Origin of the sequence: Streptomyces sp. NPDC052114, from assembly GCF_040680155.1 — a bacterium.
In the GTDB taxonomy this organism is placed as follows: Bacteria; Actinomycetota; Actinomycetes; order Streptomycetales; family Streptomycetaceae; genus Streptomyces.
In genome coordinates this window covers 110,581-333,869 of sequence record NZ_JBFAWC010000009.1, presented here as the reverse complement: position 1 = coordinate 333,869, position 223,289 = coordinate 110,581, and the positions used below count along the sequence as shown (strand labels likewise).

217 protein-coding genes and 6 pseudogenes (2 of these 223 only partly in view) are annotated in these 223,289 nt (G+C 70.9%); 89 read left to right on the top strand and 134 right to left on the bottom strand.

Annotation, left to right across the window (positions count from 1 at the left end; translation table 11 throughout):
- The 47 genes from AB0L89_RS22070 to AB0L89_RS21840 form a co-directional block, all read right to left on the bottom strand.
- On the bottom strand, positions 1-185 hold the start of the coding sequence (locus AB0L89_RS22070) for a hypothetical protein (RefSeq protein ID WP_365143294.1). The gene continues 631 nt to the left of window position 1, outside the view; the window shows 185 of its 816 coding nt (coding positions 1-185); the start codon lies at positions 183-185; the stop codon falls past the left edge of the window.
- A 143-nt stretch (positions 186-328) separates the two neighbouring features.
- Positions 329-463, bottom strand: coding sequence for a hypothetical protein (locus AB0L89_RS22065; protein ID WP_365143292.1), 135 nt, complete (start codon positions 461-463; stop codon positions 329-331).
- 45 nt (positions 464-508) lie between these two features.
- On the bottom strand, positions 509-1,183 hold the full coding sequence (locus AB0L89_RS22060; RefSeq protein ID WP_365143290.1) for a hypothetical protein: 675 nt from the start codon (positions 1,181-1,183) through the stop codon (positions 509-511).
- Between the two features lie 17 nt (positions 1,184-1,200).
- Complete coding sequence (locus AB0L89_RS22055; RefSeq protein WP_365143288.1) at positions 1,201-1,953, bottom strand: hypothetical protein; 753 nt, start codon at positions 1,951-1,953, stop codon at positions 1,201-1,203.
- On the bottom strand, positions 1,950-2,222 hold the full coding sequence (locus AB0L89_RS22050) for a hypothetical protein (RefSeq protein WP_365143286.1): 273 nt from the start codon (positions 2,220-2,222) through the stop codon (positions 1,950-1,952). The genes AB0L89_RS22055 and AB0L89_RS22050 overlap by 4 nt, the downstream gene beginning before the upstream one ends.
- 87 nt (positions 2,223-2,309) lie before the next feature.
- Positions 2,310-4,106: a TraM recognition domain-containing protein gene (locus AB0L89_RS22045; protein WP_365143284.1), complete on the bottom strand. Its 1,797-nt coding sequence runs from the start codon at positions 4,104-4,106 to the stop codon at positions 2,310-2,312.
- Positions 4,107-4,141: 35 nt separating this feature from the next.
- A complete protein-coding gene (locus tag AB0L89_RS22040; RefSeq protein WP_365143282.1) occupies positions 4,142-4,933 on the bottom strand; it encodes a DUF317 domain-containing protein in 792 nt (263 codons plus the stop codon).
- Positions 4,934-4,938: 5 nt separating this feature from the next.
- Positions 4,939-5,544 carry a hypothetical protein gene (locus AB0L89_RS22035; RefSeq protein WP_365143280.1) on the bottom strand — a complete coding sequence of 202 codons (606 nt, stop codon included), beginning with the start codon at positions 5,542-5,544 and terminating at the stop codon, positions 4,939-4,941.
- Between the two features lie 67 nt (positions 5,545-5,611).
- Positions 5,612-6,445 (bottom strand): DUF317 domain-containing protein, encoded by an 834-nt coding sequence (locus AB0L89_RS22030; protein WP_365143278.1) that lies wholly within the window; start codon positions 6,443-6,445, stop codon positions 5,612-5,614.
- Positions 6,442-6,801 carry a hypothetical protein gene (locus AB0L89_RS22025; protein WP_365143276.1) on the bottom strand — a complete coding sequence of 120 codons (360 nt, stop codon included), beginning with the start codon at positions 6,799-6,801 and terminating at the stop codon, positions 6,442-6,444. Before AB0L89_RS22025 ends, AB0L89_RS22030 begins: the two co-directional genes overlap by 4 nt.
- The gene (locus AB0L89_RS22020; RefSeq protein WP_365143274.1) at positions 6,798-7,157 is read right to left on the bottom strand and encodes a hypothetical protein; all 360 of its coding nucleotides are present in this window, start codon (positions 7,155-7,157) and stop codon (positions 6,798-6,800) included. Before AB0L89_RS22020 ends, AB0L89_RS22025 begins: the two co-directional genes overlap by 4 nt.
- Before the next feature lie 40 nt (positions 7,158-7,197).
- Complete coding sequence (locus AB0L89_RS22015) at positions 7,198-8,007, bottom strand: DUF317 domain-containing protein (protein WP_365143272.1); 810 nt, start codon at positions 8,005-8,007, stop codon at positions 7,198-7,200.
- Positions 8,004-8,393: a hypothetical protein gene (locus tag AB0L89_RS22010; RefSeq protein ID WP_365143270.1), complete on the bottom strand. Its 390-nt coding sequence runs from the start codon at positions 8,391-8,393 to the stop codon at positions 8,004-8,006. The genes AB0L89_RS22015 and AB0L89_RS22010 overlap by 4 nt, the downstream gene beginning before the upstream one ends.
- A gap of 445 nt (positions 8,394-8,838) precedes the next feature.
- Entirely contained in the window at positions 8,839-9,039 is a 201-nt protein-coding gene (locus AB0L89_RS22005; protein ID WP_365143268.1) for a hypothetical protein, read from the bottom strand.
- Between the two features lie 26 nt (positions 9,040-9,065).
- Complete coding sequence (locus AB0L89_RS22000) at positions 9,066-9,476, bottom strand: hypothetical protein (protein WP_365143266.1); 411 nt, start codon at positions 9,474-9,476, stop codon at positions 9,066-9,068.
- A gap of 27 nt (positions 9,477-9,503) precedes the next feature.
- Complete coding sequence (locus AB0L89_RS21995) at positions 9,504-10,145, bottom strand: hypothetical protein (RefSeq protein WP_365143264.1); 642 nt, start codon at positions 10,143-10,145, stop codon at positions 9,504-9,506.
- Positions 10,142-10,885, bottom strand: a complete 744-nt coding sequence (locus tag AB0L89_RS21990) for a hypothetical protein (RefSeq protein ID WP_365143262.1) — start codon at positions 10,883-10,885, stop codon at positions 10,142-10,144. The genes AB0L89_RS21995 and AB0L89_RS21990 overlap by 4 nt, the downstream gene beginning before the upstream one ends.
- Before the next feature lie 21 nt (positions 10,886-10,906).
- Positions 10,907-11,614: a hypothetical protein gene (locus AB0L89_RS21985; protein ID WP_365143260.1), complete on the bottom strand. Its 708-nt coding sequence runs from the start codon at positions 11,612-11,614 to the stop codon at positions 10,907-10,909.
- Positions 11,615-11,636: 22 nt separating this feature from the next.
- Positions 11,637-12,539 (bottom strand): hypothetical protein, encoded by a 903-nt coding sequence (locus AB0L89_RS21980; RefSeq protein ID WP_365143258.1) that lies wholly within the window; start codon positions 12,537-12,539, stop codon positions 11,637-11,639.
- Positions 12,536-12,895 (bottom strand): hypothetical protein, encoded by a 360-nt coding sequence (locus AB0L89_RS21975; RefSeq protein ID WP_365143406.1) that lies wholly within the window; start codon positions 12,893-12,895, stop codon positions 12,536-12,538. Before AB0L89_RS21975 ends, AB0L89_RS21980 begins: the two co-directional genes overlap by 4 nt.
- A gap of 178 nt (positions 12,896-13,073) precedes the next feature.
- Positions 13,074-13,571 (bottom strand): hypothetical protein, encoded by a 498-nt coding sequence (locus AB0L89_RS21970; protein ID WP_365143256.1) that lies wholly within the window; start codon positions 13,569-13,571, stop codon positions 13,074-13,076.
- Positions 13,572-13,795: 224 nt separating this feature from the next.
- The gene (locus tag AB0L89_RS21965; RefSeq protein WP_365143254.1) at positions 13,796-15,595 is read right to left on the bottom strand and encodes a hypothetical protein; all 1,800 of its coding nucleotides are present in this window, start codon (positions 15,593-15,595) and stop codon (positions 13,796-13,798) included.
- Positions 15,592-16,734 (bottom strand): AAA family ATPase, encoded by a 1,143-nt coding sequence (locus tag AB0L89_RS21960; protein ID WP_365143404.1) that lies wholly within the window; start codon positions 16,732-16,734, stop codon positions 15,592-15,594. Before AB0L89_RS21960 ends, AB0L89_RS21965 begins: the two co-directional genes overlap by 4 nt.
- A 195-nt stretch (positions 16,735-16,929) precedes the next feature.
- Positions 16,930-17,151, bottom strand: coding sequence for a hypothetical protein (locus AB0L89_RS21955; RefSeq protein WP_365143402.1), 222 nt, complete (start codon positions 17,149-17,151; stop codon positions 16,930-16,932).
- Between the two features lie 106 nt (positions 17,152-17,257).
- A complete protein-coding gene (locus AB0L89_RS21950) occupies positions 17,258-18,499 on the bottom strand; it encodes an MFS transporter (RefSeq protein ID WP_365143252.1) in 1,242 nt (413 codons plus the stop codon).
- A gap of 39 nt (positions 18,500-18,538) precedes the next feature.
- Positions 18,539-20,752 carry a hypothetical protein gene (locus AB0L89_RS21945; protein ID WP_365143250.1) on the bottom strand — a complete coding sequence of 738 codons (2,214 nt, stop codon included), beginning with the start codon at positions 20,750-20,752 and terminating at the stop codon, positions 18,539-18,541.
- Positions 20,753-20,773: 21 nt separating this feature from the next.
- Positions 20,774-21,124 (bottom strand): hypothetical protein, encoded by a 351-nt coding sequence (locus AB0L89_RS21940; RefSeq protein ID WP_365143248.1) that lies wholly within the window; start codon positions 21,122-21,124, stop codon positions 20,774-20,776.
- 472 nt (positions 21,125-21,596) lie between these two features.
- Positions 21,597-22,766 carry a hypothetical protein gene (locus AB0L89_RS21935; protein ID WP_365143246.1) on the bottom strand — a complete coding sequence of 390 codons (1,170 nt, stop codon included), beginning with the start codon at positions 22,764-22,766 and terminating at the stop codon, positions 21,597-21,599.
- Between the two features lie 13 nt (positions 22,767-22,779).
- A complete protein-coding gene (locus AB0L89_RS21930; protein WP_365143244.1) occupies positions 22,780-23,319 on the bottom strand; it encodes a hypothetical protein in 540 nt (179 codons plus the stop codon).
- Entirely contained in the window at positions 23,319-24,065 is a 747-nt protein-coding gene (locus AB0L89_RS21925; protein WP_365143400.1) for a glycosyltransferase, read from the bottom strand. Before AB0L89_RS21925 ends, AB0L89_RS21930 begins: the two co-directional genes overlap by 1 nt.
- A gap of 67 nt (positions 24,066-24,132) precedes the next feature.
- Positions 24,133-24,705 carry a hypothetical protein gene (locus AB0L89_RS21920; RefSeq protein ID WP_365143242.1) on the bottom strand — a complete coding sequence of 191 codons (573 nt, stop codon included), beginning with the start codon at positions 24,703-24,705 and terminating at the stop codon, positions 24,133-24,135.
- Between the two features lie 34 nt (positions 24,706-24,739).
- Positions 24,740-25,759: a hypothetical protein gene (locus tag AB0L89_RS21915; RefSeq protein ID WP_365143240.1), complete on the bottom strand. Its 1,020-nt coding sequence runs from the start codon at positions 25,757-25,759 to the stop codon at positions 24,740-24,742.
- Positions 25,760-25,962: 203 nt separating this feature from the next.
- Positions 25,963-26,568 carry a hypothetical protein gene (locus tag AB0L89_RS21910; protein WP_365143238.1) on the bottom strand — a complete coding sequence of 202 codons (606 nt, stop codon included), beginning with the start codon at positions 26,566-26,568 and terminating at the stop codon, positions 25,963-25,965.
- Positions 26,565-27,008, bottom strand: a complete 444-nt coding sequence (locus AB0L89_RS21905) for a hypothetical protein (RefSeq protein WP_365143236.1) — start codon at positions 27,006-27,008, stop codon at positions 26,565-26,567. The genes AB0L89_RS21910 and AB0L89_RS21905 overlap by 4 nt, the downstream gene beginning before the upstream one ends.
- Before the next feature lie 49 nt (positions 27,009-27,057).
- On the bottom strand, positions 27,058-27,837 hold the full coding sequence (locus AB0L89_RS21900) for a hypothetical protein (protein WP_365143234.1): 780 nt from the start codon (positions 27,835-27,837) through the stop codon (positions 27,058-27,060).
- Between the two features lie 25 nt (positions 27,838-27,862).
- Positions 27,863-28,324 carry a hypothetical protein gene (locus AB0L89_RS21895; RefSeq protein WP_365143232.1) on the bottom strand — a complete coding sequence of 154 codons (462 nt, stop codon included), beginning with the start codon at positions 28,322-28,324 and terminating at the stop codon, positions 27,863-27,865.
- A gap of 49 nt (positions 28,325-28,373) precedes the next feature.
- Positions 28,374-28,943 carry a hypothetical protein gene (locus AB0L89_RS21890; protein WP_365143230.1) on the bottom strand — a complete coding sequence of 190 codons (570 nt, stop codon included), beginning with the start codon at positions 28,941-28,943 and terminating at the stop codon, positions 28,374-28,376.
- Positions 28,944-28,971: 28 nt separating this feature from the next.
- Positions 28,972-29,478 carry a hypothetical protein gene (locus tag AB0L89_RS21885; protein ID WP_365143228.1) on the bottom strand — a complete coding sequence of 169 codons (507 nt, stop codon included), beginning with the start codon at positions 29,476-29,478 and terminating at the stop codon, positions 28,972-28,974.
- Positions 29,479-29,540: 62 nt separating this feature from the next.
- The gene (locus tag AB0L89_RS21880) at positions 29,541-31,055 is read right to left on the bottom strand and encodes an ATP-binding protein (protein ID WP_365143226.1); all 1,515 of its coding nucleotides are present in this window, start codon (positions 31,053-31,055) and stop codon (positions 29,541-29,543) included.
- Between the two features lie 43 nt (positions 31,056-31,098).
- Positions 31,099-31,635: a hypothetical protein gene (locus AB0L89_RS21875; RefSeq protein ID WP_365143224.1), complete on the bottom strand. Its 537-nt coding sequence runs from the start codon at positions 31,633-31,635 to the stop codon at positions 31,099-31,101.
- Positions 31,636-31,667: 32 nt separating this feature from the next.
- Complete coding sequence (locus AB0L89_RS21870) at positions 31,668-32,141, bottom strand: DUF6238 family protein (RefSeq protein ID WP_365143222.1); 474 nt, start codon at positions 32,139-32,141, stop codon at positions 31,668-31,670.
- 41 nt (positions 32,142-32,182) lie between these two features.
- Positions 32,183-32,761 (bottom strand): hypothetical protein, encoded by a 579-nt coding sequence (locus AB0L89_RS21865; protein ID WP_365143220.1) that lies wholly within the window; start codon positions 32,759-32,761, stop codon positions 32,183-32,185.
- Complete coding sequence (locus AB0L89_RS21860) at positions 32,758-34,230, bottom strand: SCO6880 family protein (protein WP_365143218.1); 1,473 nt, start codon at positions 34,228-34,230, stop codon at positions 32,758-32,760. Before AB0L89_RS21860 ends, AB0L89_RS21865 begins: the two co-directional genes overlap by 4 nt.
- An 82-nt stretch (positions 34,231-34,312) precedes the next feature.
- Positions 34,313-35,701, bottom strand: a complete 1,389-nt coding sequence (locus AB0L89_RS21855; RefSeq protein WP_365143216.1) for an ATP-binding protein — start codon at positions 35,699-35,701, stop codon at positions 34,313-34,315.
- A 35-nt stretch (positions 35,702-35,736) separates the two neighbouring features.
- On the bottom strand, positions 35,737-36,423 hold the full coding sequence (locus AB0L89_RS21850; protein WP_365143214.1) for a hypothetical protein: 687 nt from the start codon (positions 36,421-36,423) through the stop codon (positions 35,737-35,739).
- Positions 36,423-36,737, bottom strand: coding sequence for a DUF6112 family protein (locus tag AB0L89_RS21845; protein WP_030359178.1), 315 nt, complete (start codon positions 36,735-36,737; stop codon positions 36,423-36,425). Before AB0L89_RS21845 ends, AB0L89_RS21850 begins: the two co-directional genes overlap by 1 nt.
- 139 nt (positions 36,738-36,876) lie before the next feature.
- Positions 36,877-37,995, bottom strand: a complete 1,119-nt coding sequence (locus AB0L89_RS21840) for a C40 family peptidase (protein ID WP_365143211.1) — start codon at positions 37,993-37,995, stop codon at positions 36,877-36,879.
- 510 nt (positions 37,996-38,505) lie between these two features.
- On the opposite strand from AB0L89_RS21840, the gene AB0L89_RS21835 reads away from it, so the two are divergent.
- From AB0L89_RS21835 to AB0L89_RS21730, 22 genes and pseudogenes are all read left to right on the top strand, one after another.
- Positions 38,506-39,261 (top strand): site-specific DNA-methyltransferase, encoded by a 756-nt coding sequence (locus AB0L89_RS21835; protein ID WP_365143209.1) that lies wholly within the window; start codon positions 38,506-38,508, stop codon positions 39,259-39,261.
- 204 nt (positions 39,262-39,465) lie between these two features.
- Positions 39,466-40,080 (top strand): DUF4913 domain-containing protein, encoded by a 615-nt coding sequence (locus AB0L89_RS21830; RefSeq protein ID WP_365143398.1) that lies wholly within the window; start codon positions 39,466-39,468, stop codon positions 40,078-40,080.
- Complete coding sequence (locus AB0L89_RS21825) at positions 40,077-40,565, top strand: hypothetical protein (protein ID WP_365143207.1); 489 nt, start codon at positions 40,077-40,079, stop codon at positions 40,563-40,565. Before AB0L89_RS21830 ends, AB0L89_RS21825 begins: the two co-directional genes overlap by 4 nt.
- Positions 40,562-41,188, top strand: coding sequence for a DUF3631 domain-containing protein (locus AB0L89_RS21820; RefSeq protein ID WP_365143206.1), 627 nt, complete (start codon positions 40,562-40,564; stop codon positions 41,186-41,188). The genes AB0L89_RS21825 and AB0L89_RS21820 overlap by 4 nt, the downstream gene beginning before the upstream one ends.
- Positions 41,185-41,673, top strand: a complete 489-nt coding sequence (locus AB0L89_RS21815; RefSeq protein WP_365143204.1) for a GNAT family N-acetyltransferase — start codon at positions 41,185-41,187, stop codon at positions 41,671-41,673. The genes AB0L89_RS21820 and AB0L89_RS21815 overlap by 4 nt, the downstream gene beginning before the upstream one ends.
- Before the next feature lie 19 nt (positions 41,674-41,692).
- Positions 41,693-42,382 carry a hypothetical protein gene (locus tag AB0L89_RS21810; RefSeq protein WP_365143202.1) on the top strand — a complete coding sequence of 230 codons (690 nt, stop codon included), beginning with the start codon at positions 41,693-41,695 and terminating at the stop codon, positions 42,380-42,382.
- Positions 42,383-42,418: 36 nt separating this feature from the next.
- Positions 42,419-42,637, top strand: a complete 219-nt coding sequence (locus AB0L89_RS21805; protein ID WP_365143200.1) for a hypothetical protein — start codon at positions 42,419-42,421, stop codon at positions 42,635-42,637.
- 57 nt (positions 42,638-42,694) lie between these two features.
- Complete coding sequence (locus tag AB0L89_RS21800; protein ID WP_365143198.1) at positions 42,695-43,132, top strand: hypothetical protein; 438 nt, start codon at positions 42,695-42,697, stop codon at positions 43,130-43,132.
- 353 nt (positions 43,133-43,485) lie between these two features.
- Positions 43,486-43,683, top strand: coding sequence for an SH3 domain-containing protein (locus AB0L89_RS21795; protein ID WP_365143196.1), 198 nt, complete (start codon positions 43,486-43,488; stop codon positions 43,681-43,683).
- 103 nt (positions 43,684-43,786) lie between these two features.
- Positions 43,787-44,248, top strand: coding sequence for a hypothetical protein (locus AB0L89_RS21790; RefSeq protein ID WP_365143194.1), 462 nt, complete (start codon positions 43,787-43,789; stop codon positions 44,246-44,248).
- Positions 44,245-44,688, top strand: a complete 444-nt coding sequence (locus AB0L89_RS21785) for a hypothetical protein (RefSeq protein ID WP_365143193.1) — start codon at positions 44,245-44,247, stop codon at positions 44,686-44,688. Before AB0L89_RS21790 ends, AB0L89_RS21785 begins: the two co-directional genes overlap by 4 nt.
- Before the next feature lie 10 nt (positions 44,689-44,698).
- Positions 44,699-45,118, top strand: a complete 420-nt coding sequence (locus AB0L89_RS21780; protein ID WP_365143191.1) for a hypothetical protein — start codon at positions 44,699-44,701, stop codon at positions 45,116-45,118.
- 30 nt (positions 45,119-45,148) lie between these two features.
- Entirely contained in the window at positions 45,149-46,066 is a 918-nt protein-coding gene (locus AB0L89_RS21775) for a winged helix-turn-helix transcriptional regulator (protein WP_365143189.1), read from the top strand.
- Complete coding sequence (locus AB0L89_RS21770; protein WP_365143187.1) at positions 46,063-46,641, top strand: hypothetical protein; 579 nt, start codon at positions 46,063-46,065, stop codon at positions 46,639-46,641. Before AB0L89_RS21775 ends, AB0L89_RS21770 begins: the two co-directional genes overlap by 4 nt.
- Positions 46,638-47,879: an MFS transporter gene (locus AB0L89_RS21765; RefSeq protein WP_365143185.1), complete on the top strand. Its 1,242-nt coding sequence runs from the start codon at positions 46,638-46,640 to the stop codon at positions 47,877-47,879. The genes AB0L89_RS21770 and AB0L89_RS21765 overlap by 4 nt, the downstream gene beginning before the upstream one ends.
- 42 nt (positions 47,880-47,921) lie before the next feature.
- Positions 47,922-48,258: pseudogene (locus tag AB0L89_RS21760) on the top strand (hypothetical protein).
- Between the two features lie 62 nt (positions 48,259-48,320).
- Positions 48,321-49,556, top strand: a complete 1,236-nt coding sequence (locus tag AB0L89_RS21755) for an ATP-grasp domain-containing protein (RefSeq protein WP_365143396.1) — start codon at positions 48,321-48,323, stop codon at positions 49,554-49,556.
- Positions 49,557-49,603: 47 nt separating this feature from the next.
- Positions 49,604-50,167: a hypothetical protein gene (locus AB0L89_RS21750; RefSeq protein WP_365143183.1), complete on the top strand. Its 564-nt coding sequence runs from the start codon at positions 49,604-49,606 to the stop codon at positions 50,165-50,167.
- A gap of 12 nt (positions 50,168-50,179) precedes the next feature.
- Positions 50,180-50,824 carry a hypothetical protein gene (locus AB0L89_RS21745; RefSeq protein WP_365143181.1) on the top strand — a complete coding sequence of 215 codons (645 nt, stop codon included), beginning with the start codon at positions 50,180-50,182 and terminating at the stop codon, positions 50,822-50,824.
- A 29-nt stretch (positions 50,825-50,853) separates the two neighbouring features.
- Positions 50,854-51,696, top strand: a complete 843-nt coding sequence (locus AB0L89_RS21740; RefSeq protein WP_365143179.1) for a DUF317 domain-containing protein — start codon at positions 50,854-50,856, stop codon at positions 51,694-51,696.
- A 10-nt stretch (positions 51,697-51,706) separates the two neighbouring features.
- Positions 51,707-52,495 (top strand): DUF317 domain-containing protein, encoded by a 789-nt coding sequence (locus AB0L89_RS21735; RefSeq protein ID WP_365143177.1) that lies wholly within the window; start codon positions 51,707-51,709, stop codon positions 52,493-52,495.
- A gap of 49 nt (positions 52,496-52,544) precedes the next feature.
- Positions 52,545-53,585, top strand: a complete 1,041-nt coding sequence (locus AB0L89_RS21730) for a SpaA isopeptide-forming pilin-related protein (protein WP_365143175.1) — start codon at positions 52,545-52,547, stop codon at positions 53,583-53,585.
- 124 nt (positions 53,586-53,709) lie between these two features.
- On the opposite strand, the gene AB0L89_RS21725 is transcribed toward AB0L89_RS21730, so the two are convergent.
- Positions 53,710-54,198 (bottom strand): DUF6233 domain-containing protein, encoded by a 489-nt coding sequence (locus tag AB0L89_RS21725; RefSeq protein ID WP_365143173.1) that lies wholly within the window; start codon positions 54,196-54,198, stop codon positions 53,710-53,712.
- 327 nt (positions 54,199-54,525) lie between these two features.
- Here AB0L89_RS21725 and AB0L89_RS21720 point away from each other — a divergent pair, with 327 nt between their 5' ends.
- The 6 genes from AB0L89_RS21720 (at position 54,526) to AB0L89_RS21695 (ending at position 60,123) form a co-directional block, all read left to right on the top strand.
- Complete coding sequence (locus AB0L89_RS21720) at positions 54,526-55,257, top strand: hypothetical protein (protein ID WP_365143171.1); 732 nt, start codon at positions 54,526-54,528, stop codon at positions 55,255-55,257.
- 154 nt (positions 55,258-55,411) lie between these two features.
- Entirely contained in the window at positions 55,412-55,765 is a 354-nt protein-coding gene (locus AB0L89_RS21715; protein WP_365143169.1) for a DUF317 domain-containing protein, read from the top strand.
- 98 nt (positions 55,766-55,863) lie between these two features.
- Entirely contained in the window at positions 55,864-56,346 is a 483-nt protein-coding gene (locus AB0L89_RS21710) for a hypothetical protein (RefSeq protein WP_365143167.1), read from the top strand.
- Between the two features lie 78 nt (positions 56,347-56,424).
- Positions 56,425-57,111 (top strand): DUF317 domain-containing protein, encoded by a 687-nt coding sequence (locus AB0L89_RS21705; protein ID WP_365143165.1) that lies wholly within the window; start codon positions 56,425-56,427, stop codon positions 57,109-57,111.
- A 321-nt stretch (positions 57,112-57,432) separates the two neighbouring features.
- Positions 57,433-58,350 carry a hypothetical protein gene (locus AB0L89_RS21700; protein ID WP_365143163.1) on the top strand — a complete coding sequence of 306 codons (918 nt, stop codon included), beginning with the start codon at positions 57,433-57,435 and terminating at the stop codon, positions 58,348-58,350.
- Positions 58,351-58,533: 183 nt separating this feature from the next.
- A complete protein-coding gene (locus tag AB0L89_RS21695) occupies positions 58,534-60,123 on the top strand; it encodes a hypothetical protein (RefSeq protein ID WP_365143161.1) in 1,590 nt (529 codons plus the stop codon).
- Here the strand turns inward: AB0L89_RS21695 and AB0L89_RS21690 are convergent.
- The 11 genes and pseudogenes from AB0L89_RS21690 to fabG all read right to left on the bottom strand — a co-directional run bounded on the left by AB0L89_RS21690 (position 60,017) and on the right by fabG (position 69,364).
- Complete coding sequence (locus tag AB0L89_RS21690; protein ID WP_365143159.1) at positions 60,017-60,706, bottom strand: hypothetical protein; 690 nt, start codon at positions 60,704-60,706, stop codon at positions 60,017-60,019. The two genes, AB0L89_RS21695 and AB0L89_RS21690, sit on opposite strands and share 107 nt — an antisense overlap.
- Positions 60,707-60,789: 83 nt before the next feature.
- Positions 60,790-61,239, bottom strand: a complete 450-nt coding sequence (locus tag AB0L89_RS21685) for a hypothetical protein (protein ID WP_365143157.1) — start codon at positions 61,237-61,239, stop codon at positions 60,790-60,792.
- A gap of 80 nt (positions 61,240-61,319) precedes the next feature.
- Positions 61,320-63,032, bottom strand: coding sequence for a relaxase/mobilization nuclease domain-containing protein (locus tag AB0L89_RS21680; RefSeq protein ID WP_365143155.1), 1,713 nt, complete (start codon positions 63,030-63,032; stop codon positions 61,320-61,322).
- The gene (gene mobC / locus AB0L89_RS21675) at positions 63,029-63,316 is read right to left on the bottom strand and encodes a plasmid mobilization relaxosome protein MobC (protein WP_365143153.1); all 288 of its coding nucleotides are present in this window, start codon (positions 63,314-63,316) and stop codon (positions 63,029-63,031) included. Before mobC ends, AB0L89_RS21680 begins: the two co-directional genes overlap by 4 nt.
- 326 nt (positions 63,317-63,642) lie before the next feature.
- Complete coding sequence (locus tag AB0L89_RS21670) at positions 63,643-63,915, bottom strand: hypothetical protein (RefSeq protein WP_365143151.1); 273 nt, start codon at positions 63,913-63,915, stop codon at positions 63,643-63,645.
- 58 nt (positions 63,916-63,973) lie between these two features.
- Positions 63,974-64,165, bottom strand: coding sequence for a hypothetical protein (locus AB0L89_RS21665; protein ID WP_365143149.1), 192 nt, complete (start codon positions 64,163-64,165; stop codon positions 63,974-63,976).
- Between the two features lie 989 nt (positions 64,166-65,154).
- Positions 65,155-65,586 (bottom strand): annotated as a pseudogene (locus AB0L89_RS21660) (DUF2637 domain-containing protein); the annotation flags it as partial.
- Positions 65,583-66,203, bottom strand: a complete 621-nt coding sequence (locus tag AB0L89_RS21655; protein WP_365143147.1) for a WhiB family transcriptional regulator — start codon at positions 66,201-66,203, stop codon at positions 65,583-65,585. The gene AB0L89_RS21655 and the pseudogene AB0L89_RS21660, both read right to left, overlap by 4 nt.
- Before the next feature lie 126 nt (positions 66,204-66,329).
- Positions 66,330-67,085 carry an ATP-binding protein gene (locus AB0L89_RS21650; protein WP_365143145.1) on the bottom strand — a complete coding sequence of 252 codons (756 nt, stop codon included), beginning with the start codon at positions 67,083-67,085 and terminating at the stop codon, positions 66,330-66,332.
- On the bottom strand, positions 67,082-68,143 hold the full coding sequence (locus tag AB0L89_RS21645) for a hypothetical protein (protein ID WP_365143143.1): 1,062 nt from the start codon (positions 68,141-68,143) through the stop codon (positions 67,082-67,084). The genes AB0L89_RS21650 and AB0L89_RS21645 overlap by 4 nt, the downstream gene beginning before the upstream one ends.
- A gap of 516 nt (positions 68,144-68,659) precedes the next feature.
- Positions 68,660-69,364, bottom strand: a complete 705-nt coding sequence (gene fabG / locus AB0L89_RS21640) for a 3-oxoacyl-ACP reductase FabG (protein WP_365143141.1) — start codon at positions 69,362-69,364, stop codon at positions 68,660-68,662.
- A gap of 266 nt (positions 69,365-69,630) precedes the next feature.
- On the opposite strand from fabG, the gene AB0L89_RS21635 reads away from it, so the two are divergent.
- Complete coding sequence (locus AB0L89_RS21635; RefSeq protein WP_365143139.1) at positions 69,631-70,440, top strand: helix-turn-helix transcriptional regulator; 810 nt, start codon at positions 69,631-69,633, stop codon at positions 70,438-70,440.
- A gap of 390 nt (positions 70,441-70,830) precedes the next feature.
- Positions 70,831-71,718, top strand: coding sequence for an MBL fold metallo-hydrolase (locus AB0L89_RS21630; RefSeq protein WP_365143137.1), 888 nt, complete (start codon positions 70,831-70,833; stop codon positions 71,716-71,718).
- 1 nt (position 71,719) lies between these two features.
- Here the strand turns inward: AB0L89_RS21630 and AB0L89_RS21625 are convergent, their stop codons facing one another.
- The 11 genes from AB0L89_RS21625 to AB0L89_RS21575 form a co-directional block, all read right to left on the bottom strand.
- Positions 71,720-72,175 carry a hypothetical protein gene (locus tag AB0L89_RS21625; RefSeq protein ID WP_365143135.1) on the bottom strand — a complete coding sequence of 152 codons (456 nt, stop codon included), beginning with the start codon at positions 72,173-72,175 and terminating at the stop codon, positions 71,720-71,722.
- Between the two features lie 86 nt (positions 72,176-72,261).
- Positions 72,262-73,047, bottom strand: coding sequence for an aldo/keto reductase (locus tag AB0L89_RS21620; protein ID WP_365143133.1), 786 nt, complete (start codon positions 73,045-73,047; stop codon positions 72,262-72,264).
- On the bottom strand, positions 73,044-73,652 hold the full coding sequence (locus tag AB0L89_RS21615; RefSeq protein WP_365143131.1) for a hypothetical protein: 609 nt from the start codon (positions 73,650-73,652) through the stop codon (positions 73,044-73,046). Before AB0L89_RS21615 ends, AB0L89_RS21620 begins: the two co-directional genes overlap by 4 nt.
- Positions 73,649-74,251 (bottom strand): 3'-5' exonuclease, encoded by a 603-nt coding sequence (locus AB0L89_RS21610; RefSeq protein ID WP_365143129.1) that lies wholly within the window; start codon positions 74,249-74,251, stop codon positions 73,649-73,651. Before AB0L89_RS21610 ends, AB0L89_RS21615 begins: the two co-directional genes overlap by 4 nt.
- Positions 74,248-75,426, bottom strand: a complete 1,179-nt coding sequence (locus AB0L89_RS21605; RefSeq protein WP_365143127.1) for a radical SAM protein — start codon at positions 75,424-75,426, stop codon at positions 74,248-74,250. The genes AB0L89_RS21610 and AB0L89_RS21605 overlap by 4 nt, the downstream gene beginning before the upstream one ends.
- Positions 75,427-75,451: 25 nt before the next feature.
- Positions 75,452-76,486, bottom strand: coding sequence for a nucleoside-diphosphate kinase (locus tag AB0L89_RS21600; protein ID WP_365143125.1), 1,035 nt, complete (start codon positions 76,484-76,486; stop codon positions 75,452-75,454).
- Complete coding sequence (locus tag AB0L89_RS21595) at positions 76,483-77,547, bottom strand: thymidylate synthase (RefSeq protein ID WP_365143123.1); 1,065 nt, start codon at positions 77,545-77,547, stop codon at positions 76,483-76,485. Before AB0L89_RS21595 ends, AB0L89_RS21600 begins: the two co-directional genes overlap by 4 nt.
- 217 nt (positions 77,548-77,764) lie before the next feature.
- Positions 77,765-78,637 carry a zinc-dependent metalloprotease gene (locus AB0L89_RS21590; protein ID WP_365143121.1) on the bottom strand — a complete coding sequence of 291 codons (873 nt, stop codon included), beginning with the start codon at positions 78,635-78,637 and terminating at the stop codon, positions 77,765-77,767.
- A gap of 247 nt (positions 78,638-78,884) precedes the next feature.
- Positions 78,885-79,619: a DUF6415 family natural product biosynthesis protein gene (locus AB0L89_RS21585; protein ID WP_365143119.1), complete on the bottom strand. Its 735-nt coding sequence runs from the start codon at positions 79,617-79,619 to the stop codon at positions 78,885-78,887.
- 12 nt (positions 79,620-79,631) lie between these two features.
- Positions 79,632-80,198, bottom strand: coding sequence for a hypothetical protein (locus tag AB0L89_RS21580; RefSeq protein WP_365143117.1), 567 nt, complete (start codon positions 80,196-80,198; stop codon positions 79,632-79,634).
- A complete protein-coding gene (locus AB0L89_RS21575; RefSeq protein ID WP_365143115.1) occupies positions 80,195-80,764 on the bottom strand; it encodes a hypothetical protein in 570 nt (189 codons plus the stop codon). The genes AB0L89_RS21580 and AB0L89_RS21575 overlap by 4 nt, the downstream gene beginning before the upstream one ends.
- Before the next feature lie 295 nt (positions 80,765-81,059).
- On the opposite strand from AB0L89_RS21575, the gene AB0L89_RS21570 reads away from it, so the two are divergent.
- On the top strand, positions 81,060-82,382 hold the full coding sequence (locus AB0L89_RS21570; RefSeq protein WP_365143113.1) for a DNA-binding protein: 1,323 nt from the start codon (positions 81,060-81,062) through the stop codon (positions 82,380-82,382).
- Between the two features lies 1 nt (position 82,383).
- Here the strand turns inward: AB0L89_RS21570 and AB0L89_RS21565 are convergent, their stop codons facing one another.
- Together AB0L89_RS21565 and AB0L89_RS21560 are read right to left on the bottom strand one after the other, a co-directional pair.
- Positions 82,384-83,400 (bottom strand): NAD-dependent epimerase/dehydratase family protein, encoded by a 1,017-nt coding sequence (locus AB0L89_RS21565; protein WP_365143111.1) that lies wholly within the window; start codon positions 83,398-83,400, stop codon positions 82,384-82,386.
- A 48-nt stretch (positions 83,401-83,448) separates the two neighbouring features.
- On the bottom strand, positions 83,449-84,300 hold the full coding sequence (locus AB0L89_RS21560; RefSeq protein WP_365143409.1) for a hypothetical protein: 852 nt from the start codon (positions 84,298-84,300) through the stop codon (positions 83,449-83,451).
- Between AB0L89_RS21560 and AB0L89_RS21555 the strand changes: the two are divergent.
- Positions 84,230-85,213 (top strand): annotated as a pseudogene (locus AB0L89_RS21555) (hypothetical protein); the annotation flags it as partial. The gene AB0L89_RS21560 and the pseudogene AB0L89_RS21555 sit on opposite strands and share 71 nt — an antisense overlap.
- Here the strand turns inward: AB0L89_RS21555 and AB0L89_RS21550 are convergent.
- A complete protein-coding gene (locus AB0L89_RS21550; RefSeq protein WP_365143109.1) occupies positions 85,191-85,724 on the bottom strand; it encodes an NUDIX hydrolase in 534 nt (177 codons plus the stop codon). The pseudogene AB0L89_RS21555 and the gene AB0L89_RS21550 sit on opposite strands and share 23 nt — an antisense overlap.
- An 856-nt stretch (positions 85,725-86,580) precedes the next feature.
- Between AB0L89_RS21550 and AB0L89_RS21545 the strand changes: the two genes are divergently transcribed.
- Together AB0L89_RS21545 and AB0L89_RS21540 are read left to right on the top strand one after the other, a co-directional pair.
- Complete coding sequence (locus AB0L89_RS21545) at positions 86,581-87,105, top strand: hypothetical protein (RefSeq protein WP_365143107.1); 525 nt, start codon at positions 86,581-86,583, stop codon at positions 87,103-87,105.
- A gap of 81 nt (positions 87,106-87,186) precedes the next feature.
- Positions 87,187-87,681 (top strand): hypothetical protein, encoded by a 495-nt coding sequence (locus tag AB0L89_RS21540; protein ID WP_365143105.1) that lies wholly within the window; start codon positions 87,187-87,189, stop codon positions 87,679-87,681.
- Between the two features lie 29 nt (positions 87,682-87,710).
- Here AB0L89_RS21540 and AB0L89_RS21535 read toward each other — a convergent pair whose 3' ends face one another.
- The 4 genes from AB0L89_RS21535 to AB0L89_RS21520 all read right to left on the bottom strand — a co-directional run bounded on the left by AB0L89_RS21535 (position 87,711) and on the right by AB0L89_RS21520 (position 92,840).
- Positions 87,711-88,670, bottom strand: coding sequence for a LysR family transcriptional regulator (locus AB0L89_RS21535; protein WP_365143394.1), 960 nt, complete (start codon positions 88,668-88,670; stop codon positions 87,711-87,713).
- 1,227 nt (positions 88,671-89,897) lie between these two features.
- On the bottom strand, positions 89,898-90,866 hold the full coding sequence (locus AB0L89_RS21530; RefSeq protein WP_365143103.1) for a hypothetical protein: 969 nt from the start codon (positions 90,864-90,866) through the stop codon (positions 89,898-89,900).
- A 262-nt stretch (positions 90,867-91,128) separates the two neighbouring features.
- Positions 91,129-91,569, bottom strand: coding sequence for a hypothetical protein (locus AB0L89_RS21525; RefSeq protein ID WP_365143101.1), 441 nt, complete (start codon positions 91,567-91,569; stop codon positions 91,129-91,131).
- 872 nt (positions 91,570-92,441) lie between these two features.
- Positions 92,442-92,840, bottom strand: a complete 399-nt coding sequence (locus tag AB0L89_RS21520) for a DUF2087 domain-containing protein (protein WP_365143099.1) — start codon at positions 92,838-92,840, stop codon at positions 92,442-92,444.
- Positions 92,841-93,246: 406 nt separating this feature from the next.
- On the opposite strand from AB0L89_RS21520, the gene AB0L89_RS21515 reads away from it, so the two are divergent.
- The 6 genes and pseudogenes from AB0L89_RS21515 to AB0L89_RS21490 all read left to right on the top strand — a co-directional run.
- Entirely contained in the window at positions 93,247-94,248 is a 1,002-nt protein-coding gene (locus tag AB0L89_RS21515) for an iron-containing redox enzyme family protein (RefSeq protein WP_365143097.1), read from the top strand.
- Positions 94,229-95,575, top strand: a complete 1,347-nt coding sequence (locus tag AB0L89_RS21510) for an MFS transporter (protein WP_365143095.1) — start codon at positions 94,229-94,231, stop codon at positions 95,573-95,575. Before AB0L89_RS21515 ends, AB0L89_RS21510 begins: the two co-directional genes overlap by 20 nt.
- 234 nt (positions 95,576-95,809) lie before the next feature.
- On the top strand, positions 95,810-95,938 hold the full coding sequence (locus AB0L89_RS21505; protein WP_365143093.1) for a hypothetical protein: 129 nt from the start codon (positions 95,810-95,812) through the stop codon (positions 95,936-95,938).
- A 620-nt stretch (positions 95,939-96,558) separates the two neighbouring features.
- The gene (locus tag AB0L89_RS21500; RefSeq protein WP_365143091.1) at positions 96,559-97,941 is read left to right on the top strand and encodes a YcaO-like family protein; all 1,383 of its coding nucleotides are present in this window, start codon (positions 96,559-96,561) and stop codon (positions 97,939-97,941) included.
- Positions 97,942-98,578: 637 nt separating this feature from the next.
- Positions 98,579-99,526, top strand: coding sequence for a LysR family transcriptional regulator (locus tag AB0L89_RS21495; protein ID WP_365143089.1), 948 nt, complete (start codon positions 98,579-98,581; stop codon positions 99,524-99,526).
- 329 nt (positions 99,527-99,855) lie between these two features.
- Positions 99,856-100,020: pseudogene (locus AB0L89_RS21490) on the top strand (IS110 family transposase); the annotation flags it as partial.
- 377 nt (positions 100,021-100,397) lie between these two features.
- Here AB0L89_RS21490 and AB0L89_RS21485 read toward each other — a convergent pair.
- The 7 genes and pseudogenes from AB0L89_RS21485 to AB0L89_RS21455 form a co-directional block, all read right to left on the bottom strand.
- Positions 100,398-101,144 carry a hypothetical protein gene (locus AB0L89_RS21485; protein ID WP_365143087.1) on the bottom strand — a complete coding sequence of 249 codons (747 nt, stop codon included), beginning with the start codon at positions 101,142-101,144 and terminating at the stop codon, positions 100,398-100,400.
- Positions 101,145-101,359: 215 nt separating this feature from the next.
- Positions 101,360-101,890, bottom strand: a complete 531-nt coding sequence (locus tag AB0L89_RS21480) for a transposase (RefSeq protein WP_365143392.1) — start codon at positions 101,888-101,890, stop codon at positions 101,360-101,362.
- A complete protein-coding gene (locus tag AB0L89_RS21475) occupies positions 101,887-102,405 on the bottom strand; it encodes a winged helix-turn-helix domain-containing protein (protein ID WP_365143085.1) in 519 nt (172 codons plus the stop codon). Before AB0L89_RS21475 ends, AB0L89_RS21480 begins: the two co-directional genes overlap by 4 nt.
- A gap of 432 nt (positions 102,406-102,837) precedes the next feature.
- A pseudogene (locus AB0L89_RS21470) lies at positions 102,838-103,161 on the bottom strand (transposase); the annotation flags it as partial.
- 1,438 nt (positions 103,162-104,599) lie between these two features.
- On the bottom strand, positions 104,600-105,013 hold the full coding sequence (locus AB0L89_RS21465; RefSeq protein ID WP_365143083.1) for an SsgA family sporulation/cell division regulator: 414 nt from the start codon (positions 105,011-105,013) through the stop codon (positions 104,600-104,602).
- A gap of 256 nt (positions 105,014-105,269) precedes the next feature.
- Positions 105,270-105,413: a PLD nuclease N-terminal domain-containing protein gene (locus tag AB0L89_RS21460; protein WP_365143390.1), complete on the bottom strand. Its 144-nt coding sequence runs from the start codon at positions 105,411-105,413 to the stop codon at positions 105,270-105,272.
- Positions 105,414-105,719: 306 nt separating this feature from the next.
- Positions 105,720-106,489 (bottom strand): annotated as a pseudogene (locus AB0L89_RS21455) (transposase family protein).
- A 1,223-nt stretch (positions 106,490-107,712) separates the two neighbouring features.
- Between AB0L89_RS21455 and AB0L89_RS21450 the strand changes: the two are divergent.
- Positions 107,713-107,910 carry a DNA-binding protein gene (locus AB0L89_RS21450; RefSeq protein ID WP_365143081.1) on the top strand — a complete coding sequence of 66 codons (198 nt, stop codon included), beginning with the start codon at positions 107,713-107,715 and terminating at the stop codon, positions 107,908-107,910.
- Complete coding sequence (locus AB0L89_RS21445; protein WP_365143079.1) at positions 107,907-109,277, top strand: integrase; 1,371 nt, start codon at positions 107,907-107,909, stop codon at positions 109,275-109,277. The genes AB0L89_RS21450 and AB0L89_RS21445 overlap by 4 nt, the downstream gene beginning before the upstream one ends.
- 180 nt (positions 109,278-109,457) lie before the next feature.
- Here AB0L89_RS21445 and AB0L89_RS21440 read toward each other — a convergent pair whose 3' ends face one another.
- The 6 genes from AB0L89_RS21440 to xylB form a co-directional block, all read right to left on the bottom strand.
- Entirely contained in the window at positions 109,458-110,981 is a 1,524-nt protein-coding gene (locus AB0L89_RS21440) for an aldehyde dehydrogenase family protein (RefSeq protein ID WP_365143077.1), read from the bottom strand.
- Positions 110,982-111,093: 112 nt separating this feature from the next.
- A complete protein-coding gene (locus AB0L89_RS21435; RefSeq protein WP_365143075.1) occupies positions 111,094-112,362 on the bottom strand; it encodes a GAF domain-containing protein in 1,269 nt (422 codons plus the stop codon).
- Positions 112,363-112,577: 215 nt separating this feature from the next.
- Positions 112,578-113,177, bottom strand: a complete 600-nt coding sequence (locus AB0L89_RS21430; protein ID WP_365143073.1) for a peptidoglycan recognition family protein — start codon at positions 113,175-113,177, stop codon at positions 112,578-112,580.
- Positions 113,178-113,269: 92 nt separating this feature from the next.
- A complete protein-coding gene (locus AB0L89_RS21425) occupies positions 113,270-114,304 on the bottom strand; it encodes an acetamidase/formamidase family protein (protein WP_365143071.1) in 1,035 nt (344 codons plus the stop codon).
- 468 nt (positions 114,305-114,772) lie between these two features.
- Positions 114,773-115,981: an ROK family transcriptional regulator gene (locus tag AB0L89_RS21420; RefSeq protein WP_365143069.1), complete on the bottom strand. Its 1,209-nt coding sequence runs from the start codon at positions 115,979-115,981 to the stop codon at positions 114,773-114,775.
- A 14-nt stretch (positions 115,982-115,995) separates the two neighbouring features.
- Positions 115,996-117,450 (bottom strand): xylulokinase, encoded by a 1,455-nt coding sequence (gene xylB, locus AB0L89_RS21415; protein ID WP_365143067.1) that lies wholly within the window; start codon positions 117,448-117,450, stop codon positions 115,996-115,998.
- A gap of 123 nt (positions 117,451-117,573) precedes the next feature.
- Between xylB and xylA the strand changes: the two genes are divergently transcribed.
- Both xylA and AB0L89_RS21405 read left to right on the top strand, forming a co-directional pair.
- Complete coding sequence (gene xylA / locus AB0L89_RS21410) at positions 117,574-118,740, top strand: xylose isomerase (RefSeq protein ID WP_365143065.1); 1,167 nt, start codon at positions 117,574-117,576, stop codon at positions 118,738-118,740.
- A 552-nt stretch (positions 118,741-119,292) separates the two neighbouring features.
- Complete coding sequence (locus AB0L89_RS21405) at positions 119,293-119,652, top strand: hypothetical protein (protein ID WP_365143063.1); 360 nt, start codon at positions 119,293-119,295, stop codon at positions 119,650-119,652.
- A gap of 73 nt (positions 119,653-119,725) precedes the next feature.
- On the opposite strand, the gene AB0L89_RS21400 is transcribed toward AB0L89_RS21405, so the two are convergent.
- The 3 genes from AB0L89_RS21400 to AB0L89_RS21390 all read right to left on the bottom strand — a co-directional run bounded on the left by AB0L89_RS21400 (position 119,726) and on the right by AB0L89_RS21390 (position 125,730).
- On the bottom strand, positions 119,726-121,078 hold the full coding sequence (locus AB0L89_RS21400) for an esterase-like activity of phytase family protein (protein WP_365143061.1): 1,353 nt from the start codon (positions 121,076-121,078) through the stop codon (positions 119,726-119,728).
- A 453-nt stretch (positions 121,079-121,531) separates the two neighbouring features.
- The gene (locus AB0L89_RS21395; protein WP_365143388.1) at positions 121,532-122,767 is read right to left on the bottom strand and encodes an SWF or SNF family helicase; all 1,236 of its coding nucleotides are present in this window, start codon (positions 122,765-122,767) and stop codon (positions 121,532-121,534) included.
- Positions 122,768-122,850: 83 nt separating this feature from the next.
- Positions 122,851-125,730 carry a DEAD/DEAH box helicase gene (locus tag AB0L89_RS21390; RefSeq protein WP_365143386.1) on the bottom strand — a complete coding sequence of 960 codons (2,880 nt, stop codon included), beginning with the start codon at positions 125,728-125,730 and terminating at the stop codon, positions 122,851-122,853.
- Positions 125,731-125,978: 248 nt separating this feature from the next.
- Here AB0L89_RS21390 and AB0L89_RS21385 point away from each other — a divergent pair, with 248 nt between their 5' ends.
- Positions 125,979-127,034 (top strand): acyl-CoA desaturase, encoded by a 1,056-nt coding sequence (locus AB0L89_RS21385; RefSeq protein ID WP_365143059.1) that lies wholly within the window; start codon positions 125,979-125,981, stop codon positions 127,032-127,034.
- Positions 127,035-127,200: 166 nt separating this feature from the next.
- On the top strand, positions 127,201-127,383 hold the full coding sequence (locus tag AB0L89_RS21380) for a hypothetical protein (protein ID WP_363276950.1): 183 nt from the start codon (positions 127,201-127,203) through the stop codon (positions 127,381-127,383).
- Positions 127,384-127,497: 114 nt separating this feature from the next.
- On the opposite strand, the gene AB0L89_RS21375 is transcribed toward AB0L89_RS21380, so the two are convergent.
- Both AB0L89_RS21375 and AB0L89_RS21370 read right to left on the bottom strand, forming a co-directional pair.
- A complete protein-coding gene (locus AB0L89_RS21375) occupies positions 127,498-128,322 on the bottom strand; it encodes a hypothetical protein (protein WP_365143057.1) in 825 nt (274 codons plus the stop codon).
- Between the two features lie 126 nt (positions 128,323-128,448).
- A complete protein-coding gene (locus AB0L89_RS21370; RefSeq protein WP_365143055.1) occupies positions 128,449-128,754 on the bottom strand; it encodes a hypothetical protein in 306 nt (101 codons plus the stop codon).
- Between the two features lie 100 nt (positions 128,755-128,854).
- Between AB0L89_RS21370 and AB0L89_RS21365 the strand changes: the two genes are divergently transcribed.
- Positions 128,855-129,757: an oxygenase MpaB family protein gene (locus AB0L89_RS21365; protein WP_365143053.1), complete on the top strand. Its 903-nt coding sequence runs from the start codon at positions 128,855-128,857 to the stop codon at positions 129,755-129,757.
- Here AB0L89_RS21365 and AB0L89_RS21360 read toward each other — a convergent pair.
- Positions 129,737-130,267, bottom strand: a complete 531-nt coding sequence (locus AB0L89_RS21360) for a PadR family transcriptional regulator (RefSeq protein ID WP_365143051.1) — start codon at positions 130,265-130,267, stop codon at positions 129,737-129,739. The two genes, AB0L89_RS21365 and AB0L89_RS21360, sit on opposite strands and share 21 nt — an antisense overlap.
- Before the next feature lie 127 nt (positions 130,268-130,394).
- Here AB0L89_RS21360 and AB0L89_RS21355 point away from each other — a divergent pair, with 127 nt between their 5' ends.
- Entirely contained in the window at positions 130,395-131,153 is a 759-nt protein-coding gene (locus tag AB0L89_RS21355; protein ID WP_365143049.1) for an alpha/beta hydrolase, read from the top strand.
- 26 nt (positions 131,154-131,179) lie between these two features.
- On the opposite strand, the gene AB0L89_RS21350 is transcribed toward AB0L89_RS21355, so the two are convergent.
- Entirely contained in the window at positions 131,180-131,779 is a 600-nt protein-coding gene (locus AB0L89_RS21350; RefSeq protein ID WP_365143047.1) for a class I SAM-dependent methyltransferase, read from the bottom strand.
- A gap of 152 nt (positions 131,780-131,931) precedes the next feature.
- Between AB0L89_RS21350 and AB0L89_RS21345 the strand changes: the two genes are divergently transcribed.
- The 5 genes from AB0L89_RS21345 (at position 131,932) to AB0L89_RS21325 (ending at position 136,859) form a co-directional block, all read left to right on the top strand.
- On the top strand, positions 131,932-132,705 hold the full coding sequence (locus AB0L89_RS21345) for an MHYT domain-containing protein (RefSeq protein WP_365143045.1): 774 nt from the start codon (positions 131,932-131,934) through the stop codon (positions 132,703-132,705).
- Positions 132,706-132,769: 64 nt separating this feature from the next.
- Positions 132,770-135,409, top strand: coding sequence for a nitrate- and nitrite sensing domain-containing protein (locus AB0L89_RS21340; protein WP_365143043.1), 2,640 nt, complete (start codon positions 132,770-132,772; stop codon positions 135,407-135,409).
- The gene (locus AB0L89_RS21335) at positions 135,406-135,840 is read left to right on the top strand and encodes a roadblock/LC7 domain-containing protein (protein ID WP_365143041.1); all 435 of its coding nucleotides are present in this window, start codon (positions 135,406-135,408) and stop codon (positions 135,838-135,840) included. The genes AB0L89_RS21340 and AB0L89_RS21335 overlap by 4 nt, the downstream gene beginning before the upstream one ends.
- Positions 135,841-135,859: 19 nt before the next feature.
- Positions 135,860-136,273, top strand: coding sequence for a DUF742 domain-containing protein (locus AB0L89_RS21330; RefSeq protein WP_365143039.1), 414 nt, complete (start codon positions 135,860-135,862; stop codon positions 136,271-136,273).
- Entirely contained in the window at positions 136,254-136,859 is a 606-nt protein-coding gene (locus AB0L89_RS21325) for an ATP/GTP-binding protein (RefSeq protein WP_365143037.1), read from the top strand. Before AB0L89_RS21330 ends, AB0L89_RS21325 begins: the two co-directional genes overlap by 20 nt.
- A 4-nt stretch (positions 136,860-136,863) precedes the next feature.
- Here the strand turns inward: AB0L89_RS21325 and AB0L89_RS21320 are convergent, their stop codons facing one another.
- Positions 136,864-137,292 (bottom strand): PPOX class F420-dependent oxidoreductase, encoded by a 429-nt coding sequence (locus tag AB0L89_RS21320; protein WP_365143035.1) that lies wholly within the window; start codon positions 137,290-137,292, stop codon positions 136,864-136,866.
- 92 nt (positions 137,293-137,384) lie between these two features.
- Between AB0L89_RS21320 and AB0L89_RS21315 the strand changes: the two genes are divergently transcribed.
- Together AB0L89_RS21315 and AB0L89_RS21310 are read left to right on the top strand one after the other, a co-directional pair.
- Positions 137,385-137,798, top strand: coding sequence for a roadblock/LC7 domain-containing protein (locus AB0L89_RS21315; RefSeq protein WP_365143033.1), 414 nt, complete (start codon positions 137,385-137,387; stop codon positions 137,796-137,798).
- A 122-nt stretch (positions 137,799-137,920) separates the two neighbouring features.
- Positions 137,921-138,856, top strand: coding sequence for a DUF6397 family protein (locus AB0L89_RS21310; protein WP_365143031.1), 936 nt, complete (start codon positions 137,921-137,923; stop codon positions 138,854-138,856).
- A gap of 28 nt (positions 138,857-138,884) precedes the next feature.
- Here the strand turns inward: AB0L89_RS21310 and AB0L89_RS21305 are convergent, their stop codons facing one another.
- From AB0L89_RS21305 to AB0L89_RS21290, 4 genes are all read right to left on the bottom strand, one after another.
- On the bottom strand, positions 138,885-139,391 hold the full coding sequence (locus AB0L89_RS21305; RefSeq protein WP_365143029.1) for a tetratricopeptide repeat protein: 507 nt from the start codon (positions 139,389-139,391) through the stop codon (positions 138,885-138,887).
- A 138-nt stretch (positions 139,392-139,529) separates the two neighbouring features.
- Positions 139,530-140,711, bottom strand: a complete 1,182-nt coding sequence (locus AB0L89_RS21300) for a winged helix DNA-binding domain-containing protein (RefSeq protein ID WP_365143384.1) — start codon at positions 140,709-140,711, stop codon at positions 139,530-139,532.
- Between the two features lie 37 nt (positions 140,712-140,748).
- Positions 140,749-141,651, bottom strand: coding sequence for an acyl-CoA thioesterase II (locus tag AB0L89_RS21295; RefSeq protein ID WP_365143027.1), 903 nt, complete (start codon positions 141,649-141,651; stop codon positions 140,749-140,751).
- A 46-nt stretch (positions 141,652-141,697) separates the two neighbouring features.
- Positions 141,698-144,211: a DUF3516 domain-containing protein gene (locus AB0L89_RS21290; RefSeq protein ID WP_365143025.1), complete on the bottom strand. Its 2,514-nt coding sequence runs from the start codon at positions 144,209-144,211 to the stop codon at positions 141,698-141,700.
- Between the two features lie 121 nt (positions 144,212-144,332).
- On the opposite strand from AB0L89_RS21290, the gene AB0L89_RS21285 reads away from it, so the two are divergent.
- Complete coding sequence (locus tag AB0L89_RS21285; RefSeq protein ID WP_365143023.1) at positions 144,333-145,127, top strand: metal-dependent hydrolase; 795 nt, start codon at positions 144,333-144,335, stop codon at positions 145,125-145,127.
- A gap of 71 nt (positions 145,128-145,198) precedes the next feature.
- Here the strand turns inward: AB0L89_RS21285 and AB0L89_RS21280 are convergent, their stop codons facing one another.
- The 4 genes from AB0L89_RS21280 to AB0L89_RS21265 all read right to left on the bottom strand — a co-directional run bounded on the left by AB0L89_RS21280 (position 145,199) and on the right by AB0L89_RS21265 (position 152,723).
- Positions 145,199-147,031, bottom strand: coding sequence for an ABC transporter ATP-binding protein (locus AB0L89_RS21280; protein ID WP_365143021.1), 1,833 nt, complete (start codon positions 147,029-147,031; stop codon positions 145,199-145,201).
- Positions 147,028-149,046, bottom strand: coding sequence for an ABC transporter ATP-binding protein (locus tag AB0L89_RS21275; protein ID WP_365143019.1), 2,019 nt, complete (start codon positions 149,044-149,046; stop codon positions 147,028-147,030). The genes AB0L89_RS21280 and AB0L89_RS21275 overlap by 4 nt, the downstream gene beginning before the upstream one ends.
- Before the next feature lie 63 nt (positions 149,047-149,109).
- On the bottom strand, positions 149,110-150,891 hold the full coding sequence (locus AB0L89_RS21270) for an ABC transporter ATP-binding protein (protein ID WP_365143017.1): 1,782 nt from the start codon (positions 150,889-150,891) through the stop codon (positions 149,110-149,112).
- On the bottom strand, positions 150,888-152,723 hold the full coding sequence (locus AB0L89_RS21265; RefSeq protein WP_365143015.1) for an ABC transporter ATP-binding protein: 1,836 nt from the start codon (positions 152,721-152,723) through the stop codon (positions 150,888-150,890). The genes AB0L89_RS21270 and AB0L89_RS21265 overlap by 4 nt, the downstream gene beginning before the upstream one ends.
- Positions 152,724-152,926: 203 nt before the next feature.
- On the opposite strand from AB0L89_RS21265, the gene AB0L89_RS21260 reads away from it, so the two are divergent.
- The 3 genes from AB0L89_RS21260 to AB0L89_RS21250 all read left to right on the top strand — a co-directional run bounded on the left by AB0L89_RS21260 (position 152,927) and on the right by AB0L89_RS21250 (position 157,049).
- A complete protein-coding gene (locus AB0L89_RS21260; protein WP_365143013.1) occupies positions 152,927-153,679 on the top strand; it encodes a L,D-transpeptidase family protein in 753 nt (250 codons plus the stop codon).
- 112 nt (positions 153,680-153,791) lie between these two features.
- A complete protein-coding gene (locus AB0L89_RS21255) occupies positions 153,792-155,396 on the top strand; it encodes a peptide-N4-asparagine amidase (protein WP_365143011.1) in 1,605 nt (534 codons plus the stop codon).
- A 216-nt stretch (positions 155,397-155,612) separates the two neighbouring features.
- Positions 155,613-157,049, top strand: coding sequence for a cation:dicarboxylase symporter family transporter (locus AB0L89_RS21250; protein ID WP_365143009.1), 1,437 nt, complete (start codon positions 155,613-155,615; stop codon positions 157,047-157,049).
- Here the strand turns inward: AB0L89_RS21250 and AB0L89_RS21245 are convergent.
- The 3 genes from AB0L89_RS21245 to AB0L89_RS21235 form a co-directional block, all read right to left on the bottom strand.
- A complete protein-coding gene (locus AB0L89_RS21245; protein ID WP_365143007.1) occupies positions 156,988-158,469 on the bottom strand; it encodes a Gfo/Idh/MocA family oxidoreductase in 1,482 nt (493 codons plus the stop codon). The two genes, AB0L89_RS21250 and AB0L89_RS21245, sit on opposite strands and share 62 nt — an antisense overlap.
- A 216-nt stretch (positions 158,470-158,685) precedes the next feature.
- Positions 158,686-161,604, bottom strand: a complete 2,919-nt coding sequence (locus AB0L89_RS21240) for an FAD-binding and (Fe-S)-binding domain-containing protein (RefSeq protein ID WP_365143005.1) — start codon at positions 161,602-161,604, stop codon at positions 158,686-158,688.
- A gap of 78 nt (positions 161,605-161,682) precedes the next feature.
- Positions 161,683-162,123: a MarR family transcriptional regulator gene (locus tag AB0L89_RS21235; RefSeq protein WP_365143003.1), complete on the bottom strand. Its 441-nt coding sequence runs from the start codon at positions 162,121-162,123 to the stop codon at positions 161,683-161,685.
- Positions 162,124-162,310: 187 nt separating this feature from the next.
- Here AB0L89_RS21235 and AB0L89_RS21230 point away from each other — a divergent pair, with 187 nt between their 5' ends.
- The 4 genes from AB0L89_RS21230 to AB0L89_RS21215 all read left to right on the top strand — a co-directional run bounded on the left by AB0L89_RS21230 (position 162,311) and on the right by AB0L89_RS21215 (position 167,232).
- A complete protein-coding gene (locus tag AB0L89_RS21230) occupies positions 162,311-164,116 on the top strand; it encodes an ABC transporter ATP-binding protein (protein WP_365143001.1) in 1,806 nt (601 codons plus the stop codon).
- A 63-nt stretch (positions 164,117-164,179) separates the two neighbouring features.
- A complete protein-coding gene (mltG, locus tag AB0L89_RS21225; RefSeq protein WP_365143000.1) occupies positions 164,180-164,998 on the top strand; it encodes an endolytic transglycosylase MltG in 819 nt (272 codons plus the stop codon).
- A gap of 115 nt (positions 164,999-165,113) precedes the next feature.
- The gene (locus AB0L89_RS21220) at positions 165,114-165,812 is read left to right on the top strand and encodes an antibiotic biosynthesis monooxygenase (protein ID WP_365142998.1); all 699 of its coding nucleotides are present in this window, start codon (positions 165,114-165,116) and stop codon (positions 165,810-165,812) included.
- Between the two features lie 151 nt (positions 165,813-165,963).
- Positions 165,964-167,232 (top strand): S8 family peptidase, encoded by a 1,269-nt coding sequence (locus AB0L89_RS21215; protein ID WP_365142997.1) that lies wholly within the window; start codon positions 165,964-165,966, stop codon positions 167,230-167,232.
- A gap of 21 nt (positions 167,233-167,253) precedes the next feature.
- On the opposite strand, the gene AB0L89_RS21210 is transcribed toward AB0L89_RS21215, so the two are convergent.
- From AB0L89_RS21210 to AB0L89_RS21185, 6 genes are all read right to left on the bottom strand, one after another.
- Entirely contained in the window at positions 167,254-168,363 is a 1,110-nt protein-coding gene (locus tag AB0L89_RS21210; protein ID WP_365142996.1) for an NAD(P)-binding domain-containing protein, read from the bottom strand.
- Positions 168,364-168,416: 53 nt separating this feature from the next.
- Positions 168,417-169,625, bottom strand: coding sequence for an LLM class flavin-dependent oxidoreductase (locus AB0L89_RS21205; RefSeq protein WP_365142994.1), 1,209 nt, complete (start codon positions 169,623-169,625; stop codon positions 168,417-168,419).
- 3 nt (positions 169,626-169,628) lie between these two features.
- Positions 169,629-170,675, bottom strand: a complete 1,047-nt coding sequence (locus AB0L89_RS21200) for an ABC transporter substrate-binding protein (RefSeq protein ID WP_365142992.1) — start codon at positions 170,673-170,675, stop codon at positions 169,629-169,631.
- 60 nt (positions 170,676-170,735) lie between these two features.
- Positions 170,736-171,611 (bottom strand): ABC transporter ATP-binding protein, encoded by an 876-nt coding sequence (locus AB0L89_RS21195; RefSeq protein ID WP_365142990.1) that lies wholly within the window; start codon positions 171,609-171,611, stop codon positions 170,736-170,738.
- Positions 171,584-172,516 (bottom strand): ABC transporter permease, encoded by a 933-nt coding sequence (locus AB0L89_RS21190; RefSeq protein WP_365142988.1) that lies wholly within the window; start codon positions 172,514-172,516, stop codon positions 171,584-171,586. Before AB0L89_RS21190 ends, AB0L89_RS21195 begins: the two co-directional genes overlap by 28 nt.
- A 191-nt stretch (positions 172,517-172,707) precedes the next feature.
- Positions 172,708-172,791, bottom strand: a complete 84-nt coding sequence (locus tag AB0L89_RS21185) for a putative leader peptide (RefSeq protein WP_355809829.1) — start codon at positions 172,789-172,791, stop codon at positions 172,708-172,710.
- Positions 172,792-172,893: 102 nt separating this feature from the next.
- On the opposite strand from AB0L89_RS21185, the gene AB0L89_RS21180 reads away from it, so the two are divergent.
- A complete protein-coding gene (locus AB0L89_RS21180; protein ID WP_365142986.1) occupies positions 172,894-173,316 on the top strand; it encodes a secondary thiamine-phosphate synthase enzyme YjbQ in 423 nt (140 codons plus the stop codon).
- 86 nt (positions 173,317-173,402) lie between these two features.
- On the opposite strand, the gene AB0L89_RS21175 is transcribed toward AB0L89_RS21180, so the two are convergent.
- Entirely contained in the window at positions 173,403-173,822 is a 420-nt protein-coding gene (locus AB0L89_RS21175; protein ID WP_365142984.1) for a Fur family transcriptional regulator, read from the bottom strand.
- A 359-nt stretch (positions 173,823-174,181) separates the two neighbouring features.
- On the opposite strand from AB0L89_RS21175, the gene katG reads away from it, so the two are divergent.
- Positions 174,182-176,398 (top strand): catalase/peroxidase HPI, encoded by a 2,217-nt coding sequence (gene katG, locus AB0L89_RS21170; RefSeq protein WP_365142983.1) that lies wholly within the window; start codon positions 174,182-174,184, stop codon positions 176,396-176,398.
- A gap of 73 nt (positions 176,399-176,471) precedes the next feature.
- On the opposite strand, the gene AB0L89_RS21165 is transcribed toward katG, so the two are convergent.
- The 3 genes from AB0L89_RS21165 to AB0L89_RS21155 form a co-directional block, all read right to left on the bottom strand.
- The gene (locus AB0L89_RS21165; RefSeq protein ID WP_365142981.1) at positions 176,472-177,713 is read right to left on the bottom strand and encodes a VWA-like domain-containing protein; all 1,242 of its coding nucleotides are present in this window, start codon (positions 177,711-177,713) and stop codon (positions 176,472-176,474) included.
- Entirely contained in the window at positions 177,710-179,005 is a 1,296-nt protein-coding gene (locus AB0L89_RS21160; RefSeq protein WP_365142979.1) for a MoxR family ATPase, read from the bottom strand. Before AB0L89_RS21160 ends, AB0L89_RS21165 begins: the two co-directional genes overlap by 4 nt.
- Positions 179,006-179,173: 168 nt before the next feature.
- Positions 179,174-180,562 carry a hypothetical protein gene (locus tag AB0L89_RS21155; RefSeq protein WP_365142977.1) on the bottom strand — a complete coding sequence of 463 codons (1,389 nt, stop codon included), beginning with the start codon at positions 180,560-180,562 and terminating at the stop codon, positions 179,174-179,176.
- 236 nt (positions 180,563-180,798) lie between these two features.
- Between AB0L89_RS21155 and AB0L89_RS21150 the strand changes: the two genes are divergently transcribed.
- On the top strand, positions 180,799-182,163 hold the full coding sequence (locus tag AB0L89_RS21150) for an FAD-dependent oxidoreductase (RefSeq protein ID WP_365142975.1): 1,365 nt from the start codon (positions 180,799-180,801) through the stop codon (positions 182,161-182,163).
- 84 nt (positions 182,164-182,247) lie between these two features.
- Here the strand turns inward: AB0L89_RS21150 and AB0L89_RS21145 are convergent, their stop codons facing one another.
- Positions 182,248-183,381, bottom strand: a complete 1,134-nt coding sequence (locus AB0L89_RS21145; RefSeq protein ID WP_365142973.1) for a hypothetical protein — start codon at positions 183,379-183,381, stop codon at positions 182,248-182,250.
- Positions 183,382-183,456: 75 nt separating this feature from the next.
- On the bottom strand, positions 183,457-184,086 hold the full coding sequence (locus AB0L89_RS21140; RefSeq protein WP_365142971.1) for a histidine phosphatase family protein: 630 nt from the start codon (positions 184,084-184,086) through the stop codon (positions 183,457-183,459).
- Positions 184,087-184,531: 445 nt separating this feature from the next.
- Here AB0L89_RS21140 and AB0L89_RS21135 point away from each other — a divergent pair, with 445 nt between their 5' ends.
- From AB0L89_RS21135 to AB0L89_RS21125, 3 genes are all read left to right on the top strand, one after another.
- Positions 184,532-187,693: a BTAD domain-containing putative transcriptional regulator gene (locus AB0L89_RS21135; RefSeq protein ID WP_365142969.1), complete on the top strand. Its 3,162-nt coding sequence runs from the start codon at positions 184,532-184,534 to the stop codon at positions 187,691-187,693.
- A 411-nt stretch (positions 187,694-188,104) separates the two neighbouring features.
- Entirely contained in the window at positions 188,105-188,761 is a 657-nt protein-coding gene (locus AB0L89_RS21130) for a M15 family metallopeptidase (RefSeq protein WP_365142967.1), read from the top strand.
- A gap of 160 nt (positions 188,762-188,921) precedes the next feature.
- Positions 188,922-189,878, top strand: a complete 957-nt coding sequence (locus tag AB0L89_RS21125) for a DNA-binding protein (protein WP_365142965.1) — start codon at positions 188,922-188,924, stop codon at positions 189,876-189,878.
- Here AB0L89_RS21125 and AB0L89_RS21120 read toward each other — a convergent pair.
- A complete protein-coding gene (locus AB0L89_RS21120) occupies positions 189,841-190,419 on the bottom strand; it encodes a TetR/AcrR family transcriptional regulator (protein WP_365142963.1) in 579 nt (192 codons plus the stop codon). The two genes, AB0L89_RS21125 and AB0L89_RS21120, sit on opposite strands and share 38 nt — an antisense overlap.
- A gap of 249 nt (positions 190,420-190,668) precedes the next feature.
- Between AB0L89_RS21120 and AB0L89_RS21115 the strand changes: the two genes are divergently transcribed.
- The 4 genes from AB0L89_RS21115 to AB0L89_RS21100 are packed head-to-tail and all read left to right on the top strand — an operon-like array spanning position 190,669 to position 195,500.
- Complete coding sequence (locus tag AB0L89_RS21115) at positions 190,669-191,211, top strand: 2Fe-2S iron-sulfur cluster-binding protein (RefSeq protein WP_365142961.1); 543 nt, start codon at positions 190,669-190,671, stop codon at positions 191,209-191,211.
- On the top strand, positions 191,208-192,200 hold the full coding sequence (locus AB0L89_RS21110; RefSeq protein WP_365142959.1) for a xanthine dehydrogenase family protein subunit M: 993 nt from the start codon (positions 191,208-191,210) through the stop codon (positions 192,198-192,200). Before AB0L89_RS21115 ends, AB0L89_RS21110 begins: the two co-directional genes overlap by 4 nt.
- The gene (locus AB0L89_RS21105; protein WP_365142957.1) at positions 192,197-194,356 is read left to right on the top strand and encodes a xanthine dehydrogenase family protein molybdopterin-binding subunit; all 2,160 of its coding nucleotides are present in this window, start codon (positions 192,197-192,199) and stop codon (positions 194,354-194,356) included. Before AB0L89_RS21110 ends, AB0L89_RS21105 begins: the two co-directional genes overlap by 4 nt.
- On the top strand, positions 194,349-195,500 hold the full coding sequence (locus AB0L89_RS21100) for an XdhC/CoxI family protein (protein WP_365142955.1): 1,152 nt from the start codon (positions 194,349-194,351) through the stop codon (positions 195,498-195,500). The genes AB0L89_RS21105 and AB0L89_RS21100 overlap by 8 nt, the downstream gene beginning before the upstream one ends.
- A gap of 6 nt (positions 195,501-195,506) precedes the next feature.
- Here the strand turns inward: AB0L89_RS21100 and AB0L89_RS21095 are convergent, their stop codons facing one another.
- A complete protein-coding gene (locus AB0L89_RS21095; protein WP_365142953.1) occupies positions 195,507-197,606 on the bottom strand; it encodes a hypothetical protein in 2,100 nt (699 codons plus the stop codon).
- A gap of 168 nt (positions 197,607-197,774) precedes the next feature.
- Here AB0L89_RS21095 and AB0L89_RS21090 point away from each other — a divergent pair, with 168 nt between their 5' ends.
- Both AB0L89_RS21090 and AB0L89_RS21085 read left to right on the top strand, forming a co-directional pair.
- Positions 197,775-198,632: an MEDS domain-containing protein gene (locus tag AB0L89_RS21090; RefSeq protein WP_365142951.1), complete on the top strand. Its 858-nt coding sequence runs from the start codon at positions 197,775-197,777 to the stop codon at positions 198,630-198,632.
- Positions 198,629-199,594, top strand: a complete 966-nt coding sequence (locus tag AB0L89_RS21085) for a sensor histidine kinase (RefSeq protein ID WP_365142949.1) — start codon at positions 198,629-198,631, stop codon at positions 199,592-199,594. Before AB0L89_RS21090 ends, AB0L89_RS21085 begins: the two co-directional genes overlap by 4 nt.
- A gap of 95 nt (positions 199,595-199,689) precedes the next feature.
- Here the strand turns inward: AB0L89_RS21085 and AB0L89_RS21080 are convergent, their stop codons facing one another.
- The gene (locus AB0L89_RS21080; protein WP_365142947.1) at positions 199,690-200,955 is read right to left on the bottom strand and encodes a helix-turn-helix domain-containing protein; all 1,266 of its coding nucleotides are present in this window, start codon (positions 200,953-200,955) and stop codon (positions 199,690-199,692) included.
- 106 nt (positions 200,956-201,061) lie between these two features.
- On the opposite strand from AB0L89_RS21080, the gene AB0L89_RS21075 reads away from it, so the two are divergent.
- Positions 201,062-201,970: an SGNH/GDSL hydrolase family protein gene (locus tag AB0L89_RS21075; RefSeq protein ID WP_365142945.1), complete on the top strand. Its 909-nt coding sequence runs from the start codon at positions 201,062-201,064 to the stop codon at positions 201,968-201,970.
- A 16-nt stretch (positions 201,971-201,986) separates the two neighbouring features.
- Here AB0L89_RS21075 and AB0L89_RS21070 read toward each other — a convergent pair whose 3' ends face one another.
- From AB0L89_RS21070 to AB0L89_RS21060, 3 genes are all read right to left on the bottom strand, one after another.
- Positions 201,987-202,907: a glycoside hydrolase family 16 protein gene (locus AB0L89_RS21070; protein WP_365142944.1), complete on the bottom strand. Its 921-nt coding sequence runs from the start codon at positions 202,905-202,907 to the stop codon at positions 201,987-201,989.
- Between the two features lie 148 nt (positions 202,908-203,055).
- Complete coding sequence (locus AB0L89_RS21065; protein WP_365143382.1) at positions 203,056-204,486, bottom strand: VWA domain-containing protein; 1,431 nt, start codon at positions 204,484-204,486, stop codon at positions 203,056-203,058.
- 17 nt (positions 204,487-204,503) lie between these two features.
- Positions 204,504-205,373: a MoxR family ATPase gene (locus tag AB0L89_RS21060; RefSeq protein ID WP_365142942.1), complete on the bottom strand. Its 870-nt coding sequence runs from the start codon at positions 205,371-205,373 to the stop codon at positions 204,504-204,506.
- A gap of 243 nt (positions 205,374-205,616) precedes the next feature.
- On the opposite strand from AB0L89_RS21060, the gene AB0L89_RS21055 reads away from it, so the two are divergent.
- From AB0L89_RS21055 to AB0L89_RS21045, 3 genes are all read left to right on the top strand, one after another.
- Positions 205,617-206,114: a helix-turn-helix domain-containing protein gene (locus tag AB0L89_RS21055; protein WP_365142940.1), complete on the top strand. Its 498-nt coding sequence runs from the start codon at positions 205,617-205,619 to the stop codon at positions 206,112-206,114.
- Positions 206,115-206,237: 123 nt separating this feature from the next.
- Positions 206,238-206,774, top strand: coding sequence for an SRPBCC family protein (locus AB0L89_RS21050; RefSeq protein WP_365142939.1), 537 nt, complete (start codon positions 206,238-206,240; stop codon positions 206,772-206,774).
- Positions 206,774-207,823, top strand: coding sequence for an LLM class flavin-dependent oxidoreductase (locus AB0L89_RS21045; protein WP_365142938.1), 1,050 nt, complete (start codon positions 206,774-206,776; stop codon positions 207,821-207,823). The genes AB0L89_RS21050 and AB0L89_RS21045 overlap by 1 nt, the downstream gene beginning before the upstream one ends.
- Before the next feature lie 132 nt (positions 207,824-207,955).
- Here the strand turns inward: AB0L89_RS21045 and AB0L89_RS21040 are convergent, their stop codons facing one another.
- Positions 207,956-208,396: a nitroreductase family deazaflavin-dependent oxidoreductase gene (locus tag AB0L89_RS21040; RefSeq protein WP_365142937.1), complete on the bottom strand. Its 441-nt coding sequence runs from the start codon at positions 208,394-208,396 to the stop codon at positions 207,956-207,958.
- Positions 208,397-208,642: 246 nt separating this feature from the next.
- Here AB0L89_RS21040 and AB0L89_RS21035 point away from each other — a divergent pair, with 246 nt between their 5' ends.
- Positions 208,643-209,701: a helix-turn-helix domain-containing protein gene (locus AB0L89_RS21035; RefSeq protein ID WP_365142936.1), complete on the top strand. Its 1,059-nt coding sequence runs from the start codon at positions 208,643-208,645 to the stop codon at positions 209,699-209,701.
- 14 nt (positions 209,702-209,715) lie between these two features.
- Here the strand turns inward: AB0L89_RS21035 and AB0L89_RS21030 are convergent, their stop codons facing one another.
- Positions 209,716-210,603 carry a LysR family transcriptional regulator gene (locus AB0L89_RS21030; protein ID WP_365142935.1) on the bottom strand — a complete coding sequence of 296 codons (888 nt, stop codon included), beginning with the start codon at positions 210,601-210,603 and terminating at the stop codon, positions 209,716-209,718.
- A 186-nt stretch (positions 210,604-210,789) separates the two neighbouring features.
- On the opposite strand from AB0L89_RS21030, the gene AB0L89_RS21025 reads away from it, so the two are divergent.
- Positions 210,790-211,179 (top strand): VOC family protein, encoded by a 390-nt coding sequence (locus AB0L89_RS21025; protein ID WP_365142934.1) that lies wholly within the window; start codon positions 210,790-210,792, stop codon positions 211,177-211,179.
- Here AB0L89_RS21025 and AB0L89_RS21020 read toward each other — a convergent pair whose 3' ends face one another.
- Both AB0L89_RS21020 and AB0L89_RS21015 read right to left on the bottom strand, forming a co-directional pair.
- Positions 211,180-211,587 (bottom strand): CoA-binding protein, encoded by a 408-nt coding sequence (locus tag AB0L89_RS21020; RefSeq protein WP_365142933.1) that lies wholly within the window; start codon positions 211,585-211,587, stop codon positions 211,180-211,182.
- Positions 211,588-211,662: 75 nt separating this feature from the next.
- Complete coding sequence (locus AB0L89_RS21015; protein ID WP_055696986.1) at positions 211,663-212,238, bottom strand: TerD family protein; 576 nt, start codon at positions 212,236-212,238, stop codon at positions 211,663-211,665.
- Positions 212,239-212,384: 146 nt separating this feature from the next.
- Between AB0L89_RS21015 and AB0L89_RS21010 the strand changes: the two genes are divergently transcribed.
- Both AB0L89_RS21010 and AB0L89_RS21005 read left to right on the top strand, forming a co-directional pair.
- Positions 212,385-212,792 carry a BlaI/MecI/CopY family transcriptional regulator gene (locus AB0L89_RS21010; protein WP_365142932.1) on the top strand — a complete coding sequence of 136 codons (408 nt, stop codon included), beginning with the start codon at positions 212,385-212,387 and terminating at the stop codon, positions 212,790-212,792.
- A gap of 22 nt (positions 212,793-212,814) precedes the next feature.
- Entirely contained in the window at positions 212,815-213,747 is a 933-nt protein-coding gene (locus tag AB0L89_RS21005; RefSeq protein ID WP_365142931.1) for a M56 family metallopeptidase, read from the top strand.
- Positions 213,748-213,804: 57 nt separating this feature from the next.
- Here the strand turns inward: AB0L89_RS21005 and AB0L89_RS21000 are convergent, their stop codons facing one another.
- Complete coding sequence (locus AB0L89_RS21000) at positions 213,805-214,260, bottom strand: TerB family tellurite resistance protein (RefSeq protein WP_365142930.1); 456 nt, start codon at positions 214,258-214,260, stop codon at positions 213,805-213,807.
- Between the two features lie 150 nt (positions 214,261-214,410).
- Between AB0L89_RS21000 and AB0L89_RS20995 the strand changes: the two genes are divergently transcribed.
- The gene (locus AB0L89_RS20995) at positions 214,411-215,094 is read left to right on the top strand and encodes a transcriptional regulator (RefSeq protein ID WP_365142929.1); all 684 of its coding nucleotides are present in this window, start codon (positions 214,411-214,413) and stop codon (positions 215,092-215,094) included.
- 1 nt (position 215,095) lies between these two features.
- Here AB0L89_RS20995 and AB0L89_RS20990 read toward each other — a convergent pair whose 3' ends face one another.
- The gene (locus AB0L89_RS20990) at positions 215,096-215,752 is read right to left on the bottom strand and encodes a TetR/AcrR family transcriptional regulator C-terminal domain-containing protein (RefSeq protein ID WP_365142927.1); all 657 of its coding nucleotides are present in this window, start codon (positions 215,750-215,752) and stop codon (positions 215,096-215,098) included.
- A gap of 174 nt (positions 215,753-215,926) precedes the next feature.
- Here AB0L89_RS20990 and AB0L89_RS20985 point away from each other — a divergent pair, with 174 nt between their 5' ends.
- A complete protein-coding gene (locus AB0L89_RS20985) occupies positions 215,927-217,396 on the top strand; it encodes an APC family permease (RefSeq protein WP_365142925.1) in 1,470 nt (489 codons plus the stop codon).
- Positions 217,397-217,493: 97 nt separating this feature from the next.
- Positions 217,494-219,134, top strand: a complete 1,641-nt coding sequence (locus tag AB0L89_RS20980; RefSeq protein WP_365142923.1) for an amidohydrolase — start codon at positions 217,494-217,496, stop codon at positions 219,132-219,134.
- A gap of 81 nt (positions 219,135-219,215) precedes the next feature.
- On the opposite strand, the gene AB0L89_RS20975 is transcribed toward AB0L89_RS20980, so the two are convergent.
- A complete protein-coding gene (locus AB0L89_RS20975; RefSeq protein WP_365143380.1) occupies positions 219,216-219,893 on the bottom strand; it encodes a 4'-phosphopantetheinyl transferase superfamily protein in 678 nt (225 codons plus the stop codon).
- 204 nt (positions 219,894-220,097) lie between these two features.
- Between AB0L89_RS20975 and AB0L89_RS20970 the strand changes: the two genes are divergently transcribed.
- The 3 genes from AB0L89_RS20970 to AB0L89_RS20960 form a co-directional block, all read left to right on the top strand.
- Positions 220,098-220,724, top strand: coding sequence for a YigZ family protein (locus AB0L89_RS20970; RefSeq protein ID WP_365142922.1), 627 nt, complete (start codon positions 220,098-220,100; stop codon positions 220,722-220,724).
- 96 nt (positions 220,725-220,820) lie between these two features.
- On the top strand, positions 220,821-221,984 hold the full coding sequence (locus tag AB0L89_RS20965; RefSeq protein WP_365142920.1) for an exonuclease SbcCD subunit D: 1,164 nt from the start codon (positions 220,821-220,823) through the stop codon (positions 221,982-221,984).
- On the top strand, positions 221,981-223,289 hold the beginning of the coding sequence (locus tag AB0L89_RS20960) for an SMC family ATPase (RefSeq protein ID WP_365142918.1). 1,796 nt of this gene lie beyond the right edge of the window; the window shows 1,309 of its 3,105 coding nt (coding positions 1-1,309); it begins with the start codon at positions 221,981-221,983; its stop codon lies off the right edge, out of view. Before AB0L89_RS20965 ends, AB0L89_RS20960 begins: the two co-directional genes overlap by 4 nt.

Here is a 223,289-nt window from a genome sequence, read left to right as displayed (position 1 = left end):
GCGTCGACGATGTGGAGTGCCGACGTGGCCAGGTGCTGGGTTCGGGGGATCTGCCTGCCGACCGCGGTCGCGGGTCTGGCGCTGTTGATCTCCATGATGGACAGCGAGTTGAGCGCGTCGTTGTGCCGGTTGTAGTCGGCGCCGAGCGCCAGCAGGGCCTCGGGCGGGGGGAGTTGGACGGTCATCAGGGAGGTTCAGGGCTCCATTCGGTGCGAGGGGTGTTCGGTGGCGGTGCTGGACGCAGGTGGGGCGACCGGGCGAGACGCTCCTCACCGGCCTCGGGGCACGGGCGCATGGAGCGGATCCAGGTCCGCTGGAGCGGCGTTCGTCATCGGCGTGGTCCCTGTGCCGCAGGAGTCTTGGGGACCGGCACCGCCGTCGTGGTGGACAGGGCGGCCGGGCGGTGCTGGGCCAGGGAGCGCTGCCCCTGCTCGGTGACCGTGATCTCCTGGCCGACGAGCAAGGGCTTGCTCGTATCGGTGGTGACGAGGCCGCGCTTGGCGAGGGCTCAGAAGGTGGCGATGGTGATGCGGGTGCCGTCCTTGGCCGCGACCCGGGTCACGCTTCGTCCCCGCTGCTGCACCCTCTCGTAGAGCCGCCCCTCCCCCTGGGCCAGTGACTTCAGTGCCTTGTACTGGGTGTCGTTCAGCTGGGGTGTGGCCTGGTGCTGGGAGGCGCGCGGTGGGCGGGGCGCGGCGGCCGGGAGGCTGCGGCTGATGCTGGTGGCGAGGTAGTGACAGGCGCTCGCCCCCACGTCGAGCTGCAGGGCGGCGTCCTTGAGATGGGCGTTTATGCGGGGGATGGCCTCGGCGTGGCGCGCCGCGCGGACCTGGGCGTCGTCGGCCGGATACCCGTCGAAGGGCGCTCCCTCGTACGGGTTGGCGGAGATGGCCTCGGCGAGGTCGGTGCAGGCCAGGGAAGCGCCGGCGACGGTGGCGGACAGGGCCTCCAGTCCGGGGCGGCTGCCCGTGACGCTCGTGTACGTGCTGTTGTCCAGCGCCGTCAGGTGCCCGAGCGCGGTCGCGGTCAGCTCCTGGGCCTTGAGCAGGAGCGGGGTGATCTGGTGCAGTGCGTCCGTACCGGGGGCATAGGAGAGGTCGCGTACGCGCTCGTGCAGCTCCTCGAATTCCTTGGCGAGGGAGCGGAGTTGGTGTGGTTGTGCCGCGAGGTCGAGTGGGGGCATGAGGCTCCGGGAGGGGATCAGCGGCTGCGGGTGGCCGTCTGGGTGCTGGTCGCGGGGCGGGGTGAGGGGCCTGTTGTGGTGGCTGGGGGGAGGGAGAGGATGGTGGCGAGGGCCGTGGCGCCGGTGGCGGTGAGGTGGATACGGTCCTGCGGCGGGCCGTCGATATATGCGGGGGCTGAGGACTTGGGCTTGCGGGCGATGAGGGCCATGGATTCCAGGGACCGCAGTGTGCTGATCAGCACGCGTACCGTGCGGTGGTGGACGTAGCGCCGCTCGGTGGAGCCGGTGACCACGACGTGGCCACGGGCGATCTCGTGCAGGGCCGCGCGCTGTGCGGCGGAGAACGAGTTCTCGGGCGGTGGGGCGTTGCTCCAGCGCCTTCGCCGTGTCTCCCCGGCCACGCGTGTCGCGCTGTCCAGGACGGCTTCGGGAGCCAGCGCGGTCAGCTCGCGCGCCAGCTGCGGGCCGTGGCCCGCGGAGGCGGTGCTCAGGTAGGCGAGCTGTTTGAGCCGGACGAGGGCGTCGGACAACTCGGCGCTCTCATAGAGCCGTTCATCATGAATGGCCTTGATGGTGGCGAGGGTTTCGCTGGCCAGGTCCTGCGCGGCGGCGACGTGTGTATCCGGATTGGGCTCGTCGCGGTCGGCGAGCAGCAGGTCGAGCGTGTCGTTGTGCTGGGTGTAGCGGTCGGCGAGGGCGAGCAGACGCTCGACGGGCGTCGGCGGTGGAGGTACCTCGAACAGCAGGTCGTCGGCGGATGGTTCGGTCATGACCGGGAGCGCTGTCGAGAGGCGGGCGCGGAGGAGGGCGTTGGCGCGGTGGCGAGCATCGGCTGCTCCGCCGGCGTTCGCGGCGCGGCTGCAAAGGAGTCGAGGACGGCGGTCACCTCCGCGATGTGCCTGGTGCAGGCGAGTGCCTGCTGGTTCGTCGCGGTGTGGGTGAGGGCTCGCAGCGTGACCTCGGGGTCGCTGTTGCCGCATTCCAAGCAGCAGCGGTGATCGGGGTTCCAGTCGTCGGGGACGTCGTGGATCTGTGGCATAGGCGGTTCCAGGGGTGCTGACGGTCGGCGCGCGGAGGAGGATGGGCGCCGCGTGAAGCCATGGGGACGGGGGGGGAAGGGCGTGTTCTACGCGGCGGTGTCGAAGTCGGACTGCTTGGGTGCGGCCTTGGCGACGGCTCGCTCGGTGATGCCCTTCGAGGCGCGGGCGGAGGCGGCGGACAGTTCGTCGGCGCCGGGCTCGAGATACCAGGGGCGCAGGTCGAGCATGGCGGCGCGCATGCCGGTGGCGAAGCAGAGCGCGGTGCCCTTGGGCAGGGCGCGGATGGCGTCGGCGGCCAGGATCCGCTCCTGCCGCATCGACACCGAGGTGCTCTTGCCCGACTCCGAGTGCGAGGTGGAGGTGGTCTCGACGTCGTGGTCGCCGATCAGCCGGGAGAGCTTGTCGGCGAAGTCGGGGTCGTCGATACCGCTGCCGATCACCTTGATCGTGGAGGCGGACCACATGGCGTCCATGCCCGCGTCCCCCCAGACCTTCTGGCCCTGGCGGTAACTCTGCAGGATCGTGATGGGGATGATGCCGCGGCTGCCGAGGTGGGAGTAAAGGTCCGGCAGGTCACTGATCTTGCATACGTTGGCGGCCTCATCCAGGATCGCGAGCATCGGCGGGTCCAGGCGTCCGCCGGTGCGCTCGGCCTGGGCGGTCGCGGCCCGCATCACGGAGTCCGCACATGCGGCGATTAGGGCGCTGGCTCCGCCGCCGCCGTCCTTGGAGAGCAGGTACAGGGTGTCGGTCGAGGTGACGAACGCCTCCGGCCGGAACTCCTCGACGTCCTTCTGCGGCGTGACCCACGCGGCGATCTCCGAGTTCAGCAGCGCGGCGGCGTACTGACGGGCGGTCTCGTAGATGCCGTCGCGGGTTTCCGGCGGCCCTTCGACGGTGCCCTTGAGCTGGGAGGCGACCGCGGTGAACTGGTGGTCGCGCAGGATGTCCAGCGGCGTGCGGTCGGCGGGGAAGGCCAGCCACTGCATGACGTCGGTGATGGGGCGCTCGTCGAGGGCGGCGGCGAGGAACAGCTGGGAGAGGATGTTGGATCCGGCCTTGGACCAGAAGTCGCCCTGCTGGGAGGCGTCCACGCTCGCGGCGAGGAAGTGGCCGGCGAGCCTGCCTGCCCCGTCGAGGCTCTTGGCGGTGGCCAGGGGGTTCCACCACATATCGCGCTTCGCGTGGGCGATCTGCTGCGGGTCCATCGACCAGGTCCTGCCGACGGCCGCCCGCGCGTCGAGCGTGGCGGTAAAGGCGTCGCCCGCCGCCTTGTTGGAGGTCAGCAGGACCGGGCCAGGTGCGTTGAGGATGGAGGGGATCGCCAGCGAGGTGGTCTTGCCGGAGCGGGGCGCCATGATCGCGACGGCGACGTCCTCGTACCCCATGCGCACCTCGTGCTTCGTGCCCTGGAGATTGCCGAGGAGGATGCCGGTGTCACGCGCGTCGATGTGCTTGGCGTCCTTCAGGCTCGGGCGCAGCGAGCGGGCCTTGGAGGTGATGGCCTTGGACATCAGCGGTTCGATGTCCGTGTGTTTGGCCATGCCGTCGATGCGCTTCTTGCGCCCGCCGCTGGTGCCCTTGTGCCGTTTGTAGAGCATGGCGGCGGTGATGCCGAGGGCGAGCAGCATGGCGCCGGGCAGGATGCGCGTGCCGATCAGGAGGGACGTTTCTCCGAGGTCCGGCCAGAGCTGGTCGGGGTGCAGGAGGGCTTGAACGGGCTGGTAGGTGGCGCCGGCCCCGGAGTCGGTGGCCCAGGCGGTGATCTGCCCGCCGAGCCAGGCGAGATTGGACAGGGGGACCGCGACGGCGATGGCCCCAAGAAGGATCTTGAAGGCGATGTCGGTGGCGTCGGTGGACTGGTGGGAGGAGGGCTGGGGCAAGAGGGCAGTTCCAGAGGGGAGTGGGAGGCGACCGGTCAGCGGGCCCGGCGCTGCTGGGGCACGTGCGGTCCGGAGGGTTGCGTGGCAGGCGGGGTCGGGACGTTGCGCTGGGCGAGGGCGGTGGTGCGGTGCTCCAGGGCGAAGGCGACGGTCTCGGCGCTCACCCGGCCGGTGGTGGTGCGGCCGTGGGTGGCTGCCAGGTGCGGGACGCGGTGCGGTTCGCGGACCAGGGGCGTCTCGTCGGCCAGTGCCCCGAAGAGTGCGGCGACCAGGTGGGGCGGGGTGTCGCCGTCCAGGTAGGCGCGCCAGAGCGTGGGGAGGTGAGAGACGGATGCCTCGACGACCCAGCTGGCAGTACGACCGCCCTCGTGGACGAGACGGTCGACGCGGGCCAGGCCGTCGGGTGAGGTCATGCCCTCGGGCGAGGTACGACCGTCGTGGTGGCGGGGAGCGTGCCAGCCTGCCGCGCGCAGCGTCTCGTAGGGATCGCCGGGCGCGGGCGGCGGTGCGGCGGGGTCGGTGAGGGCGTCGGTGACCGCGGCGATGATCTCGACCGGAGTGTGGGCGTCGAAGGTGACCGACCAGGCCCGCTGGTCGCCGCGGTGCGCGTGACGCAGGGTCCACCACGGTTCGGCCGGGTCCGGGTCGGGAGCGATGCGCAGTTGGGCGAGCTGGTCCGGGCTGGTCAGGATGACCCGGGGCACGAGCGGGTCCTCGGCGGTGCTCCAACGGCAGGCGCGGTGGAGCGGGACGGTGACCCAGGCCGGGTCGCCGGGGCCGGCGAGGTAGCGGGGTGCGACCAGCACGATGTCGATGTCGTGCGGCACGCCGGTCACCTCCGGACCGCGGAGGCCGGTGTCGCGGCGGGCGCCGCCGGGAGGGTGTGTGTCGTGGCGGAGGTCAGGGCCGGTGAGCGTGGCGGGAGGTCCTGGGCGGCGGCATGGATTTCGAGGAGGGCCTTGCCGTGGCTGTTCCAGTCGTCGAGGTAGGACCAGGCTTCCTCGTTGCGTTCGGCGAGCGCGTCGTCGTACGCGAAACTGCCCGGTCCCTCGAACGGAGGCAGTGCGTCACGGGCGTCGAGCCATTCCTGCTGCAGCGCGCCGAGCTGCTTGAGGGCATTGTCGAGGACGCCGAGCTGCCAGGGCCAGCGGGACTGGATGTGTGCGGGGTTGAGGTGCTGCACCTGTACCTCGGCGGTGGCCAGCAACTCCTTGGCGAAGGAGCGGACGCGGTTGAAGGACCGCCAGGTGTCCGCGTCGCGCTTGACGGCATGACGGCTGTGCTCGACGTCGTCGAGGGGCCAGCCATCGAGGTCGCTGTGCTCCTCGCGCCAGGCGTCGAAGTCGGCGCGGATCTGCTCGCTCTCGCTCAGGAAGACGCCGAGCTGGTGCAGGCGCAGGCTGTGGATCTCATCGGGGGCAGGGGCAGTTGGGGACAAGAGGGCTCTCAGACGGAAGGCGGAACAGGGGGCGCGGTGAGCCGGGCGGGAGCGCCGCCCGGCTCGTTCAGCGAGCCCGGCCGGGTGCGGGAGCGGCCGGCGCGGCGAGGGATGCCGATGGGCTGGTGGTGAGGGCGGCCGTGCGGCGCGCCTTGCGCGCAGCGGCACGGACGGCCTTGAGGCGCACCTCGTGCGCGGCGGCGAGCTGCTCGCCCTGCGGGCCGCGCTCCTCCTGGGTGACCAGATGGGAGTGCGGCACGTCGTACATGCCGCGCTGGACGGGCGCGTCGTGGGCCAGGGCAGCGGTGAAGGCGGCGATCAGGTGGGGCGGCGTGCGCTCGTCGAGGTAGGCGTGCCAGATGGTCTGAAAGCCTCCGCCGCCGTTGGGCAGAGCGGCCTGGGCCCGCCAGTGGACGGTCTCACCCGGCTCGACGGCCCACCGCTCCAGGCTGAGGATGCCGTCGGGGTGACGGGCGATCTCGTTGCCGCGTTCGTCGCGCTCGTGGGACCAGCCCGCCTCGGTGAGGGGCGACCAGATCTGCGGCGTCTGCTCGGGCGCGGGCTTGAGCAGCGCGTCGGTGAGGTGGGCGAGGATCTCCACGGGGGTGTGCGCGCCGAACTCGGTGTACCAGTGCCGACCGTCTGCTTCCTGGCCGCGGATGCGCCACCATGCCCCGTAGGGCTCGGGAGCGGGTTCGAGCACCACGGTGTGCCGGTACTCGGGGCTAACCAGCAGGACGTGCGGGAAGGCCGGGTCGGACTGGTTCGCCCAGCCCGCAGCCCGCAGCGCCTCGGTGATGTGCCGGGGATCGCCGCGTCCGGCGAGGTGACGGGGCTGGGTCTCGAACCAGATAGTGCCGTGGGGGGAGTTGGCGCGGGTGGCGATGTAGGGGTGGGTCACTGGGCGGCTGGCGGCTCTGCGATGAGGTCGAATTCATGGCTGCCCAGGCGGCGGATGTCCTGGTGCAGGTCATGGCAGTCGGTTACTTCGGGGGCGGCGGCTCGCATCCGGGCGATGGTGTGGCGGAGCTCTGCGGGCCACGGTGGGAGTGCGTGTCCTTCGATGAGGCTGGCGGTGGAGCGCAGGATGTTGCCCAGGGCCATGGGTACCCCGGACTCCTCGTCGAGGACTTGAGCCAGTACCGTCCGGGCTTCGCAGACCGACGATGGCCGACGGAGATATTCGTCGACCTCGTCCAGGACCTGGAGCGCCTCGGAGATCTCTTCGGCGCTTGGCGCACGCCGGGCGGGGCTCATCGGCCGCCCGCTGGAGCGGTGTGGGCGGTGTGCTGGGCGTTCAGGCGCTCTACGTCCCAGTGCAGAACGTGCCAGTCCGTCACTTCTTGGGCGGCTTCGCGGAAGGCTTCCATGGTCAGGCGGGTCTCGTCGGGCACGGGGAACTCGGACTGCTGGCCGATGAGGTGCTCGGTGCAGCGCAGGGCGTTGCCGAGCAGGATCGGGACGCCGTCGTCCTCGTCGAGCAGCGGCACGAGCAGCGGCAGCGCGTCGTCGAGCGGGGGATGCGTACGCAGGTAGGCCGCGAGGCCGGCGAGGGTGTGGGTGGCCTGGCGGACCTGGTCGGGGGTGGGGGCATCGGGTGCGTGGTGGGGCAAGGCGTGGGCTTTCGGTACGAGGAGGAGGGTGGTCGGCCGGTCAGCGGCGGGCTCGGGGGCCTGCCTGGGCGTACGGGCCGGCGGTGGGGGTCTGGCTGCGGGGCCGGGTGGTGGCCCAGGAGTTGCGGGCCCAGGTGGCGGCGCGGGCGGCGCGGACGCGGGCCTGCTGCCAGGCGGACAACTGGTCGGGCCGCACTGACACCGAGGTGGTGCGGATGCGGGTGGAGGGCGGCACGTGCCCGCGCGGGCGCATGACCTGCTGCGGGTCGGCCAGCGCGGTGCTGAATGCCTGGACGAGGTGCATCGGGGTGGAGGCGGTGAAGCTCGCGTCCCAGATCCGGCCGTGCTCGTTGCGGGCGCCGGCCCACCAGAGCGCCTCGCCGGGTTTGGACTGGTGGAACTGCATCCAGGCGTTGCGGTCGGGGCTGATGGCGGTGAAGTGCTGGCCCTGTTCGGTCTTCCATTGCTGTTCCTGCAGGGGTGCCCACACGTTGGGCGCGTGTGCGGAGCGGGGGCGGGTGAGTGCGTCGGTGAACCCGGCGACGATCTCGACGGGCACCTGGCGGGTGAAGGTCGCGTGCCACGCTTCCTGGCCGGGGGCTGCCCTCCCGGAGATCGTCCACCCGCCGGGCTGGGTGAAGGGGTCGTATCCGATGCGGACGGACTTGTCCGGGCTGTCGAAGACCAGCGGCCCGCCGGTCTTGGACTTGTCACTCCAGCCGGAGGCGCGCAGGAACTCGCTGACGTAGCGGATGTCGCCGCCGCCGGCGAGGTAGCGGGGCTCCACCAGATAGTGCTGCTCGGCCTGTTGGGCGTTCGGGCCCCAGCCGGTCCACTTCTGCTGCTTCACCGGCTCCTCCTGACGACCATGGCGGAGGCGACGGGCTTGGGCGGAGTGGTGCTTGCTGCGGCGGGCGGGGTCCCGAGCTGCTTGAAGGTGGCGGCGTGCTCGTCAAGGTCCGTGCCGACGCTATGCAGCTCGTTGGCGGCGCGGCCCATGGCGAGCCACACCTCGGGTGGGAGCATGCCGCGGTGCGCCTGGTTCTGGGCGATGCGGGATCCGGTGCTCATCAGGTCGGTGACCCGGGTCAGGACGCCGTGTTCGGGATCGAGGACCTTGCCGAGAATCTCGCCGGCCTGGCTCGGGGGTGCCTGGTAGAGGTAGTCGTCCAGGGTCTTGATCAGGTTGGTGATGTCCTCGGCGAGGCGTACGGGGTAGGTCGACAGGTCGGTCATGGGCCTCCGGGGGTGTGGGCGGGCGTGGTCAGCTGCGTCGGCCGAGGCGGCGGGCCTCGCTGAGGACGGCTTCGGGCCGGGCGCCGGCCAGTGGGATGGGGCGCTCCGCGCTGCCGACGGTGGCGGCGCGCAGGTAGCGGCGGAACAGGGCTGCGGCCAGGCGCGGGTTTCTGCTGGCGGTGATGGGCGGGGGCGTGCGGTCGGGTGCGGGGATGTGCGGTCTCTCTCGGGTGGCGGGGCCGGCCCCTGCGCAGGGGCCGGCCGCAGAGGATGGTCAGGGGGATCGGCGGGAGCGGTGGCTTCCCGCAGTGGGGGGTGGGGCTGGGGCCGGTGGCGACGGCCTGGCTGCGGCGCGGGAGGCTTGGTCGGCAGTGCCGCCGAAGACGGTGTCGATGGCGATGTGGTATCCGGCGCCGGTCAGCAGGGGGACGGCGCGGTCCGCCATCTACTTCATGGCGATCTCGCCCCAGTGCTCGGGGACTTGATGCCACTCGTCGTCCTCTTCGGGTGCGCAGTGTCGGTCGAGACCGAGGCCATCGAGCAGTTCCAGGAGGTGTTCGGGGGCGCCGGTGCGGCTGTCGGCGTAGACAGTGCCGTCGCGGTGGTAGATCAGTACGTAGACGTCGTGCTCGTCGGCGAGCGTCATGGGCGGAGGCTCCGGGGCGTCGTGGTTCACCGCCGGGCGGGGTTGGCGCGGCTGGGGGCCCTGGGTGCGGGCTGGGCGCTGGCCGGAGGTGAGGCAGTGGGGTGGCGGTGATTGCGGATGTCCGCGACGGCTTCCTGGTAGGCGGTGGGGTCGAAGAGGTCGTCGGGGATGTTGACGACGTATCCGGCCAGGAGCAGGGACGGGAGGGCCCGGGTGGCGGCCTTCTTCTGCTCGTCCTCGCTGAGGTGGCCGGGAACTTCGTGCCAGACATAGACGGGGCCGGCCGTCACCGTGCTCTTGCGCTCCAGACCGAGGGCGTCCAGCAGGGCCAGGAGCTGCTCGGGCGCGCCGGTGGGAGTCTCGGCATAGATCGTGTCGGACAGGGGCTTGCGGTAGATCTCGACGTCGCTGCCGTAGTCGTCGGCTCGGTTGCCCACGGGCGGCGTGTCTCCCTTCTTCTGGGGCTATCGCCGCCGGGCAGGCGACGTGGACGGGGTGGTGGTCAGCGCGGGTGTGCTGGTGCGCGCGGTCTGGTTGCGGATCAGTTCGATCTGCCGGGCGTGCTCGGACAAGCGGCTTGTGGCCGTCATCAGCCGTTCCGCCGACGCCGGTTCGTGCCCGGTGCTCTCCAGGCGTTGGATCCAGGGCGCCCAGGTGGAGATCAGGGTCTGTACCAGGCGCGGCAGGAGCCCGTCGTGAGGCGCGGCGATTTCGGTGAGGACCTTGGCGACCTCCTGGTCGTCGGCGGCATGGTGGGCCCGCTCGGCGAGCTGCTGGAGGTAGCGGTGGGCGGCCTGCCGGTCACCGTCGGCGGTGGCCAGGACGTTGAGCGTGGGGTCCAGGTGGACGCCGAATCCGGCCAGCAGCAGTGCGTGGGCGGCGGCGGTGGCGCCCTGGCGCTGCTGTTCGACGGGCATGGTGTGCGGCTGGCGCTGGTAGGGGCCGCGAGGGCCGGCGGCGGAGATGAAGCCGCCGGCGGTCTGCAGGATCCCCTCGGCGCGTTGGTCGCCACCGATCGCGACGACCAGCTGCGTCTTCGGGTCCCGCGTGATGGTCACGTAGTCGAGGACGAAGAACGTCGGCTCGTCGTCCGCCGACCTGGTCATCGAGTCCGCGCCGTGGAGGCTGCGGCCGGGGCCGGAGCTGCGACCGGAGCGGTGTCCAGGGCGGGCTTGGCCTGCGGGAGCCGCACACTGAGACCGATACCGAGCCGGTCCAGCTGCGCTGCTGCCCGCTGGATGGACTCGGCCTGCGCGGCGGTGTCATCGCCGGGCAGCACGAAGACGTCCTGGTCCGTGTCGTAGACGCAGCCGTTGTCGGTGAGGATCTGCGCGGCGTCGGCCCGCTTGGGCTTGGTGACGTGGAAGTCCCGGCCGCTCAGGGTGATCACCACGAGTTCCGGGGGCGGCGCCGGGGTCAGGCGGGCAGCCTGTTCGTGAACCTGGGCGAGGGCTTTGTCGTAGCGGGGCAGCAGGTCGCTGGTGATGTCCGCGGCGGCTTGGACCGGGTCGTCGGGGACGGCGATGCCGTCGGGCTCGCGTACGGCGCGGAAGGCTTCCGCAGGGATGCCGCCCGGGGCGATGGCGCCGACGAGGAACTCCTCGCCGCTGCGCGGGCGCGCGATGACGTACAGGCGGGCGCCGTCGTCGCGGGTGAGGACCGCGTCCTGGTCCAGGACGTGCTCGGCGATGGCGTGGGCGAGAAGGTTCATGTCCCAGACGTGTTCGGCGCGGGCGAACTGGTCGGGGTACTGCGTATGCGTCTGGTGCTTGCTGGTCCACTGGCCGGGGAGTTCGTCGGCCAGGGCGATGGCGAAGGACGCGAGGTTAGGGGTGGGGTCGTGCATGAATTCCTCGGGGATAGGGGGTCAGCGGCGCCGTCCGGCAGGGGCCGGAGATGCGGGCGGCGGGCTGGGCGATGTGGTGGTCCGGGGCGGGGGCGGACAGCCGCAGACGGCGGAGGCTTCACGCTCGCCTGGGCCGATTTCGGCGCTGCACACGCTGCGCTGCGGGTGAGGTTCGTGCCGGTCGGCGAGGTCGGCACGCACGCCGGCGAGGTCGGCGCGGATGACGTCCAGGCGGCTTTCGGCGAGGTAACGCAGCCGGGAAGCGGTGGCGATATCGGCTGCCCCGCCAAGGCCCAGGTGGAACTCGACCGTTGCCGTGAGGATGTCGTCGAGGGCGGCCAGGACACCGTCGTGGGCGGCGGTGAGTTCGGTCAGGGCATCCGCGACTTCCTCGGTGGTGGTCGCCTGGCGGATGCGGTCGGCCTGGTGGGCGACGGAGGCGCCGAGGGGGAGGTAGTGCGCCTCGCGCAGTTCGGTCTCGAACGCTGCGTCGCAGTCGACGTGATAGCGCACGGCGCGCAACCGGGCCACGGCCCGGGTGGCGAGTCGTTCCTCCTCGGCCTCGTCGAGGCCGGTGGGCAGTCGGTGGCAGTGCTCGTGTACGCGGACGACGGGGACGAAGCCAGTGCGCTGAAGGATGCTGTGCGCTTCCGGATCGCCTCCACGGGAGAGGACCTCGCCGGAGTGCACGTCGCGTTGCAGGGTCAGGTAGCGGTCGGCGATGGCCAAGGGCAGGACTTTCTCAGGGGATTCAGCGGGAGCGGCGCGCGGGCGCCGGGCGGGGAGCGGCGGGCGCGTAGGTGACCAGGGCGGCGCGTTGGCTGGCTCCGGGCAGATCCGCGGCGGTGGCTTCCAGGTCCCGCTGGATGCCGTACAGACGCCGGGCGATCCACTCCATCCGGTGTCCCGCGGCGGGCCCGTAGGAGTGGGGCAGCTCCTCCAGCCGGTACGCGGCCTGCTCGACCAGGCCGCGCACCGAGGCGATCGGCCCGTTGGTCTCGTCGGCGAGCTGGCACATCAGCATGGCGAGCTGCGCGGCCACTGCGGGCGGGGACTGATCCGCCACCGGCCTTTGCAGGGCCGGGCGTTGGGCCGGGAGCCGCGCGGTCAGCGGGCGCCCGCCGTGGGGCTGTGCGGGCACCAGGCCGAGATCGACCTCGATGCGTCGGCTCTCCTCCATGAGCGCCCGAGCCAGTGGATAAGGCTGCCGGGCCCAGGCGCCGTCGCCGCGGATGAGGTTGCCGATCACGTCGAGTCGGCCGGGCCGGGCCTGCAGCGCCACCCAGCGGCACGCCTGCTCATCCCCGGCGGGTGCGAGCCCGGCGACGCGGGACAACCGCTGTGCGATCTCCGCCCATTCCGGCGGGCGCAGTTCCCGGTCGGCGGGGTGCAGCCGGACAGCCATGTGGAAGATCTCAGGATCGTTGGCGTTCGGCCCGGCAGCGTAGGGGTGGAGGCTCTGTGGCGCGAGGAGGTACTCCTCCCCGTCGGCGAACATCCACTCCTTGGGGCCGCCCTCGGCGACGCTGGAGTCCAGAGGGGCGCTGGCCACCACGAGATCACCCAGCACGTCCTGTTCGGCGACCGGATGGGCCAGGGCAGCGGAGAGCGGGATGGACGGGAAGAACTCCGCCTCATGGATGTACGGGATCACCGGCCGCCCCGGGCGTCCGCGATGTGCACGAGCTGGTTCAGCGCGGTCGTGGAGTACCAGCCGCAGTCGATCACGGTGCCCGCGTCGGCGAACTTCGGGATCAGGTAGTCCTCCAGGGCGCGCAGGTAGATGAGGCAGTCGGGGCAGCGGCGCGAGAGGTGGACCAGGTAGCGGGGGTGGGCGGTGACGAAGGTCTGCTGCCCGCCGTTGGGGTCGCGCAGCCGCCACCCGTCTTCGTCGGTGGGTGTGTGCCAGGACGGGGTCACCACCGTCATGGCGTCCCCCCACAGCTCTCCGCCGGCGACGCCCTTGAGGATGACGACCTGGTCGCCGGGCCGGAAGTGGCCGTGGGACATGTCCCTCTCGGGTGTGAGGATGTCGGCGGGAACGTACGGCGGGCGAACAGCTTCGGGCACAGGGAGTCCTTCCACGAACGGCAACGGGGTGGCGGTGGAAGGACAATGGTCCGGACGATCCCCGGTTTCGCTAACCGGGGATCGTCGGGTATAAGGCACCCGCGCCCGCCGCGCCGTACTAGCGGAAGGGGTTCTCCGTGCCGCGATCGGCCTCCGTGGCGGCGTCGAGAAGCTCGGGAAGATCCGTGCCTTCGGCGTCCCGCTGGTCGATCCACCATCCGGCGCGGGTGATCGTGCGGATCTTCTCCTCCAGCGCGGCCCAGTCCGCCTCGTCCCAGGTGCCTTCGGTGACCAGCACGGTGTAGGCGGCGGTGACCAACTGGTGGCGGGAGCGTTCACCCCAGTCCAGGGCCTTCTCGGGGCCTTCGAGCGGGGGCATCTCGAACTGGGCGGCCCAGTCGGTGGCGGCCTGCTGTTCGGCGGCGCGCTTGGCCGCGAGCCACTCCTCCTTGCTGGCGCTGTCGCCGTCGCGGGCGGCCTTCCAGCAGTCGGTGCAGTCCTTGGAGGCGAGCCAACGGGCGAAGGAGGCCCGCTTGTCGGCCGGGCGGCCGGAGAGGTCGTGGGTTATGGCGTGTCCACAGGTGTGGACAACTTCAAAGGAGGTGCGTACGGCCAAGGGTGAATCTCCTTGCAGATAGAGGGTGTTCAGCGGAGGGCGTGAGCCCGTGTCCGGCGGTGCCGACCTCGACGGCGGGTGGCGACGCCGGGGACGGCGAGGTGGCGGCGCATAGCGAGCAGGACGGTGAGGGTGAGCACGGCGCCGAGGGCGGGCAGGGCCGCACCGAGGCGGGCATGTTCGGCGAGCGTTCCGGACAGGACGCTTCCGCCTTCTGCGTCGTCTCAGCGTGTCCGGCGGATGGCGTCGGTGGCCGCCGTGGCGATGGCGGCGGGAGCGCTGGAGGGCCGGGGCAGGTGCAGCAAGGTGGTCCCCGGCAGGTGCTGGGACTTGGCGGTGAGGGTGAGCTGGAGTACGGCGCAGCCGGCGGTCGTGAGCTGCTTGACGCGGGTGACGGCTTGAGCGGTTTCGTCGCTGCCGTAGTGGGCGTCGGTGACGATCACGAGGAGTCGGCCGGCGCCGGGGCGGCTGAGTTCGAGGCCGTGGTCGAGTGCGTCGATGGCGTCGCCGAGGTTGTGGCTGCCGCCGTTGGCATTGAACGTCGTCACGCGCTCTGGTGCTCGGTGGGTGGGCCGGACAAGTGCGGTCAGGTGCTGGTCGTAGGCGATGGTGGCAGTGAGGGAGTCGGGGTCGGTCAGGGCTGCTGCGCGTGCCACGATCCAGGCAGCGGACGCGACGGGCGCGCAGGCGGCCCGCATGGAGCCGGAGACGTCGACGGCGATACCCACACGCAGCGGTGGGGTGGGGGAGTTCCGGCGGCGGGTGTGGGTGAACGGTTCTGCGGTGGGGACCGACCCGGCCGCGCGTTGAGCGTCGCGGGCGAGGGCCGCGCGCATGTTGAGGCGGCCGGGCGGGGTGGGGCTGGTGGTCCGCTCCTCGGTCCGCTCGCGGTAGGCGGCGGCACGCAGGGCGCGGCTCAGGCGCGCGGCGGCACTCTGCTCGGCGGCGGTGGGCCGGCGGGTTCCGGTGACCGGGTTGCTGCGGGGCGCCGGTGTACCGTCGGGGTTGACGGTGGTGCCACGGGTGTTGAAGACCGACTTGGCGGTGGCGGCGGCTTTGCGTCGCTGGCCGGCCCGCTGGGCGCGGTCCTGAGCCTGCGCCTTGGACTGCGCGGCCATGGCGTTGTCCGCTGCGGCCTGTGCCGCGAGGTCGGCGGCGTTGGTGGCTGCCGCGTGGTCCATGACGACCCCCACGGCGTCGGACAGCAGATCGGTGAGGTTCTCCGGCACGGGCCGGGCGGGGGCCGCGATGTCCAGAGCGTCGCACCAGTCTTGACCGTGCGCGAGCATGGTCGTGGCGTCGTGGTCGGCGCACTGGTGGGCTGCGGTCCAGATGCGGGTGAGGGTGGCCAGCAGGTCTGCGCCCAGCACCTTTTCGCACAGATCGGCCACCGCCCGGGTCTCGCCGGCGTCCAGGATGCCGACGTCACGGCGGCCGAGGACCAGGGCCGCCACGGCGGCGGCCTGCTCGATGCCCTTCAGGGTGGGGTGGGCGATGTCGGGCATGACCAGGGTTCGGGCACTGGTACGCAGGTACGTGCGGTCCGTGGGCCGCGTGATCAGGTGTGCGCCTTCGACACGGCTCTCCTCCAGCAGGAGCGCGGCCTCGACGACACGGGGGTTCGCTCCGGCAGGCTCCGTCCAGACGGAGTGGGCCGCGTGCGCGGCCTCGTGGACGAACACTCCCCAGGCGGCGGGATACCGCTCCTCGTCGCCCACGATCCGCGGATGGATCTCGTGGGGCTTCAGCGGGGCGAACAGGCGGGCGTCGAACTCGACCTCGCCCAGAGTGGGGAAGAACGCGGCCGGTGCGCCGCTGCGCGTGCCGGGGCGGCAGGTGACGAGGAGGTCCTGGCGGCCGGAGAGGGCGACCAGCCGGTCGCCGAGTTCGGCTCCCACGCGCAGCCACGCGGCCGGGGAGGTGCGGGGTTGCGCGGGCGGGGCGCCGTCGTCGTCCCAGCGCGCGAGGTCGGCGTCGTCCTCCCGGGTGGTGGCGGGGGACTGGACGTGGTGGTGGGCGCTCATCGCGAGCGGCCCCGGTTCGGGGAGCCGGTGCTGCCCGCAGGTTGCCGGACGGCCGAGGCGGGGAGCTGCTTGCCGAGGGTGAGGGGCGCGATCTTCTTGACGCCGACAGCCTTGATGACGGCAGCGGCGACGATGTCGCGATCCTCCGCAGGAGCGATGCCGACCAGGTTCGCGAGCGCGGCCTTGGTGCCGAGGACGGCCTCGGTCTTCTGGTAGCTAAGCAGCTCCCGCAGTTGCGGGGCCCAGCCCAGCTCGCCGAGTTCGACCTGGCGGGCGAGGTGCCGGGCGACCCGGACTACCCGGGCATCGATCCTCAGCGCCAGGGCGAGGTCATAGTCCGTGCCGATCTGGATCTGCACGCTGAACCGGCTCGCGAGCGCCTCCGTCAACACCGCCCCGTGGACGCCGGGATTGTGGCCCGCCGCCACGTAGAAGCCCGGCTCGGCCTTGATGGTCTCGCCCTTGTGGGCCTTGACCTGGATCTGCCTGCGCCCGTCCATCGCGGGATACAGCGCCGCCAGGACCTTCGGTGAGACCAAGGTGGCATCGTCGATCAGCAGGGCGCGGCCCTCGGTCATCGCAGTGACCAGCGGACCGTACTGGAAGACGTAGCCTCCCGCGTCGTCCTGTGTGTACTCGCCGATCAGGTCGCCGACCGTGGTGTCGCCATCACCGGCGACGGTGAGCAGGTCCGGGAACGCCGCCTCGACCAGACTCGTCTTGCCGGTGCCCGGAGGGCCGTAGAGCAGCACCGGCACGTCGGCGTCGCGCAGCCGGTTCAGCGCCTCGACGTCGGGCAGATCGGCCAGCTCCCTCGGGTGGTAGAGCTGGCCCCCCGCGCGGCGGATCGGGCCGGTCTGCCTGGGCGTGGCTGCTGCGGGAGTGGTCGTGCGGGCCATGGCCGCCTGGGCGCGGGGAGAGTGGGTGCCCGGTGGGCTGATCACAGCGGTCTGCGCGGCTGCGGCGGTTTTCGCGTTCGCGCGGAACTCCGGTTGTCCGCTTCCGCTTTGGTCGGCCTCGCCGCGTCGCACCAGGGTGAGGGCGGCGTTGCGGACGGCTCCGTGGGAGTGGCCCAGCTGCCGGGCCATGTCCCCGATGGTGAGCTTGTCCGCCGGCCGGTCGGCCAGCAGTCGGGCCACCTTGGCCCGTAGTTCGCCGCCCTTGGTGCGCGCTGGACGCGTAGGCGTTCCGGGTGTGGTCAAAAACGAGGTCCCTTCAACAGGTACGGGTGAGGGCGAGGTTGGCGATGCGCTAGAGCAGCTGGCCGCTCTCGGAGCGGATCACGGACTGTGCCGACATCGGCGACCGGGCCAACCGGCGCGTACCGTCGGCGCTCACCGGTCGGCCGAGGGCTCGGTCCAGGGGCAGGGGATGGCCGGCGACGGCCAGCTCGCCGGCTGCCGAGCAGGCCCGTGCGTCTGCTCCGTACCGGGTTCCGTCGCTCGGCAGGCGCAGCCGGGCGCCTCTTCGAAGCCGTCCTGGAGCAGGATCCGCCGGGCGGCGGCGTTGTAGCCGGTGGTGGTGATCTCGCCGGTGATGGCGTGCCGGATCGTCATGAACGGCTCTGCTGGTGCTTCGGGCAAGGCGGGTCTCCTATCGGTGGTGGCGGGAAAGCGGTGGGGTGTTGGGCGATGGCGAGGCGGGCCCGGAGCTTCCAGGGGTTCAGCGGGAGGCGTGAGCCGGTGTGCGGCGGTGCCTGCCTCGGCGACGGGCGGTGGCGCCGGGGACGGCGAGGTGGCGGTGGGCGGCGAGCAGGACTGTGAGGGTGAGCGCGGCGCCGGCCGCGGGAAGGGCGGCACCGACCGGAGGATGCTCGGAGAGCGCGCCGGTCAGGGCGGTCCCGGCGGCCTGGCCGGTGCCGACCGCGGCGATCAGCCAGGCGTATGCCTCGGTCGTGGTGCCGGCCGGGGCGAGGGCGTCCACCGTCAGGAACGCGGAGGTGATCACGGCGGTGAGCAGCAGACCCGGCACTGCCGTCAGCGCGACTGCGGAGGCGGGCCCGGTGACCGCCATCAGCGGCAGCCATCCGGCGGCGAACAGCAGGGCTGCCGCCAGAAGTTGTGCGGTGAGCGTGCCCGGCCAGGCGCGTCGCCCGTACAGGAAGCCGCCGACGAGGCTGCCGGTGGACAGCGCGGCGGGGATGAGCCCGGACAGCAGGCCAATGCCGAGGTCGTCGGCGAACGCGACGGCCCAGACGTTCATCGCCCCCAGAGCAAAACCGACGCCGCTCACCGCCACGAACAACCAGCGCAGCCCCGCGTGGGAGAGGGGCCCGAGGGTGCCAGCGCGCTGGGGTGCGGGGGCCGGGCGCCAGTGGCGGGAGGGTGCGGCGCTCAGCACGATGGCGGCGCCGAGCAGTCCGAGCGCGGCGCTCACCACCATCGCGGTGCACGGCCCGGTCGTCGTGGACAGCACGGCGACCAGCGGGGGCCCAGTGACGTAGATCAGCCCCTGGGCGCCGGTGTCGAGCGCGAGCGCGGCCCGGCGCTGCGCCTCGTCGGGCAGGACCACGGGCCACAGGGCCCGCAGTCCTGCTTCCAGTGGCGGGGTGCTCAGCCCGGCGAGCGCGACGAGCGCGGCGGCCGGGCCTGGCCGTGCGGCGACCTCAACCACGGCCAGGGCCAGCAGGCAGACCGTGGTGAGCAGGACCGCCGCGGCGGTGACCAGCGTTTGTCCGCACCGGTCGACCATTCGGCCCAGGACCGGCTGCCCGACGGCGGAGGCCAGTCCGTACAGCGCACACAGCAGCCCGCCGGTCTTCAGCGAACCGCCCTGGTCGGCGACGAGCAGGAGGATCGCGACGGGCGCCATGCCGTTGGGCAGGCGGCCGACCAAGGTGCCGAACAGCAGGCGGGCGACGTGGCGTTGCGCGAGCAGCGGGCCGGAGCCGGTGGTGGAGGTCAACGCGGGCTTTCTGGGGTGATGCACCCCGATGCGGGGGTGCTAGCGGCGGCGGGCCGTGCCCAGGGCGTGGGGCGCGGCCGGTCCGACGGGCGGTGCCGGGGGCGTGGGGGTGGTGTGGAACACGGGGCGTGGAGTGCGGTGCGGTGGCAGGACACCGGCACCGAGGCTCTCGGCGACGGACTCGATCTCCTGCGTCAGCGCGCCGAGTTGCCTGGCAAGGACGGACAGGCGGGCGGCAGAGCGCTGGTCTTGCTTCGTCTCCAGCGCGTCGGTGAACTTCGCGGACCGGTAAAGGAGTTCGGCCAGGCGGGGCAGCGGGCCGCGGGAGAAGCTGGAGTCGTCCACGGCGTCGAGCAGGGCCATATAGACGTCCCCGGTGTGTCGCGCCTCGTCGACCTGACGGACCAGCTTCGCGACCGGGGCCTCCGCTGCGGGAGCCTGGGGCGCGAAGGGGGCGACGTCCGGGTGCAGGACCCCTGCGGGAACCGCGGGCGGGGACGCTTCGACCGCCTGGTGCACGGTGTCGTAGTGGCCCAGCACCCGCATCTGCTCGCTGCCGACTTCGCCCGCCAGCACCACCACCGTCTGCTCGCCCTGTTCGACGAGATACGCCAGGGTGATCAGCTCGTTGCGGGCGCTGTACCAGACATCAGTCGTGTCCAAGTCGCCGCGCTGCCACGCTGCTTGCGCCCGTTCCTGCCAGAGCCGAAGTTCTTCACCGCTCAGGGGCGGGGCGACGGGGCGGTGCTGTCCGGCGAGGTCGCCGACGATGAAGGACCGCTCGGCCCAGGCCAGCACGTAGGGCCACAGCTGGAGGTGACGCACTCGGGAGGCATCGGGCTCGTCTTGACCGGCGGGCGCGGACCGGATGCGGTGGATCTGGTCGGCGGCGTGGGCCATGTCGGCGATCAGCTCGCGCCAGGCGGCATGGTGCCGGGCCGGCGGCATGGCGTCCACGGCGCTGCGCGCGGCGACCAGCAGCGCGTCCGCGTGCGGCAGTACGTGGCGCTCGAACGCTTCGACGCCTTCCTGGCGCTTGCCGTGCGCAATGACTGCGGCGGCGTGCGAGGCATCTGCGGCATCGGCTGCTCGGGCCCAGGCGCGCTCGTAGCGCCCGTGGATCAGTGCGAACTGGGTCTGGAAGGTGTGCAGTTCGCCGAGGGCGGTGCCGAGGTCTTCGGTGGGGGTGTCGGTGATGAGGTGCTCCGGGACAGGGGGTGCGGCGCGGTGGCTGCGTGTGGGGTTCAGCGGCGCGGGCCGGTGGCGGCTACGGCCGGCGGGGGAGTGCGGCGGTGGGCAGTGCCTTGCGCTTTGCCGGGGGGGGATGGATGCAGGCGGTGTGGCGGCGTGGGCCATCTCGATCAGCTCCTCACCGCCGTTGAGCCACAGCACCTCCGCATTGGCGAGGGCCTCGGGATCCGGATCGTCCAGGTCGTCGAGACTCAGGCCGTCCTCCATGCGATCGAGGAAGACGGCCTGATCGGTCGAGAGCGTCGTGGTGTCGCGCAGGGTGGCGATGAATGCGATGGCGTGGGCGCGGAACCGGTACAGCGCTGCATCCAGGTCCACGGTGTCGTACGTCCCGGGCTCGCGCTCCTGAGCCCAGCGCAGGTCCTCCTCCACCTCGTCCAGGCGCGAGATGTAGACGGCCCGCCCGTAGTCGGGCAGCAGGCGCGTCTGGATGAACCGGGCGGCGAGCCGGGCGTCGGACGCGGTGACAGTGCGTGGAGCCGGGGCCGTCACGCGGACGTAATCAGGGCTCGGGGCCAGCGCGCCGACCAGGTACGCCCCGTCCGAGGGCCGTTCGGCCAGCAGCAGCTCGGTGCCGCCACCGTCTCGGAGGATCGCCGCGAAACCCAGCCGGTTCGTCTCCAGGAGGCCGTGGAGAGCGCCGGTCTCCCACAAGAAGTCCCGCAGGTAGTGCTGGTCCTGCTGCTCTCGCAGGGCCTCGATGTCTGCCATCCAGTGGCCGGGCAGCGCCGCCACGATCGCCTCGGCGATGTCGCCGAGAAAGGGGCGGGGGTGGGTGGTGACGGCGACCTGGCAGTCGCGGGCGGCTTGGTGGAGATGTGTAAGGGCTTGGCGGGCCGCGGCCTGGTCGTCCAGCGCCAGGGTGTGGATGCGATCGTGATTCTGGGCGAAGCCGGACAGGTCGAGGGCGGTCTCGGCCCACCTGCGGCCGGTCCCGCTCGGCAGAGCGATGATCTTGTCGCGGGCGCTGAGGTACAGCGTGATCTTGGCGGATGGGGTCATGGTGCCTTGAGTCGTGAGGAGTCAGCGTCGGGGGCGCTGGGAGGAGTTGGGTGCGGGCTGTGTCGCCATTGCTGCTCCGGTGCGCGGCGGCCACCAGTTCACCGGCGCACGGTGGCTGGCAGCGGGGAGCAGGTTCGGGTCGAGGTCGACCTGGTAGCCCGCTGCGCTGAGCATCTGGGCGGCGTAGGTGGCCTTCTGGTTCTCGTGCTCCTGGCCGGTGTCGAAGTGCAGCCGGATCCACACTCCGCGCAGCGTCGGGCGGAAGATGAACCCCGCGCGGTCGAGGATCTTCGCGGCGAACTCGTCTACGGGGCCCTCGACTTCGACCTCGCCGCCGCGTTTGCGGGCGATGCGGATGGGCTCGGTGTTCATGCTCACCGTCTCCGTCCAGGCCCTGCGCCGTGCGCGCGTCCGGCGACGGGGACTGCGGCCGGTTGCGTCGAGGGCCGCGTCGGGGCGGTGGACAGCGTGGGGGCGCGTTGCGGCGAGGTGGCCGCGGCGGCCTGGGCGATGCGCTGGCGTCGTTCGAGTAGCCCGTTGCGCACATACGGGCGGGCGGGTTCGGGGGTGAGTGCGGGATCGAGGGAGTAGTCGGCTTGCACGGCGAAGCCGTGGGTTCTCAGATCACGTACAGCCTGGCGAGTGCGGCGCTGGCCGTCCTGGTCCGGCTGGGTGAGGCGGTACACGCCCGGCAGGTCGGGCACGGGCTCGAACTGCTTGCGGGTGAAGAACCATTCGGCCAGGTGCGGGGTGACCGCGGCCGTGGGGGCGGCGACGAAGCCGTGCTCGGGGTGGACGGCGAAGTGGAAGTGGTCGGACAGGGGGCGGATCCTTTCTGCTGGGGTCAGCGGTGCGCTGCGGATGACCGGGGCACGGCGGGAGGCGCCGGGCGGGCGGTGAGCAGGTGCGGGCTCGGTGCCGACAGCGCCATCGGTCCGCCGGGGACGGCGGCACGGGCCTGGCGTTCGAACACCGTGCTGTCGGTGAGCCAGGTCTCGATCGCGGGCAGGGCGGCGAGCCCGAAGCGGCTGCGGGCCTGCTTCCACCCCTCGACCGAGAACAGGACGCCGCTCAGGGCCGTGCCCTCGTTGCGCGTCTCCTGGCTGTCGGCGAGCGCCGAGCGCAGACGCTCCAGCGCGACGGCGTCCTGGGGCCAGGGGCTGCGGGCGGGGCGGCACCGGCTGAGCAGGACAGGGGCGTGCTGGAGAACGTCACGGAAGGAGAGCCAGGCGTAGTCGCCGAACGTGCGCTCCATCTCGGCGATCATCCGGGAGTCGGCGAGCGGCACCCCGTCGCTGTAGCGCCTGGACGCCTTGATGGCCTGCAGCGTCTCGTGCTCCGACCGGATGCGCTCCAGCGCGGTCAGAACCGTGTCCAGGCGGCGGTTGTGCAGACAGCGGCTGTACTCGGGCAGGAACGAGGTGGTGACGGCGTGGGCGGCGAGGCCAGGGTCGGCGGGCAGCACCATGCTGCGCGGCGCGTTCGGCTCCTCCCAGTTGTCGTCGTACTCCTCGGTCGCGAAGGCACCCAGGAGGTATCCGCTGCCATGCCCGGGGCGCTCGATCAGCAGCAGCTCGGTGCCCACCGTGTTCTTGAGGACCACCGCGCTGGGAACGGGGTCGTGGAGCAGGGCCTGGAGGAGGTCTCCGCTGTCCCACAGCGGGCCGATGAGGTCCTCTTGCACCACGGGGTGGTAGTAGAGCTCCAGCTTCGCGCTCCAGGTGCCGGGCAGCCGGGCGGCGAGGTCCTCGCCGAAGTCCGCGAGGTACGGGCGGGGGCTGGTGGTGATGGTCGCGCCGTGCGCGTGGGCGCGGTGCACCAGGACGCTGGCCATCTGGCGGGTGGCCGGCCAGTCGGTCAGCGGGGCGGCGAAAGCGCCGCCGGGGATCCGCTGGAATCCGGCCTCTTCCAGAGCGCGGGAGGCTCGGCGGTGTTCCTCACCGTAGGGGATGGCGACGAGTCCGTTGGCGCGACTGGTGCTGAGGATGATCTGGGTGGGGGGTGTGGGCGACATGTGGTCCTGGTGGTCAGCGCGTAGTCCGCGATAGGGCGACCGCGGAGGACGGGGATGGAACGGGTGCAGGCGCCACCGGGGCCGCGGCCAGCCGGGGCGGCTCGGCTCTGCCGCCGGTCTCGGTGTGGAGCCGTGCGGCAGTGGCGATCAGCTGGGTGCGGGCTGTGCTGCACTTCTCGGCCGCGATGATCCGCAGCGTCTTGGGATCGCCTCGCAGGTGCGAGGTCTCCACACCCGGGATGGCCTCCCGGTAGAAGCCGGTGGACACGCAGTCGAGGGCCTCGGTGAGGTGGCCCATGGCGCTGGTGACGGTGGTCATCGCCTCGGCGAGCCGCATCAGGGTGTGGCGCTCGGGGAGGTGGACCGTCTCAGGGGCGGCGAAGCGTTCCTGCGCGCGTTCGCCGGCGTAGGTGAGGTGGTGGGCGAGCAGGGCGATGTCGTCGGTGAGCGTCGCCGGGTCCACCTCCGTGTGGGTGGTGGGAAGCTGGCCGGCGACGTCGTTGAGACGCCGGGCGAGGTAGTCCAAGGTCGCCTGGGTGACGCCGGAGGTCATCAGGACACCAGCTCCTGCCCGTGAGCGGGTGAGTGCTGTAGCGCGGAGCGCAGGGCGCGACCGTGCCGGAAGGCGAACTCGCGCGAAGGGCCCCGAAGATCGCGGTAACCGTTGGCGCCGCCGGCTGTCATCTGGGCGGGATGCTGCCGGTAGAAATAGACGACGTGCGGAAGCAGTTCGCCTGCGGCGAGGTTGGTCACGCCGTTGACCATCAAAAAGTCTTCCCCGGCGGGGAGTCCGCCGTGTCCGCCCGCGGCGAGGACAAGATCGGTCTGGGCCAGCAGCATGGTCTGGCCGAGCGGGATCTGGGCCTCGGGACTGGCCCAGTACCCGGTCACGTCACCGGGCTGGTGCACGCCGGGCGGCGTCGGGCAGCGCCAGATCGTGGTGGAGCCGTCCGAGTGAAGGTCGGCGCTCCAGCCCGCCACCCAGCCCAGACCGGTCTCGGTGATCCTGTGGTGCCGGATGGCGAGACTGTCCTCCGGCACGAGATCGTCGTCGTCCATGTAGCACACCAGAGGGGTACGGACGGTGCGCAGGCCCAGGTTGCGGGCGGCAGCAGCGCCGACCGGGCGGGACACCCCGACTACGCGGATGCGGGCATCGGCGGCCAGCGGTTCGGGCAGGAGCGCGGGGTCGGCCCCGTCGAGGACGAGGACGGCCTCCCACGGCACGGTCTGCCGCGTCAGGCTGGCGTGTAGTTCGGCGAGGTAGCCCAGGCGTTCGGGCCGGAGCCGGGTGGCGATGACGACCGTGATGTCGGGGCGGGAGTGCGGGGACAGGGCGTTCCCCAGAGACGAAGGGGGCGAGAGGTCAGCGGTGGGTGGCGGACCGGGTGGCCGTGGAGGTAGGTGCCGGTGCGGCCGGGGCTGGCCGGGTGCCCGGCGGTCGGGTAGCGGGTACCGGATGACCGGGGAGCCACAGGTACGGGTGGTCGCTGAACCGTGTCCGAGGATCGGTGTTCCAGTCGACGATCGGCCCACGGTCTGCCGCGTACAGGCTGATGACTTCGATCCCGGCGGGGTGCAGGACGTAACCCCAAGACAGATGTCCGGAGTTGGCCTCAGTGACGACCTCGCGCTGGGGCGGGGAGCCGTCGGAGGTGATGATGTCGTCCAGCTCGCGGCTGGGCCATCTCTCCCCGCCGGTCGGGGCCTTGACCAGCGGCTTGGGGGCGCCATCGAGGAGGTCGGTGCCCAGCTCGTCCCAGGCGATGGTCACCCGGTCGATGAGGTGAACGCTCATGGCCTCGACGTCGCTGGCGAAGCGATGCTGGTAAGCGGCGAGGAGCAGCGGAAGGCGACCGCTGGGGGCACCGTCGAAGTGGACGTATATGCCGGTGTAGCCGGTCTCGGTGGGGCGGGCGATGCAGGATCCGGTGGGCAAGGAACCACGTAGGGCGGTGGGGTGGAGGGCTGCGCTACACGCGGGGCAGGGACGCGGAGTTCACCGGCGGGCCGGACGCGTCGGTGCGGGCGCAGGTGTAGGCCAGGAGCGTGGCGGGGGCGGCCTTCGCGGGGACGGTGGCGGCGTCGTTGCAGATGAACTCGTAGCGGACGCTCGTGCGTGGGATGTCGTGCAGCCAGGCCCGGTCGTCCTTGCCGGGGTTGAGCTGCAGCCCGGAGCGGGCGACCGCGTCGGTCTGGGTGTGGGTGTGGGAGAAGAACACCAGCGCGCCACCGTCGGTGGTCTTGAGCGCGTAGGCGTCGGTATAGCGGTTGGTGGCGTCGGCGAAGGTGCTGGTGCCCTGGCTGCCGTACTGCTTGACGGTCTCGTCGTGGACCTTGATCTGCTGGCTGCTCGCCTTGCTCTCGGCGAAGACCTTCTTCCCGGAGTTCTGGCCGCCGGTGGCGAAGTTGTCCAGGATGCCGCTGCGGAGCAGGTCGGCTCCCGCGGCCAGGTCCTTGTTGCCGTTGGCCGCGACGGCCGTGGCGAATCCGTCGGCATCCAAGGCGACCTTGGGCAGGTCCGTGCCGTACAGATCGGCGACGGAGACCATCTCCCACCGCTTGTGCTGGCTCTGTTCGGCGAAGACGGCGAGACGGTTGGGGGCCTTGTCCTTGGTGCCGGAGAGCGCGGCGGCGAACCAGCGCGGCTGGCCGGGGGCGATCCGCGGGATGTACAGCTGGGTGTTCTGCGTGTCGTACGCCCACGGCTTGTACGGCTTGCGCTCGGACTTGGTCAGGCCCTCGGTCTCCTTGTAATCGGAGACCGACATGGCATACAGCGGGCCGTCCTCGATGGTGTCGAGCAGGTCGCGGTCTCGGTCGGCGTTGGCCTTGTTGTTGACCGTCGCATACCGGTCGATCGCGGCGAGGGCCTGCTGTTTGGTCAGCGCGGGCGGCAACTCCCGCTGCTTTTCGGCGCTCGCGGTCGGCGCGGGGTCCTTGGCCTCGGGGCTGTCGTCGCCGTTGCTGCAGGCGGTCGCGGCCAGGGCCATGCAGGCAGTGGCGATGACGAGGGGGAATCGGTGGCGGGGGCGGCGGATGAGGTGCTCCTGAAAAAGGTGGGTGGTGGGTGATCCGCCTCTAGGGTCCGGGCAATCCCCGGTTTGGCTAACCGGGGATTGCCCGCTATGTTCCGCCCTCCCTCGCGCATTGACGCGGGCGCGAACCAGGGGGTGCGTCGCCGCGTCTGCGCAGGTCAGCGGAGGGTTCGAGAGGCGGCCGGTGACACGGGAGTGGGCATGGGCAGCGAGGCAGGTGGCCGGTTGCCGTGAGTGGGCGGCGGAGTTGGCGCCCGGCGTGTGCTGGGTGCCGTCACGATGAGCCGGTCGGCGTCCCGGTGCAGGGTGCCGGCCGCGTCGGTCAGGTGCCGGTGGGCGCTGGTGAGCCGGTCGCCGAGGGTCGCGCGGGCGTTGCTGATGGCCCTGGCTCGTTCCGGAGTCCGGGGGGTGGCGCTGATCTCATGGAGGCGGCCGATCTGGGCGACGGCTTCGCCCAGCTTGGCCAGGGCCCAGCCGAGAGGATCGGCCGCACGCGTCATCAGGGCGACCTTGTGGTGGGCCAGGGAGTCTGCCGCACCGGGATGCCGCTTCGCTGCCCGGCCATGGACGGCGGCCTCGGTCGCGAGCGAGGCAAAGATGCCCGCGAGGACGCGTACTTGGTCTTCGACCTCCTCGCTGATGCTGGCGAGCGAGTGAGTGGACTCCGGGGCCGGAAGGTCGTCGGCGGCGTTGTGGATGCGCTCGGCCAGAGAGTGCAGGTGCGCCGCCTGATCCAGACCGACGGGTAGCTCGGGCGCCTTCACCGGGTCCGACCAGGCGCCAGGGGCGCCGCGGTGGGCAGCCCGACACTCGGGCCCGCGATGGCCGCCCTGGTGGTCTGGCGTACGGGAGAGCGGGGGCTCAGGGCGCGCATGCGGTCGACGGCGACGTGCAGGTCCTCACCGAGCCCACGCACGGTGGACGCGGCATCCTCCAGCTCGTAGTGGAGGTCGAACCCGTCCTCGTGGTCGGACTCCTTGGCCTTCTCGGCGGCGGCTTCGAAGAACTCGGCGAGCCGCTCCAGCAGTCCGTCGGTCGGCTCCAGGACCTGCTCGATCAGCGCAGCGGCGTGCTCGTAGGACGTCGCGCCGTTGAGTTGGTCGGTGAGCGCGAGAAGCAGACGGCCGTACGCGTAGCGACCACCTGGATCGGTGGGGGTGGCGATGCCCGCGTCGGCGGGGACCGCGGGTATGGCGGAGGGCATGGACAGGTGGGATCTCCTGAAAGCAGGGGGGCCGGGAGGTCCGGCCGGTCTAACGGCGGAGCGCGACGGGCGGCGGTCCCGACAGCGGGGCGTGGGTGTTCAGACCGGGCCGGGTGACGGGCGTCGGCGGGCTGTGGCGGAGGTTGACGCCGATGCCGTGGGCGGCGAGCTGCTGTGCCACGGCCTGGATGCGCAGGGCCTGGCCGGCCGCGCCGTACGCGGCGGGCAGGAGGAAGGCGCCTTGGTGCGGGTGGTACTGGAAGCCGTGGACGTAGAGCGTGGTGCGGGCCTCGTCGGGAACCGTCGCGTGGGGCGCGCCGAAGACGCCGTCGGCGTACCGGGTCAGCGTGAGGACCTGGTCGACCTCGGGCGGCGCGGGCCGCAGCGGGGGCTCGGGCTGGACTTGCGCGTTGTGGTGGACGGCGGCCAGGGCCTGTTGGTAGCGGGGCAGGACGCGGCGGGAGACCTCGACGGCGGCGCGGAGTGGGTCGTTGCTGACCTTGATGCCGTTGGGTTCGTCGACGCCGGAGAAGTGGTGGGGCTTGAGGCCCTCGTCCGGGGCGAGGGGGACCACGAGGAACTGGTCGCGATGCAGCGGACGGTCGATGACACTGAGCCGCTGACCGTCGGGTCCGGCCAGCTGGGCGTCGTGCCCGAGGACGAATACGCCGACGGCCCAGTGGACGTGGCTGTTGTCCCAGACCTCCTCGTCGAGGGGGTACTGGTCGCTGTACGCGTCGTGTTGGCGGTAAGTGCTGTGCCATTCGCCGGGCAGTCGGGCGGCGAGCATCTCGGCGAAGGCGGCGAGGTCGGCGCGGGGGGCGGGCATGGGCTCCTTGAAGGTGAGGGGCAGATCACTGGCGGCGCGATGCGCGGAGGGGAGGTGCGCTGGTGGCGGCCGGCGGAATCGGGGCTTTCCCTGCACGGTGCACCGGGTGCGCGGTGGCGTCGCCTGGCGTTGTCACCTGCCGGTAGGCGTGGAGGACCGTCTTGAGGTGCTCGATGGCGTCGGCGCGGCGTGCGGCCAGGATGTTGATCTGTGTGGCGCTGTTCTGCAGGACCCCGAGTGAGTTGATCGGTGACTTCCCGGCGGCGACGCGCGACAGGGTGGAGGCCGCGTTCTGGGCAGCGTCAACGAGTTGTCCGTGCACATGATCCAGGTGACGGGCGGCCGTGATCACGAGCCAGGCGGTGACGTCCTCGGTGGTGTCGACGAGGTGGAGCTGGCCGAGCTGCTGCGGCGAGGCGCCGAGAGCCTCGCTCACCATCTGGGAGCCGACGGCGGAGGCGGGCGGAGTGTTGAGAGGGGTTTCCATCAGGGCGTGGGATCCAGAGGGATGAGGGAGACGGGTGCTTCGGTGTGCGCTAGCGGTGGCGTGCACTCGGCCGGGGCGTTGGGGTCGCGGGGGTCTGCTGGCGGGCCGGTGCCGGGAAGAACTGGTGGAAGTCGAGGTGGGCGTCGAGTTCCTTGGCCGCGTCGCGGAGCGATTCCGACGTTCGCCGCAGGTAGGCGCGCGCCGTGGCGTGGCCGATGACCATGCGGTTCTCGCGGTACTGCCGGTCGGTCGGGCCGGAGGACCGGGGCAGGGACAGGGCGCTCTCCGCGGTCTCGGCGAAGTGCGGCGCCGCATGGCTCGACATGGTGGCTGCCGTCGCGAGGTGGGCGAGGACGGAGCTGCCGACGCGGTTCGTGCTGTGAGTGCTCCGGGCGAATTCGCCAGTCATCCGGATGACGTCGTGCGAGAGGGCCTGTGCATCGGCGGCATGTTGGAGTAGTTCGATGTAGGACGGCAGGGCCGGCACACGGCCGGTGTCGTCCAGGAGCTGGCACTTCTCGGCGGAGTCACGGAGTTTGACCTTCAGGTCGTTGAGTGCGCCGATCATGCGGAGGGTGTCGTCGCGAGGTATCAGTTCGCGCTGGGCATCGAAATTCATGAGCCTCCGGGGTCTGTGTGTAGTGCCGTCAGATCGGCGTGGGCGTACCGGTGATGGTGCGGCTCCCTAGCAGCGAAGCATTGATCCTGAACTGGTCCGCGGCTGCGTAGATCGCGTCGCGGGCGTGGTCGATGTCCTGCTGCAAGGCCAGCAGTAGACCTTTCGGGGCTTCGGTCTGCGCGTCCGTGGGGGCCGCGAAGAAGCGGTGGTCGGAGGCGACGAGGTCCATGGCCTTGGCCAGGTGGTGCTGGGCGAGCCCCAGGGGCGCTGCACACTGGCGAACGGCCGTCGCATGCAGGTCGTGGCTACTCCCCTTGCCGTTGAAACTGCTGCCCAGGTCATCGGCGATGCGGCCCAGTTCCCAGGTGACACGCACGAGAGCGGCACCGAGCGCGCTGCTGATGGCCTCACCTTGCCCTGCGGCGACGGACGACGGGAGCTGGTCCGCGACTCTTTCGAGGCTCCGAGCCAATGCCCGGAGGCAGTCGGGGTTGATGCTGCGAATGTCATAGGGGTAGGTGGAGGTGTCGTACATCCCTGTCCTGTGTGAGTGCCTGAGCCGATCGAATCGGCTGCTTTGTATGACTTGTCAGCTTTTCAATGCATTCGCGCATCTGTATCAAATAGTGACAATTCGTGCGGATGGAGGAGATGTTGGACGATGAAAGATCGTCCGGCGACCTTCCACAGGCCGCGTCCGCGGTTGAGGTGGGAGATGGCGTCGCTCTCCACCGAAGTGAGGCCCAAGAGGGCGGCGGCGGCATGGAGTTGGTCGGTCTCCTGGCGGTAGATGATGCGCGTGGAGCAGTCGGCGAGCAGGCCCTCGGCGAGGGCGCGTCCGCGGGATCCGGCGTCGCCTGCGGTGAGCAGGTCGGACAGCCGGTGGATGACCATGAGGTTGGCGATGCCCAGGCCGCGGGACAGTTTCCACTGGGACTGCATGCGCTGGAGGAGGCCGGGGTGGCGCATGAGGCGCCAGGCTTCGTCGTAGACGATCCAGCGTCGGCCGCCGTTCGGGTCGGACAGGGCGGATTCCATCCAGGCCGACGCGCACGTCATCGCGAGGACGAGGGCGGTGTCGTCGCCGGATCCGCCCAGCCGTGACAGGTCGATGGTGAGCATCGGGCTGTTGGGGTCGAACGTGACGGTGGAGGGGGCGTCGAACATGCCGGCCAGGTCGCCGTGCACCAGGCGTCGCATGGCGTGGGCCAGGTCGCGGGAGGCATCGCCGAGGCGGCCGGACATCAGTCCGCCCGCAGCGTCGAGGTCGTCCGGGCTGTTGAGCATGGTGGCGATGTCGCCGAGCAACGGGGTGCGTCCGGTGGCCGTGGCGCGGGTGACCACGGCGTCCAGGGCGACGTCGAGTCCGGTGTGCTCCATCGGCAGCAGGTCCCGCCCGAGGACGGTGCGGGCCAGGGAGCCGAGGAGCAGCAGGCGGCGTTTGCGGATCTCGTTGGCCCAGTCCGTCTCGGAGACGGACGGCGGGCGCGGGGCGGCGTCCAGGGGGTTCAACTTGCCCGGCAGGCCGGGGCCGAGGGCGATGGAGGTGCCGCCGAGGGCTGCGGCTACCGGGGTCCACTCCCCTTTGGGGTCGCACGGTACGTAGACGCGGTAGCCGAATGCCACCGACCGCAGGGCGAAGGACTTGGCCAGGGCGCTCTTGCCCTGGCCGATCACCCCCGCGAGCAGGACGTTGGGGTTCGTGAAGCCCTCGACCTTGCCGTACAGGGCGAACGGATCGAAGCAGAACGACGCTTCGGCGTGCATGTCGCGGCCGATGTAGATGCCCTCGGCGCCGAGTCCGCCTTCGGCGAGGAAGGGGTAGGCGCCCGCGACGGTGGCGGTGGTCATGCGGTGCGCGGGCAGTTTCAGCTTGCCGCCGCGGGCGGAGGAAGGGCCGGGGCGACCGCCGGGCGGGAAGAGAGGGAGTGGCATCTCCTGCTCGGCGGGTTCGGTGCCGGCTGGGTGTTGGGCGGCTTCGGCGCGGGCCTTGGCGGCGGCCTCGGCGAGCTGGCGGCGGGCAGCCTTGCGGCTGGCGCGGTCGGTGCCGTGCGGGGTGAACAGGGGAGAGGCCGAGGCGCGGCGGGCGCGCCGGGCGGGCCGGTGGCTCATGACGGAGTGGCTTTCAGGTGACGGCGGTCGGGGCGGCGGGCGATCACGCGACCGGTGATGCGGTGAACTGGTGGCGTCCGTAGCCGTTGCCGTCGTTGTTCCAGTCGAGGTACAGCTCTCCGTCGGTGAGCACGCGGGCTGAGCCGACCTTCGTCTTCAGCACCGGCGTCGTGTAGTGGTTGTTGTAGTTGGCGTTGCCGTCACTGTTCTCCAACTTCGCTTCGATGCCGTGGTAGTTGGCCGACTTGAGGACCGGGTCGGTGCCGGGGGCGGACTTCTTGGCCTGCACCTTGAAGTACGCACTGTCGAAGATCGAGGAGTCATCGACCTGCCCGTACACCGGGCCGTCCCAGGAGGTGGATGCGTAGCTGTAGAGGTAGTCGCCGGACTGCTTGGCGCACACCTTGACGGTGAAGTCCCAGTTGTCGGCCCAAAAGCCGTCGTAGGCGGCGGCGTCGACGGACTTGGTGCTGGTCGTGCAGTGGTAGCTGGCGGCGGACGCCGGGGTGGCGGTGGCGACCGCGGCGGTGCCGACGAGGGCGGTGAGTATGGCGGCGGTGGAGGCGGAGCGCTTGATCATGCGCAATGCAAGGGCCTTTCGAGGAAGGGGAGTCACTGGGCGCAGGTGGTGGTGTGGCCGTGCAGGGGGCGGTTGAGGTCGGTGGGGGTGGTGGTGCGGCGTACGAGGTAGCCAGCGGCAAGGTGGCGCTGGCAGATGGTCAGTACCGGTGGGCCTTCGGGGAGCCGCTCGGGATGGCACTGGGCGTCATCCGCAGACGGTGCATGGACGGCCGGTACGAGGTGGAAGGCGTCGTGAGCGGCGGCTGCGGCCTGCCACAAGTGGTTGCCCGCGGTGGTCAGGTGGCGCCCGGCGGCCGGATGAGGGGGACGGGTCGCGGTGGCGAGCTGGTCGAGCAGGTGGTGCAGGGCGATCAGATGGGAGTGGAGTGCGTCGAGGTGGGCGCGGTCCGCCGGTACGGGAGCGACCTGGCCGCGGGGGGCCAGGGCGCGGGTGTGGTGTCGGATGCCGGCGCTGGCGGCCCGCAGATACGGGTGGGCGTCGGTGGCGGGAGAGGGGACGGTCAAGGAGGAGTCCTTCGTGCCGGGCGGCAGGGGGCGAGGGGAGATCAGCGGGCGCGTCCTGGCGCTGGCGGCGGTGGTGCGGGTGGTGTGCGGGGGCTGCGCGCAGGCGCGCGTCCGGCCAGCACGCGGGCCTGTTCCTGCCGCAGGTCGATGTAGGTCCCGGGTACGCGCAGCCCCGGGTGGCTCTGGCCGGCGACGAGGTCCTTCTCGTCGTCACTGGAGGCGCCTGGGTGGCGGACGTTCTCCAACCACTGCTGGAAGGAGGGTAGTTGGCTCAGCTTCTGGTAGGCGTCGTCCAGGTCGGTGCCGTTGACGACGAAGAGCCAGGGCATGTGGCCCTCGTCAGCGCCGGGGCCGCGCAGGGCGAGGGTGAAGGCGCGGCATGGCGGGTCGGCGACCAGTAGTTCGAGCTGTGCCACGAGGCCGTCCAGGGCGTCGCTGGCCTCAATGGCTGCCTCAAGGCGGGCGTCGTCGTACGCGGCGTACTCGTCCTCGATCACCTCTCCGTCGTCGGTGCGGTGGGCGTCCAGCTGCTGCTGGTGGCGCCGCTGGAGGTCCTGCACCGGGGCGAGCAGACTGCGGAGTTCGTCGAACAGGTACCCCGGGCGCGGGCGGGGCGTCACAGCGCGGTCCGGGCGAGCGGGAGAGCACCGAGAGTGAAGGCGTCGGGCTGCTGGTAGAAGAGGCGCCGCAGATCGACCTGGGCGGTGACGGCGGCGGTCTCGATCTGCGCGCACGCGGCATCGAGCAGGGCGTCGGTCTCGGCGGAGACGGTGAGCAGCCCGGTCAGGGCGACGTCCGCGTGCCCGGCGATCAGCTGCCGCTCGCGGGTCTTGACGTCGGCGTACTCGACGCTGTCGGCCTCGGAGTCGACCTGGCCGCGCCGGGAGCGCTCGGCGGCATCGGAGATGATCGCGGCCTTCTTGCGCTGGACGTCGCGCATCGCGGACTCCAACGCCTGGGGCACGTATATAAGGGACAGGCTGCGCCGCACGCCGGCGGTGAACATCAGCCCGTGCAGGAATCCGGCGCCGGTCTCCGTCCTGGGCCAGTCCTCGACCCAGTAGGTCGCGTGCCGTGCGGAGTCGGTGGCCACCCGGTCGTACTCCTCGACCTGGACGACGGGCCCGGCAGCCGCCGGATCGGCTTCGGCCCGGCCGCTCTCGGACCACTGCTGCAGGCCGGAGAGCGCCTTGGGGTCGTACGCGGTGCGGATCACGGCGGCGATCTCCCGCGCGGTCAGCCAGCCGGTCACCATCAGCCCCGCGCTGCGGGCGGCCTGGGCGATGGCGCTGGTGGTCTGCTCCATCACCGTGAACGCGCCGGGGAAGCCGCCGCCCGCCTGGCTGATCAGGCGCTTGGCAGCCTTCAGATCGAGGCTGATCGCCAGGTATGCCTCGTGCGGGGCGGCGGTCGGGCCGGCGGAGGCGACGAGATCGGAGTACACCTGCCCGGCGACCGGGGTCTCGGGGCGTCCCTGCTGGGCCCAGTGGCGGGCGAGGGTGTCGCCGCTGTCGGGAACCGTGCGCTCCAGGACCTGGACGGAGGCGACATGCCCGGTCCGCGCGATGCCCGCCAGTGCCCGTCCCCAGCCCGACACGTTGTGGTTCTGCGTGGCGGGGTCGAGCAGGGCGAAGGCGCGGGAGGAGACGCGGGCGACCGCGGTCAGCGTCTGCTGGTGAGGGTCGTGGACCGCGGCGGCGCCGTTGGCCGAGTCCGAGGGGGTGACCACGCGCAGGGAGGCGGCGGTGCCGGGCAGGTGCAGGGTGCCGTCGTGGCGGGGCCGGGTGACCGGGCGGGCCAGCCACAGGATCTGCCCGCTGCGGCGGCGCCGGGCGAATCGGACGACGATCGGCGCCCAGTCGATCAGGGACCGGCCGTTGCGGCGGATGGCGACCAGCGCCGCGACCGCGGCCCACAGCGGCGCGAGCACGATCGCGCCGAGCAGCCCGGTGCTGACGACCGTGACGAGCAGCAGCGCCAACGCCGAGGAGACCAAGATCAGTTGGGGGAGGGTGAGGCCGAGCAGGATGCCGCGCTTCGACCTGTGGGGGAATTTGACCGTGAGGGGAGTGATGACAAGTTCAGACAAGGCCGTTCCGGTGGTGCGCGGGCGGGGCCGGAGCGGCACACACGAGGGCGTGGTGTGTGCCGCTCCGGGGTGAGGGACGGGGTCAGATGCCGGTGGGCGGAGGCGGCGGAGGAGGTGCTCCGGCTCCGTTGGCGCCGGACGAGGACGTGGAGTTCGGAGCCTGGGGCGCGCCCTGCGGCGGAGGCGTGGACGAGCCCGCCGGGTTGGACAGGAACCCGCCACCGGACGGGGAGCCCGAGCCTGAGCCGGGTCCGCCCTGGCCGGGACCGCCGCCGAACTGGCCGCTGGTGTCATCGCTGGGGCGCGTGGGCGGAGGCTGGACGGCTTTCTCCAGACCGTCCTTCATGCCCTGGCCACCGCCGGAGCCGCCGGAGTTGCCGGATTCCTGGCCGCTGCCGCCGGTGGGGTTGGCGGCAATGTCGCCGGGGAAGCCGCCGCCGGGCACCGAGTCAGGTCCCTGCGGGGCTGCGCCCGCTCCGGCTGCCGCGCCACCGGTTCCGGCGGTGGCCGCCATGGCGGCGGCCTTGCGGCCTGCGCGCTCGGCGTGCTGCTTGGCGAGCTGGGCGCCGGCACCACCGGCGCGATGGATGTCCTCGCCGGATGTGCCTTCCGCGGCCCAGTGCACGAACTTGAAGGTCGCGTACGGGCAGAGCAGCACCAGGACCATGATGACGATGCCGGACATGACGTCGGCGAGCGCGCCGAGTCCGTCTTCGGCCTCGGTCTTGCCCATGGCGGCGATGCCGAGCACGAAGATCACGGTCATCAGCAACTTGGAGACGACCAAGGTCGCGGTGGCTTCGATCCAGCCGCGGCGCCAGCGGCGGGCGACTTCCCAGCCGCCTCCGGCTCCGGCGAACACGGCCAGGGTGACCATGACGAGGATGCCGACCTTGCGGACCATCATCACGCACCAGTAGAGGAATGCTCCGATGGCGGCTCCGATGGCGGCGAAGACCGCGACGAGCCAGCCCAGGCCGGCGAGTGCCGGGATCTGGTTCACCTTGACGATGCGGCGCACGGCCGATTCGATCGACAGGTTGGATGCCTTGAACAAGCCGTCGGACAGGGCGTCGACGACTTCGATGGCGACGGTGGTCAGGGCGATGGCGCTGAACGCGAAGATCACGCCGCTGGCTGTGCCGGTGAAGGCTTGAGTGAGGGCCTGGCCGTCGCGTTTCATCGCGGCCCGCATCAGTTGGGCGCAGAAGGTGGCTACGAGGATGACCAGGCCGATCGGCAGCAGCATTTCGTAGTTGTCGCGGAACCAGTCCGCGTTGAGGTCGACCTTGGTGGTGGCGTTGACGGCCTTGGCGGCCAGGTCGGCTGCTGCGGCGGCGAGTTCGCCGGAGGACTTGGCCATCCAGTCGCCGATGACCTTGCCCGGATCGCTGGCGAAGTCGACGGCGCCCTTGGCGGCGCCGGCGATGCCGCACACCTTGTCGGCGAGGGGGAGATTGCAGAAACCCACGGGGAGTTGGCCTCCTTTCTGGTGTCAGGCGCGGGTCACTGCGTGACGTTCGGGGCGATGGCGGCCAGGGTGCAGTCGTGGCTGGGGCGGCACTGGACGGCCAGGGTCACGGCGCGGTCCTCGGCTCCGCCGCCGCCCTTCTTCCAGGCGATTTCCTGCTTGCCGTTGACGGTGACGACGTAGATGTACGCCTTGGTGATCGCGGAGGGGTCGTCGGCCAGGGCCGCCTTGAACGCGGAGGGGAAGTGGCCTTCGGTGACCTTCGCGGTGGCGTGCTGGTCGTTGTCGGCCATGCGCGACCACAGCGTCGGATCCGGTACCTGGGCGGTGACCGACGTCCAGTCGGCGTACTCGGATTCCTTGGTCATCCACGCGCGCATGCCGGCCAGTTGCTGGTCGCGGCTGGTGTCGCGGGTGTCGTAGGACCAGAGCATCTGGGCTGCGGCCTTGGCGAACGCGACGGGCTCAGCGACCTTGGGCGGCTTGGGCACGGACCCGGTCCCCGTGCCCGGCTTCGGCGCCTCCTCGGAGGGCGAGGCGCTGTTCGCTGCGGACGGAGAACCGGACTCGGAGTTGCCGCCGTTGTCGCGTCCGGTGAAGAACGCGACAACGGCAGCCAGGGCCAGCAGGACGGTGAGGGTGATCGCGACGATGGCGATGCGGCGGTTGGCCGACCAGCCGACGCCATAGGAGGACAGGGAGAACGAGGGGGAACGTTTCATCAGTGGACCTGCGACCCCAGGGCCGAGAAGAACGCCACGATGCCGTTGGCCGCGCCGAGGCCGAGGGCGGCGCCGGCGGCGACGATCGCGCCCTTCTTTCCGTTGGCCTCGGCCTGGTGGCCGCCGGTGTGGTGGCCCCAGGCCCACACGCCGAGCGAGACGGCCAGGGCCCCGACGACGGCGACGATGCCGAAGAGGTTGATGCTGTTGACGACGTTCTTCAGGACAGCCAGGCCCGGGAGGCCGCCGCCCTTGGGGGAGACGCCCGGGTCGTAGGCGAGCTGGATGACACGGTCTGCGAGAGGTATGGGCATGGGTGTGGCAGGGCTCCTTGCGTGCGCAGGCCGACTGCGGCCCGGCGAAAGGGGGAAGAGGGGAAGGGGGGTGGCGCGAACGGCGCCGAGAGAGGCCGGCCCGGACCGCGCGGTGCGGGGAATCGGGCGGAGAGCGGCGTCAGATGACGCGGCGGACGGCGAGAATCGCCCAGTCCTTCAGAGGGGTGATACGTACCGGTTTGCCTGTCTTTGGGGCCTCGATGACGAGGCCCGCCCCCATGAACATCCCGACGTGTTCGGGACGCTGGGCCGTGCCGCGGCTGAAGATCAGGTCACCGGGCTGCAGTTTGTCGGGCGAGATGGACTTGCCCTCGTTGACCTGCGTGTACGTGGTGCGGGTCAGCTTGACGTCGGCCTTCGCGTACGCCTGCTGCATCAGTGAGCTGCAGTCGCAGCGGCCCATCGGGTCGGGGCCGTGCGCCGCGGTGCAGCTGCCGCCCCACTGGTACATCGTGCCGAGCTGGTGCATCGCCCAGTCGATGGCCTTGCGGGCCTTGGGGTCGGCATCCTTCGGGATCGTGTAGCCCTTGGGCACGCTCCCTTCGGGGATGCGCCCGTATGAGGAGCCGTCCTCGGCCGGACCGCAGCCGGAGGCCGGGGACTCGGCGTCCTTGGCGGGCTTGTCCTTCTCCCCGCCGGGGAACGTGGAGGCGATGGCCTTCTGCAGCGCGGTGGCCAGCGGCTCCCACTGCGCGTACGCGTCCGGGAAACCTGATGCCTGCACGGCCTGGGCGGCCTGGGTGACGGTCATCTGCTGCCAGCCCTTGACCTTCAGCAGCGCCTTGTAGAACCGCTCGCTCGCGTAGACCGGGTCACGGATCTGCTCGGCGGTGCCCCAGCCCATGCTGGGCCGCTGCTGGAACAGACCCAGCGAGTCGCGGTCCCCGGAGCCGAGGTTGCGCAGCCGTGACTCCTGCATCGCGGTGGCGAGCGCGACGATCTGCCCGCGTTTTGGTACGTCGAGCGAGAGGCCGGTGGCCACGATGGTCTGCGCGTTGGGGACCTGCTCGGCGGGAAGGGACAGACCCTCCACCTTCACGTCCTTGCCGGACGCTCCGTCGAGGATCTTGGTCACCTGTTTGGTGACGGCGTCCGTGTCGACGTCATGCAGGCATCCGCTGAACCCACTGGTGGTTTCGGCGGCTTCGCTGGAGGCGGCGGCCACCATCATGGCTGTGCCCGCGAGGAGCAGAGGGGAGAGGAAGACGACGCCGATGCCGGCGGCTATCGCCTTCAATCCGGCACGCCTCCCGGCGGCGGGGTTTCAGGCAGGGGTAGGTAGGGAGTTGTCACAAGGGCGTCCTTGAAGGTGAAGTCCCGGCGCCGCGGGCGTGTGGGTGGGAGGTCGCGGCAGCCGGTGGTGGGTAAATCGGGGGCCCGACGCACGCGGCGAGTTGCACCTCGCTGTGCGTGCGTCGGCTGGGGTCAGGTGGGTTCGGGCAAGGGGATACCTCGGTGAGGGCAGGAGAGGGGGAGTTGGCCAACGGCGGTGTCCGCCGGGCAGCTCCAAAACAGTAAGCCCAGATCCCCGGTCCCCGAAATCAAACGTGATCAAGGCTTGATTCCGGGGATTTCGGCGGCGACACCGCTCCACCGGGGATCGTGCCCTACAGTTTTGGCTCCTCCTCCTCGCACCCCGCATTGCGGGCCGTGGGCATCGACATGTCTGCGGCTGTTCCGCCGGGTTCTGTGCGCGAGCCGGAGTGATTCAACCCGCTTTCACCCGAACCGAATTGGGGTATCCCCTTTGCCTTTTTCCCTGCACCAGGGCGACGCGCTGAGCGTGCTTGCGACACTGCCGGACGGATGCGTCGACTCCGTCATCACCGACCCGCCGTACAACTCCGGCGGCCGGACAGCGAAGGAGCGCACCAGCCGCAGCGCGAAGCAGAAGTACACCTCCGCCGACGCCAAGCACGTCCTGCCGGACTTCACCGGCGAGAACATGGACCAAAGGTCATACGGGTTCTGGCTCACCCAGATCATGACCGAGGCGCACCGGCTGACGAAGCCCGGCGGCACCGCGCTGCTGTTCACCGACTGGCGCCAGATGCCGACCACGACGGACGCCCTGCAGGCCGCCGGCTGGCTGTGGCGTGGTGTGCTCGCCTGGCATAAGCCCCAGGCCAGGCCGCAGAAGGGCCGCTTCACGCAGAACTGCGAGTTCATCATCTGGGGATCGAAGGGCGCCATCGACGGCTCCCGGAATCCGGTCTACCTGCCCGGCCTCTACTCGGCCTCGCAGCCCTCGGGCAAGAACCGCCAGCACATCACGCAGAAGCCGGTGGAGGTGATGCGGGAGCTGGTGAAGATCTGCCCCGAGCAGGGCACCGTCCTGGACTTCACCGCCGGATCGGGGTCCACCGGGGTTGCGGCCCTGCTGGAAGGCCGCTCGTTCATCGGCGTGGAGAAGACCCGTGAGTACGCCGAGGTGGCCGCCGACCGGCTGACCGAGACCGTGCAACAGACCTTGTCCCAGGACGACTTCATCCTGTCTGCCTAGCATCTCCCGCTGCCCGGCACGGGGTGATAGCGGGCTTCTGTTCTGCCTTTCCCCCGTGCCGCGCGATGCGTTATAGCACCGGATCCCCGGTTAGCGAAACCGGGGATTCTCTGGATCGTGGAGCCGTCATTCACGCCCACCGGCCGCGGCTTCAAGGAGACCCATTTCGTGCCCGAATCCATAGACCTCCCCGACGACGGGGAAATGGAACCCGTCCGGCTGCCGGACGCGAATCTGGAGAGCGTCGAGGCCAGCGTCCGCAAGCTGATGGAGCAGCAGGCCGAGCAGGCCCGGCAGCTCGACAGCCTTTCCGCGCCCCCGGACCCCTCGCCCTTCGCGGCGTTCGGCCTGCCCAGCCTTCCTGGGATGCCCGGAGCGCCGATCCAGGCGCCGCCCGAGCCGCGCCCGATCCTGGAACTGGAGGGCGAGGAGTACGAGGACGAGCTGGACGCGCTGACGGACTGGGTCGACGGCTTCCTCGTCGACACCTACGGCGCCGAGGTCACCACCGCGGCCCCGTGGTGCAAGCAGTGGCAGGAGCACGACGACGTCGTCGCCTGGCTCCACGCCCTGTGGATGGCCTATCAGCAGCACAAAGACCCTGAAGCCGGGCCGTCCGGGATGTTCGTGTGGCACCGCGACTTCCTGACCCACTGCATGGCCCAGGTGCGCGCCCCCGGCGGCCCGCTCTCGGCCTGCCAGACCGACCCCGACCGCGACGCGCACCGCCTGCTGCCCGGCCCGGCCTCCTCCCTCCGCTCCATACGCTCGGCCTCCGCGGACCGGCCGGAGCCCGGCGAGCCTGACCAGGGCGTATGAGCGGGTCCGAGCACCGGCCCGCCTTCGGCCTCTCCTTCGACCCGCGTGCCCTGACCGACCTCCTGGCGGCCCCCAGCGACATCCGCGACCTGGCCCTCGCCCAGCTCCAGGACGTCGTCAACGCCAAGCAGTTCGGCCCCAAGCTGATCGGCGAACTCGCCGACTACCGCAAGCTCTACGTCGATCACCGCAAAGCCTGGCGTGTCGTCTACGCCCAGCGCCCGGCCCCGCCGGGATCGGCACACCGCGCCGAGATCCACGTGGTGGCCGTGCGCCCGCGCGACCGCCACGAGGTGTACAACGTCGCCCGCAAACGCCTGGGCATCACGCGCCGCCCCGCGAGCGCGCTGGCCCATGCCGCCCGCTCCCGCTCTCCGCAGCTGGAGGCGCACCGCGAGATCCCCATGCCCGGCCCGCCGCCGTACGCGCTGCCTGGCCTTCCCCGCCCCGCTCTTTCCCCGAACCCGAAGGACCGCACCCTTTGACGACGCACTTCCCCTCCGGCCTCGACGACCTCACGGCCGCCCTCACCGGACTCGAAATTCCACAGGAGAACCCGCACCACCGGGCCATCGTGGACACCTACCGGCGAGTTCAGCAGCTGGATGCACAGCTCCTCGCCGTGGCCGTTGGTGAGCCGACCGGCTGCCTCGCCGACACCAGTGAGCAGCTGGAACAGCTCACCGACGTCCTCATCCTGCGCGTACTGGCTGGCGCCGAGCTGGCCCACCGGCTGAGCCTCCCGTGCTGCTGCCCCGATGACGGCGGTGACGGCGGTGACGGCGAAGCGGACAGCGGCGAGGACGAGGCAGACTGCCGGTCCTGCCCGTACGCCGAGCACACGGTCGTCCACGCGTGCCTCGATGTCTTCGCCGCCGACGGCGATCCGGCCGCCATGTCCTCGGCCGATCTCACTGACCGCCTGCGTCAGCTGCCCGGCATGGCGGAAGACCGCTGGTCGTACGCCGAACTCACCCCGCAGCGCCTGGGCCGTCTGCTGGCACCGTACGGCGCACGGCCCCGCAACATCCGCATCAGCACGTCGTACCAGCTCAAGGGGTACCTGCGCAGCTCCCTTACGGCCGCGCTGCCCGACTGCTCCTGTTGAGGCACCCCTCCCTCACTGCCCTGCGCCGCGTGCGGGCCGAGGACGTCCCGCTCGTCGACGCCTTCCACCAGCGCTGTTCCCCCGCGCAGTTGCTGCGCCGCTGGGGCCGTACACGCCCGCCGCACCGCACCCTGAGCCAGATGCTGGCGCACACCGAGTGCTGGATGGGGTTCGGCACCGACGACAAGCCGCTCGCACTCGTCTGCACCGGTCCCGTCAGCCGGGAAGCGGGCGTCTTCGACCTCGGCCTCCAGGTCGCCGATGCCCACCAACGCCGCGGCATCGGCAGCGCGCTGGCCCGGCACGCCGCCCAGTACGCCCAGGCCAGAGGCGCCCACACGCTGAGCACCTACACCGAGGCGTCGAACCAGCCGATGCTCCGTCTCCTTCGCCGCCTCGGCCCCGTCCGCGAGACGCGGCACGGAGCGTACCTCGACGTGCGCCTGCCCCTCGGCGCGAGCGGCCCCGCGCACCGGCCCTCGTGACACCCCAAGGAATCCCCCTATGCCCCGCAACGCCCCGGTGAAGAAGGCTCTGACCCAGCTGGATCACCGCATCGAGGCGGCCGTGGGCCACAGCATCGACCGGCTGTGGCAGCACCGCGACCGCAACTTGCTCGACGAACCGCACACCCACCTGGTCGACGCCCACCGAGCCCTCGTCCAGGCCGTGACCAACGTGAGCTTCTACCGGTCCCAGCTCAACAGCCTCTCCTCCGGCCAGTACCCGGTCGATAGCGCGCTGTTCGAACGCATCGAGCGGACCGTCGACCTGCTGGAGGACGCGGCCAGCACCCGGAACCGGCGGCAAGCCGAGGCGGTTGCCGCGCTCAAGCCCGTCGAAGCCGCCGCCCGGGACAACGCTCCGCGTAACGTGCCGAACCTCCCGGCGCCCGACATTGCGGCGCTGCTCGCCATCACTCAGGGCGCCAAGCTCCATCAGAACCTGCTGACGCAGCGGCTGTACGTCGTCACCGCCTCCGGCACACGCATCCCCTACAGCCAGCTGCAACGCCTCGAAGAGGACCACCTGGTGGTGCGCGACACCTCCCACCCGGTCACGGCGGGCCAGCCCGTCACGCTCACCGACACCGGCCGCAAGGCACTGACCGCCCCGCGCTCCTCCCCGGCGCCCGGCGCTGCTCCCGTGCCCCGGCCCGGGACTTGGCCTGCGCCCGCCCCCGCCCGCCGCTGAACTCCGTATTCCGCGTGCCCCGCCCCGAAAGCCCCTATGCCCCCATCCCCGGACTTCCGCCTCGACTGCTACGACGCCGTCAGCGACTGTGTCGCCGAGCAGTTCTGGCAGCACATCGAAATCGAATCCACCGAACTCACCGTGCTCGCCGAGCACCACTCCGACGACCAGCGGCACAGCTACTACGTCCTGCACAACGGTGCGGTGACCTGGGGCATCCCCGGCGAGCCGCAGCTGGTGGCCCTCCACCTGTAGCGCGACGTTCAGGCCCGCACCTTCCGCTTCCAGCACGACCAACTCCCACTGCCGGCCATGGCGCAGAGCTGGCTCATCGCCCGCGGCAGCCCGAAGGAGGCCATCGGCCTGAGCCCCGGCATGGGTACCGCCCCGGCCGACGAAACCACCAAGGCACTGGAGGACCGCCTCACCTCCGACGGCGACCACTTCTCCCTCGTCACCAGCTACACCTCGGACGACCCGGACCGCATGCAGATCACGGTGCTCCTGGCCGCCATCGACGAGACGGCGCAGCTGCGCTTCCGGGTCCTGCTGGAGGAGATCGACACGGAGCACTGGACGCACACCCTGCGCGAAGGCGGCTTTGCGACCTACGAGCAGGCCACCGCCTGGTGGCACGCCCACTGGTCGGGCGAAGACGCTCCCCCGCCGACCGGTCCGCCGGTGACCCGGCACGCCCCAGCGTCCGCCATTCCCGCCGCCCCCGCACCGCGAAGCGGCCCAACTCGCTGACTGCAGATGCGAACTCGAGCTACCCCGGGATCTCCAACGAGGTGCGCCCGCGAGATGTCGGCGCCCGGTGAAGCGCGAAACGTAGCAGCACATTCCCGGTTAGCGAAACCGGGGATTCTCCGGACTCTTGAACACGACCCGCCCGGCGTCAGGCCGGGGGTGCTTCTGCGTTCCCCTCTTTCTCCTCTGGAGGTCAATTCCTCATGCGCTCACCCTGCATAGCCGTCTCTGTCGCCGTTGTCGGTGCGCTCGCCCTGCCGCTCGTTGGTGCCACGTCCGCGAACGCGGCATCCGCCCAAGTGCCGGCCTCCGCGCCGGCCAGCCGTGCGTGTGACCGGCCCGGACCGTGGGCCGTGCACACGAGCGCGGTCACGATCCGCTCCAAGGTGAGCGCGAAGTCCACTGCCGTCGGTGTGCTCTACCGAAGCAACCGCTTTGTGGTCCACAAGACCAGCGGGAACTGGCACTACATCACCGACAAGAGCACGGGCGTAAAGGGCTGGGTTTCTGGCTCGTACGTCTACCGCGACGTCTACATGTGCCTCGACTAGCCGCAAGCTCGGCGAATTCCACACGCCAGCAACGCACTTCGCCGCTGAACAGAGAAGTGCACCCCCTGACCCGCCTACGCATTCCAAGGAAAGGAGCCGTGTCGTGTCCGACGACGCCGACGACGTGATGGGTGTCATCACCCAGCAGATCGAGGCCCGCTTCCAGATGCCGCTGGACGACCTGCGCCAGGCGGTGGCTGCCGCCCCGCACGCCAACAACGACGCCACCGTCGTCGTGAAGTGGTACGGCATGCTCGCCGAGGCCCAGGCGGTACTGGAGAAGGCCGAGGACGCCCTCGTCGAGGCCCTCGACAGCGTCCCCGGCGACGTGCTGGACGACCCGGTCATGGAGCTGGCCCACCACGTCAACGCTGCCGTGGCGGTGCGCGACGGGCGGGCGATGGTCGTGCGCCACTACACCGACCCGAACTCCCCGGGCCGCAGGGGCCCGGGAGCCTGGCGCGGAGCCGAAGCAGCCCCCCGCCGCAGCCCGGCCCTTCAGACCGCACCGGTATCGAGCGCCTCGCCCGCACCGTCCCTTCCGGTGCGAGGAGCGGTGCGGTGAGCGTCGCACGCAAGCCCACCAGCCAGGACGAGGTGCTGGTCCGTGCCTTCGGCGCCTCGCTGACCGAGCTGTACGCGCAGGCCGCGGGCCCCGAGGCGTCCGCCGCCCTGACCCGCGCCCTGGAGCTGCGCTCCTGGCTGGCGGTGGCAGAGGAGCAGGTCGCCCGGGTCCGCGACCGCATCCACGATGCCACCGCCGACGGCCGCGACATGGGCGAACTGTCCGCCGATGACCTGCGGTTCGACGCGCAGTGGCTGGAGGTTGCCCTGTCCGCCCGCGACGGATACGCCACCGCACTGACCGGGCTGCTGAACACCATGCCGACGCCCGGAACCCGCCCCCAGCGGCCGGTGCAGCTCACCCAGCCCAGGCTCACCACCGCTCTCCCGCCCGCCCCGGAACCCGCCCGTGCCGGGGCGGCGCGGGCCCGCCGACCGTGAAAGCCCCCGATTGCCCCAGACCACGTCCGAGACCATCGCCGAACGCATCGAGAACCTGTACGGCCAGCCGATGGCCGCCCTCGAAGCCCACGCCGAGGCCAGCCCGACCGGCACCATGCTCGCCGCCCTGACGAGCAGCCACACCGATCTGCAGCTCGCCGAGCGCAACATCACCTTCCAGCTCCAGCGGCTGCGTGAACTGGCCCACCCCGAACGGGAGATCGGCAAGTTCGAGGCCGGTCACCTGCTCGACTGCGCCCGCCGGATCGCCGAATCCGTCGCCACCCGGGACGCACACGCCAAGACCGTCAGTGCTGTCCTCGGCAGCCTCCACCGAACCTCCGCGCCGCCCGCGGCTTCGAAGGCAGCGGATCTCACCACCGCCGTGCCCCCGAGGCCGACGGAGCCCGCCGCCACCCCCACCCGCTGATCCGTCCGCCCCGCTCTAGGAGTTACCCCCTTGGCCACCACCGGTCTGCCCCGCTCCACCCAGGTCGACGTCCAACGCGTCACCGAGTCGCTGGAGATGATCACCCCGCTGTGGAGCGTGTGGATCCTTATGACGCTGTCCGCTCAGCCCCTGCGCTACGCGGAGATCAAGCCACGCTTGTCCTGGCTCAATGACGGCACACTCCACCCCAAGCTGCGCAAACTCACCGACGCCGGACTGGTCGAGCGCACCGAGGTCGCCCAGGGCCACGTGACCTACGGCCTGACCGGCCGCGGCGCCGACCTGATACCCGTCCTGACCGTGATCGCCGCCTGGGGCGACACCCACCTGGAAAAGCCCCTGGTGAAGAATAAGGACACCGGGAAGCTGGAGCCGCTCACCACGGTCGCGCCCGCGCAGAACATCGAAGACACCCTCGCACTGATCGGCCCCCGTCACGCCACCCCGATCCTGTGGGTGCTCAAGGCTCGCGGCGCCACCAGCGCCAAGGCTCTCTCCGCGGCGGCGATGCCGGGCTACCGGCTCAGCAACATCTATCCCCAGGTGGACCGACTGGTCGAGGACGGCCTGGTCCGCAAGGACGGCCGCGCCTACGAACTGGCCGCCAACGGGCTCGCACTCGCCCCCGTCTACCGGGCCCTCGCAGCCTGGGCCGCCGGACGCCCGGACGCCGACACTCACCCCCTGTGGGGCCCGGCCCCGCCGCAGAAGCAGGCGAAGTCCGGGCCGTGGCTGACCACCCAGCCCCGCATACCGGCACCCACCACCCCAGCTCCAGCCACGACCACCCCTGCCCTAACCATCCAGGCGCCGTCCACCCCGGCGCGGGCCACGCCGCACACGGTCTGGAAGCCCGGCGACCTGTTCTCGCACCAGATACCGGTGCGCCCCATCGCCCTTCCCCAGGCGGGGGGCCACCGTCGATGACCAGACGCTCCACCGACGACCTCGACCAGCGCCAGGCCATCCGCGCGCTGTCCCTGCCGGGACTGATCCGCCTCGTCAGCGAGATCGCCGACAACGGCCCCATCAACCGCCGCCGCGGCAGCCTGCAGGCCGCCTTCGGGAACATGACGGCCAACCAGCTCGGCCACGCCATCGACCGGGCCCGCGACTTCGGCCTCGTGTACGGCGATGAGCAGGAGCGAGTCCGCTACCGGCTCACCGACAGCGGCGAGGGCCTCGCCGATGTCTACGAGACGGCCGCGCGCTGGGCTCGCGCCCATCAGTTCCCCGCCGTGGCCAGCGACTTCGTCACCCGGGTCCAGCACACCCTCACCCTGCTCGGCCAGGCTCCCGCCCTGGACCGCGCAGTCGCCCGGCTCGGCAACTCTCGCGGGCTGCTCCTCCCTCAAGGAGCGGTCCTGAGCCCGGAGGCCATCTCGGCCCTCGGCGCCCCGCAGGCCGCCTTGACCGCCTGGCTCCAATCGAACGTGTGCCTCCGGCACCACACGGCCCTTCGCACCTCCCGCACGGCGGACGAGATGGAGCCCGCTGCGTGAGATCCAGTGTCGGACCCTGGCATGCCCGCCGGCCGGTCCCCACCCTGCTGCGGGGCATCTATCTGCCGCGCAGCATGGACGCCGGCGCCTTCGCGATGACGACGTACGGCATCCCGCTGCTGGTGCTCGCCACCACCAACTCCGCGGCCCTGACCGGCGTGGCGTTCGCGCTGGAGTGGGTGCCGCGTCTGGGCGCCTTCGCCGTCGCCGGAGCGATGGTCGACCGCCACGGCACCACCCGCGTCCTGCGACTGGCCTCGGCGCTGCGGGCCACCGTGGTCGTGGCCGCCGCCGGCGCCCTGCCGCAGCTGGACAGCGGTTTGCCCACCACGGTCACGGTCATGCTGCTCGCCGCCTCGACCGGCGTGCTCACGGAGTTCTCGTACATCGCTGCCGAGACGGCGGGCGGCGTCGCCAGCCGTCAGGCCGGCGCACGCGCGCACCGTGTGCAGTCGGTGCTCCTGGGCATCGACCAGGTCGGCACCCTGGCCGGACCCGCCGCTGCCGGCCTGCTGCTGGAGCGGGCCGGGACCGCCGGGATGCTCGTCACGATCGCCGTCTTCTCGCTCCTGGCGTGCGCGCTGGCCCCCCGGCAGCACACCACCGGACAGACCGAGTTGCCGCAGCCCGTCCTTGCGGGGCTGCGCACCGGATGGGCGACCTTGCGTTCGCTGCCCGCGCTGGGCTGGCTGGTCTGCGGACTGACCCTGTCCAACCTCGCGGTCGGTCTGCTCCAGGCCGCGGCCCCCGTGATCGTGGTCCAGCAGTTCGGCCACTCCAGCGCGGACGTGGGCCTGATCTGGTCGGTGGCCGCCGTCGCCTCCCTGATGACCGTCGCGGTGTGCCGCCGTGCGATCGACCGCTTCGGCCTGTGGCCCGTCGGCGCGCTCTCGGCCACCGTCGCGGCCTGCGCGTGCCTGGCCGTCTCCCTCACCCACACCTACACCGCCTACCTCGTGCTGATCGCGGTGCTCATGGCCGGCGAGGGCGGCATGACGGTGGTCCTGCGCACCCTGCGCTCCCACCTCATCCCGCAGCAGGTGTTCGGCGCCACCCTCTCCCTGACGATCCTGCTGCTCCTGCTGCCCTTCCCCCTGGCGGGCGTCCTGGTCGCCACCGTACCGCCCGCCCTGCTCGGCCACATGATCACCATCTGCGCCGCCGTACAGGCCCTCGGCCTGTGCATCGCCTTCCTGCGCCTGCGCACCCTCCCCGGACTTCACACCCGTCTCGCCTGACCCTCCCTGCCCGACGCCCTTTTCGCCCCTGGAGATCTACCGATGCCCGTGCCCGCTGCCGCCGCCAACGCCGTCATACCGGTCGCCCGCCCCTCCTCCCGCGCGGGATCGAGGCCCACGATCACCGACCAGTTCCTCGCCTTCGACGCCGCGCACCCCCTACGTCTACCGGGCCCTGGAGAAGCTGACGACCGAACGGCTCGCTGCCGGGGCCACCCGCATCGGGCTCAAGGAACTCTTCGAGGACCTGCGCTGGCGGCTCCCGCAGTGGCTGCGCGGGCTCAACAACAACTACACCGCGCTGTATGCGCGGAAGTTGATCGAGGACCACCCCCAGTGGGCCTCCGCCTTCGAGCTGCGCCGCCGACGCACCCCTTGAACCCTTGCCGCCGTGCCCGAACTGCCCCCTGCCTGCTTCTTTTTGGAGAGTCCTTGCCCACCATCCTTGTCGTTTCCACCGCCGGTCCGGAGGCCGAGGCATACCGCGGCTACTGCCTCGAAGCTGTCGCCGCCCGGTACGACGTCGTCCTGATCACTCCCGCCGCACCCACCTGGGAGTTGGAGTTCATCGCCGACTTCGAGATCGTCGATCCCGACGACGCCCAGGCGCTGGCCGCCGCCGGCCAGGCTCTGGCCGAACGGCACGAGCTGACCGGCGTGGCGACGTGGACCGAGTGGTATCTCGTCCAGACCGCCCGCCTGGCACGGCGCCTCGGACTGCCGACGAACAGCCCGGAGGTCATGGAAGCCGCCCGTAACAAGGCGACTGCCCGGACCTTGTTCGCCCGCCACGGCGTGCCCTCGGCCGCGTCGATGACCGCGCGCTCCCTGCTGGAGGCGGCACTGGCCGCCGAGACGATCGGCTACCCCATCGTGCTTAAGCCCGCCGCCCGCGCGGGCAGCATCGGCGTCATCCGTGTCGACCGCGCCGAAGAACTCCCGCACGGCTTCGAGTTCGCCGTCGCGGGCGCCCGCGACGGCATCGAGAGCACTTCGGTGCTGGTGGAGGAGTACCTCGACGGACCCGAGGTCTCCGTCGAGTGCGTCACCCACCGCGGAGACACCACCGCCGTAGCCGTCACCCGCAAGAGGCTCGGCGCCCCGCCGTACTTCGAGGAGATCGCCCACAGCGTCGATGCCGCCGATCCGCTGCTCGACCAGGTGGCGCCCGTCGCCGCCGCAGCCATCAAGGTGCTCGGCATCACGGCCGGCGTGAGCCACGTCGAGATGCGCCTCGTCAACGGCCGCCCCCGCCTGATCGAGGTCAACGCCCGTATCGGCGGCGACATGATCGGCCACCTCGTGAAGCTCGCCACCGGCGTGGACCTGGCCCGCGCCGCCGCCGACACCGCCTGCGGCCGGGCCCCCGATCTCACCCGTACGCGCCACAGCGCTGCCGCGATCCGCCTGCTGTACCCGAGCGCCTCCGGCACCCTGACCCACTGCGACCTCGACGCCGGCTTCGCCGCCCGCACCCCGTGGCTGGAGAGGGTCGCCTTCCAGCGCGCGGTCGGCGACACGGTCACCCTGCCGCCCGCCGGCGACATGTTCAGCGCCCGCGCCGGATTCCTGATCACCACCGGGCCCACGGCCGACGCCGCGCAGGAGCACGCCGCGGAGGCCCTTGGGCACCTCACCCTCGCCGTCGCGCCCCCGCCGTCCGCGTCCGCGGCGTAACCCGCGCATCGCCCCCGCGTCCGGCCCGCTGAACAGGAACCACTGCCATGCCCCAGCCCTCCCACACCACCTCGTCCCAGCGGCGCTCCCTACGCCTGAACGACGTTGCTCACATGGGCGCCGCGAAACTCCAGCCGCTCCTGCAGGACAGCTTCCGCAATCTGGTCACGGCCGCCATCGCGGACGCGACCGGCCACCTGCCCCGCAGCTCCCGCAAGCTGCTGCACGGACCGCACTTCCGTGACGACCTCGTCGACGCGCTGCGCTGGGCCGAAGGCGAGATGCAGGTCGCCTCCGAACGCATGACCTGGACCGCAGACCCGCGCGCCGAACGCACCGGGCGCCAGCTCCAGCAGATCCGCACCGCGCTGGCCCAGGCCCGCGCCGAGGAAGCCGACCGCCGCCGCACCGAACACCGCGCCTCCGCCGGACACCAGGTGGACACCGACCCCGCCGCCACCGCCCGCCTCTGGCTGCGCAGCGCCTTCCCCGACCGCTTCGAGCACCTCCTTGCCCAGGAGTACACCGCGGCCCAGCTCGAGCCGCGCACCGAACGGCCCGGCCCGGCCGACGTGTTCGACGCCATTGAATGGGGCGCGGGCGAGGGCTAACTCTTCGCCACCATGACCCCGGCCATCCGCGACCTGCTCGCCAAGAGCCCCCTCGCCTTCCGCAACACCGTCGCCGCCGACGCGCGTGAACAGGACGAACGCAACATCGAACTGCGCCACCCACTGCTGCTGCGCCGCTGGCGCACCGCGCTGGACGAACTCGCGGAGCTGACCGCCCCGCTCGCCGGGGCCACCAGCACCACGGTGCTGGGCCCGCTCACCACCGACCTGGACACCATGCCGCGGCAGGCCGCCTTCGCCGTCCTCAACGCCCGCCGCTTCCTCGTCGCCGTCCACCAGCGCACCGCCGAGAACACCCGCGTCGCCCGCCAGTACGCCCAGACCATCACCCAGCGCGAACAGGACGAGCCCGAACACGCCGCCCACCGCCGCCTCTTCGACCAGGCCCTGCACCGCCTGGCCGACGAGCAGTCTGCCGCCTACGACCACATCCGCCACCGGCTGCGGCCCTTCGAGACCAGCCCCGGCCTACTGGACGTGTCCGTCCTGAACGCCGACCAGCGCGGCACCCTCAAGCGCCACGTCCTGGCCGAACTCACCCCACCGCGCCCGGCGCCGACGGCATCGCACCTGGCCACGGCTGCCGCCCCGCCGAGACCGGCTGCCACCGCCCTGCGCCCGACGGCTGCCCGCTGACTTCCCTCCCGACCCCGACGGATACGACCATGACCGACCCCACCCCGATCAAGGGAGATGTCTACGTCTCCCCGCGCTACCTCGCCGGTCTGCCCGGCCACGCCGATCCGAGCTTCGACCCCGTCAAGCACTGGCCGCACCACTACCTCGACGACGGGCCGTTCCAGACCGTTGTCACCTCACCCGACCACCGCATCAGGATCGGCTGGGCAGGCGATGACTACGACGTGTGGCGGATCAGCGCAGCCCAGGACGCCGTGTCCCGTGCCACCTGGACGGCCACCTTCAACCAGAACACCCCTCCCGAGATCGTCCACGGACTCACCAGCGCCCTCGCCCGCGAGTGGAACACGGACACCGACAGCTTCCTGGCCGATCCGTCGTACTACTGGACCGACGCCGTGCAGCCTCTGCTGGAGGCCGGATGGGAGCGACGGCCGCTGGCCCGCGGCAAGATAGAGATCCTCGCCCCGGACGGACTGGCCGGAACCACCATCGACGTCGTCGGCTCCGACCCGGACCGCGAATCCGTGGAGCTGTGGGCCGGGCCCAAGGGCTGGGGAACCCGCGCCGAGGCGATCTTCACCGCGCGCACCCCCAAGCGCCTCATCGCAGCGACCGCCGCCGCCTTCGTGGACCCCACCCCCGTCGCCCGCTACGAGAACCACCTCGACCCCCGGCTCGCCCAACTCGCCCAGCTCACCCCCGTCGAGCCACCGAAGCCTCCCGCTCCCACCCCGCTCGACGTCCGGCAGGCTGCCGCCGACAGCCGGCGCCCGCCCGCGCTCGGCACGCGCAGCGTCCCCCGCTGGAGCACCGCCACACTCCCACCGGCCGCGGCCGGTCCCGCTCTACTCGCCCGCCGCCGCTGAGGACCCGCGCATGCCGAACGATCCCTTCACCAACCTCGACCCCGACCAGCAGGTGAAGGTCCTGCCACGTCACCTGGCCGGTCCCGGAGCCGTCGACCTCGCCACGGTCTGGCCCCTCCCCGAGGACTGGTCCGTGCACCAAGCCGACGACGGAGCAGCCCTCGCCACCAGCCCCTGCCTGCGGCTGTTCGCCACCCTGGTCCCCGATCCCGACAGCCGGGGCAAGGGAAAGTGGAAGGTCACCGCCCACCGCGCACCCTTCGGCCCCGCGGCCTGGCAGATCTCCTCCGACGCCACCACCCCCGTCGAGCTGCTGCACGACGTCCACACCGAACTGCTCGACCTCTACCGCGAAGACCGCCACAGCGACCAGGACCGGCTGTTCGGGGACGACACCCCGGCGCAGGAGGCATACACGCTGCTCCTTGCCAGCGGCTGGAGCCATCACGTCAAGACCGACGGCAGCCAGTTCTTCCGCGACCCCGCGGACCTCGGCGTCGTACAGCACCGCTACACCACCACCATCCACTCCGACTCGCCCACCTGGTCGGCCTCGGGCGGATACCCGAGCGAGCCCTACTGGCGCGCACGGTTCTCCCAGGGCACACCCACCACGCTGGTCGCCGCCTTCACCACCTCCCTGGCCTCCACCGAGCCGGTGAGCCGCGCGGTCAAGGACATCCCGTTCCACACCCGCCGTCACCTGTACGTCGCGGCGACGGCCCTGGCGCAACAGACGCCCAGCTCCTCGCCGCTCCCTGCGTCTCCGACGCTCCCCGGCCCGAGCCGGCCCCGCTGACCAACCCCTCGCCCCCGGCAATCCCGCCCTCTACCTGGAGAGTTCCTACTTGCACACCCGATCCGCCCGCCTTCTCCCGACGGCAGCCCTCACCGTCGCCGCCACCGTGACCGGATCCCTGGCCTGGGCCCCAATCGCCTCCGCCCAGACCCCGGATCCGACCCCGTCCGCCTCCACCACGCCCACCCCGCGCAATGCCGCCGAAAACGGCGGCGTCGCCATCCTCAAGAAGGACCCGGGCGGAGACGTCCTGTCCGGCGCGTCCTTCACCCTCTACGACGCCAAGGGCAAGGAAGCCGGGAGCGGCAAGACCGACGCCCAGGGCCACCTGTCCTTCGCGGACCTGACTCCGGGCGTCTACCGGCTCAAGGAAGTCTCCAGCGGCAGCCAGATGCACGACGTCGTCGAGGACCAGGACGTCATCGTCACCCCCGGCGCCGATGCCCCGCTCACGATCATCGACCCGTTCAAGCCCGCCTCCGTCCTGCTCAAGGCCAAGGACGACAAGACCGGCAAGCTCCTGCCCGGCGCCACCGTCAACATCGGCACCGGCGACAAGACCCTCCTCACCCTCACCACCGGCGACAACGGCACCGCCACCGCCAAGCTCGTGGTCAACAACCGCACCGGCACCGACTTCTGGGCCAAGGAGACCAAGGCGCCCACGGGATACGACCTCTACAAGGGGCAGCGCGACTTCACGGCCAAGCCCGGCGACCCGGTCACCGTGACCGTCACCAACACCAAGACCCACACCACCCCGCCAAGCCCCGACCCCACGGACAAGCCCACCGACAAGCCGACCGAGAAGCCCACGGACAAGCCCACCGAGAAGCCGACCGCTGACGGCGGCGACCACGGCCCGCCGGAGCCGACGGGGAAGCCGTCCGACTCCCCGGCCTCCGAGGCGACTGCATCGAGCACCACGGCCCCCGAGCCCGACGGCTCCCTCGCCCACACCGGTGCCGACGCCACCCCGTGGCTGCTCGGCGGCGCAGGACTCCTCCTGGCCGCCGGCGGAGGCGCACTCCTGGCCGCCCGCCGGCGCCGTACGGACGACGCCGACAACGACGACTCCACCGAGAGCTAGCAAACACACGCGCCCAATACGGCCCCCGGAATTCGCCTCGCGATTCCGGGGGCTTCGTCATGTCCCAGCACAGACGTTGAGAGGACCCGATGCCCTCACGCAGAGAAGCTGCTCAGCGCGGCGGCTAACCGTACCCCTGCCCCAATTCCATTGCCGGAAGCAGGATTTCGGCGGCAGCGCAGTCGTGGCACGCCTTCGTTCCCGGGCGCATCAGAGCTTCCAGAGCCTCCATGGAACCCAGCTCCCGGCCGCCTCCGGTCGCGTGGCGACATGCGGCGTCATGCACGAGCGCGCCGCCGCGGCGTTGAGGATCGGGGCGCACGACCCAGCCGGACGGCTTCGCCGGCGGCGGAGCCTCCAGGTGCCGATGCGTCGGTACGACCGACAGATCGACCCCCTCGATCGGCCGTAGCTGCCGGTCGGTGACCCACACCGAATACTCGGCGGGCTCCACCCCCGCCTCGGTCGCCACCCAAGAGGGGACGCCAATGCGAAACCGCCAAGGGAACCGTCCGGTGGTCTGCAATCGCTCATACAGGCGCACTTCGATTCTCTGTTCGTCGGGCAGCACCAATGTGATGCGGGCGTACGGCTGCGCAGCAGGACCGCTCACCGGATTACCCGCTCACGCTGATCTGGACTCCAGCGCCCGAGCCTGCCGACGCAGCTCGACGCGGGCGGCGGGCGAGCATCCCTGCGCTGCCCAGTGTGGATGCCGCAGAATCCGGACGGACAGGTGCAGAAGGCGGCGGCGCAGAGTCGTCGTGCTGACGGTTCCCGTCGAGTTCGCGAGTGTCTCGTACGTCCGGCACCAGTCGGCCTGCGCTCGCAGGAGATCACGGGGGTATGGGGTTGCTTCCATGGAGAGCAATTCCATCATGTGTTCGATTAATCTCGCGCGTCGTGACGCTCTGTCCCCTCGCGTGGCTAGGCTGCTGCGGTGATCGAGCCCTTGCCGCTTCCCGGTGACCCGTCCGACCTGCGCCTGCGTATCGTCTACACGGACACGCTGAGTGACACCCCTGACGCGGACACTCTGGAAGAGTGGCGCGTGGAGATCCTCCACCGCAGCCGGGAGCACGACGACAGTCATTGCCCGATGGCGCCCGGTGCGTGCGATGCGGAGGACTGCCCGGCGTGCACCGTGAGCGAGAGCGCGGCCGGTTCGATGACCTTCTTCCGTGTGCACCTCGACCGCGGACGCAACGCGTACGCGGCCATGGAGGAGGCGTCAGAGGACCTCTACGAGATCGCCCAGGTCCTCCTCGATCCCGGCACGGGCTATTACACGGACGAGGTCGGAGAACTGCTGGAGTGCAGCGGCTCCGCCCTGCTCGTCATGGACCGCGTCGCGTTGCGCGAGGAATGGAGGGGGCGGGGCTTGGGTGTGATCCTCGCAGCGGAAGTCATCTTCCGGCTGATGCCCGGATGCCGGGCCGTGGCGTGCGCGCCCGGAGTCTCCGACCTGGGCGCGACCCGGCTGCGCAACGAAGCCGAGTGGGACCGCGTAACAGGCAAGATTGCCAAGGGGTGGGAGCGGCTCGGGTTCCTCCACCACCGGGACAACGTCTTCGTCCTGTCGCCCACCTCGCTGGTCCTGGAGGAGCAGCGAGGCCAGCTCCGCCGGAGGCTCCTGGATCTCGGGGCCGACGGGGCGGCAGCCCGCGCATAGGGCGGCCCGCCCGAGCGCCCGCGCTGCGCGGAGGCGGTGCCTGGCAGTTCGCCGGGGGCAGACAGGAAAGATCGCGGAAGGACTGGTAAAGCCGCCAGGGGCATGTCAACGTAGACGGCCTTCCCCGAAACACCAGGTCAGAGAGGTGATGCCCGTGACCGTGGACGCGTCCACCCCTGGATTCTCCACCACCACCGAGGCCCTTCGGCTGCGCTCGTGGCAGCTGGGTCCTGGCCAGCCGACGATGGTCACCGACCTGTTCAAGGCCGAGTTCTTCCACCTTGTTGTGGACGACCGGGCCGATGTCCACGTCAGCAGCAAGGACGGACGCTTCTACCTCGGATGGTTCCCGCTGGGGCGTCCCGGCACCGACGGCGACGGCTGGACGATCGCCGTCACCGGCACCGCCACGGTCCCCGGCTACCGGATCCGCTTCGATACCGAGACGCCGGCAGAGATCGTCGCGGCCACGGTCCAGCGCGTGCTGGCCACCTCCCGGCCGCTTTGAGCCCACGGCCGCCGCGCGGCTCGGAGCTGCTGCTCACGTACGGCACGTACCCTGCCCTCGGCCCCTGGTGGGGCGACCGTTACTGCAAGGAGAACGTCTTGGCCCCGGAGCTGACCGTCGGCGACCTGCTGGATCGCCTGTCCGCCAGCGACCGCGACGTGGTGGTCCGCCTGTGGATCAACCCCTTCGCACGCACGGCCCGCCGCCTGGGCGGCGTGGTCCCCACCCGTGACGACGCCGGCCGACCGGTGGTGTTCTTCGCCGAAGCCAAGGACGCCGAGCCGCTCGAAGTGCTGCCGGAGCTGACCGTCGGCGACCTGCTCGACCGGCTATCGGCCTGCGACCGCACCGCCGTCGTGCAGCTCGCCCTCAACCCCGACTTCCCGATGGCCCACCGCGCGGGCGCCGTTGCCAGCGCCCGCGACGACCAGGGCCGACCTGTGCTGTTCCTCACCGAGCCGGAGCAAGCCGAGCAGTTCGGCCCCTTGCTGCCCGATGTCGCGGTCGCGCTGACCTGGCACGAGCCGACCGAAGCCCCGCCGCGCCGACGGCGCGGCACCCGCCCCAGCGGCGGGCAGTGAACCACCCCCGAGCCCACGGAGGCGCCCCTGCACCCGCACCATCCCTCTGATTCCTCCCGCCCCGCCTCGCCGGACCCCGTGCGCTGGGTCACCCCGCGCCACCTGGCCGGCGACGACGACGTCCTCGCCGAGCGGATCGGCGACACACTCACCGGGCTGGGATGGCGCATGTGGCCGACCGCCCGCGACACGCTGCTGTATGTGAGCCCCGACGAGCTGCGCGGCGCCGAATGGCTCCTGGCCAACAGCCCGTTCACACTCGGCGGCCTGCGGGTGGCCCTGCAGATCTCCGCCCGCCCGGATGCCACCAGCGCCCTGGTGCAGTGGAACGCATACTTCACCACCGGCGTGCCACACGAGGCACTCCACGACTTCCTCGTCGCGCTCGACGCCAGTGCGGTGCCCGATGCCGGCTTCGAGGAACCGGAGGCGGTGGTCACGGCGCTGAGTGCACAGGGCTGGATCCGTGACGTGGACCGCCCCCGCACCGCCGCCACGGACCCGGGCTTCGCCTCGCACATCTCGCTCGAGATGCTGCCGGACCTGATCGCGGACGCGGACTTGCGGGAGGACCTGATGGGCTGGCAGGCATGGGCCGAGCCCACGTTCGGCGCCCCCTACCTGTGGTGCGCGAACTTCAGCCCGAGCGTCCCCAACGAGCTGGTCGCTGTGTTCGCCTCCTCGCTCGCCTCCCCGGTCCCGGTGGCACGCCACCGGCTGCCGCGGAGCGCGGAGCAGCGCCTCACCATCGTCCACCGCGGCTGACGGCCGGGCCCGGTCGGGCCCGGCCCTCCGCGAGCCGTGTTCACGCCTCAGATCTTGGAAGGGGTGTCCATCACGACCCCGCCCCTGGCTTCCGACGCGCGGCGCTGTGAGCGCTGCGACTCCGTCGGCTTCCTTGCCCGAAACCGCGACCTTGTTCCCGCGCCCGCCTGGTGCATTGGCTGCCACGAACGGGCCGGCACCACCCAGGCCCGCGCGGGCCATCCCTGCGAGGACGGCTGCGCCCTCGCCACCGACCACGACGGTCTGTGCGCAGTACGCGTCTGACCGCATGCCCCTCGCTGTCTACCTCACGGAGGTCTCTTGTCCCTGTCGCTGATCCGGCTCGCCATCGGTCGTACGAACGGCACCGCCCACTATGGCGTCCTGCTCCATGGCGCCCAGCCGCTGACCGTGTGCGGCACCCGCTCGCCCGATCTTCAGCCCATTGGTGAGAGCACTGCGCACTCCCTGTGCCAGAGCTGCACCCGTGCCTGGCTCATCCTCACCACGCCGCTGCACTCCGGTGGCGAGCCGGACTTCCGCCCTGCCGCAGGCGCTGGCAAGAGTGCCGCTGCGCACCTGCCGGTCCCCGGGTACCTGCTCGGCTACTGTGGCAAGTCGCTCGACGACCGGGCATCCACCGCGCGGCGAGTGTGCGCCAACTGCACCGGACTCCGTACCGCCCTCGACCGCTTCCGCCACACCGCCGGCGACCTGGTGCTGCCCAGAGGCGAACCGTGCCATGTCGACGACAGCGTCCTGTGGGTCGCGAGCGGGCGGGGCAACCTCGTCACGGGCCATCGCCGTGATGCGCTCGTGGGCACCTCCTGGTGCGCCCAGCAGCTCTCCGGCCCCAGCCTTGACGCCTCCCACGAGTGCGCGGCATGCCGACGCATCTGGCAGGAGGCCGAGGTCACCCGCCAGACCTACACGCTTCCCCAGGCCCGTGAACGAGCCCGCTGGTGGCATCAGCGACAGGAGCGCGACCTCGGCGTCTTCGATGACCGCGCCGACGCTCTGCAAGTCGGCGACGCCTACTCCCTGTCGGGGTGCGGCGAGACGCATCACGTCGTGGCCGCGGCCGACCGTATCCGGGAGAGCCACCGCGATCTCGTCGTCTACCTGCCGGCCGAGGACCGGCTCGCCGACGTACGGGTGCACCGCGACCGCCTGGTGGCCATCCAACGCCCTTCGTACGTACGCGATGTGATGCTTCAGCCCACACCGCCCGTCCCGTAGGTGCCCCGGCTCATCCCCGCCCGGTGGCCGAGCCTCGATGGCTCGGCCACCGGGCTTTTGCCGTACGGCGTACCGCTCCGGTGCCGATGGTCCTGCCTCGGGCCATGTCAACCTGGAAGCGGGCCGAACACCGTAGAGGGAATTCATTGGCATTCCCTCCTATCCGTCAAGAATCATGGCGCTATGAGCCGTTTTGATGGTTTGCGGCCGGTATCCAATGCCGAGTACGCGAACCTGATCCGCCGCTACCCGCCGAGTTCCTTGCTGCCCTTGATCGCCCGCCTCGGCGCCCAGGCCGACGACCCTGCGCGCTGGCTGGGCAGCCCGGCACCGCCGCCGTGGTTGCTGGCCGACGCGGCGTGGATGTCCTTGTGGCGAGGGAACGAACACCGGCACCGGCTCGCGACTATGCCGGACCTGTTGGAGATCCTCACGGCCGGGCACAACCTGGACGATCCGGCGTGTCACCAGACCGTCGGCGAGCGGCTGGAGGGGCTGTTGCTCCGGCACGGATACCTGCAATTCGAATGGCAGCAGGACCCATTCGATGCCGTGGCGCGCACCATCGCGGTCCTGGCGCAGACCACCCCACAGCAGGAAATGAAGGCGATCCGCCCAGGTTGGGACTCCGAGGTACTTGGCTGCTCCGTCATCGAGTACGTCTCGATCGCCACGTTGCTGACCTCGGCGGCGACCCTTGGTCAAGGATGGGTCCTCCCGGAGACCCTCCACGGCGTCCCCGGACTGGAGCGGGTCACGGCCTCGGACGAGATGCGCGACCGCGTGGCCGAGCGGTACTTCGCTGCCACGGCCGAGCAGTTCCGTCGCGAGAGCCAGCGCTCGGAAGTCGCCCAGGACCCCCTGCTGCGCCGATTCACCTTCAACCCGCTGCACAAGTGGCCTCTGGTGAAGGGGATGGGGCAGGGCTATCTGCTGCCGGTTCCACTTCTGGCCTTGCGAAAGGCCACCTTGACGAACATCTACTTCAACGGTCAAGCCAGGTACGGGAATACCTTCCCCACCGACCTCGGCCACCTTCTGGAGGAATACGTCGGGCGGCAGTTCCAGCTTCTGGCCGACGCCGAGGTGCACCGGGAAATCGTCTACCGCCAACCGGGCGGGGACGGAGACAAGAAGTCCGTCGACTGGATTGTCGTGTTCAAAGACCTGGTGCTCCTCGTCGAGGTCAAGTCGCGCCAGCCGCGAGAGGCACTCCGGGTCGGAGCGGACTACGAGAGGGAACTGAACAGCCAGCTGGCCAAGGGCTTCGAGCAGATCAACGCCACTGCGGAATTGATCCGGAACGGGCACGAGGGCTTCCGCGCTCTGCCGGCGGACCGCTCGATGCTCGGGCTGGTCGTGACCCTCGGGTCGTACTACACCGCCAACAGCCCGGAATTCCGCAGCACCCTGCCGCAGACCGTGATCCCGGTGGGCGTGGCGGATATCGCGGAACTGGAGAGTGCGATCAGTATCACGGACGTCCGCTTGGCCGATGTCCTTGCGGCCGAGGCCAGGCCCGCTCGTGCCGGCTGGTCCCTCCGCCAGGCGATCACCGGCCACCGGCTGGAGCCCAACGCTGTCCTGGAGCAGGCCCGGTCCGCGTGCCCGCTGCTGCGCACCCGCAGGCGGCATGCGCCTGCGGGGCTGTTGGTACGACTGCGGGTCAGGAGGCGGCCTTGGCGAACGCCTTGTCCAGATGGGCGTCCACGAGTCCGGGCGAGCCGGAGACGATCAGCAGGACGCTGCCGGTACGGATCGCTGTCTGCTTGACGACGCTGCGCTGTCCGCCCGTGGAGTAGGTGAGCAGTTGACTCCATCGCTCCTCACCGAGCTTGGGAGCGCTGGTCGCCTGGGTGGTCATGTCGATGGCGGTGCTGCCCGAGACGACCTGGTACTTCGGGCAGGCGGCCATCGCGTCGAAGATGCGGCCGACACCATCGGACAGCTTGGGCGCGGTGTCGCTGTAGAGCTCCTCGCTCACCTCGGAGGTGCCGTTGGCGCCGTACGTGAACGTGGCCTTCGCCTTGCGCGGGAAGTCGAGGCTTCCGCCGGTCGCCGCGTCCCCGCCGAGCTTGGCCAGCGCGGGGCAGCCGATCACCGAGACGTCGTCATTGTGCTGTGAGCGCTCCGCCTTGCGTACGTAGCCCTCGCCCAGGTCCTGCTCTGTCAGGAGCCGTTTACCCAACGCGGCCGAGGGCAGCGGCGTTGCCCCGGCGGCGTCGCTTCCACCGCCGGACGAGGAGGCTGCCGCAGGCGAAGTCCCCGAGGAGCCGGAGCTGTCGTTGGAGCAGCCCGTCAGGGCCAGGGAGGCGAGGGTGGTCAGGATGAGAGCGGTCGTGGTGTGGCCACGCATGCGGAACCCCTTTGATACGCGAAGCGGACGGTCGGACTTGGGCCGACACGCGATCCGCTGCCGGCGGGGAGGGGTTGCGGGGGTCAGTGGCCCAGGTGGCGTAGGCCGTCGTCCAACGTGGGGTGGAAGTGGTCCACCGGACCGGAGTTGCGGTTGTACCAGGCCGGGTCCAGGCGCGGCTCGGCGGTGTTGTGCCCGGCACGGCAGCGCAGCCAGATCGTGTCGTCGCGCATGCTGAACACGATCCAGTCCCGGTACGCGCCGCACTGCGGGCACTCGCGTACCTCGCCGTCGATGACGAGCGGCTGCTCCCAGCGCATCATCAGTCCCTCGACCTCGTGGCGGGAGGGCACACGAAGGTCCGACGGCGGGAAGTCGGGCACCTCCTGGATGCCGCCGTCGTGGGCGGGCGGCGCCGGCTCGGCGGCCGGGCTGGCGAAGTCGGGCGCTTGCCAGCTCGCGTGCATCTGCAGCATCGCCTGGCCGGCGAGCTGGGCGTCACGGAACTCGCGGTCCGCGCGTCGTCGAAACATTCGTCCCCCTCTTCGTCGTTCATCGGCCACACGGAGAGTGCCCCAAGCCCCTGACCTGCTGCAACTTGCGGATTCAGGAATCATCTCGACTTCTTGGGCCGGGCGTTGCGCCCGGTGGAGGGCCGCTTCGGCCGCCCGGCGCTCTGCGGCGTGGTCGTGCCGACCTCGGGCATGGCGGAGGCGTCGGCGGGCAGGTCGGCCAGGCGCCGCAGCCGCCAGACCAGGACGTCGCTGACCGACTCGGCGGTATCGAGTTCGCGGCGGGCGACGGCCTCGGCGAGCAGGGCGGCGGGCTCGTGGCCGGCGGCTTCGGCGTCGGCGAGGGTGGCGGCGAGCGCGTGCCAGCCGGGCTCGGCGAGGACCTGCTCGGCCAGCTCCGGCACCGCCTGGCGCAGGTGGGCCACCTGGCGGCGCTGGAGCGGCTGGGAGAGGCGGCGGCCACGGTGGCGCAGCACGGCCATCGGATGCTGGGCGGCGGCCTGGTAGGCGGCGCGCAGGTGTTCGGCGGCCTGGCGGGCGGCAGCAGCCTGCTGGGCGTGGTTCTTCCTGCCGTGCCAGTGGGCGGCGGCGATGACCAGGAAGGCGACCATGTCGATCACTATGGCGGTGGTAGCGCCATCCTCACCGCGACCCAGGGCCGGTCCGCCGTAGATGAGGTCGCGGGCGGCCTGGCGCAGGGCGCGGTCGTGCCCGCGCTCGGCTCGTACATGGGAGCGTGAGGCGCGCTCGAAAGCCCGTGCCGCTTCACTGAGTTGCTTGCGGGTGTGGATGGCGGAGGTTTTGGCGAGGGCGTCGAGGACCTCGCCGGCCGCCGCGATGTGGGCTGCGGCCTGACGGTCGTCGCCGTGGTCGATGATCAGGATTGCCTGCCAGGCAGCGGCTGCCGCACGGCGCCGTGCCCGTGCCGGACCGCTCGGCGTGCTGGCGTGATCGTCCGGCCCTGCGGCGGGGTCCCGCTGGGCGGCCAACCAGCGTTCGCGGATACGGGGCAGGGAGAGGTCGGGGGCGAGTTTGGAGCCGGGATAGAACACTGGCTCACCGTCCCTGTTGTGGTCGTCAGCCAGCGCGACCTTGTAGCCGAGCAGGTCACCGGAGGGCGCGAGGCGCTTGCGGACGAGCAGCCCGGCGGCGGCCAGCCGGTCGAAGAACTCCTCATCGCTGGTGGCGCCGGCCACGGCCCGGCGGACGGTCTCGCGCAGCTCCTCGCGAGCGGTCTGTTCACGGCCTTGGCGTTCGGCCTTGTGGCGCTCGGCGCTGGTGGGCCTCTTCGCGGCGGTGCCGTCCCCAGGATTGACCCGCTGCAAGTCGTATGCGACCTCAAGGAGTCGGGCCTCGGCCTGGGCGCGTTTGCCGGAGCGGTGGTGGTCGGGACGGCGGCCGTCCTCGCGTACGAGGGTCGCGATGATGTGGATGTGGTCATCGGCGTGGCGGACAGCCGCCCAGCGGCAACCCGCTCCGTCGTCCGGGTCGATGCCGGTCGCGGCCACCATGCGGCGCGCGATCTGCCCCCACTCCTGATCGGACAGGATGCGGTCCTCGGCCGCGTTTCGTACGGACAGATGCCACACGTGCTTCTCGGGACGCTGGTCGGAGTCGAGGAGCTGCAAGGGCTGGTCGAGGAGCTGTTGCAGGTCCCGCTTCGTCACGCCCGGGTCACGGCCGGGGTCGGGGGCCATACCGTCGAAGGAAGCGACCAGGTGAGGGTCGATGTGCTCCTCGTGGGTGCCCTTGCCGTAGAGGTACTTGAGCAGGCCGTGAGTGTCGCTGCCCTGTTTGTGGACCTGGGGGATCAAGCCGCCTCGCCTGCTTGCCGGTTGGCGACCCGGTCAGCGGCAACCTGCACCGACTTGGCCGCGCGCTGAATGTCGGCGATGACCGCCGCCAGGTGAGGTACCTCGCCACCAGAGTTGAGGGCCTTGGCGACCTGGTTGAGATTGCTGCCGGCCCAGCCGAGCTGCCGGCGCGCGGCGAACAGCTCAGTGAGCACATCGCGTTCGGTGGCGATGGCCACGGCGGTGCGCGACTGATCGCGGGACATGGCCAGACCGGAGTACGCGAGGAAGCCCGCCGTGCTCATACCGACGGCGTCTGCGCCCGCTTGGATGAGAGCGTGCTCGGATTCGTTGAGGCGGACGCTATGGGCGCGGCGCTGCTTCTTGTCGCGCGGGCGCGACTTCCCCTTGGCCCGCCCGGAACGGGCGGGCCCTGGCTGCGATCCGCCCTCGGTCGCAGCCTTCCCGTCCGGCGCCCCCTGGCGCTGGACGGGCCCCGCCACCCCTGGGGCGGGGTCTGGTTCGGACACTCCCCCAGCGGGGGAGTGTCCGAACCTCCATCTTGCTCCCCGCGAAAGGGAGTTGCTTACCGGCTCCTCGGGGGTGTGAGGCTGGTTTTCGTTCGGACGCGTCATCGGGTGCGGTTCCTCGTGGTGCGGGTGTGGTGCTGGATCTGGGCGGCGAGTTCGACCATGGCGACGGGCCCGTCCAGGACGTGGACGGGCGCCTTCGGTGCGCTCTGCACGAGCCACTGCCCGTTCGGGGCCAGGACGGCGGCGTGCAGGAGGCGGCGGCGTACCAGGACCTCGGCCCAGGCGCTCGCCTCGACTGTGGTCGGGACCGACGTACGGGAGGGGCGGGAGCGGATGGCGGTTCCTCCAGGGTTGAGGCGGTGGCCCGGCATGAGGCCGGGCCACCGCGTCACAGGGGAGTAGGGCGCTTGAACTGCGGCTATGGCCTGGTCATCCGCATATCGGGCAGCCCGCGAAGTGCCGGGCCAGGGCTTTGGCCATGCTGGACTTCACGGCCAGGGCGGTGGTCGCGCTCGTCTTCGCCGCCGCAGTGCCCGCGCTGCGCCGGGAGTGGTTGCGCAGGTACGTGATGTCCCGCTCGTAGCCGCTCTTGATGCGCTCGAAGCGCTCGCAGGTCTTCATCGGGATCTCCTCTTGTCACGGGGCAGGTGCGCGAGCGCCGGGTCCGCGTACAGCTGGTCCTGCAGGCGGCCGAAGTGCTCGTTGCTGATCTTGATCTCGCGCGCCCGTAGGTGCGGTCGGATGGCCTGACGGGTCATCCGACCCTCTGCGAGGGCGGCCTGGCGGGCAACCGCGACCTTCACGTCCCACGGGACCTCGTCTTCCTGGTCCGCCCGCTTGCTCCGCTGGTCCGGATCTAGGGCGTCCTGGCCCGCGGTCCGCGCTCCCTGCGGTCCGCCGGAGGAGCCCTCCTCGTTCTGGTCCGCGACGGCCGACTCGTGGTCAGTCAGTCGGTCCGGCTGCTGGTCCGCGTCGGGGTCCGCGTGGTCCGCTGCCGGTGCGGTCCGCTGGTCCGGGCCCATGGCGGTGTGGTCCGCAGGCGCAGATTCGGTCCGGTGATCCGTGGTCCGTGAGGCGTGGTCCGTGGTCTGCGGGTGCTCGTGGTCCGGCATCCGGTCCGCCGGGGCACCCTGGTCCGCGTGCTGCGGACCAGGCTCCTCAGCCAGTCCGTGCTCGTGGTCCGCCCTCGCGTGGTCCGCCGGACCGCGAGCGCTGGTAGCCCCTTGACCTGCGGTCTTGCTGGTCCGCGCTGCGCTGTCGTCCTCCTGCGGACCGTCGGCGGTCCGCTGGTCCGTGACGGCCGACTCGTGGTCAGTCAGTCGGTCCGGCTGCTGGTCCGCGTGGTCCGCTGCCGGTGCGGTCCGTTGGCCCGGTCCCGTGGCGGTGTGGTCCGCGGGCGCGGGACCGGTCCGGTGGTCCGTGGTTTGCGGGTGCTCGTGGCCCGGCATCCGGTCCGCCGAGGCACCTTGGTCCGCGTGCTGCGGACCGGGCTCCACAGCCGGGCCGCGTTCGTGGTCCGCCCTCGCGTGGTCCGTGGAGTTCCTCTCCTCGAGCCGGACCGCCGTGTGGTCCGTCGGCGCCTCGGCACGCTCACGGTCCGCCGGGCGGTAGCGGGTGATGAGGATGTACAGGTGGACCGCGCCGGCCAGGGCGAGCGGGGCCAGGGTGGAGAGGATGGCGACCACGGTGTCGCTCAGGCGCAGACCGGAGTGGGTGGTCTGCTGGTTGAGGCGGACCGCGTGCAGGGCGTTGGCCCAGATGCTCGCGGCGGTGGCGGTGCCGAAGAGCACCCAGACGTAGAGGCGGGCGCGCAGTGGGGCATGGGCGAGGACCAGCAGGGCGCGTACCCCGTAGGCGATGAAGCCGTCGATCACGAGCGGGAAGAGGTAGGTGAGGAATCCGCGTATGTGGATGGCGACGGCCATCTGCTGCAGGGCGTCGTAGCTGAGGGCGCATCCGGCGAGGCCCAGGACCACGATGGCGAGGCGGTCCCAGAAGCCGACGGGCGCGACGGCGGGATGTGCAGCGGCGGGGTGGGTCATGCGGCCTTTCCGAGAGAGGAGATCAGGGCGTGGGTCTGCAGCTGGCGCGGCCCGTCCGGCGCGGCTTCTTCGTCGCCCTGGGGGTGCTCGGCGGCGGTGTTGTCCACCTCGTTCAGGCCCCAGTAGCGGTCGCGGTCCTCGATGACGTGGGCGGCTTCGCGCATGAGGTCGCGGATCCAGTCGAGGTCGGCGCTCAGCAGGTAGGCCACGCGCTCCGGGCTCCAGCCGCGAAGGTAGGCGTGGTGGATGACCGTGCTGCGCTCCGCGGTGCTCAGGTGGACGTCCCGCCCCTGGAGGGCGGCGCGTACGCGGCCGTAGTCCAGGCGCTTGCTCAGGTTGGCCAGCCAGGGCTGGCGATCCTTGTCGGTCAGGCCGCCCCAGATGCCGTAGCGGACCTGGTTGTCGATCGCGTAGTTGAAGCAGTCCTTCTTCACCGGGCAGGTGGCGCAGGTCCGCTTCGCTTCGGCGATGGCCTGGTGGTCCCGGGGTGTGTGGAAGAACAGCGCGTCGGCGCGGGCCGGGTCCATGCCGTGGCATGCACCCCGGGCGTGCCAGCTGTGGTCGGCGATTCCCCGCAGCTCCGGTGCCGGGGAGTCGTTGGTGGTCTTGTAGCGCAAGGGAGTCTCCGAGGTCGCCTCGCAGGAAGGTGGGCAGGGCAGCACCGCGGTGCGGCGGTGTGCGGCGAGGCGGGGCAGGGTGCGGCGGGCAGGGCCGCACGGCGGGATCGGTGGCGCGGGGGCAGGTCAGCGGCGCTGGAAGCGGCGGTCGGGCCCGGTGAACTCGACGGCGGTGCACATGCCGGACAGGCGGGAGAGCACACGGTCGCCGACCTTGTTGCGCAGCACGGCCTGGCGCGCGGGCATCCGGTCGGTGCGCACGGGCGGCATGTTGCTGGTGAAGATCGTCGGCATCCGGTTCTGGCAGCGCCAGTTGATCAGCCGGAAGGTGATCTCCTCGGTCCACTCGCTCGGCTTGGCCGCGCCGAGGTCGTCGAGCAGCAGCAGCGGCATCCGCATGATCCGCCGCAGCATGTGCTCGGGGTCCACCCCGGCGCGCGGACGCAGCTCGGCGTACAGGTCGGCGGCGGTGGTGGCGTGCCAGTGCACTCCGCATCCGGCGGCGGTCAGTGCGCGGATCGCGCCGAACGCCTGGTGCGTCTTGCCGGCGCCGGTGGCGCCCCACAGCAGCAGGCTGGGACCGTGCGTGATCTGTCGGCGCCCTGTGGTGCCGTAGTGCGGGTTGACGCCCTCGGCGTTCGGCGCCACGGCGTTGTCGGCGATGGCGCTCACCCATGCGGCGACGTCCGGGTGCTCGGGCAGCGCGGCGCGGTAGTCGACCGGGATGCGGGCCTGGGCGGCTTCCAGGGCCGGGATGGGCTCAGGGGTGTCCGGCAGGGGGCGGTCCAGGTCCAGGCCGCGCTCGGCGAGCTTGGCCTCCAGGCGCTCACGCAGCCGCTCGGAGATTGCGGGCTGCGGGTCGGCGTAGCGGGCGCGGTTCACAGGCGGCCTCCAAACGTGGTCGGCTCGGCGGCGGGGTTGAGGTAAGGCGTGTAGGAGTTGCCGGTGCTGGCCCAGGGCCCCGCGCCGGAGGCGGACGACAGCGCGGCGGCCGACTGCGGCGCGGCGTTGACGACCTCGTTCACCAGGCTCGGCAGGGTGCTGGGGTTGAGCCCCTTGGCCCGCAGCTTGTCGAGGGCGGCGCGGATGTCTCCGGCCTCGAACCGCTCGTCGAGCAGGGCGTTGACCTTCCGGCCCAGATGCCCGAGGAAGTCTTCCGGCGGGCGGCGGTTGCAGCCTCGGACGTACTCGCCCACCAGCTGCTTGGCCGAGACCTTCGCCGGTGAGGCGTCGGGCGCGGGCGCCTCGCGCCCCGTAAGGAAAGATCCAGGATCCAAGATCCTAGATCCAGGGCGTGACTCCTCCCGTAGTCCTCCCGTAGTCCTCCGGGAGTCCTCCGGTAGTGCCTTCTGACCTGCGGTTTTACCTACCTGCGCCGAGTCGGTGTCCGTAGGGGCGCCGACCGTTGCGGTCTCGGGCTCCAGCGCGGGCTCCGGGGCGCCGTCGGCGTGGATGACAGGGCTGGAGAGCTCTCCCTGCGGACTCCGGGAGTCCTCCGGGAGTCCTCCCGGAGAAGTCAGGGCCGCCGAGGGCGATGCCGCTGCCCGTGTGCTGGGGCAGGCAGCGTCCTGGCACTTGCCGCAGTGCTGCCGGGCCTGGTGGCTGGGGCAGCGTGGCAGGCGGGAAGCGGTCGCCTTGTTGATCTTCTGGTGCTGGTCCCAGGTGACGATGTGCAGCCAGGTCCGCCCGTCACATCCGGTGTAGCGGCAGATCAGTCCGGCGGAGGCCAGCTCGTCCAGGTCACGGGCGACATGGGTAGCGGTGTGCTCCGGACGCAGGGCCCACAACCGTCCGGCGATGATGGCGGGGTGGTCGCGGTGCCGGCCGGAGTCGTCGGCCTGTGTCAGTAGCCCGAAGAAGGTTCGCTCGGCGGTGAGGCTGATCGAGGCCAGGTCCTCCGACTCGAACGCCTCGGGCTTGATCGTGCGGATGCGCGCCATCAGCCTCCACCTCCGGCGGAACGCTGGAAGTTACTACGAAGTAGGGGGGTTGGTGGGAAGCGGCCTGCCGCACGGGCCGGGGCGTCCGGCCTTTTGTGCAGGGCGGCGGACATGCAACACTCTCCTCTGTAGTGATCCGCTCCGGGACTTGCACGTGGTAGTGGCCCGGTGTGGTGCTGGTGGGTAAGCCTCCAACCCTTGCAGGGGTGGGAGTTCCATCTGGCGGTGGGCGTCTGGGAGTTGCACCTCCCGGGCGCCGCCGCTGTTTTCGGGCTAGCGGGCCCGGCTGGCTCGTGTAATCCGCATGCATCTCCTTGGGTGCATCGGCCGCCGGGCGGGCGGCCCGGCGGGGGACGACGAACATATGCGGGCCCCGCCACAAGATCCAGACTTAGCTCAAGGCTGCGGTACAAGTCGCCGGGGCGGCGCTGCTGGCTGCATCCGTGGAGCGGAGCCAAGCGGATGCGCTCGTCTCTGAGACAGCGTGGCGGCGAAGGCCGAACGGCGCGGTCTCGGTCAGTGCCCCATGGCCACGCCGCCGTCGACGGGCAGCACTGCACCGGTGATGTATGCAGCCTCGCGGCTGGCCAGGAAGCGCACGGCGTAGGCGATCTCCTCCGGCGCCGCGGCGCGCCCCAGCGGAACCTGCCGAACGATGTCTGCGCGTCGCGACTCGGGCAGCGCCTCGGTCATGTCCGTCTCGGTCAGTCCCGGTGCCACGATGTTGACCGTGATGTTGCGCGAGCCGAGCTCCTTTGCCAGCGAGCGGCCAAAGCCCAGCAGGCCCGCCTTGGATGCGGCGTAGTTCGACTGCCCGGCTTCGCCGGCGAGCGCGACCGCCGAGGAGATCAGCACGATGCGGCCCTGTCGCGCGCGGATCATGCGGCCGACTGCACGCTTCGCCACGCGGTAGGCGCCGGTGAGATTGGTGTCCAGCACCGTCGTGAAGTCTTCCTCGCCCATCCGCAACAACAGCCGGTCGCGGGTGATGCCCGCGTTGGCGACCAGGACCTCGACTGGGCCCTGCTCCTTCTCCACGGCGCTGAATGCGGCGTCGATTTGCTGATTGTCAGTTATATCGCACTGCACGCCGAAGAGTTCGGCCGGCGGCTCCCCGCTGCGATAGGTGATCGCTACCCGGTCGCCATCGGCAGATAGGGCACGGGCAACGGCCAGACCGATTCCCCGGTTTCCACCAGTTACCAGAACAGAACGTGGCATTGGAAGAGCCTCCATGATCGCTATCCCCACGGGCGTGTTCCCGATTGGTGGGGTGCCATCATGTACAGCGACTGTCGTTACTTTGAGTGGCGCTACTGTGAGTGCGGATGATTGCATCAGGGAGGGATCCTGAAGCTCACGAAGCAGAGTGGGTTTTTGGGTTCCTGCGGCGGCCTGCAATTATGCGGAATGGTCCGATCCGTCCGCATGTGAAGGGCGCCGCTATTGGGCCGTCAGGTAAAGAACAACGAAGGAATGGCGTAGTCGTGGGTGAGGGAGATCACCAAAAGGGGCGCTCCGGGGTGGGCGACTTTGGAAAGTTGCTCAAGGCGTGGCGTGAGCGTCTGGATCCGACCCGGATTCCTGGTGTGGACGCGTCACGGCGGAGGCTCAAGCCGGGGCTGACGCAAGCGGAAGTCGCGAACCTCACCGGCGTGAGCCTCAGTTGGTATCGCACCCTGGAGACTGGCGGGCAGAGACAGTTCTCCGACGGGTTCCTGCAGAGGCTGGCGATGACCCTGCGCCTCGATGGGGACGAGCGATCACTGCTCTTTCACAGTGCGGTCGGCTATGCGCCCGCACCCGTTGCCTTGGCCACCGATGCCAGCGCCGATGGGCATATGCAGGACCTGCTGGACCAGATGTTGCCCCACCCGGCCTACCTCTCGAACCTGCGTTGGGACATCATTGCCCACAACGCGCCGCAAGAGGACTGGTTCCCGTGGGTCCCCTACGAACCGAACCTCATGCGCTGGAGTTTCCTCTACCCAGAGGCGCGGGAGCAGTTGGTCAACTGGCGCCAGGACTGGGCTCGGCCCTTCCTGGCGCAGATCCGGTACGCGCTCGCCCTGCACCCCGAGTCGGAGGGGCTGCTGACGCTCCGCGACGAGATCCTTCGGGGCAACGCCGAGGCGAGGGAACTCTGGGACGAGCACGACTCGCAGGCCCATCCCGATGGCAACGTGCGCCGATTCAGGCTGCCGCACCACGGAGGTCAGGAAATCGCCGTCCGTATTATGGCCCTGGCGCCAATGAGTAATTCTGATCTTCGTTTTGTTGTGCTGAAGAGGATCTGATCCCTCGCGCTTGTCGATTCGAATGGACGAATTGCGTAGGAGTGTCCATGTGGTTGTGATGTATGACATAGCGGATCTGGTCGGGATCCGTGCGTCCGGGAGGTGGCGAACCCGGTTCGGTTGGGATGGGGTTAGAGGAAAGCTCGGCAGCGCGTCGTCCGGCTGGGGGGCGGGCGCGCTCGATATGAGATCTGTGTCACGCCGCCATCGGGAGTCCTGTGTCATTCTGCGCTGGAATGCGGCAAGCGGCGGCGTTGAACTGTTGAGGAGTTCCCATCTTGCAGGGGCTAGCCTGTCGCGACGCTGCAGTCATATGGCGATTGCGAATCTTTTTGGGAAGTGACCTTTAACTTGAACTCGTCTGGTCAACTTGGGCCTCTCGATGCGTACTTGCATCCACTCGTTTCGGACTCCGTCTACGCGTACCTTCAGCCGCGCGGTGGCTGGTGCGTCAGCAATGCCGGAGTCTTCGTCGGCGAGGAATCTGTCACGCTCCTAGACTGCACCGCCACTGAGAAGAGTGCACGGCACCTCAAGGAGCAGATCCGGAACCGGACTTCGCTCCCCGTTACGCGGATCGTCCTTACACACCATCACGGCGACCACCACTTCGGCGCCAGCACCTTCGCCCCCCAGACCGTGCTTGCCCACGAGAACACGCGCCGGACGATCCTGAGCGACGACCTGGACCTGCCGGCGATCTGGCCGCAGACCGACTGGGGCAACATTCAGCTGACAGCGCCGGACGTGACGTTCACCGACTCCTTGACGCTCCACATGGGGCAACGACGCATCGAACTAATGCACTTTGGGCCCGCGCACACCACCGGGGACCTCGTTGCCTGGCTCCCCGACGAAGGAGTCCTTTTTGCCGGCGACCTCACCTTCTCCGCCAGCACCCCCTTCGTGTTCATGGGGTCAGTCGAGGGCTCCCTGCGCGCCCTGCAGCAGCTGCGCGCCTTGGCCCCGGCCGTCGTCGTGAGCGGCCACGGTCCCCTCACCGGCCCGGAGGTCATCGACCAGAACGCCGACTACCTGCAATGGGTCCAGCACCTGGCCGCAGAGGGCATCGCGGCCGGACACGACCCGCTGGAGGCCGCTCAGCGGGCTGACCTCGGCCCCTATGCCACGCTGGCCGAACCTGAACGCCTGGTCGGAAACCTGCACCGCGCCTATGCCGAGCACGCAGCGCAAGTTCTGGGGAGTCATCTGCCCCCCATGCCGGCCCTCGCTGACATGGTCGCCTTCAACGAAGGGGCTCTGCCGTGTGGCGCATGACCTACGGGCGGGGGTGGCGAGGAGGGGCTGCGAGAGGGTGCGCTAGTTGCGGAGGCGCGGAGGTACGCAGCATGTTTCCTTCGAGGTATGCCGGTTCGCCGGTGGCGAGCGCTCGTAGGGCCACTAGGAGGCGGAGCCGACCTTGGGCCGGGAACCGGTCGATGGCGTGCGTGGTGGGAAGCACCCGGATGCTGGCCCGCGGGTCGCAGTAGATGAGCTGCTCGGCGTCCTCGCGAGCCATCGGTGCTGTGGCCAGGACGTGCGTGATGACTCTGCGGCGGCGCATCTGCACCCAGGCCAGGGCGACGGGCCGCAGACGGGGGAGCCCGTTCGAACCGTGGAGAACGCGGGGGGCTGCCTGCTCCGGGGCCTGGCCTTCGTGCATGGTGCCGGTGGGCAGTGCGATGCTGCCGTGGAGTTCGGCGACCACCAGCGCGTGCGCTCCCACCGGCACCAAGACGGAGACCCCTGTGATCGGTGGCCGCCAGTTCTCGTACGCGGCCCGTGTCCGCGCGGGACTGTCGGAGAATGCCGTGGCCGCTCTCATGGTCGGGCGCCGTCCGTCGCCGCCCTCACGATGTCCGTGAGGTGCTGGGGGTTGCTGGTGCCGGGGATGGGCGCGATGTGCGGGCCGAGTTGGAGCAGCCAGGACAGGGCCGCGGCCAGGTTCCCGCTGTGCACGGCGCACCCGGCATCGAGTGGACGGTAGGCCACGTACGGGATGCCTTCGTCGCGGCAGAGTTCGTGCACGGGGTCGTAGCGGTCGTGGATGTTGAGCGCGTTCTGCACGGCCGCGATCGGGGCTTCTTTCGCTGCCCTGCGGACGTCCGCGGAGTGGATCTTCGACAGGCCGATGTGTCCGATCTTGCCTTCGCTCTGGAGGGACTTGAGCGTGCCCATCTGGTCGGTGAGGGGCACGTCGGGATCGATGCGGTGCAGGTAGCACAGGTCCAGGCGCTCGACGCCGAGCCGGGCAAGGCTTCCTTCGACGCAGGCCCGCAGGTAGGCGGGGTGGCCGCAGGGGACCCACTTGTCGGGGAGCGGCCGAGCGACCATGCCGACCTTGGTGGCGATCAGTACGTCATCGGGGTAGGGATGGAGGGCGTCTTTGATCAGGGTCTCGACGGTGTGCGGGCCGTAGGCGACGGCGGTGTCGATGTGCGTGATGCCGTGCGTGTGGACGGCCTGACGCAGGACGTCGAGCGCCTGGTCGCGGTCCGACGGTTCGCCCCACGTGCCGGGGCCGGTCAGGCGCATGGTGCCGAAGCCGAGGCGGGAGACGGTCTTCCCGGCGAGGGTGATGGTGCCCGCCGGCGGAATGCTGTTCATACCGGGGCCTCCTTGAGGCAGAGGCGCAGCGCCTGTTCGACGGCGTGGTTCTGGCTGTGGGGGTCGCTGGTCACGCGGGTGTGCGGGATCGCGTCCTCGGCGAGCAGTTGGTGGGGGTGGCGGTCCACGAGGGTGCGGTAGCGCTCGTCGTAGTCGTGCTGGGGTCCGACTCGGATCGTCGGGTCGAGGACGGTGGCAAGCAGCAGGTGGTACTTGGGGGCCTGGGTGGAGGCGAGCAGGCGCAGCCGTTCCCGTTCCAGGTGGTGCGGGGTCTCCTGGCGCCACTCCTGGGCGGCGTGGAAGTAGGCGAGTGCGTCGAGGGCGGCGCGGTCGGCAAGAACGACCTGGATGGGTCCGGTGTCCGGCCGGGCCGCGGCGGCGATCTCGTCGGCGATGCCCTGCGCGATGACCCACTCGGTGGAGGCCGCGGTGTGCCGGTGCATCTTCGGCAGCGGCACCAGCGCGGCCCGCTTGCCGAGCCGCCCGGTGCGGGCCACGGAGAGCCCGTGGCCGCGGAGCCGGTACTCGATGCGCTTGAGAAGCTGGGTCTTGCCGGTGAAGTGTGCGCCCATCACGCCGATGCGGATGGGCTGAGCCGAGCTCACCACAGCATGGGGTCCGTTTCTGGTTCGGGGGCTCCGGGCAGGCCGGGCGGCACGGCCGCGGCGACGAGCCGGTCCCAGGTGTCGTAGTGGGCGGCCATGGCGAGCAGGAGCTGCGCCGTGGCATAGGCGTCGAACGTGGCGCGGTGCCGGGAACCGGGGGCCGCGCCGAGGTCGGGCTTCACGTGCTCGATCAGGGCGTCCAGGGAGTACTTGGCCAGGTCCGGGAAGGCGGCCCTGGCCAGCCGGAGCGTGTCGAGCACTCCGGCCGGCCGCCACTGCGGCAGATGCCGGAGCAGGGCGTTGTAGTCCACGTGCGCGTTGTGGGCGCAGATCCACGCGGTGCCCAGGAACGCGCGGACGCTCTCGGCGGTCTCCTCCCAGCCCGGCTCCTTCTCCAGCCGCTCATTGGTCCAGCCGTGGACCCGCGCGGCGAAGGGCGTGACGGGGCGCTGCGGGCGGGTGAGCCACCAGCCGGCCGTGCTGGTGTCCAGGCGCCCGTCGCGGACGGGCAGGGCGGCCACCTCGACGAGGTCGGGCGGATTGGTGCCGTTGCCCTCGACGTCGACGACGAGCAGTGGGGGCCAGGAGGAGAAGTTCATGCGGCGGGTGTTCCGTTCTCCGCCTGCCAGCCGATGGGAGCGCGGCCGTGCCGGCGGTGGTGGTGGGGTTTTGTGCGGTCGTGGCACTGGTAGCCGAAGCCGTGCTGGAGGTAGTAGCGCGGCGGCTCGTCCAGTCCCTCGACGACGATGGCACGGTCGTTGACCTCGATCGGCCCCGTCGCGCCGAGACCACGCGCTTCTTGCGTGACGTGCGTCAAGTCGGGCTTGACCCATGCGGCCTGGCACTTGGCGACCTGCTCGGAGGGGCAGATGTCACACAGTTCCCGGATGCCGTAGTGGCCGTTGTAGTCGGCCTCTCCATGGGCGTAGGCCACCCCGCAGGACGTCTTGCGGAACAGAGCGCCCCAGGAGCCGCCCTTGTCGAAGGCGTCCAGGATCCGCTGCTCGGCGGCCTCCGGCATGATCTTGCGGCGGGCGGTCTCCTCGTACGGGACGGGCAGGCCGTTGGCCTGGTAGTACGCGGCGATCTCGTCGCGGAAGAACAGGCCGGTGAAGACGGTGGCGTGCGCGTGCCGGGACAGTTCCTTCGCTCGCGCGATGTCGGCGTCGGAGTCGTTGAGGCCGGGCACGATCGGCCGCCAGTACAAGAGGGTGCGGTACCGCTCGGCGTGCTCGTACAGGGTGTGCAGGCTCCGCGCGGCGATGCGGCTGTCCACCGGCTCGATGCCCTTGTCCTGGATGTTCGAGTGGGTCACCAGGACGGTCAGGCGCAGGTGGCGGAAGCTGTTGAGGACGGCGCAGTCCTGCGGGGTGACCCGCCACCGCGTGATGACCAGGACGTGATTGGTCAGGCCGCGGTCGTCGAGCTGGCGCAGGACGTGGAACAGGTGCGGCTTGACCACGGGCAGCATCGGGTCGGTGGCGCGGTTCAGGAGCTGAAGCGGCGTCGTGTGCGGCCGGAAGAACGGATGTCCGATGAGGCGTATGACGGCGTCCTCGTCGCTCATCAGGCGTCGCGGCTGCTTCATCTCGAAGTTGTCGAAGAGGTGCCGTACGCAGTAGCCGCAGTCGAGCGGGCAGCCCACGATCCAGTTCAGCGAGAGCCCGGACTTGCGGTACTCGATCACGTCCGCGAGCTCCGTTTTCAGACCCCCGATCTGATCGGGGGACAGGATCGGCAGGACACGGCGCGGTGCGGTGACGGGGGTGGGCATGAGGGCCTCCAGCGGGGGTGAGGAGTTACGCGTCAGCGGGCGTGCTCTGGAGCGGCGTGGCCGGGGCGAGGAGGGTGCGGTGGCGGGCCCCGTACCAGGTCCCGAAGTCGCGGCGGGCCGCGGCCGGATCGTCCGAGGTGTGCACCAGGTTCCGGACCAGGCGCCGCTGGGCCTGGGCGGCCGTCAGGCTGTCGTCGCCCAGGTCTCCGCGGATCGTGCCGGGCTCGGCGTGGGTGGGGTCGAAGTGGCCCAGGAGCTGCCGCAGTCGCTGGTGCAGGCCCGGCTCGCCGTGCGCGAGCGCCACCACGACGGGCCGATCGGCGAACTCCGCATCCAGCGCGGCGGGGATGTCCCGGTCGGGGAAGTGGTCGGCGTCCACGAGAAGGTCCCAGTAGTGGACATGGGCCTGCCAGGCGTGCGCGGTGACCAGACGCTGGTCGGTGACGGCGACGCCCGCGGCCCTGATGCGGTCCAGGACGGCATCCACCAGGCCGCGCTCGACGGCGTCCGGCTTGCACAGCACGACGGAGCACTGCGAGAAGTCGGGCACGGGCGGGCGCGCGGTGCGAAACCACGTGCCGAAGTCGCGGCGCGCGGCATCCGTGTCGTCCGAGGTGTGCACGAGGTTGCGCACCAGGCGGCCCTCGGCGCGGGCGGCCGCCAGGCTGTCCTCGCCCAGGTCGTGGCGGATCGTGCCGGGCACGGCCCGGGTGGGGTCGGTGTGGCCCAGCAACTGCCGCAGCCGCGCGTGGAGACCGGCTTCGCCGTGGGCGAGCGCCACGACGACGGGCCGCTCCGCATACGCGGCGTCCAGTTGCTCGGGGCGCACCCCAGGGGCCGATCCGGTGCCTGCGAGCAGGTCCCGGTAGGCGACGTGGGCCTGCCAGGCGGCCGCGGTCAGATCGCGGCGCCCGGTCACGGTGATCCCCGCGGCCCTGATCCGGTCGAGGACCGTGCCCACCAGCCCCCGCTCGACGGCGTCGGGCTTGCACAGCACGACCGCGCGCCGCGTGAAGTCGATCCCGTCCACGACTGCCCCGCCGCGGGGCTGCCCACTCACGGCGCGACGCCTTCGGTGACGCAGGCCGGCCAGCGGCGCTCCAGGAGCCAGCGCAGGCCCGGCTCCAGCATCTTGAGCACGTCCGGGCGGACACTCGGGCTCTTGTCGTGCACGATCTGCCGGTAGACCTCGAAGAGCAGCACCGCTTGCTGCCAGTACCCGTCCACGTCGAGACCGGCGATGTCCTGGGCGCTGTACTGCACCTGGTTGGTGCGCAGCAGTTCCTCGTGCTCCAGGACCCGCGTGATGGTGGCCGACGTGGTCTCCGGCGGCATCGCCGGGAAGTAGAAGTGCAGCGGCTGCGAGCGCAGGGACGCCTCGCGCAGCACCCTCTCCACGCGCTGCGCGTTGCAGTCGTTGACGTGCGCCGAGCCGATGACGTGGGTGTACGTGCCCAGCTCCAGGCCGAGCTGCACGGCCGCGAACTCCTGGATCATCGTGAACGAGAAGACGTCGCTGAGCAGGCCGCAGTCCAGATCGTTGGCCCGCATGTGGCACACCATGTGCAGTTGCCTCTCGCGCACCAGCAGGTGCAGCCCTGCCAGGCACGCCATGTCGGGGTTGTCCTTGACCGTGTGCTCGGCCGGGGAGAAGACCGGGAGATAGCCGCGCTTGCTGTCCTGCTCCGTGCGCAGCAGCTCCAGAACCCGGTCGAAGAGGGAGCGCTGATCGCCCTCGGCGGGTTGGAACAGCGTGTGCCCGTAGGCCGAGCCGCCCAGGTGCACGCCGTCGGGGGAGCTGAACCGCATGGACGGCGCGTAGTAGCCGATCATCTCCAGGTCGCGGCGGCCGGCCAGGTACCACAGGGCCTCAGCGAACTGAAAGACCGGATTGGCCTTGCGGGCCGCCAGGTAGGGCAGTCTCTGGCGGGGATTGCGTAACTCGAAGGACACGCCGATCACCTCGCGGGCCTCGTTGCCGCGCGCCGCGATGCGCTGTTCCGAGCCGGAAACCAGATGCAGCAGAGCCAGATAGGCCCCCTCTACGCTGCGGAACGACGACGCAGTGAGCATGAACTCCTCCTTGTCCAGCGGCCAGATGCCGCAGTAGCTGGCGAACACGAACGCTGTGCGTGAGGGCCATCCCGCTCTGCCCCGGCTTCACCGGGAACGTGGGCCGGAGGTCTGGGTGCCGCGCCCGCCTACGCCCGGGAAGGCGCGGCACCCAGGGGCCCCTGAGTACCAAGTCAGGGGCCGTGTGCGCTCTCTCGGACCTCCACAGCCGAGAGCGCACGGGAAGCCTGCGTCGACGAGGGCCCAACTCGCCGGCGCAGGCGGTCTAGGGGTGGGTGCCCGGTGCCCGGCGGCGGACATTCAGCATGCGGCGGGCCCACAGCGCGGGGTCTTGGATCTCCTGGTGAGTCGGCGCGTACCGTGGGTGGCCCCAGATCCGGTTGAAGCTCGTGACGCCCAGCAGATCGATGACCTCGGTGACCCAGCGCAGGCCCTCGTCGAAGGCCTCCGGCGGTGCGGCGGACGGCGCGGGGGCCGTGGGGTCCTGCAAGCGTTCACGGAGCGCCTGCATCATGGCGAGGAACTCGGGAGTCTCCCGCCCCGTGGGCTCGGGCTCCACCTCGTGGCCGAGCAGCTTCGTGGTGACCTGCCGGTCAGCCCACCCGGCGTGCCCGTGGACCAGGTGCGCTATCGCGAGGCTGTTGAAGCCGCGCAGGTCGGGGCGGCCGGTGTGATACGCGACGGTCACCCGCCCGTCACTGGCCTGGTGCTGCGCGACGTGCGTGAGCGCCTGCGCGAGCCCCTTGGCGATCATGTCGGTGCCGGCCCCCGAGTGATGAAGGGCCTCGGGGACGATGAGGACTTCGGGCTCGCCAAACTCGTTCGTGACGGTCGTGAACGCTCCGCCCATCCAGAACCGGCGCAGGTCTTCTTCCCGGCTCCGGAGCCGGGCGTCGAGGGCTCGGTTGGCCTGGAACGCCAGGTTGAACTGCGTCGCGTCGAGAGCGTAGATGCGATGCCGCTCCTCCATCACGGCGGCGATCATCTCTTCGGGGCCGACGATGCGGAGCAGCGGCCGGCCGAGCGACAGCTCGATGATGTCCTCCAGGACCGGCGCGACCTGCTCGGCGATAAGACTGATCTTGCTACTGAGCTCCGGGAGCTGGTCGGTTTCCCGACTGATGTCGCAGGTGGTCACGGACGTGTCCTTCGGTGCGTAGAGGGACTTGCGGGGGAGGGGCCGTGCGCCGCCACGGTGCACGGGGGAGGCGCGCACGGCCCCGGTGTTGCCCACCGGCTGCGGGGTCCGGGCAGCGGGGGCACCGCCCGCTCCGGGGTGGAGGGAGCGGGAGTTTCGATTCAGCCGTGGGGCCGGAGGGCCGCGGCCAGGCAGGTGGCGCCCGCCAGGACGGTGATGACCGTCATGACGATGACGTCGGCGCGGTTCATCGGTCCCTGCGGAGGTGGACCACGATCGCCACGAACCGGGTGAACAAGGCGAGTTCCTGGAGGTAGACGTGGGCAGCTTGGGCGTCCGGGAAGCTGGGCCGCCGCCTGATGAGCGCGTCGCCGTACCGGAACGCCTTGAGCATCTGCTGCTCCAGGTCGGGCTCCACCGACGCGGCGATGTCCTTGAAAGCGATCAGCAGATGGGGCAGCTCGTCGAGCAGATACTTCGTTTGGTCTCCCACGCTGGGGCGCGGGAGCTCACCGCTGGAACCGGTGTAGAGGATGTCGTCAGACCTCGGGGGACGCGGCGTGGCCAGGGCGCAATCCACCGCGCTGTTGATGGCGGCCAAGTCGAAGTCCTGGTCGGGCTGTGGGGCGGGCGGGTGCTGCTCATCGGAGGTCATGAGGCCGGCTTTCTGCTGTGCCACGTCGAGCAGGTCTTGGACGGCGTGGGCGAGGGCGCGGGTGTACTGCCAGCACTTGGTACGGCTGGTCTGTGCGCACGGACGGCGCCGGGGCAGGACGAGGTCTTGGGCGTGCTGATAGCGGGGGTCGTCACGCGGGACGTGAGGCAGCAGCGCCTTCACGTGAGCGGTCAGGGTCGACACCCGCTCGTCGAGCGTGGCGCGCGACGGCATCGCCCCAGTCCGGGTCGCCTCGGCGATCGCCTGCTTGATCAGAGGGAGGTCCACGCGCTCGGGCAGGGGCGGGGCCTCGGGGGAGATGGTCACGACGCACTCCCCTCACGGCGTTCTCAGCGTGGCCGCGAGAAGCTCCACGTGAGGGACCGGCGTCGGCTGGAAACGGTCGAGGTAGTCCCGCAAGGGGCCCGTGGGCACGCGGCGGTCGTGGTTGAGCGGCCGCAGCCAGTACGCGCCGGGCGGGTCGGTCTGGTCGGGCGGCGGCAGGCTGATCTGGTGCGGATGCCCCAGACAGGTGCCGAACCGGTGCGGCGCCCAACGGTCGCTGGAGCCGGGCGGGACGAGCCAGTACAGCCACGACCGCTCCGGATCGTCGATCACCGGCCCGCAGCCGTCGACCTGCGCGTCGTCCAGGAGTCGGACGATGGCCCGCGCGTCCCCACCGCCTGCGGTGACCACGACGTCGAACAGCCGCCCCCCTAACGGCAGCAGTGAGGACCGCCCGCCCTGAAGGTTCATGAGCACCCGGACACGGGCAGCGAGGTCACCCATGTCCGGGGCGACGTCCGCGCGGTCGATGATCTCGGCGCGAGAAACGAAGGCGACATCGCCGACCGCCGGAAGGTCGTGACCCGGCTCGACGAAGCGCTGAGGCAGCGAAAGGGTCATGCCGCCACCCCCGGCGTCGGCATCATCACGGCCTGGACGGTCTTGCCCATGCCGTCCGCGCTCACCGCAAACGAGACCGTCGCTCCATAGCGACGAGCCTGCCACAGGCCACGCCTGCGCCGATCGAACTCGGCCGGCTCCCACTTCAGGGCATCGGCGAGGCCAGGAAACTCGGGCCTGATGTCCGTTGCCTCGATCAAGAGCTCGCCGGTGGCGATCAGGGCAAGACGCAGCGGCACCTGGACGGCACTGCCGTGCCGGACGGCGTTGTCGACGAGCGCGGCGGCCACTTGAGCGGCGTCTTCAGCTTCCCCGAGCCAGTGCGCCGCTGTGAGCCGCGAGCGTGCGTACAGGCGGGCGTTACCAGCCGCGATACCGGCGAGCTGGTTGGTGGTCCATCCACTGGTGTCGTGCAGCCCCACAGTCCCGGCCCACTCCCACACGGGGGCATCGGCGAGGGGCAGGCTCACAGCAGCGGCGATCTCGATATCCGGTCGCTTCTTCGCGGAAGGGGCGCGTGCGGGGCGGGCGAGTTCAGGGCTATGTGCGTCCGTTGCCTTCGACATTGGTGGAGCGGCAGTTGGTTTCTGCGGGTTCACGAGGGGCTCCCGGTCAGATTGTGCTTGGTCGTGCACTCTCAGCGAGGGTGTGGATCAGCGTGGACCTGGATGCCGTGCCAGCACCATGTCGTCGGTATGCCATCTGCGCGGCCGTTTGCTGGCCTCCGGCCGCCTGTTGGCCAGCCAACTGCCATCTGGGGCAGATGTGTTGCACTGGAGCTGAGCAGCGGTATCCCCTCGTGCATAGGGGACCAGCGCGAAAGCGGTCCGCTGAAGAGCATGGTCAACGACTGGGGGCGACGTGAGTGCTCAACCTCCGAAGACGCTGCTGAGAAAGCTGTGCAAGGAGCGTGGTCTTACCTCTCCCGGCTTTATCAAGCTGTTCGAGGAGACCGCTGACCAACTCCTGGGCCGAGGCTCTGACAGCCCGACCTGCTCCGAGCGGACACTCCGCCGGTGGTTTGCTGGCGGCGTCGATTCAGACTCCCTGTCTCCCAGCACCCGCCGCGTTCTGAAGACGATGTTCGGCCGGGAGGTCGTCGACCTCTTCGCGCCTCCTCAGACCGGCCTCCAAGAACCCACGTTCGACCTGGAGCACGTAATCGACATGACCGCACGCGAAGCTCAGCATGACGCCGGCACAACGGCCGCCGCGTCCATCTCCGACACCAGTCTCGAACAACTCACCGATGACGTGGGGGCACTGGCCCGTGAGTACGCGTCCACTGCGCCGATAAAGGCCTTCCAGCGCGGCCAGGCCCTCCAAGCGCAGCTTCAGGACCAACGCGACCGCACCCGGGTACCGGTGCAACAGCAGCGACTGCTGGAGCTCCTGGGCCAGACCACTGCCCTGCTCGCCACGTCAGCCTTCAATCTCGGTGCCTTCGATAGCGCCCGCCGGCTGGCCCGCTCCGCAGACCTCTACGGCGAGGCGGCACGCTTTGAGCCCCTCCGCGCGTACTGCGACGGCGTCCTCGCCTACATCGCCTACTTCACCGGGATGCCTCGCGAAGCCGTCTCCAAGGCCCGCCGCGCCCAGACGTACGGCAGCCTCGGCGACGTAGCCCGGCGGCGCCTGCTCGCCATCGAGGCCCGCGCGCATGGCTACCTGGGAGACGTCGAGTCCGCGCTTCGGGCGCTCCGGCAGTCCGAGGAGGTTGAGAGCGGCACCCGCGACAGCCTGCACGACGACGTGGCAGGGGAGTTCGGGTTCACCTCGGAACGCCTCGCGATGTCCAGCAGCTCCACAGCACTGCTGATCCACCACGCGGACCAGGCAGAGCAGGCAGCGCGGCGGGCCCTGTCCATCGTCGAGCAGCAGCCCCCCGAGGCCCGATCCGCGCATGTGCTCGGCAGCGCCTCGGCCGACCTGGCAATGGCCCGCCTTCTCGACAACGACGTCGAGGCCGCAGCCGAGGCGCTGGTGCCGCTCTGGGACATCCCCATCGACCAGCGCGTGACCGGTGTGCTCGTACGGACGGGGCAGATCCAGCACTTCCTGACGCGGCCGACGTTCCGCGACGCAGCAGTGCCTCGCGAGCTCCGTGACCGCGTAGAGGACTTCACCCGTACGGCGACCACGCACCGGCTCACCGGGCCTGCGCTGCTGCAACTAGAGGCATGAGTCACGCGAGGGAAGCAAGGATCTTCGCTTCCCTCTCCGGGGCGATCCCGTGCTCCGCCCACCGCGGGTGGTTCACAGGTCGCCCGTCGGCCGCTAGCCAAGCCCATGTGTCCCTGACGGTCTCAGCTAGCGGCCGGCAGCGAAGTCCTGCGGCGACTGCCCGGGTGGAGTCGACCGACCACACACCCGCGTGTGTCCGCCACAACGGCAGCTCAGTCCATTGCGCGACGCCATGCTCGCCCAGCACGTCCGGGTCCACCCACACCGGCTTCCCGGCCCCGCCGCTCGTGGCTGAACACTCGGCCAGGAAGTCGGCGAAGCTGATGCCGGTCGAGTGGGTCACGTTGTAGCCACCGCCCGACTCGCCCGCGGCCCGGTCCAGTACGAACTCGGTGACGTCGCGGACGTCGACCGGCTGAATGCGCTGGCTGCTCGGGGCGGGGGCGAGGATGAGGCCGCCGCGCTTCGCCCTGTTCAGCCACCAGGGCAGCCGGCCAACGTACTCGTCAGGACCCAGGATGACGCCCGGTCGCACGAAGACCGCTGCGTCGCCGAAGACCTCGGTTACGGCGCGCTCCCCGCCGGCTTTCTGGAAGCCGTACCTGGTGGGACTTCCGTCCGCCCCCGTGTACCCGAAGGTGGCGTCGGCGTCCGCCGGGCAGTCCAGCAGAGTGGAGTCCTCGGAGACCGGCTCGTTCGGCCACCCGGCATAGACGGACACGGTAGAGATGTGCACCCAACGGCGGGCTGCTTCACCGAGAGCGGTGGTGGACAGGAGAACGTCGCGGGGCGGAAGGTCTGAGCTGGAGGTGTCGATCACGGCATCCCACGATCCGTGATGAGCCAGACGTCGGAGATCGTCGAGGTTGGTGCGGTCACCGCGAACCAACTGCACGCCCTCGACGTCCTGGCCAGAGCGGCCACGGTTGAAGGTGGTCACCTCCCACCCTCTCGACAGTGCGTTCTCCACGATGTGCTTTCCCAAGAACCACGTACCGCCCATGACGAGAATCCTCATACAGGCGATCTTGCCGTGCTCCCAGGGAAACCAGGAAGCACTCAGCGGCTATTCGTCGGGGAGCGCATCAGCGAACTCGGCAGACGTTGCTACCCGAGCGTGCGCGACGGCTGCGCGGGCCGGACCGCCGTACTGGGGGACCTCGTCGAGCGGGTCGCGGGTGCCGACGCCGTGCCGACGGTCGTAGACGGTGTCGGCTGTGTGGGAGCCGTCGGCCCACCGTCCGGCCCGGTTGCGTTCGGCGAGCGAGACGCCCTTCTCGGCGAGGTCGGTGTTGGCGCCGGCTCGCCAGGAGTGGGAGGTGACCTTCTTGCCGTCGATGTAGGGCACACCGGCATGCTCGGCGAGCAGTTGGAGCCGCTCGTTGAGCGATCCCGGACGCATCCGGACGCCGCGTTTCCGGTCCGCCGGATACCTCCGGAGCGTGCCCTTGGCGGTCAGGGCGCGGAACAGCGGCTGGTCGGGCCCATCCGCGCCGAGCTCGCGCAGGACCGCGATCCAGGCGCGGGCGCGGCGTACGAGCTGGAGGTCGTCCCGGTGGTTGATGAAGCGGCTGGCGCCCTTGCCGGTCTGGTTGGTCTTGGACGTGGCGGTGGTGACGTGCAGTCCGCTGTCGTAGATCCGCACCCGTTTGATGAGCTGGTCGGCGAGCTCGGTCTCCCGGTGCAGATTGCTGTAGGCCAGCGCGGTGAGGAAGGCGTCCCGCTTGCCGATGTTGGTCGACTCGTCGATCCCGGCGATGATCCGCAGGTTGTACTCGATGGTGACGGCCGCGGCCCGCTCGACTTCGCCGCCGGCCCAAGAGCTGGAGGCCGAGAAGGCTGAGCCCGCCATCCTGCCGGGTCCCGATGTGGACAGCATCTTGGCGTTGACCACCAGGACGACTCTCAACACGGCCACGCTTGAGGCGTTCCAGTCGTCCATCCAGGACTACTGGCGGCGCGACGACCAGCATGGCGGCGAGGCGCTGAGGCCGGCCATCGTCGGACAGCTGCGGTACGTGGTCGGACTCCTGAAGGAGAACCGGCCTCCCTCCATCCAGAACGGGCTGTACGCGGTCGCGGCCGAGTTGGCCCGGCTCGCCGGGTGGACCTACTTCGACGCCCGCCAGTACAACCAGGCCCGCGCGTACTTCACCGAGGCGCTGCAACTGGCCAGGGACATCAATGACCGGCAGACCATGGCCAACGTTCTGGCCTGCATGAGCTTGCAGGCGACGTACCAGGACAAGCCCGCGGACTCCCTGGCGTTCGTGACCGCCGCCCAGGACCAGGCCCGAACAGCGATGGGCACCACCCCACGGGTCCTGTCGATGCTGTCGATACGAGAAGCCTTCGCGCACGCCACGCTCGGGAACAGGGACTCCACGCACCGGGCCATCGGTGAGGCGCACCGGCACTTCGGGGCGATCCGGACGGGCGATGTCGACCCGTCATGGGTGACGTACTTCGACGAGCCGAAGCTCATCGTGGACACCGGTATCGCTCACGGACGACTGGGCGAGGCGGCGACGGCGGAACCTCTGATCGCGGATGCGTTGCGGCGGGAGAACCACGCCAACCAGCGCGGCCGGGCCTTCCACTCGTTCTGGCTGGCACGTACACAGCTGGATCAGGGCAAGCTCGATCAGGCGTGCCGCACGGCCACGCGGGCTCTGGAGTCCGCATCCGCAGTGGCATCGGAGCGCGTCACCGGCCATCTCCGTGAGTTCTACGACCAGTTGGCACCGCATAGGCAAGAGCCCGTAGCCCTGGCCTTCGAGGCGCGGCTACGGGCTCTTCTGCCGCCGGTCAGCGGATTGATTCATCCATGAGCAGGTAGAGCAGACCGACGAGCGATCCACTGCTCACGATCTCCTTGCGGTCGATCATCCCGCGCACCTCTGACAGGGGGATCCACTCGATGCGGTCGGACTCGTTCTTCTCGGTCGGCGGTCCCGAGTAGGTAGCGCCGTCGATGCGGAAGACGTGGTGCTGCGAGTCAGTGATGCCGTTGGCCGGCTCGGCGTAGATCAGGGCCTTGATGGGGCCAGGCTGGTAGCCGGTCTCCTCCAGGACTTCGCGACCCGCCGCTTCCTCGGGAGTCTCGCCCTCTTCCACCAGGCCCATGGGCAACTCCCAGGCCCAGGAGTCCGTGATGAAGCGATGCCGCCACATCATCAGGACCTCTTGCCGATCGTTCACCACGGCGGCAACGGCCAGGTGCCGAAGGCGAACGACGTGGTACTCCCACCTGCGCCCGTCAGGCTGTTGGACGTCGACCAGGCACAGATTCACCCACTTGTTGGTGTAGATCTCACGTTCACCGTGGGTCTTCCACTCCATACCTGCGGCCCCTCTCGATCGGTCTTCAGGATCGCAGACTGATCGGGGAGGGGACGCAAGTTCGGCTCTTTTTGCGTCAGTTTGACGAGATGCCCCATCGGTTGCACTTCTGCGCCGACCGTCCGGGTCCAAGCCAGCGACGCGACGTCACTGCTCATCCATGGCGCGCGGGCGGTCTCGTGGGCAGTCCGGTGTCGCAGAGTCAACGGCAATGAGAGCGCAGGGAGGCTCTGGCTCTCTCAAGTGGCTGCGCCCATCTGCGTCAGCTCGGTGGCTGCATGCTGCGGGTGCTGCAAATCAGGTCGGATCCTCCAGGCGATTGCGTCGATCACCTCACGGTGGTCATGTAACGCCACTGCTCGCCCACGAGCTGGACGACACGTCGGGAGTTTCCCCATCATCAGATATTGAGGAGTGCGAGGGAATACCTATCGCTATATCGTAAATTACTCCTGGAATCGATTCGAATCTCTGGGTAGGCTGCGAAGTGCCGGTTAAGCCTCCCTCTGGCTGCAGTGGTATTGTGGAATGAAAGGCGAACTGGATCTACGGCCCAATATGGGACGACACTTGAAAGGCTTCTACTCAAGCGAAATGCAACCAAGAAGAACACTCCGCTAGCGACGCAAGGGGCGATCAATGATAGGAAAGCGCCTAAGGCTTTACGCCGTACGTGTCGCGGAGTTCGAACTGCCCAGCTGGTCGTACCTGATGCGCGCGAGAAAGATTTCCTGGTTGCCTGCGAGCGATCCAGCCTGGGGAAGAAACAGGGGGAGAGGGGACGAGGGCCGTTCAGTTTCCACGCCAATCGGCCGACCCGTATGCCCTCTCCCTCCCGCTTACAAGGGAAGTGTACGTGAAGCAGAACCACGTCCGCATAGCCGCTGCTACCGCAATGACCGCTGTAGCATTCGGGGTTGCTGCGCCAGCTGCAAGCGCAGTCCAGACTCATCGCAACCTGTCCGCGGCCTCGCAGTCGGTAGAGGCGCTGCGGCCGACCGCAGACGATGTCCGCGACCTCATTGCCCGGATGCGGGCAGACGGTGCGGACGTCAATCAGATTCGCGAATTCGAGCAGTACGCGAAGCAGCTTGAGAACCCGGCTGCCCGCAAGGGGTCCGAGCGAATCTGGGGCACGGTAGCCCGCAAGCTGATCGTCGCCGGAATACGCCACGGCGGTACATGGCTCGGCAAGATTCTCGGCAAGGTCCACAAGAAAACCGGAGACTTCGTCAAGCGTAACGGTGGCAAGGTCGCCGACGCGATCGAGGACGTTGAGGGGTGGAGTGAGACCGCGCTGACCATTGCCATGGTCAAGGCTGGTGTTCCGACTGACATCGCCAAGGATCTCGCACACGCCATCATGCTGTTCGTCGGCTGAGACTACTGATTTTCACGGGCGGCACTCAGGAAGGGTTGGGTGCCGCCCGGTCCCTCTTCTCGTGTACAAAGGAGACGCACCGTGGAGCCCAAGCGTTCCGGTGACGAACCCACATGGGCCTCTCTGTCAACACCTGAAAAGGTGTCAGCTGCCCTCGCCATGGCTACCCTCGGGCTCGGCGTTCTCGCTGCCTTGGGCACGGCGACGCTGGCAGGAATCTTCGTCGTCGCCCTACTCTCCAGCAACTTGATCGAAGCCGACAACGCCAGCTCTCTTGTCTGGGCAGCCGTGCTGTGCCCCCCCTGTGGCCTGCTTGCGAGCGTATTCGCCACCGCTGCTCGTCTCGCACTGCGCCTGACAGCCATTTCCGACAGGACCAAGCGCCACGCCGAAACGGCTATCTCCGTGGCAACGACGTTTCTGGGGGCTCTGCTCGTAGAATCCTTCACTCCCGGGCTCCACGTCGAACACCCCTGGCTGCCAGCGCTGCTAGCGACACTCCTGGTTGTTCTTGTCAATCTGGTGATCAACCATCTTGAGCGCCGTTCAGGCCGCCGGAGCAGCGACGCAAGCTGATGCGCCGAGGCGGATCTAGGGACACGTCTTTAGGTTCGTCGCTCCACCGAACCGGGGTCCCTCCGGTGCAGTTCTTCATCAATAGGACTGTTTGTATTCCGTTCCGCAGCCCGTCGCACAAGTATGGAGTGCAGGTCTCGTTCTGCCGTGGATACCGGGGCATGGCGTCGGTGGATCACGACACGGAGTTCGGGGGTGTCCTCCGCCAGAGGGCGGTGGACGATCGTGCCACTGCGTTCCAGGGGGTCTTCGAGCACGCTGTAGTCGGGTAGCACGCTGGCTCCGAGCCCCTCGGCCACCATCAGCTTGCACATTTCGGCGCCGTCGGTCGAGTACGACGAGGAGAGGGTTCTGCCTCCGAGGAGGCGCTGGAGGTAGCGATGCATGGCATAGCCGGATCGCATCACGATCAACGGATGGGCGAGTAGGTCGGTGACGGTCACCGCGTTGAGAGCCGCCAGCGGGCTGTCTGGGCGGACGCAGACGACCGGGCGTCCGCGGAGTAGTTCTGTGGTGTGAAGGCCGAGTGGAGGGTCGTCGTCCCCGAGGTAGCTGATCAGCCGGAGGTCGAAACTGCCCTCGGAGAGGTGCTGTTGGACGCCGGTCTGCCGGTCCGCGACCACTTCTATCTGTGTCAATGGATGGATAGCACGGAACTCACGGATGGCTGGCGCGAGGAGCGTGGCCGTGGCCGCGTTGACCGTGCCCAGCCGCAGCCTGCTGCTCGCTTGGTGATGCTTGCCGGATGCCTGGAGGAGCCGATTGACCGCGTCCAGCACCCCGGCGATGTGCGGCAGCAGCTCGCGCCCTTCATGACTGATCTTCGCTCCGGACCGTCTGCGTTCCAGGAGTTCCACGCCCAGTTCCCGCTCCAGGTTGCGGAGTGTCTCACTGAGCGCTGGCTGCGACAGGTGGAGTTCCTCAGCAGCCCGGCGCAACGACCCCAGACGTGTGACCGCCGCCAGATACTCCAACTGCTCTGTGCGCATAGTGGTGCGCTCCAAGACCTCATCATAAACCAGCTAAACAGTCAGGCAGTGACGGCGTGAGTGTGATCCTCTATCGCCGCAGCGGAAATTCCTGATAGCCCTCGGGTGGATTCTCTGGGTAGAGTGGGATCGTGACGTAGAGAATTAGCTAGCAGTAGCCGTTCTGGGCGGCACCGACCAGGTTCTTGGATGCGCCAGAAATGAAAAGAGTGAAGAGTGCGTTGCAGTTAAAGAATGCCCCTCGCCGCTACTGGGTGGGTGTTTCTGTTGTGACCGCTGCAGCAATTCTTGGCGCTGCGCTGCTTGCGTCATCGGTTGCCGCTGTCGGTGCGCAAGAGAAGCCGACGTGGACTTCGGTATCAACAGTGTTGCTGCATATCATAAAGAAGTCGAAATCTTCCGTGTGCGAGTCGCTAGCCAACCACGGGCCCTGGGCTGGAAGTCGGCGGATCTGGAGGCAGTGGCCGCCTTCGTGACCTGGCTGCGGCTGCCGCCGGTAGCCCGGAGCGGAGCGGTGGCCGTACTGCCGACGGTCGCGCACCACTGCACGGCCTCCAGCGTGAAGCGCAAGCCCGCCGCCATCTGCACGTTCTACGACGCCCGCAGCGGCGTCGAGGTCGCTGACCTGCTGGTGACGATGCGTCCGGCCGGGCGACACCACGCGGCGGCCACCTCCTACAAGTCCTTCTTGGCGCACATCGCCTCCGGCCAGCCCGAGCGGACCAGAACCATCAAGCCGAACTCCGGCCGCAAGCGTCCCCGGGCGCTGTGTGCCGCTGGGCTCCAGAGGATTCTCGACGGCTGCGGATACGCGTGTGGACCGGCTCCTGTTCGCTCTGTTCCTCGACACCGGAGTCCGCATCGGCGAGGCCCTGGGCCTGCGGCACGACGACATGAGCGTTGGCCGAGTGTGCACCAACTCGTAAGTGTGCGGTGGTTACCGGCGAGCTTGATGCCCGCACGCTGCAGTGACTGTAGCCTTCGCCGCACTGCACACCTGAACGCCCCCTTCGGGGTGATCCGAGCACAACAAGACCAATGACGGAGCCGGCGTCTGGCACTCGGACGGTGATACGCCCATCGGTGGGCAACTATGTCGAAGCGCGGTGCGGGTGTCGCGCAAGGCATCGGTCTTGCTGCTTCGCTGAGGCGCTCTCTGCGTGCCGTCACGCTCGGGAGGACTCGGGCTGTCGTTGTGCGCCGGGCGGGTCGGTCAGGTTCTCTGCGCTATGGGTTCATGCGTAGCGGTTCGTTGGGCGGCAACAGAGCCGGATCGGCGAGGACGATGCCGGAGAAGCTATCAGGGCCCAAGTGCTGTGTGACATGGCTGATGTCCTCGACAGTGATGTGTCGAACAGCCTCCCAGTGGGCCAGCAAGGTCTCGGGTGGGCTGCCGCGGCCTTGGAGCGCGGCGAGGCGATCGGCGAGGCTCTCGAGTGCTGTGAGGTGCAAGGCTTCCTGGGTCAGGTGGCGATGTGCGGCGGCCTGGACCGCGGCGTTGGAGGGTGTCACGGCGGCAAATGCGCGCAGCGCCGTGTGCAGGGCGTTCAGGAAGGGGGACAGGTCCTGCGGGTCGGGCTCGGCGACGAGCATGGTCATGGTGTGGTCTTCGTCCAGCACCCCGTCCAGCACGTAGCTGTGGTGACGCACGGCGTCGGTCAGGAATGAGCCTCGAGGGTCGGTGAGCAGGGTGTTGGCGAGGGTGAAGGAAGCCCACGCGGGGGTTCCTGGGCGAGCGGCATCGGGGTCTGGCGGGAAGGCGGCCAGTCGTACTGAGGCGCCGGGGTGGCCGGGAAGCGGTACCAACACAGGAGACGTTGGCCGCGGCGCTTCACGGTGGAAGGGCAGGGCACGGTGGAATTCGGTACGTGGTTCCGAGCGCCGGATGGCGTCAGTGCGCAGGGGTGGGCAATGGTCTCCGCCGATGACCGTGAAACTGGGGTTGGTGGCCGTGGTGAGCGCGTGCCGTGTCTCCTCCGGCCCGGGCAGCGACTGTATCGGCGGGAATCCTGGCGGGAGGGAGTGACTGGGGAAGAGGAAGCGCAGCAGTTCGGTGCGTATATGTGCCCGCAGGCTGCGACGTTGCCGTTGCAGATCCTTGAGGGCGGCTGCCGTGCAGTGCGTCGGGTCGGCTTGCTCGGTTGCCTGGAGCAGAGAGTTCAGCAGACCGGGGAGCTGGGTGGGGTCGCAGCGCATGCGCAAGGTGGTGCGAAGGTGGTCGGTGTGGGTGTCGGGAGCCGTGATGGCGTAGGGGACAGCTGCTGAGCGGAGGGCCTGGGCGATTAGTGGGCCGCTCCACGGGGAGCCCTCGTGCACCTTGTGCTGAACGGTGCAGCGCACATGGGCGGGAGCGGCGGACGGAAGGGGTAGCCACCACAAGTGGGCTCCGCTGCCTGGGGATTGGACGGTCATGTTCTGGATGAGGGCACGCGTCCTAGCGAGCGGTACCGCAGTGAGGTCAGTCATGGGTACGCACCGGATGCAGGACAGGATGCGTGGTGAGTAACGTCTGGGCCAGGCTGGCGAGTTGCTGTGGCTGTACGTTCTGCAGGGCTGCCAGGTAGCGATCTGGGGTATCGGGGTGGCCGTGCGCGAGGTATCCGGTGGCGTAGAGCTCGGCGGCGCGGAGCGGGTCGGCCAGTACGGCGCGCACGGCGTCGTGTTCCACCGCGGCGGCCTGGCGTAGGTCGGTGGCCCGAGCTCCGTCTGAAATGTGGCGCAGCCCAGCGATGACGGCCTCGGTGAGCTGCCGTGTCGCGTCGGCGCCAGCGCCGGGTATCTGCATGGAGACCGTGAGCGCGGCGGGCCGGCGCAGCGCGATCAGCGGGCCAAAGCGTGCCAGTTGTACCCGGGGCGCCGGGGCTCCGGGCGACAGGGAGAGCAAGTGGATGCGGAGCATGCAAGCGAGTACGCAGGCGGCCGCCAGTGTGTCCGGGTCTCCGGGCGATGGCGGGACACACAGGGCGACCGCACAGTGGGTCGAAGTGCCGTTCCCGGAGGGGGCGTGAGGCTTCGGGGTGGTCGTCTTCCGCCGTGACGGAGGGGAGGCCGTGGTCGCAGCGCGCTGCGCCGAAGCCGGGCAGCAGGGGCCGCCGCATGCGTCTTCATTTCGGGCCTTGGCGGTGTTCGCCATGTCTGGCAGTCGTGACAGGCCAAGCTTTCGTGCGGTCAGGCCGGCAGGCCACGGTGAGAAGACGGCCAGGACCGCGTTGTCCGGACGGTAATGAGCGTGGTGAAAGGAGGCAACCCGCTGGGCCACGGCGGGGTCAGTGGCATCGGGGCAGGCCGAGGGAAAGTGCCGTCGGCTGTGGCAGCGCCATCGGTCGGATGCGGCGCGGACGGCGGCGAGTTCCAACGCCCAGAGGCGGCGGACCGCAGGTGTGACCAAGCGGAGTTCACCACGCAGGATGCCGCACTCCCGGGCCATCTGGCCGGTGTCTGCCGTATCGGGAGGCGAGAGACGGGCGGCCATGCGGGATGTGGTCTCGGCGAGGTCCTGCGGCAGACAGCTCGCCATCACCGTGGTGGTGTCCTCGGCGGTCCTGCCCGTGGGGGCGTCGATCCCGCCCGGGAGAGGAAGGGAGTCGGGGAGACGGCAAGCCAGATGCTCCAGAAGATGCGCGAAACCGGCCTGCTCCAGGGTCTCGTCCCGCAGCCCTGTGCCCACGGCCAAGGCCACGACCCCGACATCGAGTTGCGGGGTGTGCCTGAGGGTAGCCCGGAGCCCGTTCGGGAGGCAGTACGCGGCCGGGCCGGCCGCGCGCGGGGGCATCACGCGGCGACCGATCGCCAGTAGGCGCTGCCCTCGGGTGAGCGCGCCAGCAGTCGTTCGTCGATGAGGTAACGGCGCAGGGTGGAGTAGTCGTCATAGCACTGGCCGAGCGCGGTGTTCACCTCCGTCTCGGTATAGCGGCGGCCGGGCTCGAAGAAGCGCTCAGCAAGGTGCTCCAGCAGAGCCCTGCGCAGGGCCCGGCGGACGGGCATGACCACCAGCCGTCCCCCGGAGAACAGCTGAGCGACGGCCCGCCCGGGGCCCTCGCCGGCGGCGGCCTCCTGCGGGGCGCGGCGGCCGCGGTCCTCCTCAGCAGCCCGCCGGAAGGCGTCCGGCACCGCCACCAGGGCTCCGGTGCCGGTCCGTGTGATCAGCCCCGCCCTCAGGAGCCGGGGCACCTGGCGTGCTGCACCCTTTACCCGGCCCTCCAACTCGGCAGCCGCAACGCCGTCTTCTCCCGCAAGGACCAGCAGGCAATGGATCCGCAGGCGTACAGGGTCGGCGAGGGCCGCCACTATCTCGTTACTCGACGTCACTTCAAGACCTCCAGACAGATTTAACATTCCAGAATCGGCCGCTTAATAGTTTTTGGGACCAACTCTGGGCATATGTTAGCTTCACGGCGTAGCGCCGCTAGGGAGACCCCCGAGGGCGTTTAGTACTCGCTGGACAGAATCATCCGGAGGCAATTCGGTGTCTACCGCTGCACGTAAACAAAGTATTCTTGGTGCGCCTTCTTCGGGCACGGAGTTAGTGGGCCACCGCCCTATGATTCCAGCGGGTTCGCAGGACATCGAAGAGCCGGTGAACGGGCTGGACCCGGAATCAACGGCGCTCAAGCCCGGTTGCACCGTCCAGGCGCAGGAGGGATATCTGTATGTGGACAACGGGCCTTTCCGGGTTCGCATAGCCCCGGCAGCTGCTGTCCCGGCTCCGGCCCTGGACGCCCTGCGCTCGTCCGAGCCCGGCTCGCTTTACCGAGGCCTGATCGAACTCACCGGGGGGCGGGCAGCTGCTCGACGGGTTGCCGGAGCCCTGGTCCGCGCCGGAGTGGTGATCGAGCATCCGCAGCGCCGCGGCGACTGGGTCGCGGGAGAGTACCTGGGGCATCGCCTCGTCGATACCTTCCGGCTCACCGCGCACCACACCTGGCGGAACAACCCACTGGTCGGAGCGCTGCGCCGAGGCGGCGACCGCGGCCTTGAACTGGGCTTCCTGCTGGAGTCGTACTTCATGGTCCGCAACGCGGACTGGTCCGCGCCAGCAGTCCTGGGGCACTGGCTGACCCCGCGGCAAAGGACACTGTTCGAGGAGTTCTACAACGAAGAGAGCGGCCACAGCGAGTTGATGGCCGACGCCTTCGCCGACGCCGGCCTCGACCCCGAGGCGGTACGCCGGGCGCACCCCGCCCCGGAAACACTGGCCTACGGTACGTACTTCTTCGCCGCCGGTCATCAGTCACCGGCGCATTTCGCTACCTCACTGATCGTCCCCGAGGTGCCGGAAAACCCCACCAAACAGTCGGCAGCCGCCGTCACCGACATCCTCGACCTGCTGGAACTGGTGCCGGACTCCCTGGTGCAGAGCTTTCGTGCACACGGCGAGATCGATGACGCGGCCGAGCACCGAGGCCTCCCCGTAGACCTGCTGGCGGAGTGCGGCCCGGTGCCGCGCGACCTGGCAGCCGAACTCTTCGTGACCCTGCGCCAGGGAGTCTTCGGGCTCGACGCCCTGCTGCGCGGAGTCCACGACCGCTATGCCGATTGGGACGGCGATCTCTCGGGCCGTGACGCCTTCCTCCTCTGACCGGACCGCGCCGCCGGATCCCGTGGACCGGCTGGAGGCACGCACCTCAAGGCAACCGCTGACCCGCAATCGCGGATTCAAGCTGCTCTGGGCCAGCGAGACCATCAGCCACCTCGGCAGCGCGGTGACACTCGTGGCACTGCCGTTGCTGGCAGTGGTCACCCTGCACGCGAGCCCCTTCGAAGTGGGCCTGCTCGTGGCCGCCGAGAACCTGGCATGGCTCCTCATCGGCCTCCCGGCGGGCGCCTGGGTCGATCGCTGGCCCAAACGCACGGTAGCCGTGGCCACGGACTGGGCACGCGCCGCCCTGCTCACATCCATCCCAGTGGCGGCCCTGGCCGGGATGCTGACCATGACGCACCTGTACGTGGTCGCAGTCGCGGTCGGAGTGGCCGGAGTGTTCTTCGCCATCGCCTACCAGGCACTGCTTCCCTCGCTCGTACACCCCGACGACCTGGTCACCGCCAACGGACGCCTGCAGGTCAGCCAGTCCTCGGCCATGATCCTGGGGCCCGGCCTCGGAGGAGGCCTCGTACAACTGGCCACCGCCGCGGGAGCCATCGCGCTGGACGCACTCAGCTTCGCTGTATCCGCCCTGCTCCTGTCCCGCACCCGGCCCAAGGACAGAAACGAGGGGCAGGCCACCCCAGCGAAGCCTGCCCGGCCGGCAACCGCCGGCAAGCCCACCCCACGTCCACCGCTGCGTACCGAGGTGAGCGAGGGCCTGCGGTACGTCCTGGGAGACAGACGGCTGCGCGCACTGACCCTGTGCGGAGCCCAGTTCAACTTCTTCGTCGCCGCGCAACAGGCCGTGGCCGTGCTCTTCCTCGTACGGGAGGTCGGCTTGTCGGCGGGCTGGGTCGGCGCGCTGCTCGCGACATCCGGAGCCGGCGGAATCCTGGCCGCCACGTTCAGCGGGCGCCTCGTCGCCCGCTACGGCCCTGGTCCCACCATGACCACTGCACTGACCTGCGGAACAGCGCTGGGACTGCTGATCCCCTTGGCCTCACCCGGCGCCGGAATCACCTTGTTCGCCATCGGGTACGCGGCCCTGTCCGGCGGGATCGTGGTCTTCGGAGTGGTCTTCGCGAGCTACCGCCAGTCGGTGTGCCCGCCGGCCCTCCTCGGCCGGATGACCGCCACCGTCCGGCTGTTCAGCTGGGGCGCCCTGAGCGTCGGTGGAGTGACAGGCGGCGTACTGGCGCAGTTCGCCGGACTGCGCGGAGCGCTGTGGGCAGTGGCCATCGGATTCGCCCTGTGCCCGCTGTGGGTGTTCCTCGGCGGCGCCCGGCACCTCCCGACACCTCCTGGGCAAGCCGCCGACTGACCTCCACCAGTCACCCCCGGCCAACACGCCCTGAAACGAAACTCTCCCATGCCCAAAGACTCCGGAATTCCAGGAACCCCTGAAATTACGGTACGCAGGAAACGGCAGAAACCAACCCTGCCGCCCATCGAAATCCGCTACGCGCACTCCTGCGGGCGCCATGCGCGGAGAAAGACACGCGGGCCATCACGTCCACTCGGCAAACGGTGGCCCCACAGCAGAAAAGGAAAAACCATGAGCACCAACGAAAACACCGAGCAGCAGACCGACTTCCGCATCGAGGACGAGCAGGGCTTCGACTTCGAGGTCGACATCGTGCGCGTCGACAACGAGGCCGTGCTGCTCCAGATGAAGTCCTACTGACAGCGTGGCCGGGGCCCGGAATACATCCGGGCCCCGGCCCCCTCACTTTCGGCAGGCAGACCATGGACCCTTCCCTATCCTCGACGTCCCCCAACCCGCCAGTGATGCACGACAGCACCCCACATCCGCAGCCCCCGGCCGAAGACATCGAGCCCTGGTCCTGGACCCCGTGGACCGTACGGCTGCCACAGCCCGATGGCCTGCTCCTGTTAGGACCCCGGCTGGCCGTTCGCCGGGTAAACCGCCCTCAGCCGCCGCCCTACGCGTGCACCACGCGCATGGCGCAACTTCTACACGACGGCTTCGTCTACCGCCCCGCCCCCCGAGCTCAGCCGCTGCCCGGCAACCCTCCGCACCAGGCCGAGGCAATCGTCCTGGCGCCCGCAGGACACCACGCCGAGGCCGCCGACCTGGCCGACGCACTCACCCAACGCGGCCAACACCGCTGGTCCTGGTGGCCGACCGAGGCCGTCCACCAGCTACAGGGGCCCAACCGACTGCTTCTCCCGCTGACCCCCATACAGCCCTTGTGGGCAAGGACCGTCGTCCCGCCGCTGCTCCGCCGCGGCACGGTCATCTGGTCCGCCGAGAACCAGGACGGAACACATCTGGGACCGGTCATGACCCGGCTGGACGACGCACAAGCCCAGGACGAGGCAGTCGCAGGCTGGTACGACACAAAAACGCCCGGGCATCTCGGCTTCTCTGAACTACGCCCCAACGCACTGCTCTCGTACCCCCCGAGCACCGTCGCCAAGGCTGTTGAACGGTTACTCGACGAGCCGCAGGGCCATTGCGTGCTGATGTCGCACACCGGCTCCGTACGCCCGGTACTGCCATGGAACGCGCCCGCGACGGCACCAGAGGCCCTCGACCGCCAGGAATGGTCCGGGGGGTTCCTGCGCGACCTCGACACGGTGCCCGCCCCGGCCGCGCCCGGACTGTGGCTGGGCCACTGCCGCACCCCGGCCGGTGCCCTCGCGGCCGACCTGGAGAGCAACAGCGGCAAGGGCACCACGGCGGCGCAGGCACGGATCAGCACAACAGGCGAAGCCGTAGAACGACTCGCGGCCTGGAGAGCCAACACCCACCTCCAACGAATCCCCCCAGAAACCGCTACCGAGCACCATTCGCTGGAGGACTTCCACCCCTGGGGCGCACCCCTGCGCCAATACCTGGCCGACGGGCGGCCACCGCTCCCTGCCACGCCGACGCGGCGCGCCCACGATGGCGCCCAGGTGGCCGTACCCCTGTGCCTGGTTCCCTTCCCCTATCAACCACTCCCAGGAGAGACGCGCCCCACCAGCAACGACACCACAGGACTGGCCTGCTACCCAGACCGCGACGAAGCGATCCTGCGCGGTGGCCTGGAAGTCCTCGAACGCAACACCCTCTACCGCAATCTGCTGCACCTTCGCCCCGGCCTCGCGCTCGACCCCTGGCGCTGGGCGACCGACCCACCCGCTCTCGTCCCCCACCTCACCGACACCGGTCGCCTGTACGTGATCGGCTACCCGCATACGCCGCCCGTGGCCCCGGTCGTACATGCGTTCCTGCTGCGCTCAGACGGTCGGTACGCAGCTCGCGCCTCGGGGAGCGGTCGTACCCTGAGAGCCGCAACCGACCGGGCGCTGCTCGAACTTCTGCAGGTAGACGCCCAGTTCCGAACAGGGGTCCCGGAGCGCTTAGGTGTGGGGCACCGACAGTGGTCATCACCTGAAGCTGTCGACTGCCTGGGGCACTATCTAGAGCGCTCGGCAACCGGAAATGAACCACCTGCCGAACTGGTCCGCCTGACACAGCACGAGCCCCTTCGCGATCTCGCTCACCGCCTCCACGCTGCGGGAACCGAACTTCTCGTCGCGGATCTCCCCTCATCGGTAAAGGGCTGGCACACAGTACGTGTGCTGGCCCCGCGTTTGGTCACCCATCAGAACGAGGCCCCGGTCGGCGCCGGCGTCACACTGCAGGACGCACCCTTCCCCTTTTCCGTGCCGATGTGATCCAGGGGCATTTTGGTGCTTCAAGTGCCCACACGAGTCGAAGTCGAACTGGTTGAGAACTCTGCCAGTTTTGCGTGCACTGTGTGCAGGACGGCTGCGCGCGGCGGGTGTTGGGCCTCAGGGGGACCTGGAATGAAGTCAAGGCGTGCAGAGGCACAGGGGGTAGTCCGCGAGGCGGCGGATGTGCTCCGTCTCGGGCACGTCGTTGCACGAGTGGAGGGTGGAGTGCCCGTGGACCGAGGCCGCGTCGAAGAGTGCCCCTGGCGTAATGCGCGGCACGCGCTGTGCGGCGTTGTCGATGCAGGTTCCTACTGGCCAGGGGTGTCGTGTCGCGCGAAGGGTCTGCTCCAGGGCGGGGCGTTGTGAGGTTTGCGGTTTGGCCGCCGGACGCTAGTGGGCGGGGCCGGTGTGTTGGCGTGCGAACTCGCCCACCAGTCGTTGTGGGAGGGCCGGTAGTAGGTAATGCCGGGAGTCGCTGCGGGTTTCTTGCCGTATGCGATCTGTGGCGGCCGGGACTTTCCTGGAGGATTGACTCGAGGCGATGTGGAGAATTAGGCACGGCGATAGTTCTCTCTCATCGTCATGCTCAATCCCGTTGGCTTTGCCAGATTCCGATGAGTGTTGGAGGTAACTTGCTATGCGCACGGAACAGTTGGAGTACCTGATGATGGTCACACGGCTGGGCTCTATGCGGCGTGCTGCAGAGGAACTGCATCTTTCTCAGCCGGCACTTGGCGAGGCGGTCCGCAAGCTGGAGCGGGAACTGGGCGTGGAACTCCTGGAACGCAGACGTTCCGGGGCGAAGATCAGCGCTGAAGGACGTGAGCTGCTGCCGCACATCGCCGGAGTCTTGGACGCGCTAGACCGGCTGCGCCAGGCATCCGGCAAACAGCACCAACCCCACCAGAGGCTGCGGGTGGGCACGGTCAACGCGGCCACGGCCACGCTCCTCGCGCCGGCCATCCGTGAATTTCGCGACACCCATCCTTCGACACAGATAGAAGTCGTCGCGGACCAGCAGGCCGGTGTCCAGCATCACCTCACCAAGGGCAGCTTCGACCTGGGGCTGATCAGCTACCTCCGCGACGACGACCCGCCGCCAGGCCTGCACACCACCGAACTGCTACGCGGTCGCCCGGTCGTCTGCATCCGCCCGGACAGCCCGTTGGCGGCGCTCAACGCAGTAACCGTCAATGACCTACTGACCCAGCCATTGATCGGGATGCGATCCGGCTATGCCATGCACCGCTACATCCAACGCCTGCTCGGAGGCCGAACCCCTTCCATGTCCTACTCGACCGACGGCCCCGAGATGTGCAAGCTGATGGTGGCCCAGGGCCTCGGAGTCAGCGTCCTCCCCGACTACAGCCTGCTCGACGACCCTCTGGAACGCAGCGGCACCATCGTCCACCGCCCACTGGCGGACGACACCACCGAACTCCGCGTCGTGATCCACCGTCGCCACGCGCACCCGGTGTCCATGGCAGAAGGAGACCTGCACGCCATACTCGTCCGCCGGGCCACGCAACAGCACATAGACCGAACCCTCGGTACAAATCTCCACCGGAAGGACAGCGGCCCGTGAAGAAGCTGAGGTTGCGCCATACGCAAGCATCACGCTGTGGGGCGTCGAGGGAGGATGCCGTCGCCTGCCGGGGAACGATGGTGCTCAGGCGGGCAACCGCGGAAGTTCGTTGAACAGGGCTGGCGTGCTGTGTGACGTGTGGAGCTGTCCTGGAGGACATGGCTGGATGTGCGAGGCGCGGGCATCCTCCCCTGGCCATGTCAGATGATGCACGGCACTGGTGCGCGGCAGCGAGCGTAGGCCCCTGCAGCCGACCCGCGGAGTACGGCAGAGCGGCTCAGGCGGTGCGTTGAGAACGAACGAAGGCTCCCTGCTTCTGGCTGGGCGCGCGGGACTCCCTGTGGAACCGGCAGCAGCACGCCAACCAGCTGCGCTCCCTGCTGCGCGAGTACTACCCGGCCGCCTTGGAGGCCTTCATGGCGTGGGCGGGCGGCCTGTGTCGGCCCGAAGCCCGTGAACTCCTGCGGGCCGCACCGACTCCCGCTCGGGCCGCGTCGTGCAGGTGCTTACGGAAGGTGGACGGGACGATCGCCGGGGCGATCGGGAGGCAGCAACCACAACCCTGCACATCGGCCCACCAGTTGAACTGGTGGGCCGATGTGGATCATGCCAGGCGCCATGAGCATCAGAAGACGCTGTTGCCGGTCCTACCTTCGGACTGGCTGTAGGTTTCCGGCCCCTCTAGAGATCTTTAATGGCTGGGGTTACGTGAAGTCGTGACGGTGGGTCGTGGGCCGCGCTATGCCGGAGGGATGAGGTATCCCGATGGCGGTGGGCTGACGGCCGACACACCGAAGCGGCTTCATGACCAGGCCTCGCGCGGGCATCCCTCATTTCGCTCCGGAGTCATCCCATGTACGGCGGACAGGTGCTAACCGCCGAGGGCACTGTTGATCGCCACCGAGCCCGCCTCACGCAGCCACTGACTGGCGGTCGAATCCGGAGCCCTCCCCAGGACACCCATGACCGCGTCGTACGCCCGTCGCAGGGCTGTCGGATTCGGCTGCTGAGCCGACGCCTCGCCGTGCAGGGCCGCCGCTTCCTCGATGAGTTCCGCCTCGGCGATGTCGTCGAGCCCAAGTTCGGGAAGCCGTGTCAGCACGTCCCTCGCGAATCGCAGCAGCGAGTCCGGCTTCACGCCCCAGGTGTTGTTCATGGTGTTCTCCCGACCTCCGATCTGGATGCCCTGGGCTCCGGACTGGACCGTCGTGTTGTACGTATCGCCCGTCGACGCGGGCCTGGGGTAGAGGAATTCTGACACTGTCATCCCACTTTCTGCGCAGTCGAGCCCGAGGCGGGTCAGGGAAATTCGGTGCGCCGTATGGATCTCCCGATAGCCGGGGTCCGTCCAGTGCGTCTTGTGGAACAGCTCCATCAGGTTTCGTTCAACCAGATACTGTGCGGCCTCGCGCAGGTCTTCGAGCGTCAGGGGAACGCTTTCGAACGAGGCGCCAGGAGACCCCATGAAGTCGCCGCAGACCGGCATGCGGTCACCTGCTCGGTACAGCTGATGCGCCCAGCCCAGAAGCGCGTTACGCGTATGGACGGCACGAGCGGTCGGATCCTGAGCCGCCTGGGCCATGCGTAAGGCCTCACGCTCCGCAGCGATGGCCGTCATCTTGCCGCCAAGCCCTCGGAATACACGGCGAAGGCCAGTCGCCGGCCGCTCATCCGGACGATCCGTACTCAACGACCCCTCCCCCCTCGACGCCTCTCACCTCGGACCGAACCGCAACGCGGGGAACCGTAACCTTGCTTTACCCCTGAACGAGCGTCTTTCCCCTGATCCCACGCAGAGCGGTCCTTTTATGCTAGAGATCTTTAATGGCTGCGTTACCGCGGTTGGAGGTCGAGTCCGGTCTTGGCGACGAGCCCCTCGATGAGGTGGGGTCGGTACTGCATCCGCTTCAGCCGCGTCTTCACCAGCGCGGTGAGCTGTTCGAGGCTGTGTTTGGTGAGGTTGGCCAGCGACCTCTTCAGGTGCGACCACGCGCCCTCGACCGGGTTGAACTCCGGAGCGTACGGCGGCAACTGGTAGACGGTCAGCCACAATCGCTCGGCGATCAGCCGTCGCATCGTGTGGCTGACATGCGTGTTCAAATTGTCCCAGACCAAGACGATCGGACCGCCGAGCTGCTGGTGAGCAGCGTCGAGCAGGTGGGCGTAGTCGGTTTCGGTGAAGCGCTTGCGTCGGCCTTTGGCAGGGCCGCGGTCCAGGTGGATGCGATAGATCAGCCGTGGCCGACGGCCGGCCTTGGTGCAGATTAGCGCCGCCATCGAGACCCGTTTGGTACCCGCGGCGGTGACCTTCACGACTGGGGTGCGACCTCGGCGGCCCCAGGTGCGACCCTTGGGCGGCCTCAGGCCCTGACCTGCCTCGTCCTCGAAGCAGACCCAGGCGCCCAAGTCCGCCGCCCTCTCTTTATGACGGGCCACCGCTCGTCCTTCCAGGCGGCGATCTTCGACTCGTCCCGCTCGGTGGCCTTCCGGGCCGGGATTTGTACGCTCCAGCCAATGCGGTGCAGCAGCAGGTCCAGCCCGGCCAGGGTGTACTCGGCTCCGAACCGGCGGCGAACGACCTCGCCGATGCGGGCCAACGTCCAGCAGTGGTCACTCCAGCCCCACGCGGCCGTACCGGCCTCCAACATCGCCTCCAGCGAACGCAGTTGACCGTCATCGAGCCTGCAGCGAGCGCCACCGGGACCCTTGGAGGCCAGCGCCTGGCGGCCACCCGAGGCCAAGGCCCGGCGCCAGCGGTTCGCAGACATCCGGGTCACCCGGAACCGCCGTGCCACCTCCCGGTCACTGGCCCCCGCCTCGATCAAGTCAGCCGCCGCGAGCCGGACTTGCTCACGCCGATCCCGCTCCTCGGCCGTCATCCCACCGCCATCGGGATACCTCATCCCTCCGGCATAGCGCGGCCCACGACCCACCGTCACGACTTCACGTAACCCCAGCCATTAAAGATCTCTAGAACTGCTGGGCCCGCGCGGTCTGCGCCTTGTTGAACAGCTCAGTGAGGGATGCCGGATCGCCCCTTCGCGTCCCAATAGGTGCTCGGCTATTGCGGCCAGCCCACGGTCTCGACCCTCTTGGAGAGCACGGCGAAGCCGTCGGCGTTCTTGGGACGGGGAACGACCTCGATGGTGATGTCGAGGGTGTCCTGGGCCCAGGTGGTGAACTCCTCGCCTCCGTAGGCGTTGTTGGCCCAGACCAGGACGATTTCGGGGTGTTCGGCGTGGAGGCGGGTGAGACTGATGCGGGCGGCGGTCCGTTCCTGGACGCTGGCGGGGGTGTCTCTATGACTTCGGTCAAGGAGTGATCGGGGTTGGTGGTTGATAGAAGGTCCCGTCGCGGAGCATCGCGAAGAGCACGTCGGCTCGGCGTCGGACCAGGCAGGGGAGGGCCTGCGTGTGGCCCTCGCCCTCCTTGATCTTCTTGTCGCAATAGGCGCGGGAGGCCGGGGTGGACAGGGCGGCGAACGCCGAGAGGAAGAAGGCCCTCTTGGACTGCGCGTTTTCGCGTCTCGACTACCGTTCGCCGCAGATCGAGGAGCCCGAGCTGCGGGCCGTCGGCACGATTCCGGCATAGGCGGCGAGGTGGGCGGCCGAGGGGAACCTGGTGCCGTAGCCGACGTCGGGAAGGTCAGGGCGTGGTGAGGCAGACAGTGTGTTCCCCGAGGTGGCGGATGTGTTCGGTCTCGGGCATGTCATGGCGCGGGCAGACAGCGCGGTGACCGTGGATCGAGGCCGCGATGAGGAGAGCTCCTGATGTTGTGCATGGGGTGCGCTGGGCGGCGTCATTGATGCAGGGGCCCGCGGACCGGGGGTGTCGTGTCGTGCGCTGGGGCGACTCCAGGGCGGGCCGCTGTGATGGCTTTGGCTTCACCACCGGATGCGTAGACGACGGGGTCGGTGCGATGGGCTGTGATCGCGTCCACCAGTCGCTTTGGCTGAGCTTGTAGTAGGTGAGGCCGGCGGAATCGGCAGGAACGCTCGCTATGAGCAGGAGGGCTGTGGCCGCGTGGGTGAAGCGCCTCATGGGGAGGTCCTGTGGGCTTCTTGATCGCGGCTGTGGTGCTCGTGGGTGAGTTGCTCACCAGAATCCGTGGCGGCATCGTGGTCGTTCGGGGCGCAGCGCAGAAGTGTCACTGTGTCGGCCTGCAGGGCGGCTTCGGCGGGGTGGCTGATCATCACACCCCCTTCTCGGCTGAGCGATCTACAGGCGGTTGAGGCTCTACGGACTGACCGCTCCTTGCGCTCGCTCTCGGAGTTCTCCCGCGAGATCTATGTCGGGTTGCGGCAGCCGTCTTCGTGATCGGCGCCCGCTGATGTCCACCACAGCTCGCAGCAGGCAGTGGCGAGCGTGGTGCGAGCGCCATCGACGGAGCAGCAGGGCCATGCGGCCTCTTCGGATCTCACGTCTGCACCGCGCAGTTGCTGGGGCACTTGTGTCTCGCGCGCCCCGCCGATCAGGCAGACGGCAGCAGCGAGGATGAAGAGCACGGCAGAGCACTTGAAGTCGTTGCGCGCAGACTGGACGGCGCAGTAGGCAAGCCAGAGGCAGGTAGTGGCGTATAGAGCACAGATACTGCGGCCGCGTTTGGGCACGGGTGATCTCCGGTGATGGCGAGGCCAGCGGCGGGTACGTGGCAAGGGTTTCCCGCCGCCGGGTTTGTGCGGGTGTGGCTCCCGTACCTGTGAGGGCCCGTCGAGGAGGGGGCTCATGCCTGGGCTGTCGGGTTTCTCTGCCTGGCGGTGGATCATGAATCCGCGGGCAATTGGTGAGCCTCCTGACCTGCGAAGAAGCTGGTGGTCATGCTTCTAATTAGCGGGCTGTCCGTGCCTGTGGAGAGCTGGCTGCCCCGGGCCGTTTACTCGACGAGAGGAGGTAGTCATGCCAACCTTGGAGGCCGGAGGCCCTGTTGCAGGGCCACGAAGACGGCGGGCTGTTCCAGGTGCTGAGGCGAATGCGAGGGTTCTCCCGCCTGCAGGGCTCAGGGGTCCATGCTGTACGGCTGGGGAGTCGTTGCTCGCTCCCCTGACTCCGCTGCTCGCTCAGGGCGCTGCTGCTTCAGACGCCGCCGAGCAGGCGCGCGAGTCCTTGATCGACGTCGAGGCCCTCTATTTCGCCGCCCGCGGGCACGACGGCGTACGACTGGACCAAGAACCGGCGCAGCACGATCCTGTCGAACTCCAGCAGGGCCAGCCCCTGGTGCGAGTGGAACTCGAGGACCGTCCGGGCCCGCCCGCACGGCCAGATGCGCACGTCACCGATGCCCGCCGGTGTATCCATCCCCTGTTGCAGGAGCTGCCGGGCGAAGGTCCACCTGACCTCCGCGCCGTCGAGCGACGCCTGCGGAGGAAAGATGATCTGGATGGCCAGGGGGTCCTCGGCCGAGTAGCGCAGGAGGACCGGCAGAGCGCGTGCGCACGCTTCGGGAGTGATGAGACGGGCACGTGCGGGCTTTTCGAGGATGATGACCATGAGCGGGGCTCCACTTCTGGTTCTTCTGCGCTCGATATGCAGCTGTGGGCTCTCCGGAACCCTGATAGCCCCTTGAAAAGGGACATAATTGAGCAAGGTGTGAAATGTTTACGCTGCCTTCGTCTGCCTCCTGTCTGTACTCTGGAATTTCGTTTCCCGATTTAGAAGCCTGACCCTGAGGGAGAAGCGGAAAAGGCGCCCCCTGTGACTCGAATTATTGTCGGAATCCTTTTGGGTGCATCCTTGGATTCTGCTGTCAGGTACGCCCGCGAGTGTGGCGTCTGCCAACAATGAACCACAGTTTGCTGCCTATTACGGGCGTGATCGAACCGAAGGCAATCCAGGCGAATTTCATTCCACTTTTGGCGCGACAGGTGATGATGCTGATAAGGGCGCCAATGTGTAGAGCCGCAACGGCGAGGAGAATAGGCAGGGCCTAGACGGTAATCGAAATGCTGCCTCCTTGGTTGTTCGTTGCGATCGCCAGCGGGCGTTCAAATGCCACGCGCGCCTGTTTTCCCTTCCGATTCTGGATCGATGCTTATTCAGCTTGACTGCTAGATTATTCTGATGTGTCCGATCGTAATGGATGTCTCGGGATTCGCATATAAGATTTTTCCGACGTGGTGATAGGGAAAGAAACTCACCGCCCGCTCTCGGCTCAACTTCTTGTGTCGGGCGGCGCCATAGTGAGGGTTTTTCAACCTCATGCTGACGTGTGGTGAAGGACGAAGACGGCCTTCACCACGTCGGTGATTCGGTTGGTGCTGCAGCGGACTTTCCGCAGCAGGCGCCAGCCCTTCAGGATGGCCATGGCTTGTTCGCCGACGCAGCGGATCTTGGCGTGTGCGGTGTTGTGGCGGCGCTGCCATCTCTTGAGCTGACGGCCTCGGAACGGCACCGGGACATGGCGGCCTGCGCCCTGGTACGCCTTGTCCGCCCAGCACTTCACGCCAGCGTCGGCGAGTGCGTCGATGATCCCGTGACTCCGGGCCGCGGTGAGGTCGTGGGTCGAGCCGGGCAGAGCCGACGAGGCCCAGAGCAGCCGCCCGAACGGGGCGGTGAGGACCTGAATGTTCATGCCCTGGCGTTTGTGTTTCCCGGAGTGGTATGGGGTGTCGGCGGCGATGCGGTCGATCGGCAGCAGCGTGCCGTCGAGGATGACGAACGCCGTCGCCCTGATCGACTCCATCGCCTCGGCAACGGTCGGGGCGAGGGCGGACAGGACGTCGATGGCCTCGCGTATGTAGCGGAAGGCGGTCGTGATCCCGATGTCGAACCCGGCGGCGAGCTGGGCGGAGGTGTCACCGCACCGCAGGTGTGCCAGAGCGGGCAGGGCCTGACGGCCAGCGGCCAGCGGCCAGCGGTCAGCCGTCGCCACCGCGTCCCGATCTCCCGTCTGCGAGAGGCGAGTTGCCCGGTCAGGTACTGCAGGGTGCGGGTGGACAGATCGATCGCCGATGGATAGACAAGCAAGCAGAGCTCCTGGGGGGCACGGTGGATCTTGGTCGTGACACCGTCTACCAGGAACTTCTTCACGTTGCAGGACAGACCAACTGACGGACCCCACCGCGAGGTTGGAAGAGGCTCAGTCTGCATCGTGGCAAGGGCGATCTTGTGAATCGATTCCCTACGCTGTTCTACGGGGAACGGAAATCCCTTCGTTTCGTTCGTTGTTACACGCCTCGATTCGATGAAATCGGAGCATTCGCCCACAGCAGACGAGAAAGAGTCCTAACGGACTGGAACCTCTTCCGAAACCATGTCAAAGTACAACGTCCCGGAAAGTACCAGGTCAGTGGCAGGAAGCGGACTCTTAGCGGTTGGCTTAACGGCCATCCCTCAAGAGCCCGCCTCCCGAGGCATCCGGTTCCGCGACCGAGCCCCGACCACATGGAGGTCCAACTGTCGAGCGTCCCTATACGACCTGCCCGCATCACTGTTGCCCTCCGCTTGCTGCGCGGCACCCTTCACGCGTGGAGAGCCCAACAGATCGAAGAGCACGTGACTCTGTCCACAGCGCTGTGTCTGTGCGGCCGGGCTATGCGGTGAGGGCCTGCTGCAGCACGGCAGCCAACGTGACCGTGCGGTTCTTGCACACGTGGCTAATCCTCCTAGAGCTGCAACTCGCCATACAGTCCGAGCCTCTGCACTCGTCGCCGCCCGGAACCGACTTGACTTAACGGCGACGAGCTGGTGGTCCTCATGGCAGGCGGAGAGCCTCCCGTTGTGCGGTCCAACCGATTGGCGCCCTGACCGATGACGGACCGGCATAGACAGCTCCGACCTTCGTGATGCTGGGCGATACATATCAGACGATGCCCGGTTAGCGAAACCGGGCATCGTGCGGACCATTGATTCCGTTCGCACACGGCTGTGCTTGGCGGTGGAGCCGCAGCGGACACAGTTGGTAGTGCCCCGCCCATTTGAGAGGAGGTAGTAGGGCGGCTGTTGCCACCTGCTGGTACGTCTATGGCCCCGCTTTGCGCCCACGGCTATGGCTGCTCGCTGCGCGAGCCCTCCCGCCAAACAGCTCACCAGCGCGCTGTGAGGGAATCCCTCGCTGTATCGATCCTTGATGCCTTGCTGCGTCATGTCGTCTGTGACGGTGGGTGGTCGTGGACGGCTGGCGAGCTGTTCCGGCTATGCGCTGACGGAGTTCCGGCGTGAAGCGCTTCTCGATACGAAGGTGATATTGCATGGCTCGTCCTCCTGCTCTGAAGCTCGCTGAGGTTCTGACGGAGATCCGTTTGAGTCCGTCGGCGTTCTACCGCATGCGCGCTCGCGGGCAAGCGCCCCGCATGTTCAAGTTGCCCAATGGTGAACTCCGGTGCCGCCGGGCTGATCTGGATGCCTGGTGGGACATGTGCGAAAGAGATTCTGACACTTGGCGATGAGCTACAACGTCCGCTTCTGGGACATACGCGAGCGCCCTGACCGGCGCAAGCCGTTCATGGTTCGCTGGACGGTCGATGGACGTGAAAAATCAGAATCATTCATGACCTCCGGGCTAGCCGACAGCAGGCGCTCAAAGCTGATGACAGCAGCGCGTGACGGTGAGGCTTTCGACGTACACACTGGTCTGCCGGCGTCCGAACTGAGGGCTATCAAGCAGCGGACGACGTGGTACGACCTTGCTCACGAATACCTGGACCAACGGTGGGACCGTACACCGGGAAACACTCGCCGTACTCTGGCCGACGCCTTCGCCACCATCACGCCTGCCCTAGTGCACCCTGGCGCAATCCATCCAGAGCCGCGGGTACTGCGGCGTGCCTTGTACTCCTGGGCGTTCAACAAGAATGCATGGGCCCAAGAGCCGACCGAGGAGTGGCACAAGGCCCTGGAGTGGATGAAGCGAAACTCCCTGCCCGTCAGCGCTCTCGCGGAAGCCGACGTGCTGCGACGGGCGCTGGACGCCCTGTGCCGCAAGCTGGATGGCAAGGCGGCTGCGGCCAAGACGGCACGGCGAAAGCGGGCCGCATTCAACGAAGTACTCAACACGGCCGTGGAGAAGGGTTACTTCGCGGAGAACCCTCTCAACGGACTCAGGTGGAATGCTCCGTCGGCCAATGAGGAGGTGGACCCAACTGCCGTTCCCAACCCGGCACAAGTGGCCCGGCTCCTCACGGCGGTTGCTCAGCAGCGCGGGCGTGGCCCTCACCTAGAGGCGTTCTTCGGCTGTATGTACTACGCGGCGATGCGGCCGGCGGAGGTCATTCACCTTCGGCTCGACCAGTGTCACCTGCCCAAGGCCGGGTGGGGCATGCTCAACCTGTCCGGCGGTGTCGTCGTCGCAGGCAAGGACTGGACGGACGATGGCGCAGTGTACGAGGTTCACTCGCTCAAGCGCCGTGCGGTCAACGCGACACGGCCTGTGCCCATCCCCCCGCAGTTCGTGCGCATTCTCCGTGTACACATCAAACGGTTCGGCGTAGCACCGGATGGACGGTTGTTTCGGAACCAGGCCGGCAACTACGTGGACGCGGCTGCGTACGGTACGACGTGGGCGCGGGCGCGCAAGTACGTCCTGACTCGAACGGAACTCACCTCTGGGCTGGCCAAGCGGCCCTATGACCTCCGGCACGCCGGTATCTCATTCTGGCTGCACTCCGGTGTGGATCCGGCCGAATGCGCTCGCCGCGCGGGTCAGAGCATCGAGGTCCTCTTCCGCCACTACGCCAAGTTTCTGGATGGCGTCCGAGAGCAGGCCAACCGGCTCATCGAACAGTCCATGGAGGAGTGGGAACGCGTCAGCCAGTGAGCGGCTGCGACCGGGCGAGCCGAAGCCTTGGTCCGTCACTGGTCCGGAAGAGCTGGTCAGGAGTGGGGCAACGGTGGGAGGAACTGGGAGTTATGACGTAAACCGCCCCCTGTGCTGAGTGCGGCGAGCCGAGGGCGCCTGCCGGGTGAAAGCCCAGGTCAGGCGCCCTTTTGTGTGCCCTTAGAAGAAGCCGAGCTTCTTCGGCGAGTACGACACCAGAAGGTTCTTCGTCTGCTGGTAGTGCTCCAGCATCATCTTGTGCGTCTCACGCCCGATGCCCGACTGCTTGTAGCCGCCGAACGCCGCGTGCGCGGGATACGCGTGATAGCAGTTCGTCCAGACGCGGCCCGCCTGAATCGAACGTCCCGCTCGGTACGCGGTGTTGATGTCCCGCGTCCACACCCCGGCCCCCAGGCCGTACAGCGAGTCGTTGGCGATCTTGATCGCGTCGTCGAAGTCGTTGAACGACGCCACCGAGACGACCGGACCGAAGATCTCCTCCTGGAAGATCCGCATGCGGTTGTCACCCTCGAAGATCGTCGGTTGGACGTAGTAGCCGCCCGCCAGTTCGCCTTCGTGCTCGATCCGCTGTCCGCCCGTCAGGACCTTCGCGCCCTCCTGCTGGCCGATGTCCAGGTAGGAGAGGATCTTCTCCAGCTGATCGTTGGACGCCTGCGCGCCGATCATGGTGTCGGTGTCCAGCGGGTGCCCGGCCTTGATCTGCTCGGTGCGCGCGATCGCCGCCTCGATGAACTCGTTGTAGTGCCCGCGCTGCACCAGTGCCCGCGACGGACACGTGCAGACCTCACCCTGGTTGAGGGCGAACATCGTGAAGCCTTCGAGTGCCTTGTCCCGGAAGTCGTCGTCGGCCGCCCACACGTCGTCGAAGAAGATGTTCGGCGACTTGCCGCCCAACTCCAGCGTGACCGGCTTGATGTTCTCGGAGGCGTACTGCATGATCAGCCGCCCCGTGGTGGTCTCACCGGTGAACGCGACCTTCGCCACGCGCGGACTCGACGCCAGCGGCTTGCCCGCCTCGACCCCGAACCCGTTGACGATGTTGACGACCCCCGGCGGCAGCAGATCGGCGACCAGGCTCATCCAGTAGTGGATGGAGGCCGGGGTCTGCTCGGCCGGCTTGAGCACGACGGCGTTCCCGGCGGCCAGCGCCGGCGCCAGCTTCCACGTGGCCATGAGGATCGGGAAGTTCCACGGAATGATCTGCGCGACCACACCGAGCGGCTCGTGGAAGTGATACGCGACGGTGTCCTCGTCGACCTCGCTCAGCGACCCCTCCTGCGCGCGGATCACGCCCGCGAAGTAGCGGAAGTGGTCGATGGCGAGCGGGATGTCGGCGGCGAGGGTCTCGCGCACCGGCTTGCCGTTCTCCCAGCTCTCGGCCACCGCGAGCTGTTCGAGGTTGGCCTCCATCCGGTCGGCGATCTTGCGCAGCACGTCCGCGCGCTCGGTGACGGACGTACGCCCCCACGCGGGCGCGGCCGCGTGCGCCGCGTCCAGGGCGCGCTCGACGTCCTCGGCGGTGCCCCGGGCGACCTCGGTGAAGGGGCGGCCGTTGACCGGGCTCGGGTTCTCGAAGTACTGGCCACGGGCAGGCGCCACGTACTCGCCGCCGATGAAGTGGTCGTAGCGCGACTGGTAGGAGACGATCGCACCTTCGGTGCCGGGCGCTGCGTAACGGGTCATCTTCGACTGGCCTCCCGTGGACGGCTGCCCGCCGTTGGGCAGCGCTCGCTCGGAGGCTAGAAACGGGGACGTTGCATCAACGTTGCGCGGCCGTGGCCACGCATGCACCTGGCTACGTGTGGTCATCCCCGTTCGACGCCAGGTCGGCGTCGAGCTGCCTCAGGCGGGCCAGTACCGGAGCCGTGGGGCGCAGCGCGGCCAGGGCCTGCCACACCACCAGGTCGTCATCGCCCCACGGAGCGTGTGCCCAGTCCGCCAGCAGGTCGGGGTCGTTGCGGTCGACCAGCGCCGCCCGCAGCTGATCGGCGAGCCTGCGTCGCAGCCTCACCAAGGCCGGCGCCTGTGACTGCGGCAGCAATGGTCCCGCATAAGCGGCAGCCGCCGCCGTCACCGCCCCGGCTCCCAGCCGGCGCTCGACCGTGTCGACATCACACTCGACGGGCAGCGCCAGCCGATACGGCCGCGACCGCAGCAGCTCCGCGCCGAGCACCCGCCGCAGCCGCGCCATCTCGGCCCGCAACGTCACCTGCGGCACCGACTCGTCCTCGTACAGCGCGTACAACAACTCGTCCCCGGTCAGCCCTTCCGGATGGCGGGCCAGCAGCACGGTGATCTCGCTGTGCCGACGACTGAGCCGGACCTTGCGTCCGCCCACCAGAAGCAACGCCTCGTCACGCCCCAGCGCCGACAGCTCGACCACGTCCCTGGCCTCCACCGGGGGCGCGAGCAGCGCCAGTTGGGACTCCGCCGCCCGCGCGACGGCCTGCACGAACGCGAGACTGTGCGGATGCGCCAGACCGTCCCCGCCGGTGATGTCCACCGCGCCGATCACCCGCCCCGAGCGCGGATCGTGCACGGGAGCCGCCGCGCACGTCCACGGCTGGACGCGCCGCATGAAGTGCTCGGCGGCGAAGACCTGCACCGGGCGGTCGACGGCGACCGCCGTCCCCGGAGCGTTGGTCCCCATGGCGGACTCCGCCCACCGTGCGCCCGGCACGAAGTTCATCCGCCCCGCGAGCTGCCGCGTGACCGCGTGGCCCTCGACCCACAGCAGCCTGCCGTGCGCGTCGCACACCGCGAGCAGATGCTCCCCGTCCGCCGCGAAGGTGCCCATCAGCTCACGGAACAACGGCATCACACGCGCCAACGGATGCTCGGCCCGATACGCCCCCAGATCGCCGTCAGTGAGCTCCACCGCGGCACCGCTGCCCTCTGGACTCACCCGAGCTCTCGCCGATCTCCGCCAGGAGTCGGCCACCACCGAACGCACCGGGCGGACGACCGTCCCCGCGGCCGTGAACCTCTCGTGGGCCCGGCGCAACTCCCTCACTCGTTCGTTGGGGTCGGTGCCCGGCTCCAGGGCCACCCATGGATCGGTCAATTCGGCCTCCCGGGACGGCGATGCGGTGGTGCCATCGTCGCCCCGGGAAAGGGACCCGACAAGGATGCGGAATGGATCGGCTTGGCGAGCCGTGCGGGCTGCGTGGCGGCGCCGCCCGGGTGTCGTGTGGTGCTGGTGCTGGTGCTGGTGCTGGTGCTGGTGCTGGTGCTGGTGCTGGTGCCGGTGCCGGTGTCGCCTCGTCGCCCGGACCGGCCTCAGGCGAAGTTGACGAGCCTTATGTAGCGCGACCAGTCCCAGTACGGACCGGGATCCGTGTGGTCCGAGCCGGGCACTTCGTGGTGGCCGATGATGTGCTCGCGGTCCCTGGGGATGTCGTACTTGGCGCAGATGGCGGCGGTCAGCGCCGCCGACTTCTCGTACATCGCGTCAGTGAAGTACTCGGGTTTGTCGACCCATCCTTCGTGCTCGATGCCGATGCTGCGTGTGTTGTAGGTCCAGTTGCCCGCGTGCCAGCCGACGTTGCGCTCGCGGACGCACTGGGCGATGTGCCCGTCCTGGGAACGGACCACATAGTGGGCCGAGACCTGCTTCGCGGGGTTCTGGAAGATGGCGAGTGCGTCCGCGTAGGTCTCCTGGGTGACGTGGATGACCACGTAGTCGACGGGATACGTGGTGGGGCGGTTCGAAGCCGTGTAGTTGGAGCTGCTCGCCGGCACCCACTCGGCTCCGGGGTAGTCGACGGCCTGGGCCCGGGCGTTGGCTTGGGTTGCGGGAAGGAGCGTGGCGGGAACGGCGGCGGCGACCGCGCCCTGCAACAGTCGACGCCTGCTGGGGAAACGTCTTGCTCGATCCATGACGGACCTACCTCTCGGTGGGGGGACCGGCTGACCTGGCGCTGTACTGGAATGGCCCCTTGCCTTGGCCGGGGTGCTGGCGAAGACGAGGACTATGAGGGGTTGAGGGGCGTCGGGTGGGGGAGTGAGGTGGCCGTTTCGCGCAACCGCGCGTGCAGCCCGCGGTGCGTTTCCCGGCGCGGCAGCCATTCCTTGCGGATCTTGGCCACGCACGTGTAGTTGGTGTCGCAGACATTGGCCAGCGGAGACTCGACGGTCTGCGTCGCGAACTGGTAGGCGTCCAGCTCGCTGAAGCCGTAGTCACGCACCAGCCACTGCACCAGGTCGAGTTGGGATATGCGGAACGCGTCCTCAAGGGGTCGCGCCGAACCGGTGGAGATGATGTGGGTGTCGGACTCCAGCCGTGGCCAGGGAGTGGATATTCCCTTGAGGAGTTCGACGATCACGACGGTGTTCATCGCGCACTCGACGGCCACCCCGCAGGTCTCGCCCTCTCCCTGCCGGGCGTGCCCGTCGCCCAGGCTCAACAGAGCGCCCTCGACGTTCACCCCGAGGTAGCAGGTGACACCCGCCCGCATCTCGGGTGTGTCCATGTTGCCTCCGTGGGCGTCGGGCACGAGGGCCGAGCGGACCTCCAGATTCGCCGGCGCGACACCGACGGTTCCGTGCATCGGATCCATGGGCAGCTCGACCGTGAAGTCACCGTCCCGAGCGCTGAACCGCGCGGTGCGGCGGGCCTTGTCGAGCTGCCAGATCCACACGGTCTCGGGCAGGGGCGGTTGGAGCGAGGCCGTGGAGTGCGTGGAGGTGAGAGCACCGAACAGAGGGACCGTGGTAGAGGCTGCCCAATCCCGGGCCGGTTCTATCGATACGAAGTGCACTGCCACGGTGTCACCCGGCTCAGCGCCCTCCACATAGAAGGGGCCGGTCTGCGGATTCAGGAACGGAAACTCGCAGACTTCGGAGACAAGGTCCTTCTCCGAGCGCACGTTCCCGGCGAAGCAGTCCTCCGTGAACAGGTCGAGAACAGTGCCCGGAGTGATGCGCGCCACCGGCGGCGCACCGCCGAACGTCCAGGCATACTCGCCCGCTTCCGGCCGCACGGTCAGGATCCTGGGGTCACTCATGGCTGTACCGTTCCGTTCTCTTCAGCATCCATACATCGACGACGGGACCCGCGGCGGAAGAGGACCTCGCGAAGTCGATGGCTCCGCGACGCAGTCCCGGAATGGTTCCCCCGACATCTGAATCCCCCGATCCATGTGGCCCTCGCCGTCGCCACGACGGCGGTGCCTCGCGAATTACGTTACGGCGCCCGCTGGTTGAGGCGAAAGGGCATGGCTCGGATCTGTGTACAGCCACGTGACTGTGGATAACGCGGCCACTCGATCGGGGGATCGCAGAGTCCGCGGAGGGCCATCACGTCGTCGGAGGAGGGGAGGTCGTGGCGGCCGCGGTGGGGCATCGCGTCGTGCTGGATCGTCGTCCCGACCCAGCCCAGCCCAGCCCAGCCCAGCCCGGCCATGCCCAGCCCAGCCATGCTCAGTTCGTCCCGTCCCGGCCCAGCCCAGCCCGGTCCGTCCGGGGCGAGGACGTCATCCAGCCCGGGAGGCGCCCACCGGATCATCCAGGACCGCCCGTGCCACCGAGTGCGCCGCCCCCAGCAGCGGCCCGTCCGGGCCGAGGGGGGAGACCGACACACCACAGGCCCGTCCTGCGGTCCGCTCCGTCAATTCCCGTTCCAAAGACGGCAGCAGCCACGGCGCGAGGCGCGACAGCGCACCGCCGAGCACCACGGCCCGTGGATCCAGCAGATTGACGGCGCCGGTGAGCGCGATGCCCAACGCCGCCCCCGCACCCCGCAACGCCTTCCGCACCTTCTTGTCGCCGCTCGTGGCGCGCTCGGCGAGAAGCCCCACCTGGTCCTCGCCGAGGTTCAGGCCGGCCGAGCGCAGGACCGCTTCCACGCCCGCGTACTGTTCCAGGCAGCCGCGACCGCCGCAGGGGCAGGCCGTGCCGTCGGTTCGCACGGGCATGTGCCCCAACTCGCCGGCGAACCCGCGCGCACCACGCAGCAGCTGCCCGTCGACGACGAGGGCTGCGCCGATGCCGATCTCCGCCGAGACGTGGAGAAAGTCCTCGGGCGACTCCTCGCCGAGCCACAGCTCGGCCAGCGCGCCGAAGTTGGCCTCGTTGTCCACGGTCAGCTGCAGCTCGGTCGACAGCAGGGCGTCCAGGTCGATGTCGTGCCAGCCGAGGTTCGGGGCCCGGACGACGGTGTGGGTGCCGCGGGCGACGAGGCCGGGCACTGCCACGGCCAGGCCCGCCGGGGACAGTCCTGCCTGGCGCGTCTCGGCAGACACCTGCTCCACCAGAAGGGACAGCTCCGCCAGGACCGGCACGGCCGACCGACTACGATTGGGGGCCGGTCGTACGGCGCGAGCCCGGGTCTCGCCGCGTAGGTCGACCGCGCACACCGCGAGGTGGTCCACGCCCACTTCCGCGCCGATGCCGACGGGTCCGCGTGCGTTGACCGCCAGGGCGGACCCGGGGCGGCCCACCCGCCCCGGGCGCTCCGGACCCAGTTCGTCGAGAAGCCCGGCCCGGATCAGTTCGTCCACCAGCGTCGAGACGGCGGCCCGTGTCAGTCCGATGCGGGAGGCCACGGCGGCACGGGAGAGCGGTCCGTGCGCGGCCACCGTGTGCATCACCCGGGAGAGATTGCGGCGGCGCATCGACTGCTGGGTATCGGGCAGCCGCGCACCCGACGTCCCCCGGCGCGCGTCGTGCAGCGGTGCGGTCATGCCTCGGTCAGCCCTCACTCCCCATGGGGCGCCCTGTCCAGGAGCGGCGCCGCGTCGGAGAGTACCCCGGAGATCCGCGACAGCGTCGCCTCGTCGCGTTCGACGGGGTCGAGCACGGGGCCCCGAGCGGTCCCCCAGCGCCGCGCGATGGCGCTCGGGTCCTCGCCCGTCAGCACCCCCGCGGCCTGCGCGGCGGCACCGAGCGCGACCAGTTCCTGGGCCTGCGGGACCTGCACGGGGCGCCCGGAGAGGCGTCGTACGGTGTGCTGCCAGGCGGTACCGCGTGCTCCACCGCCGATGAGCAGCAGAGGGGACGACCGGTCGGCGTCCGTGTCGAGGACCAGGTCGAGCGCCCCGAGCAGCGAGTGCACGGCCCCGTCGTAGGCGGCCTGCAGCAGCTGACCCGGTGTCGTGTCGTGCCGCAGCCCGTGCAGCATTCCTGAGGCGTGGGGCAGAGCCGGGGTGCGCTCACCGTCCAGGTAGGGCAGAACGGTGACCGAGCCGCCGGGTTCCACCGCGTCGCGCTCCAGACCCAGCAGCGCGGCCATCCGGTCCACGGCGAGCGTGCAGTTGAGGGTGCACGCCAGGGGAAGCCACGCGCCGCGCGCGTCGGCGAACCCCGCGACAGTTCCGGTCGGATCGGCGGGACGGTGCTCCGACACCGCGTACACCGTGCCCGAGGTGCCGAGGCTCAGCACCGGTGTACCGGGGTGCAGGCCGAGCCCCAGGGCGGCCGCCGCGTTGTCACCGGTGCCGGGCGCTACCAACGTGCCCCTGGAGAAGGGCAGTTCGCTTCTGTCGCGGACGGTGCCGACGACTTCACCGGGGTGGGCGACGCGGGGGAGGAGCGCGGGGTCGAGGTCCACCATGTCGAGGATCGTGTCGTCGTACGTCTCCGAAGCCGATGCCCACCACCCTGTTCCGGAGACGTCGCCGCGATCCGTCGTGCCGACCCCGGTGAGCCGTTCCGTGAGGTAGTCGTGAGGCAGGCGCACGGCAGCTGTGGCGCGGGCGGCGGCAGGCTCGTGCTCGGCCAGCCAGGCCCACTTCGTCACGGTGAAGGAGGGCCCCGGCACACTGCCGACGCGGTCCGCCCATACCTTGGGGCCGCCGAGCCGCTCGACGAGCCGCCGCGCCTGCGGGGCCGATCGCACGTCGTTCCAGAGCAGAGCCGGCCGCACCAGGGAGCCGTTCTTGTCGAGTGCGACCAGCCCGTGCTGCTGCCCGCCGATGGAGACCGCCGCGGCTTCGCGGGCGGGCCGGCCGCACTGGTCCAAGGCCGTTCGAAGGGCATCCCACCACTCCTGGGGGTCGCTCTCGCGATGCTCGCCCGTGCTCACGCGGTGCGAGGCCTGGCCGCTTGCCACGATCCGGCCGGTGGCCGAGTCGACGACCAAGACCTTGGTGGACTGCGTGGAGCTGTCCACGCCGACGACCAAGGCGCCCTGCGCGGCGGGAGCTGATGACATGGCGGTCTCCGTTCCTGCGGCTCTCTCCGGGCGAGCCCCGGAGTTCCCTCCCTGACCTTCCCAGAGGAGCCCTCGGATACTAATTTGTAAACGGCCATGACGAAATAGGCGAGGGAGCCACGCATGAACTATCAGCCCACTCCTGAGGACAAGTTCACGTTCGGCCTGTGGACCGTCGGTTGGCAGGGCAGGGATCCGTTCGGAGACGCCACCAGGGCCGCGCTCGACCCCTCCGAGTCGGTGCGGCGCCTCGCGGAACTGGGTGCCTACGGAGTGACGTTCCACGACGACGACCTGATCCCGTTCGGATCGTCGGGCACCGAACGGGAAGGGCACATCAAGCGATTCCGGCAGGCCCTGGACGCGACGGGCCTCGTCGTGCCGATGGCCACCACGAACCTGTTCACCCATCCCGTCTTCAAGGACGGCGCGTTCACCGCCAACGACCGCGACGTACGCCGCTACGCGCTGCGCAAGACGATCCGCAACATCGACCTGGCGGTCGAGCTGGGCGCGCGCACCTACGTCGCGTGGGGAGGCCGAGAGGGCGCGGAGTCCGGAGCCGCGAAGGACGTACGCGACGCGCTCGACCGTATGAAGGAGGCCTTCGATCTGCTCGGCGAGTACGTCACGACGCAGGGGTACGACCTGCGCTTCGCGATCGAGCCGAAGCCGAACGAGCCGCGCGGTGACATCCTGCTGCCCACCGTCGGCCATGCCCTCGCGTTCATCGACCGCCTGGAGCGGCCCGAGCTGTTCGGCGTCAACCCCGAAGTGGGCCACGAACAGATGGCGGGCCTGAACTTCCCGCACTCGATCGCACAAGCGCTGTGGGCCGGCAAGCTCTTCCACATCGACCTCAACGGCCAGACCGGGATCAAGTACGACCAGGACCTGCGGTTCGGCGCGGGGGACCTGCGCAGCGCCTTCTGGCTGGTGGACCTCCTGGAGAGAGGCGGCTACGACGGGCCCCGGCACTTCGACTTCAAGCCGCCCCGCACGGAGGACTACGAAGGCGTGTGGGCGTCGGCGTCGGGCTGCATGCGCAACTACCTGATCCTTCGGGAGCGCGCTGCCGCCTTCCGCTCCGATCCGGAGGTCCAGCAGGCGCTGCGCGCCGCACGGCTGGACGAACTGGCGCTCCCCACCGCCGAGGACGGGTTGTCCGGTCTGCTCGCCGACCGGACGGCCTTCGAGGCGTTCGACGTGGAGGTGGCCGCAGCGCGTGGGATGGCGTTCGAGTACCTCGACCAACTGGCCATGGATCACCTGTTGGGGGCCCGAGGCTGAGTGCACTTCTGAGGCCGACGGCTGAACGGCTGCTGCGCCCTGCGCTCCCCATCAACTGCCGCATGGGGGTCGCGTCATGACCGGTTCGAGGCGACTCTGGATGGTATGGCCATGCCACCCGTACCGCCCCAGCCGCCCACGCAGCCGCCCAATGGTCCACCGCCCCCTGGTGGTGGGGGCTTCGGCCCGCCCCCAGGGGGCGGTTACGGACCGCCTCCCGACGGAGGCGGCTGGCCGCCCCCATCGCCTTCTGGCGGGCCTTCAGGGAAGCGCAATGGCCTCTTCGCCCTGCTCACGGTCATCGTTGCCTTGGGGGCCATCGCCGCGGTCGTGCTGGTGGCCACCAGGGGTGACGACGGGGAAGACAAGAAGAGGCCCACAGAAAGCAGCGGGACCAGTGTGCGAACACCCAGGGCGACACTGAGCGTTCCGCAGATTCCGAGCCAACTGCCCACAGGGCTGCCGAGCGACTTCCCCACCGGGTTGCCCAGTGGTCTCCCCTCCCTGCCCACGGGTTTCCCGAGTGACTTCGCTTCACTGTTGCCCTCGCAGGTGAGCGACGAAGTCCCGTACTACTTGCTGAAGTCCGGAGACTGCTTCGACATCAGCGGCAGCAGGCCAGGACGAGCCGCCAAGAAGTCGTGCGATGAACCGCACGACGCCGAACTGGTCGAACTCGCCGCACTGAAGGGCTCCTTCACGACGGACGCGGCTCTCAAGAAGGAAGCGGCCGCGCTGTGCGAGCAGCCGCTGCAGCGCAAGGCGCGCACCCAGCCCTCGGGCACCGTACGCGGCACTCTGGTGCAGTATCCGGACGCTTCTGGCTACAAGGCCGGCATCGACAACGTCGCGTGCAGCCTGGCGGGGGACAGCGGCTCGGGGAAGCACAAGCTCACCAAGCCGCTGTCCTGACAGAGCGGTGTCTCCGGAGAAGGCGCCCTCTTGCTCTCAACGGAACCTACGAGAGAGCCTTCCGTGGTCCGCCTCAGTACTTTCGCGGCAGGCGCACATACGTCACGGAGGTCTCCACTCCGCTGTCCACCAGCCGTCCGTTCTTGTCGAAGGCCTCCGGCCCGTCCGTCATCCCGAAGTCGTTGTCGTTGATGAGAGCGAGGGTCCGGCCGTCCACCCGGGCGACTCCCTCGATCTTGCCGGGTACACCGTCGACGGCGCCCAGATCGACGACCAGTCGCTTGTCGAGGACCGGCACTCCGGAGGCGGCGGGATCGTCGAGCTGCTCCAAAGAGGGCTGCGTGGTGTCCTTGTCCCACTTGCCGCCCAGGATGTTCGACCGCCGATCGAGAGTGACGCTCTGGAGCCGTGCGGCCTTGTCGGTGCGCTCCTGGACGAGCAGACGCTCGCGTCCGACGGCGACCACGGAGGAGATCTTTAGCTCGGAGGTGTCGTCCTCGCCGGGGTCGACGACGTCCACCGGGTCGAACCGGTAGGCGTACTCGGCGGTGACAGCCTGCTTCTTCGGCGAGAAGCGCAGCAGCCGTGTGGTGCGCGAGGCGTCACCGGCATCCGCGTCAGGCAGAGACAGCGGGCTCTGCACCGCCATCACCAGGTCCCCGCCGGGGAGCTGGGCGAGCCCCTCGAAGCCACGGTTCGTCTTGCGGTGCAGCAGCACCCCGGGCAGCGCCTCGACCACCGGATAGTCGGCCCCCTGAAGCTTGAGCCCTTGAGGTACGTATCGCTTGAGCACCTTCCCACGCGCGGAGACATGGATCAGGGAAGGGCCGTATTCATCGACCAGCCAGAAGCTTCCGTCGGCCGCCCGCACGATGCCTTCGGTGTCCAGCCCGTTCGGGTCATAGGAGACAGGAGTCTTCGCGTCGTACGAGTACGGTGCCTCGTCACGGCCCTTCTGGTTGGGGAGCCCCGTGACGGGCTTACCGGAGGAAGTGGTGATCGGCAGTGCGGAGATCACCTTGACTTCGTCTCCGGAGACACGGATCTTCACGATCGCCGGGTCGAATCCGGGGACCGGGAAGGTGCGGCGCTTCTTGCCGTCCACCTTGATCTGGCCATTGGGCCCCCGGTCGGTCACCGTCCAGAATTCGCCCTTGCGCCCCGCCGGGTAGAGGTCACTCCCGATACCGCCCAGATCAACACCGCGATCGTTCTTCACCGTCCCCGGGAGCAGCGCGTTGCTGAACGTGCCCAGAGGGATGTCCCCGAGAGTCGCCACGCCGGTGACGCGAGCCTTCTTGTGGCCACCGCCGGCCTGCTGACCCGTCGCGGTGCCGGTCACCACGAGAGCGGCGATCACGGCGAGCGGAACGCCGACGGCTGCGGAACGGCGGACACGGCCCTTGCGGGCGGCGTGCGGGGACATCAGGGCCTCCTGAGGCGCGGATTCGGTGACAGCGGTCAGACTTCGCCGCCGCCACGAACACGAAGGGGCCGTCAGGTGAACACCGGGAGACGTGCAAACGGCGCCTCCCGCGAGGGGCAGGAGGCGCCGCCGTCAACCACCGGTCCGATCAGTAGCCGTGGGACTCAGTGCCCTGGTCATCCCCCTTCAGATAGATCGTGCTGGCGGAGCTGACGAACCCGATGCCCCCGCTGCCGAGCCCGGGTGGCTCGTGCGGTCAGACCTCCCTGAACCGACGCGCTCCACGCTCGCGTATGACATGGCCGCGCTCAATCGCTGGTCGGGGTGAGTGCGTGCGCCGGTGTTCCCGGCGCACGGCCGTCCGGCAGGAATGCGCCGGTGGGCGCCGTGCGCTTTCGGCCACAGGTCACGCTGCGCGCCGACGCGCCCCGCATCGGGCCACCCGTGACCGTCTCACTCGCCTCCGCCGGCCACGGCAAGCGCCGTCGCCGGGTCCTGGGCCGCCGCGCCCACGGGGGCCCAACGCCCGCGTTCTTTGCGGTAGGGCCACCAACGGCCGTCCCTGCCGTGGCGCAGCTGAGCGTCCGAGCCGACGACCGTCCAGCGATTGCGGGCTGCGCGCAACTGAGGCCGCTCGTCCTCGTCCCAGGCCGCCTCCAGCGCGGCACGCGCGCGTGCCAGCGCCTCGCCCTCGGGCGTCCACTCCTCCTCGAGTACCTGGAGCGCCGCGCGGCCCCCGTACTCCCAGGCCCGCACAGCGAGTGCGAGACCGTCCCGGCCCCGGTCGGACACCCCCGCGAGACGCGTCTCGACCACCCGGCCGGGGCCCGCGGCCGCCAGACGTACCGCGTCCTCGCTCACGCTCAACTCGCGCTCCGCAGGCAGATCGGCGTGCCCAGGAGCGAGCGACTCGGCCAGCAGCCGGTACCCCTCCACGGCCGCCTGCGCGGCCAGGAACTCGACCGCTTCCACATCGAGGCCCGGTGCGGGTTCCGCGTCCGTGTCCAGCGTCGGCGGCAGGCCCGGCTCCTCGGGCAGCGGAGGCAGCGCAGGCAACGGCGGGAGTATGGCGCCGTCCGCGTACGCCTCGGCGGCGTCCACGCCCTCCGGGGTGGCATCCTGGCCCGCTTCGTGGGTCGCCACCGCGTCGGTTCCCGCGACGCTGCGCACCTGGAGCTCGTCCAGGAGCTCGCGCTCTCCGCGTCCCCGCATCAGCAGGAGCACGAAGGGGTCCTGGTCGAGGAGTCGCGCCACCTGATAGCAGAGCGCGGCTGTGTGACTGCAGTGGTCCCACGCGTCACAGTCGCACTCGGGCTCCAGATCGCCGATGCCCGGCAGCAGCTCGACACCTGCGGCCGCCGCGTCCTCCACCAGGTGCGGCGGCATCTCGCGGTCCAGGAGAGCCGCGATGTGTCCCGCCCGTTCGATGGCCATCCCCAAGAAGCGGTCCCATTCCTCCGGGCTCAGTTCCTGCAGCAGGACATCAGAACGGTGTGATGTGCCGTCACGGTCCTGCACGACGGCGATGATCCTGCCGGGGCGTACGGAGACCGCGCCCACCGCGCCCGCGCGCGCGAGCCTGCGCCCCGCCTTGAGCTGCTGCGTGTCGAGTGCCGTGTCCTCAAGTGCCTTGAGCCAGGCCTGACCCCACCAGGTCTGTGCGAAGCCCCGGCCATGCGCCGGCGGCATGGCCGCGAACGTACGCTCGCCCGCGGGCGCACCCGCGCGTGGGGCGTCGTCCCGAGTGCCGTAGGTCTCGTCGTGGATGTCGCTCATCGCGTGCCCCCTCGCAGCTCCACCAGGTCTGACAGCTCGGCGTCGGTCAGCTCGGTGAGCGCTGCCTCGCCCGAACCGAGAACGGACTCCGCCAACTCACGCTTGCGCAGCAGCATGTCGGCGATGCGGTCCTCGATGGTCCCTTCCGCGATGAGCCGATGCACCTGCACCGGCTGCGTCTGCCCGATGCGGTACGCGCGGTCGGTGGCCTGTGCCTCGACGGCGGGATTCCACCAACGGTCGTAGTGCACGACGTGCTCGGCGCGCGTCAGGTTCAAGCCTGTCCCGGCGGCCTTGAGCGACAACAGGAAGACCGGTACCTCCCCGTCCTGGAAGCGCTGCACCATCGCCTCGCGCTCCGTGACAGGAGTGCCGCCGTGGAGGAACTGCGACGGGACACCGCGGGCAGACAGATGGCGCTCGATCAGCCGTGCCATCTGGACGTACTGCGTGAAGACGAGCACGCTCGCGTCCTCGGTGAGGATCGTGTCGAGCAACTCGTCCAACAACTCGAGCTTTCCGGAGCGGCCCGGAATCCGGGGCTCGTCCTCCTTGAGGTACTGCGCCGGGTGGTTGCAGATCTGCTTGAGCCCGGTGAGGAGCTTGACGATCAGCCCCCGGCGTTCGAAACCGTCGGCTCCGGAGATCTCAGCGAGCGTCTCCCGGACGACTGCTTCGTAGAGGCCTGCTTGTTCTGTGGTGAGCGAGACGGCCCGATCGGTCTCCGTCTTCGGCGGCAGTTCGGGCGCGATCCCCGGATCCGACTTGCGGCGGCGCAGCAGGAACGGACGCACGAGCTGACCGAGGCGCTCTGCGGCGGCCGGGTCCGTGCCGCCCTCAACGGCCTGGGCATAGCGCTTGCGGAACGTCCCGAGCTTGCCGAGCAGCCCGGGCGTCGTCCAGTCGAGGATGGCCCACAGCTCGGACAGGTTGTTCTCCACCGGAGTTCCGGTGAGTGCCACGCGCGCGCGTGTTCCGATGGTGCGCAGCTGCTTGGCCGTTGCCGAGTACGGGTTCTTGACGTGCTGCGCCTCGTCCGCGACGACCATGCCCCAAGGGGTCTGGCCGAGCCTCTCCGCGTCGAGTCGCATCGTTCCGTACGTGGTGAGGACGAACTCGCCGTCCGACAGGTCCTCCAGGTCGCGCTGCGCACCGTGGAAGCGACGCACGCGCGTGCCGGGCGCGAACTTCTCGATCTCGCGCTGCCAGTTGCCCATGAGCGAGGTCGGACAGACCACCAGTGTGGGGCCCGCGGACTCCTCCTGTGTCTGGCGGTGCAGGTGCAGAGAGATCAGCGTGATCGTCTTTCCGAGGCCCATGTCGTCGGCGAGGCAACCACCGAGACCGAGTGACGTCATGCGGGCGAGCCAGTTGAGGCCGCGCAGCTGATAGTCGCGCAACTCCGCGGCGAGGGCCGCGGGCTGACCGACCGGCTCCATGCCCTCCGGGTCGGCGAGCCGCTCGCGGAGGGTGGCGAGCCACCCCGTGGGCTGCACGTCGTAGCGCTGACCCGCGACCTCGGCGGTGCCTGTCAGCGCGGCACTGAGCGCGTCGATCGGAGTGACCTTGCGGTCCTGGCGGTCGCGCGCGCGACGCGCCGCTTCGGGGTCGATGAGGACCCACTGGTCACGCAGGCGCACAACGGGACGGTTCGCCTCGGCGAGGCGGTCCAGCTCCTCGCGGGACAGTTGCTGGTCACCCAGCGCGAAGCGCCAGTTGAAGGCGAGCAGAGCGTCGGCGGACAGGAAGGAGGGCGTGTCCGAAGAGAGCTTGTCGGGGCCCCGTCCGTCCTCGTCCTGAGCGTCGTCAGGAGGGCCGATGACGGCACGCGCGGTGAGGCTGCGCGCGAGCTCTCTGGGCCAGTGCACCTCCACGCCGGCGACCGCCAGCATCCGGGCGCCTTCACCCAGGAGCTCGGCGACATCTTCGTCGGCGAGTTCGATCGCGTCGGGAACGCCGGCCGCGAGCAGTGGTGAGAGCGGCGGCCACGCGCGCGTGGCACGACGCAGGGCGAGGAGGGCGTCCATCCGCGCACGAGGACCGAAGCCCTGGCCCGCGGTCCCGGACTCGGCCCATACCTCGGCGGCATCCGCGACGAGCGCCGGATCGCTGACACTGTGCAGTTGCAGGACAGCTCGGAAGGGCAGCCGGGTGCCGTCGTCGGTCACCGAGGCGAGGCCGGGAATCTCCACGCGCAGCGAGATCCGTACGCCCGCGTCGTGCCCGGCTGCCACGTCCAGGGCCCAGGCGCGCTGCTCGGGAACGTGCTGGGCCTCGGGCGCGGCGAAGACGGGTCCTCCGGCTGCCGCTGCCGCGGCGGGGGAGCGCGGCAGCGTGTCGGCCACCGCGTCGAGGAACTGGCGCAGCAGGCGCTCCGGTTCAGGCAGTCGCAGGGGCGCCACGTCGGTGAGCGGCAGTGCGTGGGCGGCGGGCGGCATCGCCGCGGCCAAGTCGCGCAGGCGCTGCAGATCATCGGCCCCCAACGGCCCGGCGCGCCACGCGTCGTGATCGCTGACGGTCAGTCCTGGCAACAGCAACCCACGGGCCGCCAGTTGCAGGGCGAGAACGCCGGCGGTTCCCCAGAAGGCGGCTGTCGGATGGGTTCCCGATGCGGCACGCGCGCGCGTGAGGACGGGCAGCGCGGTGCGGACGGGGAGAAGCAGCACCGGCACACGGACGAGCTCGACACCGTCGTCGCCCGGTACGGCGATGGCCAGCTCATCGGAGGTTCCCGCGGTGCTGGACGGGGGCTCGGTGCCGTCGGGGTGCCAGAAGGCGACGTGTCCGTCGCGAGCGGGGTCGCCAGGAACGAAAAGGACTGAACAGCGCGACAGTTCGGGGATCTCGGAGGGGGACACGACGGGGAGCCTGTGCACAGCGATAACGCATTCCTCAAATTTGACTACTGAGACCAGAGCGGCCGAGAGTACATCACGTTCCACGTTTCGCGGCAGCGAATCTGCGGTGATGTCCGTCACTGCGCCCCGGGAGGGTGTAGCCAGCGCCACCATCGGGCGGTGCTGGCACCAGGGTGGACACGGGTGGTGGCGCCATGGTTGCCCAAGGTCACTGATCCGTACGTTCTATCAGGTCAGCCCTTCGCTTCGAAGACCGGAGACCCACCATGTCCCAGGCCGCCGCGGCAGTCGCGGAACGCCCGTCCGTCAGCACGGGCGGGCAATCCGCCGGAAGTGATTTCGCGCCTCTCCTGCGGACCGTCAAGGAGCAAGGTCTCCTGGACCGTCGTGTCGGCTGGTACACGCGCACCATCGCCATCAACGCCCTCGCCCTGGTGGCCGTGGGCATCGGAATGTTCCTCCTCGGCGGCTCGTGGTGGGTGCTGCTGCTGGCTCCCGTCCTGTCCGTCCTGTGCGCCCGGACGGCGTTCATCGGACACGACGCGTGCCATGCGCAGATAACCGGTCGGCGATCCGTGAGCCGAGCCATCAGCCTTGTGCACGCGAACCTGCTGCTCGGGATGAGCACGGCCTGGTGGACCGACAAGCACAACAGGCACCACGCCAACCCCAACCACATCGAGAAGGATCCCGACGTCGCCGCGGATGTTCTCGTGTGGACCAGCAAGCAGGCCAAGGTCCGCGTGGGCTTCCGGCGCTGGCTCACCCGGAACCAGGCCTGGCTCTTCTTCCCGCTGACGCTCCTCCAGGGCATCGCCATGAAGATCTACGGCTTCCAGGACCTGCGTCGCCAGGCTCCGCGCGAGCGTGTGATCGAGGGCCTCCTGCTGGTCGCTCACCTGGTGGGCTATGTGTCGCTGCTGCTCCTCGCCATGCCCGTCGGTCACGCGATCGCCTTCGCCGCCGTTCACCAGGCACTGTTCGGTCTCCACCTCGGGCTGGCCTTCGCGCCCAACCACAAGGGCATGGAGATGCCCGAACCGGGCGGCGAGCGCCTGGGGCACCTGGCCCGACAGGTCCTCACGTCGCGCAACATCAAGGGCGGCCCGGTGACCGACTGGTTCCTCGGCGGGCTCAACTACCAGATCGAGCACCACCTCTTCCCGAGCATGCCCCGCCCGCACCTGCGGCTTGCCCGGCCGGCCGTGCGTGCCCACTGCTCCGAGGTGGGCATGCCCTACACGGAGGCCGCATTCGTCGACTCCTACCGTCAGGTGCTGCGTCACATGTACGAGGTCGGTGAGCCGCTGCGGGTCGAGTAGCCGGCGAGCGGCTCGGAGGGCTCAGGAGTCGTCGGCGGGGGCGGTCTGCGGAACCATTAGGGGGTGCGCATCAGGGATCTCTCAGGGGTGCGGCCAGGAACCGTGGGGGATCCGAGCCCGTTTTCCAAGACAGAGAGCGGCAGAGGCCGCGAAGGAGGCGACGCACATGTCGAAGAACGCGAAGATCGCCGCAGGAGGTGTGGCGGCCGGGATCATCCTGCTGATCTGGCTGCCTTGGTGGGCCGCACTCCTGATCGTGCTCGGAGTCCCCGCGGCGGCCTACCTGACGCTCGACCCGGGGCAGCGTCGCCGGCTGCGTCGCGTCACCCGCAAGGAGATAGGCCACTGACGGTCCTGCGGGACATTCCCCGTCGTCCTACCGCTCGCGGGCCAGCCCGGCACGGTTCCGCGAGCGGCATGGAAGCGGGCTGAACGAGTTGCCCTTGCGCGCTGGACGCCGTGCTCAGGCAGGGCGGACCGCCATCTTGTCGAGGGCCTCCAAGAGCGCGGGCAGCTCGGGTCCGCGCCCGACCGGCACGATCTCTCCCGGCTCCTCGTCCAGCAGCACGAACGCGATGTCATCGGTGCGGGCCACCATGGACCAGCCGGGGCCGTCGGCACGCAGGGTCCGTGCGTCCCCCGAGGCGAAGGAGGACCGCACCCGGCCCAGGGGCGGAGGAGTGTCCACGTACGCGCGGGCCTCGGCCAGGACACGCCGGACCCCGGTCAGCGGCACCTCGTCGGCCTTCTCGGGGGAGTCCTCCAGCCGTCCGTCCGTCGCGAAGTCGTTGTCGTCGATCTGCTCCCGCCAGGACGCCCACTGCAGTGCTATCTCGTCGGCGCCCAAGCGGCGCTGAGCCGGGCCCCAGACATCGGATTGGGGCGGTGCGAGAGGCTCTCGGGCCGGGCCGTCCGGGTCGGGCTCGGGGTCGTGCGGCGCCGGGACCCCGGGGGCCGCGACAGCGACCGCGAGGGGCCAGCCGGGCAGGGCGGTGACCACGGTGTTCTCGTCGGGGGAGAGGTCGTACTCCATCCCGCAGTCCCAGGAGGCAATGGCCACTGCCACGAGCGACACGTCGTCGACCACGACCGTCCAACGCGCGCCCTCGCCGTCCTGGCCGAGCACCAGTCCGTACCCGGCGGCGAGCGGCGCGAGGTCGAGCGCCGCACAGGCCTCCGGATAGTCGTCCCCCAGCACGCTGGGGAACTTCGCGGGTGTCAGCAGCACCGCCGTCAGCACGTACAGGGCGTCGTCATCGGCGGCGACAGCGTCGTCCGTCCCGGCCATGCCAGTCTCCCGTTCGCTTGTCCGTCGGCGCACCCTAACCACTCGCCGCGGAGATCGTCGAGAGGATGATGACCAGGAAATTCACCAGCGGGTAACCAGGTTCGCGCTCCACGGCACCGTGATGGCTCAGGCTGCGGGCAGGCCCAGGAGTGAACGGGCGACGTCCTGAGGTGACTCGTCGCGTTCCCGCGCGAGGGCGATGACAGCCCGGCACGCGAGTTCGCTGACGCCGAACGAAAGGGCTTCCGGAGAGACCCAACCCGTGGCCTCGTCCATCTCTTCCTGGTCGTCCTCGGCGCAGGCCGCGACGTATACGGCTGCCGCTTCGAAGAGGTTGTGCGTGCGCTTCTGCCGGCCTCGACCCTGAGCGCCGTCGCTCTCGTCGCGTGTTCCCTTGTCGGTGCGCCAGAACCTGCGGAGTGCGTCGAACATGTGGGCTGCCTTCCCCCGGTGCGGATGCCACCGCAGATCGCTCGTCTTCCTTTCACCAACGTAGAGTTAGTACTCCGGTGAACAGAAGGGGGACCGCGCGGTGAAGCGATTCGAGCGGCTCGACCAGATCAGGCGCTTGGACCCGGAGCGGGACTTCCTGGAGATCTACCGGCTCACCACGACGTATGAGTTCCCGTGGGACTACACACGCGCACTCGAACTCGCGCTCTATCGCACCTATGCGGTCCCCAGCATCGGTCGACTGCTGGCGCGGACAGCCGAACTGACGGACCGTACGCAGAAGCGGTACGACGACACGGCCCTGCTTCTCGACACGGTCGTGGAGCACGGCTTCGGAAGCGACAAGGGCCGCACCGCCATCCGCCGCATCAATCAGATGCACCGCAGTTACGACATCAGCAACGACGACATGCGCTATGTGCTGTGCACGTTCGTGGTGGTGCCCAAGCGGTGGATCGACGTCTACGGCTGGCGCAGGCTATCGCGTCATGAGGCGGCCGCCGCAGCCGTCTACTACCGAACCCTCGGTGGGCACATGGGCATCAAGGAGATCCCCGGCTCCTACGAAGAGTTCGAGAACTGCCTCGACGCCTACGAAGAGGCCCACTTCGGCTGGGACCAAGGAGCACGCGAGGTATCGGACGCGACGCTCGACCTGATGGCCTCCTGGTATCCGAGCGCCATGGCGCCCATGTTGCGCAACGCGACCCTCGCGCTGCTGGACGAACCCCTGTTGCGTGCCTTCCGGTACGAGCAGCCGGGGGCGGTCACCCGCTCAGCGGTGCGGGGCGCGGTGCGACTCCGGGGGCGCGCCGTGCGCCTCATGCCCCCACGGCGAGCACCGCACTACGCGCGCCAGAACCGTGAGATCAAGGGCTACCGCGACGGATACGAGGTGGCCGAACTCGGCTCGTTCCCCGTACCCGGTGTACGGGGATGTCCGGTGCCGCACAAGGACGGGTCAGCCGCTCTCGGCGAGTGACGTCAAAGTGGTGCGCAGCCACGTGAGTTCGGCGCGGCTCGTCGCTCGGGCGATGGTGAGCAGGCCGCGCCGGAAGGGGTCATCGAGTTCCTCGGCGCGCAGCGGCCGCTCGCCCTCGTAGAAGAAGCTGGCGGGCTCCTCCAGGAAGGCCAGCCGCCGCCGCAACACCTCCGCCTGCGCCGTTGCGTCGTCGAGATGGCGGAGGAAGGCGAGAAGCGTGAACCAGCGGTTCTCGTCGGTGATGTCCCCCCGCGCGGGTTCCGCGAGCCGCCTGCGGAGTTCCTCCCCGCCCTCCGGGGTGAGGCTGAGTACGTGCCGGGGCGCCGCCACGGAGCCGGGCTGTGTCTCGCGCGCGAGCAGCCCCGCCTTCTCCAGGCGCTTGATGGCGGGATACAGGGTGCTCTCGGCGACGGGCCGTACGTGCCCGGTCAGGGCGGTGATGCGCTTGCGCAGCTCGTATCCGTGCAGGGAGGTGTCGTAGAGGAATCCGAGGATGGCCAGTTCGAGCATGACCTGCATTCTGCCGCACGCGTCATTCAACGGGGTACATCGGCGTCGGCATACATCGACACCGATGTATGCTCGATCGTGCGCTCGCGAAGGGCGAGGCGACGGCGCACGGGAACGGGGTACGGCGATGCGTGAGGCACGGTTCGATGCGCGGGGCAACTGCGCGCGGTGGACGGAGACGGGCGGGGCCGAGCCGGCGCGGGTGTACGTTCACGGCCTCGGCGCGGCCTCGACCGTCTACCACGCGCACATCGCCGCCAGGCCCGAATTGGCCGGTCGGCGCTCGCTGTTCGTGGATCTGCCCGGACACGGCATCAGTGACCGCCCTGCCGATTTCGACTACACCCTGGAGGGTCACGCGGGCGCCCTGGCAGCGGTGCTCGACGAGGCCGGTGTGGCCGGAGGGGAGATCGTCGCCCACAGCATGGGGGGTTCCGTCGCAATCGTGCTCGCGCACCGACGGCCCGATCTGGTGTCGAGGCTGGTCCTCACGGAGGCCAACCTCGACCCGAACCCGCCGGCGACGGCGGGCAGCAGCGGGATCGCCGGGTACACCGAGGAAGAATTCGTCGAGGGTGGTGGCCACGCGCGCGTGCTGGAGAAGGTCGGCCCCTTCTGGGCGGCCACCATGCGTCTCGCGGATCCCCGGGCGCTCCATCGCAGCGCGACCGGCCTCGTGGCGGGGACACGGCCCACGATGCGCCGGATGCTGATGGAGCTCACCGTGGACCGCGTCTATGTGCAGGGCGCGGCCAGCGGTGAACTCGCGGGGCATGACGAGCTGATGGCGTCCGGGGTGCGGGTGGTCGTCGTGCCCGACGCGGGGCACAACGTCATGTTCGACCATGCGGAGGCTTTCGCCGCTGTCGTCGCCGGGCGGCCCTGACCCGCAGCGCGACGCCGGGCCGCTCGTCAGTCCTGGCGCACGGCCAGCGCCAGGTACCGGGTGTCCTCGTCGACGTACGACGTCATTCGCCAGCCGGAGTCGGCGAGGAGCGGGCCGAGGCTGGCCTCGGCCCGGAGGTCGCCGGGGGTGATCTGCCGGCCCTGTCGCGCCGCGAGGGCCGCCCTGCCGATGGGGTGGAAGAGCGCGAGCAGCCCTCCGGGACGGACGACACGCCGCAACTCCCGCAGGTTCTCCGCGGGGGCGGGCAGATGAGAGATCAGCCCGGCCCCGAACACGGCGTCGAGTGACTCCGCGCGCAGCGGCAGGCGGGTCACGTCCGAGAGCAGAAGACGCCCGTCGCGGTCCCTGCCTGCGCGTGTCGCGGCTTCCAGCATGGCCGGCGTCAGATCCACGCCGAGCACCACGCCGGAGGCCCCCACGGCCTCCCTCAGTGCGGGCAGTGCCCGTCCCGTCCCGCATCCCGCGTCCAGTACGCGGGCGCCTTCGCGGAGCCCGAGCTCGGCCACGGCGGCTTGATATGCGGGACCGTCATCGGGGAAGCGGGTGTCCCAATCGGCCGCGCGGGCCGTGAAGAATTCCTGGACCTGTGTGTGGTCGTCGCTCATGCGCCCCATGATCCCGCAGAGAGTCGCACGCGCGTTGGGTGCACTCGTTCGAGCGTGATGCGATCGTTCAGGATCCTCTCTCAGTCACATTCCATCAGCTTTCGAAATGCGCCCCCGTTGTGCGCCTCGGGTCGGACTAGCGTCCCTTGGCCATGGGACACCTGGACCACGCCACCTTCGGTTGGCTGACCCCCGTGCTGGCGTACGCGATGGCCTGTATGGGCGCCGCCCTCGGACTGCGCTGCACCGTCCGCGCGCTGGGCGCTTCGGGCCGCTCGCGCCGCAACTGGCTCATCACCGCTGCCTCCGCCCTCGGCACCGGCATCTGGACGATGCACTTCGTCGCCATGCTCGGGTTCGGAGTCATCGGCACCGAGATCCGCTACAACGTTCCGCTGACTCTCCTCAGCCTCCTGGTCGCCATGGTCGTCGTGGGAGCCGGAGTCTTCGCCGTGGGGTACGGCCGCGATCGAGGGCGGGCGTTGGTGCTCGGCGGACTCACCACGGGTCTGGGTGTCGCGAGCATGCACTACCTGGGCATGGCGGCGCTGCGTCTGCACGGCGATGTGCACTACGACCCGGTGCTCGTCGGGGTCTCCGTGGTCATCGCGGTCGTCGCGGCGACGGCGGCTCTGTGGGCCGGCCTCAACATCAAGTCGCCTCTTGCCGTCGCGGTGGCATCACTGGTCATGGGAGGCGCGGTGAGCAGCATGCACTACACCGGGATGTTCGCGGTGAGCGTGCGGGTGAATCCCTCCGAAGCGACACTGTCCGGCGCCACGACGATGCAGTTCATCTTCCCTCTCGCCGTCGGCCTCGGCTCCTACCTCTTTCTGACCTCCGCATTCGTCGCACTCTCCCCGACCACGGTCGAGCGCGAGGTCTCCGTCCCAGCCGAGCGGCCGGTCGAGAGCGCCGCCCGATAGAGGCGCTCTCCGTAGGCCGACGACAGCCGGGAGAACGCCCCGAACCCATCCGAGCGAGGAGGCCATGCCCACACCCCGTAGCACCCCCGAAGAGGAGCCAGGCGCGGCAGCGTCGGAGTCCATCCCTCTCCTGCGTGGCCGCCGTGCCCACGCGGGCCGACCCGCCGATGAACCTGCCTCCGGAGACGACCGGTTCGCCGATCACGCGTCGGAACGGCTGTCCACGCGCGCGGGACGGTGGCGGCTGAGGCCCCGTACTGTGCGCGCCAAGATCGTGTGCCTGCTGATGGTGCCCGTCATCTCTCTGCTCGCCCTCTGGGGATACGCGACCGTGACGACCGCGCAAGACGTGGCGCGTCTGAGGCAGTTGCAGTCCGCCGACTCGGACGTACGTGCCCCGGTGATGGCCGCCGTCGCCTCGCTGCAGGCAGAACGGGTCGCCGCCGTGCGTTACGCCACCGAACCCGGCGCGGACCGCGGCGCGGTCCTGGAGCGGCAGGCGGCGCGCACCGACCATGCCGTAACCGCACTGCGCCTCGGTGACGACCGCACTGTGGCCGACGGAGCAGGCCTGCCCGACGGCGTGGCGGACCGCCTCGAAGAGTTCGTCACTGAAGTGTCGGCCCTCCGCTCGCTGCGGACCGCGGTGCTGGACCAGCGCGCGGGCTGGGACGCTACGTACGGGCAGTACACGAGGACGATCTCGCAGGCCTTCGGAGTGTGCGGTGCGCTCACCGGCATGCAGGACACGGCACCGGGCTCCTACGCGCGCGTGCTGCTCGAATTCTCCCGGGCCGGCGAAATGCTCTCCCGTGAGGACGCCGTGCTCGCGGGAGCCCGGCTCGACGGCTCCCTGGACGGTGAGCGGCTCCGGTTGTTCACCGGTGCCGTCGACACCCGAAGGACCCTGACCGAGTCCGCGGTCACCGACCTGCGCGGACCCGAACGGGCCGCCTGGAGCGGCTTGGAGGGCGGCACCGCGTACGCCTCCGTGCGCGCCGCCGAGGACAAGGTGCTCGTGGCCGAGCCCGGCGGCAAGGCACTCGCCGCAGCTCCCGCGGGGGCCTGGGACACGTCCTACGCGGCCCTGCGGGACGAGCTCCACACCATCGAGGACGGGGCGGCCCGCAGGGCCTCGGACCGGTCCGATCCGCTCACCCACGGTGTGCTCACCCCGGCCGGTGCCGCCGTGCTCCTCGGCCTCGTCGCCGTCGCCGCCTCACTCGTCATCTCCGTACGCATCGGCCGCGGCCTCGTCGTCGAACTGGTCACCTTGCGCAACAGCGCCCTGGAGATCGCCCGCCGCAAGCTCCCGCAGGCCATGCGGAGGCTGCGCGCCGGAGAAGAGATCGACATTCACGCCGAAGCCCCCACCGGGCCGCCCGCCGAGGACGAGGCGGGGCAGGTGTCCGAGGCGCTCGGTACGGTCCACCGGGCGGCCCTGAGCGCGGCGATCGACCGCGCGGAGCTCGCCAGCGGCATCTCCGGAGTGTTCGTCAACCTGGCCCGCAGGAGCCAGGTCCTCGTCCATCGCCAGCTCGGGCTCCTGGACACCATGGAGCGTCGGGCCGACGACCCCGACGAACTCAGCGACCTCTTCCGTCTCGACCACCTGACGACCCGGATGCGGCGCCACGCGGAGAACCTGATCATCCTCTCCGGAGCCGCACCGGGCCGTGCCTGGCGCATGCCCGTGTCCCTGACGAACGTGGTGCGCGCGGCGGTCTCGGAAGTCGAGGACTACGCACGCGTGGAGGTACGCCAGCTCTCCGCCGCCTCGATCCTCGGCACGGCTGTCGCCGACCTCACCCACCTCCTGGCCGAACTCGTCGAGAACGCCGCCCAGTTCTCGCCACCGCACACGAAGGTGCGCGTCAGTGGAGAACCGGTCGGCAACGGCTACGCCCTCGAGATCGAGGACCGTGGCCTGGGCATGGGCGCGGACGCGCTCGCCGAGGCCAACCAGCGCATCGAACAGTCCGAAGCCCTCGACCTGTTCGACAGCGATCAACTCGGCCTCTTCGTAGTCAGCAGGCTCGCGGCACGGCACGGCATCAAGGTGCACCTGCGTACGTCTCCCTACGGAGGCACCACCGCAGTCGTACTGCTTCCCACCGCACTCCTGCACAGTGCAACGGCGGAGAGCGAAGAGACCCCCACAGCGGAGCGCAGGATCGCTCCGGACGCCCTGAAAAACGAGCACGCGTGCGTGCAAGGAGCTCCGCAACAGCACATGAACAGCACCCCCGTTCCCGGCCCGGCACCCCGACCAGCCCTGGCCGCCGCGACAGAGGCCCGGGAGCAGCCCGGCGTCACCACGCTGCGGCCGCACCGGGCCCGAGACGTCGGCGAGCCCGACACACCGAACCGCGAGCCCGATGCCGTCGGATCACCCGCTGTCCGGAACGCCGAGGCACAGGACACGGCAGTCGAACTACCGCGCCGCGTACGTCAAGCCAGCCTCGCCCCCCAACTGCGTGAGCGCCCCGGGGACGGCGAGGACCCGGCAAGTACCGACGGGCAGGACCCGGCAGGTGACCCAGGAGCGGACGGACGCAGCCCCGAACAGGTGCGCGATCGCATGGCCGCCTACCGCGACGGCTGGGTGCGCGGCGGCGGACGTCTCCCGGGCGTCGTCGCCCCGGTCACCACCACCGAACGTCCAGTACCGGGCAGCGACAGCAGCGAAGGAGATCCCACATGATCCAGGATCAGCGCACCACCGCGGGGCGGAGCGGCGAACTCGACTGGCTGCTGGACGACCTGGTGCTGCGCGTCGGCGAAATACGGCATGCGGTGGTGCTGTCCAACGACGGACTTCCGGTCGGCGCCTCGACCGGCCTCGCCCGCGAGGACGCCGAACACCTGGCCGCCGTCGCCTCGGGCTTCCACAGCCTCGCCAAGGGCGCGGGCCGTCACTTCGGGGCCGGAGGCGTGCGCCAGACGATGGTCGAGATGGACGACGCGTTCCTATTCGTGGCGGCCGCCGGCGACGGATCCTGCCTCACCGTCCTCAGCTCCGTCCGGGCCGACATCGGCCTTGTCGCGTACGAGATGGCCCGCATGGTCAAGCGGGTGGGTGAGCACCTGTACACCCCGGCGCGCTCCGCCGCACCACCGACGGCCGCCGGATGACCGAGGGCGGTCGGCGGCCATGACCGAGGAGACGAGCGGCCACCCGCACTCGCCGGGCGGCCAGTGGTACGACAACGAAGCCGGGCCCCTCGTGCGGCCCTACGCGATGACGGGCGGGCGCACCAGACCGGGGCCGAGCGGTGTCCGGTTCGATCTGATCGCCCTCGTCGCCCTCGACGGAAGCGCCCCTGGGCCGAACGACGACACGGGACTGGGCCCCGAGCATCGGGCACTGATCGAGTCGTGCCGCGCCGAGACCCAGTCCGTCGCCGAACTCGCCGCCGACGCCGATCTGCCGGTGGGCGTGGTGAGAGTGCTGCTCGGCGACCTGCTGGACATGGGTTGTGTCACCGTCCGTCGACCGGTGCCGCCCGCACAGCTTCCCGACGAAATGATTCTGCGAGAGGTGATCGATGGGCTCCGAGCACTCTGACGCCACGGACGGCGGGAGCGCCGCCATGGCACTGAAGATTCTGGTCGCGGGCGGATTCGGGGTGGGCAAGACGACCCTGGTCGGCGCGGTCAGCGAGATCCGCCCGCTGCGCACCGAAGAACTGCTCAGCGAGGCGGGACAGTCGGTGGACGACACGGACGGGGTCGACCGCAAGACCACCACGACCGTGGCCATGGACTTCGGCCGCATCACCATCCGGTCGGGCCTGTCCCTGTACCTGTTCGGCACTCCTGGCCAGGACCGGTTCTGGTTCCTGTGGGACGAGCTGTCACAGGGCGCCCTCGGCGCCGTCGTCCTCGCGGACACCCGGCGCCTCGAGGACTGCTTCCCCGCCGTGGACTACTTCGAGCACCGACGCATCCCGTTCGTCGTGGCGGTCAACTGCTTCGCGAACGCGCGTGCGTATGGCGCGCATGAAGTGTCGCGGGCCTTGGACCTCGACCGCGGGACGCCCGTGCTGCTGTGCGACGCACGGGATCGTGATTCAGGGAAGGAGGTGCTGATCCGGCTGATCGAGTACGCCGGGCGGATGTACACCGCCCGGCTGCTCGACTCGGTCGGCTGACCACTCAGTCGGATACTCCGGCGTACGCGAGCACCTTGTCGATCGGCACACGGACGAGGAGTTCTCCGGGGACGCCATTGCGCTTGCCGAACTCCTCGGCGCGGTCCTCACCCATGTAGCGTGCGCCGATCCGGGCCGCCCAGTGCCGGAGCTGGTCGATGTCCTCGCTCAGCTCCGCGCGGCCCTGCAGGACGACGAAGGCGAACGGTGGCTGATCGTCGTCGACACACAGGGCCACGCGCCCGTCCCGGGCGAGATTGCGTCCCTTCACGGTGTCCTTGCCGGTGTTGAACACCACGTAGTCCCCGTCGATCAGGAACCAGATCGGCGCGATGTGCGGGCTGCCGTCCGCCCGGACGGTCGAGAGCTTGCCGGTTCTTGTGCCCTGCGAGACGAAGGCCCGCCATTGGTCATCGGTCATCTTCTGTGCCATGTCCCCATCATGCTTGCCGGGGCGCCGGTGGTGGTGAAGGCTGGCAGGTCAGATCCTCCGGCCAGGGGGAGCAGACGCGGGGAGACGGGAACATGGGGCAGAGCACGGGGCTCGGCTGGCTGCTGGACGACTTGACCCAGCGGATGGAGCACGTACGACATGCGCTGGTGTTGTCCAACGACGGCCTGGTGACGGGGGCGAGCTCCGGCCTGGAGCGGGAGGACGCGGAGCACCTGGCCGCGGTCTCATCGGGACTGCACAGCCTGGCCAAGGGGTCGGGCCGGCACTTCCACGCGGGCAACGTGCGCCAGACGATGATCGAGTTCGACGACGCGGTCCTCTTCGTCACGGCGGCGGGAGACGGGAGCTGCCTCTGCGTCCTGAGCTCGGCCGAGGCCGACATCGGACAGGTCGCCTATGAGATGACGCTGCTCGTGAACCGCGTAGGCGAGCACTTGGGCGTGGGCGCCCGGCAGCCGGAACGCACCCCCGTCGTGGACCTCTGACCAGCGCACCGACCAGCGCTGACGCTGCCACGACAAGAGTTATCCACAGGCCCAGCGAGGATCGCGGTCGTCGAGCTACGGTTTTTCCCGAGAGCAATCGGATCTCACGGGGGAGAACCACCATGACCGGTGACACGATCACGCAATCCACCACTTCCACACCCGTCCGGCCGACGGTCACGCTGAGCCGAGCCGCGAGGGAACTGGGCCTGAAACGCGGCGAGTTCGACCTGGCCGTGACGCTCGGACGCATCCGCACCGTGGGGGAAACGCCAGGCGGCCAGCGCCGCGTAGCCTGCCGGGAAATCGATCGCGTGCGCGCGAGCGAAGGATTCCCAGAGGCGTTGCATCAGAGCATCAGAGCCGTGGGCACCGCCGAGGGTGCGCGGCTGATGGGCATCACCACCGCCCGGTTCACCCGCCTGGCCCGTGCGGGTGTTCTGACTCCGGTGAAGTTCTATCTGAACCGGTACAGGGCCGTGGTCTGGCTCTATCTGGCTGAAGAACTTCGTCGTTTCACCCAAAGCGAGGCCAACGCAGAGCTGCTCACGGGACGCATGCCGGGGGAGATGCGAGAACGGATCGACCAAGGCCAGGACCTCCGGGCACGCAACTGGCGGGGCCGGTACGCGGCATTCCTGTTGAGTCAGTACGACAACCCATGGGAGCGCGCCGCCGCCATGGCCTCCCTCCTCGATCCCGTGCAGTTCGCGGAGATCGTCAGGGACCCCTACGAACGTGCCTATCTCAACCGGCTCAAGCCCGTGCCCCGCACCCATGGCGATCCGGATTCCCCCGTCGCTCGGATCGTCGAGAGAATCACGACCGCGGACGACCCCGACGAAATCCGGTGGCTGCGCTCCAGTCTCCTGATCGGGCTCGTGCAGGCTCGCGCGCAGCGACCGGCACCCAGGCCGGCTTCCCGACCGGCCGCACCGACGGTGCCCGAACCGACCGGCCACGCGGCGCAGTCGGAGCAGAGGAGCGATGTCGCGGCCGAGACGTCGCCGCAGGAGTCCCGAGGCCTGATGAAGTGGCTGCGTCGCAGGCGTACGTAGCCCGCCTCGGGTCGGGCGCCGCGCGCTGTCAGACCGTCGCGTCCAGGTCCTTGGCGTATTCCTCGATGGCGGGGCGGTAGCCCGCGATCTCCGGGTCCTTGGTCGTGGTGGCGAGCAGCGTCAGGAGGATCTCCATCGCGTCATGCGTCCGGCCGGTGTTGTACAGCGCCATCGCCAGGAACGTCTTGAGCCCGCCGTCGTCGGGGAACTCGCGCGACGCCTCACCGAGCAGAGCGGCGGCCTCCTCATAACGTCCGAGGATCCGATAGGTGCTGCCCAACCCCAGGAGCGCGCCGCGACGCTCGCCGTCCGAAAGGCCCGCGTCGAGCGCGCGCTCGTAGTACGGCACTGCCTCGGCCTCCAGGCCGAGGTTGTCGTGGACCCACGCCGCCTGATAGGCGACCTCCGCGTCCTGAGGAAGCCGCTCGGACAGGGCGACGAGTCGTTCCCTGGCCTCCTCGCGTCGGCCGGTCTCACGGAGCCGTATGGCCTCCGCGAGCAGTTGATCCCTGTCCTCGACTGAATTCGCGCTCAATTCCCCGTCCCTTTCATCGCCTTCTCCGACAAGCCCTGTACCGCGTTCAACAAGTCCTGACCTGCGCCTATGCCACACCTCTTGCGGAGGGAGCTTCATATGCCTTTCGAGCCCCGACTTGAGCCTGCCGTGCTGTCGTCAGCCGGCCAGTTCTTCCTCGAGCCATGTACGGCCCCGGGTGCGCGCGGTGAGTCGTACGCCGTCCAGACGTACGGCGAGACGCTCGGCCTCCACCTGTACGGCGCTCTGCGCGTCCGCGCCGACGTCCTCCAGGAACCGGCACACGATCTCGCCGGCGGCATCCTGGGCCCAGCCGCCGACGATGCGGCCGTTCCACCACAGGGACGGGCCGATGTTGCCGTTCCTGTCGAAGAGACGCGGGCCGTGTTCGCCCAGGAACCAGTCACGGTTCTGCCAGCCCATGGGTGTCGAGTCGAGCGCCGGCAGGAGCGCGGCCCATGGCTCGGGATGGGGAGTCTCGGCCAGGTCGTCGGCGAGGAGCAGCCCGACCGTGCCGTTCAAGTCGACCTCAACGGGATTCAGCTGGGTCAACGCACGCTTCGTCTGGGTCTTGGTCCACCCGGCCCACCACCTCAGATCGTCCGCCGTGGCCGGACCGAACGCCCGAAGCCACCGCCGGGCGAGCTCTGTCTCCGCCTCCTGGGTGTCCCACTCGGTGAGGCCACCGGGAAACCAGTCCGTCAGCGAAGCCCAGCGGTACTGGTGAGACGTCCACGTGCCGCGCGGACGTCCACGCACCACATGCCCCTCGGCGGCAAGCAGCAGAAGGAGGCGGCTGGCCAGCTTCTGCCGGCCCTCGTAGCTCTTGCCACGCGCCATGACCAACTCGGTGCTCAACCGCGGGTCGTCGCTCGCGAGCTCGGCCGCGGTCGCCTCGCCCCGCTCTTTGAGGGCCCGCAGCGCCACGTCCTCGGCCTCCGACAACCAGGCCGCCACGGCGGCCGCGTCATCGGCGACGCCGGACTCCGTCAGCATCTTCAGGAGAAGACGACGCTCCCGGGCGGCGACCGCACGCGAGCAGGCTGCCTGCAACACGGGAGCCACATCCAGAGACGTGACGAACACCGTGCGGCGCATGCCCATGAACCGGATCAGCGAACGGTCCTCGTACAGGGCCCGTTCCACGTCAGCTACATGACCGTCCCGCATACGGGCCCAGGCGCCCACGTACACCGACGAAGGGTCGGTGCCGTGCAGGGCCAGCAGGGATCGTGCCACCTCGACCGGATCGTTCGACCGGGTGTCCGCCGTCAGCCGGTGTCGCAGCGCAAGTCGTGCCCGCCGCTCCACCACGTCGATCCGCCGCACCGTGCCTCCCATCCGGGCCCTTCGCCGCTCACGCGCCGTCGGTCGGGCCGTCCATGTGCCTCTCCCCGTATGGCCGGAAGAGCCCTTCCTGAACCACCGACACCAGGAGCCGACCCTCAGTGTCGTAGATGCGGCCCCGGGCGAGTCCGCGGCCCCCCACGGCGATGGGGGACTCCTGGTCGTACAGGAACCACTCGTCCGCGCGGAAGGGGCGGTGGAACCACATGGCGTGGTCGAGCGACGCCATGTCGAAACCCCGGGGACCCCACAGCGGCTCCACCGGGATGCGGACGGCGTCCAGGAGCGTCATGTCGCTCGCGTACGTCAGGGCGCACGTGTGGACGAGCGGATCGTCGCCCAGCGGGCCGACGGCACGCATCCACACCGCGCTGCGCGGCTCCGCGTCCTTGACCTCCTCGGCGGTCCAGCGCAGCCGGTCCACGTAGCGGATGTCGAAGGGCTGGCGACGCGCCATGCGCTCCAACTGCTCGGGGAGTGCGCCGAGGTGCTCCCTGATCTCCTCGGCGACCGTGGGCAGTGACTCCGGGGCAGGAGCCGCAAGGCGCGGCGGCAGCTGGTGTTCGAAGGCGCCCTGTTCGGGCTGATGGAAGGAGGCGGTGAGGTTGAAGATGGTCCGGCCCTGCTGGACGGCGGTGACGCGGCGCGTGGTGAAGGAGCGCCCGTCCCTGACCCGTTCCACCTGGTACACGATGGGCACCCCGGGACGGCCCGGACGCAGGAAGTACGCGTGCAGCGAATGCACCGGGCGGTCGCCCTCGGTGGTGCGGCCCGCCGCCACCAGGGCCTGCCCGGCGACCTGCCCGCCGAACACCCGCTGCAGGGACTCCTGCGGGCTGCGGCCCCGAAGGATGTTGACCTCGATCTGCTCCAGGTCCAGCAGGTCGACCAGCCGGTCGGCGGGATTGTTCATGACGGTTCTTCGACTCCTGTCCGGGACACGCGGATCCTCGGGGCGCTCAGAGCTGGCCGACGTCCGTGACCCGGACGACGGCGCGGCCTTCCTCGTCGGAGGCCGCGAGGTCGACCTCCGCGCTGATGCCCCAGTCATGGTCACCGTTCGGGTCGGCGAACGTCTGGCGGACGCGCCACAGACCGTGCTCGGGATCCTCCTCGATGAGCAACAGCTTGGGGCCGCGCGCGTCGGGGCCGGTGCCGAGATCTTCGTACTCGTCCCAGTACTTGTCCATGGCCTCGCCCCAGGCATCGGCGTCCCAGCCGGAGTCGGCGTCGAGCTCGCCCAGTTCCTCGACGTGGTCGAGGGCGGCCAGCTCGACCCGGCGGAACAGTGCGTTGCGCACCAGGACGCGGAAGGCGCGGGCGTTGGCCGTGACCGGCTTGACCTGGTCGGCCTTCTCCTGGGCCTCCTCCGCCGTCATGACCTCGGGGTTGGCCAGCTGCTCCCACTCGTCGAGGAGGCTGGAGTCCACCTGACGGACCATCTCGCCGAGCCAGGCGATCAGGTCCTCAAGGTCCTCGGACTTCAGGTCGTCCGGGATCGTGTGCTCCAGGGTCTTGTACGCGCTCGCGAGGTAGCGGAGCACGATTCCCTCGGTGCGGGCGAGCTCGTAGAAGGACGTGAACTCGGTGAAGGACAGCGCCCGCTCGTACATGTCGCGGATGACGGACTTCGGGGACAGCGGGTGGTCGCCGACCCACGGGTGGCTGGTGCGGTACGTGTTGTAGGCGTGGAAGAGCAGCTCTTCCAGGGGCTTGGGGTACGTGATGTCCTGGAGCCGCTCCATCCGCTCCTCGTACTCGACGCCGTCCGCCTTCATCAGGGCCACGGCCTCGCCGCGCGCCTTGTTCTGCTGGGCGGCGAGGATCTGGCGCGGGTCGTCGAGGGTGGACTCGACGACGGACACCATGTCGAGGGCGTACGAAGGGGACTCGGGGTCGAGGACCTCGAAGGCGGCGAGGGCGAAGGTCGACAGCGGCTGGTTGAGCGCGAAGTCCTGCTGCAGGTCGACCGTCAGACGCACGATGCGGCCGGTGGCGTCCGGCTCGTCGAGCTTCTCCACGATGCCGCCGTCCAGGAGCGAGCGGTAGATCGCGATGGCCCGGCGGATGTGGCGCAGCTGCTGCTTGCGAGGCTCGTGGTTGTCCTCGAGGAGACGGCGCATGGCCTCGAAGGCGTTGCCGGGCCGGGCGATCACGGACAGCAGCATGGTGTGCGTGACGCGGAACCGGGAGGTCAGCGGCTCCGGATCGGAGGCGATGAGCTTCTCGAAGGTGCTCTCGGACCAGGCGACGAAGCCCTCGGGCGCCTTCTTGCGGACCACCTTGCGGCGCTTCTTCGCGTCGTCGCCGGCCTTGGCGAGCGCCTTCTCGTTCTCGATGACGTGCTCGGGCGCCTGCGCGACCACGAAGCCCGCCGTGTCGAAGCCCGCGCGCCCCGCGCGCCCGGCGATCTGGTGGAACTCACGGGCGCGCAGCGTGCGGACGCGATTGCCGTCGTACTTGGTGAGGGCGGTGAACAGCACCGTGCGGATCGGGACGTTGACGCCGACGCCCAGGGTGTCCGTGCCGCAGATGACCTTGAGGAGGCCGGCCTGCGCGAGCTTCTCGACCAGGCGGCGGTACTTGGGCAGCATGCCGGCGTGATGCACGCCGATGCCGTGGCGGACGTAGCGCGAGAGGTTGCGGCCGAACTTGGTGGTGAAGCGGAAGTTGCCGATCAGGTCGGCGATCTTGTCCTTCTCCTCGCGGGTGCACATGTTGATGCTCATCAGCGACTGTGCGCGCTCGACGGCCTGGGCCTGGGTGAAGTGCACGATGTAGACCGGCGCCTGCTTGGTCTCCAGGAGCTCGGTGAGCGTCTCGGTGATCGGCGTCAGACGGTACTCGTACGAGAGCGGCACCGGTCGCGTCGCGGAGCGCACGACCGAGGTGGGGCGGCCCGTACGCCGCGTCAGGTCCTTCTCGAACATGCTGACGTCGCCGAGCGTCGCCGACATGAGGATGAACTGCGCCTGCGGCAGTTCGAGCAGGGGGATCTGCCAGGCCCAGCCTCGGTCCGGCTCGGCGTAGAAGTGGAACTCGTCCATCACGACCTGGCCGATGTCGGCGTCCTTGCCGTCGCGCAGCGCGATGGAGGCGAGGACCTCGGCCGTGCAGCAGATGACGGGGGCGTCAGCGTTGACGGAGGCGTCGCCGGTCAGCATGCCGACGTTCTCGGTGCCGAAGAGCTTGCACAGGTCGAAGAACTTCTCCGACACCAGGGCCTTGATGGGTGCCGTGTAGAAGGTGACCTTGTCCTGGGCGAGCGCGGTGAAGTGCGCGCCCGCCGCGACCAGGCTCTTGCCGGAGCCGGTCGGCGTGGACAAGATCACGTTCGCCCCGGAGACCACCTCGATCAGCGCCTCCTCCTGGGCCGGGTAGAGAGTGATGCCCTGGTCCTCGGCCCACGACGAGAAGGCTTCGAAGAGGGCATCGGGGTCGGCATCCGGCGGCAGCTGATCGATAAGGGTCACACCCCCATCTTGCCTTCCTTCTCACCCGATCAGGGAACCGGAGGTCCGTACGAAGATCACGAACGCTACGCTGTGTCGCCAACGGGGCGTCAGAACAATGGAAATGGGGCGGGCAACACCAATGATGGGACCGGCACACTCACTGTCGGGAGCGGCGGCCTGGCTGGGGGTCGGCGCGGCCGCGGCGGCCGCAGGGCACACGATGCCCTGGCCGGTTCTGCTTGTCGGAGCGCTGATCTGCGCCGGAGCGGCGCTCGCGCCGGACCTCGACCACAAGTCGGCGACCATCTCGCGCGCCTTCGGTCCGATCTCGCGGGGCCTGTGCGAGATCGTCGACAAACTCTCGTACTCGGTCTACAAGGCGACCCGCAAGCAGGGGGACCCCCGCCGTTCGGGTGGCCACCGCACGCTCACGCACACCTGGCTGTGGGCGGTCCTGATAGGCGCGGGCGCCTCGGCGCTGGCGATCTTCGGCGGGCGCTGGGCGGTGCTCGGGATCCTCTTCGTCCACATGGTGCTCGCCATCGAAGGCCTGCTGTGGCGGGCCGCGCGCGGATCGAGCAGCGATGTGCTGGTGTGGCTGCTCGCCGCGACGAGCGCCTGGATCCTCGCCGGGGTGCTCGACAAGCCGGGCAACGGCTCGGACTGGCTGTTCACCGCGCCGGGCCAGGAGTACCTGTGGCTGGGGCTGCCGATCGTGCTCGGCGCGCTGGTGCACGACATCGGGGACGCGCTGACCGTTTCAGGCTGCCCGATCCTGTGGCCCATCCCCATCGGCCGCAAGCGCTGGTACCCGGTCGGGCCGCCGAAGGTGATGCGGTTCCGGGCCGGCAGCTGGATCGAGCTCAAGGTACTGATGCCGGTGTTCATGCTGCTCGGAGGAGTGGGCGGCGCCGCCGCGCTGAACTTCATCTGAGGGACGGAGCGGGGCGGCTGAGGCTTGGAGAGGGACTGCCTGCTCCGCGCCGGACGGCCGGACCCGTCGACTCACGAGGTCGAGGGGTGCTCGCGGTCGCCGTGCCAGGAGTGCCAGAGCGCGGCATAGGCGCCGTCGGCCGACACGAGATCATCGTGGGTGCCGAGCTCGGTCACCCGGCCGTCCTCCATGACTGCGACACGGTCCGCGTCGTGGGCCGTCTGCAGGCGGTGGGCGATGGCGATCACGGTGCGCCCGTGCAGGACGGCGGCCAGGGCGCGCTCCGCGTGCCGTGCCGTGGTCGGGTCCAGGAGCGCGGTGGCCTCGTCGAGGATCACCGTATGCGGGTCGGCGAGCACGACGCGGGCCAGGGCCAGCTGCTGTACCTGCCCCGCGTGCAGCTGGTGACCCCTGGGACCCAGCTCCGTGTCCAGTCCGTCAGCGAGCCCGGCGGACCAGTCGGCGCCGACGGCGGTGAGAGTGGCGAGCAGCTCGCTGTCCGTCGCGTGCTCCGCCGCGATGAGCAGGTTGTCCCGGACGCTACCGAGGAAGACGTGGTGTTCCTGCGTGACCAGGACGACCTGGCGGCGCAGCCGGTCGGGGGCCAGATCGGCGATGGGGACCCCACCGACGGTCACCGTGCCCTTGGTGGGCGCGTCGATGCCCGCGAGCAGTCGGCTCAGGGTGGACTTTCCCGCCCCGGAGGGCCCGACGATCGCGAGCCGCTCCCCGGGGCGGACGGAGAGGTCGACGCCGCGCAGCACATCGATGCCGTCGCTGTAGGCGAAGCGCACTCTCTGGATGTCGATGCGGTCGTCCTCAGGGACGCGGTCGGGGGACGGGGCGGAGACGGACTCGTCCGAGGCCGGGAGTCCGGCCGATCGTGTGGGCGCGACGGCCAGGCCCTCCACCCGGGCGAAAGAGGCACTGCTGCTCTGCACCTGCTCGACCTGCTGCAGGATCGTGTCCAGCGGCTGGGAGAGCTGCCGCAGATACAAGGCGGACGCGACGACTGTCCCCAGGCTCACCTGGCCGTGCTCGTGCAAGGCGCCACCGATCAGCAGTACGGCGACGACGGGAACGGCGTACGAGATGTCGATGGACGGGAAGAGGACGCTGCGCAGGAACAGCGTCCGGTCGCGGGTGGCGATACACCGGTCGATCTTGTCCTCGCTGTCCGCGATACGGCGCTCCCGCAGCCCGAGGGCCTCGACGGTGCGTGCGCCGGTGGCGGTGGCGGAGAGTGCCTCTGCCAGGGTGGAGTGGGCCGCTCCTTGGTCGAGGTAGGCGGAGTGGGCCCGGCGCAGGTACCAGCGGGTGGCGAACCAGATGCCGGTGAGGCCGAGCACGCCGCAGGCGCCGAGCAGCGGATCGAGCAGGAAGACCGCGCCGAGGATGAACAGTGCCTGTACGGCCGCGACGAAGACGTCGGGTCCGGTGTCGCGCAGCGTCTGCCCGGCGGTGGTGACGTCGGTGGTGCCGCGTGCGGTCAGATCGCCTGCGCCGGCGCGTTCGACGACCGCGGCGGGCAGCGCGAGCGCCCGGTCGACGAACTGTTCGCGGATGCGGGCCAGGGTGCGTTCACCGAAACGGTGGGCGAGGTAGCGGGCGTGGCGGGTCAGGAGGAGCTGGGCGACGGCTCCGGCCAGGATGCCGAGCGCGAGGCGATCCACGGTCGCGACGTCTCCGCCGTCCTTGACCGTGTTGATGATGCGACCGAGGAGCCAGGGGCCGACGAGGCCCGCGGCCGCGGCGAGCGCGCTGAAGACGAGCATGGCGGAGAAAGTGCGTCTGTCCTGCCGGATCAGGTGCAGGGCCGAGCGGCGGACCTGGCGGGGGCCGGCTACGGGAAGCTGCCCGGGTATGGCGTCCGGCGTGGCGTCGGTGGCGCGGGGCGGCGTCATCGGAGGGCCTCGTGAGTGGGAGGAATGGGGTGAGTGGGGTGAGCCGGTTCCGAGGTGGGCGGAGGGACGGGGGTCAGAGGTGCGGAGGCCGGGGACGGGTGAGGGCTGTCGTGGCTCTCGTGGGAGCCCTGCTCCGTCGTGTCGTCGGTGCCGCGCGACACCAGGCGCCGGTAGTCCGGGCGGACGGTCAGCAGGTCGGTGTGGCGGCCGGTCGCGGCGACTTCGCCGTCGATCAGGTAGTACACGACGTCCGCTTGGTCCAGGACGAGGGGAGAGGCGGTCGTGACGAGTGTCGTGCGGCCCGTGCGGGCGGCACGGAGCCCGGCCGCCATCCTCGCCTCGGTGTGCGCGTCGACCGCCGACGTGGGGTCGACCGCCAGGAGGATCTCGGGATCGGCGAGCAGGGCCCGGGCCAGGCGGATGCGCTGGCGCTGTCCGCCGGAGAGATTGCTGCCGTGCGCGTCGAGGGACGAGTCGAGCCCGTCCGGCAGGCCGAGCACGATGTCCCGGGCCACGGCGGCGCCGACGGCTCGGGCAAGACTGTCCTCGTCCGGTGTGTGCCTGCCGGAGATGACCGTGCGCAACGTACCGGCGAAGAGGTCGGCCTCGTTGTCCGCGACGAGGATTCGGGCGCGGACCTCGTCCGGTGGGATGCTGGAGAGAGGGACCGTGCCCCAGGTGGCCTGGGAGGGGACGAACCGGCCGAGGCGGTCCACGACCTCCGTGCCGTCCGCCGCGCGGGGGCTGACGAGCGCGGTGAGGATACCGGGAGCGACCTCCACGCCGGACAGCGGATCGCGGAGCACGGACGCCGTGACGGGGCGTGCCCTGTTCTCACCCGCGCCGTCCCCCGCGCCGTCACCTGTGCCCGTGCTGGTGAGGGATGCAGCATCGTCACCACCGTCGGCCAGGGCCCTGGCTTCGGCATCGGCCCGATGTTCGGCCACCTTCCCAGCCCTGGCCCCGACTTCGACACCGGCCCGGCGCTCAGCCGCCCCCTGAGCCCCGCCGCCGGCGCTCCACCGCTCCGGTTCCAGGTTCAAGAAGTCCACGACCCGTCGCGCTGCCACCAGGCCGCGCCCGATGTCGTAGCCGCTCTCGATCAAGGAGGACACCGGGACGACGAGAACGGCGACGTAGCCGTAGACGGCCACCAACTCGCCCACGGTGATGGTGCCCTGCGCGGCCATGCGTGCGGCGAGCCATGTCACGGCGGCGAGGAACAGGGTCGGCAGGCCGACGCCCAGGGCCTGGATCCAGCTCACGGTCGAGCCGACTCGGTACCCCTCGTCCCGCAGCTCGCGCGAGCCGGCGCGGTAGCGGGCCGCGAACACTCCCTTGCCGCCCAGGCCGTTCAGTACGCGGAGGCCGCCTGCCAGGTCGCCGAGCAGTGCGGCGAGTGTGCCCTGCCGGTCCCGGTATGCCGTCTCGGCACCCTGCAAGCGGCTCAGGAGTGGCCCGAGCAGGAGCGAGAGCAAGGGGACGCCCAGCAGGACGACCAGGGCGAGCGGCACGGATATGGACAGCAGCAGGGCGGCCACCACGACGTAGGCGAGCACCGCCCCGATGCCGGGTCCCGTCACCGTGAGGGTCTGGCCGATGACGCCTACGTCGGAGTGCCCGATCGTGACGACCTCACCGGCCGACATCCGGCGGGGCAGCGTGGCGCCCAGCCGGGTCGTGTGGTCGACCACGACGCGCACGGTGCGGACGTAGGCGTCGAGCCGGATCCGGGTCATCGTGCGATGCCGCATGATCGCCAGCCAGGCGTTGAGGACTCCCACACCGAACAGGGCCGCTGCCCAGCCGACCAGCGCACTCCGGCTCCCTGGACGCAGCCCCTCGTCGATGGCGCGCGACAGGACGTAGGGAGGAAGGGTCAGGCAGACCATCCACGCGCTGCCCAGCAGGGCTCCGGCGCAGACCCGACGCCGTTGGCTGACGATCAACCACCAGAGGTAACGGGCAGGGCCGCGTCGGTCGGGGACGCCGGGATCCGTGGAAGATGCAGCCATTGGCGCAGCTTAATCACCCCCGTCCGCACGAACCCCGTCGCCATCCGTCGGGACAGGCGGCTCCTATCCGTGCCACGACCGCCACAGCGCCGCGTACGCGCCGTCGGCCGTCACCAACTGGTCGTGGCTGCCCAGCTCGCTGATGCGGCCGTTCTCGACCACCGCGATGACGTCCGCGTCGTGCGCGGTGTGCAGGCGGTGGGCGATCGCCACAACGGTGCGGCCGTCGAGGACTCGGGCGAGCGAGCGTTCCAGATGCCGTGCCGCGCGCGGGTCCAGGAGCGAGGTCGCCTCGTCGAGGACCAGCGTGTGCGGGTCGGCCAGGACCAGCCGTGCCAGGGCGATCTGCTGGGCCTGCGCGGGCGTCAGGGCGAAGCCGCCGGAGCCGACCTCGGTGTCGAGGCCCTCGTCGAGGGCGCGGGCCCAGTCGGCGGCGTCGACCGCGCCGAGCGCCGCCCACAGTTCGGCGTCCTGCGCCCCGGTCCTGGCGAGGAGGAGGTTGTCGCGCAGGGAGCCCACGAAGACATGGTGTTCCTGGTTGACCAGGGCCACATGCGCGCGCACGTCCTCCGCCGGCATGGCCGACAGCGGGGCACCGCCCAGGGTCACGTGACCGGAGCGCGGGCCGTAGATGCCGGCGAGCAGCCTGCCCAGCGTCGACTTTCCGGCGCCCGACGGGCCGACCAGGGCGACGCGCGACCCCGGTTCGACGGCGAGGGACACCTCGCGGAGCACGTCGACGCCCGGCCGGTAGCCGAAGTGCACGTCGTCGGCGAGGACGTGGCGGCCGTCCGGGGCCACGGAGGGATCGCCCGCGTCCGGTTCGATGTCGCGGACGCCGACGAGGCGGGCCAGCGACACCTGGGCGATCTGCAGCTCGTCGTACCAGCGCAGAATGATCCCGAGCGGGTCGACGAGCATCTGCGCGATGAGGACGCCCGTCGTCAGCTGGCCCACGTCGATCCAGCCCTGCAGGACGAAGACCCCGCCGATCATCAGGGTCGAGCAGAGGACGGTCGTGTGGGTGAAGTTGACCGCGGGGAAGAGGACCGACCGCAGGTAGAGGGTGTAGCGCTCCCAGGCGGTCCACTCCTTGATGCGCCGCTCCGACAGTTCGATGCGGCGGTCGCCGAGGTGGTGGGCCTCGACGGTGCGTCCCGCGTCGACGGTCTCGGCGAGGGCGGCGGCCACGGCGGCGTACCCGGCGGCCTCGGAACGGTACGCGGCGGGTGCCCGCTTGAAGTACCAGCGGCAGCCCACGACGAGCAGCGGTACGGCGACGAGCACGGCGGGCGCCAGGGGCGGCGCGGTCACGACGAGTCCACCGAGCAGCAGCACCACCCACACCACGCCGATGGCGAGCTGGGGCACGGCCTCGCGCATGGCGTTGGCGAGGCGATCGATGTCCGTGGTGATGCGGGAGAGCAGGTCACCGGTGCCCGCGCGCTCCAGGACGCCCGGCGGCAGGCCCACGGAGCGCACGAGGAAGTCCTCCCGCAGATCCGCCAGCATCCGCTCGCCGAGCATCGCCCCGCGCAGCCGCACCTCACGCACGAACAGCGCCTGCACGAGGAGAGCGAGCGCGAACAGACCGATGGTCAGCTCCAGATGGAGGTCGCGGGCGCCGTCCGAGACCTTCTCGACCAGGCCGCCGAGCAGGTAGGGGCCGACCATGGAGGCGACCACGGCGGCCGTGTTCGCCGCGACGAGCAGCAGGAAGGCCCGGCGGTGGCGCTGGAACAGCTCCCGTACATAGGTGCGCACAGTCGACGGCGCGCCGATGGGCAGGGTCTCCGCGGTCGTGGGGGCCGCCGGGTCGTACTCCGGTGGCGCCAGGCCGATCATGCCGTCTCCTCGATGTCGAAATCGGTCAGGGTCGCCGCGGCGGAGCGCTCTGCGGCTGTGTGTTCCGTGGCGGCGCGTTCCGCGTCGGTCTCGCGGGTCACGACCGCGCGGTACCGCGGCTCGCTGTGCACCAGTTCGCGGTGCTCGCCCACCGCGGCGACCTCGCCGTCGGCCAGGAAGACGACGCGTTCGGCGCGGTCGAGGAGCAGCGGCGAGGAGGTGAGGACCACGGTGGTGCGGTGGTGGCGCAGGCGCCGGATGCCGTCGGCGACCCGTGCCTCGGTGTGCGAGTCGACGGCGGACGTCGGCTCGTCGAGGACCAGGGCCTCGGGGTCGGTGACGAGCGACCGGGCGAGGGCGAGGCGCTGGCGCTGGCCTCCGGAGAGGGAGCGGCCGCGTTCGGTGAGGTGGGCGGCCATGGGGTCGTCGTTCACCGAGGCCTGTGCCAGTGCGTCGAGGACGTCGGCGCACTGCGCGGCGGCCAGTGCCTCCTCGTGGGTGACGGCTCCTGACGCGGGTACGTCGAGGAGTTCGCGGAGCGTTCCGGAGAGCAGGACGGGGTCCTTGTCCTGGACCAGGACGGCGGTGCGCGCCGTGGAGAGCGGGACGTCGTCGAGCGGTACGTCACCGAGGCGCACGGACGGCAGGGCCGACGCTCCTTCGAACGCCGGGTGGCCGCCGAGCCGTTCGGCGAGCCGCCCCGCCTCGTCCGGGTCGCCGCACACCACGGCGGTGAGCCGTCCTGCCGGGGCGAGGAGCCCCGTCGCGGGGTCGTACAGATCACCGGCAGGCACCGGGACGTCGGCCGACCGGCTCCGCTCCGCCTCCTCGGTGGCCGTCCGCTCCAGCGAGAGCACGCGGGCCGCCCGTTTCGCGGAGGGACGGGAGAAGGAGTACGCCATGGCGATCTCTTCGAAGTGCCGCAGCGGATAGTTGAGCATCATGATCGCGCTGTAGACGGTGACGAGCTCGCCCACGGTGATCCGGCCCTCGCGGGCGAGGTGCACCCCGTGCCAGACGACCGCGATCATCAGCAGGCCCGGCATCAGGACCTGGATCGCCGAGATCGCCGCCCACATGCGGGCGCTGCGCACCGCGGCGGAGCGGACCTCCTGGGAGGCGCGGCGGTAGCGGTCGAGGAAGAGTTCCTCGCCACCGATGCCACGCAGGACGCGCAGACCGGCGACGGTGTCCGACGCCAGTTCGGTGGCGCGCCCCGCCTTCTCGCGCTGGAAGTCCGCCCGGCGGGTGGCGCGGGGGAGGAGCGGGAGCACGGCGAGGGCGAGCACCGGGACGCCCACCGCGACGACGACGCCGAGCGCGGGCTGGTAGACGAGGAGGCCGACGCAGACCAGGAGGACCGTGAACGCCGCTGCCGCGAACCGGGACACCGCCTCGACGAACCAGCCGATCTTCTCGACGTCGCCGGTGGAGACCGCGACGACCTCACCGGCGGCGACGCGCCGGGTGAGGGCGGAGCCGAGCAGCGCGGTCTTGCGGGCGAGAAGCTGCTGCACCCGCGCGGCGGCCGTGATCCAGTTGGTGACCGCGGTGCGGTGGAGCATCGTGTCGCCGACGGCGACGGCAACGCCGAGAAGGACGATCAGCACACCCGCGAGGGCGAGGCGGCTGCCGGAGCCGTCGAGCACGGCCTCCACGGCGACGCCGACCATGTACGGCAGGCCCGCGATGGCGGTGAAGTGCAGCAGGCCCCAGGCAAGGGCCTTGAACTGCCCGCCGAGCTGGTTGCGGCCCAGCCACAGGAGGAAGCGTGGACCCGATCCGGCATCCGGGACGCCGGGGTCGGTATACGGAAGATCGCGAATCTGCATGACGTCCCAGGACTCGGTGCGGCGGCTGTCGGCCCCGCGGAGCGGGAGGCAGGGCGGACGGCGGTAACAAACCGTGAAAGGTTCGCCTCGTACGGTGGGCCGAAGCAAACGGTTTTCCGCCCCGGAGTAAAGAATCGGCCCGTTCTCCCCGTGGGACGTGGGGCCGGACCGGGGGAGCGCGGACCGGGTGCGACCATGGACGGATGCGTAGAGCGGGTGCGGTGCGAGCGGCGGTCGTGGCGGCGGCCTGCGGTGTCCTTCTGACGTCCTGCGGGGGCGGGAACGACAGTGCGACGGGCAAGGGCGATCACGGCGGGGCGCAGGGCAAGGGCGCGGACGGCGGAGCCCGTGCGCGCGCGGCCGACCTCAAGCGCATCCCCGACGTCGGCGACCGCTTGCAGTCCAGGATTCCCAAGAACTCCCGGCAGGTCGTCGCGGTGTACGGCGACGGCGAGGACTGGGTGAAGTCGACGATCGTCCTCTACACCAAGTCGAGCGCATCGGACGACACTTGGGAGAAGACCCGCAGCTGGGCCGGGCACAACGGCAAGAAAGGCTGGACGACCGACCACCGCGAGAACGACAAGCGCAGCCCGGTCGGTGTGTTCACGCTCACCGACGCGGGCGGTGTCCTGAAGGACCCGGGCGCCAAACTGCCGTACACGCAGTCGTCGTCGATGCAGGCCCCGCACTACTGGCCCAAGACCCACTGGCACGATTTCGACTACGTGATCGCCATCGACTACAACCGCGCCAAGGGGACCCCGCCGAACGACCCGACGCGGCCCCAGGGGCAGTCCAAGGGCGGCAGCATCTGGCTGCACATGGACCACGGCAGCGGCACGTCCGGCTGTGTGAGCCTGTCCAAGTCGGGGATGGAGTACCTGCTCCGTACGCTCGACCCGAAGCAGCACCCGGTCGTGGTGATGGGGGACAGGCTGAACCTCAAGGCGTGAGGCATGACGCGCGACGCGTGAGGCAGCGGGTGGCGTAACCGTCGGCCGCGTGCCGGGGCAGGGGAAGGTCGACACCATTGCGGTGATCGCCGACTCCCCATAGAAATCCCCCATGAGAAGACGCGTCATGTCCATGCTCGTCGGGGTCACCCTCGTGGCGAGCGCCCTCCTCGGCGCGGGTCCGGCCGCCGCCGACACACCGCCCGAGGAGTTCGGCACCGACTGGCACGACCCGGTCACCGCCGCGCCCCCGATCCCCAAGCCGCACACCAAGTCCTGCGAAGTGACGGTCGCCGAGGCCCAGTTCAAGGACTTCACGCCCTACAAGGGCGACTACACGCCGCCCGACAAGTGCGGCAAGGGCCGCTGGGGCAAGGTGGTCCTCCGCCTGGACGGAAAGGTGAAGGGCAGGCAGTACGACCGACTCGGCTATCTGCGCATCGGCGGCGTAGAGGTCTTCCGCACGTCCACCCCCGAGCCGTCGGTCGACGGCATCACCTGGTCCGTGGAGAAGGACGTCACGCGCTACAGCGAGACGCTGGGCCGCGACCAGCAGGTCGAGATGCTCATCGGCAACGTCGTCAACGAGACGTACACCGGGATCATCGACGTGAAGGCGACGCTGACGTTCTACGAGCAGGAGAAGCGCGGCGCGGTGGCGTCGACGACGCCCGACCGCGTGCTCCCGCTCGGCGACGGCACCTCCCTCACCACGCCCCGCAACAGCGAACGCATCGTCGCCGAGGTGTACGCCACCGGGTCCGGCGGCGGCTGCGAGGAGTACTGGTACCTGACGGTGCCCGACGCCGCGCCTTACTCCTGCAAGGCGGACCAGGGGCCGTACCGCGAAGTGCAGATCGAGGTCGACGGCAAACTGGCGGGCATCGCCGCGCCGTTCCCGGCCGTGTGGACCGGCGGCTGGTCCAACCCCTTCCTCTGGTACGTGATACCGGGGCCCCGCGCCTTCGACATCAAGCCCATCGAGTACGACCTGACGCCGTTCGCGGGGATCCTGAACGACGGTCGGCCGCACCGGGTGGAGGTCTCCGTCGTCGGCGTGCCGAAGGGGCAGACCGGCTGGAACGCCCCGGTCAACGTCCTGGTCTGGCAGGACGAGAAGAGCGACCGCGTCACGGGCGCGTTGACCCGGTACCAGGAGGGCGACCTCGCCGACGAGGCGACGTACACGCCCGGTTCGGGCGACGAGGCGCACCGGCTCGACACCGAGGGCGGTCACCGGCTCGGCGTCTCCGGGTATGTGAACACCTCGCACGGGCGTGTGACGACGACCGTGACCCGCGCCCTCGCCAACACCTCCGTCCACCGCTGGACCGAGGGTGAGGCGATGGACGCGCTCAAGGCGACCTGGACCGACCGGGAGACGGTCACCACCGCGGGCCGGTCCGTGCGTACCGACCGGACGTACACGATGGACGGCACCACGACCCTCGGCGTCGGCGACCGGCTGCGGACCACGATCTCTCTGGGCGACCGCGCCGAGAGCGTCACCGAGCGCGGCGGCCGGCGAGCCGCCTGGTCGGTGCTCGACGACCGCTACGACGGCGACGCGACGTACACCGCGAACGTCCCGCGCGACCAGCGGCACGCCGTGGGCACCTCGCGCGAGCGCTACCGCCTGATCGGCGACGGCGGCTGCTACGACCGCACGCTGGCCACGGCCCAGGGCGCGCTGACGGAGGACAGGCGGCGCTGCTGACCACGTGACCCTCCGCCCTCTCCGTCCGGCCCGCGGCAGACACTGCCGCGGGCCGGCTCCGTTGTGGAGCACGATCCAATTTGGAGCAAGATCCAAGATTTACGCCGATGTGACACCGGGGTCTTCTGTGCGGACAGGTGCCCGGCCATAGTGGCGGCTCCCGGAAGCTGGAAGTCAACTTCCGTATCCCAGAAGCCACTTCCTTCAGGAGTGTCCGTGCCGCAGTCCGTACCGTCCCTGCCGCGACGCGTCGCACGCACCTTGCGTACCTCTCTCTTCGCGCAGGTCGCCTGCGCCCTCGTGATCGGAGTCCTCGTCGGACGTCTGTGGCCCCACGCGGGCACGGCCGTCCAGCCGCTCGGCGACGGCTTCGTGCGTCTGATCAAGGCCATGATCGCGCCGCTGGTCTTCTGCGTGGTCGTCGCCGGCATCACCAAGGCCGGTGACCTCAAGGCGTTCGGCCGCATCGGCCTCAAGGCCCTCGTCTGGTTCGAGGTCGCGACCACGGTCGCCCTCGTCGTCGGCCTGCTCGCGGGGAACCTCGCGGGCCCCGGCGTCGGCATGGACGTCGACCCCGCCAAGCTCGACGCCTCCGCCGTCGACGAGAAGACCGGGGGCGGCGAGCTCCCCTCGACCGGCGAGTTCATCCTGCACTCGCTGCCCGACAGCGCGGTCGGCGCGTTCGCGGAGAACTCCCTGCTCCAAGTCCTCGTGCTCTCCTGCCTGGTGGGCGCGGCGCTGCTGCACCTCGGCCACACCAAGGTGCCCGCGATCCTGCCCGCCATCGAACAGGCACAGGAAGTCGTCTTCGCGATCGTCGGCTTCATCATGAAGCTGGCGCCGCTCGCCGTGTTCGGTGCCACCGCGCATCTGGTGGGGGAGTACGGTCTGGGCGCCCTGTCGACGTACGGGAAGCTCATCGGGGTCTGTTACGCGGTGGCCCTGCTCTTCCTCGTGCTGCTCGGCCTGGCCCTCAAGGCGCTGACCGGCCTGAGCCTGTGGAAGTTCGTGCGCTACACGCGTGAGGAGATGCTGCTCGCGCTCGGCACCGCGTCCAGCGAGACGGTGATGCCGCGCATGATGCAGAAGCTGCGCCAGGCGGGCTGCCGCGACGACGCCGTCGGCCTCGTGCTGCCGACGGGGTACTCCTTCAACCTCGACGGCGCCTCGATCTACCTCTCCGTCGGCACGCTGTTCATCGCGCAGGCCGTCGGCGTGGACCTGACCCTCGGGCAGCAGATCACCGTCGTCCTCGTACTGATGCTGACGAGCAAGGGCATGGCGGGCGTGCCGGGTTCGGCGTTCCTCGCGCTGTCCGCGACGGCCTCCGCGCTCGGGGTCATCCCTGCCGGGGCGGTCGCGCTGCTGCTCGGCGTGGACCGCATCATGGACGCGATGCGCGTCGCCACCAACCTCCTCGGCAACTGCGTGGCCGTCTTCGTGGTCTCCCGCTGGGAGGGCGCGCTGGACACGGCGCGCGCGAAGAAGGTCCTCGGCGGCGAGATCGCGTTCGTACCGGAGCAGGCGGACGGGCTCGACGGCGCGGAGGAAGCCGCCGCCGAGCCCACCGTTCCCAAGTCCCTGACGGGAGCTACGCCTTCGGCTTCTCCGAGTCCACGCCCGGACGCGCCTTCTTCCACAGCCCGCGAGTGAAGTCGGGTATCGCCTGAGGCGCGCCCTTCGCCTTGATCGACAGATGGCTCAGCGGCACGGGCGCGGTCCACGTCGCGGCGTCGTACACGTCGAAGTCCGGGACGAGGCCGAGCTGCATGGTCTGCATCAGCCGGAAGATCATGATGTAGTCCATGCCGCCGTGCCCGCCCGGCGGGTTCGCGTGCTCCTTCCACAGCCAGTGGTCGAACTGGTCGGCGTACTTGGCGAAGTCGCCCCACTCGTCATTGGTGTGGTCCGGCTCGATGTAGATGCGCTCGGGGTAGTCCTCGAACACCCCCCTCGTGCCGCCGAGGCTGTTGATGCGGCTGTAGGGGTGCGGGGTCGAGACGTCGTGCTCCAGCCGGATCACCCGTCCCTTCGCCGTCTGGACGAGACTGATGGTGCGGTCGCTCTCGATGTACGTCTCCTTCCAGCTCGGGTCGCCCGCCGGCATGTGCTCCTTGCGGTACTCGGCGAGGCCGAGGGCGGGCGTGCCGAAGCTGGAGATGTGCGTGACGCGGTCGCCGCGGTTGACGTCCATGTAGTTGGCGGTCGGACCGAAGCCGTGGTTGGGGTAGAGGTCGCCGCGCAGCCGGGTGTGCCACAGGCGGCGCCAGGGGCCCTCGTAGTAGTCGGGGTCGAACATCAGGCCGCGCAGATCGTGGTTGTACGCGCCCGCCGCGTGCAGCAGATCACCGAACTTGCCGGCGTGCGCCATGCGCAGCACCCGCATCTCGTTCTTGCCGTAACAGCAGTTCTCCAGCTGCATGCAGTGCCTGCGGGTGCGCTCCGAAAGATCCACCAGCTCCCACAGCTCGTCCAGCCGCAGGGCGATCGGACACTCCACGCCGACGTGCTTGCCGTTCAGCATCGCCGACTTCGCCATGGCGAAGTGGAAGTCCCAGGGCGAGGCCACGTACACGAAGTCGATGTCCTGGCGCTTGCACAGGTTCTCGTAGTCGTGCTCGCCCTTGGTGTACGTCGCCGGGGCGGGCTGGCCCGCGGCCGTGACCTTCTTCGCGGCGGCCGCGGTCTTCTCCTTGACCGGGTCGCAGAGCGCGACGACGCGCACGCCGGGGATGGCGAGGAACAGGTCGATCATGGACCCGCCGCGGTTGCCGAGCCCGATGATCCCGACGCGGACCGTGGAGCGCCGGTCGAACGGTACGCCGATCATCGTGGCGCCCTTGCGGGCGGGTGCCGCGGCCGTGTCCATGGCCGTGTCCGCGGCGGCAGCGGCCGCCGCCGGGGCGTCGGCGTGCGCCGTGCCGCCCGCGAAGGTGCCGAGTCCGATTCCCGCACCGGCGATGCCCGCCGTGCGGAGCACCGCGCGACGCGAGTGCCCGTCTCCCGTCGTGCCCTCGGCGGTGGCGTCGGGGGTGGTGCCGTCAGGGGTCGGTGTCGCGTTCTCGTCGTGCATCGGACCTCCGTAGTTCAATGTCGGCTGGTCTCTACCACTGCGCGCAAGTCACCCTGGTGGGGGTGTGGCCGTGGCGCAAGGGACCGAAGCGGTCAGGGAGTTGGACTTCTCGCGGAATCCCTGGACTCCCGGGTGACCCGCGACGTGTCGCTACGACAGAACGCCCCGCCCCCTGAGGGGGCGAGGCGTTGTGCCACTGCGGAAGTCCCGGAGGGATCAGGGACGCGTCGCGCGCTCCAGCTCCAGCAGGACGGAGTAGTAGCCGCGGCCCGTCGCGTGGTCCATGCCGACCTCGCACATGCGGTTCGCCGACAGATGCGCGTCGAAGGGGCGCGCGGTGACCTCCTCGGCCTCCTTGCGGGTGGCCGACTCCGTGAGTTCCTTGTGGAGCATGCCGCGGTCGCCCGCGAAGGCGCAGCACCCGGCGTCGTCCGGGACGACCACCTCGTCGGCACAGGCCTCGGCCACGGCGCGCAGCTGTGCCTCGTCGCCGAGGTGCCGCATGGAACACGTGGGGTGCAGCACGGCGGAGCCGATCGTGCGGTGCACGGTCAGACGGGGGAGCAGCTCGTCGGCCGCCCAGACGATCGAGTCGACGACCGTCAGCTCCCGGTGCAACGCGCGATTGTCGTCGGTCAGATACGGCACCACCTCATGCGCGATGCCGAGCGTGCACGAAGAGGCGTCGACGACCAGCGGCAGCCGGCCGCCCGCGGTCCAGCCCCAGGCCGCCTCGACGATGCGATTGGCCATGACCCTGTTCCCGGCGTCGTACCCCTTGGAGTGCCAGATCGTCGCGCAGCACGTCCCCGCCACGTCCTCGGGAATCCACACCGGTTTGCCCGCGCGTGCGGAGACGGCGACGACGGCCTCGGCGAGGGAACGGTCGCCGGGGCCGCCGAAGATGCGGTTGACGCACGCCGGGTAGTAGACGGCGGTGGCGCCCACGCGCCGGGTACGCGGCAGCCTGCGTGCCGCGGCCCCGGGGATCTGCGGCAGCCACTCCGGCACGAGGTCGGGGCGCACGGCCTTGCGGGCGGTGCGGGTCACCGCGGTGAGCAGCCGGTCGCTGATCCGGTCGGCGGCGGCCACCGCGAGCCGCGCGGACGCCTCGACGGCCTTGAAGTTCTTCGCGACGAGCGCGGCCGTCCGCTCCTCCCGCGGCGAGTGGCGCGCGTGCCGGAAGTCCTTCATCAGGGCGCCCGTGTCGATGCCGACCGGGCAGGCCAGCTTGCAGGTCGAGTCGCCCGCGCAGGTGTCCACGGCGGCATAGCCGTACGCCTCGACGAGGCCGTCCTCGACGGGGGAGCCCACGGGCTGGCGCATCATCTCGCGGCGCAGCACGATGCGCTGGCGCGGGGTCGTGGTCAGGTCCTCGCTGGGGCAGGTGGGCTCGCAGAAGCCGCACTCGATGCACGGGTCGGCGATCAGCTCCACCTTGGGGATGGTCTTGAGGCCGCGCAGATGCGCCTTCGGGTCGCGGTCGAGGACGATGCGGGGTGCGAGCACCCCGTCGGGGTCGATGACCTGCTTCGTGCGCCACATCAACTCCGTTGCCTTCGGACCCCATTCGAGCTCCAGGAAGGGCGCGATGTTGCGGCCGGTGGCGTGCTCGGCCTTGAGGGAGCCGTCGAAGCGCTCCACGGTCAGCCGGCAGAAGTCGTCCATGAAGGCGGCGTAGCGCTCCACGTCCGAGGGGACGGCCGCGTCGAAGGCGAGCAGGAAGTGCAGGTTGCCGTGGGCCGCGTGACCCGCGACCGCGGCGTCGAAGCCGTGCCGGGTCTGGAGGTCGAGCAGCGCCTCGCAGGCCTCGGCGAGCCGCCCCGGAGGCACCGCGAAGTCCTCGGTGATCAGCGTCGTCCCCGAGGGCCGCGAGCCGCCGACGGCCGTGACGAACGCCTTGCGCGCCTTCCAGTAGCCGCCGATCGTCCGCGCGTCGCGGGTGAAGGAGTTGGTCACCGACGCGACGGGCGCGACCAGTTCGAGTCCTTCGAGCGCCTTGGCCGCGGCGGCTTCGTACGCCTCCTGCGCGGCCTCGTCAGGGGCGCGGAACTCGACCAGGAGCGCGGCCGTCGCCTTCGGCAGGTCGGCCCAGTCGGCGGGCACGCCCTGGACGCTGACCGAGGCGCGCAGCGTGTTCCCGTCCATCAGCTCGACGGCGAGCGCGCCCGCGGCGTTGAAGACCGGGACGGCCGCGGCGGCGGCGGGCAGCGAGGGGAAGAAGAGCAGGGCGGTGCTGGTGTGCCGGTCCAGCGGCAGGGTGTCGAAGACGACCTCGGAGATGAACCCGAAGGTGCCCTCGGAGCCGACCATGAGCCCGCGCAGGATCTCCACGGGGGTCGTGCCGTCGAGGAAGGCGTCCAGGCGATAGCCGTTGGTGTTCTTGATCTCGTACTTGGCGCGGACGCGGGAGACCAGATCGGGGTCCGCCTCGATCTCGCGCTTGATCGCCAACAGGCCCTCGCACAGGGCCGGTTCGGCGTGGGCCAGTCGCTCGTCGGCGTCCGCTTCGGCCGTGTCCACGACCGTCCCGGTGGGCAGCACGAAGGTCAGCGAGGCGAGGGTGCGGTAGGAGTTGCGGGTGGTGCCCGCCGTCATGCCGGAGGCGTTGTTGGCGACGACGCCGCCGAGGGTGCAGGCGATGGCGCTCGCGGGGTCGGGGCCGAGGACCCGGCCGTACCGGGCGAGGGTGGCGTTGGCGCGCACGACCGTCGTCCCGGGCCCGATGCGTGCCCGCTCGCCCTCGCCGATGACCTCGATGCCCGACCAGTGCTTGCGCACGTCGACCAGGATGTCCTCGCCCTGGGCCTGCCCGTTCAGGGAGGTGCCCGCGGCGCGGAAGACGACCTCGCGGCCCCTGCCGTGCGCGTACGACAGGACCGCGGACACGTCGTCGATGTCCTCGGGGACCACCACGACCTGCGGCACGAAGCGGTAGGGGCTCGCGTCCGAGGCGTACCGCACCAGGTCGGAGACGTTCGTGAGGACCTTGTCCGCGCCGAGGAGCGCGGTCAGCTCGGAGCGCAGGGGCTCCGGGGTGCCCGTGGCCCGCCGGTCGGGCACGCGGTCGGGTGACGGTCCCTCCGTGCGCGACGTGGGGCGCAGGGCGTCCGGATCGGGCTCCAGCAGGGGCATGGCTCTCCCTCGACGGGTCTCGGCAACGGCCGCCTGGGCCGTCGCATGTCGGCGACGCGCCGCGGTGACCGTCGCGTGTCAGCAACGACCTCCGGGGTCGTCGACCAGGGCGGACAGCAGGCCGCCGAGCACCTCGCGCTGTTCGGCGGTCAGTGGAGCCAGGATGTCCTCTGCGGCGGCCCGGCGCGCGCTGCGCAGCTTTTTCAGCGCGTCCTGCCCCGCGTCGGTGAGTTCGATCCGGATCACCCGGCGATTGCTCGGATCCGGCGCACGCCGCACCAGACCGCCCGACTCCAGGCCGTCGACCAGGCTCGTCACGGCGCGCGGGACCACTTCCAGGCGCTGGGCGAGATCGGCCATGCGCGGCGGCGCCTCGTAGTGCGCGAGGGTGCGCAGCAGCCGGGACTGGGCCGGGGTGACGCCCACCGGCTCCAGATGGCGCTTCTGGATGCGGTGCAGCCTGCGGGTGAGCCGCAGCAGCTGTTCGGCGAGGGGGCCGTCGGTGTCCGGGGTGGTCATGCCGGGAACATTATCAGGACCTTGTGCATTGTGAACATAGGTAACAGTGAGCTATGCTCCCTGAGTCCTTCATCGTCCCGCCCGTATGCGTCCGATCACGCGTCGCGCAGGGAACACGCAGTACGCACCCGCGCCCGCGGTGCGCACCCCGCCGCGCATCCCGCAGGCCCGCACCCCGTAGGAGCCCATGCATCACGACGAACCGACCTGGACGCCGCCTCCCCAGGCCCCCGACCAGGAACCGCCGCGCCAGCTGCGCCGCATCCTCCGCCTCTTCCGTCCCTACCGGGGCCGCCTCGCGCTCGTGGGCCTGTTGGTCTGCGCCGCGTCCCTCGTCTCGGTCGCCACGCCCTTCCTCCTGAAGGAGATCCTCGACACCGCCCTGCCGCAGGGGCGCACCGGTCTGCTCAGCCTGCTCGCGCTCGGCATGATCCTCAGCGCGGTCGTCACCAGCGTCTTCGGCGTCCTGCAGACGCTGATCAGCACGTCCGTCGGGCAGCGCGTCATGCACGACCTGCGCACGGCCGTCTACGGCCGGCTGCAGAGCATGTCCCTGGCGTTCTTCACCCGCACCCGCACGGGCGAGGTCCAGTCCCGCATCGCCAACGACATCGGCGGCATGCAGGCGACCGTCACCTCCACGGCCACCTCCCTCGTCTCCAACCTCACGAGCGTGATCGCGACCGTCGTCGCCATGCTCGCCCTGGACTGGCGCCTGACCGTCGTCTCGCTGCTCCTGCTGCCGGTCTTCGTGTGGATCAGCCGCCGCGTCGGCCGCGAGCGCAAGAAGATCGCCACGGAGCGGCAGAAGCAGATGGCCGTCATGGCCGCGACCGTCACCGAGTCGCTCTCCGTGAGCGGCATCGTCCTCGGCCGCACGATGGGCCGCGCCGACTCCCTCACCAGGTCCTTCGCGGACGAGTCCGAGCGGCTCGTCGACCTGGAGATCCGCTCGAACATGGCGGGCCGCTGGCGCATGGCCGTCATCACGATCGTCATGGCCGCTATGCCCGCCGTCATCTACTGGACCGCGGGACTCGCCTTCCAGCTGGGCGGGCCGACCGTCTCGATCGGCACGCTCGTCGCCTTCGTCTCGCTCCAGCAGGGCCTGTTCCGGCCGACCGTGAGCCTGCTCTCCACCGGCGTGCAGATCCAGACCTCGCTCGCGCTCTTCCAGCGCATCTTCGAGTACCTCGACCTGACCGTCGACATCACCGAGCCGAAGGACCCGGTGCGCCTCGACGAGATCAAGGGCGAGGTCCGCTTCGAGGGCGTCGAGTTCCGCTACGACGAGAAGTCCGGCCCCACTCTCCAGGGCATCGACCTCGCGATACCCGCCGGCGGCAGTCTCGCCGTGGTCGGCCCCACCGGCTCCGGCAAGTCGACCCTCAGCCATCTGGTGCCCCGGCTGTACGACGTCACGGGCGGTCGCGTCACCCTCGACGGCGTCGACGTGCGCGACCTCGACTTCGACACCCTCGCGCGGGCCGTCGGCGTGGTCTCCCAGGAGACGTACCTCTTCCACGCCTCGGTCGCCGAGAACCTCCGCTTCGCCAAGCCCGACGCCACCGACGAGGAACTCGTCACCGCGGCCCGCGCCGCGCAGATCCACGACCACATAGCGTCCCTGCCCGACGGGTACGACACCGTCGTCGGCGAGCGCGGACACCGCTTCTCCGGCGGTGAGAAGCAGCGCCTTGCGATCGCCCGGACCATCCTGCGCGACCCGCCGGTCCTCATCCTCGACGAGGCGACCAGCGCCCTGGACACCCGCACCGAGCGGGCCGTGCAGGAGGCCATCGACGCCCTGTCCGCCGACCGGACCACCCTCACCATCGCCCACCGGCTCTCCACCGTCCGCGGCGCCGACCAGATCGTGGTCCTGGACGCAGGCCGCACCGCCGAGCGCGGCACCCACGAGGAGCTCCTGGCCCGCGACGGCCGGTACGCCGCGCTCGTCCGCAGGGACGCCCAGCTGGAGCCGACCGCATGACCACCGGGATGTTTGCGTGAAAATATGCCGGGAATGCCCGCTTTTGCGGGTTACCGTGCCCGCATGCAGACCAAGATTCCGCGACGGGGCACGATTCGACTGACGCGGCGGGGCCGGATCGCCCTGATCGCCACCGGGGCCGTCGCGGCGGCCACCGCCGTGGCGGTGCCGCTGCTGCTCCCCGACGACGAGGCGCGGCCCGAGACGCTGACCATCCCCGAGGGCTGGCGCTCGGGCCAGGTGTACGAAGCCGTGGACAAGGCCCTCAAGGTGCCCGCGGGCACCACGAAGAAGGCACTTGCGAAGGCCGACCTCAAACTTCCCGGCGACGCCGGGGGCAACCCCGAGGGGTACCTCTTCCCGGCGACGTACCCGATCGGCTCCCAGTCGACGCCGGCGTCCGTCCTGTCGTACATGGTGAACACCGCGAACAAGAAGTTCGGCGGCGGCCAGGTCACGGCGGGCGCCGACCGCAATGCCGTGAACGTCTACCAGACCGTCACCATCGCCAGCATGGTCGAGGCCGAGGCCGGCACGAAGGCGGACATGGGCAAGGTCGCCCGGGTCATCTACAACCGCCTCGACCGGGGCATGCCCCTCCAGATGGACTCCACCATCAACTACGCCCTGAACCGTTCCACGCTGGCCACCAGCGAGCGTGACACGAAGATCAGCAGCCCGTACAACACGTACGCGCGCATGGGTCTGCCGCCCACCCCCATCGGCAACCCCGGCGAGGCGGCTGTGCGGGCGGCGACCAGCCCGACGGCGGGCGACTGGCTGTACTTCGTGACCGTGAAGCCCGGGGACACCCGCTTCACCGCCAGCTTCGAGGAACACCAGAAGAACGTCGCGGAGTTCAACAAGACGCAGCCCAAGTAGGCCCTCCCCGGGATCCGTTCCCCGCTTTCGGTCGGCCCCCTCTTGACCTCGACCGCGGTTCAGGTACGACGCTGTGCCTCGATCTCACCGCAGCCGCGCTCAGGAGGAGCCGACCATGACCACGCCGATTCCCGATGCCTTCCCCGACGTCCGGCGCGCGGACGCCGGGACGATCCTCGTCAGCTCCTGGATCGTGCCCGCGCCGGACGTCCAGCGGCGGGCCGCGGACCTCGTCATCGAGGGCTGGGAACACGAAGAGCGCCCGGACGCGATGCTCTCCGTGACCACGTTCCTGGGCGAGGACGGCCGCGAGGTCCTCAACCACGCGCAGTGGACGGACGACGAGTCGCACCTGGCCTGGGCCCGCGCCCGGCGCTCCCAGAGCATCAGCGAGGTCGACCGGATCGTCCCGGGCATCGAGCGCCCCGGCCTGGTGCGCTATGCGCACTACCGCAGCTACGCACCCGCCCGGAGCGCGGACCGCACCCCCGGTGCCCTGGTCACCCCCACGTTCGAGACCGAAGGCCCCGACAGTCAGCGCGCGCTCGCCGATGCCGTCGTCGACATCCTTGAGCGGCTCCGGCCCGAGGGGCTGCTCGGGGCCCACTTCCTCGCGAGCAAGGACGGCCGGCGGGTGCTCAACCACGCGGAGTGGGAGGACATGGCGGCCTGGCGGCGCTTCGCCGGGGACGGCGGCACCCGCGAACTGCGCACGGCCATCGACACCTTGGAAGGCGTCACCCCGGTGCACGCCCGTCTCGACGTGCCGCGCTACCTCCCGCACAAGAGCCTGGTGAACGTCGTCGCGCCCTGAGCCGGGCGGGCATGCCCCGGCCTCTTGTGCCGGGCGGGACGGCACGAGAGGCTGACATGCGCTCCGCGCCGCACCACGGGCAACGACCGCACCGCGCACCGCACATGATCCGACCCCACCCCTGGTCAACGAAAGGTTCAGGTGCACCGGGATGAGAATGCCCTCCCGTCGGCGGCCCGCAGCGGTGCTGCTGTCCGCCGCGCTCGTGGCCGCCGGACTCCAGCTCGGCGTCGCCCCTTCCGTCACGCACGCGGCTTCCGGCGGCTCCGCCGGGGACGTGCGGCTCGCGAGCGGTTCCGAGACCGCCGTGCCGGACGGCTGGATCGTCGTACTGAAGGGCGGGCGCTCGGCAGCGGCCGCCGACGCCGCGCCCTCCGTGGCACGCGAGCTCGTCGGCCGGGCCGAAGGAGCGCGGCTCGGGCACGTGTACCGGGCCGCGCTGCACGGCTTCTCCGCCCGGATGAGCCGGGCGCAGGCGGAGCGCCTCGCTGCGGACCCCCGTGTCGCGTACGTCCGTCAGGACACCCGCGTCAGGATCGACGCCCCGCGGGCCGTGCGGCCCGCGGCGGACACCACACAGCCCAACGCGCCCTGGGGCCTCGACCGCATCGACCAGCGGCGCCTTCCGCTGTCCACCACGTACACCTACCGCACCACCGCCCCCAACGTGAGCGTGTACGTCATCGACACCGGACTGCGGACCACCCACGCGGAGTTCGGCGGCCGGGCCTCGGTCGGCATCGACACCGTCGGCGACGGTCAGAACGGCAACGACTGCAACGGCCACGGCACTCACGTGGGCGGTGTCGCGGCGGGCAAGACGTACGGGGTGGCCAAGCAGGCCAAGCTGGTGGCGGTGCGCGTCCTGAACTGCCAGGGCTCGGGCACCACTTCGGGGGTCGTCGCCGGGATCGAGTGGGTGACGAAGAACGCGAAGCGGCCCGCCGTCGCGAACATGAGCCTGGGCGGCGGGGCCAGCCAGGTCCTCGACACGGCGGTCCGCAACTCGATCAACTCCGGTGTCACCTACACCGTCTCGGCGGGCAGCTCCGGACAGTCCGGCGGGGCCTGCGACACCTCGCCCTCGCGGGTGCCCGAGACGATCGGCGTCGGTGCCAGTGACAGCGGCGACCGGCGGGCCTCCTCGTCCAACTACGGCGCGTGCGTCTCCCTGTTCGCGCCCGGCGTGCAGATCCCGTCCGCCTGGAAGGACAGCGACACCTCCAGTACGACGCTGAGCGGCACGTCCATGGCCACGGCGCACGCGGCCGGGGCGGCCGCGCTCCACCTCGCCTTCCGGCCGACGGACACACCGGCCCAGGTGAAGAAGGGGCTCGTCGACAACGCCACCACCGGGGCCCTGCAGGGCACCCCGCCGGTCACGCCCGACAAGCTCCTCTACACCCTCTATCTGCCCTGAGAATCCGGTGGGGGCGTCGCGTCACACCGTGACCGGCGCCTCCGCCAGCAGCCGCCGGACGTCGCGCACCGCCGCGCGGCCCGCGCGATTGGCGCCGATCGTGGACGCCGAAGGCCCGTAGCCGACCAGATGGACGCGGGGGTCGGCGGCGGCGCGGGTCCCCTCCATGCGGATGCCGCCGCCCGCCTCCCGCAGGCGCAGCGGCGCGAGGTGGTCGATCGCCGCGCGGAAGCCCGTCGCCCAGAGGATGACGTCGGCGTCCACCCGCCGGCCGTCGTCCCACTCCACGCCCGTCGGGGTGATCCGGTCGAACATCGGGAGCCGGTCGAGGACGCCGTCGGCCCGCGCCTGCCGGATCGCGTCGTTCACCGGCAGGCCCGTCACCGACACGACGCTGCGCGGCGGCAGGCCCTGGCGCACGCGCTCCTCGACCATGGCGACGGCCGAGCGCCCCCAGTTCTCGTCGAAGGCGCCCTCACGGAAGACCGGCTCGCGCCGGGTGACCCAGGTGGTCGAGGCCGCGTACGGCGCGATCTCCATGAGGTGCTGCGTGCCGGACGCGCCACCGCCCACGACGATCACCCGCTGACCGGCGAACGCCTCCGGACCGGGATAGACCGCCGTGTGCAGCTGCCGTCCACGGAACGTGTCCTGGCCCGGGTAGCGGGGCCAGAACGGCCGGTCCCAGGTGCCCGTCGCGTTGATCAGCGCGCGCGTCGACCAGGTGCCCGCGGAGGTCTCGACGAGGAGCCTGCCCCCGTCGCCCTCGCCGACCTTGCGCACGTCCACGGGGCGGTGCACCCGCAGGTCGAAGCGGCGCTCGTACGCCTCGAAGTACTCCCCGATGACCTCGGACGACGGGCGCGCGGGGTCCGCGTCCGTGAGTTCCATGCCGGGGAGCGCGTGCATCCCGTGGACCTTGGCGTACGTCAGTGAGGGCCAGCGGAACTGCCAGGCGCCGCCGGGCCGGGGCGCGTGGTCGAGGACCACGAAGTCCCGGTCCGGCTCGAAGCCGACCCGCCGCAGGTGGTGGGCGGCGGACAGGCCCGCCTGTCCGGCCCCCACGACGACCACGTCGACGTCCTGTGGCGCCGCCGCGGCGGCCGCGTCTCGTACCCCGATGTCGTTCACGCTTCTACTAACTCCATCGGGGTGTGAGATCTTCCCGCCCCGGACAGGGCACCTCAGCGGCCCCCGGCCACCAGCAGCGGAGCGCCGCCCGGGGCGGAGGCCGGGCGGCCGTTCGCCGCGGGCACCCCGGCGAGCGGCGCCGCCGGGATCCGGGGCAGCAGACCACGCGCGGCCAGGTCGGGGATGACGCCCTCCCCGAACCAGTACGCCTCCTCCAGGTGCGGATAGCCGGACAGGACGAAGTGCTCGACACCGAGCGCGTGGTACTCCTCGATGCGGTCGGCCACATCGGCGTGGCTGCCGACCAGGGCCGTGCCCGCGCCACCGCGCACGAGACCGACGCCCGCCCACAGGTTGGGCGAGATCTCCAGCTTGTCGCGGGAGCCGCCGTGCAGCGCGAGCATCCGCTGCTGGCCCACCGACTCGCTGCGGCCGAGCGCCTCCTGGGCGGCGGCGATGGTGTCCGGGTCGAGGTCGTCGAGCAGCCGGTTCGCGGTCGCCCACGCCTCGGCGGAGGAGTCGCGGGAGATGGTGTGCAGCCGGATGCCGAAGCGGACCGTGCGCCCCTCCTTCTCGGCGAGCCCCCGGATCCAGTCGATCTTCTGCTTGACCTGCTCCGGCGGCTCGCCCCAGGTCAGATAGACGTCCGTGTGCCGCGCCGCGACTGGACCGGCCGCCGCCGACGACCCGCCGAAGAAGATCTCCGGCAGCGGGTCCGGCGGCAGCGCGGTCAGCCCGCCCTCGACCTGGTAGTGCTCGCCGTCGAAGTCGTACGGCCTGCCGCTCCAGACCCCTCGTACGACCGAGAGGAACTCGTCGGTGCGGGCGTAGCGGCGGTCGTGGTCCAAGTGGTCGCCGAACCGCCGCTGTTCGGTCGAGTCGCCGCCGGTGACCACGTTCAGCAGCAGCCGTCCGCGGGTGATGCGCTGGTACGTCGCCGCCATCTGCGCGGCGAGCACGGGGGAGATGACGCCGGGGCGGAAGGCCACGAGGAACTTGAGGCGCTCGGTGTGCTGGGCGAGCGCGACCGTCGTCAGCCAGGCGTCCTCGCACCAGGTGCCCGTCGGCGTGAGCACCGCCTCGAAGCCCAGCTGCTCGGCGGCCTTGGCTATCTGGGCCAGGTACTCGATGTCGGGCGCGCGCACGCCGCTCACCGGGGTGACGCGGGAGCGCGTGATGCCGCCGTCGGTGTAGGCGTGCCGGTCGACGAGGGTACGGCCGTCGCCGCCGGTCGGCAGGAACCAGTGGAGGTGGACGGTCATGGGTCAGGACTCCTTGCTGTACGAGCGCGGCTTGCGGGTGGAGGGCGGCAGGTCGCCGTTGAACCGGGTGTCGACGAAGTCGCCGAAGTCGACGCGGCGCGGGATGAGCTTCAGGTCGGTGAACGTGTCCGCGATCTGCTGCTCGGAGGCGATGACGTTCTTGTCCACGGCCACCGGGACCCGGGTGCCGTTGGTGCGCTTGACCGCGTCGAGCGCCACCTCGTACGGCAGGCCGGTGTCCTTCGCCCAGACCTTCGCCCACGCCTCCGGGTGCTCGTAGACCCAGTCCTGCGCCCGGCGCAGCCGCTTGAGGTAGTCGTCGATCGCCGCCGCCTTCTTCTTGTCGGCGAGCGCGGCGGGCGACGCCACCTGGAAGCTCAGGCCGTTCACCACACCGTCGCCGTCGGTCAGGACGCGGCCCTTCTTCGCGCGCAGGACCTGCGAGGTGTACGGGTCCCAGACGGCCCACGCGTCCACCTTGCCGCCGGTGAACGCGGCCAGCGCGTCGGCCGGCTGCAGGTACTTGACCTCGACGTCCTTGAAGTCGAGCCCGGCCTTCTTCAGGGACGCGATCAGCTGGTAGTGCGCCGACGAACCCTGCGCCACGGCGACGGACTTGCCCTTGAGGTCCTCGGTCCGCTTCAGGGAGGAGCCGTTGGGCACGAGGATCGTCTCGCCGTCCGCCGTGCCATGGGTCGCGGCCACCACGGAGATCTTCGAGTCGGCGCCCGCCGCGAAGACGGGCGGGGTGTTGCCGACGGCGCCGACGTCGACGGCCTTGGCGTTGACGGCCTCCAGGAGCGGTGGCCCCGAGGTGAAGGTCGACCAGCGGATCCTGTAGTTCAGGTCGTCGAGCTCCCCGGCCGCGCGCAGCACGGCCTCCGAACCGCCCTTCTGATCACCGACGTCGAGGGTGAGCGACCCTTCTCCGTCGGTGCCGCCGCCCGAGCCGCCGACCGAGGTGCCCGCGGACGAGGTACCGGAGCAGGCGGCGAGCAGCAGGGCCAGGGGGACGAGCAGGGCGGCGGGGGCGAGAGGTGGTCGTCGCATGGGGTTCCGTTCGGTGCGGTCGGATCGTGGGGCGGAGCGGGCCTGGCGGGGGACGGGGCGTCAGGCGCTGGTCCTGGTGAGGGTTCTGGCGGCGGGGTCGGGCTCGGCCGCGGGGTCCTCTGGCGTCGGGGCGTCGGCCGCGTCCTTCCGGGGCGATGCGGCGGCGTCGGTCGCCCCGGTCCCCGATGCCTCGGCGTCCGCCGTCTCGACCCCGAGCCGCTGGAGCAGCTCCGCGCGCAGCTCGGCGAAGCGAGGGTCGGAGATCCCGCGGGGGCGGTCCAGATCGATCTCCTTCTCGTACGCGATGACGCCGTCGTCCATGACGAGCACGCGGTCGGCGAGCAGCACCGCCTCCTCCACGTCGTGCGTCACGAGCAGGACGGCGCACCCGCGTCGCTGCCACAGCTCGTCGACGAGGCGCTGCGCCTTGATCCGGGTGAGCGCGTCGAGCGCGCCGAACGGCTCGTCGAGCAGGAGCAGATCGGGCTCGCGCACCAGCGCGCGGGCCAGGGAGGCGCGCTGGGCCTCGCCGCCGGAGAGCGTCTTGGGCCAGGCGTTCGTGCGGTGCTTGAGCCCCACTTCGGCCAGGGCCCGCTCGGCGACGTCCCGGTCCGGCTTGCCCGGCAGCCCGAGCAGCACATTGCGCCACACCCGCTTCCAGGGCATCAGCCGGGGCGCCTGGAACGCGACGGCCTTGCGGCGCGGCACGAGCACGGTGCCCTCGATGTCGCGGTCGAGCCCCGCGAGGATGCGCAGCAGCGTGGACTTGCCGCAGCCGCTGCGCCCGAGCAGCGCCACGAACTCGCCCTGCCGCACGTCGAGGCGCAGGTCGTCGATGACGGCGCGGCCGTCGAAGCTGCGGGTGAGCCCGTCGACGCGCACCGCGGACGACGCGCTCCGAGCGGGGGTCACCGGCCGGTGAACGTCGGTCGCCATTGCAGGAGCAGCCTTTCGAGGGTACGGACGACGAAGTCGGCGAGGAGGCCGAGGAAGGCGTAGACGATCAGGCAGACCACGATCACGTCGGTCCGCAGGAAGTCGCGGGCCTGCACCATCAGGAAGCCGATGCCCGCGTCGGCGTTCACCTGCTCGGCGAAGACGAGGGCGAGCCAGGCGATGCCCAGCGAGTAGCGCAGCCCCGTCATGGCGCCGGGCAGCGCGCCCGGCAGCACGACGTGCCGCACGAGCCCCCACCGCGACAGGCCGAGCGACTCGCCGGCCTCGATCAACTGGGCGTCCACGCCGCGGATTCCGGCGTACACGTTCAGATAGAGGGGGAAGGAGACGCCGAGCGCGATGATGGCGATCTTGGGCGCCTCGCCGATGCCGAACCAGATGATGAAGAGCGGGATCAGTCCGACGAACGGCACGGTGCGCAGCATCTGCACCCCGGCGTCCACGAGGTCCTCGCCGATGCGGAAGAGCCCGGAGACGAGCGCGAGCGCCGTGCCGATGACGGTGCCGAAGAGCAGCCCGACGGCGACGCGCTGCAGGGAGACGCCCATGGCGTTCGGCAGGGAGCCGTCCGCGATGAGATCGCGCCCGACCTGCGCGATCGTCCCGGGCGATGCGAGGACGTCGCTGGTCAACACGCCCGTGGCGCTGAGGAGTTGCCAGAGGGCGAGCAGGAGGAGAGGGCCGGAGGTGCGGCGCAGCCAGCGGGGGACGCGGGTGCGGCGGCTGGAGAGGGGGACGAGGGCTTCGAGCTCGGGGCCGTCTCCGTCGGCGCCGGTCCCGCGGCCGGGACCGGCCGACCCGTCTCCAGTTGAGGACGTACCAGAACTGTCGGGCAAATCGGAGATGTCTGGCGATGGGTGTGGCGGGGCATGGCTGATGCTCATGGATGCTCCACGGCAGGAGGGGAGGGGCGCTCCGGCAGGTGGCGACGGGCCTCAGCGGGCCTCAGCGGCGTTCAGGCGTGCGGATCGGGGGACCCGTGGGCGAGGGCGCGTGAGAGCGACGGCGAAGAGGCGCGGGAAAGAGCCGGACTGCCGGAGGGGAGGTGAGGAATGGGGAAGCGGGTGAAAGGGCGTCAGCAGCCGCGACGACACGCGGAGGAGGCCACCCGCAGCAGGTCGATGTGACCGCGCGTGGTGAGCAGAGCTGAACGCAACATGCCGCTGAACGTAGCCAGATGGTGTGCACACGGTCAATGGCGTCTCGGAAACTGGACTCTCCGTATCGCCGAATGGGAAGCCGGATGCGGGAGGATGGACGCATGCCCGACGCGTTCACCACCCGGACCCTGCAGATCACCACCGGCTCGGCCGAGGTGGTCCACGACCTCACCCGCGACTGCGAGGCCTTCCTGCGGGAAGCGGCGGCCGGCCGCGACGGTCTCCTCAACGTCTTCGTCCCGCACGCCACGGCGGGCATCGCGATCCTGGAGACGGGTGCGGGCAGCGACGACGACCTCCTGGCCGCGCTGCACTCGCTGCTTCCGGCGGACGACCGCTGGCAGCACCGCCACGGCAGTCCGGGGCACGGCCGGGACCACGTCCTGCCGGCGCTGGTGCCGCCGCACGCGACGCTCCCGGTCATCGGCGGCCGGCTGGAGCTGGGGACCTGGCAGTCGGTGTGCCTGGTCGACACGAACGTCGACAACCCCCGTCGCGAGGTGCGGCTCTCGTTCCTCGGCTGAGGACGAAGAGGACGCGGTGCTCTCCGGGAGGGGACGCGGGAGGTTCGCTCCACCCGAGGGGCGGGGCCGCGCGTCGCCGCCGGGTGTCAGGCCCGCGGGCCGCAGTCCGGGCACAGCCCCCGATAGGTCACCTCGGCCGCCGAGACCGTGAACCCGAAGCGCTCGTCCTGCGGCAGCGAGGAGAGCGGATCGCCGTTCGGGTGGACGTCGCGGATGGTGCCGCAGCCCGAGCAGACCAGGTGCTGGTGGGGATGGTGGGCGTTCGGGTCGTACCGCCTGGCGCGGCCGTCGGTTGCCACTTCTATGACCTCGCCCAGGGCGACCAGCTCGCCGAGGGTGTTGTAGACGGTCGCCCGAGAGATCTCCGGCAGCCGGGCGGTGGCCTGGGCGAGCACCTCGTCCGCGGTGAGGTGGACGTGGTCGCCGTCGAGCACCTCGGCGACCACGCGGCGCTGGGCGGTCATCCGCCAGCCGCGTCCGCGGAGTCGTTGCAGCAGGTCACTCATGGCCACCAGCCTAACTTTTGCGTCGTCCGACGAATGATTCCGTCCGGGCCTGTCGGTCGTATTGACTTGGATTTCGTCCATCGTAGGATCGGTTCCGGCCGACAGCCAAGGGACAGGGACAGAGCAACATCAGGGAAGAGCACGTGAGTTCGGGAAGCTGCGTGAGTCCAGGGGGCGGGTCCGTGCGACCCGGCATCCGGCGCCCGGCTGCCGGACGGCCGTTTCCTCGTCCTCGCCTCGTGTCTGCGCTCCTCCGCCACGACCTGCTGCGCCGGTCGTACGGTGGCCCTGTGTCCTGGCTGTTCCACCGTCCTCAGAGCTCCTGAGCACCGTGATCCGCCCCGTCCGGAAGGATTCCCATGACCGAGAACCACGACGCGATCGTCACCGACCCGAAGCCTGAGGAGACAGGCGGCTGCCCGGTCGCGCACGGACGCGCGGCACACCCCACCCAGGGCGGCGGCAACCGCCAGTGGTGGCCGGAGCGGCTCAACCTGAAGATCCTCGCCAAGAACCCCGCCGTGGCCAACCCGCTCGGTGGGGAGTTCGACTACGCCGAGGCCTTCAACGCCCTCGACCTCCCGGCCGTCAAACGCGACATCGCCGAGGTGCTCACCACCTCGCAGGACTGGTGGCCCGCGGACTTCGGCAACTACGGCCCGCTGATGATCCGCATGGCCTGGCACAGCGCCGGTACGTACCGCATCAGCGACGGCCGCGGCGGCGCCGGCGGCGGCCAGCAGCGCTTCGCCCCGCTCAACAGCTGGCCGGACAACGCGAGCCTCGACAAGGCCCGCCGCCTGCTGTGGCCCGTCAAGAAGAAGTACGGCCAGTCCATCTCCTGGGCCGACCTCCTGGTCCTCACCGGCAACGTCGCCCTGGAGACCATGGGCTTCAAGACCTTCGGCTTCGCCGGTGGCCGCGTGGACGAGTGGGAGCCCGACGAGGACGTGTACTGGGGCCCCGAGACCGAGTGGCTCGGCGACGCCCGCTACACCGGCGACCGCGAGCTGGAGAACCCGCTCGCCGCCGTCCAGATGGGTCTCATCTACGTCAACCCCGAGGGCCCCAACGGCAACCCGGACCCGATCGCCGCGGCCCGCGACATCCGCGAGACGTTCCGCCGCATGGCGATGAACGACGAGGAGACCGTCGCGCTGATCGCCGGTGGCCACACCTTCGGCAAGACCCACGGCGCGGGCCCGGCGGACAGCGTCGGCGACGACCCCGAGGCCGCGCCGCTGGAGCAGATGGGCCTCGGCTGGAAGAGCTCGTACAACACGGGCGTGGGCAAGGACGCCATCACCTCCGGCCTGGAGGTGACCTGGACCGAGACGCCCACCCAGTGGAGCAACCTCTTCTTCAAGAACCTCTTCGAGTACGAGTACGAGCTCACCCAGAGCCCGGCCGGCGCCAACCAGTGGGTCGCGAAGAACGCCGAGGCGATCATCCCGGACGCGTACGACGCGTCGAAGAAGCACCTTCCGACGATGCTCACCACCGACCTGTCGCTGCGCTTCGACCCGGTCTACGAGCCGATCTCGCGCCGGTTCTACGAGAACCCGGAGGAGTTCGCGGACGCCTTCGCCCGCGCCTGGTACAAGCTGACGCACCGTGACATGGGTCCCGTCGTCCGTTACCTCGGCCCGGAGGTCCCCTCCGAGGAGCTGCTGTGGCAGGACCCGCTGCCCGCCCGCGAGGGTGAGCTGATCGACGCCGCGGACATCGCCTCCCTCAAGGAGCAGGTCCTCGGCTCCGACCTCACGGTCCCGCAGCTCGTCTCCGCCGCCTGGGCCGCCGCCTCCTCCTTCCGCGGCAGCGACAAGCGCGGCGGCGCCAACGGCGCCCGCATCCGCCTGGAGCCGCAGCGCGGCTGGGAGGTCAACAACCCCGACGAGCTCGCGCACGTGCTGCGTACGCTCGAGGGCATCCAGGAGTCCTTCAACTCCGCGGGCGGCAAGAAGGTCTCGCTGGCCGACCTGATCGTGCTCGCCGGCACCGCGGCCGTCGAGCAGGCGGCCAAGGACGGCGGCGTCGAGATCCAGGCGGGCTTCACGCCGGGCCGCGTCGACGCCGCGCAGGAGCAGACGGACGTGGAGTCGTTCGCCGCGCTCGAGCCGGCCGCCGACGGCTTCCGCAACTACGTCGGCAAGGGCAACCGCCTGCCGGCCGAGTTCCTGCTCCTCGACAAGGCGAACCTGCTGACCCTGAGCGCGCCCGAGCTGACGGTCCTCGTCGGCGGCCTGCGCGTCCTCGGCGCCAACCACGCCAAGTCGAAGCACGGCGTCCTCACCGACCGTCCGGGCACGCTGACGAACGACTTCTTCGTCAACCTGCTCGACCTGGGCACGCAGTGGAAGTCGACGTCCGAGGCGCAGGACGAGTTCGAGGGCCGCGACGCCTCCGGCGCGGTCAAGTGGACCGGCACGCGCGCCGACCTGGTCTTCGGCTCGAACTCCGAGCTGCGTGCCGTCGCCGAGGTCTACGCGAGCGACGACGCGAAGGAGAAGTTCGTGAAGGACTTCGTCGCCGCCTGGACCAAGGTCATGGACCTGGACCGGTTCGACCTGGTCTGACACGTCTGAGCACGCCGTCCGGGCCGGCCCCTCGGGGCCGGCCCGGACGCCCCTCACCGGCATCGGCGGGCGGTCATCCGATCTCGACCACGCGCGCCCAGGAGGGCGGCGCGTCCGGCACGTAGTCGGGGTTGTCCTCGTCGTACGCGGCGGACGACCGCCCTCGGGGGAACAGACCCACCACCGTCCGGCACGGCGGACGGCGCTCCGGCCACGGCGTCTGCCCGTCCGTCAGGACCACGACGACATCGGGGTGCGGCCGGGACCGCAGCGCCTCGGCGAAGCCCGAGCGCAGATCCGTGCCCCCGCCGCCCAGCAGTGGAATGCCCTCGGCCCGGCACAGCGGATGCACGGTGCCCGCCGCCGCGTCGCACGACATCACGGTGACCAGGTCACGGCGCCCGCCCACGGCACGGGAGATCGCGGTGACCTCCAGGAGCGCGCTGCCCAGCTCCGCGTCGCTGACCGAACCGGAGGTGTCGATGATCACGGACACCCGCGGGGGAGTGCGCCGCAGGCTCGGCAGGACGACGCCGGGCAGGGACGCCGAGCGCCGCGCCGGCCTGCCGTACGTGTAGTCCTCGCCCACGCCGGGCCCGGACGCCGCCGACCGCATCGCCGCGCCCAGCAGCTCCCGCCACGGCTGCGGCGGATGGAACGCCTGCTCCGCCCACCGCCGCCACCCCTTCGGGGCGCTGCCGGGACGGGCGGTGATGCCCTGCGCGACCCGGAACCTGACCCCGTCCCGCTCCTGCTCACTGAGCCCGTGCGCGCCGTCCGGCCCCTGGTCCCACTCCCGCTCCCGCCCGTCGGCGCCGCTGCCGCAGTCCAGCCACGCCAGGTCCTGGGTGTGCGGACCGAGCCGGAACTGCCGCAGATAGTCCTCCATGAGTTCGCCCGCGGGCAGGTCCAGGTCCGTGGGGTCGACGGCGCCCTCGGGCCGCACGAGGCCGTCGCCGAACACGTCGTCGTTGATCTCGCAGTCCGCCGCGATGTTCATCCGCAGCCGTTCCGCGGCGCCGGTCAGACCGCGCTGGCGCGCGACCCGGTCGCTGCGCCCGTGGTGGTCGCGCAGCAGGTGCGACACCTCGTGGACCCACACCCCCGCCAGCTCCTCCACCGGCGTCCGGTCCACGAAACCGGGCGAGACGTAACAGCGCCAGTACCGGTCGACGGCCATCGTGGGGACCTGCCGGGACGCGACGGTGTGCAGGGCGAACAGGGCCGTCGCCAGATAGGGCCGGGCACGGGCCGCCTGCAGCCGGGCGGCGAAGAGCTTGTCGAGGTCCAGGGCCCCGGGCCGGTCCGCGTTCATCGGCGGCCCCGTGCGCCGACCGCGGGACGGGCGTTCGCGCGCCGGGCGGCACGGTCCGCACGCAGGGAGAGGGACACCGTCCCGGTGAGCCGCTCGATCGACGCCGGGACGTCCCAGTCCTCGCGGCGCAACGAGGCCAGCGTCGTCGCGGGCACGACCACCAGGTCCGGCGCGCCGGTCTCCACGGCCCGCACCAGGAGCGCCCACGCCGCGTCCCAGCGGGACTTGTCGGGACGGTTGCGGACGACCTCCACGACGGCGTCGAGCGCGGCCTGGCGCAGGTCGCCGCGCTCGGGCAGCACGGCGGCGGCCGGGTCGGCGAGCAGCTCCTCGGGGTCGGGCAGGTCCAACCGGTCCAGCGCGGCGAGGAGTTCGAGGCCGGGGCCGTCACCCACCGTGCCCCGGACCAGCAGCGAGAGCACATCGCGTGAGGAACCCGCGGCGGTCGCGAAGGCGATCAGGCGCAGCGCCATCTCCCAACTGCGCGGCGACGGCCAGGCCCCGCCCCGGCGCGTCTCGCTGTCGGGCAGCTGGTGGACGAGCCGGGGGCGGCCTGCGAGGAGTCCGCACACGGCGCGGCGGGCCCGCTCCACCGCTTCGGGCAGCCTCTCCGGGGCGAGCCGGGGGAGCGTGGCACGGGGCCAGGTCCCGCCGAGGCCGCGGACGACGACGTCGTGGTCGTGCGTCCACTTCAGATGCACGAACCGGTTGGCCAGGGGCGGGCTCAGCTCCCAGCCGTCGGCCGCCGAGGAGCGCGGGTTGGCGGCCGCCACGATCCGTACGCCGGGCGGCAGGTGAAGGGCGCCGATCCGCCGTTCGAGGACGAGGCGGAGCAGGGCGGCCTGCACAGCGGGCGGCGCGGTGGACAGCTCGTCCAGGAAGAGCAGTCCGCGGCCCGCCCGCACCAGCCGCACCGCCCAGTCCGGCGGGGCCATCGGGACGCCGTGCTCGGCGGGGTCGTCACCGATGACGGGCAGCCCCGAGAAGTCGGACGGCTCGTGCACGCTGGCGATCACCGTGGTGAGCGGCAGGTCCAGGGTCGTGGCGAGCTGGGTCAGGGCCGCGGTCTTGCCGATGCCCGGCTCACCCCACAGGAGCACGGGCAGATCGGCGGCCACGGTCAGCGTCAGGGCCTCCAGCTGGTCGTCGGGGCGGGGTTCGGTGCTCGTGTCGCGCAGCAGGGTCAACAAGGAGTCGGCGACGTCGAGTCGGGAGGGGCCCGTGGGTTCGGGTGCAGGGGCGGCCGGTCCGTTGGAGGGAGCGGCGGCCGAGGTCAGGTGCTGTGTGGTCATGTGTGATCACCTTTGGGTTCGTGGCGGGCCGTGCGGTGGGCGCACGCAGGGCGGAGGAGACGCGGAAGAGAGGGAAGAGAGGGGTGACAGGGGATTCGGGACATGCGTCACCGACGAAGCGGCACCTGCCGGAGGCGCCGGGGCGGTGGTGGGGGCCCGAGGGCCGGGTCAGCGGAAGGTCGAGTGGCGTGGGCGCGAGCGGTGGCCGGAGTGGCTGGGGCGGTTGGTGCGGACGGGACCCGAGCCGGGACCGGGGCCCGTCAGCCCCGCCCGGTACAGCCCGTAGGTGATCCGCCGACGCGCCGCCGTCTCCAGCTCGTCCTTGAGGGCGCCCTCGCGCAACAGCGCCTCGGGACCGAGCAGTTCCTCGACGACGGCCAGCGCGCCGGTGATGTCGCCGTGGTCGAGACGCTCGCGGACGCCCGTGAGGCAGTCCGGGCGGCGGTGCGCCTCGTCGATGGCCCGCAGGCACGGCAGCGGCGTGCCGGTCAGCGCGACCAGGAGCTCCTCCCGCCGGATCTCGGCCGGATCGTGGTCCAAGGCGGTCAGCACCCCGTCGACCAGGCCGATCCGGTGCTGCGCTCCCCGGCACTCCACGAGCCGGGCGCGCCCCGCCCGGCCCGTGACGGGCGGCGGTCCTGCCGGTGCGGCACCGGGGGCCAGCGCCGAGGCGACCAGCGGATGCAGTCGGCCGGGAGTCACGGCGCCGGCGCGCAGCAGCTCCAGGTCGGGCAGGACCCAGGTCGCCGCGTCGGGCAGCACCGGCAGTGCCGCGCCGCCGTCGGGCGGCGCCGGTGCGATGCGCAGTCCGGGCGGACCGGGGCCGTCGGTGTCAGGGCCCCGGCCCGTGGCCGCCTCGATGGTCAGTCGGCTCCGCGCCCCGAGCCGTACGGCGACGGGACCTGCGGGCCGTCCCTCGGCGCGCAGCAGGATCTCCGCCTCGGCCGCCCATCGGTAGACGGCGCATCGGCGCGGCCCGGCCACCGGCTCGTCGCCGGGCGGGCGGTCCGCCCCGGCGCGGGTGGGCAGCTCGTCGGTCCTGCGGGCGTCCCAGAGGTGACGGTGCAGGTCCAGGCGGAAACGGCGGCTGGGGTGAGGGTGGGGATGGCGCCGGGCGCCCGGGTCGGCGCGGGTGCCGTCCCACAGCGCGAGGCTGATCCGCTGACCGGCGTCCGCCCAGGCCGGCGGCGTGCGGACCACGAGGTGCACGGGACGTACGCCATCGGGTCCGACCGTGTCGTACCGGGCCAGGGGAATCGTGAGACCGGGGCGCAGCAGCCCGTCGGGGGCGACCCGTGGCAGGTGCCAGCGCAGCAGGTCGGGTGCCAGGTGGCGTAGATCCGCCCGGATGCGGGCCGTGAGTTCCCTGCCGTGCGCACCGGCCACGGACGGGAGGCTGAGATCGACGTCGACGTGCGCGGCGGCGCATGCTCCTGCCCAGTCGCCGACGTGACGGCGGGCGGTCGCGGACTCGATCATGGAGGGCGGCACGGCGAACTCTCGCACGCGCGGCCAGAAGGAAAAGCGGGTGTCCCTCTGCGCGTTCCGAGTGAGCATCAGCACTCACCTTGCGCGGACGGGACCCCCATTCTGTGAACGGAGTGAGTCATCATCGCGGCGAGCATAACCCCGCCTGCGGTGATCTGTCAGGGGCCAGGGCGCCTAAAGTGATGCTATGCGAAGTCATAAGGCAGCCTTATGAGGTCATAAACAGGACCCGCCTACTTACTTAGGCTTGCCTTAGTTTAGGCTTCTCCTCAGTCACTCCATCACCGTTCGAAGGGACCCTGAACATGCCTCGCCCTCTGCGGGTGGCCATTGTCGGAGCCGGCCCCGCCGGAATCTACGCCGCCGACGCGCTGCTGAAATCCGCAGTGGCGGACGAGCCCGGTGTGTCGATCGACCTCTTCGAGCGGATGCCGGCCCCGTTCGGTCTGATCCGGTACGGGGTCGCCCCCGACCACCCGCGGATCAAGGGCATCATCACGGCCCTGCACCAGGTGCTCGACAAGCCGCAGATCCGCCTCTTCGGCAACGTCGACTACCCGGGCGACATCAGCCTGGACGACCTGCGCTCCTTCTACGACGCGGTGATCTTCTCCACGGGCGCGACGGCCGACCGCGCGCTCGACATACCCGGCATCGACCTCGACGGGTCGTACGGCGCCGCGGACTTCGTCTCCTGGTACGACGGCCACCCGGACGTCCCGCGCACCTGGCCGCTGGAGGCCGAGAAGGTCGCCGTCCTCGGCGTCGGCAACGTCGCCCTCGACGTGGCCCGCATCCTCGCCAAGACGGCCGAGGAACTGCTGCCCACCGAGATCCCGGCGAACGTCCACGACGGACTCAAGGCCAACAAGGCGCTGGAGGTCCACGTCTTCGGGCGCCGCGGCCCCGCGCAGGCGAAGTTCAGCCCGATGGAGTTGCGCGAGCTGGACCACTCGCCGAACATCGAGGTCATCGTCGACCCCGAGGACATCGACTACGACGAGGGCTCGATCGCCACCCGGCGCGGCAACAAGCAGGCCGACATGGTCGCCAAGACCCTGGAGAACTGGGCCATCCGCGATGTCGGCGACCGCCCGCACAAGCTCTTCCTGCACTTCTTCGAGTCGCCCGCCGAGATCCTCGGCGAGGACGGCAAGGTCGTCGGCCTGCGCACCGAGCGCACCGCCCTCGACGGCACGGGCAACGTCAAGGGCACCGGCGAGTTCAAGGACTGGGACCTCGGCGCCGTCTACCGCGCCGTCGGCTACCTCTCCGACGAACTGCCCAAGCTGCCGTGGGACGTCGCGTCCGGCACGGTCCCCGACCAGGCGGGCCGGGTCATCGAGGAGAGCGGTGAGCACCTCCGGTCGACGTACGTCACCGGGTGGATCCGGCGCGGCCCCGTCGGCCTCATCGGCCACACCAAGGGCGACGCCAACGAGACCGTCGCGAGCCTCCTCGACGACCGCGAGAACGGCCGCCTGCACACGCCCGATTCGCCCGCTCCGGAGGCGGTGGAGGCGTTCCTGGAGGCGCGCGGGATCCGCTACACCACCTGGGAGGGCTGGCACCGCCTGGACGCCGCGGAGAAGGCGCTCGGCGAGCCGCAGGGTCGTGAGCGCGTGAAGATCGTCGAGCGCGACGAGATGCTCGACGCGAGCGGCGCGTAGGGCGCGTAGGCACGAAGAGCCGTACGGGGTCTGCCGCGTGGACGTGAGCCACGCGGCAGACCCCGTTCCGGTCGGTCCCTCGGGTCAGTGCTTCAGGGCGCCGTCGCCGGAGGGCGCGGAGCGCTCGATGAGGCCGTTGACCGTGTTGTCGCCGTGCGCGTCCAGGGGTGTGGAGTAGTCGCCCACGGCCCAGAAGGAGCCGCTGGAACCGGCCGGTGCCAGGTCGTAGAAGGCGTAGGACGGCCACCGGGTGTCGCCGTCGGGCGCCGGCGCGCCGGGCTCCTTGGTCCACGTGGTGCCGTCGAAGTGCCAGAAGAGCGGACCGGATTCGGCGGCCTCGCCGCTGTAGTCGCGGCCGGTGGCCCACAGGCCGCCGCGCCCGTCGGAAGCGATCGCGTCGAGGTGGAGGCCGGAGAGCGAACCGGTGACGTCCTTCCACTCGGTCCCGTTCCAGTGCACGACGCTCGGCACCGGCGGGTCGGCGTTCGGGCCCTCGGCCCACCCGGCGACATAGACGCTGTCGGAGGACTCCGCGGCGACCTCGGCGGTGTCCGTGCCGGGGCGCACCGGGGGCTGCTCCAGCAGCGTCCAGGTCGTGCCGTCCCAGTGGTACGTCACCGGATGGCCGCCCTTCACCGGGTACTTCATGCCGGTCGCGTAGGCGTCGTCGGCCGAGATCGCGTCGATGTCACGGATGTCGACGAGGTCCGGCAGGTCGAACGTCTGCCAGCTCCCGTCCGCGTACGTGTAGAGGTCCTTGCCGCCCTTGAAGAGCCGCCCGGGGACCGCGTCGATCGGTACCTCGGGCCAGGAGTCGTCGAAGGGGCCCGTCGTGGGCACGGTGGACCAGCGCGCGCCGTCGAAGTGGACGAGGGTCTGGGTGTAGCCGGAGGAGCCGTAGGCCCACACGTCGGTGGCGGAGACGGCGCTGACCGAGGACCACTGCCACACCTTGGGCAGTCCGGGGGCGGTGTCCTCGCTCCACCGCTCGCCGTTCCAGCGCATGATGACGCCGTGCTGTTCCTTCCTGCCGACGGCCCAGGCCAGGTCGTCGCCGACGGAGGAGACCGACATCAGCGACCCCGCGGGACTGTCCCCCGACAGCGACACCTCCCAACGGGACGTCGTGCCTTGGGCGTTGGCGCTGCCGACGGAGAGCAGGGTGGCGGCCAGCGTCAGCGAGACGGTGGCGGTGCGCAGCCAGGGGCGTACGTGCATCAGTGAGCGCATCCTTCGCGGTGAAGTCGTGGGACTCCGATGCAGACCCGCGATGATCACGAATGGTTGTAGCGATCACTGGCCGAGATGGCGGGTGTCGCCCACGCTCACGACCTGACGGTTGTGGAAGAAGTCGTCCTCGTGCAGCACCGTGATGCTCCCCGAGGGCGCCCGGAAGCTGACCGAACCCACCGACTCGTACGGCATCCCGATCCAGGCCGCGACGACGAACGTCAGCGCGAAGCCGTGGGTCACGACGACCTGGTGCCCGGCGGGGCGCGCCAGGACGTCGCCCATCGCGTCGTAGACGCGCCGCGCGCAGGAACCTCTCGTCTCGGCGCCCGGTACGCCCTCGTGGTGACGCATGCGGTCCCCGTCGGCCGGAGGCGGCACGAACCGGCGGTCAAGCCACTCCTGCGGCCGGCCCTCCGCCTCGCCGTACGACTTCTCGCGCAGTCTGGGGTCGGGAATCGGCGCGCCACCGAGCACGGCGGTCACCGCGTCCGCCGTCTCCCTGGCCCGCAGCAGGTCCGACGTGATCACCTCGGCCTCCGCGCCGTCCGGGATCCGGTCCCGCAGCGCCCGCGCGATGGCGTCGGCCGCGGCTCTGCCCGCGGGCGTGAGACGGGAGTCGTGCCAGCCGCCGACCACGCCCTCGACGTGGTGGGTGGCCTCCGGGTGGGCGATGACGTACATGCTGCGCATCGGTGCGTGCCCTTCGTCGTGATCGTTGCCTTCCGGCGCCATGATCCCTCCGTCCGCCGCCTCGTCCTCCGGCGCCGTACGTGCCCGCGTGCGCGGGCAAGATCCCGCCGACGATGAGAAGGGCCCTGTCGCGCCGCGGACGGTGTCGGGACGTGGGGCGGTATTTGATCGTTTGTGGACTTTCTCCCCATGCGCCGCGGGCGTGCGGCGGACATCGGGTGCCCGCGGTGGCCGGAGAGCGCCCCGTGCGGCCCGGCGAGAAGCTCTGTGACCGGTCGCGATCCCGCCGAATCGCCGCGCGGCGCTGGCCGGATTGCCCGCGCGGGAACGCGGCTCGTGACTGTGCCGACGTAACATGACCGCGCGATCGGGGGCCCGGTGCGGGGAAGCGGGAACGGGGATCGGGAGCGGGGGCGGTACGGGGCAGGAACCCATGGAGATGGGCGTGGAAACGGACATGCACTACCGCTTACTGGGACCCGTCGAGGCATGGCGCGAAGGACGCCGTCTCACCCTGGGCGGCCCCAAACCCCGGGCCCTGCTCGCGGCGTTGCTCCTGGAACCGGGGCGGGTGGTGTCCGCCGAGGCGCTGATCGACGTGATCTGGGGCGACAGCCCGCCGGACACCGCGAGATCCCTGATCCAGTCGTACGTCTCCGCGCTGCGCCGCGCGCTGTCCGCCGACGTCATCGAGACCCAGCCGCCCGGCTATCTGATCCACGCGGACGCCGACCTCGTCGACCGCGCCGCCTTCGACCGGCTCACGGCACAGGGCAGGCGGGCGGCGGCCGCCGGGGACCACGCCGCGGCGGCCCGGCTCCTGAGCGAGGCCCTCGCGCTGTGGCGCGGCCCCGCGCTCGGCGGGATCGGCGAGACGCTGCGGGCCATGGCCGACCACCTGGAGGAGGCCCGGCAGGCCGCGCTGGAGGAGCGGATCGCCGCGGACCTCGCGCAGGCGGGCCGCGAGACGGAACTGGTCGGCGAGCTCACGGCCCTGGTCGCCACCCACCCCACCCGCGAGCGCCTGCGCGGCCAGCTCATGCTCGCGCTCTACCGGCTGGGCCGTCAGGCCGACGCGCTCGCGGTGTACGCGGAGGGGCGCGACGTACTGGCCGAGGAACTGGGCATCGACCCCGGGCCCGCGCTGCGCTCGATGTACGAGGCGATCCTGCGGGCGGACGCGTCGCTGCTGCCCGAACCGCGGCACGTGCCGACCGTCAGCAGCACACGGATGTCCCGCGGGGCCGCAGCGCCCGCCGCGGCCGCCGAGCGAGATCCCGGCGCCGCCGCCCTCCCGAACGGGGCGGCCGTCCCCGCGGACGACACCGGCACCCCGCCGCCCGCCCCGGCCCTGCTGCCGCCCGCCATCGGCGACTTCACCGGACGCGCGGCACAGCTCGGCGAGGTGCGGGCCGCCCTCACCGGCCCGGGCCCGCGCGAGGCCATGCCCGTCGTCGTGGTGTCCGGACCCGGCGGCGTCGGCAAGTCCGTCCTCGGCGTCACCGCCGCGCACCGGGCCGCCGACGCCTACCCCGACGGCCAGCTCTACGCCGAACTGCGCGGCGCGACCGACCCCGTGGCGCCCGGCGAAGTCCTCGGCAGACTCCTGCGCGCCCTGGGCGCCCACCCCCCGGAGGGCGACGCCGAGCGCAGCGACCTCTTCCGCAGCCTCGTCGCGGGCCGTCGCGTGCTGCTCGTCCTCGACGACGCGGCCAGCGAGTCCCAGGTGCGCCCGCTGCTGCCGGGCAGCGCCACCTGCGGCGTACTCATCACCGCGCGGGCCCGGCTCGGCGCCCTGCCCTGCACCCACCGCACCGACCTCGGCGTGCTCGACACCGAACCCGGCACCGACCTGCTCGCCAAGGTCGCGGGCGAGCGGCGCGTGCGGGACGAACCCGACGCCGCCCGCCGCATCGTCGAGCTGTGCGGCGGCCTCCCGCTCGCCCTGCGCATCGCCGGCGCCCGCCTCGCCACCCGCAGCCACTGGACGGCGCGCACCCTCGCCGACCGGCTGGCCGACGAGCGCCACCGCCTGGACGAACTCGCCGTCGGCGACCTGGAGGTGCGGGCGGGCCTCAGCCTGAGCTACCACGCCCTGGACGCCCCGGCCCGCACCGCCCTGCGCCGCCTCGGACTGCTCGCCGCGCCCGACGTCGCCTCCTGGGTGGTCGCCGCGCTGCTCGACGTGCCGGAGGCCGCGGCCGACCGGGTCGTGGAGCAGCTGATCGACGCCCAGCTGCTGCACTGCACCGTCGTGGACCGCGCCGGACAGCCCCGCTACCGGCCGCACGACCTCGTCCGTGTCTACGCGGCCGAGCGCGCCGAGGCCGAGGACTCGCCCGCCGAACGCTCCGCCGCCGTGGGCCGCGCGCTCGGCGCCGGGCTCTGGCTCACCGGCCGCGTCGCGTCCGCCACGCCGTCCGGGGCGGTCGAACTGCACCGCGGCTTCCTGGACTCGGGCGGCCCGGTCGGGACGGCGTCCGACGCCATGCGCCACCTCGTGCGGCCCGTGGGGCCCGGGGCGACCGGGCGGGCGCTCGCGGACCCGGCCGCCTGGTTCGAGGCCGAGGCCGACGCGTTCGCCGCCGCCGTCGAGCGGGCCGCCGCCTACGACCTGCACGGCCTGGCCTGCGAGGCCGCGGCCGCCCTGTGCTCGTCCGCGTACGCCGTCGGCAACCGCTTCGAGGCCTGGTGGCGCAGCCACGACGCCGCGCTCGCCGCCGCCCGCCGCGCCGAGGACCGCTCCGGCGAGGCCCTGCTCCTGATCGGGCTCGGCCAACTCCGCTACGAACAGGACCGGTTCACCGAGTCGCAGGACTACTTCCGGCAGGCGGCCGGGCTCTGCGCCGACCTCGGCGACGAGCGCGGGCGGGCCGCCGCGCTCGCCGGACTGGGCAGCTCTCTGCGGGAGGCGGGCAGGCTGCGTGCCGCGCTGGACGTCCTGGCCCGTGCCGTGGACGGCTTCCGCGAGCTCGGCGACGACCCGGGCCTCGGGCTCTCCTGCCGCTTCGCGGGCACCGTCCACCTCGAACTGGGCGCACACGCGCCGGCGTTCACACTCCTCGACGAGTCCCTGCGGGCCTACCGCAGGCTCGGCAGCCGCCGCGGCGAGGCGCTCACGCTGCGCTCGCTGAGCCTGGTGCACCGTGCGCTCGGCGCCTACGCCGAGGCCGAGGAGCTGGCGGGGGAGGCGGTGGACCTGCTCACCGCCATCGGGGATCCGCTGATGTCGGCCTACGCCGTGCAGGCGCGGGCCAAGTGCCGGATGAGACTGGGGCGTTCCGCCGAGGCGACGATCGAGCTGCACGGCGTCCTCGACACCTGCCGCGCGCACCGCGACCGCTTCGGCGAGGCGCTCGCCCTGCGCACCCTCGGCGAGTGCGAGCTGGCCGAGGGCCGTCTGGACGCCGCCGTGCGACGGCTCACCGCGGCGGCCGACCTCTGGGCGGCACTGGAGCTGCCGCTGGCCCGCGCCCGCACCCTGCGCGACCTCGCCGCCGCGCGCGAGGCGGCGGGGGAGCGGGCCAGGGCGCTCGCGCTGCGCACCGAGGCGCGGGACGTCTTCATGGCGTACGAGGCACGGGAACAGCACGAACCGGGGATCTGAGAGCGGCGGGACCGGCCGGGGATCCGGGAGCGACGGGTGGTCCGACACCGGACGAGCCGGGCATCCGAAGTCGTATGAGGACGCCGACACCGCAGGTGAGAGGTGCCGCAGCCGCGAAGGCCGGGCATTCCCAGGCCACTTGAGGCGTATTTGCAGAGAACTTGCAGTGCCTCCCGCCATGCTGCTTGTGTCGGCGGCGCTTTGAGGCCGGCAGCAACGGGGGAACCAACGGGGGAAAGGCCACAGTTGCCTTACACGGCCCATACGACCGAGCAAGTCGGCCGTATGGGCCGTAAGTCGCGTGGAGCCACTGCAAAGACGGGGGACTCCGGGGGCGGGTGGGCAGCCCGTCCCCGGAGTTGTGCCCACGACTCCCCGCACGCCGACGCCACCCACAAAGGGGCCCCGAGCATGCCGCCGATCATCCTCATGAACGATCCCCGGGTTGTCGACATACCGGTCCGCGACTGCGGCGAAGCCCTCGTGGACCTGCGTCACCTGCCGTTCGTGGTCGTCGACGACCGTCTCGCCGACCCCGCGGGCGCCTACGCCCAGCTGCGCGAGGGCGTCGCCTGGCGCCTCGCGCGCGCCGCCCGCCTGCTGCCCGAGGGCCTGCGGCTGCTGATCACCGAGGGCTACCGCCCGCTGGAGCTGCAGATCAAGTACTTCGAGGAGTACGCCGCCGAACTCAGGCTCGCCCATCCCGACTGGTCCGACGACCACCTCCACCGCCAGACGAGCCGCTCGCTGTCGCCGCCCGAGGTCGGCCCGCACGTCGCGGGCGCCGCCGTCGACATCACCCTGTGCACCGCGTCCGGCACCGAACTCGACCTCGGCACACCGGTGAACGCCAGCCCCGAGGAGAGCGACGGCGCCTGCTACACCGAGAACGAGGGCATCTCCGCCGCGGCCCGCCGCAACCGCCGCACGCTCGCCGCGGCCCTCGCCACGGCGGGCCTGGTCAACTACCCCACGGAGTGGTGGCACTGGTCGTACGGCGACCGCTACTGGGCGCTGGCGACCGAGGCCTCCACCGCCCACTACGGCCCGGTGAGCTACCGGGCCTAGACCGCGCGACGGCACGGCACGGCACCACCCGGTATGGCGCGGCGCGGTACGGCACGGCGCGGCCCGGCGCACGCCACGTACCGGACCCCGCCGGGAACAGCGCACTGCCCGTACACCGTTGAAGCCGTCGTCCGGACGGGAGCGGGAGCGGGGAGCAGGAGTGGCAGGCAGGGCGGATGTGCGGGGCGTGCGTGGCGCGCGGGACGGCGCGACGGTGGCCCAGGTCGACGGCGCCCTGCGGGAACTGCTGTCCCGCGACGCGCGGCAGGGCGCGCGGGCCGCGGTGGCCGCGCTGCCGGGAGTCGTACGCCGCATCCCCGAACTGTCCGCCGAGCCCGCGTGCCTGCGCGACCCGGACCGTGAACTGATCGCCGCCCTGGCCGAGTTGTGCGAGGTCATCGGGTGGATCCTGTTCGACGCGGGCCTCCACCGCCGTGCCGCGCGGGCGAACGCGCGCGCCCTGGCCCTCGCGGACCTGTGCGGCGACCGGGCGATGGCCCGTCTCGTCCTGCTGAACCACGCCATGCTCCAGACCCACACCGGCCGCCCCCGGGCCGCCCTGGCGACCGTCGACCGCGTGAGCGGCCCGCGCCCGCTCCCGGCCAGGGTCGACGTGCTCGTCCAGATCCGCCGCGCCCACGCGCTCGCGCTGCTGGGCGACGGCCGCGCGTCGGCGGCCCTGATCGCCCGCGCCCGCCACCGCTTCCTGGACGGCCCCTCCCGGCGCGATCCGGCCTGGGCCTGGTGGATCGACGGCACGGAGCTGCTCGGCCACGAGGGCTGGGTGCTCGCCCGGCTCGGCCGGTGGGATCGCGCCGTCCCGCTGCTGCAGGAGGCCGCCGCCGCCCCCGGCGGGCCCTCTTACCGTGACCTGTTCGGCGCGGAACTGCTCTCCGCCCTCGCCGGGGCCGGGGCCTGGCGGGATGCCGAGGACCTGATCGCCGGGCTCGCGCCCCGGGCCGCGGGCATCGGATCGGGCAGGACGGCCGGGTCCCTCGGCGCGACGGCCGCCGGGCTGCGCCGCCGCGCGGACGTGCCCGCGTCGCTGCGCGAGGCGGCGACCCACCTCCTGGAGGCGCTCAGCGGCCGGGCGCGCCCGCCCGCAGTCCGTCCATGACGAGGTCCATGAGGCGCCCGGCACGCGTCTGCCAGTCGCTGTGCGGATCGATCTGCCACAGGCCCGCGATGGCGAGCAGGAAGTCGTCGGGGGTGACGCCCGGCCGGATGGTGCCGGCCTTCTCGTTCGCCTCCAGGAGGACCGAGACGGCCTCGGTGAGGGGGCCGTGCCCGACCCCGGCCAGGCTGCCGAGCGCGCTGGTGGCCCGGCGGATCGCGTCGGCGAGGCCCGCCTTGGCCATCGCGTACCGGACCAGACGGTCCATCCACTCCCGCAGGGCCTGGTCGGGGGCGCGGGTCCGCAGCAGCGTGCAGGCGGCGCCGCAGACCTGCTGGACCTCATACCGGTACACCTCGAGAACGAGTGCCTCGCGGTTGGGGAAGTTGCGGTAGAACGTCCCCTGGCCGACACCCGCCTTCTTCGCGATCGCGCTGAGCGGCGCGTCGCTCGACCGGGTCAGCTCCTCCAGGGCCACTTCCAGGATGCGCTCGCGGTTGCGCTGCGCGTCGGAGCGCAGTGGCGACTCCTTGTGCTGCCCCACGTGCTCTCCTCGCGACATTCGACCGGGCGGCGCCTTGATAAGCGGACAGCTGTCCGCTAAGTTCGCTTCCAAGCTAACGGACAAGTGTCCACTTGGGCTCACCTTAGCGGCAGACACGGCCGCAGGGGACCGCTCGTGACCAAGCGCGCACGATCTCTTCTTCTGTCTCTTCTCCTGTACAGCGCCATTTCTTCCCGAACTCCCCGCCGGGACCGCCTCGTTCGACGCGAAAGCGAAAGAAGGCTGCTCATGGCTCCATCGACGTCCAGTGCCGTCACCCTGAACATCAACGGTGAGAAGCACACACTGTCCGTCGACCACCGCACCACCCTGCTCGACGCGCTGCGTGAGCGCCTCGACCTGACCGGCACCAAGAAGGGCTGTGACCAAGGCCAGTGCGGGGCCTGCACGGTACTCATCGACGGCCGTCGTGCCGTCTCCTGTCTGCAACTGGCGGTCGCCGCCGAAGGGCGCGAGATCACCACCATCGAGGGCGTCGCGGAGGGTGACCGGCTGCACCCCGTGCAGCAGGCCTTCCTCGACCTCGACGGCTTCCAGTGCGGCTACTGCACGCCGGGGCAGATCTGCTCCGCCCTCGGCGTCCTGGAGGAGCACGCGGCGGGCTGGCCCAGCGCCGCCACCACCGACGTCCGCCCCGAGGCGGGCGTCCCCGAACTCACACCGGAGGAGATCCGCGAGCGGATGAGCGGCAACCTGTGCCGCTGCGGCGCCTACGTCTCGATCGTCGAGGCGGTCGCCCGCGCGGCGCGCGCCGAGGAGGGCGCGGCATGAGGGACTTCGACTACCAGCGGGTGTACGACGTGCCCGGCGCGGTCGCCGTCCTCGGCACCGACCCCGACGCCCGCTACCTGGGCGGCGGCACCAACCTCGTCGACCTGATGAAGACCGGCGTCGAGCGCCCCGCGCTCCTCGTCGACGTGCGCGAACTGCCCCTGGACCACATCGAGACCACCGCCGACGGCGGGCTGCGCGTCGGCGCGACCGTCACCAACAGCGACCTCGCCGCCCACCCCGACGTGCGGCGCCGCTACCCGGCGCTGGCGCAGGCCGTCCTCGCGGGCGCCTCGGGCCAGTTGCGCAACATGGCGACGGTCGGCGGGAACCTGCTGCAGCGCACCCGCTGCGGCTACTTCACCGACCTGAGCAAGCCCTGCAACAAGCGCGCGCCCGGCACCGGCTGCTCCGCGGTCGAGGGCGAGCACCACAACGGCGCCATCCTCGGCGCCACCGAGCACTGCGTGGCCGTGCACCCCTCGGACATGGGGGTGGCGCTCGCCGCCCTCGACGCCGTGGTCCACCACGAATCGGCCGACGGACCGGGGGAGACGGCCTTCGCCGACTTCTACCTCCCGGTGGGCGACACCCCGCACCTGGAGACCGCCCTGCCGGCCGGGGCGCTCATCACCGGGATCACCCTGCCGCCCGCCCCGGTCGCCGCCGTCTCCCGCTACCGCAAGGTCCGCGAGCGCGCCTCGTACGCGTTCGCCATCGGCTCGATCGCCGCCGCCCTCGACATCGAGGACGCCGTCGTGCGCGAGGTGCGCATCGCCTTCGGGGCGGTGGCGTCCCGGCCGTGGCGGGCGCGCGAGGCCGAGCGGGTGCTGACCGGCGGGCCGGCGAGCGCCGAGGCGTTCGCCGCCGCGGCCGACGCCGAACTGGCCGCGGCCCGCGCCCTGCCCCACAACGGCTACAAGGTGACGCTCCTGCGCAACCTGGTCGTGGCCGTGCTGACCGAACTCGCCGAGGAGGCGGCCCGATGACCACGACCACCGAGACCACCGCGGCGACGGGCTCCGTCGGCACCGCCCACACCCGTATCGAGGGCCGCGACAAGGTCACCGGCGCGGCCCGCTACGCCGGTGAGCTCCCCTTCGCCGACCTGGCCCACGGCTGGCTGGTGCAGTCCACGATCGCCCGCGGCCGCGTCCGGTCGGTCGACACCGCACCCGTCCTCGCGATGCCCGGCGTCCTCGCCGTGCTCCACCACGGCAACGCGCCGCGCGTCGACACGGAGTACGAGGGCATGCTGGGCCGCCCCGACCCTGTCGTCGGGCTCTTCCAGCACGACCGGGTGCCCTTCGTCGGCTGGCCCGTGGCCATGGTCGTCGCCGAGACGTCCGAACAGGCCAGGGAGGCCGCCGACGCGCTCGTGGTCCACTACGACCAGGAGCCGCACGACGTCGAGTTCTCCGCGGGACGCCCCGGCACGTACCTGCCGGACGGCGACGGCATGCGCGTGGAGAAGGGCGACCTGGAGGCCCAGTTCGCCGCGTCCGCCCACGTGGTCGACGCCGAGTACACCACGCCCGAAGAGCACCACGTCTCGATGGAGCCGCACGCGGCGACGGCGCGCTGGGACAACGGCCGACTCGAACTCGTCGACTCCAACCAGGGCAGTACCTGGGTCGCCGACGAGATCGCGCAGCTCTTCTCCCTGGACCCCACCTCGGTGCGGGTGCTCTCCGAACACGTCGGCGGCGCCTTCGGCTCCAAGGGCCTGCGCGTCCACCAGGTCCTCGCCGTGATGGCGTCGACCATGCTCGACCGGCCCGTCCGCGTCGTCCTGACCCGCCGCCAGATGTTCTCCCTCGTCGGCTACCGCAGCCCCACCACCCAGCGCGTCCGGCTCGGCGCCGCACCGGACGGACGGCTGCGCGCCTTCGACCACCAGGGGCAGAGCCTGTCGTCGACCGTCCACGAGTTCGTCGAGACGAGCGCGGGGTACGGACGCCCGATGTACGCCGCCGACGCGCACCACACCGTCAACCGCGTCGTCCGCCTCGACGTGCCGACGCCGACCTGGGTGCGCGCCCCGGGCGAGGCGCCGGGGTCCTTCGCGGTGGAGTCCGCGCTCGACGAACTCGCCGAGAAGTGCGGCATGGACCCCATCGCGCTGCGCGTGCGCAACGAACCGGACGTGGGGCCCGTCTCCGGACTGCCGTTCAGCAGCCGCAATCTGCTGGCCTGCTTCGACGAGGGCGCCCGCAGGTTCGGCTGGGCGGACCGCGACCCGCGTCCCGGCCTGCGCCGCGAGGGCCGCTGGCTGCTCGGCACCGGCACCGCAGCGGCCACCTTCCCCGTGCTCGTCGCCCCGAGCACGGCGGCCGTCACCGCCGAGGCCGACGGCACCTTCACCGTGCGGATCACCGCGGCGGACGTCGGCACCGGCGCGCGCACCGCGCTCACGCTGATCGCCGCGGACGCCCTGGAGGTGCCGGCGGACCGGGTCCATGTCCGCATCGGCGACAGCGACTTCGGCCACGCCATGCTCGCGGGCGGCTCCATGGGCACCCGCTCCTGGGGCTGGGCCGTCACGGCCGCGGCGCGCGAACTGCGCGACAAACTCGTCCCCGGCGGGCACATCCCGCCCGACGGCATCACGGCCCGAGCGGACACGAGCGCGGTCCTGGGCACGCTCTCCGAGAAGGAACGGCACTCCTTCGGCGCGCAGTTCGCCGAGGTCGCCGTGGACGTCGCCACCGGCGAGGTACGGGTGCGCCGCATGCTCGGCATCTTCGCCGCGGGACGGATCATCAACCCGCTCACCGCGCGCAGCCAGTTCATCGGCGGCATGACCTGGGGCCTGTCCATGGCGCTGCACGAAGAGGCGGTCAGGGACCGGGCGTCGGGCGGCCTCGTCAGTCCCGACCTCGCGGGCTACCACGTCGCCGCGCACGCCGACGTGCCGCACATCGAGGCGGACTGGGTGGCCGACCCCGACGCCGACGACCCGACCGGCATCAAGGGCATCGGCGAGATCGGGATCGTGGGCGCCGCGGCGGCGGTCGCCAACGCGGTCTGGCACGCCACGGGCGTACGCCACCGGGCCCTGCCGATCCGCCCCGACCGCGTGCTGCGGGCCGAGGTCGTGCCGGGCGCCGCGGGGACCGTGTCCGGAGACGGCCCCCGTGCTTGACATCGCCGCCGACCTGAACCGCTGGGTCGAGGAGGGCCGGGACTTCGCGGTGGCCACCGTCGTGACCGTCGGCGGCAGCGCACCGCGCGGTCCCGGCGCGGCCCTCGCCGTCGACGGTGACGGCACCGCCATCGGCTCGGTCTCCGGGGGCTGCGTGGAGGCCGCGGTCTACGACCTGTGCGTCCAGGCGCTCCAGGACGGCACGGCCGCGGTCGAACGGTTCGGCTACAGCGACGAGGACGCCTTCGCGGTCGGTCTGACCTGCGGCGGCGTCATCGAGGTGCTGGTCACGCCGGTCGCCGCGGACGCGCCGGACAGGGCGGTGTACGCCGCCGCCCTGTCCGCCGCCGTCCGCGGCGAGGCGGCGGCGCTGGCCCGCGTCTTCCGGGGCCCGGCCGAGCTGCTCGGCCGACCCCTGCTGGTCGGCCCCGACGGGACGTACGAAGGAGGCCTCGGCGGGCACGCGGACCTCGACCGCACGGCCGTGGGGGAGAGCCGCGCCCTGCTGGCGGCGGGGCGCACCGCGGAGTTCGTCGTCTCGGAGAGCGGATCGCGCTGCGGCAGCCCCGTGACCGTGCTCGTCGAGTCGAGCGTGCCGCCGCCCCGCATGATCGTGTTCGGTGCCGTCGACTTCGCCTCGGCCCTGGTCCGCGCGGGCAAGTTCCTCGGCTACCACGTCACGGTGTGCGACGCCCGGCCCGTCTTCGCCACCCCGGCCCGGTTCCCCGAGGCCGACGACGTCGTGGTCGAGTGGCCGCACCGCTATCTGGAGAGCACCGCCACGGACGCGCGCACCGTCCTGTGCGTCCTCACTCACGACGCCAAGTTCGACGTGCCGCTGCTCGCCGCGGCGCTGCGGCTGCCCGTCGCCTTCGTCGGCGCGATGGGCTCGCGCCGCACCCACGAGGACCGCAACCGCAGGCTGCGCGCGGTGGGCGTCACCGAGGCGGAACTCGCCGGGCTCCGCTCGCCGATCGGCCTCGACCTCGGGGCCCGCACCCCCGAGGAGACGGCCCTGTCCATCGCGGCGGAGATCGTCGCGGCCCGTCAGGGCGGCACGGGCCTGCCTCTCACCGGGGCACGGACGCCGATCCACCACGACAGGCCCGGCGGCCCGCCGGTGCGGGCCGGTGTGCCGGCCTGAGCCGTGTCAACCGGGGGAGCCGTCCTGTGGTGCGTCGGCGTCGACCAGTGCGATGGCCTGATCGGTGGTGAACTCCCGGCCCGCGGCGAGCAGTCGGTCGCACCCGGCGTCGCCGAGCGCCGTGCGCAACCGCTGCTCGTGATGGGTGCGGAAGCTGGTCGCGTTGTGGCGGCCGAGGTCGGGAAGACCGGCCTCGGCCCACAACCGGCCGCTGACGCCGAACAGGTGCGCGGCCCGCTCGGTCCGGCCCCGCGCGGCCTCGACGGCGCTGAGGAGATCCACGGCCGCCGCGGTGCCCAGGCGGTCGTGCACGCGCCACTTGGCGGACAGCGCCCGACGGGCGTGCCCGGCGGCCGCCGCCGCGTCCCCCTGGCCGAGCCGCGCGAGCGCGAGGTAGTAGTCGCCCCAGGCCCGCATCCACAGCTCGCCGCACTCGTCGCACTGCGCGCGCAGCCTGCCCGCGACGGCGGCCACCCGCTCGAAGGCGCCCTGCGCCGCGAGCAGATACGCCTGTACGGCCAGCGTGGTGAGCCGGAAGAACGCGGCGCCCCCGCCGCCCGTGGGCGCCTGCCCCGAGGGGGCGTGGAGGATGGCGGAGCGCGCCGACTCCCCGCGCACGGACAGACTCGCGCCGTTCAGCGGCAGATGGAGAGCCGCCTCGGGCAGCCCACGCGCGGACGCGAGCCGGGTGTACGCCGTGGAGACCTGCTCGGACGCGTCCAGGTCCTCGGGACCGAGGGTGATCAGCCGCTGCGCCCACAGCGCGAGCACCCGCTCGGCACCGCCGCCGTCGCCCCGGCGCAGGGCGCGGCCCAGGTACGTACGGCCCTCCTCCGCGTATCCGCAGGCGAACCAGAAGAACCACAGCGTGCCCGCGAGCTCCAGGGCGCACGACGCGTCCGGGTCGGCGAGGCACTCCTCCAGCGCGAGCCGCACGTTGGCGTGCTCGGCGCACATCCGCTCCGCCCAGGCCCGCTGCGCGGAGCCGAGCCACTCGGCCTCACCGCGCCGGGCCAGCCACCGGTAGTAGTCGCGGTGGCGCCGGCGCACGGCCTCGCTCTCGCCGAGCCCCTCCAGCCACTGCGCCCCGAACGCGCGCAGCGTGTCGAGCATGCGGAAGCGCATGCCGGCGCCGTCCGTCTCCTGCACCACGATGGACTTCTCGGTGAGCCAGGAGAGCAGTTCGAGGACGTGCTCGGCCTCCAGCGGCCCGCCGTGGCAGACGAACTCGGCGGCCTCCAGGTCCCAGCCGTCCGCGAACACCGAAAGACGGGCCCACAGCAGCCGCTCCAGCGGTGTGCACAGCTCATGGCTCCAGCCGATCGCGGTGCGCAGCGTCTGGTGCCGGGCGATGCGCGGCTCGGTACGGGCGGTGAGCAGGTCGAACCGCGAGTCGAGGCCCTCCAGTAAACGGTCCAGCGGCATGCCGCGCAGCCGCACCGCCGCCAGCTCGAGGGCGAGCGGGATCCCGTCGAGACGCGCGCAGATCGCGGTGATCTGGCGTCGGTTGGCGTCGCTCACCCGGAAGGTCGGCACCGCCGCGGTGGCCCGCACGGTGAACAGGGCGACGGCGCCCTCGTCGTCGTCCGCGGCGGCGCCGAGCGGCAGCGGATCGAGGGCGAGGACGTGCTCGCCGGGCACGGACAGCGGCTGTCTGCTGGTGGCCAGGATCCGCAACTCCGGCACCCGCGCCAGGAGTTCGCCGGCCAGCTGGGCGCAGGGCGTCAGGATGTGCTCGCAGGTGTCCAGGACGAGCAGCACCGGCCGGCCGGTCAGCCCCTCGACGAGGACGTCGATGAGGGGGTGCACGGTCTGGTCCGCGCGCCCCAGGGAGTCCATGACCGCGTGCGGCAGGAGGGACGGATCGGTCAACGAGGACAGCTCGACCAGCCAGGCGCCGTCGGGGAAGGCGGGCCGCACGTCGTGGGCGGCGCGCAGCGCGAGCCGGGACTTGCCCACCCCGCCGGGCCCGGTGAGGGTCACCAGCCGCGAGGAGCCCAGCAGTGCCGCGATACGGGAGAGTTCCGGGCGCCGTCCGATGAAGGCGTTCGCCTCCGTGGGCAGATTGCCCGATCGGCCGTCGTCCTTGCGCGCTGCACCCGCCATGCTCCCCCTCGACCTGCCGCGATGCGGATCACCTTAGTCCGTTCCGAGGGGCGCTTCGGATGCGTAACGTGTAATCGTCCAGCCACATCGGGTAGCGGTGCGGCGGAGGTTGTGCGGAGGGGGTGCGTGAGGATGGACACCGCTCCTGCCTTGCGAGCAGTGGGGCAGATGCGGCCAGGAGATCATCTCTTCTTCGGCTACGACACGGACGAGGAACGCGAAGCGGTGCTCGCCGCGTTCCTCCTCGACGGCCTCGCCAGCGGGCAGCGCGGGCTGCTCCTGACCTCGGTCGAGGCGCCGCCACCCGTTCAGTTCGGGTTCCTGCGCAGACAGGGCGGCGACGTCGCCGGCGCGCTGGCCGCCGGCAGGCTGCGGGTGAGTTCCCGCCTGAGCACGCCGAGCGGGCTGTGGGACCTCGACGAGCACGTGCGCCGCGAGGCGGAGGGAGCGGTGGCCGACGGGTTCCTGGGGCTGCGCGTCGCCCTGGAGGTGCTGCCCGACCGGGGCGCCGAACCGCCCAAGGGCCTGTGCGACGCCGAGCGGCTGCTCGACCCCGTCTTCCAGGCGCTGCCCGTACTGGGCCTGTGCCAGTACGACCGCAGGCTCTTCAAGAAGCGCGCCCTGGACGCGCTGGACGCCCTGCACCACGGCAGAGCCGTCGCGGACGACGTCTGGCAGGACGAACTGCTGCGCATCACCCGGACGTTCACCCCGCCCGGCCTCGCCCTGTGCGGCGAGGTCGACGACAGCAACATCACGGCGGTGGCCCGCGCGCTGCGCGCCGAGTCCGAGCGGGCCACGAGCCGTGCGGAGGACCCCCACCGCACGCGACTCGACCTGCGCGACCTGACCTTCATCGACGTGTGCGCGCTGCGGCTCCTCGTCTTCACGGGTCTGGGGCTCTACGCCATGGGCGGCGGCCTGATCCTCGACGGTGTCGCCCCGCACGTGCGCCGGGTCATGCGCGTCACCGGCTGGGACCGCATCCCCGGCCTCGACATGGGAAAGGGGGACGACGACGCATGACACGCTCCGGTTTCGTCCACCAGGCGCTGTGCTACGCCTCGGACGAGGAATTCCTCTCCGGCACGCTCGCGTTCGTCCGTGACGGGCTCGCGGAGGGCGACGCAGTGCTCGCGGTCCTGCGCCGGGACAACATCTCCTTGCTGCGGGACGGGCTCGGCGCGGGAGCGGGAGAGGTCGACTTCGCCGACGCCCGGGACTGGTACGAATACCCCTCCCGCACACTGCGCCGGTACAACGAGTACTGCGCGGAGCACGAGGAGGGCGGCGCCCGCCGCGTCCGCGTCATCGGCGAACCGGTGTGGTCGGGCCGCGCGCCCGTCGAGACCCTGGAGTGGACGCGCTACGAATCGCTGGTCAACGTCGCGTTCGCCGACTCCGGTCACTGGATCGTGTGTCCCTACGACGCCCGCGTCCTGCCCGACGACGTGCTCGCCGACGTGCGACGCACCCACCCCGAGGTGACCGGCGGCAAGGACGACACCGCCGGCGGGTACGCGGACCCGGCGGACTTCTACACCCGGTGCAGCGAACTGGCATGCACGACAGCGGACTTGACCCAACCCACGGACAGGCCCCGTGAGGTGCCCTTCGCCCGGGGCGAGTCGGTGGCCGCCCGGCTCGCCGTCGCGGAGTTCGCCCGCCGCTGCCGCCTGGCCGAGGAACGCGCGCGCGACATGGCCGCCGCGGTGCACGAGGCGGTGGTGAACGCCGTGCGCTTCGGCGGCGGCCGTGGCGTGCTGCGGCTGTGGAGCGACCCGGACTGGGTGGTCTGCGAGGTCGCCGACACCGGTGGCGGACGCCCCGCCGTCTCCGTGCCGGACGCCGGCTATCTCGGTCACGTACCCCCCGACCCGCTGGCCGCCAAGGGCCACGGCCTGTGGGTCGTACGACAGCTGAGCGACCTGGTCACCGAACGGCTCGGCGCGGAAGGGACGGCCGTACGCCTGCACTTCCGGCGCTGACCGCCGCGTGTCCCCGGACGTCGAGGCGGGTGGAGCCACCCGCCTCGGCGCCGGTCCTCGCGACGCCGGAAGACCCGGTGCACGGCCGGGCGCGCCTACGTCCCGCCGTGGCGGTGCGCCGCCAGCGCCGCCCTCAGGCGCGGCAGTTCCGCGGGCAGTGTCGGATCGAGGCCGGTCAGCACGGTGACGCGGCGCAGCCGGTAGTCCACCGTATTGGGGTGGATGTGCAGCGCCTTCGCCGTCGCGCGGCGCCGGAAGCCGCTGTCCGCGTACGCGCGCAGCGTGTCGAGCAGGGCGGGCTGCCGCTCCAGCGGGGTGAGGAGCGCCGCGAGGCGGTCACGGCCCGCGCCGGGCCGGGTGAGCTGGTAGTCCAGCAGGACGTCGGCCACCCGATAGGCGCCGGGCGGCCGCCCGAAGGCCCGCGCCACGTCGAGCACCTCCTCCGACTCGCCGACGGCGGCGGGTACGTCACCGGGCGCGGCGGCCGCCGCGCCCGCGAGGACCGGGGCGCCCGTGCGGTCCGCGAGCCGGGCGACCAGGGCCACGAGCCGCCCCCAGTCCTCGCCCAGCGCGCGCCCCGGATCGTCGGTGGGCAGCAGCACCCGGCCGCCGTGCGGGCCGAGCGCGTGCAGGGCGCCGCCGCGCGAGTCGTGGTCCACCTCGGCCCTGGCCCGGCGGACCTTGCGGCGCGCGGCGACCGCGCCGCCCGTCCCCGGCAGCGCCTCGTCGGGGTGGTCGGCGAAGGCCAGCGCGAGCGCGACGTACGCGGGGGCGGGCCGCAGCCCGGCGCGCGCCGCTGCCTCGGTGGCGTCCCGGCCGTCGAGGAGCGCCGCCAACAGGTCGTGCCGGGCGGCCTGTTCGTGGCCGTGCAGGGCCTCGCGCGCGTCGAGGTAGGCGTCGGTGACGGCGCGGGTGGCGAGCCGCAGCTGGGTCAGGGCGATGCGCTGCGTCTCGACCACCGCCGCCAGATCTCCGGGCCCGGCCCCCGAGAGCAGCTCGTCCAGGCCCAGCTGCCAGCCCAGGTGGTACGCGCAGAGCACCGCCGACAGCGGCACGCCCTCCTCGGCGCGGCGGGCGGCGGAGGCCGCGAGAGGCGCGACTTCGGCCGGATCGGCCATCCCCGCTCCGTGCCGCAGGGCGCGGACGACGACCCGGGTACCGTGCTCGCACCCGCGGGTGACGTCCCCGGCCAGTTCCTCCCGGGGCAGCGCCGCGTAGGCGGGCACCTGTGCGGCGAAGGCCGCGACCATGCGCCGGGCGAGCCGGGGCAGCGCGGCGGCGAGCAGGACGTCGACGGGCGTGCCGCCGATGCGGGGCGCCGAAGGACGTGCGCTACCGGGTGGTTCGGAATCCGTCCCCATGCGGGTGCTCCAACTCTGGAGTTCGTCATGAACACGCGAGTGGCACGAGACACCGACCATAGCGGTGTCACCAGGGCGGTGCCGCCCCCGACGCCACGGAGGAGCCATGGTCAACTCCGCACGCCGTACGTTCCGTTCGCCCCGCAGAGCCGCGCTCGCCGTGGCGGCCGCCTGTACGGTCACCGGGCTGCTGCCCGGCGCCGTGCCCGCCGAGGCCACCGGACCCGGTCACCAGAGGTACGTGGCGCTCGGCGACTCGTACACCTCGTCCCCGCTGACCGGGCTGCCGCAGCCGGGCTCGCCGCCCGGCTGTTTCCGCTCGGACAACAACTATCCCTCGCTGATCGCGCGGCGCATGCGTCCCGTGTCCTTCACGGACGTCAGCTGCGGCGGTGCGCGGACCAAGGACATGACCGCGCCGCAGGACGTCACGCCCGGCGGGCCCAACCCGCCGCAGTTCGACGCGCTGCGCAAGGACACCACGCTGGTCACCCTGGAGATCGGCGGCAACGACATCGGCTTCGGCAAGCTCGTCGACTGCTTCGGACTGAGCGCCGGTGACCCGGGCGGCTCACCGTGCAAGGACGCCATGGTGAAGGACGGCAAGGACCCGTTCACCGAGGCCATCGACGCCACCGCCCCCAAGCTCGCGGCGGTCCTGCGGGGCATCCACCGGCGTGCGCCCAAGGCCAAGGTCTACGTCCTCGGCTACCCCGCGCTGCTGCCCGCGCGGGGCGACGGATGCTATCCGTACATCCCTCTCGCCAAGGGCGACGTGCCCTGGCTGCGCGGCGTGCAGCGCCAGTTGCACGCGATGATCGCCGCGCGGGCCGCGGCGGGCGGTGCCCGGTACGTGGACCTGTCGGTGCCGGGGCACGACATGTGCCAGACGGACCCGACGAAGCGGTGGGTCGAGGGGCCGGTGCCCCTGCTCCCCGCGGCGCCGGTGCACCCGAACGCGGGCGGCTCGCGGAACATGGCCCGCATCGCGCTGGATGCGATCCGGGGACGTTGACGCGCCGAGGCGGCCGCTACTGCCAGACGCGGATGTAGTCGACGTACATCGTGGAGTTCCAGTCGAAGACCTCGTCGTGCACGGAACCGTCGGCCCAGTTGTCGAGCACCTCGTGCGACAGGATCGGGAACTCCTTCACCTGGCTGATCAGTTCGGGATCGGTGACGGTCCGCACGACGGTGCCGTCGTACAGGAACTGCATCCGCGTCGGTGTCCAGGTCAGCCCGAACGTGTGGTACCAGGTGCCGTGCAGGCCGGGGGCGTCGGCGACCGTGGACGAGGACCGGTGGTCGGCGCCGTAGCCGTCCCAGTGGAGGGTGGCGGAGTACTTGTCGGCCTGGAAGTTGGTCTCGGTGACGTCGATCTCGGCCCCGTCGCGCGCCGTGCCGTCGACCGTGCCGCCCGGCGTGAGCCCCGCGTCGGCCTGCAGCCAGACCGCCGCGAGATGTCCGTTGGTCCGCGCCGGGGTGTGCACGCGCGCCTCCAGCGTGCCGTGCGTGTACGTGAACTTGCCCTGGCTGTCGATGCGCCCGCCGGAGAACTGGCCGGGCGCCAGTTCGCGTACGTCGATGGCGAGGGCGCCCTTGCCATCGGTGCGGACGTCGGCCGGCTTGTACCACCAGCGGTCGCCCGGCGCGGCACCGGAACGCTCCTGGTCACGGGCGGTCCAGCGAGCCGTGCTGACCGTGGCGCCGTCGAACTCGTCGCTGAAGACGAGGGCCTGGGTGCCCACGGCACGGGTGTCGGCGCCCTGGGGCCGGACTCCGCGTGGCGTCGCGGGGTCGACCAGGGAGGCGGCCGACGTGTCCTCGGCGGCGCCCGCGGGCACGGCCGCGGCGAGTGCGCAGGCGCAGAGGAGCAGTCCGACGGCCGCGCGGCGGTGGGAGCGTGCGGTGGTGCGGCGGCGGGGGCGTGCGGCGGTGCGGTCGTCGCGCATGGCGTCACCTCTCGGTCGGGCCGCTCCGGGCCGGGGCCCAGGCCTCGCAGGCCGGACAGAAAACGCTTTCTCGACGGGCCATCGTGAGGGCGGGGTGAGGGAGCGTCAAGAGGTGCCGCCGAAAGCGGTGTGGAGCGAGAGGCGGGGCTCAGACCGGCAGCAGTCGCGCGATCAGCCCGCTGAGCTGGCGCGCGTTGCGGCACTCGTGCATCTCGACCAGCTCGGCGTACGCGTCGGCCGCGGAGTCACCCGTCGACCACTGCGCACGTCCCTCCGGGTTGAGCCAGTACACCTGGCGGGCCCGCCCGGCGATGGTCCGCAGTGCGGGGAGGTTCGGGTCGCTCATGTTGGTGCGGGCGTCGCCGAGCACGAAGACCGTGGAGCGCGGGCCGACCGCGTCGAGGTACCGCTCGGCGAACTCTCCGAGGGACGTGCCGTAGTCGCTGCTGCCGTGCCAGCCCGTCACCGTGGCCTCGCCGATGATCCGGCCGCCGAGTCCCGCCGGGTCGGCGGCGCCGTGCGCGACCAGGTCCGTCACCTCGTCGATCCGGTTGACGAACGCGAACACGCGCACCTTGCTGAACTGGTCGTGCAGCGCCTGCACCAGCAGCATCGTGAAGTTCGCGAAGCCCGCGACCGAGCCGGAGACGTCGCACAGCAGCACCAGCTCGGGGCGCGCCGGACGCCGGCGGCGCAGCACGGGCCGCATCGGCACGCCGCCGGTCGACAGCGAGCCGCGCAGCGTACGGCGCAGGTCGATGCTGCCGTGCGCGGCACGCCTGCGCCGGGCGGCGAGACGGGTCGCCAGCTTGCGGGCCAACGGGTGCACGGCCCTGCGGAGTTCGTCCAGGTGGGCGCGGCCCGCCAGGAGGAAGTCGACGCGGTCGGCGGTGGTCTCGACGGCCCGCCGCGCGATCTCCTCCGTGCCGCGCCGCTCGGCGACCCGGCGGCGCGCCTCGGTGCGCACGCGCTCGCGGAACGCCTCGATGCGGCGCCGGATCTCATCGGCCTCCAGCCGGTCCGTGAACGCGGCCTCGCCGGTGTCCTGCCCGGACGACCCCGCGCGCAGGGCGGCGAGCACGCGCGCGAGCAGCGTCTCGGGCCGCAGCCGGCTCAGCGTCTGGTACGACGACCAGCCGTCGGAGCCCGCCGAGGACGAGCCGTAGCCGCCGAAGCCGTCCACCGCCTCGCCCGCCAGCCGGCCGAGCTGTTCCTGGTCGTCGGCGGCCAGCGCGGCGACCAGGCGCTCGCGCAGCGCCTGCCGGTCGGCCTCGTCGCCGCCCGGGCGCTCCCGCGCGTCGGCGCCGTCCGGACCGCCGACGCCGAGCGGGAAGTACAGATCGAAGACCGGGTCGAAGACCGCCCGCTGGCTCTCCTGGTGGAGCAGGGTGGCGGCGAGCCCCTCCCTCACCCGCTCCCGGTCGGCGAGGCCGAGCGCCTCCAGGGCTGCTGCCGCGTCGACGGTCTCGCCGGGACCGATGCGCAGACCGTGCGCGCGCAGCGCCGCGACCAGCCCGGTGAGACGGCCGGTGAGGCCTTCGGGGGAGGCGGACGCACGCTCGGCCGCCGAGCCGGGCAGACCCTCGGGTGCCGCTGTCACACGGCGTCCAGGTCCAGCTTGGCGGCGGCCTTCAGCACGTCCTCCTGGTGCTTGAGGACGACGCCGAGACTGTCGCGTACGACGGTCTCGTCGAGCGCGTCGGCGCCGAGCGCGAGCAGCGTGCGGGCCCAGTCGATGGTCTCGGCGACGGACGGCACCTTCCGCAGGTCCATGGCCCGCAGCGCGCCGACCACCCGCACCACGGACGCGGCGAGCGCCTCGTCGAGGCCGGGCACCTTCCCGCGGACGATCCGGCGCTCCAGCTCCTCCTCGGGAAAGCCGATGTGCAGGAACAGGCAGCGGCGGCGCAGGGCCTCGGACAGCTCGCGGCTCGCGTTGGAGGTGAGCACGACGAACGGGCGGCGCTCGGCGCTGATCGTGCCCAGCTCGGGCACGGTGACCTGGAAGTCGCTCAGGACCTCCAGGAGCAGGCCCTCGACCTCGACGTCCGCCTTGTCCGTCTCGTCGATCAGCAGGACCTTCGGGTCGTCGCCGCGGATCGCGGCGAGCAGGGGCCGCGAGAGCAGGAACTCCTCGCCGAAGATGTCGGTCCGTGTCTCGTCCCACGACTCGTCGCGGCCCGCGGTGATGCGCAGCAGCTGCTTGGCGTGGTTCCACTCGTACAGCGCGCGGGACTCGTCGACGCCCTCGTAGCACTGGAGCCGCACCAGCCGCGCGCCCGCGACCTCGGCCACGGCCTTCGCCAGCTCCGTCTTGCCGACGCCCGCGGGGCCCTCCACCAGCAGGGGCTTGCCGAGCCGGTCGGCGAGGAAGACGGCCGTGGCGACCGCGGGCGAGGCCAGATAGCCGGTCTCGGCCAGCCGGGCCGCGACGTCGTCGACGGATGTGAAGTACCCGGTCGTCATGGGGAGTTCTCCTGCTTCCTCGGCCCGTCCGGTGCCCCGCCCGGTGCCCGGTCCTCCGTACTCGATGTACCCCATGTACCCGATCAGTTCCCGGTGCCCGGCCACAACAGGCCGGGGCCGTTTGCGTCGAACGTCACGTCCGGCGAGTACGGCCCCTCGCTGCTGGGTCTCATGGTGAGACCTTCCGTGACCCGGGACCGCGAGGCCTTCTGGAGCGCGGGTGCCGGTTCGTATGCTTGCGCCATGAGGCGGACTTCCTTTGCGAACTGGCCGTGCTCCATCGCCCGCACGATGGACCTGCTCGGCGACTGGTGGACGCCCCTCGTGCTGCGGGAGGCGTTCTACGGCATCACGCGGTTCGACGTGTTCCAGCAGGAGCTCGGCATCGCCCGCAACACCCTCACCGACCGGCTGCGCCGCCTCGTCGACGAAGGCCTTCTGGAGAAGCGGCCCTACCAGAGCGATCCGGTGCGCCACGACTACGTCCTCACGGACAAGGGCCGCGACTTCTTCGGTGTCCTCGCGGCCATGAACAGCTGGGGCGATCGCTGGCTGAGCGGCGAGGAGGGCGCGCCCGTCGTGTTCCACCACGACCGCTGCGGTCAGGAGAGCCGCGCCGAGGTCGTGTGCGCCGCGTGCAAGGAGCCGATGACGGCCGCGAACACGACCCCGCGCATGGGTCCCGGCTACCCGCCCCGCCTCGCCGAACGCCCGGAAGTCCAGGCGCGGTTCAGCCGCTGAACCCACCCGGCCCACGGTGCGCGCCGCGTCGGGACCTGCCTCTTGACGAGTGAGTCCATCTACGCAACTCTCAAGCTCAGAGACGACTTCGCAAGCCATGGACGCCTTGGAGGGCAGTCGACGATGGAGTGGACGGGTGCGCGCTACGCGGACGGGCCGACGGTCGAGGTGCGCGGGCGGATCGCCGCGTCGCCCGAGCGGGTGTGGGAGCTGGTCTCCGACATCGGCCTGATGCCGGTGCTGAGCGCGGAGCTGCAGTCGGCGGGGTGGCTCGACGGGGCGAGCGGCCCGGCGGTCGGCGCGCGCTTCACCGGCCGCAGCAGACACGCGTCGCTGGGGCAGTGGGAGACCACGTCGTACGTCGTCGCGTGCGAGGCGCCGCGCGTCTTCTCCTGGGCGGTGGCCGACCCCGAACAGCCCAGTGCCCTCTGGCGGTTCAGTCTCACGGCGCGGGACGACGGCGGCACCGAGCTGACGCAGTGGATGCGGCTCGGCCCCGGCCGCTCGGGGCTCTCGTACGCCATCGACCGGATGCCGGACAAGGAGGAGAAGATCGTGTTCGTACGGCTGCGGGAGTTCGAGCGGAGCATGACCACCACGGTCGAGTCGATCCGGAGGCTGGCCGAGGGCACGGCGACCGCGGACGAGGTGCGCGCCTGATGCGCACGTCGACGACGATCGAGGCCTCCGGGGCGAACTGGCGGGAGACGGCCGACTTCGTCACCGAGGCCGAGAAGCTGGGCATGGACATCTGCTGGGTGGCCGAGGCCTGGGGCGCCGAAGCGCCCTCCCCGCTCGGCTACTTGGCGGCCCGCACCGAGCGGCTGCTCCTCGGCTCGGGCATCATCCAGCTCGCCACCCGCAGCCCGGTCGCCATCGCCCGCGCGGCGCTCACGCTCTCCCAGATCTCCGAAGGCCGTTTCCTGCTGGGCCTCGGCCCGTCCGGGCCGCAGGTGATCGAAGGTCTGCACGGCGTGCCGTTCGCGCGCCCGCTCGCCCGGATGCGCGAGACGGTGGAGATCGTACGGAGCGCGGCCGCCGGCGAGAAGATCGCCCACGAGGGCCGGGAGTTCACCATCCCGCTGCCCGGTGGCGAGGCCCGCCCGATGCGCCTTTCGCTGCGCCCCGAGCACGAGTTGCCCGTCTACCTCGCCACGCTCTCCCCGAAGATGCTGCGCCTGACGGGCGAGGTCGCGGACGGCTGGCTCGGCACGAGCTTCGTGCCCGAGGGCGCCGCCGAGGCGTACTTCGCGCCTCTGGACGAAGGTCTCGCCGCGGCCGGACGCACCCGCGCCGACCTGGACATCTGCCAGGGCGCCGAGGTGGCCTTCGCGGAGGACGAGGACGCGCTGCGGGCGATGGTCGCGGGCCGCAAGAAGGAACTCGCCTTCAGCCTCGGCGGAATGGGCTCCGCCACGACCAACTTCTACAACGACGCCTACAGCAGGCAGGGCTGGGCCGAGGTCGCCGCCGAGGTCCGTGAGCGCTGGCAGGCGGGCGACCGCGACGGCGCGGCCGGGCTCGTCACCGACGAGATGGTCCTCGCGACCACGCTGATCGGCACCGAGGACATGGTCCGCGCGCGATTGCGGGTCTGGCGCGCCGCCGGTGTGGACACGGTGCGCCTCTACCCGGCGGGCGACACGCTGGACGCGCGGCTGGCGACGCTCGGACGGGCGATCGAGCTGGTGCGCGAGACGACGCCCTAGCCGATGCGCGAGACGACGCCCGAGCCGATGCGCGGGACGACGCCCGAGTGATCCGGGTGCCGGGCCGCCGCAGGCGCCCGGGGAAGCGGCAGGCGCCTGCGGAAGCGATGGATCAGGGCTCGATCGGATGGATCAGGGCTCGATCGGTGTCAGGACGAAGAGCGGGATCTCCCGGGTCGTCTTCTTCTCGTACTCGGCGTAGTCGGGCCAGACCGCCACCGCCCGCTCCCACCAGCGCTGCCGCTCCTCGCCCGAGGCGACCCGCGCGCGGTAGTCCTTCTTCACCGGGCCGTCCTGCAACTCGACATGCGGCTCGGCGACGAGGTTGTGGTACCAGGACGGGTGGGCCGGGTCGCCGCCCTTGGACGCGACCACGGCGTACTCCCCGTCGTGCTCGACGCGCATCAGGGGGTTCTTGCGGAGCTTGCCGGTCCTGGCGCCGATCGACGTCATCAGGATGACGGGCTTGCCCTGCACGGTCGTCCCGTCGGTGCCTCCCGACTTCTCGTACAGCTCCGCCTGCTTGTTGGACCAGCCCCAGGTGCCGGGCTCGTATTCACCAGTCAAAGGCATACCTCCTTCAACGCCGGGGGAGAGCGGAATGTTCCTCTGAGTCGCGAGAAGGTCACGGGGCGTCGACCTGGTGGGCCGCGTCACTCGGTCGCGCTCCGCGCCCCGCCACGGGCGAACCGCCCCACGCGGCTCGGGTATGCCATGAAATGTCGGACCCGGCGGGTGGCCGTCGACCCCTCATGCGTTAGAAAGGCAGCAATGTTTCACCGAGGTGGCCGCGGTCCACCACGAGGTCAGGGGGCGGACATGGCGGGGCACGGCATACCGGAGGAGTTTCTCGACGGCTATGCCCGCATCCTGGCCGGTGCCGCGACGACCGGGCGGCGGCTGACCCGTGACGAGCTGGACTCGCGGCGCGCGCTGGGCGAGCGGGCCGCCGAGGCGGGCCACGGGCTGCGGGCCCTGGTGGGCGCCTACCTGGCGGCGACCCGCGCCCACTGGCCCACCTCGCGCGCCGTCTCCGCGGACAGCGTGATGGCCGCCGCCGAGCAGGCCGTCGACGCCTTCGCGGAGGGCTACGAACGCGCCCAGCGCCTGGCCGTGCGCCAGGAGGAGGCCGCCCGGCGCGAGTTCATCGACGATCTGCTGCACGGCCGCAGCGACCTGGGCCGTCTCGTCGAACGCGCGGACCGCTTCGGGCTGCGCCTGTCCTACGAGCACGCCGTCGCCGTGGCCGAGGGCGGCGGATACGAGGACGGGGACCCCGTGCCCCGCGAGGTCGAGCGCGCCCTGACCGGCCGGTTCGGCGACCGCAGCATCCTGCTCACCACCAAGGACGGACGTCTGGTGTGCGTCGCCCCCGGCGACCAGGACGAGGTGCTCGCCTTCTTCGCCAAGCACGCGTACGCCGCCACCGACGGAGGCCGCGTCGCCATCGGCAGGCCGCGGCCGGGCCCCGGCGGTGTCGTCCAGTCCTACGAAGAGGCGCTGAACGCCCTGGACCTCGCCGAGCGCCTGGAGCTGGCCGAGCCGGTGCTGCGCGCCGCCGAACTGCTCGTCTACCCGGTCCTGACCCGCGACCGGCAGGCCATGGCCGACCTGGTGCTCGACACCCTCGGCCCGCTCCAGAAGGCCCGTGGCGGGGCGCGGCCGCTCCTCGACACGCTCGTCGCGTTCTTCGACTCCGGCTGCGTGGCGGCGGAGGCGGCCCGCCGACTGTCGCTGAGCGTGCGCGCCCTGACGTACCGCCTGGACCGCATCCACCAGCTCACCGGAGCCAACCCGGCGGATCCGGTGCACCGCTACACGCTGCAGACCGCGGTGATCGGCGCGCGGCTGCTGGACTGGCCGGACAGTCCGTTCTGAGGCCGGACGCGCCGTCAGGGCGCCGGCGCCGGCGTGCCGACGCCCAGCAGTGCGAGGAAGGCACCGGCCGCGGGTGACGGCGTGAACCGGCTCCAGACGAGGCGCTCCACCCGTACCGGACCATGGGCGACCGGCACCGTCCGCAGGTCGTGCAGCCCGTCGGCGAACGCGCCGGGCAGCAGGGCGATGCCCAGGCCGTTGCGGATCATCCGGGCCATGAGTTCGACGCCGGACACCTCGAAGGCGACCTCGCGGCGCAGTCCGGCCGCCGCGAACGCCTCGTCCGACTGGGCACGGGCCGCGCTGCCGTCGGCGAAGTCCACGAACACCTCGTCGGCGAGGTCGTGCAGGTCCACCTCGTCCCGGCCCGCCAGCGGGTGGCCCGGGGCGACCACGGCGACGTGCCGTCCGTGCGCGAGCTGGTGGTCGTGCACGCCCTGCGGCCGGAAGCCGGGCGGCACGCCGAGGAACGCCGCGTCCAGGCCGCCGTCACGGACCTGTTCGATGAGCCGCTCGCTGGAGCCGGCGCGCAGGCTGATCCGCACCCGCGGATAGCGCAGGCGGTAGTCCCGCAGCACCGCGGGGAGATCCACCGCGGCCACGGTGGGGATGGAGCCGACGACCAGCTTTCCCCGTATCTCGCCGGTGGCCGCCGCGACCTCCGCACGCGCCCGCTCGGCCGCCTCCAGGGACTGCCGGGCGGCGGGCAGGAACGCCTCACCGGCCGCGGTCAGCCGCACGCGCCTGCTGGTCCGCTCGAAGAGCCGGGCGCCCAGCTCCTTCTCCAGGCGGGCCACCTGGTGGCTGAGCGCCGACTGGACGACATGACACCGCTCGGCGGCGCGGGTGAAGCTCGAGGTCTCGGCGACCGCGAGGACGTAGCGCATCTGCTGGAGATCCATTGATCCATCGTGGATCGCGATGGACGACGATGACAAGCATGTGTTGGACCGATGGATGTCCGCTCGGAGATGCTGAAGTCCACGGCGGGCCACGGAAGTCGGCGGCCCGCCGACCCGGACCGATGAGGTCCGCCGTACCGCCGCACCACCACAGGCGCCCCGGCGCCCCGACCCACGGAGACCCCCATGCGCGTGATCGCCTTCGACCACCTCGTCCTGAACGTCGCCGACATCGAGCGCGCGATCGCCTTCTATACCGGCCCGCTGGGACTCGAACCGGTACGGGTGGAGGAGTGGCGGGCCGGCAAGGTCCCCTTCCCGTCCGTGCGGGTGAGCCCCACGACCATCATCGACCTGGTCAAGCCCTCCGGCGGGCAGCCGGAGGGCTCGAACGTCGACCACATCTGCCTCGTCGTCGAGCCGCTGGACTGGCAGGAGGTCATCGACTCCGGTGTCCTCACGGTGGTGGACGGCCCCGGCGAGCGCTTCGGCGCGCGGGGCGTCGCGACCTCCGTCTATGTGCGGGACCCGGACGGCAACACCGTGGAGCTGCGGTGGTACCCGCAGGACGCGTGACTAGCCCAGGCGCGGGATCTCGATGGCGGGGCAGCGGTTCATGACCATGGTGAGCCCCGCCGCGCGGGTCCTGTCGTACGCGGCCTCGTCGATCACGTCGAGCTGGAACCACACCGCCTGCGCGCCGGCGGCCACGGCCTCGTCGGCCACCTGGCCCGCCAGCGCGCTGTTGACGAACACGTCCACCACGTCGATCTGGAACGGCACGGCGGACAGGGACGGATATCCCTGCTCGCCGTGGACCGTCTCGGCCTTGGGATGGACCGGCACCACACGCTTGCCGAAGCGCTGCAGCACGGCCGCGACGCCGTACGCGGCCCGGTCGCGGTTGTTGGACAGGCCCACGACGGCCCAGGTGTCGCCGAGCTCCGTCAGGATCTTGCGCACCGTCTCGTGGTCGCCGTACATGACCTGCCTCCTCATGGGTCGCGGCCGGATGCCGCTCAAGGGTCGCGGCTCGACGCCGCCGGGGCCCGGGTCGTCTCAGACGTTCACACCGAAGTCCGAGGCGATGCCGCGCAGCCCACTGGCATAACCCTGCCCGACCGCGCGGAATTTCCACTCCGCGCCGTGGCGGTAGAGCTCGCCGAAGACCATGGCGGTCTCCGTCGAGGCGTCCTCGGAGAGGTCGTAGCGCGCGATCTCGTTGCCGTCCGCCTGGTTCACCACGCGGATGAACGCGTTGCGGACCTGGCCGAAGCTCTGGCCGCGGTTCTCGGCGTCGTGGATCGACACCGGGAACACGATCTTCGTGATCTGGGCGGGCACCTGCGCGAGGTTCACCTTCACGGCCTCGTCGTCGCCCTCGCCCTCACCGGTGAGGTTGTCGCCGGTGTGCTCGACCGAGCCGTCCGGGCTTGTGAGGTTGTTGTAGAAGACGAAGTGCTGGTCGGAGACGACCTTGCCGGAGTCGTCGCACAGCAGCGCGCTGGCGTCCAGGTCGTAGTCCGTGCCGGTGGTGGTGCGCACATCCCAGCCCAGGCCGACCAGCACGGCGGTGAGGCCCGGGGCCTCCTTGCTGAGCGAGACGTTGCCGCCCTTGGCCAGGGAAACTCCCACGATGTCCTCCTGAGGTTCAGAGTTCTGGATGAGTGGTTCCGTAAAAACTACAGGAATGTAGAAATAAGCGGGACGCGGTGCCCCCGTTACGATAGGGCGCTCCCCGTCCGCCGTGGAGCACGAAGACGCAGGAGGGATACCCGGGCATGAAGCGTCATGACGAGAGCGAGGAGCCGCAGCCGCGGCTGCGCCGTCGCGCACAGGGTGAGCTGGAGTCGCAGGTGCTCGCCGCGCTGCACGCCGCACAGGGCCCCGTCAGCGCCGCCTGGGTGCAGGAGCGGATCGGCGGCGACCTCGCGTACACGACCGTGATGACGATCCTGACGCGCCTGCTCGCCAAGGACGTGGTGACCCGGGAGCGCGCGGGCCGCTCCTTCGCCTGGCTGCCCGCCTCGGACGAGGCCGGGCTCGCGGCCTTCCGTATGCGCAAGGTGCTCGACGGCGAGAGCGACCGCGAGGCGGTCCTCGCCAGCTTCGTCACGACGCTCACGCCCGACGACGAGCAGCTCCTGCGCGACCTGCTCGGCCGGGCGGGCGCCGACACGGACGACTGACGCCCGAGGGGGTTCTTCGCTGATGGGCGTCTTCGTCTTCCTGCCGCTGGTGCTGCCGCTGACCGCGTGGCCGATAGCCCGCCTCGCCGAGCAGCATCTGCACCCGCGCGCCGCGACCCGGCTGCTCACCGCCGTCGCCGGCGTGATGGCCCTGTGCAGCACGCTCTGTCTGGCGCTCCTCATGGTCGTCGGCACCGCCCAGTTGCCAGGGAACCCCCTGCCGGACGGCTGGTCCGACCCCGAGGTGCGCGCAGCCGTCCCCTATGACGAGGTCGCGGGCAAGGTCGCCATCCCCGCGCTGCTCGCCGTGTGCGCGGCCTGCGCGCGCACGCTCTGGCGGCACGCGCGGGTACGCCGCCGGGGGAGCCGCGCCCTCGAAGGGCTGCCCGGCACCTCCGTCGCCGTCCTCGACGACGACGCGTCGTACGCGTACGCGCTGCCCTCGCGCGCGGGCGGGCGCGTGGTGGTCACCACCGGCATGCTGTCGAAGCTCGCGGCCCCCGAGCGGCGCGCGCTGTTCGCGCACGAGCGGGCCCACTTGTCCGGACGGCACCACCGGCATCTGCTCGTCACGCAGTTGGCGGCCCGCGCCAATCCCTTCCTGCGGCCGCTGCGCACCTCCGTCGCCTACACCGCCGAGCGGTGGGCCGACGAGGCGGCCGCACGCGACGTACGGGACCGGCGCACCGTCGCCCGCGCGATCGGCAAGGCGGCGCTCGTCTCGCGGGGCGTGCCCGCACCGACGCTGGCGGGACTCGCGGCGCCGGGGCCCGTGCCGCGCCGCGTCGCCGCGCTGCTCGCCCCGGCGCCCGCCGCCCGCACCCGCCCTTCCGTGTTCACGGGGGTGGGGCTCGCCCTGTGGTGCGCGGCGTTCGGCACCGCCGTCTCGGCGATGTCCTCCGCGAACTCCGCGGTCACGATGGTGCTGATCCTGCGGGCCGCCACGCCGCTGTGAGCGGGCCCGCGGCGCCGTGAACGGACCGGCCCCCGGGGGCCGGTCCGCCGGGACGTCCTAGAGGTCGAACTCGTGCGGCGGCAGGTCGAGGGCGAAGCAGGCCTCGCGCACGACGCCCTGCTCGTCCTTGTCGAAGTCGCCGTCGGCGCCGCCGATGACGATGCCGATCTGGATGACCGCGCGGGCCTCCGCCGGCTTCTTCTTGGCCTTCGCGACCTCCTGGAGCACGCTGACCTTGCCGAAGGCGAAGTCGGCGGTCAGCTTGTCCACGTACTCGTCGAAGCGGCGGCGCAGGTCGTCCGCGGGGAAGTTCTGCAGCACCTCGTTCGTGCCGATGAGCTGGGCCACGCGCTGGCGCTCGGAGGCGTCGACGGTGCCGTCGGCGGCGGCCACCAGAGCGCACATCGCCATGCTCGCGTCGCGGAAGGCGCCGCTCTTCAGGTCGTTCTTCTTCGCCATCAGCTGGCTCTGCATCGTCGATGCGGATTCCTTGACGCGGTCCCACAGGGCCATGGGGAGCTCCATAAACGTATCGATGTATCAGGGGTGTTGGACGAGGCCCCGGTACGCTGCACGCAGGTCCGGGGCCTCACCAGTTTCTACAACAGAGTAGAAACTAGCAGCCGGGCCGAGAAGTTCCCGCCCAGTGAGAGGGTGCGCGCGATGACAGCGACGGCTCAGGAGCTCCTGCGGACCACGACGGCCCGCCTCGCCGCCGACCCGGACGCCAACCCGCTGGTGCCGCGCATCGCCGACGGCCGTGCCCGGCTGGGGACCGTCGCGCTCCTCGCCCTGGAGCAGCGGCACGTGATCCCCGCCGACCGGCGCTCCTTCCGGCACCTGGCGCAGCGGGCCGCCGAGGTCAAGGACCCGGAGTCCGCCGCCTTCTTCGAGGCTCTCGCCGACGGCGAGGGCCTGGCCGAGGAACGGCTCGCGCCGCTCCTCGCGGCCTGCGGGGTCGACGCGGCGGAACAGGCGGCGTACGAACCCCGGGCGGGCTGCCAGGCCTATCCGGCGTACGTGGCCTGGCTCGCCCTCAACGGCGAACCGGTCGACGTCGTCCTCGCCCTCACCGCCAACTTCGCCTCTTGGGGCCGCTGTTGCGCGGACATCGCCCGCGCGCTGCGCGAGCGCCACGGCTTCTCCGACGAGGCCTGCGGGTTCTTCGACCTCTTCGCCGAGCCCGCGCCGGACCTCGACCGGCAGGCGCTCACCGCGGTACAGGCGGGCCTCGACCGGGACGGCGTCTCCGCGGCGCATCTGCGCCACGGCCGCCTCGTGCAGAGCTACGAGGCGATGTTCTGGGAGACCCTCGCGCACGCCGACGAGACCGCGCGCGGGAGCTGACTCACCCCGGCGCGCCGCCTCGCAGGTCACCCAACTGCGCGACCAGGCCGCGGATCAGCGCGTCCAGCCCCGCATCGAACGCGTGGTCCGCGCGCGCCGCCTTGTCCCCGTCGTGGGCCGCGCGCAGGGCCGCGGCGAGAACCGGGACGCGCGGCGCGTGACCCGCCGGGTCGATCATCAGCGGCGGCGCGACGAGATCCAGCGCGGAGCCGAGCAGGAAGGACTCCACGCTCGTCAGGACCGCCACCAGGCGCCCCCGGGGCCATCCGCCGCGCGCCAGCGCCGCCACCACCGACTCGTACATGGCGAGCGTCGCCGGAGAGCTGATCGTCGTCGTGGCCAGCAGATCGATGGCCTCGGGATGGCGCGCGAAGGCGTCGCGGTACGAACGCGCCCACGCCGCAAGGGCGTCGGGCCACGGCAGCACGGCGAACGCGGAGACGTCCATCTCCTCGACGACCAGGCGCCGCACTCCCTCGACGACGGCGGCACGGCCGTCCAGGTGGTTGTACAGCGACGCGGTCCGCACCCCGAGCCGGTCGGCGAGCCGCGGCAGGCTGAACGCGGCGGAGCCCTCGGCGTCGATCAGCGCCAGCGCCTCACGCGCGATCAGATCCGGACTCAGCGCGGGTCTGCGCGGTCTGCCCCTGCCCGTCATGCCACGGCCCCACAACTCCCGTTCCGCAAGGGGGTCTTCTCCCGTTCCGCAAGAGGGTCTTCCCTGACGCCCCACCCGAAGAGTACGGTCCTGCCAGCCCGAACTAAAGGGTTTAGTTTCGGGACGTCCTCGCCGTCCCGTCCCGGCCGCGCACCGACACCAGGGAGCACGCGCGTGACAGCACCCTCCTCCGCCCCGCCCTCCGCCGCCGACTCTCCCGGGCGAGGACTCAGCGACGGCGCCATCGGCACCGGAGACCTGGTGTTCTTCGTGGTGGCCGCCGCCGCGCCGCTGACCGTCATGGCGGGCGTGGCCCCGCTCGCCATCGGCATGGCGGGCAAGGCGGCGCCGCTCGGCTACCTGCTCTCCGGGGTCCTGCTCGTCGTCTTCGCCGCGGGATTCACGGCGATGAGCCGATTCGTGCGCAACGCCGGTGCCTTCTACGCCTACATCGGCCGGGGGCTCGGCCGTCCGACGGGCGCGGGTGCCGCGTACGTCGCGCTCTTCTCGTACAACGCCATCGAGGTCGGCCTGCTCGCCGCCTTCGGCTGGTTCACCGAAGCGGGCTTCGAGGACCTCACCGGGATCCACGTGCCGTGGTGGGCCTGGGCGCTGGGCGGGCTCGCCGCGATCGGGGTGCTCGGCTATCTTAGGGTGACGCTCAGCGCCAAGGTGCTCGGTGCCGCGCTCGTCCTCGAAGTCCTGGTGCTGCTCGTCTTCGAGGCGGGCGTCCTCGCGCACGGCGGAGGCCCGCACGGCCTCGACCTCGGCACGCTCTCGCCCACCCACCTCGGCACCTCCGGAATGGGCGGCATGTTCGTCCTCGCCCTCGGCGCCTTCATCGGCTTCGAGGCCACCGCGATCTACGCCGAGGAGGCGCGGCGCCCCGAGCGCAGCGTGCCGCGCGCGACCTACGTCGCCGTGGCGTTCCTCGCGCTCTTCTACACCTTCACCGTCTGGATGATCATCAACGCGTACGGTGCCGACCGCGCCCAGGACGTCGCGAACGGCGCGGGCGGCGCCGACATGGTCTTCACCGCCACCGAGCGCTTCGCCGGTGCCTGGGCCGCCGACTCCATGCACGTGCTCCTGATCACCAGCGCCTTCGCCGCGACCCTCGCCTTCCACAACGGGGCGGCGCGCTACTTCTACGCGCTCGGCAGGGAAGGCCTGCTGCCGGCCCGCCTCGGCACGGTCTCCGCGCGGACCCGGGCACCGGCCGTCGCGGTCGTCACCCAGTCGGTCATCGCGCTCGCCGTGGTCGTCGTGACGCTGCTGAGCGGGGCCGACCCCTACGACGTCACGTTCCTGTGGACCAACGGCTCCGGAATCCTCGGCGTGATGCTCATGCAGGCGCTCGCCGCGCTCGCCGTGTACGGCTTCTTCCGCCGCGACCGGCGCGGCCTGCCCGCCTGGCGGGTGGCCGTCGCCCCGCTTCTCGCCTGCGCGGGACTCGCCGTCATGATCGTCCTGGTCTGCGCCAACCTCGACCTGCTCACCGGCGCGTCGAGCGGCGTCAACGCGGCCCTGATCGCGCCGCTGCCGGTGCTGTTCCTCACCGGGGTGGCGGTGGCCCTGCGGATCCGGCGGCGCGATCGGGCCGCGTACGCACGACTGACCACGGTGGACGCCGAGCGGGTGTGACCCCTCCGGTGATCCGCACGAGCGCGTGCGCGACGGCAGCATCACGTGCGCGACGACAGCATCACGTGTACGAAGACAGCAAGGAGGCAGCGACAGCATGACGGCGACGACCCTCGTCTTCCTCGGCACGGTCCGTACCGGCGGCGACGGCCACGGAACCGGTGGCAGCGGCGCGGACACCACCGCGCTCGCCGTGCGCGACGGCCGGATCCTCGCGCTCGGCGAGGAGGCCCGCGCCCTCGCCCACGGCGCGGACGACGTCGTCGACATCGGCGACGGACTGCTGATGGCCGCCTTCGGCGACGGCCACGCCCACCCGCTCTTCGGCGGTCTGGAGAGCTTCGGGCCGCAGATCAAGGAGCTGGACTCGATCGACGCGGTCGTCGCCGAGGTCGGACGGTGGGCGCGCGAGCACCCGGAGGCGGAGTGGGTCGTCGGCGCGTCCTACGACCCCGCGCTCGCGCCCGACGGGGAGTTCGACGCGCGCTGGCTGGACGCCGCGGTGCCCGACCGGCCCGTCGTGCTGCGCGCCCACGACTACCACACGGTGTGGTGCAACACCGAGGCGCTGCGCAGGGCCGGGGTGACGAAGACGACCCCGGAGCCGCGCCTCGGCTGGATCGTGCGCCGCGAGGACGGCGCACCCCTGGGCACGCTCCGGGAGTGGCACGCCTGCGACCTCGTCCTCGACCAGGTGCCCGACCGTCCGGTGGACGACCTCGTCGAGGCGGTGCGCCGCGCCGGGCACGCGTACGCGCGCGCGGGCATCACCTGGGTCCAGGACGCCTGGGTCGAGCCGGAGATGGCCGACGCCTACCTCGCCGCGGCCCGGCGCGGGGTCCTGAGCGTCCGCGTCGACCTGGCGCAGCGCGCCGACCCCGACCGCTGGCGCGAGCAGCTCGGCCCGTTCGCCGCGACCCGCGCGCGCGTGGCTGCCGACGGCGGGGAGCTGCTGTCCGCACGGACGGTGAAGTACTTCAGCGACGGCGTCGTCGAGGGCGGCACGGCCGCCATGCTCGCCCCCTACCTGGACGCGCCGCACAGCTGCGGCATGCCGGTGTGGGACCCGGCCGCGCTCGCCGAGGCCGTGTGCGCCTTCGACGCGGCGGGCTTCCAGTCGCACATCCACGCCATCGGCGACGCGGGGGTCCGCGCGGCCCTCGACGCCATCGAGGCGGCCAAGGACGCGGGCCCGGACTGGGACCGGCGCCCGGTGATCACGCATGTCCAGGTCGTCGACCCGGCCGACCTGCCCCGCTTCGCCGCGCTCGGCGTCATCGCCAACTTCGAACCCCTGTGGGCACAGCCCGACCCGCTCCAGACCGAGCTGTCCATCCCGCGGATCGGCGCCGCGCGGGCCGCGCTGCAGTACCCCATGGGCGAGCTGGCGCGGGACGGTGTGCGCCTGTCCTTCGGCAGCGACTGGCCCGTCAGCTCGCACGTCCCCCTGGAGGGCATCCAAGTCGCCGTCACCCGGCGTACGTTCACCGGTGAGCCGGCCGACGGATGGCTCCCGCACCAGCGGCTCACCGTCGACCAGGCGCTGACGGCCGCCACGACCGGCGTCGCCCACCAGGCGGGCGCGGACGACCGTCTGGCCCTCGCCCCCGGCGCCCCCGCCGATCTGGTCCTGCTCTCCGCCGATCCGCGCACGACGGACCCGATGGAGATCCGGCACGCGCGCGTGCGGGGCACGTGGCTGGGCGGGCGGTGCACGTACCGGGACGAGGGGGAGTGACGGCGATGGGCCGACCGGCCGCGCGCCCGGCGTGATCGACTGCGCGCCGGGCGCGACCGGCGGCGCCTGGGGCCCGCCCGGCTACGCGTCCTGAGAAGGAGAGGTGATCGGCAGGACGATGGCCGTGGCCGCGATGCCGTTCTGTACGACCCACTGGCCGGAGAACACCTTCAGCTCGACGCCCTCCACCACGGGCCCCTCGACCAGCAGCCGCGCCGTGAACGTCCCGGCGGGATCCAGCTCCACCCGGGCCTCCTCGAAGCCGAGCCAGCGTCCGGTGAGCGGGAACCACGTCTTGTAGACGGACTCCTTGGCGCTGAAGAGCAGCCGGTCCCAGGGCGTGCCCGGGTGGCTGGTCCCCAGCGCGGCGAGCGCGGCACGCTCCGTCTCGTCGGCGACCAGCTTCAGGACGTCCGGGTCGCGCAGCCGCTCGGCGGGCTCCGCGTCGATGCCGAGCGAGGTCACCTCTCCGGCACGGGCGACGACGGCGGCACGGTATCCGGCACAGTGCGTCATGCTGCCGACGACCCCGGCGGGCCAGCCGGGCGCGCCCCGGTGGCCGGGCAGGATCGGCGCGGGCGCCACCCCGATCCGGGCCAGCGCGGTGCGGGCGCAGTGCCGCACGGTGGTGAACTCGTTCCGCCGCTTGGCCACCGCGTTGGCGACCACCGCCTCCTCCTCGGGGAAGAGGACGGCGTCGGCCGGGTCCTCGTGGGTCTCCACCACGGTGACCGGCACATCGGCGAGCAGGGATGCCAAGGGGCCCGCGGAGTCGGGGACTTGGCGCACGGGTATCGAAGGTGACGTCACGAGAGATCACCGTACCCGGCGGCGGGCACGCGCGTGCGTGCTGTGTCCTACGCCACCTCGCAGGTCACGCGCCCGATCGGCGACAGGCTCTCCGGTGGACCGCGCGGCCCTCCCGGCTGGGGACGCCACCCGGCGAGCGCCTACCCTGGTCGGATGCAGGACGAGTACCGCACAGTGGCCCGCGAGGGCGTGCACGAGAGCGAGATCAACCGCTCGCGCTTCCTGTGCGCCCTGGCGCCCGCGGCCACCGAGCGGGAGGCCCAGGACTTCGTCGCGCGCGTCCGCAAGGAGCACCCGACCGCCACGCACAACTGCTTCGCGTACGTCATCGGGGCCGATGCCTCCGTACAGAAGGCGAGCGACGACGGCGAGCCCGGCGGCACCGCGGGCGTCCCGATGCTGCAGATGCTCATGCGCCGCGACATGCGCTACGTCGCCGCGGTCGTGACCCGCTACTACGGAGGGGTCAAACTCGGCGCGGGCGGACTCATCCGTGCCTACGGAGGAGCGGTCGGCGAGGCCCTCGACGCGCTCGGCACCGTCACCCGCCGCCGCTTCCGCCTCGCCACCGTCACCGTCGACCACCAGCGTGCGGGGAAGGTCCAGAACGACCTGCGGGCCGCCGGGCGCGAGGTGCGCGACGTCCGCTACGCCGACGCGGTCACCATCGAGATCGGTCTGCCCGACGCCGACGTGGACGCCTTCCGGGGGTGGCTGGCCGACGCCACGGCGGGCAGCGCGGTGTTCGAGCTCGGCGGAGAGGCGTACGGAGACGCCTGACGCGCGGGGGCCCGGCGGGATGCGGCGGGCCCGGGAAGGGGCGGTTGCGGCGGTAGCCGCCCGTGATGTCCGACCCGCCCGTTAGTCTCGGGGATCATGAGGCTGCTGCACACGTCCGACTGGCACCTGGGCCGCTCGTTCCACCGCGTGAACATGCTCGACGCCCAGGCCGCGTTCATCGGTCATCTCGTCGCGACCGTGCGCGAGCGCGCGGTGGACGCCGTCGTGGTGGCCGGGGACGTGTACGACAGAGCGGTGCCGCCGCTCGCGGCCGTCGAGCTCTTCGACGACGCCCTGCACCGGCTCGCGGACCTCGGCGTGCCGACGGTCATGATCTCCGGGAACCACGACTCGGCGCGCCGCCTCGGCGTCGGCGCCGGCCTCATCGACCGCGCCGGCATCCACCTGCGCACCGACCCGTCCGCGTGCGCCGAGCCGGTCGTCCTGGCCGACAACCACGGGGACGTGGCGTTCTACGGCCTGCCCTACCTCGAACCCGCGCTGGTCAAGGACGAGTTCGGCGTCGCCAAGGCGGGCCACGAGGCGGTCATCGGCGCCGCCATGGACCGGGTGCGCGCCGACCTCGCCACCCGCGCGCGGGGCACCCGCTCCGTCGTCCTCGCGCACGCCTTCGTCACCGGCGGCGAGGCCAGCGACAGCGAGCGGGACATCACGGTCGGCGGCGTCGCGGCCGTGCCCTCCGGAGTCTTCGACGGCGTCGACTACGCCGCGCTGGGCCACCTGCACGGCAGCCAGACCATCACCCCGCGCGTGCGCTACTCCGGATCGCCGCTGCCGTACTCGTTCTCCGAGGCCGACCACCGCAAGAGCATGTGGCTCGTCGACCTCGGCCCCGACGGCGGGATCGAGGCCGAGCGCGTCGACTGCCTCGTGCCACGCCCGCTCGCCCGCGTCAGGGGCACCCTCGACGCCCTGCTCGACGACGAGGACCTCGCTCGCCACGAGGAGGCCTGGGTCGAGGCCACCCTCACCGACGCGGTGCGCCCCGACGACCCGATGGCCCGGCTCTGCGAGCGCTTCCCGCACACCCTCAGCCTCGTCTTCGACCCGGACCGCGCGCCCGACGACCCGGACGTGTCGTACGCCAAGCGGCTGGAGGGCCGCAGCGACCAGCAGATCGCGGAGGACTTCGTGACCCATGTGCGCGGCGCGGGACCCGACGACGAGGAACAGGCCGTGCTGCGCTCGGCGTTCGACGCCGTCCGCGCCGACGACACGCTGCGCGAGGTCGCCCGATGAGACTCCACCGCCTCCGCCTCACCGCCTTCGGCCCCTTCGGCACCGCCCAGGACATCGACTTCGACGAGCTGTCCGCCGCCGGGCTCTTCCTGCTCCACGGCCCCACGGGCGCCGGCAAGACCTCCGTCCTGGACGCCGTCTGCTACGCCCTCTACGGCTCGGTCCCCGGCGCCCGCCAGGGCGCGGGACAGGGCATGACCCTGCGCAGCGACCACGCGCCGCACGGCACACGCACCGAGGTGTGCCTCGAACTGACCGTCTCCGGGCGCCGCCTGGAGATCACCCGCCAGCCGCCCTGGGAGCGCCCCAAGAAGCGCGGCACCGGCACCACCACGGAGAAGGCGCAGAGCTGGCTCCGGGAGTACGACGCCGGGGCGGACGTGGAGCCGGGCGGCTGGAAGGACCTCAGCCGGTCCCACCAGGAGATCGGCGAGGAGATCACGCAGCTCCTCGGCATGAGCAAGGAGCAGTTCTGCCAGGTCGTGCTCCTGCCGCAGGGCGACTTCGCCCGTTTCCTGCGCGCCGACGCCGAGGCGCGCGGCAAGCTGCTCGGCCGGCTCTTCGACACGCGCAGGTTCGCCGCCGTCGAACAGCGGCTCGCCGAGCAGCGGCGCACCACCGAGGCCGGGGTCAAGGAAGGCGACGCGGCCCTCCTGGCCGACGCGCACCGCATGCAGCAGGCGGCGGAGGACGACGGCGGGGGCACCGAGCTGCCCCTGCCGGACGCGGCCCCCGGCGACCCGGGCCTGGCCGAGGCGGTCCTCACCTGGGCCGCCGTCGTCCGCACGAGCGCCCGCGAGCGCCTCACCGTCGCGCACTGCGCGCTCGCCGCCGCCGAATCCGGCCAGGCAGCCGCGGAGCGCGAGCTCGGGGACGCGCGCGAACTCGACCGGCTCCAGCGCCGGTTCGCCGAGGCCCAGGAGCGCGCGGCACGGCTCCACACGCGCGAGGACGAACAGCGCGGCCTCCAAGAGCGGCTGGAGCGGGCCCGCAAGGCCGAGACCGTCGCGCCCGCGCTCTCCCTGCGCGACACCGCCGACGCCGAGCACCGCACAGCCGCGACGGCGGAGGCACAGGCGCGCGGCCGGCTGCCCGGGACGTTCGCCGCCGCCGGCGCGTCGGGCCTCGCCGCCGCCGCGCGCAAGGCCGCGGAGGACCTCGGCGGCCTCGCGTCCGCCCGGCGCGCCGAACAGCGGCTCGCGGACATCACCGCGGAGCGCACGGCGCTGGACCGCCAGGAGCGCGCCGACGACGACCTCCTCCAGGAGGCGTCGAGCTGGCTCGACGCCTGGGAGGAGAACCGCG

What these genes read in the sequence shown, in the direction of transcription:
- AB0L89_RS21335 (WP_365143041.1), top strand. Translation starts at nt 135,406, where the DNA reads ATGATCCAGGATCAGCGCACCACCGCGGGGCGGAGCGGCGAACTCGAC.
- AB0L89_RS21670 (WP_365143151.1), bottom strand. Translation starts at nt 63,915, where the DNA reads ATGCCGGGCCACCGCCTCAACCCTGGAGGAACCGCCATCCGCTCCCGC.
- AB0L89_RS21165 (WP_365142981.1), bottom strand. Translation starts at nt 177,713, where the DNA reads ATGAACGCGGACCGGCCCGGGGCCCTGGACCTCGACAAGCTCTTCGCC.
- AB0L89_RS22025 (WP_365143276.1), bottom strand. Translation starts at nt 6,801, where the DNA reads ATGAGCCCCGCCCGGCGTGCGCCAAGCGCCGAAGAGATCTCCGAGGCG.
- xylA (WP_365143065.1), top strand. Translation starts at nt 117,574, where the DNA reads ATGAACTATCAGCCCACTCCTGAGGACAAGTTCACGTTCGGCCTGTGG.
- AB0L89_RS21745 (WP_365143181.1), top strand. Translation starts at nt 50,180, where the DNA reads ATGACCCCGGCCATCCGCGACCTGCTCGCCAAGAGCCCCCTCGCCTTC.
- AB0L89_RS21035 (WP_365142936.1), top strand. Translation starts at nt 208,643, where the DNA reads ATGGCGGGGCACGGCATACCGGAGGAGTTTCTCGACGGCTATGCCCGC.
- AB0L89_RS21505 (WP_365143093.1), top strand. Translation starts at nt 95,810, where the DNA reads ATGAGCACCAACGAAAACACCGAGCAGCAGACCGACTTCCGCATCGAG.
- AB0L89_RS21850 (WP_365143214.1), bottom strand. Translation starts at nt 36,423, where the DNA reads ATGAAACGTTCCCCCTCGTTCTCCCTGTCCTCCTATGGCGTCGGCTGG.
- AB0L89_RS21150 (WP_365142975.1), top strand. Translation starts at nt 180,799, where the DNA reads ATGCCTCGCCCTCTGCGGGTGGCCATTGTCGGAGCCGGCCCCGCCGGA.
- AB0L89_RS21265 (WP_365143015.1), bottom strand. Translation starts at nt 152,723, where the DNA reads ATGCAGATTCGCGATCTTCCGTATACCGACCCCGGCGTCCCGGATGCC.
- AB0L89_RS21360 (WP_365143051.1), bottom strand. Translation starts at nt 130,267, where the DNA reads ATGCTCGAACTGGCCATCCTCGGATTCCTCTACGACACCTCCCTGCAC.
- AB0L89_RS21140 (WP_365142971.1), bottom strand. Translation starts at nt 184,086, where the DNA reads ATGCGCAGCATGTACGTCATCGCCCACCCGGAGGCCACCCACCACGTC.
- mobC (WP_365143153.1), bottom strand. Translation starts at nt 63,316, where the DNA reads ATGAGCACGGCGGGCTTCCTCGCGTACTCCGGTCTGGCCATGTCCCGC.
- mltG (WP_365143000.1), top strand. Translation starts at nt 164,180, where the DNA reads ATGCAGACCAAGATTCCGCGACGGGGCACGATTCGACTGACGCGGCGG.
- AB0L89_RS21075 (WP_365142945.1), top strand. Translation starts at nt 201,062, where the DNA reads ATGGTCAACTCCGCACGCCGTACGTTCCGTTCGCCCCGCAGAGCCGCG.
- AB0L89_RS21880 (WP_365143226.1), bottom strand. Translation starts at nt 31,055, where the DNA reads ATGAGCCACCGGCCCGCCCGGCGCGCCCGCCGCGCCTCGGCCTCTCCC.
- AB0L89_RS21115 (WP_365142961.1), top strand. Translation starts at nt 190,669, where the DNA reads ATGGCTCCATCGACGTCCAGTGCCGTCACCCTGAACATCAACGGTGAG.
- AB0L89_RS21095 (WP_365142953.1), bottom strand. Translation starts at nt 197,606, where the DNA reads ATGGCGGGTGCAGCGCGCAAGGACGACGGCCGATCGGGCAATCTGCCC.
- AB0L89_RS21810 (WP_365143202.1), top strand. Translation starts at nt 41,693, where the DNA reads ATGCCCCGCAACGCCCCGGTGAAGAAGGCTCTGACCCAGCTGGATCAC.
- AB0L89_RS21530 (WP_365143103.1), bottom strand. Translation starts at nt 90,866, where the DNA reads ATGCGCTGCGACCCCACCCAGCTCCCCGGTCTGCTGAACTCTCTGCTC.
- AB0L89_RS21915 (WP_365143240.1), bottom strand. Translation starts at nt 25,759, where the DNA reads ATGGCCCTGGCCGCGACCGCCTGCAGCAACGGCGACGACAGCCCCGAG.
- AB0L89_RS21370 (WP_365143055.1), bottom strand. Translation starts at nt 128,754, where the DNA reads ATGTTCGACGCACTCCGCAGGTTCTGGCGCACCGACAAGGGAACACGC.
- AB0L89_RS20980 (WP_365142923.1), top strand. Translation starts at nt 217,494, where the DNA reads ATGACGGCGACGACCCTCGTCTTCCTCGGCACGGTCCGTACCGGCGGC.
- AB0L89_RS21160 (WP_365142979.1), bottom strand. Translation starts at nt 179,005, where the DNA reads ATGACCACACAGCACCTGACCTCGGCCGCCGCTCCCTCCAACGGACCG.
- AB0L89_RS21995 (WP_365143264.1), bottom strand. Translation starts at nt 10,145, where the DNA reads ATGACCAGGTCGGCGGACGACGAGCCGACGTTCTTCGTCCTCGACTAC.
- AB0L89_RS21340 (WP_365143043.1), top strand. Translation starts at nt 132,770, where the DNA reads ATGCCCACACCCCGTAGCACCCCCGAAGAGGAGCCAGGCGCGGCAGCG.
- AB0L89_RS21575 (WP_365143115.1), bottom strand. Translation starts at nt 80,764, where the DNA reads ATGTCGAAGGCAACGGACGCACATAGCCCTGAACTCGCCCGCCCCGCA.
- AB0L89_RS21605 (WP_365143127.1), bottom strand. Translation starts at nt 75,426, where the DNA reads ATGCCCACCCCCGTCACCGCACCGCGCCGTGTCCTGCCGATCCTGTCC.
- AB0L89_RS21220 (WP_365142998.1), top strand. Translation starts at nt 165,114, where the DNA reads ATGACCACGCCGATTCCCGATGCCTTCCCCGACGTCCGGCGCGCGGAC.
- AB0L89_RS22055 (WP_365143288.1), bottom strand. Translation starts at nt 1,953, where the DNA reads ATGACCGAACCATCCGCCGACGACCTGCTGTTCGAGGTACCTCCACCG.
- AB0L89_RS21450 (WP_365143081.1), top strand. Translation starts at nt 107,713, where the DNA reads ATGGCTCGTCCTCCTGCTCTGAAGCTCGCTGAGGTTCTGACGGAGATC.
- AB0L89_RS21395 (WP_365143388.1), bottom strand. Translation starts at nt 122,767, where the DNA reads ATGCCGCCGGCGCATGGCCGGGGCTTCGCACAGACCTGGTGGGGTCAG.
- AB0L89_RS21475 (WP_365143085.1), bottom strand. Translation starts at nt 102,405, where the DNA reads ATGACGGCCGAGGAGCGGGATCGGCGTGAGCAAGTCCGGCTCGCGGCG.
- AB0L89_RS21770 (WP_365143187.1), top strand. Translation starts at nt 46,063, where the DNA reads ATGACCAGACGCTCCACCGACGACCTCGACCAGCGCCAGGCCATCCGC.
- AB0L89_RS21255 (WP_365143011.1), top strand. Translation starts at nt 153,792, where the DNA reads ATGAGAAGACGCGTCATGTCCATGCTCGTCGGGGTCACCCTCGTGGCG.
- AB0L89_RS21830 (WP_365143398.1), top strand. Translation starts at nt 39,466, where the DNA reads ATGGAACCCGTCCGGCTGCCGGACGCGAATCTGGAGAGCGTCGAGGCC.
- AB0L89_RS21735 (WP_365143177.1), top strand. Translation starts at nt 51,707, where the DNA reads ATGCCGAACGATCCCTTCACCAACCTCGACCCCGACCAGCAGGTGAAG.
- AB0L89_RS21260 (WP_365143013.1), top strand. Translation starts at nt 152,927, where the DNA reads ATGCGTAGAGCGGGTGCGGTGCGAGCGGCGGTCGTGGCGGCGGCCTGC.
- AB0L89_RS21940 (WP_365143248.1), bottom strand. Translation starts at nt 21,124, where the DNA reads ATGAACACCGAGCCCATCCGCATCGCCCGCAAACGCGGCGGCGAGGTC.
- AB0L89_RS21610 (WP_365143129.1), bottom strand. Translation starts at nt 74,251, where the DNA reads ATGAACTTCTCCTCCTGGCCCCCACTGCTCGTCGTCGACGTCGAGGGC.
- AB0L89_RS21685 (WP_365143157.1), bottom strand. Translation starts at nt 61,239, where the DNA reads ATGTTTCGACGACGCGCGGACCGCGAGTTCCGTGACGCCCAGCTCGCC.
- AB0L89_RS21230 (WP_365143001.1), top strand. Translation starts at nt 162,311, where the DNA reads ATGCATCACGACGAACCGACCTGGACGCCGCCTCCCCAGGCCCCCGAC.
- AB0L89_RS20970 (WP_365142922.1), top strand. Translation starts at nt 220,098, where the DNA reads ATGCAGGACGAGTACCGCACAGTGGCCCGCGAGGGCGTGCACGAGAGC.
- AB0L89_RS21245 (WP_365143007.1), bottom strand. Translation starts at nt 158,469, where the DNA reads ATGCACGACGAGAACGCGACACCGACCCCTGACGGCACCACCCCCGAC.
- AB0L89_RS21905 (WP_365143236.1), bottom strand. Translation starts at nt 27,008, where the DNA reads ATGCCCTCCGCCATACCCGCGGTCCCCGCCGACGCGGGCATCGCCACC.
- AB0L89_RS21180 (WP_365142986.1), top strand. Translation starts at nt 172,894, where the DNA reads ATGCCCGACGCGTTCACCACCCGGACCCTGCAGATCACCACCGGCTCG.
- AB0L89_RS21030 (WP_365142935.1), bottom strand. Translation starts at nt 210,603, where the DNA reads ATGGATCTCCAGCAGATGCGCTACGTCCTCGCGGTCGCCGAGACCTCG.
- AB0L89_RS21355 (WP_365143049.1), top strand. Translation starts at nt 130,395, where the DNA reads ATGCGTGAGGCACGGTTCGATGCGCGGGGCAACTGCGCGCGGTGGACG.
- AB0L89_RS22060 (WP_365143290.1), bottom strand. Translation starts at nt 1,183, where the DNA reads ATGCCCCCACTCGACCTCGCGGCACAACCACACCAACTCCGCTCCCTC.
- AB0L89_RS21900 (WP_365143234.1), bottom strand. Translation starts at nt 27,837, where the DNA reads ATGCCCGCCCCCCGCGCCGACCTCGCCGCCTTCGCCGAGATGCTCGCC.
- AB0L89_RS21800 (WP_365143198.1), top strand. Translation starts at nt 42,695, where the DNA reads ATGGCGCAGAGCTGGCTCATCGCCCGCGGCAGCCCGAAGGAGGCCATC.
- AB0L89_RS21205 (WP_365142994.1), bottom strand. Translation starts at nt 169,625, where the DNA reads ATGACCGTCCACCTCCACTGGTTCCTGCCGACCGGCGGCGACGGCCGT.
- AB0L89_RS21060 (WP_365142942.1), bottom strand. Translation starts at nt 205,373, where the DNA reads ATGACGACCGGGTACTTCACATCCGTCGACGACGTCGCGGCCCGGCTG.
- AB0L89_RS21465 (WP_365143083.1), bottom strand. Translation starts at nt 105,013, where the DNA reads ATGGTCATCATCCTCGAAAAGCCCGCACGTGCCCGTCTCATCACTCCC.
- AB0L89_RS21845 (WP_030359178.1), bottom strand. Translation starts at nt 36,737, where the DNA reads ATGCCCATACCTCTCGCAGACCGTGTCATCCAGCTCGCCTACGACCCG.
- AB0L89_RS21535 (WP_365143394.1), bottom strand. Translation starts at nt 88,670, where the DNA reads ATGCGCACAGAGCAGTTGGAGTATCTGGCGGCGGTCACACGTCTGGGG.
- AB0L89_RS21445 (WP_365143079.1), top strand. Translation starts at nt 107,907, where the DNA reads ATGAGCTACAACGTCCGCTTCTGGGACATACGCGAGCGCCCTGACCGG.
- AB0L89_RS21885 (WP_365143228.1), bottom strand. Translation starts at nt 29,478, where the DNA reads ATGTACGACACCTCCACCTACCCCTATGACATTCGCAGCATCAACCCC.
- AB0L89_RS21645 (WP_365143143.1), bottom strand. Translation starts at nt 68,143, where the DNA reads ATGGCGCGCATCCGCACGATCAAGCCCGAGGCGTTCGAGTCGGAGGAC.
- AB0L89_RS21055 (WP_365142940.1), top strand. Translation starts at nt 205,617, where the DNA reads ATGAGGCGGACTTCCTTTGCGAACTGGCCGTGCTCCATCGCCCGCACG.
- AB0L89_RS21185 (WP_355809829.1), bottom strand. Translation starts at nt 172,791, where the DNA reads ATGTTGCGTTCAGCTCTGCTCACCACGCGCGGTCACATCGACCTGCTG.
- AB0L89_RS21580 (WP_365143117.1), bottom strand. Translation starts at nt 80,198, where the DNA reads ATGACCCTTTCGCTGCCTCAGCGCTTCGTCGAGCCGGGTCACGACCTT.
- fabG (WP_365143141.1), bottom strand. Translation starts at nt 69,364, where the DNA reads ATGCCACGTTCTGTTCTGGTAACTGGTGGAAACCGGGGAATCGGTCTG.
- AB0L89_RS21550 (WP_365143109.1), bottom strand. Translation starts at nt 85,724, where the DNA reads ATGGAGTGGAAGACCCACGGTGAACGTGAGATCTACACCAACAAGTGG.
- AB0L89_RS20990 (WP_365142927.1), bottom strand. Translation starts at nt 215,752, where the DNA reads ATGACGGGCAGGGGCAGACCGCGCAGACCCGCGCTGAGTCCGGATCTG.
- AB0L89_RS21080 (WP_365142947.1), bottom strand. Translation starts at nt 200,955, where the DNA reads ATGGGGACGGATTCCGAACCACCCGGTAGCGCACGTCCTTCGGCGCCC.
- AB0L89_RS21975 (WP_365143406.1), bottom strand. Translation starts at nt 12,895, where the DNA reads ATGTCCCACGGCCACTTCCGGCCCGGCGACCAGGTCGTCATCCTCAAG.
- AB0L89_RS21110 (WP_365142959.1), top strand. Translation starts at nt 191,208, where the DNA reads ATGAGGGACTTCGACTACCAGCGGGTGTACGACGTGCCCGGCGCGGTC.
- AB0L89_RS21285 (WP_365143023.1), top strand. Translation starts at nt 144,333, where the DNA reads ATGATGGGACCGGCACACTCACTGTCGGGAGCGGCGGCCTGGCTGGGG.
- AB0L89_RS21825 (WP_365143207.1), top strand. Translation starts at nt 40,077, where the DNA reads ATGAGCGGGTCCGAGCACCGGCCCGCCTTCGGCCTCTCCTTCGACCCG.
- AB0L89_RS21045 (WP_365142938.1), top strand. Translation starts at nt 206,774, where the DNA reads ATGCGCACGTCGACGACGATCGAGGCCTCCGGGGCGAACTGGCGGGAG.
- AB0L89_RS21105 (WP_365142957.1), top strand. Translation starts at nt 192,197, where the DNA reads ATGACCACGACCACCGAGACCACCGCGGCGACGGGCTCCGTCGGCACC.
- AB0L89_RS21025 (WP_365142934.1), top strand. Translation starts at nt 210,790, where the DNA reads ATGCGCGTGATCGCCTTCGACCACCTCGTCCTGAACGTCGCCGACATC.
- AB0L89_RS21430 (WP_365143073.1), bottom strand. Translation starts at nt 113,177, where the DNA reads ATGGATCGAGCAAGACGTTTCCCCAGCAGGCGTCGACTGTTGCAGGGC.
- AB0L89_RS21525 (WP_365143101.1), bottom strand. Translation starts at nt 91,569, where the DNA reads ATGCTCCGCATCCACTTGCTCTCCCTGTCGCCCGGAGCCCCGGCGCCC.
- AB0L89_RS21375 (WP_365143057.1), bottom strand. Translation starts at nt 128,322, where the DNA reads ATGGCCGGGACGGACGACGCTGTCGCCGCCGATGACGACGCCCTGTAC.
- AB0L89_RS21385 (WP_365143059.1), top strand. Translation starts at nt 125,979, where the DNA reads ATGTCCCAGGCCGCCGCGGCAGTCGCGGAACGCCCGTCCGTCAGCACG.
- AB0L89_RS21955 (WP_365143402.1), bottom strand. Translation starts at nt 17,151, where the DNA reads ATGACGATCCGGCACGCCATCACCGGCGAGATCACCACCACCGGCTAC.
- AB0L89_RS21040 (WP_365142937.1), bottom strand. Translation starts at nt 208,396, where the DNA reads ATGCCTTTGACTGGTGAATACGAGCCCGGCACCTGGGGCTGGTCCAAC.
- AB0L89_RS21315 (WP_365143033.1), top strand. Translation starts at nt 137,385, where the DNA reads ATGGGGCAGAGCACGGGGCTCGGCTGGCTGCTGGACGACTTGACCCAG.
- AB0L89_RS21000 (WP_365142930.1), bottom strand. Translation starts at nt 214,260, where the DNA reads ATGGCCCTGTGGGACCGCGTCAAGGAATCCGCATCGACGATGCAGAGC.
- AB0L89_RS21895 (WP_365143232.1), bottom strand. Translation starts at nt 28,324, where the DNA reads ATGGAAACCCCTCTCAACACTCCGCCCGCCTCCGCCGTCGGCTCCCAG.
- AB0L89_RS21695 (WP_365143161.1), top strand. Translation starts at nt 58,534, where the DNA reads ATGAGCCGTTTTGATGGTTTGCGGCCGGTATCCAATGCCGAGTACGCG.
- AB0L89_RS21090 (WP_365142951.1), top strand. Translation starts at nt 197,775, where the DNA reads ATGCGGCCAGGAGATCATCTCTTCTTCGGCTACGACACGGACGAGGAA.
- AB0L89_RS21320 (WP_365143035.1), bottom strand. Translation starts at nt 137,292, where the DNA reads ATGGCACAGAAGATGACCGATGACCAATGGCGGGCCTTCGTCTCGCAG.
- AB0L89_RS21440 (WP_365143077.1), bottom strand. Translation starts at nt 110,981, where the DNA reads ATGACCCGTTACGCAGCGCCCGGCACCGAAGGTGCGATCGTCTCCTAC.
- AB0L89_RS21930 (WP_365143244.1), bottom strand. Translation starts at nt 23,319, where the DNA reads ATGACCTCCGGCGTCACCCAGGCGACCTTGGACTACCTCGCCCGGCGT.
- AB0L89_RS21500 (WP_365143091.1), top strand. Translation starts at nt 96,559, where the DNA reads ATGACCCGGCTGGACGACGCACAAGCCCAGGACGAGGCAGTCGCAGGC.
- AB0L89_RS21005 (WP_365142931.1), top strand. Translation starts at nt 212,815, where the DNA reads ATGGGCGTCTTCGTCTTCCTGCCGCTGGTGCTGCCGCTGACCGCGTGG.
- AB0L89_RS21295 (WP_365143027.1), bottom strand. Translation starts at nt 141,651, where the DNA reads ATGAACAATCCCGCCGACCGGCTGGTCGACCTGCTGGACCTGGAGCAG.
- AB0L89_RS21310 (WP_365143031.1), top strand. Translation starts at nt 137,921, where the DNA reads ATGACCGGTGACACGATCACGCAATCCACCACTTCCACACCCGTCCGG.
- AB0L89_RS21350 (WP_365143047.1), bottom strand. Translation starts at nt 131,779, where the DNA reads ATGAGCGACGACCACACACAGGTCCAGGAATTCTTCACGGCCCGCGCG.
- AB0L89_RS21965 (WP_365143254.1), bottom strand. Translation starts at nt 15,595, where the DNA reads ATGAGCGCCCACCACCACGTCCAGTCCCCCGCCACCACCCGGGAGGAC.
- AB0L89_RS21345 (WP_365143045.1), top strand. Translation starts at nt 131,932, where the DNA reads ATGGGACACCTGGACCACGCCACCTTCGGTTGGCTGACCCCCGTGCTG.
- AB0L89_RS21805 (WP_365143200.1), top strand. Translation starts at nt 42,419, where the DNA reads ATGCCCCCATCCCCGGACTTCCGCCTCGACTGCTACGACGCCGTCAGC.
- AB0L89_RS21190 (WP_365142988.1), bottom strand. Translation starts at nt 172,516, where the DNA reads ATGAGCATCAGCCATGCCCCGCCACACCCATCGCCAGACATCTCCGAT.
- AB0L89_RS21565 (WP_365143111.1), bottom strand. Translation starts at nt 83,400, where the DNA reads ATGAGGATTCTCGTCATGGGCGGTACGTGGTTCTTGGGAAAGCACATC.
- AB0L89_RS21620 (WP_365143133.1), bottom strand. Translation starts at nt 73,047, where the DNA reads ATGAACAGCATTCCGCCGGCGGGCACCATCACCCTCGCCGGGAAGACC.
- AB0L89_RS21750 (WP_365143183.1), top strand. Translation starts at nt 49,604, where the DNA reads ATGCCCCAGCCCTCCCACACCACCTCGTCCCAGCGGCGCTCCCTACGC.
- AB0L89_RS21330 (WP_365143039.1), top strand. Translation starts at nt 135,860, where the DNA reads ATGACCGAGGAGACGAGCGGCCACCCGCACTCGCCGGGCGGCCAGTGG.
- AB0L89_RS21085 (WP_365142949.1), top strand. Translation starts at nt 198,629, where the DNA reads ATGACACGCTCCGGTTTCGTCCACCAGGCGCTGTGCTACGCCTCGGAC.
- AB0L89_RS21890 (WP_365143230.1), bottom strand. Translation starts at nt 28,943, where the DNA reads ATGAATTTCGATGCCCAGCGCGAACTGATACCTCGCGACGACACCCTC.
- AB0L89_RS20995 (WP_365142929.1), top strand. Translation starts at nt 214,411, where the DNA reads ATGACAGCGACGGCTCAGGAGCTCCTGCGGACCACGACGGCCCGCCTC.
- AB0L89_RS21400 (WP_365143061.1), bottom strand. Translation starts at nt 121,078, where the DNA reads ATGTCCCCGCACGCCGCCCGCAAGGGCCGTGTCCGCCGTTCCGCAGCC.
- AB0L89_RS21270 (WP_365143017.1), bottom strand. Translation starts at nt 150,891, where the DNA reads ATGATCGGCCTGGCGCCACCGGAGTACGACCCGGCGGCCCCCACGACC.
- AB0L89_RS21010 (WP_365142932.1), top strand. Translation starts at nt 212,385, where the DNA reads ATGAAGCGTCATGACGAGAGCGAGGAGCCGCAGCCGCGGCTGCGCCGT.
- katG (WP_365142983.1), top strand. Translation starts at nt 174,182, where the DNA reads ATGACCGAGAACCACGACGCGATCGTCACCGACCCGAAGCCTGAGGAG.
- AB0L89_RS21690 (WP_365143159.1), bottom strand. Translation starts at nt 60,706, where the DNA reads ATGCGTGGCCACACCACGACCGCTCTCATCCTGACCACCCTCGCCTCC.
- AB0L89_RS21050 (WP_365142939.1), top strand. Translation starts at nt 206,238, where the DNA reads ATGGAGTGGACGGGTGCGCGCTACGCGGACGGGCCGACGGTCGAGGTG.
- xylB (WP_365143067.1), bottom strand. Translation starts at nt 117,450, where the DNA reads ATGTCATCAGCTCCCGCCGCGCAGGGCGCCTTGGTCGTCGGCGTGGAC.
- AB0L89_RS21215 (WP_365142997.1), top strand. Translation starts at nt 165,964, where the DNA reads ATGAGAATGCCCTCCCGTCGGCGGCCCGCAGCGGTGCTGCTGTCCGCC.
- AB0L89_RS21145 (WP_365142973.1), bottom strand. Translation starts at nt 183,381, where the DNA reads ATGCACGTACGCCCCTGGCTGCGCACCGCCACCGTCTCGCTGACGCTG.
- AB0L89_RS21485 (WP_365143087.1), bottom strand. Translation starts at nt 101,144, where the DNA reads ATGACGGCCATCGCTGCGGAGCGTGAGGCCTTACGCATGGCCCAGGCG.
- AB0L89_RS20965 (WP_365142920.1), top strand. Translation starts at nt 220,821, where the DNA reads ATGAGGCTGCTGCACACGTCCGACTGGCACCTGGGCCGCTCGTTCCAC.
- AB0L89_RS21420 (WP_365143069.1), bottom strand. Translation starts at nt 115,981, where the DNA reads ATGACCGCACCGCTGCACGACGCGCGCCGGGGGACGTCGGGTGCGCGG.
- AB0L89_RS21495 (WP_365143089.1), top strand. Translation starts at nt 98,579, where the DNA reads ATGCGCACGGAACAGTTGGAGTACCTGATGATGGTCACACGGCTGGGC.
- AB0L89_RS21875 (WP_365143224.1), bottom strand. Translation starts at nt 31,635, where the DNA reads ATGATCAAGCGCTCCGCCTCCACCGCCGCCATACTCACCGCCCTCGTC.
- AB0L89_RS21155 (WP_365142977.1), bottom strand. Translation starts at nt 180,562, where the DNA reads ATGCTCACTCGGAACGCGCAGAGGGACACCCGCTTTTCCTTCTGGCCG.
- AB0L89_RS21275 (WP_365143019.1), bottom strand. Translation starts at nt 149,046, where the DNA reads ATGGCTGCATCTTCCACGGATCCCGGCGTCCCCGACCGACGCGGCCCT.
- AB0L89_RS21130 (WP_365142967.1), top strand. Translation starts at nt 188,105, where the DNA reads ATGCCGCCGATCATCCTCATGAACGATCCCCGGGTTGTCGACATACCG.
- AB0L89_RS21240 (WP_365143005.1), bottom strand. Translation starts at nt 161,604, where the DNA reads ATGCCCCTGCTGGAGCCCGATCCGGACGCCCTGCGCCCCACGTCGCGC.
- AB0L89_RS21175 (WP_365142984.1), bottom strand. Translation starts at nt 173,822, where the DNA reads ATGAGTGACCTGCTGCAACGACTCCGCGGACGCGGCTGGCGGATGACC.
- AB0L89_RS22010 (WP_365143270.1), bottom strand. Translation starts at nt 8,393, where the DNA reads ATGACCGACCTGTCGACCTACCCCGTACGCCTCGCCGAGGACATCACC.
- AB0L89_RS22005 (WP_365143268.1), bottom strand. Translation starts at nt 9,039, where the DNA reads ATGACGCTCGCCGACGAGCACGACGTCTACGTACTGATCTACCACCGC.
- AB0L89_RS21945 (WP_365143250.1), bottom strand. Translation starts at nt 20,752, where the DNA reads ATGACCCCATCCGCCAAGATCACGCTGTACCTCAGCGCCCGCGACAAG.
- AB0L89_RS21990 (WP_365143262.1), bottom strand. Translation starts at nt 10,885, where the DNA reads ATGCACGACCCCACCCCTAACCTCGCGTCCTTCGCCATCGCCCTGGCC.
- AB0L89_RS21740 (WP_365143179.1), top strand. Translation starts at nt 50,854, where the DNA reads ATGACCGACCCCACCCCGATCAAGGGAGATGTCTACGTCTCCCCGCGC.
- AB0L89_RS21070 (WP_365142944.1), bottom strand. Translation starts at nt 202,907, where the DNA reads ATGCGCGACGACCGCACCGCCGCACGCCCCCGCCGCCGCACCACCGCA.
- AB0L89_RS22050 (WP_365143286.1), bottom strand. Translation starts at nt 2,222, where the DNA reads ATGCCACAGATCCACGACGTCCCCGACGACTGGAACCCCGATCACCGC.
- AB0L89_RS21235 (WP_365143003.1), bottom strand. Translation starts at nt 162,123, where the DNA reads ATGACCACCCCGGACACCGACGGCCCCCTCGCCGAACAGCTGCTGCGG.
- AB0L89_RS21425 (WP_365143071.1), bottom strand. Translation starts at nt 114,304, where the DNA reads ATGAGTGACCCCAGGATCCTGACCGTGCGGCCGGAAGCGGGCGAGTAT.
- AB0L89_RS21020 (WP_365142933.1), bottom strand. Translation starts at nt 211,587, where the DNA reads ATGTACGGCGACCACGAGACGGTGCGCAAGATCCTGACGGAGCTCGGC.
- AB0L89_RS21380 (WP_363276950.1), top strand. Translation starts at nt 127,201, where the DNA reads ATGTCGAAGAACGCGAAGATCGCCGCAGGAGGTGTGGCGGCCGGGATC.
- AB0L89_RS21200 (WP_365142992.1), bottom strand. Translation starts at nt 170,675, where the DNA reads ATGCGACGACCACCTCTCGCCCCCGCCGCCCTGCTCGTCCCCCTGGCC.
- AB0L89_RS21665 (WP_365143149.1), bottom strand. Translation starts at nt 64,165, where the DNA reads ATGAAGACCTGCGAGCGCTTCGAGCGCATCAAGAGCGGCTACGAGCGG.
- AB0L89_RS21325 (WP_365143037.1), top strand. Translation starts at nt 136,254, where the DNA reads ATGGGCTCCGAGCACTCTGACGCCACGGACGGCGGGAGCGCCGCCATG.
- AB0L89_RS21280 (WP_365143021.1), bottom strand. Translation starts at nt 147,031, where the DNA reads ATGACGCCGCCCCGCGCCACCGACGCCACGCCGGACGCCATACCCGGG.
- AB0L89_RS21935 (WP_365143246.1), bottom strand. Translation starts at nt 22,766, where the DNA reads ATGTCGCCCACACCCCCCACCCAGATCATCCTCAGCACCAGTCGCGCC.
- AB0L89_RS21195 (WP_365142990.1), bottom strand. Translation starts at nt 171,611, where the DNA reads ATGGCGACCGACGTTCACCGGCCGGTGACCCCCGCTCGGAGCGCGTCG.